General features: G+C 60.3%; 199 protein-coding genes, 1 tRNA gene, 6 pseudogenes and 2 riboswitches (2 of these 208 cut by a window edge). Of the genes and pseudogenes, 105 read left to right on the plus strand and 101 right to left on the minus strand.

Annotation, left to right across the window (positions count from 1 at the left end; all coding sequences use genetic code 11):
- The 3 genes from ACQKIK_RS14635 to ACQKIK_RS14645 all read left to right on the plus strand — a co-directional run.
- On the plus strand, positions 1-373 hold the 3' portion of the coding sequence (locus ACQKIK_RS14635; protein WP_045431732.1) for an arylesterase. Its footprint begins 233 nt before the window's first position; 373 of the gene's 606 nt are visible here — the last part of the coding sequence; its start codon lies beyond the left edge, outside the window; the stop codon is at positions 371-373.
- A gap of 45 nt (positions 374-418) precedes the next feature.
- On the plus strand, positions 419-700 hold the full coding sequence (locus ACQKIK_RS14640) for a hypothetical protein (protein ID WP_045426416.1): 282 nt from the start codon (positions 419-421) through the stop codon (positions 698-700).
- A 68-nt stretch (positions 701-768) separates the two neighbouring features.
- Complete coding sequence (locus ACQKIK_RS14645) at positions 769-1731, plus strand: L,D-transpeptidase family protein (protein WP_045426419.1); 963 nt, start codon at positions 769-771, stop codon at positions 1729-1731.
- Positions 1732-1819: 88 nt separating this feature from the next.
- Here the strand turns inward: ACQKIK_RS14645 and ACQKIK_RS14650 are convergent, their stop codons facing one another.
- A complete protein-coding gene (locus ACQKIK_RS14650; RefSeq protein WP_029404583.1) occupies positions 1820-2074 on the minus strand; it encodes an Lpp/OprI family alanine-zipper lipoprotein in 255 nt (84 codons plus the stop codon).
- A 423-nt stretch (positions 2075-2497) separates the two neighbouring features.
- Between ACQKIK_RS14650 and ACQKIK_RS14655 the strand changes: the two genes are divergently transcribed.
- On the plus strand, positions 2498-2788 hold the full coding sequence (locus tag ACQKIK_RS14655; protein ID WP_045426423.1) for a GNAT family N-acetyltransferase: 291 nt from the start codon (positions 2498-2500) through the stop codon (positions 2786-2788).
- A 40-nt stretch (positions 2789-2828) separates the two neighbouring features.
- Here ACQKIK_RS14655 and ACQKIK_RS14660 read toward each other — a convergent pair whose 3' ends face one another.
- Positions 2829-3905: a 3-deoxy-7-phosphoheptulonate synthase gene (locus ACQKIK_RS14660; protein WP_045426426.1), complete on the minus strand. Its 1077-nt coding sequence runs from the start codon at positions 3903-3905 to the stop codon at positions 2829-2831.
- A gap of 264 nt (positions 3906-4169) precedes the next feature.
- Between ACQKIK_RS14660 and ACQKIK_RS14665 the strand changes: the two genes are divergently transcribed.
- Positions 4170-5117, plus strand: a complete 948-nt coding sequence (locus tag ACQKIK_RS14665; RefSeq protein ID WP_045426429.1) for a putative 2-dehydropantoate 2-reductase — start codon at positions 4170-4172, stop codon at positions 5115-5117.
- 320 nt (positions 5118-5437) lie between these two features.
- Positions 5438-6412 (plus strand): HTH-type transcriptional regulator CysB, encoded by a 975-nt coding sequence (gene cysB / locus ACQKIK_RS14670; RefSeq protein ID WP_064482502.1) that lies wholly within the window; start codon positions 5438-5440, stop codon positions 6410-6412.
- Between the two features lie 109 nt (positions 6413-6521).
- On the opposite strand, the gene ACQKIK_RS14675 is transcribed toward cysB, so the two are convergent.
- The gene (locus ACQKIK_RS14675) at positions 6522-7256 is read right to left on the minus strand and encodes a phosphoadenylyl-sulfate reductase (RefSeq protein WP_499136472.1); all 735 of its coding nucleotides are present in this window, start codon (positions 7254-7256) and stop codon (positions 6522-6524) included.
- A 185-nt stretch (positions 7257-7441) separates the two neighbouring features.
- Here ACQKIK_RS14675 and thrH point away from each other — a divergent pair, with 185 nt between their 5' ends.
- Positions 7442-8059, plus strand: a complete 618-nt coding sequence (gene thrH / locus ACQKIK_RS14680) for a bifunctional phosphoserine phosphatase/homoserine phosphotransferase ThrH (RefSeq protein ID WP_499136474.1) — start codon at positions 7442-7444, stop codon at positions 8057-8059.
- Positions 8060-8101: 42 nt separating this feature from the next.
- Here the strand turns inward: thrH and pabB are convergent, their stop codons facing one another.
- From pabB to rloA, 4 genes are read right to left on the minus strand one after another with little or no spacing between them, the layout of a single operon-like run.
- Entirely contained in the window at positions 8102-9451 is a 1350-nt protein-coding gene (gene pabB, locus ACQKIK_RS14685) for an aminodeoxychorismate synthase component I (protein ID WP_499136475.1), read from the minus strand.
- 47 nt (positions 9452-9498) lie between these two features.
- A complete protein-coding gene (locus tag ACQKIK_RS14690; RefSeq protein WP_046163606.1) occupies positions 9499-10482 on the minus strand; it encodes an alpha-L-glutamate ligase-like protein in 984 nt (327 codons plus the stop codon).
- Between the two features lie 3 nt (positions 10483-10485).
- On the minus strand, positions 10486-12012 hold the full coding sequence (rloB, locus tag ACQKIK_RS14695; protein ID WP_045426443.1) for an osmotic stress tolerance membrane protein RloB: 1527 nt from the start codon (positions 12010-12012) through the stop codon (positions 10486-10488).
- A gap of 4 nt (positions 12013-12016) precedes the next feature.
- Positions 12017-12553 (minus strand): retropepsin-like aspartic peptidase RloA, encoded by a 537-nt coding sequence (gene rloA / locus ACQKIK_RS14700; RefSeq protein ID WP_499136477.1) that lies wholly within the window; start codon positions 12551-12553, stop codon positions 12017-12019.
- Between the two features lie 266 nt (positions 12554-12819).
- Between rloA and ACQKIK_RS14705 the strand changes: the two genes are divergently transcribed.
- From ACQKIK_RS14705 to prpF, 5 genes are all read left to right on the plus strand, one after another.
- Positions 12820-13542 (plus strand): GntR family transcriptional regulator, encoded by a 723-nt coding sequence (locus ACQKIK_RS14705; protein WP_045426446.1) that lies wholly within the window; start codon positions 12820-12822, stop codon positions 13540-13542.
- Complete coding sequence (gene prpB / locus ACQKIK_RS14710) at positions 13539-14426, plus strand: methylisocitrate lyase (RefSeq protein ID WP_045426448.1); 888 nt, start codon at positions 13539-13541, stop codon at positions 14424-14426. Before ACQKIK_RS14705 ends, prpB begins: the two co-directional genes overlap by 4 nt.
- 76 nt (positions 14427-14502) lie before the next feature.
- Positions 14503-15630: a bifunctional 2-methylcitrate synthase/citrate synthase gene (gene prpC, locus ACQKIK_RS14715; RefSeq protein WP_499136479.1), complete on the plus strand. Its 1128-nt coding sequence runs from the start codon at positions 14503-14505 to the stop codon at positions 15628-15630.
- A gap of 71 nt (positions 15631-15701) precedes the next feature.
- Positions 15702-18311, plus strand: a complete 2610-nt coding sequence (acnD, locus tag ACQKIK_RS14720) for a Fe/S-dependent 2-methylisocitrate dehydratase AcnD (RefSeq protein WP_499136480.1) — start codon at positions 15702-15704, stop codon at positions 18309-18311.
- A 109-nt stretch (positions 18312-18420) separates the two neighbouring features.
- The gene (gene prpF / locus ACQKIK_RS14725) at positions 18421-19608 is read left to right on the plus strand and encodes a 2-methylaconitate cis-trans isomerase PrpF (RefSeq protein ID WP_499136481.1); all 1188 of its coding nucleotides are present in this window, start codon (positions 18421-18423) and stop codon (positions 19606-19608) included.
- 112 nt (positions 19609-19720) lie between these two features.
- Here the strand turns inward: prpF and ppsR are convergent, their stop codons facing one another.
- On the minus strand, positions 19721-20539 hold the full coding sequence (gene ppsR / locus ACQKIK_RS14730; protein WP_045426458.1) for a posphoenolpyruvate synthetase regulatory kinase/phosphorylase PpsR: 819 nt from the start codon (positions 20537-20539) through the stop codon (positions 19721-19723).
- A 156-nt stretch (positions 20540-20695) separates the two neighbouring features.
- On the opposite strand from ppsR, the gene ppsA reads away from it, so the two are divergent.
- The 7 genes from ppsA to ACQKIK_RS14765 all read left to right on the plus strand — a co-directional run bounded on the left by ppsA (position 20696) and on the right by ACQKIK_RS14765 (position 27725).
- Complete coding sequence (ppsA, locus tag ACQKIK_RS14735; protein WP_045426461.1) at positions 20696-23068, plus strand: phosphoenolpyruvate synthase; 2373 nt, start codon at positions 20696-20698, stop codon at positions 23066-23068.
- Between the two features lie 216 nt (positions 23069-23284).
- Complete coding sequence (gene rraA, locus ACQKIK_RS14740) at positions 23285-23773, plus strand: ribonuclease E activity regulator RraA (RefSeq protein ID WP_128121186.1); 489 nt, start codon at positions 23285-23287, stop codon at positions 23771-23773.
- 68 nt (positions 23774-23841) lie between these two features.
- Positions 23842-24834 (plus strand): divalent cation transporter CmaX, encoded by a 993-nt coding sequence (gene cmaX, locus ACQKIK_RS14745; RefSeq protein ID WP_045426465.1) that lies wholly within the window; start codon positions 23842-23844, stop codon positions 24832-24834.
- 53 nt (positions 24835-24887) lie between these two features.
- Positions 24888-25133 (plus strand): CrfX protein, encoded by a 246-nt coding sequence (locus ACQKIK_RS14750; protein ID WP_127839514.1) that lies wholly within the window; start codon positions 24888-24890, stop codon positions 25131-25133.
- Positions 25134-25135: 2 nt separating this feature from the next.
- Entirely contained in the window at positions 25136-25960 is an 825-nt protein-coding gene (locus tag ACQKIK_RS14755) for a mechanosensitive ion channel family protein (protein WP_046163613.1), read from the plus strand.
- Positions 25961-26066: 106 nt separating this feature from the next.
- Positions 26067-26633, plus strand: a complete 567-nt coding sequence (gene sigX, locus ACQKIK_RS14760) for an RNA polymerase sigma factor SigX (RefSeq protein ID WP_045426473.1) — start codon at positions 26067-26069, stop codon at positions 26631-26633.
- A 99-nt stretch (positions 26634-26732) separates the two neighbouring features.
- A complete protein-coding gene (locus ACQKIK_RS14765; RefSeq protein WP_046163614.1) occupies positions 26733-27725 on the plus strand; it encodes an OmpA family protein in 993 nt (330 codons plus the stop codon).
- 567 nt (positions 27726-28292) lie between these two features.
- On the opposite strand, the gene ACQKIK_RS14770 is transcribed toward ACQKIK_RS14765, so the two are convergent.
- The 10 genes from ACQKIK_RS14770 to ACQKIK_RS14815 form a co-directional block, all read right to left on the minus strand.
- Complete coding sequence (locus ACQKIK_RS14770) at positions 28293-29888, minus strand: isocitrate lyase (protein WP_046163615.1); 1596 nt, start codon at positions 29886-29888, stop codon at positions 28293-28295.
- A 509-nt stretch (positions 29889-30397) separates the two neighbouring features.
- The gene (locus tag ACQKIK_RS14775) at positions 30398-31204 is read right to left on the minus strand and encodes a secretin N-terminal domain-containing protein (RefSeq protein ID WP_499136482.1); all 807 of its coding nucleotides are present in this window, start codon (positions 31202-31204) and stop codon (positions 30398-30400) included.
- Positions 31201-31827: a DUF7931 domain-containing protein gene (locus ACQKIK_RS14780; RefSeq protein WP_499136729.1), complete on the minus strand. Its 627-nt coding sequence runs from the start codon at positions 31825-31827 to the stop codon at positions 31201-31203. Before ACQKIK_RS14780 ends, ACQKIK_RS14775 begins: the two co-directional genes overlap by 4 nt.
- A gap of 7 nt (positions 31828-31834) precedes the next feature.
- Entirely contained in the window at positions 31835-32260 is a 426-nt protein-coding gene (locus tag ACQKIK_RS14785) for a GNAT family N-acetyltransferase (RefSeq protein WP_045426487.1), read from the minus strand.
- Entirely contained in the window at positions 32253-33419 is a 1167-nt protein-coding gene (locus ACQKIK_RS14790; protein WP_045426490.1) for a ribosomal protein uL16 3-hydroxylase, read from the minus strand. Before ACQKIK_RS14790 ends, ACQKIK_RS14785 begins: the two co-directional genes overlap by 8 nt.
- A 76-nt stretch (positions 33420-33495) precedes the next feature.
- A complete protein-coding gene (gene purB / locus ACQKIK_RS14795) occupies positions 33496-34866 on the minus strand; it encodes an adenylosuccinate lyase (RefSeq protein WP_499136483.1) in 1371 nt (456 codons plus the stop codon).
- A gap of 109 nt (positions 34867-34975) precedes the next feature.
- A complete protein-coding gene (gene hflD, locus ACQKIK_RS14800; protein WP_045426495.1) occupies positions 34976-35599 on the minus strand; it encodes a high frequency lysogenization protein HflD in 624 nt (207 codons plus the stop codon).
- On the minus strand, positions 35596-36726 hold the full coding sequence (mnmA, locus tag ACQKIK_RS14805; protein ID WP_045426498.1) for a tRNA 2-thiouridine(34) synthase MnmA: 1131 nt from the start codon (positions 36724-36726) through the stop codon (positions 35596-35598). Before mnmA ends, hflD begins: the two co-directional genes overlap by 4 nt.
- A gap of 67 nt (positions 36727-36793) precedes the next feature.
- Positions 36794-37234, minus strand: coding sequence for an NUDIX hydrolase (locus ACQKIK_RS14810; protein ID WP_499136484.1), 441 nt, complete (start codon positions 37232-37234; stop codon positions 36794-36796).
- A gap of 117 nt (positions 37235-37351) precedes the next feature.
- Positions 37352-39577, minus strand: a complete 2226-nt coding sequence (locus ACQKIK_RS14815; RefSeq protein WP_499136485.1) for an NADP-dependent isocitrate dehydrogenase — start codon at positions 39575-39577, stop codon at positions 37352-37354.
- A 366-nt stretch (positions 39578-39943) separates the two neighbouring features.
- Here ACQKIK_RS14815 and icd point away from each other — a divergent pair, with 366 nt between their 5' ends.
- Positions 39944-41200 (plus strand): NADP-dependent isocitrate dehydrogenase, encoded by a 1257-nt coding sequence (gene icd, locus ACQKIK_RS14820; protein ID WP_128121199.1) that lies wholly within the window; start codon positions 39944-39946, stop codon positions 41198-41200.
- Positions 41201-41258: 58 nt separating this feature from the next.
- On the opposite strand, the gene cspD is transcribed toward icd, so the two are convergent.
- Entirely contained in the window at positions 41259-41516 is a 258-nt protein-coding gene (gene cspD / locus ACQKIK_RS14825; RefSeq protein WP_045426519.1) for a cold shock domain-containing protein CspD, read from the minus strand.
- 213 nt (positions 41517-41729) lie between these two features.
- On the opposite strand from cspD, the gene clpS reads away from it, so the two are divergent.
- On the plus strand, positions 41730-42092 hold the full coding sequence (clpS, locus tag ACQKIK_RS14830) for an ATP-dependent Clp protease adapter ClpS (protein WP_046163622.1): 363 nt from the start codon (positions 41730-41732) through the stop codon (positions 42090-42092).
- A gap of 28 nt (positions 42093-42120) precedes the next feature.
- The gene (gene clpA / locus ACQKIK_RS14835; protein ID WP_064482491.1) at positions 42121-44391 is read left to right on the plus strand and encodes an ATP-dependent Clp protease ATP-binding subunit ClpA; all 2271 of its coding nucleotides are present in this window, start codon (positions 42121-42123) and stop codon (positions 44389-44391) included.
- Between the two features lie 186 nt (positions 44392-44577).
- Here clpA and infA read toward each other — a convergent pair whose 3' ends face one another.
- The 4 genes from infA to trxB all read right to left on the minus strand — a co-directional run bounded on the left by infA (position 44578) and on the right by trxB (position 47328).
- On the minus strand, positions 44578-44796 hold the full coding sequence (gene infA / locus ACQKIK_RS14840) for a translation initiation factor IF-1 (RefSeq protein ID WP_002553999.1): 219 nt from the start codon (positions 44794-44796) through the stop codon (positions 44578-44580).
- A gap of 99 nt (positions 44797-44895) precedes the next feature.
- Positions 44896-45603: an arginyltransferase gene (locus ACQKIK_RS14845; RefSeq protein ID WP_046163623.1), complete on the minus strand. Its 708-nt coding sequence runs from the start codon at positions 45601-45603 to the stop codon at positions 44896-44898.
- Positions 45604-45655: 52 nt separating this feature from the next.
- Complete coding sequence (aat, locus tag ACQKIK_RS14850) at positions 45656-46336, minus strand: leucyl/phenylalanyl-tRNA--protein transferase (RefSeq protein WP_499136486.1); 681 nt, start codon at positions 46334-46336, stop codon at positions 45656-45658.
- A 44-nt stretch (positions 46337-46380) separates the two neighbouring features.
- A complete protein-coding gene (gene trxB, locus ACQKIK_RS14855; protein ID WP_499136487.1) occupies positions 46381-47328 on the minus strand; it encodes a thioredoxin-disulfide reductase in 948 nt (315 codons plus the stop codon).
- A 213-nt stretch (positions 47329-47541) separates the two neighbouring features.
- Between trxB and ftsK the strand changes: the two genes are divergently transcribed.
- The 6 genes from ftsK to cysG all read left to right on the plus strand — a co-directional run bounded on the left by ftsK (position 47542) and on the right by cysG (position 55265).
- Positions 47542-49944, plus strand: coding sequence for a DNA translocase FtsK (gene ftsK / locus ACQKIK_RS14860; RefSeq protein ID WP_196766705.1), 2403 nt, complete (start codon positions 47542-47544; stop codon positions 49942-49944).
- 15 nt (positions 49945-49959) lie between these two features.
- Positions 49960-50586 (plus strand): outer membrane lipoprotein periplasmic chaperone LolA, encoded by a 627-nt coding sequence (gene lolA / locus ACQKIK_RS14865; RefSeq protein WP_046163626.1) that lies wholly within the window; start codon positions 49960-49962, stop codon positions 50584-50586.
- A gap of 75 nt (positions 50587-50661) precedes the next feature.
- The gene (locus ACQKIK_RS14870; RefSeq protein WP_127839505.1) at positions 50662-51987 is read left to right on the plus strand and encodes a replication-associated recombination protein A; all 1326 of its coding nucleotides are present in this window, start codon (positions 50662-50664) and stop codon (positions 51985-51987) included.
- Positions 51984-52358 (plus strand): fluoride efflux transporter CrcB, encoded by a 375-nt coding sequence (crcB, locus tag ACQKIK_RS14875; RefSeq protein ID WP_046163628.1) that lies wholly within the window; start codon positions 51984-51986, stop codon positions 52356-52358. The genes ACQKIK_RS14870 and crcB overlap by 4 nt, the downstream gene beginning before the upstream one ends.
- Positions 52359-52427: 69 nt before the next feature.
- Positions 52428-53708, plus strand: coding sequence for a serine--tRNA ligase (serS, locus tag ACQKIK_RS14880; RefSeq protein WP_499136488.1), 1281 nt, complete (start codon positions 52428-52430; stop codon positions 53706-53708).
- A gap of 159 nt (positions 53709-53867) precedes the next feature.
- A complete protein-coding gene (gene cysG, locus ACQKIK_RS14885; protein WP_127839502.1) occupies positions 53868-55265 on the plus strand; it encodes a siroheme synthase CysG in 1398 nt (465 codons plus the stop codon).
- A 29-nt stretch (positions 55266-55294) separates the two neighbouring features.
- On the opposite strand, the gene ACQKIK_RS14890 is transcribed toward cysG, so the two are convergent.
- The 7 genes from ACQKIK_RS14890 to ACQKIK_RS14920 all read right to left on the minus strand — a co-directional run bounded on the left by ACQKIK_RS14890 (position 55295) and on the right by ACQKIK_RS14920 (position 59497).
- Positions 55295-56293 carry a glutathione S-transferase family protein gene (locus tag ACQKIK_RS14890; RefSeq protein WP_499136490.1) on the minus strand — a complete coding sequence of 333 codons (999 nt, stop codon included), beginning with the start codon at positions 56291-56293 and terminating at the stop codon, positions 55295-55297.
- 84 nt (positions 56294-56377) lie between these two features.
- A complete protein-coding gene (locus tag ACQKIK_RS14895; protein ID WP_499136491.1) occupies positions 56378-57358 on the minus strand; it encodes a glycosyl transferase family protein in 981 nt (326 codons plus the stop codon).
- Positions 57355-57690, minus strand: a complete 336-nt coding sequence (locus ACQKIK_RS14900; protein WP_499136730.1) for a TusE/DsrC/DsvC family sulfur relay protein — start codon at positions 57688-57690, stop codon at positions 57355-57357. Before ACQKIK_RS14900 ends, ACQKIK_RS14895 begins: the two co-directional genes overlap by 4 nt.
- Positions 57687-57989 (minus strand): sulfurtransferase complex subunit TusB, encoded by a 303-nt coding sequence (gene tusB, locus ACQKIK_RS14905; RefSeq protein ID WP_046163634.1) that lies wholly within the window; start codon positions 57987-57989, stop codon positions 57687-57689. The genes ACQKIK_RS14900 and tusB overlap by 4 nt, the downstream gene beginning before the upstream one ends.
- Positions 57989-58348, minus strand: coding sequence for a sulfurtransferase complex subunit TusC (gene tusC, locus ACQKIK_RS14910; protein WP_046163635.1), 360 nt, complete (start codon positions 58346-58348; stop codon positions 57989-57991). Before tusC ends, tusB begins: the two co-directional genes overlap by 1 nt.
- Positions 58348-58740: a sulfurtransferase complex subunit TusD gene (gene tusD / locus ACQKIK_RS14915; RefSeq protein ID WP_084797709.1), complete on the minus strand. Its 393-nt coding sequence runs from the start codon at positions 58738-58740 to the stop codon at positions 58348-58350. The genes tusC and tusD overlap by 1 nt, the downstream gene beginning before the upstream one ends.
- A gap of 88 nt (positions 58741-58828) precedes the next feature.
- Positions 58829-59497, minus strand: a complete 669-nt coding sequence (locus tag ACQKIK_RS14920; protein ID WP_045426571.1) for a Bax inhibitor-1/YccA family protein — start codon at positions 59495-59497, stop codon at positions 58829-58831.
- Positions 59498-59625: 128 nt separating this feature from the next.
- On the opposite strand from ACQKIK_RS14920, the gene ACQKIK_RS14925 reads away from it, so the two are divergent.
- Positions 59626-59715, plus strand: a tRNA-Ser gene (locus tag ACQKIK_RS14925).
- 344 nt (positions 59716-60059) lie between these two features.
- Complete coding sequence (locus ACQKIK_RS14930; protein ID WP_499136493.1) at positions 60060-60332, plus strand: DUF1652 domain-containing protein; 273 nt, start codon at positions 60060-60062, stop codon at positions 60330-60332.
- A 138-nt stretch (positions 60333-60470) separates the two neighbouring features.
- Here ACQKIK_RS14930 and ACQKIK_RS14935 read toward each other — a convergent pair whose 3' ends face one another.
- From ACQKIK_RS14935 to ACQKIK_RS14960, 6 genes and pseudogenes are all read right to left on the minus strand, one after another.
- Positions 60471-61484, minus strand: a complete 1014-nt coding sequence (locus ACQKIK_RS14935; RefSeq protein ID WP_499136494.1) for a peptide ABC transporter ATP-binding protein — start codon at positions 61482-61484, stop codon at positions 60471-60473.
- A pseudogene (locus tag ACQKIK_RS14940) lies at positions 61474-62502 on the minus strand (ABC transporter ATP-binding protein). Before ACQKIK_RS14940 ends, ACQKIK_RS14935 begins: the two are co-directional and overlap by 11 nt.
- Positions 62503-62551: 49 nt before the next feature.
- A complete protein-coding gene (locus ACQKIK_RS14945) occupies positions 62552-63463 on the minus strand; it encodes an ABC transporter permease subunit (RefSeq protein WP_046163640.1) in 912 nt (303 codons plus the stop codon).
- A 12-nt stretch (positions 63464-63475) separates the two neighbouring features.
- Positions 63476-64486, minus strand: a complete 1011-nt coding sequence (locus ACQKIK_RS14950) for an ABC transporter permease subunit (RefSeq protein WP_499136495.1) — start codon at positions 64484-64486, stop codon at positions 63476-63478.
- Positions 64487-64657: 171 nt separating this feature from the next.
- The gene (locus ACQKIK_RS14955; protein ID WP_064482476.1) at positions 64658-66259 is read right to left on the minus strand and encodes an ABC transporter substrate-binding protein; all 1602 of its coding nucleotides are present in this window, start codon (positions 66257-66259) and stop codon (positions 64658-64660) included.
- 250 nt (positions 66260-66509) lie between these two features.
- Positions 66510-67073, minus strand: a complete 564-nt coding sequence (locus ACQKIK_RS14960; RefSeq protein WP_045426588.1) for a cupin domain-containing protein — start codon at positions 67071-67073, stop codon at positions 66510-66512.
- Between the two features lie 161 nt (positions 67074-67234).
- On the opposite strand from ACQKIK_RS14960, the gene ACQKIK_RS14965 reads away from it, so the two are divergent.
- The 3 genes from ACQKIK_RS14965 to ACQKIK_RS14975 all read left to right on the plus strand — a co-directional run bounded on the left by ACQKIK_RS14965 (position 67235) and on the right by ACQKIK_RS14975 (position 70853).
- Complete coding sequence (locus ACQKIK_RS14965) at positions 67235-68467, plus strand: M24 family metallopeptidase (RefSeq protein WP_499136497.1); 1233 nt, start codon at positions 67235-67237, stop codon at positions 68465-68467.
- Positions 68468-68581: 114 nt separating this feature from the next.
- The gene (gene yedA, locus ACQKIK_RS14970) at positions 68582-69487 is read left to right on the plus strand and encodes a drug/metabolite exporter YedA (protein WP_499136498.1); all 906 of its coding nucleotides are present in this window, start codon (positions 68582-68584) and stop codon (positions 69485-69487) included.
- Positions 69488-69668: 181 nt separating this feature from the next.
- Positions 69669-70853 carry an MFS transporter gene (locus tag ACQKIK_RS14975; protein WP_499136499.1) on the plus strand — a complete coding sequence of 395 codons (1185 nt, stop codon included), beginning with the start codon at positions 69669-69671 and terminating at the stop codon, positions 70851-70853.
- 238 nt (positions 70854-71091) lie between these two features.
- On the opposite strand, the gene ACQKIK_RS14980 is transcribed toward ACQKIK_RS14975, so the two are convergent.
- Positions 71092-71262 (minus strand): hypothetical protein, encoded by a 171-nt coding sequence (locus tag ACQKIK_RS14980; RefSeq protein WP_164863219.1) that lies wholly within the window; start codon positions 71260-71262, stop codon positions 71092-71094.
- Between the two features lie 434 nt (positions 71263-71696).
- Here ACQKIK_RS14980 and ACQKIK_RS14985 point away from each other — a divergent pair, with 434 nt between their 5' ends.
- The gene (locus tag ACQKIK_RS14985) at positions 71697-72008 is read left to right on the plus strand and encodes a con-10 family general stress protein (protein WP_025241475.1); all 312 of its coding nucleotides are present in this window, start codon (positions 71697-71699) and stop codon (positions 72006-72008) included.
- A gap of 284 nt (positions 72009-72292) precedes the next feature.
- Positions 72293-72898, plus strand: coding sequence for an exopolysaccharide biosynthesis protein (locus ACQKIK_RS14990; protein WP_499136500.1), 606 nt, complete (start codon positions 72293-72295; stop codon positions 72896-72898).
- A 52-nt stretch (positions 72899-72950) separates the two neighbouring features.
- Here the strand turns inward: ACQKIK_RS14990 and ACQKIK_RS14995 are convergent, their stop codons facing one another.
- Entirely contained in the window at positions 72951-74204 is a 1254-nt protein-coding gene (locus tag ACQKIK_RS14995; RefSeq protein ID WP_499136501.1) for a cation:proton antiporter domain-containing protein, read from the minus strand.
- Between the two features lie 59 nt (positions 74205-74263).
- On the minus strand, positions 74264-75319 hold the full coding sequence (locus ACQKIK_RS15000) for a DUF1615 domain-containing protein (RefSeq protein ID WP_499136731.1): 1056 nt from the start codon (positions 75317-75319) through the stop codon (positions 74264-74266).
- A 286-nt stretch (positions 75320-75605) separates the two neighbouring features.
- On the opposite strand from ACQKIK_RS15000, the gene ACQKIK_RS15005 reads away from it, so the two are divergent.
- Entirely contained in the window at positions 75606-76568 is a 963-nt protein-coding gene (locus tag ACQKIK_RS15005) for a hypothetical protein (protein ID WP_499136502.1), read from the plus strand.
- A gap of 118 nt (positions 76569-76686) precedes the next feature.
- Positions 76687-77565 (plus strand): helix-turn-helix domain-containing protein, encoded by an 879-nt coding sequence (locus ACQKIK_RS15010; protein WP_499136503.1) that lies wholly within the window; start codon positions 76687-76689, stop codon positions 77563-77565.
- On the opposite strand, the gene ACQKIK_RS15015 is transcribed toward ACQKIK_RS15010, so the two are convergent.
- The 3 genes from ACQKIK_RS15015 to ACQKIK_RS15025 form a co-directional block, all read right to left on the minus strand.
- The gene (locus ACQKIK_RS15015) at positions 77547-78134 is read right to left on the minus strand and encodes a LysE family translocator (RefSeq protein WP_045426623.1); all 588 of its coding nucleotides are present in this window, start codon (positions 78132-78134) and stop codon (positions 77547-77549) included. The genes ACQKIK_RS15010 and ACQKIK_RS15015 overlap by 19 nt on opposite strands.
- A gap of 88 nt (positions 78135-78222) precedes the next feature.
- The gene (locus ACQKIK_RS15020) at positions 78223-78864 is read right to left on the minus strand and encodes a DUF1109 domain-containing protein (protein WP_499136504.1); all 642 of its coding nucleotides are present in this window, start codon (positions 78862-78864) and stop codon (positions 78223-78225) included.
- On the minus strand, positions 78861-79427 hold the full coding sequence (locus ACQKIK_RS15025) for a sigma-70 family RNA polymerase sigma factor (RefSeq protein WP_499136505.1): 567 nt from the start codon (positions 79425-79427) through the stop codon (positions 78861-78863). The genes ACQKIK_RS15020 and ACQKIK_RS15025 overlap by 4 nt, the downstream gene beginning before the upstream one ends.
- Positions 79428-79630: 203 nt before the next feature.
- Here ACQKIK_RS15025 and ACQKIK_RS15030 point away from each other — a divergent pair, with 203 nt between their 5' ends.
- The 10 genes from ACQKIK_RS15030 to ACQKIK_RS15075 all read left to right on the plus strand — a co-directional run bounded on the left by ACQKIK_RS15030 (position 79631) and on the right by ACQKIK_RS15075 (position 91562).
- Positions 79631-79918 (plus strand): BufA1 family periplasmic bufferin-type metallophore, encoded by a 288-nt coding sequence (locus ACQKIK_RS15030; protein ID WP_499136507.1) that lies wholly within the window; start codon positions 79631-79633, stop codon positions 79916-79918.
- A 13-nt stretch (positions 79919-79931) separates the two neighbouring features.
- Entirely contained in the window at positions 79932-80768 is an 837-nt protein-coding gene (bufB, locus tag ACQKIK_RS15035) for an MNIO family bufferin maturase (RefSeq protein ID WP_499136508.1), read from the plus strand.
- On the plus strand, positions 80765-81544 hold the full coding sequence (locus tag ACQKIK_RS15040; protein WP_499136509.1) for an HvfC/BufC family peptide modification chaperone: 780 nt from the start codon (positions 80765-80767) through the stop codon (positions 81542-81544). The genes bufB and ACQKIK_RS15040 overlap by 4 nt, the downstream gene beginning before the upstream one ends.
- Positions 81545-81565: 21 nt before the next feature.
- Positions 81566-82039 carry a DoxX family protein gene (locus ACQKIK_RS15045; protein WP_499136510.1) on the plus strand — a complete coding sequence of 158 codons (474 nt, stop codon included), beginning with the start codon at positions 81566-81568 and terminating at the stop codon, positions 82037-82039.
- Positions 82040-82163: 124 nt separating this feature from the next.
- Positions 82164-82832: an HAD family hydrolase gene (locus ACQKIK_RS15050; RefSeq protein ID WP_499136511.1), complete on the plus strand. Its 669-nt coding sequence runs from the start codon at positions 82164-82166 to the stop codon at positions 82830-82832.
- A 95-nt stretch (positions 82833-82927) separates the two neighbouring features.
- A complete protein-coding gene (locus ACQKIK_RS15055) occupies positions 82928-84202 on the plus strand; it encodes a DUF2254 domain-containing protein (protein WP_045426643.1) in 1275 nt (424 codons plus the stop codon).
- Positions 84203-84475: 273 nt separating this feature from the next.
- Positions 84476-85885 (plus strand): DegQ family serine endoprotease, encoded by a 1410-nt coding sequence (locus ACQKIK_RS15060; protein WP_045426645.1) that lies wholly within the window; start codon positions 84476-84478, stop codon positions 85883-85885.
- A 157-nt stretch (positions 85886-86042) separates the two neighbouring features.
- Positions 86043-86393, plus strand: coding sequence for a hypothetical protein (locus tag ACQKIK_RS15065; protein ID WP_045426647.1), 351 nt, complete (start codon positions 86043-86045; stop codon positions 86391-86393).
- 316 nt (positions 86394-86709) lie between these two features.
- Complete coding sequence (locus ACQKIK_RS15070) at positions 86710-89829, plus strand: hybrid sensor histidine kinase/response regulator (protein ID WP_499136512.1); 3120 nt, start codon at positions 86710-86712, stop codon at positions 89827-89829.
- A 213-nt stretch (positions 89830-90042) separates the two neighbouring features.
- Positions 90043-90140: riboswitch (glycine riboswitch) on the plus strand.
- A 4-nt stretch (positions 90141-90144) separates the two neighbouring features.
- Positions 90145-90232: riboswitch (glycine riboswitch) on the plus strand.
- A 61-nt stretch (positions 90233-90293) separates the two neighbouring features.
- Positions 90294-91562: a D-amino acid dehydrogenase gene (locus ACQKIK_RS15075; RefSeq protein WP_499136514.1), complete on the plus strand. Its 1269-nt coding sequence runs from the start codon at positions 90294-90296 to the stop codon at positions 91560-91562.
- 138 nt (positions 91563-91700) lie between these two features.
- Here the strand turns inward: ACQKIK_RS15075 and ACQKIK_RS15080 are convergent, their stop codons facing one another.
- The 4 genes from ACQKIK_RS15080 to ACQKIK_RS15095 form a co-directional block, all read right to left on the minus strand.
- Positions 91701-92042, minus strand: a complete 342-nt coding sequence (locus ACQKIK_RS15080; RefSeq protein ID WP_499136515.1) for an FKBP-type peptidyl-prolyl cis-trans isomerase — start codon at positions 92040-92042, stop codon at positions 91701-91703.
- 34 nt (positions 92043-92076) lie between these two features.
- Positions 92077-92430 (minus strand): YkgJ family cysteine cluster protein, encoded by a 354-nt coding sequence (locus ACQKIK_RS15085; protein WP_046163661.1) that lies wholly within the window; start codon positions 92428-92430, stop codon positions 92077-92079.
- A 71-nt stretch (positions 92431-92501) separates the two neighbouring features.
- A complete protein-coding gene (locus ACQKIK_RS15090) occupies positions 92502-92795 on the minus strand; it encodes a GNAT family N-acetyltransferase (protein ID WP_499136516.1) in 294 nt (97 codons plus the stop codon).
- Positions 92796-92884: 89 nt separating this feature from the next.
- Positions 92885-93196 carry a hypothetical protein gene (locus tag ACQKIK_RS15095; protein ID WP_499136517.1) on the minus strand — a complete coding sequence of 104 codons (312 nt, stop codon included), beginning with the start codon at positions 93194-93196 and terminating at the stop codon, positions 92885-92887.
- Between the two features lie 190 nt (positions 93197-93386).
- Between ACQKIK_RS15095 and ACQKIK_RS15100 the strand changes: the two genes are divergently transcribed.
- The 3 genes from ACQKIK_RS15100 to ACQKIK_RS15110 all read left to right on the plus strand — a co-directional run bounded on the left by ACQKIK_RS15100 (position 93387) and on the right by ACQKIK_RS15110 (position 97942).
- Positions 93387-95525, plus strand: a complete 2139-nt coding sequence (locus ACQKIK_RS15100; protein WP_499136518.1) for a 4Fe-4S binding protein — start codon at positions 93387-93389, stop codon at positions 95523-95525.
- Positions 95526-95720: 195 nt separating this feature from the next.
- A complete protein-coding gene (locus ACQKIK_RS15105) occupies positions 95721-96908 on the plus strand; it encodes an acetyl-CoA C-acyltransferase family protein (protein WP_499136519.1) in 1188 nt (395 codons plus the stop codon).
- A 125-nt stretch (positions 96909-97033) separates the two neighbouring features.
- Positions 97034-97942 (plus strand): chemotaxis protein CheV, encoded by a 909-nt coding sequence (locus ACQKIK_RS15110; protein ID WP_499136520.1) that lies wholly within the window; start codon positions 97034-97036, stop codon positions 97940-97942.
- Between the two features lie 137 nt (positions 97943-98079).
- Here ACQKIK_RS15110 and ACQKIK_RS15115 read toward each other — a convergent pair whose 3' ends face one another.
- Entirely contained in the window at positions 98080-99189 is a 1110-nt protein-coding gene (locus tag ACQKIK_RS15115; RefSeq protein WP_499136521.1) for an SMP-30/gluconolactonase/LRE family protein, read from the minus strand.
- Between the two features lie 373 nt (positions 99190-99562).
- Between ACQKIK_RS15115 and ACQKIK_RS15120 the strand changes: the two genes are divergently transcribed.
- Complete coding sequence (locus ACQKIK_RS15120) at positions 99563-101926, plus strand: DNA polymerase II (protein WP_499136522.1); 2364 nt, start codon at positions 99563-99565, stop codon at positions 101924-101926.
- Positions 101927-101932: 6 nt separating this feature from the next.
- Here ACQKIK_RS15120 and ACQKIK_RS15125 read toward each other — a convergent pair whose 3' ends face one another.
- Positions 101933-102946, minus strand: coding sequence for a sodium:calcium antiporter (locus tag ACQKIK_RS15125; protein ID WP_499136523.1), 1014 nt, complete (start codon positions 102944-102946; stop codon positions 101933-101935).
- Between the two features lie 271 nt (positions 102947-103217).
- Here ACQKIK_RS15125 and ACQKIK_RS15130 point away from each other — a divergent pair, with 271 nt between their 5' ends.
- Positions 103218-103424 carry a DUF3079 domain-containing protein gene (locus tag ACQKIK_RS15130; protein WP_045426672.1) on the plus strand — a complete coding sequence of 69 codons (207 nt, stop codon included), beginning with the start codon at positions 103218-103220 and terminating at the stop codon, positions 103422-103424.
- 22 nt (positions 103425-103446) lie between these two features.
- Here ACQKIK_RS15130 and ACQKIK_RS15135 read toward each other — a convergent pair whose 3' ends face one another.
- Genes ACQKIK_RS15135 through ACQKIK_RS15160 form a run of 6 tightly spaced genes read right to left on the minus strand, consistent with a single transcriptional unit; the run spans position 103447 to position 108869 of the window.
- Positions 103447-105405, minus strand: coding sequence for a PAS domain-containing hybrid sensor histidine kinase/response regulator (locus ACQKIK_RS15135; RefSeq protein ID WP_499136524.1), 1959 nt, complete (start codon positions 105403-105405; stop codon positions 103447-103449).
- Positions 105395-106252: a sensor histidine kinase gene (locus tag ACQKIK_RS15140; protein ID WP_499136525.1), complete on the minus strand. Its 858-nt coding sequence runs from the start codon at positions 106250-106252 to the stop codon at positions 105395-105397. The genes ACQKIK_RS15135 and ACQKIK_RS15140 overlap by 11 nt, the downstream gene beginning before the upstream one ends.
- Positions 106245-107258, minus strand: coding sequence for an ATP-binding protein (locus ACQKIK_RS15145; RefSeq protein ID WP_499136526.1), 1014 nt, complete (start codon positions 107256-107258; stop codon positions 106245-106247). Before ACQKIK_RS15145 ends, ACQKIK_RS15140 begins: the two co-directional genes overlap by 8 nt.
- Positions 107255-107659, minus strand: a complete 405-nt coding sequence (locus tag ACQKIK_RS15150; RefSeq protein WP_499136527.1) for an anti-sigma regulatory factor — start codon at positions 107657-107659, stop codon at positions 107255-107257. The genes ACQKIK_RS15145 and ACQKIK_RS15150 overlap by 4 nt, the downstream gene beginning before the upstream one ends.
- Complete coding sequence (locus ACQKIK_RS15155) at positions 107656-108018, minus strand: STAS domain-containing protein (RefSeq protein WP_046163671.1); 363 nt, start codon at positions 108016-108018, stop codon at positions 107656-107658. Before ACQKIK_RS15155 ends, ACQKIK_RS15150 begins: the two co-directional genes overlap by 4 nt.
- Positions 108018-108869 carry an STAS domain-containing protein gene (locus ACQKIK_RS15160; RefSeq protein ID WP_499136528.1) on the minus strand — a complete coding sequence of 284 codons (852 nt, stop codon included), beginning with the start codon at positions 108867-108869 and terminating at the stop codon, positions 108018-108020. The genes ACQKIK_RS15155 and ACQKIK_RS15160 overlap by 1 nt, the downstream gene beginning before the upstream one ends.
- A gap of 542 nt (positions 108870-109411) precedes the next feature.
- On the opposite strand from ACQKIK_RS15160, the gene ACQKIK_RS15165 reads away from it, so the two are divergent.
- Positions 109412-111529, plus strand: coding sequence for a putative bifunctional diguanylate cyclase/phosphodiesterase (locus tag ACQKIK_RS15165; RefSeq protein WP_499136529.1), 2118 nt, complete (start codon positions 109412-109414; stop codon positions 111527-111529).
- Positions 111530-111557: 28 nt separating this feature from the next.
- Here ACQKIK_RS15165 and ACQKIK_RS15170 read toward each other — a convergent pair whose 3' ends face one another.
- On the minus strand, positions 111558-112235 hold the full coding sequence (locus ACQKIK_RS15170) for a TIGR04211 family SH3 domain-containing protein (protein ID WP_499136530.1): 678 nt from the start codon (positions 112233-112235) through the stop codon (positions 111558-111560).
- A gap of 352 nt (positions 112236-112587) precedes the next feature.
- Positions 112588-112895 (minus strand): annotated as a pseudogene (locus ACQKIK_RS15175) (hypothetical protein).
- Positions 112896-113201: 306 nt separating this feature from the next.
- On the opposite strand from ACQKIK_RS15175, the gene ACQKIK_RS15180 reads away from it, so the two are divergent.
- Complete coding sequence (locus ACQKIK_RS15180; RefSeq protein ID WP_499136732.1) at positions 113202-113678, plus strand: acetoacetate decarboxylase family protein; 477 nt, start codon at positions 113202-113204, stop codon at positions 113676-113678.
- Here ACQKIK_RS15180 and ACQKIK_RS15185 read toward each other — a convergent pair.
- On the minus strand, positions 113675-115117 hold the full coding sequence (locus tag ACQKIK_RS15185) for a hydroxysqualene dehydroxylase (protein WP_499136531.1): 1443 nt from the start codon (positions 115115-115117) through the stop codon (positions 113675-113677). The two genes, ACQKIK_RS15180 and ACQKIK_RS15185, sit on opposite strands and share 4 nt — an antisense overlap.
- A gap of 243 nt (positions 115118-115360) precedes the next feature.
- Between ACQKIK_RS15185 and ACQKIK_RS15190 the strand changes: the two genes are divergently transcribed.
- Complete coding sequence (locus ACQKIK_RS15190; RefSeq protein WP_499136533.1) at positions 115361-115687, plus strand: hypothetical protein; 327 nt, start codon at positions 115361-115363, stop codon at positions 115685-115687.
- A 9-nt stretch (positions 115688-115696) separates the two neighbouring features.
- Here ACQKIK_RS15190 and ACQKIK_RS15195 read toward each other — a convergent pair whose 3' ends face one another.
- From ACQKIK_RS15195 to nirB, 4 genes are all read right to left on the minus strand, one after another.
- Complete coding sequence (locus ACQKIK_RS15195) at positions 115697-117418, minus strand: bifunctional protein-serine/threonine kinase/phosphatase (protein WP_499136534.1); 1722 nt, start codon at positions 117416-117418, stop codon at positions 115697-115699.
- Between the two features lie 40 nt (positions 117419-117458).
- Positions 117459-118274, minus strand: coding sequence for a formate/nitrite transporter family protein (locus ACQKIK_RS15200; protein WP_045426707.1), 816 nt, complete (start codon positions 118272-118274; stop codon positions 117459-117461).
- An 80-nt stretch (positions 118275-118354) separates the two neighbouring features.
- Entirely contained in the window at positions 118355-118732 is a 378-nt protein-coding gene (gene nirD / locus ACQKIK_RS15205; RefSeq protein WP_045426709.1) for a nitrite reductase small subunit NirD, read from the minus strand.
- Positions 118732-121290, minus strand: a complete 2559-nt coding sequence (gene nirB, locus ACQKIK_RS15210) for a nitrite reductase large subunit NirB (RefSeq protein WP_499136536.1) — start codon at positions 121288-121290, stop codon at positions 118732-118734. The genes nirD and nirB overlap by 1 nt, the downstream gene beginning before the upstream one ends.
- Before the next feature lie 557 nt (positions 121291-121847).
- Between nirB and ACQKIK_RS15215 the strand changes: the two genes are divergently transcribed.
- Together ACQKIK_RS15215 and ACQKIK_RS15220 are read left to right on the plus strand one after the other, a co-directional pair.
- Positions 121848-122672: an aldo/keto reductase gene (locus ACQKIK_RS15215; protein WP_046163729.1), complete on the plus strand. Its 825-nt coding sequence runs from the start codon at positions 121848-121850 to the stop codon at positions 122670-122672.
- A gap of 172 nt (positions 122673-122844) precedes the next feature.
- Entirely contained in the window at positions 122845-124191 is a 1347-nt protein-coding gene (locus ACQKIK_RS15220; protein ID WP_241528484.1) for an esterase-like activity of phytase family protein, read from the plus strand.
- Between the two features lie 254 nt (positions 124192-124445).
- Here ACQKIK_RS15220 and curA read toward each other — a convergent pair whose 3' ends face one another.
- The 5 genes from curA to ACQKIK_RS15245 form a co-directional block, all read right to left on the minus strand.
- Complete coding sequence (curA, locus tag ACQKIK_RS15225; protein WP_499136537.1) at positions 124446-125480, minus strand: NADPH-dependent curcumin/dihydrocurcumin reductase; 1035 nt, start codon at positions 125478-125480, stop codon at positions 124446-124448.
- 175 nt (positions 125481-125655) lie between these two features.
- Positions 125656-125988 carry a hypothetical protein gene (locus tag ACQKIK_RS15230; protein ID WP_499136538.1) on the minus strand — a complete coding sequence of 111 codons (333 nt, stop codon included), beginning with the start codon at positions 125986-125988 and terminating at the stop codon, positions 125656-125658.
- Positions 125989-126121: 133 nt separating this feature from the next.
- The gene (locus ACQKIK_RS15235) at positions 126122-127306 is read right to left on the minus strand and encodes a hypothetical protein (RefSeq protein WP_499136539.1); all 1185 of its coding nucleotides are present in this window, start codon (positions 127304-127306) and stop codon (positions 126122-126124) included.
- Between the two features lie 211 nt (positions 127307-127517).
- Positions 127518-127838 carry a hypothetical protein gene (locus ACQKIK_RS15240; protein WP_499136541.1) on the minus strand — a complete coding sequence of 107 codons (321 nt, stop codon included), beginning with the start codon at positions 127836-127838 and terminating at the stop codon, positions 127518-127520.
- A gap of 80 nt (positions 127839-127918) precedes the next feature.
- Positions 127919-128272 carry a hypothetical protein gene (locus ACQKIK_RS15245; protein ID WP_499136542.1) on the minus strand — a complete coding sequence of 118 codons (354 nt, stop codon included), beginning with the start codon at positions 128270-128272 and terminating at the stop codon, positions 127919-127921.
- Positions 128273-128664: 392 nt separating this feature from the next.
- On the opposite strand from ACQKIK_RS15245, the gene rfbD reads away from it, so the two are divergent.
- The 3 genes from rfbD (at position 128665) to ACQKIK_RS15260 (ending at position 132202) form a co-directional block, all read left to right on the plus strand.
- On the plus strand, positions 128665-130728 hold the full coding sequence (gene rfbD, locus ACQKIK_RS15250; protein ID WP_499136543.1) for a dTDP-4-dehydrorhamnose reductase: 2064 nt from the start codon (positions 128665-128667) through the stop codon (positions 130726-130728).
- 119 nt (positions 130729-130847) lie between these two features.
- Positions 130848-132011, plus strand: a complete 1164-nt coding sequence (locus tag ACQKIK_RS15255; RefSeq protein ID WP_499136733.1) for an NAD(P)-dependent oxidoreductase — start codon at positions 130848-130850, stop codon at positions 132009-132011.
- Positions 132008-132202 (plus strand): hypothetical protein, encoded by a 195-nt coding sequence (locus ACQKIK_RS15260; protein ID WP_463308072.1) that lies wholly within the window; start codon positions 132008-132010, stop codon positions 132200-132202. Before ACQKIK_RS15255 ends, ACQKIK_RS15260 begins: the two co-directional genes overlap by 4 nt.
- 13 nt (positions 132203-132215) lie before the next feature.
- Here the strand turns inward: ACQKIK_RS15260 and ACQKIK_RS15265 are convergent, their stop codons facing one another.
- Positions 132216-132431 (minus strand): hypothetical protein, encoded by a 216-nt coding sequence (locus tag ACQKIK_RS15265; RefSeq protein WP_463308071.1) that lies wholly within the window; start codon positions 132429-132431, stop codon positions 132216-132218.
- A 211-nt stretch (positions 132432-132642) separates the two neighbouring features.
- Complete coding sequence (locus ACQKIK_RS15270) at positions 132643-133008, minus strand: hypothetical protein (protein WP_463308070.1); 366 nt, start codon at positions 133006-133008, stop codon at positions 132643-132645.
- Between the two features lie 639 nt (positions 133009-133647).
- Between ACQKIK_RS15270 and hppD the strand changes: the two genes are divergently transcribed.
- The 6 genes from hppD to ACQKIK_RS15300 all read left to right on the plus strand — a co-directional run bounded on the left by hppD (position 133648) and on the right by ACQKIK_RS15300 (position 141659).
- The gene (gene hppD / locus ACQKIK_RS15275; protein WP_127839455.1) at positions 133648-134727 is read left to right on the plus strand and encodes a 4-hydroxyphenylpyruvate dioxygenase; all 1080 of its coding nucleotides are present in this window, start codon (positions 133648-133650) and stop codon (positions 134725-134727) included.
- A 279-nt stretch (positions 134728-135006) separates the two neighbouring features.
- Positions 135007-135354 (plus strand): hypothetical protein, encoded by a 348-nt coding sequence (locus tag ACQKIK_RS15280; protein ID WP_463309320.1) that lies wholly within the window; start codon positions 135007-135009, stop codon positions 135352-135354.
- 95 nt (positions 135355-135449) lie between these two features.
- Positions 135450-136703: a TolC family protein gene (locus ACQKIK_RS15285; protein WP_463309321.1), complete on the plus strand. Its 1254-nt coding sequence runs from the start codon at positions 135450-135452 to the stop codon at positions 136701-136703.
- A complete protein-coding gene (locus ACQKIK_RS15290) occupies positions 136700-138145 on the plus strand; it encodes an efflux RND transporter periplasmic adaptor subunit (RefSeq protein ID WP_463309322.1) in 1446 nt (481 codons plus the stop codon). Before ACQKIK_RS15285 ends, ACQKIK_RS15290 begins: the two co-directional genes overlap by 4 nt.
- Complete coding sequence (locus ACQKIK_RS15295; protein ID WP_499136545.1) at positions 138142-141306, plus strand: efflux RND transporter permease subunit; 3165 nt, start codon at positions 138142-138144, stop codon at positions 141304-141306. The genes ACQKIK_RS15290 and ACQKIK_RS15295 overlap by 4 nt, the downstream gene beginning before the upstream one ends.
- Positions 141303-141659 (plus strand): copper-binding protein, encoded by a 357-nt coding sequence (locus ACQKIK_RS15300; protein WP_463287698.1) that lies wholly within the window; start codon positions 141303-141305, stop codon positions 141657-141659. The genes ACQKIK_RS15295 and ACQKIK_RS15300 overlap by 4 nt, the downstream gene beginning before the upstream one ends.
- Before the next feature lie 104 nt (positions 141660-141763).
- Here the strand turns inward: ACQKIK_RS15300 and ACQKIK_RS15305 are convergent, their stop codons facing one another.
- Entirely contained in the window at positions 141764-142168 is a 405-nt protein-coding gene (locus ACQKIK_RS15305; protein WP_499136547.1) for a GFA family protein, read from the minus strand.
- 312 nt (positions 142169-142480) lie between these two features.
- On the opposite strand from ACQKIK_RS15305, the gene ACQKIK_RS15310 reads away from it, so the two are divergent.
- Positions 142481-143335, plus strand: coding sequence for a DMT family transporter (locus ACQKIK_RS15310; protein WP_499136548.1), 855 nt, complete (start codon positions 142481-142483; stop codon positions 143333-143335).
- Here ACQKIK_RS15310 and ACQKIK_RS15315 read toward each other — a convergent pair.
- Both ACQKIK_RS15315 and ACQKIK_RS15320 read right to left on the minus strand, forming a co-directional pair.
- Positions 143321-144145, minus strand: a complete 825-nt coding sequence (locus ACQKIK_RS15315) for an alpha/beta fold hydrolase (RefSeq protein WP_499136549.1) — start codon at positions 144143-144145, stop codon at positions 143321-143323. The genes ACQKIK_RS15310 and ACQKIK_RS15315 overlap by 15 nt on opposite strands.
- 206 nt (positions 144146-144351) lie before the next feature.
- Entirely contained in the window at positions 144352-145986 is a 1635-nt protein-coding gene (locus ACQKIK_RS15320) for an acyl-CoA synthetase (protein WP_499136550.1), read from the minus strand.
- Between the two features lie 191 nt (positions 145987-146177).
- Here ACQKIK_RS15320 and ACQKIK_RS15325 point away from each other — a divergent pair, with 191 nt between their 5' ends.
- The 4 genes and pseudogenes from ACQKIK_RS15325 to ACQKIK_RS15340 all read left to right on the plus strand — a co-directional run bounded on the left by ACQKIK_RS15325 (position 146178) and on the right by ACQKIK_RS15340 (position 148780).
- A complete protein-coding gene (locus tag ACQKIK_RS15325; RefSeq protein ID WP_127839447.1) occupies positions 146178-146393 on the plus strand; it encodes a hypothetical protein in 216 nt (71 codons plus the stop codon).
- A 16-nt stretch (positions 146394-146409) separates the two neighbouring features.
- Positions 146410-146677 (plus strand): annotated as a pseudogene (locus ACQKIK_RS15330) (HDOD domain-containing protein); the annotation flags it as partial.
- A gap of 202 nt (positions 146678-146879) precedes the next feature.
- The gene (locus ACQKIK_RS15335; protein WP_499136551.1) at positions 146880-148370 is read left to right on the plus strand and encodes a sensor domain-containing diguanylate cyclase; all 1491 of its coding nucleotides are present in this window, start codon (positions 146880-146882) and stop codon (positions 148368-148370) included.
- A complete protein-coding gene (locus tag ACQKIK_RS15340) occupies positions 148349-148780 on the plus strand; it encodes a hypothetical protein (protein WP_499136552.1) in 432 nt (143 codons plus the stop codon). The genes ACQKIK_RS15335 and ACQKIK_RS15340 overlap by 22 nt, the downstream gene beginning before the upstream one ends.
- A 77-nt stretch (positions 148781-148857) precedes the next feature.
- On the opposite strand, the gene ACQKIK_RS15345 is transcribed toward ACQKIK_RS15340, so the two are convergent.
- Together ACQKIK_RS15345 and ACQKIK_RS15350 are read right to left on the minus strand one after the other, a co-directional pair.
- Positions 148858-149052, minus strand: coding sequence for a hypothetical protein (locus ACQKIK_RS15345; protein ID WP_045426770.1), 195 nt, complete (start codon positions 149050-149052; stop codon positions 148858-148860).
- Between the two features lie 111 nt (positions 149053-149163).
- The gene (locus tag ACQKIK_RS15350; RefSeq protein WP_241528465.1) at positions 149164-149937 is read right to left on the minus strand and encodes an IclR family transcriptional regulator; all 774 of its coding nucleotides are present in this window, start codon (positions 149935-149937) and stop codon (positions 149164-149166) included.
- Between the two features lie 134 nt (positions 149938-150071).
- On the opposite strand from ACQKIK_RS15350, the gene hmgA reads away from it, so the two are divergent.
- Positions 150072-151358: a homogentisate 1,2-dioxygenase gene (gene hmgA, locus ACQKIK_RS15355; protein ID WP_499136734.1), complete on the plus strand. Its 1287-nt coding sequence runs from the start codon at positions 150072-150074 to the stop codon at positions 151356-151358.
- A gap of 1 nt (position 151359) precedes the next feature.
- Positions 151360-152661 (plus strand): fumarylacetoacetase, encoded by a 1302-nt coding sequence (fahA, locus tag ACQKIK_RS15360; protein ID WP_499136554.1) that lies wholly within the window; start codon positions 151360-151362, stop codon positions 152659-152661.
- Positions 152662-152732: 71 nt separating this feature from the next.
- Here the strand turns inward: fahA and ACQKIK_RS15365 are convergent, their stop codons facing one another.
- The 4 genes from ACQKIK_RS15365 to ACQKIK_RS15380 are packed head-to-tail and all read right to left on the minus strand — an operon-like array spanning position 152733 to position 157537.
- Positions 152733-153800: a hypothetical protein gene (locus ACQKIK_RS15365; protein WP_499136555.1), complete on the minus strand. Its 1068-nt coding sequence runs from the start codon at positions 153798-153800 to the stop codon at positions 152733-152735.
- A 3-nt stretch (positions 153801-153803) separates the two neighbouring features.
- Entirely contained in the window at positions 153804-154052 is a 249-nt protein-coding gene (locus tag ACQKIK_RS15370; RefSeq protein ID WP_019339589.1) for an acyl carrier protein, read from the minus strand.
- Positions 154049-155968, minus strand: coding sequence for an HAD-IIIC family phosphatase (locus ACQKIK_RS15375; RefSeq protein WP_499136556.1), 1920 nt, complete (start codon positions 155966-155968; stop codon positions 154049-154051). Before ACQKIK_RS15375 ends, ACQKIK_RS15370 begins: the two co-directional genes overlap by 4 nt.
- Before the next feature lie 30 nt (positions 155969-155998).
- The gene (locus ACQKIK_RS15380; protein WP_127839442.1) at positions 155999-157537 is read right to left on the minus strand and encodes an MBOAT family O-acyltransferase; all 1539 of its coding nucleotides are present in this window, start codon (positions 157535-157537) and stop codon (positions 155999-156001) included.
- 550 nt (positions 157538-158087) lie between these two features.
- Between ACQKIK_RS15380 and ctpM the strand changes: the two genes are divergently transcribed.
- Entirely contained in the window at positions 158088-159770 is a 1683-nt protein-coding gene (ctpM, locus tag ACQKIK_RS15385) for a methyl-accepting chemotaxis protein CtpM (protein ID WP_127839441.1), read from the plus strand.
- Positions 159771-160176: 406 nt separating this feature from the next.
- Positions 160177-162138, plus strand: coding sequence for a HAMP domain-containing methyl-accepting chemotaxis protein (locus tag ACQKIK_RS15390; protein WP_499136557.1), 1962 nt, complete (start codon positions 160177-160179; stop codon positions 162136-162138).
- 84 nt (positions 162139-162222) lie between these two features.
- On the opposite strand, the gene ACQKIK_RS15395 is transcribed toward ACQKIK_RS15390, so the two are convergent.
- The 4 genes from ACQKIK_RS15395 to ACQKIK_RS15410 form a co-directional block, all read right to left on the minus strand.
- Positions 162223-163563, minus strand: coding sequence for a short-chain fatty acid transporter (locus ACQKIK_RS15395; RefSeq protein ID WP_499136558.1), 1341 nt, complete (start codon positions 163561-163563; stop codon positions 162223-162225).
- 132 nt (positions 163564-163695) lie between these two features.
- The gene (locus ACQKIK_RS15400) at positions 163696-164877 is read right to left on the minus strand and encodes an acetyl-CoA C-acetyltransferase (RefSeq protein ID WP_499136559.1); all 1182 of its coding nucleotides are present in this window, start codon (positions 164875-164877) and stop codon (positions 163696-163698) included.
- A gap of 101 nt (positions 164878-164978) precedes the next feature.
- Complete coding sequence (locus tag ACQKIK_RS15405) at positions 164979-165635, minus strand: CoA transferase subunit B (protein WP_499136560.1); 657 nt, start codon at positions 165633-165635, stop codon at positions 164979-164981.
- Positions 165636-165659: 24 nt separating this feature from the next.
- The gene (locus ACQKIK_RS15410) at positions 165660-166358 is read right to left on the minus strand and encodes a CoA transferase subunit A (protein WP_499136561.1); all 699 of its coding nucleotides are present in this window, start codon (positions 166356-166358) and stop codon (positions 165660-165662) included.
- Positions 166359-166505: 147 nt separating this feature from the next.
- Here ACQKIK_RS15410 and ACQKIK_RS15415 point away from each other — a divergent pair, with 147 nt between their 5' ends.
- Together ACQKIK_RS15415 and ACQKIK_RS15420 are read left to right on the plus strand one after the other, a co-directional pair.
- On the plus strand, positions 166506-167399 hold the full coding sequence (locus ACQKIK_RS15415; RefSeq protein ID WP_499136562.1) for a LysR family transcriptional regulator: 894 nt from the start codon (positions 166506-166508) through the stop codon (positions 167397-167399).
- 195 nt (positions 167400-167594) lie between these two features.
- A complete protein-coding gene (locus tag ACQKIK_RS15420) occupies positions 167595-167999 on the plus strand; it encodes an MCP four helix bundle domain-containing protein (RefSeq protein WP_499136563.1) in 405 nt (134 codons plus the stop codon).
- On the opposite strand, the gene ACQKIK_RS15425 is transcribed toward ACQKIK_RS15420, so the two are convergent.
- Positions 167971-169181, minus strand: a protein-coding gene (locus tag ACQKIK_RS15425) for an IS3 family transposase (RefSeq protein WP_417778401.1) whose coding sequence is annotated in 2 segments (ribosomal slippage) — positions 167971-168836 and positions 168836-169181 — 1212 coding nt in all. Because the reading frame shifts where the segments join, the coding sequence is not laid out codon by codon here. The genes ACQKIK_RS15420 and ACQKIK_RS15425 overlap by 29 nt on opposite strands.
- 78 nt (positions 169182-169259) lie before the next feature.
- Here ACQKIK_RS15425 and ACQKIK_RS15430 point away from each other — a divergent pair.
- The 18 genes and pseudogenes from ACQKIK_RS15430 to pcaD form a co-directional block, all read left to right on the plus strand.
- Positions 169260-170543, plus strand: a pseudogene (locus tag ACQKIK_RS15430) (methyl-accepting chemotaxis protein); the annotation flags it as partial.
- 316 nt (positions 170544-170859) lie between these two features.
- Complete coding sequence (locus ACQKIK_RS15435; protein WP_499136564.1) at positions 170860-171813, plus strand: AraC family transcriptional regulator; 954 nt, start codon at positions 170860-170862, stop codon at positions 171811-171813.
- Between the two features lie 206 nt (positions 171814-172019).
- On the plus strand, positions 172020-173948 hold the full coding sequence (locus ACQKIK_RS15440) for a hybrid sensor histidine kinase/response regulator (protein WP_499136565.1): 1929 nt from the start codon (positions 172020-172022) through the stop codon (positions 173946-173948).
- 226 nt (positions 173949-174174) lie between these two features.
- Positions 174175-175536: a benzoate 1,2-dioxygenase large subunit gene (benA, locus tag ACQKIK_RS15445; protein WP_499136566.1), complete on the plus strand. Its 1362-nt coding sequence runs from the start codon at positions 174175-174177 to the stop codon at positions 175534-175536.
- Positions 175536-176024, plus strand: a complete 489-nt coding sequence (benB, locus tag ACQKIK_RS15450; RefSeq protein WP_044315803.1) for a benzoate 1,2-dioxygenase small subunit — start codon at positions 175536-175538, stop codon at positions 176022-176024. The genes benA and benB overlap by 1 nt, the downstream gene beginning before the upstream one ends.
- Positions 176025-176034: 10 nt before the next feature.
- Positions 176035-177045: a benzoate 1,2-dioxygenase electron transfer component BenC gene (gene benC / locus ACQKIK_RS15455; RefSeq protein ID WP_499136567.1), complete on the plus strand. Its 1011-nt coding sequence runs from the start codon at positions 176035-176037 to the stop codon at positions 177043-177045.
- 171 nt (positions 177046-177216) lie between these two features.
- Positions 177217-177996, plus strand: a complete 780-nt coding sequence (locus ACQKIK_RS15460) for a 1,6-dihydroxycyclohexa-2,4-diene-1-carboxylate dehydrogenase (protein ID WP_499136568.1) — start codon at positions 177217-177219, stop codon at positions 177994-177996.
- Between the two features lie 103 nt (positions 177997-178099).
- Entirely contained in the window at positions 178100-179443 is a 1344-nt protein-coding gene (locus ACQKIK_RS15465; RefSeq protein ID WP_499136569.1) for an MFS transporter, read from the plus strand.
- A 29-nt stretch (positions 179444-179472) separates the two neighbouring features.
- Entirely contained in the window at positions 179473-180594 is a 1122-nt protein-coding gene (locus ACQKIK_RS15470) for a muconate cycloisomerase family protein (protein WP_499136570.1), read from the plus strand.
- Positions 180595-180609: 15 nt separating this feature from the next.
- Entirely contained in the window at positions 180610-180900 is a 291-nt protein-coding gene (gene catC / locus ACQKIK_RS15475; RefSeq protein ID WP_499136571.1) for a muconolactone Delta-isomerase, read from the plus strand.
- 71 nt (positions 180901-180971) lie between these two features.
- Positions 180972-181910: a catechol 1,2-dioxygenase gene (gene catA, locus ACQKIK_RS15480; protein ID WP_499136573.1), complete on the plus strand. Its 939-nt coding sequence runs from the start codon at positions 180972-180974 to the stop codon at positions 181908-181910.
- Positions 181911-182292: 382 nt separating this feature from the next.
- Positions 182293-183513, plus strand: coding sequence for a benzoate/H(+) symporter BenE family transporter (locus ACQKIK_RS15485; protein WP_499136735.1), 1221 nt, complete (start codon positions 182293-182295; stop codon positions 183511-183513).
- 98 nt (positions 183514-183611) lie between these two features.
- On the plus strand, positions 183612-184883 hold the full coding sequence (locus ACQKIK_RS15490) for an OprD family porin (protein ID WP_499136574.1): 1272 nt from the start codon (positions 183612-183614) through the stop codon (positions 184881-184883).
- A gap of 91 nt (positions 184884-184974) precedes the next feature.
- Positions 184975-185817, plus strand: a complete 843-nt coding sequence (locus tag ACQKIK_RS15495) for an IclR family transcriptional regulator domain-containing protein (protein WP_499136575.1) — start codon at positions 184975-184977, stop codon at positions 185815-185817.
- Positions 185818-186003: 186 nt separating this feature from the next.
- Positions 186004-186861 (plus strand): CoA transferase subunit A, encoded by an 858-nt coding sequence (locus ACQKIK_RS15500; protein WP_499136576.1) that lies wholly within the window; start codon positions 186004-186006, stop codon positions 186859-186861.
- Positions 186861-187655, plus strand: coding sequence for a CoA-transferase subunit beta (locus tag ACQKIK_RS15505; RefSeq protein ID WP_499136577.1), 795 nt, complete (start codon positions 186861-186863; stop codon positions 187653-187655). Before ACQKIK_RS15500 ends, ACQKIK_RS15505 begins: the two co-directional genes overlap by 1 nt.
- Positions 187652-188857, plus strand: coding sequence for a 3-oxoadipyl-CoA thiolase (pcaF, locus tag ACQKIK_RS15510; protein ID WP_499136578.1), 1206 nt, complete (start codon positions 187652-187654; stop codon positions 188855-188857). Before ACQKIK_RS15505 ends, pcaF begins: the two co-directional genes overlap by 4 nt.
- A gap of 311 nt (positions 188858-189168) precedes the next feature.
- Positions 189169-189957, plus strand: a complete 789-nt coding sequence (gene pcaD / locus ACQKIK_RS15515; protein WP_127839433.1) for a 3-oxoadipate enol-lactonase — start codon at positions 189169-189171, stop codon at positions 189955-189957.
- Between the two features lie 89 nt (positions 189958-190046).
- On the opposite strand, the gene ACQKIK_RS15520 is transcribed toward pcaD, so the two are convergent.
- Together ACQKIK_RS15520 and ACQKIK_RS15525 are read right to left on the minus strand one after the other, a co-directional pair.
- Positions 190047-191303 (minus strand): OprD family porin, encoded by a 1257-nt coding sequence (locus ACQKIK_RS15520; protein WP_499136580.1) that lies wholly within the window; start codon positions 191301-191303, stop codon positions 190047-190049.
- Between the two features lie 293 nt (positions 191304-191596).
- A complete protein-coding gene (locus ACQKIK_RS15525; protein ID WP_499136581.1) occupies positions 191597-193324 on the minus strand; it encodes a tannase/feruloyl esterase family alpha/beta hydrolase in 1728 nt (575 codons plus the stop codon).
- 514 nt (positions 193325-193838) lie between these two features.
- On the opposite strand from ACQKIK_RS15525, the gene ACQKIK_RS15530 reads away from it, so the two are divergent.
- Positions 193839-195479: a Na+/H+ antiporter gene (locus tag ACQKIK_RS15530; RefSeq protein ID WP_046164344.1), complete on the plus strand. Its 1641-nt coding sequence runs from the start codon at positions 193839-193841 to the stop codon at positions 195477-195479.
- Here ACQKIK_RS15530 and ACQKIK_RS15535 read toward each other — a convergent pair.
- Together ACQKIK_RS15535 and ACQKIK_RS15540 are read right to left on the minus strand one after the other, a co-directional pair.
- Positions 195476-195892 (minus strand): hypothetical protein, encoded by a 417-nt coding sequence (locus ACQKIK_RS15535; RefSeq protein WP_127839430.1) that lies wholly within the window; start codon positions 195890-195892, stop codon positions 195476-195478. The genes ACQKIK_RS15530 and ACQKIK_RS15535 overlap by 4 nt on opposite strands.
- Before the next feature lie 296 nt (positions 195893-196188).
- A complete protein-coding gene (locus ACQKIK_RS15540; RefSeq protein ID WP_127839429.1) occupies positions 196189-196989 on the minus strand; it encodes an alpha/beta fold hydrolase in 801 nt (266 codons plus the stop codon).
- Positions 196990-197200: 211 nt separating this feature from the next.
- Here ACQKIK_RS15540 and ACQKIK_RS15545 point away from each other — a divergent pair, with 211 nt between their 5' ends.
- Positions 197201-198025 carry an AraC family transcriptional regulator gene (locus ACQKIK_RS15545; protein WP_046164346.1) on the plus strand — a complete coding sequence of 275 codons (825 nt, stop codon included), beginning with the start codon at positions 197201-197203 and terminating at the stop codon, positions 198023-198025.
- Positions 198026-198102: 77 nt separating this feature from the next.
- Here ACQKIK_RS15545 and ACQKIK_RS15550 read toward each other — a convergent pair whose 3' ends face one another.
- Positions 198103-198528, minus strand: a complete 426-nt coding sequence (locus tag ACQKIK_RS15550) for a VOC family protein (RefSeq protein ID WP_046164347.1) — start codon at positions 198526-198528, stop codon at positions 198103-198105.
- Between the two features lie 114 nt (positions 198529-198642).
- On the opposite strand from ACQKIK_RS15550, the gene ACQKIK_RS15555 reads away from it, so the two are divergent.
- From ACQKIK_RS15555 to ACQKIK_RS15565, 3 genes are all read left to right on the plus strand, one after another.
- Complete coding sequence (locus ACQKIK_RS15555) at positions 198643-199533, plus strand: LysR family transcriptional regulator (protein ID WP_499136582.1); 891 nt, start codon at positions 198643-198645, stop codon at positions 199531-199533.
- A 200-nt stretch (positions 199534-199733) separates the two neighbouring features.
- The gene (locus ACQKIK_RS15560; RefSeq protein WP_499136583.1) at positions 199734-202319 is read left to right on the plus strand and encodes a bifunctional diguanylate cyclase/phosphodiesterase; all 2586 of its coding nucleotides are present in this window, start codon (positions 199734-199736) and stop codon (positions 202317-202319) included.
- 290 nt (positions 202320-202609) lie between these two features.
- A complete protein-coding gene (locus tag ACQKIK_RS15565) occupies positions 202610-204721 on the plus strand; it encodes a response regulator (RefSeq protein ID WP_499136584.1) in 2112 nt (703 codons plus the stop codon).
- A 54-nt stretch (positions 204722-204775) separates the two neighbouring features.
- On the opposite strand, the gene ACQKIK_RS15570 is transcribed toward ACQKIK_RS15565, so the two are convergent.
- A complete protein-coding gene (locus tag ACQKIK_RS15570; RefSeq protein WP_499136585.1) occupies positions 204776-204916 on the minus strand; it encodes a hypothetical protein in 141 nt (46 codons plus the stop codon).
- Between the two features lie 410 nt (positions 204917-205326).
- Between ACQKIK_RS15570 and pgm the strand changes: the two genes are divergently transcribed.
- The 3 genes from pgm (at position 205327) to ACQKIK_RS15585 (ending at position 211685) form a co-directional block, all read left to right on the plus strand.
- The gene (pgm, locus tag ACQKIK_RS15575) at positions 205327-206991 is read left to right on the plus strand and encodes a phosphoglucomutase (alpha-D-glucose-1,6-bisphosphate-dependent) (RefSeq protein ID WP_499136586.1); all 1665 of its coding nucleotides are present in this window, start codon (positions 205327-205329) and stop codon (positions 206989-206991) included.
- 302 nt (positions 206992-207293) lie between these two features.
- Complete coding sequence (locus ACQKIK_RS15580) at positions 207294-210302, plus strand: PAS domain-containing hybrid sensor histidine kinase/response regulator (RefSeq protein WP_499136587.1); 3009 nt, start codon at positions 207294-207296, stop codon at positions 210300-210302.
- Positions 210303-210914: 612 nt separating this feature from the next.
- Positions 210915-211685: a 3-hydroxybutyrate dehydrogenase gene (locus ACQKIK_RS15585; protein ID WP_127839423.1), complete on the plus strand. Its 771-nt coding sequence runs from the start codon at positions 210915-210917 to the stop codon at positions 211683-211685.
- Positions 211686-211750: 65 nt separating this feature from the next.
- Here ACQKIK_RS15585 and ACQKIK_RS15590 read toward each other — a convergent pair whose 3' ends face one another.
- From ACQKIK_RS15590 to ACQKIK_RS15630, 9 genes are all read right to left on the minus strand, one after another.
- Positions 211751-212242, minus strand: a complete 492-nt coding sequence (locus ACQKIK_RS15590; RefSeq protein ID WP_127839422.1) for a GNAT family N-acetyltransferase — start codon at positions 212240-212242, stop codon at positions 211751-211753.
- A gap of 100 nt (positions 212243-212342) precedes the next feature.
- Positions 212343-213833 (minus strand): sigma-54 interaction domain-containing protein, encoded by a 1491-nt coding sequence (locus ACQKIK_RS15595; protein ID WP_127840683.1) that lies wholly within the window; start codon positions 213831-213833, stop codon positions 212343-212345.
- A gap of 76 nt (positions 213834-213909) precedes the next feature.
- Positions 213910-215277 (minus strand): TRAP transporter large permease, encoded by a 1368-nt coding sequence (locus tag ACQKIK_RS15600; RefSeq protein ID WP_046164356.1) that lies wholly within the window; start codon positions 215275-215277, stop codon positions 213910-213912.
- A 16-nt stretch (positions 215278-215293) separates the two neighbouring features.
- The gene (locus ACQKIK_RS15605) at positions 215294-215908 is read right to left on the minus strand and encodes a TRAP transporter small permease subunit (protein WP_045431760.1); all 615 of its coding nucleotides are present in this window, start codon (positions 215906-215908) and stop codon (positions 215294-215296) included.
- Positions 215909-216118: 210 nt separating this feature from the next.
- Complete coding sequence (locus ACQKIK_RS15610; RefSeq protein ID WP_463308864.1) at positions 216119-217204, minus strand: TRAP transporter substrate-binding protein; 1086 nt, start codon at positions 217202-217204, stop codon at positions 216119-216121.
- 410 nt (positions 217205-217614) lie between these two features.
- The gene (locus tag ACQKIK_RS15615) at positions 217615-218010 is read right to left on the minus strand and encodes a MerR family transcriptional regulator (protein ID WP_045426869.1); all 396 of its coding nucleotides are present in this window, start codon (positions 218008-218010) and stop codon (positions 217615-217617) included.
- Between the two features lie 133 nt (positions 218011-218143).
- The gene (locus ACQKIK_RS15620) at positions 218144-218770 is read right to left on the minus strand and encodes a CoA transferase subunit B (RefSeq protein WP_045426872.1); all 627 of its coding nucleotides are present in this window, start codon (positions 218768-218770) and stop codon (positions 218144-218146) included.
- A gap of 2 nt (positions 218771-218772) precedes the next feature.
- A complete protein-coding gene (locus ACQKIK_RS15625; RefSeq protein ID WP_499136588.1) occupies positions 218773-219468 on the minus strand; it encodes a CoA transferase subunit A in 696 nt (231 codons plus the stop codon).
- Between the two features lie 40 nt (positions 219469-219508).
- Positions 219509-220405: a hydroxymethylglutaryl-CoA lyase gene (locus ACQKIK_RS15630; protein ID WP_499136736.1), complete on the minus strand. Its 897-nt coding sequence runs from the start codon at positions 220403-220405 to the stop codon at positions 219509-219511.
- Positions 220406-220577: 172 nt separating this feature from the next.
- On the opposite strand from ACQKIK_RS15630, the pseudogene ACQKIK_RS15635 reads away from it, so the two are divergent.
- Both ACQKIK_RS15635 and ACQKIK_RS15640 read left to right on the plus strand, forming a co-directional pair.
- Positions 220578-221345: pseudogene (locus ACQKIK_RS15635) on the plus strand (MCP four helix bundle domain-containing protein); the annotation flags it as partial.
- A gap of 21 nt (positions 221346-221366) precedes the next feature.
- Positions 221367-222200 (plus strand): annotated as a pseudogene (locus tag ACQKIK_RS15640) (methyl-accepting chemotaxis protein); the annotation flags it as partial.
- A 179-nt stretch (positions 222201-222379) separates the two neighbouring features.
- On the opposite strand, the gene ACQKIK_RS15645 reads toward ACQKIK_RS15640, so the two are convergent.
- The 4 genes from ACQKIK_RS15645 to ACQKIK_RS15660 form a co-directional block, all read right to left on the minus strand.
- The gene (locus ACQKIK_RS15645; RefSeq protein ID WP_499136589.1) at positions 222380-224293 is read right to left on the minus strand and encodes an acetyl/propionyl/methylcrotonyl-CoA carboxylase subunit alpha; all 1914 of its coding nucleotides are present in this window, start codon (positions 224291-224293) and stop codon (positions 222380-222382) included.
- Positions 224290-225093 (minus strand): gamma-carboxygeranoyl-CoA hydratase, encoded by an 804-nt coding sequence (locus tag ACQKIK_RS15650; protein WP_045426884.1) that lies wholly within the window; start codon positions 225091-225093, stop codon positions 224290-224292. Before ACQKIK_RS15650 ends, ACQKIK_RS15645 begins: the two co-directional genes overlap by 4 nt.
- An 86-nt stretch (positions 225094-225179) precedes the next feature.
- Entirely contained in the window at positions 225180-226787 is a 1608-nt protein-coding gene (locus ACQKIK_RS15655) for a carboxyl transferase domain-containing protein (protein WP_499136590.1), read from the minus strand.
- A 137-nt stretch (positions 226788-226924) separates the two neighbouring features.
- Positions 226925-227874: the 3' portion of an isovaleryl-CoA dehydrogenase gene (locus ACQKIK_RS15660; protein ID WP_499136591.1), read on the minus strand. It continues 214 nt past the right edge of the window; only the last 950 of its 1164 coding nucleotides appear in the window; the start codon falls outside the window, past its right edge — the gene reads right to left on this strand; the stop codon is at positions 226925-226927.

The following is a 227874-nucleotide window of genomic DNA, read 5'->3' on the forward strand; positions in this document are numbered from 1 at the left end:
TGCGCTGCTGGAGGAATATGATCCGGAAGTAGTCATTATCGAATTAGGTGGCAACGACGGGCTCCGTGGTCAGCCGCCGAAACAACTGAATCAAAACCTGTCAGCCATGGTCGACCTATCACGCGAGGCCGATGCCAAGATCGTGTTGCTCGGTATGCGCTTGCCTCCCAACCTGGGGCAACGTTACACAAGTGCATTTGCCGACGCGTTCGACTCGCTTGCAGACGAGCAGAACCTTCCATACGTCCCGTTTTTTCTCGAAGGTGTAGGGGGCGTTGAGGGCATGATGCAAGCCGATCGAATCCATCCCACTGCGAGTGCGCAGCAGCAGTTGCTGGACAACGTCTGGCCGGTGCTCGAACCCTTGCTTTGAAACGTGCGCGCGGCTACTGTCGCGCCCCTCGAATCGGAGCCTCAGATGCCGCGCCCAGCCTGGACCCTTTTTGCCTATCGCCTCATCGTTCCAGACGAGCAGTTCGATCTGTTTGCCTGCCGCGAAAATCGGCTGCACTTGGCATTACGGCAACTTGAGTTGAATGGTCAGGTTGATCGCACGCTTTGTGGCGGTTTTCTTCCAGCGCGCCCGCTCTGGCAAGACATAGAGCGCTCGATTCTGAAAGATCGCCGCCTCTGTCCCGCTTGCCGTGAAGCACTTAGCGCACAGCGTAAAGGCCTTCCGTCTGCCGTCAGCGCCTGGTAGCTCGGCGGCCGTCAGCGGTTCGAGTACAATCGCCGCCAACACGAACACTTTCCCAAGGAAACCCCTGAATGCTTTCGCGTGCGTTTGCAGTCGCCTCCAGTGTGTCACTCGCAGCCTTGCTTTCGGCCGGCCAGTCTGTCGCTCTCGAACTACCGCTACCTCCAGAGGGTGAGGACGTGGTTGGGCAGATTCAGGTGATCAAGGCCAATTACGAGGACACGTTTGCTGCACTCGGCGAGACGCATGACCTGGGCTATCTGGAACTGGTTGCGGCAAACCCAGGCGTGGATCCCTGGTTACCGGGTGAAGGAACCGACATTATCCTACCGACGCGGTACATTCTGCCGCCCGGACCGCGAGAAGGCGTCGTGATCAACCTTGCGGAGTACCGTCTGTATTACTACCCGGAAGGCGAAAACGTGGTGCACACTTTTCCGCTCGGCATCGGGCGTGAGGGGTGGGGCTCCCCGGTGGGCAATACACGGATTTCAGCCATGACAAGCAATCCGGCTTGGTACCCGCCGCAATCTATCCGCGATGAACACGCTGCCGATGGCGATCCTTTGCCAAAGGTCGTGCCGCCAGGACCTGATAATCCGCTTGGTCCTTACAAGATGAGCCTCGCGTTGCCCGGGTATCTCATCCACGGTTCAAACAAGAAATTCGGTATCGGCATGCGCGTCAGTCATGGCTGTTTCCGTATGCTCAACCACAACGTGCTAGAGCTGGCGGGCTTGGTCAAGGTCGGCACCCCGGTGCGGATCATCGATGAGCCATACAAATTTGGTGTGAGCCAGGGCAAGATCTATCTGGAAGCACACACGCCACTTCAAGACGAAGAGAAACCGATGACACTCATGGACAAGCATGCGGTGGTTATCAATACATTGCTCAAGCGTGATGAGGCTTCAGGTTCCCTCCAGCTGGATTGGGAAATGGTTCGTGAGATCATCGCTGGCGAGGATGGCCTGCCTATCCAGATTGCCGAGCGGGGCCAAGCGCTGGCCACTCATGAAGAGCACGTCTTCTAGAATCCGCGCCTGTATATCGCGTCAGGAGAATCTGGCGCGCATAAAAAAGCCGACCTGATGGCAGGTCGGCTTTTTCTTTGCCTGAAGCTTACTTGCGGCTGGCGCGTTCCAGCATACGCAGTGCACGCTCATTGGCTTCGTCAGCAGTCTGCTGGGCCTTCTGAGCAGCCTGCAGTGCCTCGTCGGCACGGCTGTACGCTTCGTCGGCACGCGCTTGAGCGCGGGCAGAGGCGTCTTCGGTCGCGGTCAGGCGGGCTTCGCTTTCTTTGGTCATGCTGTTGCTGCAACCAGTGGCCAGAACTGCGGCGAAAGCCAGAGCAGAAAATTTCAGAACGTTGTTCATCGTGTTCCCCTTAAGGATGAAATCCATGGCAACTCCCGTTATGGAAAGTTGGCGCGCACATACTACCGATTAGTTGCGCTAAGTAAACTGAGCCAAGCAGCCGCTACCACATTTTTTCTGCATGCTCATTCATTTAACGGCAACTGCTGGTCAAACTGGCTGAAAAACAGCCAGAGTCAGCCGCTGCACTCGATACATGGACCGGTGTGAGTACCGAAAAGTTGCAGTTTTCATCTGCGTCGGTCATTTGATTACGGCTCGTTCGGCTTATTGCGCGGCGGCTACTGATTTAAGCAATTGAAGCCAAGTCTTACCTGGCGGTAGCATGCGTCGTCCAGCTAACAATAAGAACGGAGAATACGTGTGGACGCTGCACGTAGTTTCCAAACAAACAGGGCAGGTCAAGCCTGCAGAGGAGGCGAGATGACCGAACAGCTAAACATCCATCATGATCGAACGAGCCATCAGTTCGAGACCACCGTGGATGGTCACCGCGCGTATCTGGCCTATGTTGATCTAGGCAAACAAACTCTGGATATCTACCGGACCTTCGTACCCGATGCGCTGCGTGGTCGAGGTATTGCGGCCGTATTGACCCAGCATGCGCTGGATTACGCCGCGAGGGAGGGCTATACGGTTATTCCATCCTGTTCGTATGTGGAGTGGTACATCGAACGGCAGGGTGCTTCCTCGGACGGTCTCGACCGGGAATAAAAAACGCCGGCAAGCCGGCGTTTTTTCGATTCTGACAGCGTCAGCTGCGGGCGCGGTTGGGCAGTACGTCCTTCAGTTTCGTGTGCATGCCAATAACGGCTTTTTCAGTTGCTTCCCAGTCAATACAGGCATCGGTGATCGAGACACCGTATTTCAGATCGCCGAGGTCCTTGGGAATGGGCTGGTTGCCCCAGCCCAGGTGACTTTCCACCATCAACCCAACGATCGAATTGTTACCCTCCAGGATCTGATTGGCCACGTTGTCCATCACCAGTGGCTGCAAGGCTGGGTCTTTGTTTGAATTGGCATGGCTGCAGTCCACCATGATGTTGGGCTTGATGCCGGCTTTGCTCAGTTCCTGTTCGCAGACTGCGACGCTGACCGAATCATAGTTCGGCTTGCCATTCCCGCCACGCAACACCACATGACCATAGGCGTTGCCCTTGGTCGTGACGATGGAGACCCCGCCGGACTGGTTGATACCCAGGAAACGGTGTGGGCTGGATACGGATTGCAGCGCATTGATCGCTACGGTCAAGCTGCCATCGGTGCCATTTTTGAAACCCACCGAAGACGACAGCCCTGATGCCATTTCCCGGTGAGTCTGGGATTCGGTTGTCCGCGCACCGATGGCCGACCAGCTGATCAGGTCCTGCAGGTATTGCGGCGAGATTGGGTCCAAGGCTTCGGTAGCGGTCGGCAAGCCCATTTCTGCGAGATCGAGCAGTAGCTGACGGCCAATATGCAGGCCATCCTGAATCTTGAACGAGTCATCCATGTACGGATCGTTGATCAGGCCCTTCCAGCCGACCGTGGTGCGTGGCTTCTCGAAGTAGACACGCATAACCAGGAACAGAGTATCCGAGACCTTGTCGGCAAGCACTTTTAGACGCTCGGCATATTCATGCGCGGCTTTCAGGTCATGAATCGAGCAGGGGCCTATCACGACGAACAGGCGATGATCCTTGCCGTCGAGAATGTCGCGTATTACCTGGCGCCCTTCGGAGACGGTCGCCAGCGCTGCAGTGGTCAGCGGAATATCACGCTTCAACTGCTCAGGCGTAATGAGTGTCTCGTTGGAAGAAACGTTAAGGTCATCGATCGGTAAATCAGCCATCGTGTTCTCGTCAATCACAGATGCCGTCCGCCAGCCAATCCCGGTGCGGCGGAGCAGAGCTTGAGGGCGCAGCGGGGAAGCGGAACCTTATCGCGTATTGCGCTGCCTCGACAATCATCTTGAAGTCGGACTGCCATATCGCCGGTGGCTGGCGTGCCAGGCAGCTATCCATAGCTGCTGGGCGCTGCCTGGGGACACTGATAAGGTGACCGTTTAACGTGCGCCAACCATGGCGTCCCACTGATCTGTAGTTGGAGTTCCCGCATGACTGCTCCCAAATCTCGAATCGGAATTATCGGTGCTGGCGCTATTGGCGGCTTTTACGGCGTGATGCTCGCCCGGGCTGGTTACGATGTGCATTTCCTTTTGCGAAGCGAATACGAGGCGGTTCTGCAGAATGGGCTGCAGATAAACAGTGCGGTGCATGGCTCGATGCACCTGGACTCGGTACAGGCCTACCGCGCTGCTGCGCAAATGCCCAAGTGCGACTGGCTGCTGATTGGCGCGAAAAGCACCAGCAATTCGGACTTGGCTCCCCTGATCGCCGAGGCTGCAGCGGAAAATGCCAAAGTTGTGGTGTTGCAGAACGGCCTGGGGGTTGAGGAGACCCTGCGCCAGGTGCTGTCAGACAACATCCATCTGCTGGGCGGTCTCTGTTTCATCTGCGCCTATCGATCAGCGTTAGGCGTTGTGGAGCACCAGGCGCTTGGTGGAGTGAATCTTGGCTACCACTCCGGCCCGGCCAGCGCCGCTGAGCAGCAGAGCTTGGTTGAAGAGGGTGTTTCAATGTTTCGTGCGGCGGGTGTCGACTCTAATGTGGCTACGAACCTCGCGCAGGCGCGTTGGCAGAAGCTGGTCTGGAATCTGCCGTATAACGGTCTTTCCGTATTGCTCGACGCCGGTACGGAACCCTTGATGAAAGATCCTAACAGCCGAGCGCTGGTTAGATCGATCATGCTGGAAGCCTGTGGAGCTGCTGCCGCCTGTGGCGAACCGCTGCCCGATGCGCTGGTGGACCGAATGTTGATGGCCACCGATCACATGCCCAACTATCTGCCGAGCATGTATCACGATCATGTACACGGTCGCCCGATGGAGCTTGATGCGATCTACGCCGCTCCGCTGGCTGCTGCGGCAGGCGCGGGATTCGCAATGCCGAAGACCGAGGCGCTTTACCAGGCTCTGCGCTTCCTGTCAGCACGCGCGCTCTGACGATTTTCGCCAACCCGCCCGGCGGGTCATGTCCGCTGGGCGGTTCTCGGTGCCGTAGTGGTTCGCTTCTCGGCTGCTAAGCTCAATAGGACCGCCAGATACGGGTTATGTGACTGGCCCGGAAATGCGATTGGGTTGGCGGACCTATAACGAGCGAGGGTTGGGCTTGTCGCTCTGCCTTGGCGAAGGGCGGAAGCAGTCTATGGCTCGATATCTGCAGGCGACTCATACGGAAATGGCCTAGAATTCCGCCGTTCTGGTGCTTAAAGTTATAAAAATATGGGTGGCGTCCGGGCGCCATTGGCCTTTGAGGGATCTCTATGAAGCTTCAGCAACTGCGTTACATCTGGGAGGTGGCGCATCATGACCTCAATGTCTCGGCAACAGCGCAAAGCCTGTTCACCTCGCAGCCTGGTATCAGCAAACAGATTCGTTTGCTCGAAGATGAGTTGGGCGTAGAGGTTTTCGCGCGCAGCGGAAAGCATCTGACCAGGGTTACGCCAGCTGGTGAGCGGATCATCACCACCGCTGGAGAGATCCTTCGCAAATGCGAAAGCATCAAACAGATCGCCCAGGAGTTCTCCAACGAGAAGCGCGGCACGCTGAGCATCGCGACCACCCATACGCAAGCGCGTTACGCACTGCCGCCCGTGATCAGTGCATTCATCAAGCAATACCCGGACGTTTCGCTGCATATGCACCAAGGCACCCCAATGCAGATTGCAGAAATGGCCGCAGATGGAACCGTCGATTTCGCTATTGCTACCGAGGGGCTAGAACTGTTCGGCGACCTGGTCATGATGCCGTGCTATCGCTGGAACCGTTGCGTCGTCGTGCCGCAGGGGCATCCGCTGGCAAAACTGGAGAAGCTTACGCTGGAAGCCTTGGCCGAGCATCCAATCGTGACCTACGTGTTCGGTTTCACCGGACGGTCCAAGTTGGACGAGGCCTTCAGCCACAGGGGGCTGTCACCGAAGGTGGTCTTTACCGCCGCTGATGCCGACGTCATCAAGACCTATGTGCGCCTCGGATTGGGTGTCGGGATCGTTGCGCGCATGGCCGTCGATGCAAAGCTCGACCCGGACCTGGTTGTGCTCGATGCGAGCGAGCTGTTCGAACCAAGCGTGACCAAAATCGGATTCCGTCGCGGCACATTTCTGCGCGGTTTCATGTGCGACTTCATTGAAACTTTTGCGCCGCATCTCGATCGCGAAATGCTCGAGAAAGCCGTGCATTGCAAAAATAAGGTCGAGCTGGATGAACTGTTCATGAACGTCGACCTGCCAACCTTTTAGGCCCATCTCGACAAGAGGCAGGGAGCGGGCGAAACGGGAACATTCGGTGCCAAGCCGCGACAAGGGGCCATTCGTAAGCCCCTTCATCGAGAAAGGCTAGCGTCGGTCGTTAGCTTTTAGCGATCAGGTTGCCAGCGTGTAAACCGCATTCCTTCTGGGTCGACTCTTCCCACCACCAGCGTCCCTCACGTTCGTGCTGATTGGGCAGCACCGGACGTGTGCACGGCTCGCAACCAATGCTGATAAACCCGCGCTCGTGCAGGCTGTTATATGGCAGCTCGAGCATGCGGATGTAGCCCCACACTTCTTCGCTGGACATCTGCGCAAGCGGGTTGAACTTGTACAGGCTGTGGCTGGGTGTGGAAAACGCGCTGTCAATCTCGAGCACCGAAACCTGGCTGCGCGTACCCGGGCTCTGATCGCGGCGCTGGCCTGTTGCCCAAGCGCGAACGCCTGATAACTTGCGACGCAGGGGTTCGATCTTGCGAATTCCGCAGCACTCGCCATGGCCGTCGCGGTAGAAACTGAACAGCCCCTTTTCGTTGACCATAGGCTGTAGCAGTGCCGGATCGGGCGTCATGATTTCGATGGGAATACCGTAGTGCTCGCGAACCTGCTCGATGAAGCGATAGGTCTCGCTGTGCAGTCGTCCGGTATCGAGGCTGAACACTTTCACGCTCTTGTTCAGCTTCCAGGCCATGTCGATCAGCACGACGTCCTCAGCCCCGCTGAACGAGATCCACAGATCATCACCGAAAAGGTCAAAGGCAAGTTTGAGAATGTCCTGCGGGGATTTGCCGGCATAGGAGGCTGCCAGCGCGGCTACATCAATGGGTTGGCTCATCAGGCGGCTTCCTTGGTTGGCGCTTGGCGCGCTCTGCTGGCGACGATGTTAACAAACAGTTGTTATGACGCTAAATAACGTTTCAGGTCTACATACCGCTATTTGTGGAATAAGCGACGCGTTGCTTCGCTGGGTCCATGCCGTTAGAGTGCCGCTTCAATTTTTCTGCTGTAAGGAGCGCGCCCGTGGAAATAGCCTGTCTCGACCTGGAAGGTGTTTTGGTTCCGGAAATCTGGATTGCCTTCGCCGAGGCCACCGGAATCGAATCGCTGCGGGCGACCACGCGCGACATTCCTGATTACGACGTGCTGATGAAACAGCGACTGAGGATTCTGGACGAGCACAATCTGAAGCTCTCAGACATTCAGAAAGTCATCGCCACGTTGAAGCCGCTCGATGGTGCCGTCGATTTCGTGGACTGGCTGCGAGAGCGTTTCCAGGTGGTAATTCTGTCCGATACCTTTTACGAGTTCTCGCAGCCACTGATGCGTCAGCTGGGTTTCCCTACGCTGCTCTGTCATCGTCTGATCACCGACGACTCGGATCGCGTCGTGGACTATCAGCTGCGCCAGAAAGATCCCAAGCGACAGTCTGTGGTCGCGCTGAAGAGCCTCTACTACCGCATCATCGCAGCAGGCGACTCGTACAACGACACCACCATGCTCTCCGAGGCGCATGCCGGCATCCTCTTCCATGCGCCGGACAACGTCATCCGAGAGTTCCCTCAGTTTCCCGCGGTGCATACCTTCGATGCGCTCAAGCAAGAATTCATCAAGGCATCTAGCCGCAAGCTGACGCTGTAAAAAAAATGGCTCCACGGCAGCATGCCCAGCCGCCGTGGAGCCTTATGCTTCTAGCGTTGTCTCCAGCGTTCCCAGCAACACGCTCACCTTATCCAGGGTTTCCTGATACTCAGCCTGCCAGGCTGAATCTGCCACGATGCCCCCGCCGCCCCAGCAGTAGACGTCTTCTTTTCGGAACAGCAGGGTGCGGATCGCAATAGAGCTATCCATTTCGCCACGCACATCCAGGTAAAGTAGCGAGCCACAGTAAATGGCGCGGCGAGTCGGCTCTAGCTCTCCAATGATCTCCATCGCGCGGATCTTCGGTGCGCCTGTAATCGATCCGCCGGGAAAGGCGCCGGTGAGCAGATCGAGCGCATCCTTGCCCGTTGCAAGTCGCCCGCTGACGCTGCTAACCAAGTGATGCACATTGGGGTAGGTTTCCAGGGAAAACAGCTCCGGCACGCGGATACTTCCGATTTCGCAGCTGCGGCCCAGGTCGTTGCGAAGCAGGTCGACAATCATCAGATTCTCTGCCCGGTCCTTTGTGCTGGCCATCAGCGCGTCGGCTTGTGCCTGATCGCTTCGAGGATCGAGCTTTCTAGGGCGAGTGCCCTTGATCGGGCGGGTCTCGACTGTCCTGTCGCTCACGCGCAGGAAGCGCTCAGGTGACACGCTCACAATGGCTCCTTCTTCGGTCGCCATAAAGCCAGCGAAGGGGGTCGGGCATGCGTCGCGTAGGAGGCGGAACGCCCGCCATGGGTCGCCACTATAGGTGGCTTGAAAGCGTTGGGCGAAGTTCACCTGATAGCAGTCACCTGCTTGGATGTAATGCTGGATACGCTCGATCGCGTCTTGATACTTGCTGGGTTTCAGGTCGGCTGTGAAGGCAGACGACAGGCTGAACGTTACTGGTGGAGATTGCCAATCCGTTTCGAACAGCGTGGTCAGGCGATCGCGTTCCGTCTGATCCATTGATGGGTGAAAGACCAGGTGCGTGGATTGACGTTGATGATCGTTCACCACTGCCCAGGCATAGATGCCGAACCGAGCATCGGGAAGAGCCAGGTCGTCGGCAGCATCATTTGAAAACTTTTCCAATCGTGAGCCGAAGTCATAGCTGAGATAGCCCAGCAGGCCGCCTATAAAGGGAACATCGGCGTTCGGCGGCGCTTCGGCATCACCTAATGAGCGGAGCGCCTCACGCAGCCTCGAAAAAAATGCGATGCCCGTTTCTGACGCGCTAGGTTCGAGAACCTGTATTGGCCATGCGCTGAGCAAGTCGAATCGGCCACGTTCGGCAACCGGCCGGCCGGAGTCAAGCAGCACTGCGCCGGGCGCATGGCGGATGCGCTCGAACCAGAAAGCTGGATCGGGGCGATAGGGAAGGGCATGGAGCGAGCAGAGGGGCATGATCTGTTTCGTTCGGAGGAAGCCCGGCCAGTGAGCCGGGCTCAGGCTCAGTCGTGAGCCGGGATGTGGCCAAACAGCTCCTGAGCGAATCGCACTCGCTCTTCGGGGGTTTCCTGCACCCCATCCTTCTTGAGCTCCTCGACCCGCTTTTCCACGGCGTGGGCGCGGTGGGTCAGGCCACAGTCGTTAGCGATCTGAATGTTGAGGCCGGGGCGAGCGTTGAGCTCGAGAATCAGCGGCCCCTTATCCTCGTCCAACACCATGTCGACACCGATATAGCCAAGGCCGCAAAGCTCGTAGCAGCCGGCTGCAAGTTTCATGAAGCCGTCCCAGTTCGGCAGTTGTACGCCGTCCACGGCGTTGGTGGTGTCCGGATGTTTAGTGATTTTATTGTTCAGCCAGGTGCCGCGTAGCGTAATCCCTGTTGCCAGGTCTACTCCAACGCCGATGGCGCCCTGGTGCAGGTTGGCCTTGCCGCCAGACTGTCGGGTCGGCAGGCGCAGCATGGCCATTACCGGGTAGCCCAACAGGACAATGATGCGGATGTCCGGAACCCCTTCGTAGCTGATGCTCTTGAAGATTGGGTCGGGCGTGACGCGGTATTCGATCAGGGCGCGGTCACGGTGCCCACCGAGCGAATACAGCCCGGTGAGGATATTGGAAATCTGATGCTCGATCTCGTCGTGAGTAAGGATCTTTCCTGACACCGTCCGGTAACGACCCTCGAAACGATCGGCTATGACGAGAATGCCGTCACCGCCCGCACCCTGCGCAGGCTTGACCACAAAGTCGGTATGGTCCTTGACGATATCCTTGAGCTTCTCGATATCGCGCTCGGTTTCGATGATCCCGTACATTTCCGGGACATCGATACCAGCCTCGATTGCGCGCTCCTTGGTGATGATCTTGTCATCGACGATCGGGTACAGGTTGCGCTTGTTGTACTTGAGCACGTAGTCCGCATTGCGGCGGTTGATGCCCATGATGCCTTTGGCTTCGAGGGCCTTCCACGTCTTGATTAGACCGAACATGGCTCAATCCTTCAAAAAGGCTTTGAAACGAAACAGTTCGGTCAGGCGGTAGCCGCGATAACGACCCATCGCAAGCATGAAGCCGACCATGATCAGCAGGACCGCCGGGAAAGTGAAGATGAAGTAGGTCAGTTCCGGAATGTTCATCAGAACGAACGCCAGCGCAGCTGCGATGAGTGTACCGACCGCAACCTTGAATGCATGGCCGCCGCCGCGTTCTTCCCAGGTGATGGAGAGGCGTTCGATGGTCATGGTCAGGATGACCATCGGGAACAGTGAAACGGACAACCCGCGCTCAAGTCCGAGCTTGTGGCTAAACAGGCTGATCACCGCGATCAGCACCACGACGAACGTGAGCACAACGGACAGGCGCGGCAGCATTTGAAGTTTCAAATGCTCCAAATACGAGCGCAGCGACAGGCCCATGGCTGTAATGATGGTGAACAGGATGATGCCGAAACCGATCTGGGTTTCACGGAAGGCCAGCGCAATCAGCACTGGCGTAAAGGTACCCAGTGTTTGCAAACCGCCGAGGTTGCGCAGAATCAGAATGACCAGAACACCGATCGGAATCATGATCATGATCTGGTAGGTCTGCTGAGTTTGCAGTGGCAGGCCGTAAAGCGAATATTCGAGGAAGTCGGCGTCGGTATTTTCGTCAGTCAGTTTTGCCAGGCGGATGGCATTCATTTCGCTGCTGTTGAGCGTAAAGGTAACTTGCGGGTTGCGCCCACCTTCGAGGTTCAGCAGTGGCTCGTTACCGGTCCACCAGACCAGACGGTCATCAGGCAAACCTTGCTCGCCGGTTTCCGGATTGAAATACAGCCATTTGTCGCCGTTGAAGCTCCGCAGCCAGAGTTCGGGGGACTGAGCCATGTCGGCCTGCAGTCGAACCGTATGAACGCGCTCCATTGGGACGTGCGCTATGGACAGCAGCAGCTCGATCACCCGTGCCTTGTTCGGCGTGGAAGCGTCACCGCCAAGCAGCAGCTTGACGTTGTCATCGTTGGCATTGTTGACACGCTTTATGGCTTCGCTGATGAAGGTCTCAACGTCGGCCGAATGCTGGCGTATCGGCGAAAGCAATGCTTCTGCGGCGATCTTTTCAGCGCCTTCAACCGGAATGCTGTCGCGGAAAATCGGGCCGGTAGCCTTGGTCTGTTCACCGCTGTAGCGCCTGGTCAGGACCAGTCGGTAGTAAAGCGTCTGCTTGCCATTGACGCGCCGCGCTGACCAGGTAACCCGGCGGTTGCCGTCGGCGCGGTTGATGCTCACACCATAGTTGTTGGAAATGAAACTCTCGTTGAGGCTGACGAATTCCTGGTTAAGCGGAGGCACGTACATCTGCAGCTTCACCGGCTCGCGCGGGTTGGCCTGAAATTCAACCTTGGCGTCTATGTTCCAAAGGTCATCGGTTTCATCTTCAGTAACCGGGATGCCCAAGATGAATATCTGGTAGGCAGTGATTGCGATGCCCAGCGTGACGAGCAAAAGAATCAATATTTTCAGGTGCAGTGTAAGGGCGCGCATGGGGTTACTCGTCAGCTTCGGATTCGATAATGCAGCCGGGCTTGCCAGCAGCGTACTTAAGGCTAGGGTCGACCAGGGCACCGAAGCGAGCAAGCGCTTCAGAACCGATTAGAAGTGGGTATTGGAATGCGCTTCGGTCCGTGAGGTTCACTTCAATGCTTCGCTTAGCCTTGCCCATACAGAGATTGAGTTCAACAACCGGGCGAGGTGTATAGGTTTTTTCTTCCTCTGGATCGAAGTCGCCAGCGCGACGTTTGATCTTGCTGATGCGCTGCAAGGGGAGTTCGATTGGCCGGTTATGGGCCTCATCAATAGCCAGGTAGAAGCGTACCCAGTTTTTTCCGTTGCGCTTGAAGCGCTCGATGTCGCGGGCGCTGAGCGAGGCAGTCTGTGCGCCTGTATCTAGTTTGGCTGGCACCTCAAGACCGAAATCGGGCAACGCCACGTGCTCATTCAGGCCGTAGATCGTTTTTTCATCGGCCTGTGCCCAAAACGGAGCGCTTACGAGACAGAGCAATAGAAGGCGGGTTTTGGTGCTCATAAATCCAGGTAGTCGAGTCGAGGAAGTGGCCGGGACAACAGCCATAGTGAAGCACGTCGAGGCGAGCGCCGGGCGTGGCATATACAGCGGCGCATTCTAGCATGGGCGGCTGATCGCGAGGCTAGGCTCAAGCCGTGCTGCGGCGTTAGGCGTGCCGTGGTTAGCTCTTGTAGGTGAATAGATTGTCGACAATCTACTTTTGTATTATTGACCTGCCGCGTTTTCAGGGGCTAACGTATGGCTATTAAGGTTGAGGTGTCGACAATATGCTGGATACGCTGGAAGTCCCTCGCTCCGATCAGGTGGACAGCGGTACGCTCTCCGAGCACGTTTTCCGACGGATTCAGGCAGCCATCGTAAAAGGCGATATCGCACCGGGCAGCAAAATATCGGAACCTGAGCTCGCTCGTACCTATGGCATCAGTCGCGGCCCGCTGCGTGAAGCAATACATCGTCTCGAGGGGCAGAAGCTGCTAGTCCGTGTGCCGCACGTTGGCGCCAGGGTGGTATCGCTCAACCATGCCGAGCTGATCGAGCTATACGAGATCCGCGAGTCCTTGGAAGGCATGGCTTGCCGACTCGCCGCCGAGCGCATGAGTGAGGCGGAAATCGATGAGCTGCGGCGCGTTCTGGATACCCATGAGCGAGACGAGGCATTCCAGGCGGGCGTCGGCTATTACCAGCAGGAAGGCGACTTCGACTTCCACTATCGGATCATTCAGGGCAGCGGCAATCGCACGCTGACTCAGATGTTGTGTGGGGAGCTGTATCAGTTGGTGCGTATGTACCGCATCCAGTTCTCCGCAACGCCCAACCGCCCGCGTCAGGCATTTGCCGAGCACCACCGGATTCTCGACGCCATCGCCGACCGCGACGGCGAGCTGGCCGAGCTGCTGATGCGGCGCCACATCTGCGCTTCCAAGCGCAATATCGAGCGGCATTATTTGGCTGCTCAGCAACAGACATCACAACCAAGAGGTGAGGCATGACACTTCCTACCCCAGGTCAGCGTTTCCGTGACGCGGTGGCCAGCGAGCATCCCCTGCAGGTGGTCGGCGCTATCAACGCCAACCACGCTCTGCTGGCCCAGCGTGCTGGCTTCAAGGCGATCTACTTATCGGGTGGCGGCGTGGCGGCCGGCTCGCTCGGCCTGCCTGACCTCGGCATAACCGGGCTTGATGACGTACTGACGGATGTGCGCCGTATCACCGATGTCTGCGACTTGCCGCTGTTGGTTGATGTCGATACTGGCTTCGGTTCCTCGGCCTTCAACGTGGCACGTACGGTCAAGTCGATGATCAAGTTCGGCGCTGCGGCTATCCATATCGAAGACCAGGTGGGCGCCAAGCGCTGTGGTCACCGCCCCAACAAGGAAATCGTTTCGCAGCAGGAGATGGTTGATCGGATCAAGGCGGCTGTGGACGCGCGGACCGACGACAGCTTCGTGATCATGGCGCGTACCGATGCGCTGGCCGTAGAAGGGCTGGAATCGGCGCTTGATCGTGCGCAAGCCTGTATCGAGGCGGGCGCTGACATGGTCTTTCCCGAAGCCATCACCGAACTGGCGATGTACAAAACGTTCGCAGATCGGGTGAAAGCTCCGATCCTGGCCAATATCACTGAGTTCGGTGCAACGCCTCTGTACACCACCGAGGAACTCGCGAGTGTCGATGTCTCGCTGGTGCTGTACCCGCTTTCCGCGTTCCGCGCGATGAACAAGGCGGCCGAGAACGTCTATACGGCATTGCGCCGTGACGGTACGCAGAAAAACGTAATCGACACCATGCAGACCCGCATGGAGCTTTACGATCGCATCAATTACCACGCGTTCGAGCAGCACCTCGATTCGTTGTTCGCCCAGAAGAAAAGCTAACGCGGGGGGCAGTCGCCCCGTCCGGCTTGATGAGCAGTTTGCAGTATCCAGAACAAATCCAATTAAGGAGAAGGCAATGGCTGAAGCAAAAGTATTGAGTGGCGCCGGCCTGCGTGGCCAGGTTGCCGGGCAGACCGCTCTTTGCACGGTTGGCAAGACCGGTGCAGGACTGACCTACCGTGGTTACGACGTGCGTGATCTGGCCGCACAGGCCGAGTTCGAGGAAGTCGCTTATCTGCTGTTCTACGGTGAGCTGCCGACCGCACAGCAGCTGAGTGAATACAAGGCGCGACTCAAGACGATGCGGGATCTGCCTGCCGCCCTGAAGGAAGTGCTGGAGCGAATCCCTGCCGACGCTCACCCGATGGACGTGATGCGGACCGGCGCTTCCATGCTCGGCACGCTAGAGCCCGAGCACTCCTTCGAGCAGCAGCGGGATGTGGCCGAACGTTTGATGGCGGCTTTCCCGGCGATCATGTGCTACTGGTACCGCTTCACTCACGAACAGGCGCGGATCGAATGCAGCAGCGATGAGGACACCCTGGGTGGGCATTTCCTGGCCTTGTTACATGGCAAGAAGCCGAGCGAGTTGCACGTCAAGGTGATGAACGTGTCGCTGATCCTGTACGCCGAGCACGAGTTCAACGCTTCGACCTTCACTGCGCGCGTCTGTGCTTCGACTCTGTCGGATATGTATTCCTGCGTCACCGGCGCGATCGGTTCGCTGCGCGGTCCGCTGCATGGCGGTGCTAACGAAGCGGCCATGGATATGATCCAGCAGTGGAAATCCCCGGAAGAAGCGGTTCAGGGCATCCTCGGCATGCTCGAGCGCAAAGACAAGATTATGGGTTTCGGTCACGCGATCTATAAGGAGTCCGATCCACGCAACGAAGTCATCAAGGTGTGGGCGAAGAAGCTCGCTGACGAAGTCGGCGACACCGTGCTCTATCCGGTGTCGGTCGCTGTCGACGAAACCATGTGGGCGCAGAAGAAACTGTTCCCCAACGCCGATTTCTACCACGCCTCTGCCTATCACTTCATGGGTATCCCAACCAAGTTGTTCACGCCGATCTTCGTTTGCTCGCGTGTCACTGGCTGGGCGTCCCATGTAATCGAACAGCGGGCCAACAACCGCATCATTCGGCCGAGTGCCGATTATGTCGGCCCAGAACAGCGCAAGGTCGTCCCGCTCGCTGAGCGTTGATCGTCAGGGGGGCTCCGACGGTCGGCGCTCCCTCGCCTTGCCCTACGAATTTATTGGATGGTCCTTCCGGCATGAATACAGAACACCGCAAACCTTTGCCAGGCACTGGGCTTGACTACTTCGACACCCGCGAGGCTATCGAGGCCATTCAGCCGGGTGCCTACGGCAAGCTGCCCTACACCTCCCGCGTCCTGGCCGAACAGCTGGTGCGTCGCTGTGAGCCCGAAGCGCTGACCGACTCGCTGAAGCAGATCATTGAACGCAAGCGCGACCTCGACTTTCCATGGTATCCGGCGCGCGTCGTCTGCCATGACATCCTCGGCCAGACCGCGCTGGTCGATCTCGCCGGCTTGCGTGACGCGATCGCGGAGCAGGGCGGCGACCCGGCGAAGGTCAACCCGGTTGTTCCGACTCAGCTAATCGTCGACCACTCCCTGGCGGTCGAATTTGCAGGCTTCGATCCGGATGCGTTCGAGAAGAACCGTGCCGTTGAGGAGCGCCGCAACGAGGACCGCTTCCACTTCATCGAGTGGACCAAGACCGCGTTCAAGAACGTCGACGTGATCCCGGCCGGCAACGGCATCATGCACCAGATCAACCTGGAGAAGATGTCGCCGGTGATTCAGGCGCGCGGTGGCGTGGCCTTCCCGGATACCTGCGTCGGCACCGACTCGCATACGCCGCACGTCGATGCGCTGGGTGTGATCGCCATTGGCGTCGGCGGTCTGGAAGCCGAAACCGTGATGCTCGGCCTGCCGTCGATGATGCGCCTGCCCGACATCGTCGGCGTTCAGCTCACTGGCAAGCGCCAGCCGGGTATCACCGCCACCGACATCGTACTGGCGATCACCGAGTTCCTGCGTAAGGAGCGCGTGGTCGGGGCCTGGGTAGAATTCTTCGGTGAAGGCGCTGACAGCTTGACGATTGGCGACCGCGCGACGATCTCCAATATGTGTCCGGAATATGGCGCAACGGCTTCGATGTTCTACATCGACCAACAGACTATCGATTACCTCAAACTGACTGGCCGCGAGCCGGAGCAGGTCGCGCTGGTCGAGCAGTACGCCAAGGAAACCGGCTTGTGGGCGACGGCGCTGGAAGGGGCCGAGTACGAGCGCGTATTGGAGTTTGACCTGTCCAGTGTAGTGCGCAACATGGCTGGCCCGTCCAACCCGCACAAGCGTCTGCCGACCTCGGCGCTGCACGAGCGCGGCATTGCTGACGAAGATATGCTGGCTGCGGCGCGGGCCGAAGAGGCTGAAGGGTTGCTGCCGGACGGGGCAGTGATCATCGCGGCCATCACCAGCTGCACCAACACTTCCAACCCGCGCAACGTGGTCGCGGCCGGCCTGCTGGCGAAGAAGGCCAACGAGTTGGGTCTGGTGCGCAAATCCTGGGTCAAGACTTCATTCGCTCCAGGTTCCAAGGTCGCCAAGCTGTACCTGGAAGACGCCGGCCTTCTGACTGAACTGGAAAAGCTCGGTTTCGGCATCGTCGCCTACGCCTGTACGACCTGTAATGGCATGTCCGGTGCGCTGGATCCAAAGATCCATAAGGAAATCATCGACCGTGATCTGTACGCCACGGCCGTACTTTCAGGCAACCGTAACTTCGATGGTCGCATCCACCCGTACGCCAAGCAGGCGTTCCTGGCGTCGCCACCCTTGGTAGTCGCCTATGCCATCGCAGGCACTGTGCGCTTCGACATTGAACAGGACGTGCTTGGCACCGATCAGCATGGCAATCCGGTCACGCTCAAGGACCTCTGGCCATCTGACGAGGAAATCGACGCCATTGTTGCTGCGTCGGTGAAGCCCGAGCAGTTCCGTCAAATCTACATCCCGATGTTCGACCTCGGCACCATCGAGGAAGCTGAAAGCCCGCTCTACGACTGGCGGCCGACATCTACTTACATCCGCCGTCCCCCGTATTGGGAAGGTGCGCTGGCTGGTGAACGCACGCTGAAAAGCATGCGTCCGCTGGCGATCCTGCCGGATAACATCACTACTGATCACCTGTCGCCATCGAATGCCATCCTGCTGGACTCAGCAGCCGGTGAGTATCTGGCGAAGATGGGCCTGCCGGAGGAGGACTTCAACTCCTACGCCACCCACCGCGGCGACCACCTGACTGCACAGCGGGCAACGTTCGCCAACCCGCAGCTGGTCAACGAGATGGCTGTGGTCGACGGCAAGGTGCAGAAGGGCTCGCTCGCCCGCGTCGAGCCCGAAGGTAAGGTGATGCGCATGTGGGAAGCCATCGAAACCTACATGAACCGCAAGCAAAACCTGATCATCGTCGCTGGTGCCGACTACGGTCAGGGCAGTTCGCGTGACTGGGCGGCCAAGGGCGTGCGACTAGCCGGTGTCGAGGTGATCGTGGCCGAAGGCTTCGAGCGTATTCATCGCACCAACCTGGTCGGCATGGGCGTATTGCCGGTCGAGTTCAAGCCGGGTACTACCCGCTTGACCCTTGGCCTCGATGGCACCGAAACATACGACATCGAAGGCGAACTGTCGCCGCGCTGCGACCTGACTCTGGTCATTCACCACAACAATGGTGAAGAAACTCGCGTGCCGGTCATCTGCCGCCTCGACACCGCGGCCGAGGTGGGCGTCTACCAGGCGGGTGGCGTGCTGCAGCGTTTCGCTCAGGACTTCCTCGCGTCAACCACTGCGTGAACCCGTCGGGTGGATGGCCTGCTTCCACCCACCCACCGTGCCGGTCCCGGTGGGCCGGCCGAGCCTGATCCACCCGACCGTCCATTCATTTTCCAGCCAGGACTCACCCATGGCGCAACAATCCCAGATCAAGATTCCCGCAACCTACATGCGTGGCGGCACCAGCAAAGGCGTGTTCTTCCGCCTGCAAGATTTGCCGGAAAGCTGCCAAGTACCTGGCGCTGCGCGCGACAGGCTGTTCATGCGTGTTATCGGCAGCCCCGATCCTTACTCGGCGCATATCGACGGCATGGGCGGTGCGACCTCCAGTACCAGCAAATGCGTCATCCTGTCGAAGAGCAGCCGGCCTGATCACGACGTCGAGTACCTCTATGGTCAGGTGTCGATCGATAAGCCCTTCGTCGACTGGAGCGGCAACTGCGGCAACCTTTCAACCGGCGCCGGTGCGTTCGCGCTGCATGCCGGCCTGGTGGACGTCGAGCGTATTCCGCAGAACGGCACCTGCGTGGTGCGGATCTGGCAGGCCAACATTGGCAAGACCATCATCGCCCACGTGCCGGTCATCAACGGCCAGGTGCAGGAGACCGGCGATTTCGAACTGGACGGCGTGACCTTCCCGGCTGCCGAGATCGTGCTGGAATTCCTCGATCCGTCCGACGACGGCGAGGAGGGCGGTTCGATGTTCCCAACCGGCAACCTGGTCGATGATCTTGAGGTTCCCGGCATCGGTACGCTCAAGGCGACCATGATCAGTGCGGGTATCCCAACGGTTTTCGTCGATGCCCAGGATATCGGTTACCAGGGCACCGAACTGCGGGAAGACATCAATGGCACTCTCGAGGCGTTGGCGCGGTTCGAAGCGATTCGAGTTGCTGGTGCGTTGCGTATGGGGTTGATCAGGACGGCGGAAGAGGCCTTGACCCGTCAGCACACGCCAAAGGTTGCGTTTGTCTCGGGGCCGAAAACCTATCGAGCGTCATCCGGCAAGATCATCGAAGCAGGCGATGTTGATCTGCTGGTGCGCGCATTGTCCATGGGCAAGTTGCACCACGCCATGATGGGGACCTGTGCGGTTGCTATCGGTGCGGCTGCGGCGGTGCCCGGTACTCTCGTTAACCTGGCTGCCGGTGGCGGCGAGCTGACGGCAGTGCGCTTTGGACATCCTTCCGGCACGCTTCGCGTCGGCGCCGAGGCGGAACAGGCTGAAGGAAAATGGTCAGTAACCAAGGCGATCATGAGTCGGAGCGCCAGGGTTCTTATGGAGGGCTGGGTGCGCGTTCCTGGCGACGCGTTCTAAGTCGTTGCCGACATAATGACGCAACTCGGCGTTGGCAAAACTCAAATTTGTTGAGCACGAAAAACAAAAAGTCCGCACTAAGCGGGCTTTTTGTTGTCTAGCAGAACGGCGCTTATTTGAGTCGACGCTCTACGCCTTTTTCCACGAGGATTTTGGCGGATATCTCTTCTACGGAGAAATGCGTGGAGTTGATGTAGTTGATGTTTTCGCGGCGGAAGAGGTTCTCTACCTCGCGAACTTCAAACTCGCATTGGGCGTAGCTGGCATATCGGCTGTTGGGTTTGCGCTCGTTGCGAATGGCGGTCAAGCGGTCCGGGTCGATGGTCAGGCCGAACAGTTTGTCGCGGTGAGTCTTGAGCGCGCTCGGAAGTTGCAGTCGCTCCATGTCGTCTTCGGTCAGCGGGTAGTTGGCGGCCCGGATGCCGTACTGCATCGCCATGTACAAGCAGGTGGGCGTTTTGCCGCACCTGGAGACGCCGACCAAAATCAGATCCGCCTTGTCGTAGTAGTGCGTGCGGGCACCGTCATCGTTGTCCAGGGCGAAGTTGACGGCGTCAATTCGCTCCATGTAGTTGGCGTTATGGCTGATCGAATGGGATTTGCCGACAGAATAGGAAGAACGTGACATCAGTTCATGTTCCAGCGGGGCAAGGAAGGAAGAAAAGATGTCGATCATGAAGCCATTGGACTCAGCCAGGATGTCGCGGATTTCCTGGTTTACCAGCGTATCGAATATGATCGGCCGCGCGCCGTCGCTTTCCGCCGCTTTATTGATTTGCTGTACCATTGCTCGCGCTTTTTCAGCCGTATCGATATATGGCCGTGTGAGCTTGGTAAACGTGATGGTTTCGAACTGTGCCAACAGGCTTTGGCCGAGCGTTTCGGCTGTAATCCCGGTACCGTCGGATATGAAAAATGCAGTTCGTTTCATTGCGCATGGGACCTTAAGTCAAGAACGGTTCTCAGCTATAGTAGGCCCCTTCGCCGAGCCTCGATTGGCTGGCATTGTTACTTATTTTGCAGGGCCAGGCCACCGTGCCGCGGATGGGCACGAACCGAGTTTCCAACACAACGTGGAGAGATCACCTTGGTAGAGTACGTAGTTTCCCTCGATAAGCTCGGCAATCATGATGTTGAGCGTGTAGGGGGCAAGAACGCCTCCCTCGGCGAGATGATCAGCAACCTTGCAGGTGCGGGAGTTTCGGTACCTGGTGGTTTCGCCACTACCGCCCAGGCCTACCGTGACTTCATGGAGCTCAGCGGTCTCAACGAGCAAATCCACGCGCTTCTCGATGCGCTGGACGTGGACGACGTCAATGCCCTTGCCAAAGCCGGCGCACAGATTCGCGGCTGGGTCATGGAAGCCGAATTCCCTCCCAAGCTCGATGCCGACATTCGTGCCGCATTCGCTGAGATGGCCGGTGGCAACGACCACATGGCGGTCGCGGTTCGTTCTTCGGCGACGGCTGAAGACCTGCCGGACGCCTCATTCGCGGGCCAGCAGGAAACCTTCCTGAATATACGCGGCGTGGATAACGTGATTCGTGCCGCCAAGGAAGTCTTCGCATCCCTCTTCAACGACCGTGCGATTGCCTACCGCGTCCACCAGGGCTTCGACCACAAGCTGGTTGCGCTGTCCGCAGGTGTTCAGCGCATGGTGCGGTCCGAGACCGGCACGGCTGGCGTGATGTTTACCCTGGACACCGAATCAGGCTTTCGTGACGTCGTGTTTATCACGGGTGCCTATGGCCTCGGCGAAACTGTCGTACAGGGTGCCGTCAACCCAGACGAGTTCTACGTACACAAACACACCCTCGAAGCGGGCCGTCCTGCCATTTTGCGTCGCAATCTGGGCAGCAAGGCGATCAAGATGGTGTATGGCGAAGAGGCCAGCGCCGGCAAGTCGGTCAAAACCGTCGAGGTTGATCAGGCTGAGCGTATGCGCTTCTGCCTGACCGATGAGGAAGTGACCAATCTCGCCCATCAGGCGATGACCATCGAGAAGCACTATGGCCGTCCGATGGACATTGAGTGGGCCAAAGACGGCGATGACAATCAGCTGTACATCGTCCAGGCTCGCCCGGAAACGGTCAAGAGCCGCAGCAGCGGGAACGTCATGGAGCGCTACCTGCTGAAGGAGAAAGGAAAAGTACTGGTCGAAGGCCGTGCTATTGGTCAGCGCATCGGCGCCGGTCCGGTCAAGATCATTCACGACGTCTCCGAGATGGACAAGGTTCAGCCGGGCGACGTGCTGGTTTCCGACATGACCGATCCAGATTGGGAACCTGTGATGAAGCGCGCCAGCGCCATCGTAACTAACCGTGGTGGTCGTACCTGTCACGCAGCCATCATTGCTCGCGAGCTGGGTATTCCCGCCGTTGTTGGTTGCGGTAATGCCACCGAGTTGCTGCAGGATGGCCAGCGCGTCACGGTCACCTGTGCCGAGGGCGATACCGGTCTGATTTTCGAGGGCGAACTGGGCTTCGATATCCGCCAGAACTCTATCGATGCGATGCCAGAACTGCCGTTCAAGATCATGATGAACGTCGGTAACCCGGACCGCGCTTTCGATTTTGCCCAGCTACCCAACGAAGGCGTCGGTCTGGCGCGTCTCGAATTCATCATCAACCGTATGATTGGTGTTCACCCCAAGGCGCTACTCAATTTCGATGGCCTGCCGGCCGACGTGAAGAGCAGTGTCGAAAAACGTATTGCCGGCTACGGCGACCCGGTCGACTTCTACGTCGAGAAGTTGGTTGAAGGTGTCAGTACACTGGCTGCGGCATTCTGGCCGAAAAAGGTCATCGTGCGGCTGTCTGACTTCAAGTCCAACGAATACGCCAACCTGATCGGAGGCAAGCTCTACGAGCCGGAAGAAGAGAACCCGATGCTCGGCTTCCGCGGCGCATCGCGTTACATCAGCGAATCCTTCCGCGACTGCTTCGAGCTCGAGTGCCGTGCCATGCGCAAGGTTCGCGACGTGATGGGGCTGACCAATGTCGAGCTGATGGTGCCGTTCGTGCGCACCCTGGGCGAAGCCTCGCAGGTTATCGATATTCTCGGTCAGTTCGGACTCAAGCGTGGCGAGAACGGCCTGCGCATCATCATGATGTGCGAGCTGCCTTCCAACGCCTTGTTGGCCGATGAGTTTCTCGAGTTCTTTGATGGCTTCTCCATTGGCTCGAACGACATGACCCAGCTAACGCTTGGTCTGGATCGTGACTCCGGCATCATTGCCCACCTGTTCGATGAGCGTAACCCTGCAGTCAAGAAGCTGCTGGCGAATGCGATCGAAGCCTGTAACAAAGCGGGCAAGTACATTGGCATTTGTGGTCAGGGGCCTTCCGATCACCCGGACCTGGCCAAGTGGCTGATGGAGCAGGGTATTGAGAGCGTATCGCTGAACCCCGACTCGGTGCTCGATACCTGGTTCTTCCTGGCTGACGCCGAGATCAAATAAGCACAGCACGGCAAAAAGGGCGGTTTCCGCCCTTTTTTGCGTTGAGCAAAAGCGGGGCTATCTGCCAATGCCATTATCTCTGTCGCGACGCATGCCGCTTCCGCTAATGCTGCTATAGCCATTGAGGCTGGAAACCAGTGCGGGTAGGCAAATTGCTTATCTTTGAAGCATGTTGGCGACCGAGCCTGACGCGTTTCATGTTTGAGGAGATTTACCATGCAATACATCACGCCTGATCTATGCGATGCCTACCCTGAGTTGGTCCAGGTGGTGGAGCCGATGTTCAGCAATTTTGGTGGTCGCGACTCCTTCGGTGGTCAGATCGTCACGATCAAATGCTTCGAAGACAATTCATTGGTCAAGGAGCAGGTAGATGTAAACGGCGCAGGCAAGGTGCTGGTGGTAGACGGTGGCGGCTCGCTGCGTCGTGCATTGCTCGGGGACATGCTTGCTGAGAAAGCAGCGCGCAATGGATGGGAGGGGCTGGTGATCTATGGTTGCATCCGTGATGTCGACGTGATTGCGCAAACGGAATTGGGCGTCCAGGCGCTGGCCACCCATCCCATGAAAACCGACAAGCGCGGAATAGGCGACCTCAATGTACCGGTGACCTTTTGTGGAGTGACTTTCCGCCCTGGTGAATACGTTTATGCCGACAACAACGGCATTATCGTTTCGCCCGAAGAGCTGAAGATGCCCGACTAGCCGGTAGCGGTTGGTTGATCAAGCCCGGTTATGCCGGGCTTTTTTACGATTCTTAGGAGGCGGGACCGTTGCCTGACGAAATAGGTCGTACAGGGCTTCTACATGCCCTTGTGTTAGACGGGCAAGGTGGTGCACGCAGAATTGCCTATTCAGACATTTCCTCTTTGGAGTTAGCCGCGCATGAAAGCTTGTGGCTTCATTGGGATCGCAGTCAGGCTCAGGCCCAGGCTTGGTTGCGCGACCGGAGCGGCCTGAGCGCGTTCGCATGCGACGTGTTACTGGAAGAAAATACTCGTCCACGTTTGCTTGCGCTGCCTGGCGACGAGTTGCTGCTATTTCTGCGAGGCGTCAACCTGAATCCCGACGCGGAGCCCGAGGACATGGTTTCGCTACGGGTATTCGCAGATGCGCGCAGGGTTATTTCGTTGCGCCTGCGGCCGTTGCGCTCGACCGAAGTGGTGCTCCAGCAGCTTGATGCTGGTGTCGGCCCGAAAACGGCATCCGAAGTATTGCTTGCCCTGGCAGACGCGCTGACCGAGCGGGTTGATGAGCTCGTTGCCGTTCTGACAGAAAAGCTGGATGGAGAAGAAGACCGAGTCGAGACGGATGAACGATATACACCACCTCAAGACAAGTTGCTGTCGTTGCGGCGCCAGGCGGCTGGTCTGCGCCGTTTTCTGTTACCGCAGCGCGAGATATACGCGCAGCTCACGCGCAATCGTCTGCCGTGGTTTGTTGATGACGATACAGATTACTGGAACGAGCTGAGCAACCGGTTGATTCGCTACCTGGAGGAGTTGGAGCTGGTCCGTGAGCGAGTCAATCTAGTGCTAGAAGCAGAAGAAAGGCGAATGCGCGAGCGGATGAACAGAACCATGTACCTGCTCGGCATCATTACCGGCTTTTTTCTGCCGATGAGCTTTCTCACGGGCTTGCTTGGGATAAACGTGGGCGGCATCCCAGGGTCCGAACATCCTTACGGATTTGCAGTGGCTTGTGTGCTCATTGGTGCGGTGGCCTGTTTCCAATGGTGGATCTTCCGCCGATTGAAATGGGTGTGATGTGACTACTGATATGGCTGTGCCGTCAGAGTCTCACTGTTGCAGAGGTAAACATGCACGATCCCTTTGAAGAATCCCTGCGGGACATGCTTAACACGCAGTCGGAGCGTCATGACGACACCCGCTTGGATCGTGTACTGAAAACGGCCAACCGACAGGTGGGCGCTGGCGACCTGTTTGGCCTGATGGGGCATTGGCTACAGGCTGTGCTGATCGCGTTTAGCGCCGGCGCACCGCACACATCGGCTGTGACTCGACGCCATTCCGGTTCCCGTACTACTTTCAATAAGGTCGACTGATCATGGAACTCGATCCCTGGAGCCAGAGCTTGCTGGGTGCTATGAGCGCCCTTTGGCAACCTATCGCTGCCTTCATTCCTCGTTTGTTCGGGGCGCTCTTGCTAGTGGCTGTTGGTTTTGTCGTCGCCAAGTTACTGGACACTCTGTTGTCGAAGGTCCTGGCAAAACTGGGTCTGGACCGGTTGGTTGCCGGTACCGGTGCAACCAAGTTGCTTGGGCGTGCCGGTATTCGCATGCCGATCTCGGCCTTGATTGGCAAGATCGTCTATTGGTTCGTATTGCTGATCTTTTTGGTGTCTGCTGCGGAATCTCTGGGGCTCGCTCGCGTTTCGGCGACGCTCGATATGCTCGCGCTATACGTCCCCAAGGTGTTCGGGGCGGGGCTGATCTTGTTGGTTGGGATACTCTTGGCGCAGCTGGTCAACGGTTTGGTGCGAGGCGCTGCTGAAAGCGTAGGCCTTGAATATTCCGCCGGGCTTGGACGAATCGCGCAGGGGTTAGTGATCATCATCATTATCTCCGTCGCAATCGGCCAGCTGGAGGTTAAGACCGAGCTGCTTAATTACGTCATCGCAATTGCACTGATCTCTGTCGGGCTGGCGGTTGCGTTGGCTTTCGGTCTCGGTAGCCGAGAGTTGGTGAGTCAGATTCTCGCCGGCATTTACGTTCGTGAACTTTACGAGGTTGGCCAAAGGGTGCGCATCGAGGGGCTGGAGGGTTCGATCGAAGAGATTGGAACCGCAAAGACCTTGCTGCTTACCGATGAAGGTGAGCTGATCTCGGTTGCAAATAGAGTGCTGCTAGAGCAGCGCGTAGGCAGCCGTTAGGCCCGGTATTCTGTTAAAGTGCGCAGCCTCTTCTGCGGGATACCGCGAACGGCGGCCACGATTATTGCCGGTTCGAAGCGCCTTGACTAAAACCCATCCGCCGACCATGAGCTACGACCCCCGCCAGCTCTCCGATGAGGAGCTGGTGCAGCGCGCCCATGCGGAGCTGTTTCATGTAACGAGGGCCTATGAAGAGCTTATGCGCCGTTATCAGCGTACACTCTTCAACGTATGCGCGCGTTATTTAGGAAACGACCGAGACGCTGATGACGTTTGTCAGGAAGTCATGCTCAAGGTTTTATATGGTTTAAAGAACTTTGAAGGTAAATCGAAGTTCAAGACATGGCTATATAGCATTACATACAACGAGTGTATTACTCAGTACCGGAAAGAGCGCCGCAAGCGCCGCTTACTTGATGCTTTGAGCCTTGATCCGGTGGAAGAGGCGTCTGAGGAAAAGGCGCCGAACGTTGAAGAAAGGCCGGAGCTAGACAAGTGGCTGGTCCATGTGAACCAGATCGATCGGGAGATTCTCGTTCTGCGCTTTGTGGCAGAACTGGAGTTCCAAGAAATTGCCGACATCATGCACATGGGACTAAGCGCAACAAAGATGCGTTACAAGCGGGCGCTAGATAAATTACGCGAAAAATTTTCGGGAATCGCTGAAACTTAACGGCATTAAGCTGTCCTATTGTTAGCGAACAGCTTGGGCTTGCAGTTAGCCGGTTTCCTTAGATTGTTCTGATACTCACCACCAGATGGGGATTTACGGATGAAGCTTAAAAACACCTTAGGCGTTGTAATTGGTTCTTTGGTTGCCGCCACTTCTATTAGCGCGCTGGCCCAGGGCCAAGGTGCCGTAGAGGTGGAAGCATTCGGTAAGCATTACTTCACCGATAGCTCGCGCGATGTTCAGCGTGACGGCGAACTGTACGGAGCTGGCGCTAGCTACTTCCTGACTGATGACGTTTCGCTTGGTCTGTCGTACGGCGAATACCACGACTTGACGTCCCGGGACCCGGTCGGCGCAGGCGGGCACAAAGATATCAAGGGTAGCCTGACTTCTCTGGACGCCACTTACCACTTCGGCCAGCCGGGCGTTGGTTTGCGTCCTTACGTATCCGCAGGTGCCGCTCACCAAAGCATTGGTCAAGCTGCCCGTGGCGGTCGTGATCACAGCACCTTCGCCAACGTCGGTACTGGCGTGAAGTATTACTTCACCGAAAACTTCTTCGCCAAGGCGAGTGTTGACGGCATGTACAACATCGATGCGGACGAAGCTGAGTGGATGGCTGGCGTAGGTGTCGGTCTGAACTTCGGTGGTGGTGCTCAGCAGCAGGTAGCACAGGTCGAGCCGACCCCTGCGCCAGCACCGGCGCCAATGGTCGACAACGAGCCAGAGCCAGAGCCGGAACTCGTTCGCGTCGAGCTGGACGTCAAGTTTGATTTTGACAAGGCCCGCGTTCGCGAAGAGAGCTACAACGACATCAAGAACCTGGCTGATTTCATGCAGCAGTACCCTCAGACCAACACCACCGTTGAAGGTCACACCGACTCGGTGGGCACCGATCAATATAACCAGCGTCTGTCCGAGCGTCGTGCTCAGGCTGTTCGCGAGGTGCTGGTCAACCAGTACGGCGTTGAAAGCCAGCGTGTCGATTCGGTCGGTTACGGTGAAGCCCGCCCGGTTGCTGACAACAGCACCGAGGAAGGCCGTCAGATCAACCGTCGTGTAGAAGCTGAAGTCGAAGCACAGGTTCGTTAATTCGTATCTTGTTTCGCTAGCTGGTAGGTGCCCTGCTTAGTCTTGGGCTCCTTCTAAGCTTTTCAAAAAATCCGATGCCAGATTCCGGCATCGGATTTTTTTTGCTTTAGTTTCGTCCGTTGTAGACCTGAAGGTCTACCTATCGGTGGGCTGTGCATGCGAGATCAGATATACCTTTCATCTGGCTGATACCGCGTTCACGTTAGCTCTCCAGCTTGTTGGCATACAGCGCTGTCGTGCGCAACATCACAGCTCCCCATAACACTAGTAAGCAGGGGCGGCGAGCATGCCTACTGAGATGGTCTAAAGATCTCCACGCTGTCGTGCAAGTTGTGAGCGCCGCGATGAATGCAGAACGCCTGTGATCGGCTTGTCAGCAGGGCAGTGCTCTGTCCGGGGGGTAGCGCAAGGAGGGTGCGAGGGGAAGGGGCGAGATCGGGGTTACTGGGGCTCGTTTCGTGTCGTACACAAACAAAAAAGCTGCTCCATATAGGGGCAGCTTTTATGCAGATGCCAAGACATCTGTTACACCACTGACCCAGGCGGCGCCTGGGCCATATTCAGTTCTTAGTGGAACTGGTTCATGGTGTTGTCTTTACCGCTTGCCTTCAGAGCCGCTTCGCCAGCGAAGTACTCCTTGTGGTTGTCGCCGATGTCGGAGCCAGCCATGTTCTGATGCTTGACGCAGGCGATACCCTGACGCAGCTCTTCACGCTGTACACCTTTGACATAGGCCAGCATGCCCTGATCAGCGAAGTACCCTTTTGCCAGGTTGTCGGTCGACAGTGCGGCAGTGTGGTAAGTCGGCAGGGTAATCAGGTGGTGGAAGATACCGGCATGAGCGGACCCATCCTTCTGGAAGGTACGGATCTTCTCGTCGGCAACTTGAGCCAGTTCGGTTTCGTCGTACTCGACGCTCATCAGCTTGGCGCGATCGTAGGCGGAAACATCTTTGCCTTCGGCAGCGAATGCATCGAACACCTGCTGGCGGAAGTTGAGGGTCCAGTTGAAGGACGGGCTGTTGTTGTAGACCAGCTTGGCGTTCGGGATCTCTTTGCGGATCTCGTCAACCATGGCAGCGATCTGACCAACATGAGGCTTCTCAGTCTCGATCCACAGCAGGTCCGCGCCGTTCTGCAGCGAAGTGATGCAGTCGAGTACGCAGCGTGCTTCGCCGGTGCCTTTGCGGAACTGGAACAGGTTGCTCGGCAGGCGCTTAGGACGCAGCAGTTTGCCTTCACGCTTGATCACAACGTCGCCGTTGCCGAGGTCGGCTTCGGTGATCTCTTCGCAGTCAAGGAAGGAGTTGTACAGGTCACCCAGGTCGCCCGGCTCTTTGGTCACTGCGATCTGCTTGGTCAGACCGGCGCCCAGGGAGTCGGTACGCGCAACGATGACGCCGTTGTCGATGCCCAGCTCGAGGAATGCATAGCGGACGGCAGCAATCTTGGCCAGGAAGTCGGCATGAGGAACGGTTACTTTGCCGTCCTGGTGTCCGCACTGCTTCTCATCGGAAACCTGGTTCTCGATCTGGATGCAGCATGCGCCGGCTTCGATCATGCGCTTGGCCAGCAGGTAGGTGGCTTCCGGGTTACCGAAACCAGCGTCAATGTCGGCAATGATCGGGACGATGTGGGTTTCGTAGTTGTCGATCTGCGACTGGATCTCGGCGGCCTTGGCAGTGTCGCCGGCTTCGCGAGCGGCGTCCAAAGCAGTGAACAGCAGGTCCAGCTCGCGGCTGTCGGCCTGGCGCAGGAAGGTGTACAGCTCTTCGATCAGGTCGGAGACTGCGGTCTTCTCGTGCATCGACTGGTCCGGCAGCGGGCCGAACTCGGAGCGCAGTGCGGCAACCATCCAGCCCGACAGGTAGAGGTAACGCTTATTGGTGGTTTTCAGGTGCTTCTTGATGGAGATCAGTTTCTGCTGACCGATGAAGCCATGCCAGCAGCCTAGCGACTGGGTGTAGGCGGACGTATCGGCGTCGTACTCAGCCATGTCCTTGCGCATGATGTCGGCAGTGTACTGCGCGATTTCCAGACCGGTCTTGAAACGGTTCTGTGTACGCATACGTGCTACGGATTCGGGGTTAATCGCGCTCCAGCTGCTTCCAGCTGCTTCTTTCAGAGCGGCAACGGCCTTGATGTCGTTTTGATAAGCGGACATGGTCAATCCTTCAAAGAAATTCGTGTTTGGTTGAGCACCGACTTTTCCCACTGAAACCTACGTGCTTGCGCTGATGAAGCGGGCAACACGTGGCAGAGCGTCGAAATATCGACCGAGACGAGGATTGAACCAAGAGGAGGAGGGTATGCAGTTACGACCGCAAGAGGATTCGGTTAGCTGTGGAATGATCGTGGCATTCCAACACACAGCGACGCGGGGCCGTTGAGTGGATCAGCGAACTTATGTCTCGAGCTGATGCGTTAATCGCTTCCCCGTCCCTCAGGACGACTCGTTCCAGTCGCAACCTCGTCAGTCCGCCTTGTGGGCAGTACAGTCACGGAACGCCTCTGCTGGTTGGCTGAGCGCGATCCGGAGACCCTTTCAGAGTCTCTGGTTAGCGGGAGCGGGGCCATGATGCTCCGGCTAAAATGGTTCGTCAAATGTTTTTGTAGTGAACTTTGGTAAGCACTACATTTCTTAACCGAGCGTTATTTGTCTGCTGAACTTTCTTAATTCAGCGTGTCTACTTTCAGTCGTAGGGAAAGGTCTTGACTGCCGGCTGTGGAATATCTGCGTAGCATTCCGTTCTCGCTGGAGTTTGCAGATTCGTCAACGCCGCCGAGCTCAATCCATTCGCCGAGCCGTCCGCTGACCCGAGTATCGGTTTGCTGGACGTTGATTGCGCCTGGCTGGGATGCGCTCATACGGTCGTTATGGCTGCTAATCGTAACCTGCACCCGGTCGCCCTGAACCGTAGCGGTGGCGTAGAAACCGCGAGTGACATCCCGATACTGAGTTTGTTGATAGATCTGCCCGTAGCCATCGGCCCCCGTGGTGGTGATTGGTACGCTTTGGCCTATCTGAATCAATGCAGGATAACCCTCGGTGGCTTGGACCTGTTGAACACCTCCGCCTTGGCTGTTGGTGCTGCGACGAATGATGCGCGCCTGGTCTCTGCCTCTCTTCTCGCCGTCTCCGCTCTGGACTTCAACGTCACCGATGCGGGTTGTGCCGTCGACCCGATAGCCACTTTCGCTGCCTGCGGCCGAGTTTTGGGTATCGACACTTATAAGAAGCCTGCGAGGTTCGGTATCTAGCTTGGACAGCACATCGCGCAGCTCAATGATCACAGCGGCCGGCGCGTTCACGATCAGCTGGTTGCCATATGCGTTGACTTTGCCCTGATCCCCTACAACTGATTGGGCGATCGGTAGCACGTCCTCCGCCATTCGGAAGTCCAGTGGAATTACCTCTGTCGCAGCATTTAGCGCCGAGCTAACGACTAACAGGCAAGCAGCGAAAAAGCGACGAGTCATAGCAAAAAGCTCCGCATATCGGGATCAGGAAGGCTGCGGTCCCAGGCGGCGTCGAATAGCCTTAGCTGTTGGCGAGCGCGACCAGGGGCTCGGTATAGCGCATGACCAGAGAATTGATCCGCATTCGGGCGAATCAGCATGCCGCACCCATCGACCACAAGGAACGCGGAGGTTTGTAGTTGATAATCTTGATGAGTGCGGCGAATGTGCAAGTTGCTAGTCAATCTACGGCTCAGAGTGACCAGGCGGTGACCTTCTTTGATTGCGCGAGACGAGTCGCCCACCAAGATACGCAAGCGGTTGCGTGGATGGGCCCGTAAAAACTGCGAGCATGCCTTTTGAATGCAGCTGTGGTTGTACAGCCAAGGTTCCAGGTCCGGCGTATAGATGCTCAGGCTGCGCCTGACCTGCTCAATCAGCGCAAGCGCATGCTTACGAGCTTCGCCCATGTCATCGAAAGCTTGAACTGTAGTGCTGACACCTAGCGTAAACGGCGCGGCTTGCCATTCTTGTTGAAGAGCAGGCTGTGCCGCTGGGTTACCAATCTGGAAGCGACCCGGTAATTGGAACTCGATCAACGACGGGGCGTCTGCGCTGATAGAGTGATCCGGGTCGTCATGCATCATATGGCTAGTGGCTCTTTCGTAGCATATCGACGTGGGGAAGGCCGGCCTCGAGGAACTCTTCGCTGACTACTTCGAAGCCAAGGCGCTCATAGAACGATGTGGCATGCACTTGGGCGGTGAGTCGCTGTTCGTTGAGGCCGCGCCGCTCGGCTTCTTCAATGACCGCTTTCATCAGTGCGCCGCCGACGTTCATTCCGCGCCAGTCGCGTAATACCGAAACGCGACCGATGTGCCCGTCATTAAGCAGTCGCGCGGTACCAATCGGATAGCCGCTTTCCAAGGCAAGGAAATGCACGGCCTCGACATCATCTGCGTCCCACTCCAGTTCCGGGGGCACGGACTGTTCAGCAATGAACACAGTTTCCCTAATCCGGCGTAGGTCGGCGTTATCCTGCTGCCAGTCGGCGATGCGAACTTCTATATCACTCATCAGCAAACTCCAGACTTCCCTGTTTGACCAGTTGCAGCACGAGATTACGCCCATCCTCGTCGCTCAGCCAGCCAGCGAGATTTTCGGCATGGAGCGCATCGGCTGAACAGACCATTTTCAATAGCTCCTTCAGATGACCTGGAAGCAACCGACTTTGACCGCTGGCAAACAGCAACAAGCCGATGTCCACTTCACTCCAGGCCAGGCGCGCACTCAGGTTTCGCACGAGTATGGCGCCATCATCCAATGCTGCGAGCATTGCCTGCTCGTCGATTTCCGGACCCTGCACTCGCTCCGGATAGCGCGGTTCGGTCATGAACTGGCCGAACCAGGTTAGCAGCAATCGCTCGTCGCCCATATGCTCGGTGAGCATCGCGCGCAGGCGATCCAGCGCATCGCTTTGGATCTGGTGCGGGTCTTCGATCGGAAGCATATCGGCATCGCTGTAGCGTTCCTCATCAGGCAGGAACTGCGCCAGGAAGTCAGTGAAATGGGTGAGGACTTCCGCTGCGCTGGGAGCCCTGAAGCCTAGCGAGTAGGTCATGCACGCATCTTCGGCGGTACCGAAATGAGCCAGTCTTGGCGGCAGGTAAAGCATGTCGCCTGGCTCAAGCACCCATTCGTCGGTGCCTTGAAAATCCGCGAGTATGCGCAGGTCGGCATGCTTGAGCATTTTGCTCTCGCTGTCGCACATCTGACCTACGCGCCAGCGACGCTGGCCATGCGCTTGGAGGAGGAATACATCGTAATTGTCGAAGTGCGGACCCACACCGCCCCCCGGCGCTGCAAAGCTGACCATTACGTCATCGATCCGCCAATTGGGCAGGAAGCGAAAGTGCTCGATAAGCTCGGCAACTTCCGGCACCAATTGATCGACGGCCTGGACCAGCAACGTCCAGTCACGCTCCGGCAGGTTCTGGTAGGTATCTTCGCTGAAGGGGCCGCGGCGCAGCTCCCACGGAGTTTCGCCATGTTCGATGACCAGGCGTGACTCGACTTCCTCCTCCAGAGACAAGCCGGCCAACTCGTCTGGGGAAACCGGGCTTTCGAACCCGGGAATTGCCTGGCGGACCAGTAGAGGTTTTTTCTGCCAATAATCACGAAGAAACTCGCGCGCGCTGATCCCGCCAAGGATTTGCAAAGGGGTGTCGGAAGTCATGCCAGGTACCTTGCTCTGTTTAAGAGCTGCAAATAAAAACGCCCGGCACAGCCGGGCGTGCAAATAATGAGTTCGCTCAGATCCGCTTGGCCTGATCGGCGGCGTTGCCGATGTAGGCGGCCGGGGTCAGTTTGCGCAGCGCTTGCTTGGCTTCGGCCGGCATATCCAGGCCTTCGATGAAAGTCTGCAGCGCCTCGGGGCTGATGCCTTTGCCTCGGGTCAACTCCTTGAGTTTCTCGTAGGGATTCTCAATGGCATACCGACGCATGACGGTCTGGATCGGCTCGGCCAGTACTTCCCAGCAAGCGTCGAGGTCCTCGGCAATTCGCGCTTCGTTGAGCTCCAGCTTACCGATGCCTTTGAGGCTTGCCTCGTACGCAATGATGCTATGAGCAAAGCCAACTCCCAGATTGCGCAGTACGGTGGAGTCGGTCAGGTCACGCTGCCAGCGTGAGATGGGCAGCTTGCTCGCCAAGTGACTCAGCAGTGCGTTGGCAATACCGAGATTGCCTTCCGAGTTCTCGAAATCGATCGGATTGACCTTGTGCGGCATGGTCGAGGAGCCAATTTCGCCAGCAACGGTGCGCTGCTTGAAATAGCCCAGCGAAATGTAGCCCCAGATGTCGCGATCAAAATCTATAAGAATCGTGTTGAATCGAGCCACGGCATCGAACAGCTCGGCAATGTAATCGTGAGGCTCGATCTGTGTGGTGTAAGGGTTCCAGGAGAGTCCAAGGTCACCTTCGATGAATTCTCGCGCGTTAGCTTCCCAGTCAACGTCGGGATAAGCCGACAAGTGAGCATTGTAGTTGCCGACGGCGCCATTGATCTTGCCGAGCAGCGGCACCGCCGCAACCTGCGCAATCTGACGCTCCAGGCGATATACCACGTTAGCCAGTTCCTTGCCCAAGGTGGTGGGCGAAGCGGGCTGACCATGGGTACGGGAGAGCATTGGTACGTCTGCATGCGCGACAGCCAAGGCGCGGATTGCGTCCGCTAACTGGCGCATTAGGGGCAGCAAAACCTCATCTCGACCCTGGCGTAGCATCAGAGCATGGGACAGGTTGTTGATGTCCTCGCTGGTACATGCGAAATGGATGAACTCATTGACCTTGGCCAGCTCCGGTAACTGCTTGGCCTGCTCCTTGAGGAGGTATTCCACCGCTTTTACGTCGTGGTTGGTGGTTCGCTCGAATTCCTTAACACGCTCGGCATGTTCCAGCTGGAAGTCTTCGGCAAGCTGATTGAGTAGTGCGTTAGCCTCTTCCGAGAAAGGCGCCACCTCTGGAATTCCGGCGTGTGCAGCCAGGCGCTGCAGCCAGCCGACCTCAACCTGAACGCGGCAGCGAATCAGGCCGAATTCGCTGAAAATGGGGCGCAGGGCGCTGGTTTTGCCGGCGTAGCGGCCATCGACAGGGGAAACCGCGGTGAGCGAGGAAAGCTGCATAGAGGGCATTCTCGGACAGTCGAGCGACGAAAAGAGGGCGCAGATTATACACGAAGCGGACGGCTAATTGCCGCTGTGGCCAGTAAGCACGTTGCGCTCCGTGTTGCGGTTATTCAGATTTCAGCATGGGATATAGCGCGTCGAGCATTTTGCGCCGGCTGAATACCATCTGCCAGCGGTGCCCGCCGAGCTGGCGCCAGAGCCGCGCTGAACGAATCCCTGCCAGCAGAAGTGCGCGTATTTTTGCTGCGTTGTCGTTCTGCTGAAGATGGCGCATGTCGCCTTGGACCTGAATGCGCTGGCGAAAGGTGCTCAGTGTGTCCTGGTACAAACCGCCAAAAGAGGCGATTACGTTTTCGTGGGTCAGCCCAAAGTGATCGGCCTGCTGCTGTATCTGGTCTAGGCGGCTTCCGATCACCTGCAACAGGTCACGGCGTTTATCCAGCTGTCGTTCCAGGCCGATCATCGCCAGCGCATAGCGCAGCGGCTCGCGTTGCAGGCTGCTGGTGTCTCGCTCCAGTGCGCCGACAAGGGCGCGATAGCCCTCGCGGAGATTCAAGTCATCTCCGCCATAGATCTCCAAAGCCGGTTTGTCCTCTCGCACCAACAGGCTGCCCAACAGGTTCGCCAGGGCTGCGTTCGGCACTTGACCGGTTCGGGCTATTCGATCGACCAGTGCTGCAGCTTCGAACACAGCTCCAAGAGCTACCAGTTGTTCCTGTCGTGGCGTCATGGGCGGGCTCCGGCGAACCAGGGCTCTGCGGTCTCGATCACGCCACCACCGAGGCAAACGTCGCCATCGTAGAACACCACGGATTGGCCAGGCGTTACAGCGCGTTGAGGTTCGTCGAACACCGCTCGATAGCCGTTGGCGGTTTGTTCCAATGTGCAGGTCTGGTCGCTCTGCCGATAGCGAACCTTCGCCGTGAGCCGCAGGGGGGCGGTCAGTTCGATCGGATTGACCCAGTAGATTTCTGAGGCGAGCAGGGCGCGCGAGAACAGCCAGGGATGGTCATTGCCTTGACCTACTACAAGCACGTTGCGCTCGAGATCCTTGCTTAACACGTACCAAGGCTCGTCGCTCGCGTCCTTAAGGCCGCCGATACCCAAACCCTGCCGCTGGCCGATGGTGTGATACATAAGGCCGTGATGGCGACCTATGGTTTCGCCGTCTATCGTTTCGATGTTGCCCGGTTGAGCAGGCAGATATTGCTTGAGAAAATCGCTGAATCGGCGCTCGCCGATGAAGCAAATTCCGGTCGAGTCTTTCTTTTTCGCCGTCGCCAACCCGTGCTTTTCGGCAACTGCCCGGACCGCTGGCTTTTCCAGCTCCCCCACCGGGAATAAGGTTTTGCTCAGCTGCTCGCCGCCAACAGCGTGAAGGAAATAGCTTTGGTCCTTGTTCGAGTCCAGCCCTTTGAGCAGCTCGCTGCGCCCATCGATGTCTCGTCGCCGCACGTAGTGTCCGGTCGCGATCAGGTCGGCGCCGAGCGCCAGTGCATAATCAAGGAACGCCTTGAATTTGATCTCGCGGTTGCAAAGGATGTCGGGATTCGGCGTCCTGCCTGCTTTGTACTCAGCGAGAAAGTGCTCGAACACGTTGTCCCAGTACTCAGCGGCAAAGTTTGCCGTGTGCAGTTTAATGCCGATCCTGTCGCAGACAGCCTGGGCGTCGGCTAGATCCTCCCGAGCAGTGCAATACTCGGTTCCGTCATCTTCTTCCCAGTTCTTCATGAACAGGCCTTCGACCTGGTACCCCTGTTCGAGGAGAAGCAGAGCGGAAACTGACGAGTCGACACCGCCGGACATGCCGACAATGACGCGCAGGTTTTCAGGGGCAACGAACGGTGAATCAGGCATAAAGACTCAGGGTTAACTGCAAAGCGTGCAATTCTAACAGGCCGGTCAAGCCAGCGGTTAAGGTCGCTCAGTCTCGTATCACGGCGAGATCGTGTGGCGGGCCAGCCAGATAGTCATCAATGCAGCGCAGGATCAGCTCGCTGCGCCAACGTTCCGGTTGGTCGGCCAGTTCGTCTCGAGTCATCCACAGCGCTGCGACAATGCCGCTGTCGAGTTCGCGGTGCGGCTCATGGCGAACCGGAGTGGCCGCAAAGCAGACGCGTTGGTAGGTCACGCCGTTGCTAGGTGCAGTGTATAGGTAGATACCTACTAGACCCACGAGCGCGACCTCCCAGCCGGTTTCCTCTAGGGTTTCGCGCACCGCGGCTTGGCGTAATGTTTCGTGGGGTTCAAGGTGCCCCGCCGGTTGATTCAGTACCAAACGGCCGCCTTTTGATTCTTCGACCATAAGGAAGCGGCCATCGACCTCGACAATCGTCGCCACGGTTATGTGTGGATGCCAGCTCATGTTCGGCCTCAGCTCGTCTATAGACTTCGATGGTAGCGTTTCGCGGGCACTGTAAAAAGAAACCCCGGCCTAGCGCCGGGGTTTCTTTGTTTCATGAAGCAGTACCGCCAGCGAAGATCAAGCCAGGGCGGCTAGCGCGGCGTTGAACGTTGCGCTAGGACGCATCGCTTTGCTGGTCAGCTCAGGATTGGAGCGGTAATAGCCGCCGATCTCCACGGGCTTGCCCTGAACCTCGGCCAGTTCAGCGAGAATGGCTTGCTCGTTGTCTTGTAGCTGCTTCGCCAGGGGCGCGAAACGGGCCTGCAGTTGAGTATCGTCGGTTTGTGCTGCTAGCTCCTGCGCCCAGTACAGCGCCAGGTAGAAGTGGCTGCCGCGGTTGTCCAGCTCACCGGTACGACGAGAGGGCGACTTGTTGTTGTCGAGCAGCTTGCCGGTTGCAGCATCCAGCGTTCTGCCCAGCAGTTTGGCTTTGACGTTGTCGGTCTTGATGCCCGTCTCTTCCAGCGACACGGCCAACGCCAGGAACTCACCGAGCGAGTCCCAGCGGAGGTGGTTTTCTTCGATCAACTGCTGGACATGCTTGGGTGCGGACCCACCGGCGCCGGTCTCGTACATGCCACCGCCTGCCATCAGGGGAACGATCGACAGCATCTTTGCCGAGGTGCCGAGTTCCATGATCGGGAACAGGTCGGTCAGGTAATCGCGCAGCACGTTGCCGGTCACGGAAATGGTGTCCTGGCCACGAATCAAGCGCTCCATGCTCACGCGGATGGCTTCGTTGTAGCCCATGATGCGAATGTCTAGCCCGCTCAGGTCATGCTCCTGCAGATAGGCTTCAACCTTCTTCTGCAGTTCACGATCGTGCGCGCGCTCTGGGTCAAGCCAGAAGATGGTCGGCGTGCCCGATTGGCGCGCGCGGGTAACGGCCAGCTTGACCCAGTCGCGAATCGGCGCGTCCTTGGTTTGGCACGCGCGCCAGATGTCACCTTTCTCCACTTCGTGCTGCATCAGCACGGCGCCATCGGCCAGCACGACGCGCATGGTGCCGTCAGCTTGCATTTCGAAGGTCTTGTCATGGGAGCCGTACTCTTCGGCCTTCTGCGCCATCAGGCCGACGTTCGGTACGCTGCCCATGGTTACCGGATCGAACGCACCGTTGGTCTTACAGAAGTTGATCATCTCCTGATAGATGCGGGCATAGGTGCTCTCTGGCATCACCGCCTTGGTGTCTTTCTGCTTTCCGTCTTTGCCCCACATCTGACCCGAGTTGCGGATCATGGCGGGCATGGACGCATCAACGATCACATCGCTCGGAATGTGCAGGTTTGTGATGCCCTTGACAGAATCCACCATCGCCATTTCAGGACGCTCGGCGTAGCAGGCGTGGATGTCGTGAAGGATCTCTTCCTGCTGGGAGTCGGGCAGCGACTTGATCTTGTCATAGACGCTGCTGATGCCATTGTTCGGATTGACGCCCAGTTCTTTGAACAGCTCGCCGTACTTGTCGAAGACGTCCTTGTAGTAAACGCTAACGGCGTGGCCGAAGACGATCGGGTGCGAGATTTTCATCATGGTCGCCTTGACATGCAGGGACCACATAACGCCGGTTTCTTTGCAGTCCTGCAGCGTTTGCTCGAAAAACTCACGCAGCTTGTTGCAGCTCATGAACATGCCGTCGAGCACTTCGCCTTCCTGCAAGGCGAGCTGCTTCTTGACTTCAACCTTGCCATCTTTGCCGACAAACTCGATGCGCACATCACCGGCTGCTGCCATGGTGATGGACTGTTCGCTGGAGAAGAAATCGCCGCCGCGCATGTAGTCCGCATGCGACTGCGACGCCTTGCTCCACTTGCCCATCGAGTGCGGATGCTTGCGAGCAAATGCTTTTACCGCTGCGGGGGCGCGTCGGTCCGAGTTGCCTTCGCGCAGAACCGGGTTAACGGCGCTACCGAGCACCTTGCCGTAACGCGCACGCACTTCTTTGTCAGCTTCCGTCTGCGGGTCTTCTGGAAAATTGGGAATGCCATAACCCAATGCTTGCAGTTCAGCGATGGCCGCCTTGAGTTGAGGCACGGAAGCGCTGATGTTGGGGAGCTTAATGATGTTGGCGTCCGGCTGATTAGTCAGCTCGGCAAGCTTGGCCAGGTCATCTTCAACCGCTTTGTCGGCACCCAGCTGATCGGAAAAGCTTGCAAGGATGCGCCCTGCGAGAGAGATGTCACGTGTTTCGACGGCTATATCAGCGGAGGCGGCAAAGGCTTCTACAATGGGCAGAAGCGAATAGGTGGCCAGCGCCGGGGCTTCGTCGGTGAAGGTATAGATAATCTTCGAGCGGGTGGACATGTAGAGTTGACTCTCTCTTGCTGAGCGTGCACAGAACTTCGATGTGCGCAGGTAGGCGCCCTGGCTGCGTTAGCCGTGCCAGTTTCGAGGTTCGCCGCGATGATGTTGGATGCAGCACCACTGGAGTGTTGAGTATTTGACCGACCGGCTGCGGTTGGCAGCCTGGCGGTTCAGGGGCGAGGATCTCGTCGGAGATTAGCTGCCTCTCATGACTCGTTAGTCACCTAAGCAGTATATCACTGCCGCCCGTTGTCAAAGAATGCCCTGGCCATACGACGAACGAACATATGGTTTAGGCCGATTCAACTGGGTTACTCTTCGAAGATGACCACTGTTTAATGTTTAACCACAAAAACGGAGTCCAGCATGGGATACCAAAAGATCCAGGTGCCTGCCAGCGGTGACAAAATCACCGTCAATACCGATAACACCCTGAACGTACCCAACAATCCGATCATTCCTTATATAGAAGGTGACGGTATTGGCGTGGACATTAGCCCAGTGATGATCAAGGTAGTCGATGCTGCCGTAGAGAAGGCTTACGGCGGTGAGCGCAAGATCGCTTGGATGGAAATCTATGCGGGCGAGAAGGCGACGCAGGTGTATGACCAGGATACCTGGCTGCCCAAGGAGACGCTGGAGGTCGTGCGCGATTTTGTGGTGTCGATCAAGGGCCCTCTGACCACCCCGGTCGGCGGTGGCATTCGCTCGCTGAACGTTGCGCTACGCCAAGAGCTTGATCTCTATGTCTGTCAGCGCCCCGTACGCTGGTTCACAGGCGTACCCAGCCCGGTGAAGAAGCCCGCAGACGTCGATATGGTTATCTTCCGTGAGAATTCTGAAGACATCTACGCAGGGGTAGAGTGGAAGGCCGGGTCGCCTGAGTGCGAAAAGGTTATCAAGTTTCTTACTGAAGAGATGGGTGTCAAGAAGATCCGCTTCACTGAAAATTGCGGCATAGGCATCAAGCCGGTTTCTCTGGAAGGGACGAAGCGTCTGGTGCGCAAGGCGCTGCAATACGCAGTCGACAATGATCGCAGGTCAGTGACCATTGTCCACAAGGGCAACATCATGAAGTTCACCGAAGGCGCATTCAAAGAATGGGGCTACGAGGTGGCGCGCGACGAGTTCGGTGCAGAGTTGCTGGACGGCGGTCCATGGATGCAGTTCAAAAACCCTAATACAGGCAAGAACATTGTCGTTAAGGACGCCATTGCTGACGCGATGCTTCAGCAGATTCTGCTGCGCCCTGCCGAGTACGATGTGATCGCCACACTTAATCTGAACGGTGACTACCTGTCAGATGCTCTAGCGGCTGAAGTGGGTGGCATCGGTATTGCTCCGGGGGCGAATCTCTCGGACACAGTTGCGATGTTCGAGGCCACGCACGGCACGGCGCCGAAGTATGCGGGGCAGGACAAGGTCAACCCAGGGTCGTTGATCCTTTCGGCGGAAATGATGTTACGTCACATGGGTTGGGTGGAAGCAGCTGACCTGATCATCAAATCGACCGAAAGCGCTATCGCTGCCAAGACGGTGACATACGATTTCGAGCGTCTGATGGACGGAGCCAAGCTGATGTCCTGCTCGGAGTTCGGTGATGCCATGATCTCCCACATGTAGTTTTGAGGGAGCAACACAAAAAAGGCCGATCAATGATCGGCCTTTTTGTTGCCTGGCATCAGGCGTCTACGGTCGAGCCCTGTGAGGCAGGTGCAACCGCCTCCGCAGTGGTCTGCAGCGACCGAATGTTGGTTGCGTGCAGGCCCTTGGGACCTTGCAGTATGTCGAACATGACCGCTTGCCCAGCTTTCAGAGTTCTGTACCCTTCCATTTGAATGGCAGAGTAGTGGGCGAACAGGTCCTCATCGCCGCCGTCTGCTACGATAAATCCATAGCCTTTAGCGTTGTTGAACCACTTGACCTTACCGCTTAGCATGCTGTTATCCCTCTGCAAAGGAGTCCATCACTGGAGTAACATCCATTTCATTCCGCGCTGATGCAGCACATGGCCCACATGCGCAGCCCGTTGCCGTTGTGGCACATACTGTTTGTATCATCGTTTTGCCGATAGTCAAGGCGACTCGTCAGGTGGCTGTGAAGCCCTTCTATTTACCCGGCCTCGGCGCCCCGATCTAGAACTGTTATACGCATGCGTGCATTTCCAGAGATTCGACTAGTATTCAATCAAGATCGTCCGAAGCCATCGGACGACGACTCCTCTGGCCTGGCGGTCGAAGAAGCCAAGCCGCAGCTGAAGGCACCACCGATGTTCAAAGTTGTCATGTTTAATGATGACTACACGCCGATGGATTTCGTCGTGGAGGTGCTGGAAGGAATTTTCAATCACAATCGGGAGCTAGCCACCAAGATCATGCTGGCGGTTCATACCGAAGGGCGGGCCGTTTGTGGCGTCTACACTCGCGACGTCGCTGAAACCAAAGCAATGCAGGTCAATCAATATGCAAGAGAATGCCAGCATCCTTTGCTTTGTGAGATCGAGAAGGACGGTTAACCCGACTGCTGGGTAAGAGGTGAAAGCTATGTTGAACCGTGAGCTCGAAGTCACTCTGAATCTGGCTTTCAAGGAGGCACGTACCAAGCGTCATGAGTTCATGACGGTTGAGCACCTTCTGCTAGCCCTGCTGGACAATGAAGCGGCCGCAACGGTGTTGCGCGCCTGCGGAGCCAGCCTCGATAAACTGCGTCATGACCTACAGGAGTTCATCGACTCCACTACGCCTCTGATTCCGCAGCACGATGACGAGCGCGAAACCCAGCCGACCCTAGGCTTCCAGCGAGTATTGCAGCGGGCGGTGTTCCACGTTCAAAGCTCGGGCAAGCGTGAGGTCACAGGCGCCAATGTGCTGGTTGCGATTTTCAGTGAGCAGGAAAGCCAGGCGGTGTTTTTGCTCAAGCAGCAGAATGTCGCCCGCATTGACGTCGTCAATTACATTGCTCACGGCATTTCCAAGGTGCCTGGTAACAACGGCAATCCTGAAAGCGACGGGGAAATGCAAGATGAGGAGGGCGGCGATTCGTCCGCAGCCGGAAATCCACTCGATGCCTATGCAAGCAATTTGAATGATCTGGCGCGTCAAGGCCGTATCGACCCATTGGTTGGGCGTGAACATGAGGTCGAGCGGGTCGCGCAGATTTTGGCTCGCCGTCGCAAGAACAACCCGTTGCTCGTTGGTGAGGCTGGTGTGGGCAAGACTGCGATTGCCGAGGGCCTGGCCAAGCGTATCGTAGATAACCAGGTGCCCGAGCTGCTCGCCAACAGCGTCGTTTATTCGCTTGATCTGGGGGCTTTGCTCGCTGGTACAAAATATCGCGGTGATTTCGAGAAGCGCTTCAAGGCGCTGTTGAACGAGCTTCGCAAGCGTCCGCAAGCTGTCCTGTTCATAGACGAAATTCACACCATTATCGGTGCAGGCGCGGCCTCTGGCGGGGTAATGGACGCGTCCAATCTTCTCAAGCCGTTGCTGTCTTCTGGCGAGATCAGATGCATTGGCTCGACTACCTTCCAGGAATTTCGCGGCATCTTCGAGAAGGACCGTGCACTGGCGCGGCGCTTCCAGAAGGTCGATGTGTCCGAGCCATCGGTTGAAGACACCATTGGCATCTTGCGTGGGTTGAAGGGTCGATTCGAGCAGCACCACAACATCGAATACAGCGATGAGTCTCTCCGCGCTGCGGCAGAGCTTGCGTCCCGCTACATCAATGATCGTCATATGCCTGACAAGGCCATCGATGTCATCGATGAAGCGGGCGCTTATCAGCGGCTTCAGCCCGAGGACAAGCGCGTCGCTCGAATCGAAGTCGAGCAGGTCGAGGATATCGTAGCGAAGATCGCTCGCATTCCCCCCAAGCATGTAAGTACATCAGACAAGGAGCTGCTGCGAAACCTGGAGCGCGACTTGAAGCTGACGGTGTTTGGTCAGGATGACGCAATCGACTCTCTGGCGACGGCAATCAAGCTGTCACGGGCAGGGCTCAAAGCTCCAGACAAGCCAGTAGGTTCGTTTCTCTTCGCTGGTCCCACCGGTGTGGGTAAAACAGAAGCTGCCCGCCAGTTGGCGCGGGCTCTTGGGATCGAGTTAGTACGCTTCGATATGTCCGAGTACATGGAGCGGCATACCGTATCTCGACTCATCGGCGCGCCGCCTGGCTATGTCGGTTTCGACCAGGGTGGGTTGCTGACAGAGGCCATCACAAAACAGCCGCATTGCGTATTGCTGCTTGATGAGATCGAGAAAGCGCATCCAGAGGTTTTCAACCTGCTGCTTCAGGTCATGGACCATGGCACGTTGACGGATAACAACGGCCGTAAAGCTGATTTCCGTAACGTGATCGTGATCATGACCACTAATGCGGGCGCGGAGACTGCTGCACGAGCGTCCATTGGCTTTACACATCAGGATCACGCTTCCGACGCCATGGAAGTGATCAAGAAGAGCTTCACGCCTGAGTTCCGCAACCGTCTGGATACGATCATCCAGTTCGGCCGTCTTAGCCATGAGGTCATCAAGAGCATCGTTGACAAATTCCTCATCGAGCTACAGACGCAGCTCGAGGACAAGCATGTCACGCTCGAAGTGTCCGATGCGGCACGCGGATGGTTGGCTGAGCGCGGCTACGACGTGCAAATGGGGGCGCGACCAATGGCTCGGCTGATTCAGGACAAGATCAAGCGGCCACTAGCTGAGGAGATCCTGTTCGGTGAACTGGCCGAACACGGCGGTGTCGTGCACATCGATATTCGTGATGGCGAGCCCTACTTTGACTTTGAGACGTCTGCTGAGTTGGCTTAACGCATTGAGGTGATGGAAACAAAAAAACGCCCGGCATAGTCGGGCGTTTTTTTCTGATCAAGATGGCGAAGCGCAAAGCTGGAGCTACCCAGCGTTTTGCATTCTGTCGATTGAGATGATCAAGGTCGTGGTATGAGCACAAACAAAAAAGCCCGGACTATGCCGGGCGTTCATGCTCGCGTCCTGTCAGCGGGCGCGGTAGGTGATGCGGCCTTTGCTCAGGTCGTAAGGCGTAAGTTCCACACGAACCTTGTCACCGGTAAGAATCCGGATGTAGTTCTTGCGCATCTTTCCGGAGATGTGCGCAGTAACGACGTGCCCATTTTCCAACTCCACACGAAACATGGTGTTAGGCAGGGTGTCGACGACAGTACCTTCCATTTCGAAGCTGTCTTCTTTCGACATTCAGTAAAACCCTCGGTGTCCAATGATAGACCCGGTACGAAGAATGCCCGGGTAAAAGCGGCAAGTATTGTGCCTGAAAGGGCCCCGAGAGCCAAGGGCTCAGGTTAGAGTTATCCAGCGCTGGTTAACCAACAGTTCAATCGGCCTATATTCGGTTTTGTAGTTCATTTTACGGCAGTTTTTGATCCAGTAGCCTAGGTAGATTGCTTTCAGCCCGAGGCGGGCAGCTTCACCAACCTGCCAGAGAATCGCGAAGCGACCAAGGCTACGGCGTTCCTCGCTGGGGTCGTAAAAGGTGTAAACGGCGGACAGCCCATTGGGCAGCAGGTCGGTCACTGCCAGAGCGAGCAGGCGGCCTTCCAGGCGGAACTCGTAAAAGCGAGAAAAGGGCAGATCACGCACCAGGAAGGTATGGAACTGGTCTCTGCTTGGCGGGTACATGTCGCCGTCTGCATGGCGCTGTTCGATATAGTTTGCGTAGAGCGCGTAGTACTCTTCGCTGAACGAAGGGCGGACGTCGCTCACAGTCAGGTCGGCGTTGCGCTTGAGGATGCGTTTCTGCTGCCGATTGAGCTGTAACCCGTCGGCCGGTATCCGCGCAGGGATGCATGCTGTGCAGCGTTGACAATGCGGGCGGTAGAGGTGGTCGCCGCTGCGGCGGAAGCCCATTTCGGACAGCTCTGCGTACACCTGTACGTCCATCGGCTGGCTGGGGTCGAGGAAGAGCGTGGTGGCCTGTTCGTCGGGCAGGTAGCTGCAGGCGTGAGGCTGGGTGGCGTAGAACTTGAGACGAGCCAGTGAAGTCATGGTCAGCTCTCGAAAATCTTGAAGTCAGTGTAGGTCAGCTTGGCTTCGTCGACTAGGACTCCCATCGGGCTGTACTGGGTTCATCCAGATAGCTGGCGAGCGTATTGGCGAAGGTTTGCCTGGGTACGGGTCTCGCGCCGAAACTGGCCAGGTGTTGCGTGTGCATCTGGCAGTCAATCAGTTTGAATCCCCAGTCTCTGAGACGTTCCACTAGTGCCACAAATCCCGCCTTGGATGCGTCGGTCGTACGGCTGAACATCGATTCGCCGAAGAATAGTTGACCCATTGCGAGGCCATAGAGGCCGCCGACCAACCGTTCGTCTTGCCAGACTTCGACTGAGTGAGCGATGCCGAGCCGATGCAGCTCCAAATAAGCGTCTTGCATCGGCATGGTGATCCATGTGCCGTCAGTGTAGTTGCGCGGGCCGGCACAACCTTCGATGACGTCTCGAAACGCTTGGTCGAAGGTGATGCTGAATGTTCCTTGCCGTAACTTCTTGCGCAGGCTGCGGGCGACATGCAGCTCTTCGGGATAGAGCACTGTGCGCGGGTCGGGTGACCACCAGAGCAGTGGCTGTCCTTCCTGATACCAAGGGAAGCAGCCATGACCGTAGGCCGCCAGCAAGCGTTCAGGCGATAGATCGCCTCCTGCAGCGAGAAGCCCGTTGGGCTCACGCATGGCTTTTTCGAGTGGGGGGAACGACAGGTTGTCGCGCTGCAGCCAGGTCAGCATATCGATAGCCACGGGGCGGATGGGGGCATCCGCCCGGAGAAGGGTTACAGGTCCAGAAACTTTTCGGCATCGAGCGCGGCCATGCAGCCGGCGCCGGCCGAAGTGATGGCTTGGCGATAAACGTGATCGGCCACATCGCCTGCAGCAAATACGCCTGGGATGGTGGTGCTGGTAGCATCTCCCTCGTTGCCGCCCTTGATGACGAGGTAGCCGTCTCTCATCTCAAGTTGGCCTTGGAAAAGATCGGTGTTGGGCTTGTGCCCGATAGCAATGAAGACACCTGCCAGTTCAAGGTTCCGCTCGTCGCCGGATTCGGTGCTCTTCAGTCTTACGCCTGTTACGCCACTCGCATCACCAAGCACTTCTTCCAGCGTATGGTTCCAATGCAGTCGAATATTGCCGTTGGTTGCCTTCTCCATGATCTTGTCCTGCAAAATCTTCTCGGAGCGAAGCTTGTCGCGGCGGTGGATCAAGTGAACTTCTTTGGCGATATTCGAGAGGTACAGCGCTTCTTCCACAGCGGTATTGCCGCCACCGATCACCGCCACAACCTGGTTGCGGTAAAAGAACCCGTCACAGGTGGCGCATGCCGACACGCCACGTCCGGCGAACGCTTCCTCTGAGGGCAAGCCGAGGTACTGGGCGGACGCTCCGGTGGCGATGATCAACGCATCACAGCTGTACGTTGCGCTATCGCCCTTGAGAATAAAGGGCCGCTGCTGCAGTTCAGCTGTGTGGATATGGTCGAACACGACTTCGGTGTCGAAGCGCTCTGCGTGTTTTTGCATCCGCTCCATCAACGCTGGGCCAGTCAAACCTTCGACGTCTCCTGGCCAGTTGTCGACTTCAGTGGTGGTGGTCAGCTGGCCGCCGGGCTGAATGCCGGTGATCATTACCGGTTTCAGGTTGGCCCGGGCCGCGTATACGGCCGCGGTATAACCGGCCGGGCCCGAGCCGAGGATGATCAGACGTGAATGCTTGACTTCATTCATAAAAAGCCCTCATAAGCCTTTGTTACCAATAGAGAAGCGTGCTCCAGTCGAGTCACGTTTTAAAAACTGGCGTTTATGCTACACCGAAGCACGGACAAAAGCCCAAGCCGGCACGGAACCGGCATGCCATCGAATCGACAAACCCGTACAATGTCCAGGTTCAGGCTGACTACGGTTCATAGAGCGCGCCGCGGGCGCAGGAAATAGAGCGTTTTGAAGAATACCTCCTCTACCGCGCCAGCTTCCGTCTGGCGACAGCAGTTGCATTACCGCCTCAAAGAAGGGGCACTGATCGCGCTCGGCGCGCTTTGTGCCTACCTCTGGATGGCGCTGCTTACCTATGATCCCTCCGATCCTGGTTGGACGCATACCAGCAACGTCCAGCAGGTTCAGAATGCCGCCGGCCGTGCCGGCGCCTGGTTTGCCGATGTGCTGTTCATGGCGCTCGGCTACTTTGCTTTCCTGTTTCCGTTGTTGCTAGGCGTCAAAACCTGGCAGGTCTTTCGCGCACGGCACCAACCCTGGAGCTGGAACGGGTGGCTGTTTTCCTGGAGGCTGATCGGGCTCGTCTTTCTGATTCTTTCCGGATCTGCGCTCGCCTATATTCACTTTCAGTTTGCGGATGGTTTGCCTGCTTCGGCGGGCGGCGCTTTGGGCGAAAGCCTGGGACAGCTCGCCGAGGCCGCGCTGAACGTTCAGGGCAGCACGCTGCTGCTGCTGGCATTCTTCCTGTTCGGTTTGACGGTGTTTACGGACCTTTCATGGTTCAAGGTGATGGACCTGACCGGCAAGATTACGCTCGACCTGGTAGAGCTGATACAGAGTTTCTTTAGCCGCTGGTGGTCCGCTCGTAACGAGCGTAAGCAGGTTGTTGCGCAGCTGCGCGAAGCCGACGATGTGGTAAACGACGTCGCTGGCTCGCTCCCAGATCACCGAGAGCGCGCCAAGGTCAAGGAACGGCTGCTCGAGCGCGAGGAGTCGTTGAGCAAGCACATGAGCGAGCGCGACAAGCGCCCGCCTCCAGTGATTCCTGCAGCTGCACCGCCCAAGCCGGTCGAGCAGAGCAAGCGAGTGCTGAAGGAAAAGCAGGCCAATTTGTTCGTTGATCCGCTAATCGAAGGCAGCGTCCCGCCGTTGTCGTTGCTGGACGTGGCGGAAAAGCAGCAGAAGCAGTACTCACCAGAATCGCTCGAAGCCATGTCGCGGTTGCTGGAAATCAAGCTGAAGGAGTTTGGCGTCGAGGTCATCGTCGAGTCGGTTCATCCGGGCCCGGTGATCACTCGTTTCGAAATCCAGCCGGCCGCCGGGGTCAAGGTCAGCCGCATCTCCAACTTGGCGAAGGATCTGGCCCGCTCGCTAGCGGTTATCAGCGTGCGCGTTGTTGAGGTGATCCCCGGCAAGACTACCGTCGGTATCGAGATCCCCAACGAGGACCGGCAAATTGTTCGGTTCTCGGAGGTACTGTCGTCCGCGCCGTACGACGATGCCAAGTCGCCAGTCACCATCGCGCTTGGCCACGACATCGGCGGTAAGCCGGTGATTGCTGACCTGGCAAAGATGCCGCACCTCCTGGTTGCCGGTACCACCGGTTCGGGTAAGTCGGTCGGCGTAAATGCGATGATCCTGTCGATTCTTTTCAAGTCCACGCCGGAAGACGCGCGGTTGATCATGATCGACCCAAAGATGCTTGAATTGTCGATCTATGAAGGCATTCCGCACCTGTTGTGTCCGGTCGTGACTGACATGAAGGAAGCGGCCAACGCACTGCGCTGGAGCGTGGCGGAGATGGAGCGCCGCTACAAGCTGATGGCGGCCATGGGCGTACGTAACCTCGCGGGCTTCAACCGCAAGGTCAAGGAAGCGGAAGAGGCGGGTACTCCGCTGACCGACCCGCTGTATCGCCGCGAAAGCATGGAAGACGAAGCGCCGCTGCTGAAGAAACTGCCAACCATTGTGGTCGTGGTAGACGAATTCGCCGACATGATGATGATCGTCGGCAAGAAGGTCGAAGAGCTGATCGCACGTATTGCCCAAAAGGCACGGGCGGCAGGCATCCATCTAATCCTGGCGACCCAGCGGCCGTCGGTTGATGTGATCACCGGCCTGATCAAGGCCAACATTCCAACCCGTATGGCGTTTCAGGTATCAAGCAAAATCGACTCGCGGACCATTCTCGACCAGGGCGGTGCCGAGCAACTGCTCGGACACGGTGACATGCTTTACTTGCCGCCGGGAACCGGTCTGCCAATTCGGGTCCATGGCGCGTTCGTTTCCGATGAAGAGGTACATCGTGTTGTCGAGGCCTGGAAGGCTCGCGGGGCCCCGGATTACATCGAAGAGATCCTGGTCGGCGTGGAAGACTCGGGAAGTGGCTTCGATGGTGGAGGCGAGGGTGGCAGCGGTGAGGACAGTGAAGACGATCCGCTTTACGATGAGGCGGTACGCTTCGTCACTGAAAGTCGCCGGGCTTCCATCTCTGCCGTTCAGCGCAAGCTTAAGATCGGCTACAACCGCGCCGCACGGATGATCGAATCCATGGAAATGGCGGGCGTCGTGACCTCTATGAACACCAACGGCTCGCGCGAAGTGCTCGCGCCGCCCCCTACCCGCGACTAGGTCGCCGAGGGCTTCATGCAATTGATTCGTGCGCTGTTTGCATCCGCTCTGCTGTTCACACTTGTTCCGGCTCATGCTGACCAGGCCGCCTCAGTGCAGCGCCTGACTGGCCTGCTGCAGAAGGCTGAAACCTTGACCGGCCGCTTTTCCCAGCTGTCTCTGGATGGCACCGGAACCCAGCTGCAGGAGACCTCCGGTGAAATGGCGCTCAAGCGCCCGGGCCAGTTTCGTTGGCATACCGATGAACCGATGGAGCAGTTGCTGGTTTCTAACGGTAAGAAAGTTTGGTTGTACGACCCGGATCTCGAGCAAGTCACCATCCAGACACTGGACCAGCGCTTGACCCATACCCCTGCATTGCTGTTGTCGGGCGATGTATCGGCAATCAATGAGAATTTCGAGGTGTCGCACCAGGAGGCGGGGGAAGTGGTCGATTTCACGCTCAAGCCGAAAGCCAAGGACACACTGTTCGACAGCCTTCGTCTGTCGTTTCGTGGTGGCGTGATCAACGACATGCAAATGGTTGACGGCGTTGGCCAACGCACCAATATCCTGTTTCAAGGCGTCAAGTTGAACCAGCCACTCAAGGCCGAGCTGTTCACCTTCGAAGTTCCCGATGGGGCCGACGTCATCTCCGAGTAACAGGCGTTTGCTTTTCCGTTTACCCAAACGGCCTGCTTTCCCGCAGGCCGTTTGCATCAGAGGCTTCCGTCGCCGATGGACCTGTTCAGCCGTGAACCTGTCGCTCAACCTCTAGCCGCACGCCTGCGCGCCGCCAGCCTTGACGAATATGTCGGGCAGGAGCACCTATTGGCGCGTGGCAAACCGTTGCGTGAGGCGCTGGAGCAGGGTGCGTTGCACTCAATGGTCTTCTGGGGGCCGCCGGGAGTCGGCAAGACCACCCTAGCGCGCCTGTTGGCCAAAGTATCTGATGCGCACTTCGAGACCGTCTCGGCAGTGTTGGCGGGCGTCAAGGAGATTCGCCAGGCCGTGGAGATTGCAAAGCAGCAAGCGGCCCAATACGGACGGCGTACGATCTTGTTCGTTGATGAGGTGCATCGCTTCAACAAGTCCCAGCAGGACGCCTTCCTACCCTACGTTGAAGATGGCACGCTGATTTTCATCGGTGCCACCACCGAAAACCCGTCGTTCGAGCTTAACAATGCCTTGTTGTCGCGTGCCCGGGTCTATGTGCTCAAGAGCCTCGACGAGGCTGCGCTACGCAGGCTGGTCACGCGCGCGTTGACCGAGTCTAAGGGATTGGGCGACCTCCATCTGAGCCTGCCGGATGAGAGTTTTCAGATCCTCATGGCAGCTGCTGATGGTGATGGACGACGGCTATTGAACCTGCTGGAAAACGCCTCGGACCTGGCCGAAGAGGGCGGCGAGATCAGCGTCGAGCTGCTGCAGGATCTGCTGGGCGACAGCCGGCGGCGCTTCGACAAGGGGGGGGAGGCCTTCTACGACCAGATATCGGCTTTGCATAAGTCGGTCCGCGGTTCGAATCCGGATGCCTCGTTGTACTGGTTTGCACGAATGATCGACGGTGGTTGCGATCCGCTGTACATCGCCAGGCGTGTGGTCCGTATGGCCAGTGAAGAAGTTGGCAATGCCGATCCTCGGGCGCTGAGCCTTTGTCTGTCGGCTTGGGATGTGCAGGAGCGGCTGGGAAGTCCGGAGGGCGAATTGGCCGTCGCCCAGGCGATCGTCTACCTTGCTTGCGCACCGAAGAGCAACGCGGTCTACAGCGCCTTCAATGCAGCGATGCGGGACGTTCGGGAGAACGGCTCGGCGGAGGTTCCGTTGCACCTGCGTAATGCGCCGACCCGGCTGATGAAAGAGCTGGGTTACGGCAACGAATATCGCTACGCCCATGATGAGCCTGACGCCTACGCTGCGGGTGAGGACTATTTTCCAGAAGCAATAGAGCCGCGCCACTATTACGACCCCGTACCGCGTGGTCTGGAGAGCAAAATCCGCGACAAACTTGAGCATCTGGCACGTCTCGATCAGCAAAGCCCGCGGCAGCGGAGAAAAACATGATTCGCATGGTTCTGGCCGTGGCCGCCGGCGGTGTTGTAGGTACGCTGATCAGATTCGGCGTCTCGACATGGGTCTCCACTCAGTGGCCTAGGCACTTTTTCTTCGCAACCCTCGCAGTGAATCTGCTTGGCTGTCTGCTTATTGGCTATCTCTACGCCTCTTTCCTGCACCGTCCCGAACTGTCCCCAGAGATGCGCAGCGGGTTGATCGTTGGCTTTCTCGGTGCGTTAACGACGTTTTCCAGCTTCTCGCTGGACGGTTTGCGCCTGCTGGAAAGCGGCCAACCCGCGACAGCTTTCGGTTACATAGGCGTGAGTGTGCTCGGTGGTCTGTTGGCCGCTTGGCTCGGACTTACGCTTGGCAGGTTATGAACCTGGCCTGGATCACAGTAAACTTCGCTTCTTGGCCTTTCCTCAAAGCTTCCATAGACGAGACCCACCATGCTTGATTCGAAACTGGTACGCACACAGCTGCAAGACGTGGCCGACCGCCTCGCGACCCGCGGCTACCAGCTGGATGTCGCGCGTATCGAGGCGCTTGAAGCCCAGCGCAAGACCGTGCAGACCCGTACCGAGCAACTTCAGGCCGAGCGCAACGCTCGCTCCAAATCCATCAGTCAGGCCAAACAGCGTGGTGAGGACATTGCGCCGTTGCTCGCTGATGTCGACCGTATGGGCTCAGAACTCGAAGCCGGAAAAGTCGAGCTGGAAGGCATCCAGAGCGAGCTGGATCAGTTGATGCTGAGCCTGCCGAACCTGCCGCACGAATCGGTTCCAGTGGGCAAAGATGAAGATGAGAACGTCGAAGTTCGTCGCTGGGGTGCGCCCAAGGCCTTCGACTTCGAAGTGAAAGACCACGTTGCATTGGGCGAGCAGCACGGCTGGCTGGACTTCGAGACCGCGGCCAAGCTATCCGGTGCGCGCTTTGCGCTGATGCGCGGGCCGATCGCCCGTCTGCATCGCGCCCTGGCGCAGTTCATGCTGGATCTGCACACCGGCGAGCACGGATACGAAGAGGCGTACACGCCGTATCTGGTCCAGGCCCCGGCGCTGCAAGGCACCGGCCAGCTTCCGAAGTTCGAAGAGGACCTGTTCAAGATCAGCCGTGAGAACGAAGCTGACCTTTATCTGATTCCCACCGCCGAGGTCTCGCTGACCAACATCGTTGCCGGCGAAATCCTGGATGCCAAGCAGCTGCCGTTGAAATTCGTCGCGCATACGCCGTGTTTCCGCAGCGAAGCGGGCGCTTCTGGCCGTGACACCCGCGGGATGATCCGTCAGCACCAGTTCGACAAGGTCGAAATGGTTCAGATCGTCGAGCCGGGTCAGTCGTTCGAAGCGCTGGAAGGCTTGACGGCCAACGCCGAGAAGGTACTGCAGCTGCTGGAACTGCCGTATCGCGTTTTGGCGCTGTGCACGGGTGACATGGGCTTCGGTGCGACTAAGACCTACGATCTCGAAGTCTGGGTGCCGAGTCAGGACAAGTATCGTGAAATCTCTTCCTGCTCCAACTGCGGCGACTTTCAGGCGCGCCGCATGCAGGCACGCTACCGCAATCCGGAAACGGGCAAGCCCGAACTGGTCCATACGCTGAATGGCTCCGGGCTGGCCGTAGGTCGTACGCTGGTCGCAGTGCTGGAAAACTACCAGCAGGCCGATGGCAGCGTCCGCGTGCCGGCGGCACTCAAGCCCTACATGGGCGGTATCGAAGTGATCGGTTGACCCTTCGATAGCGTGCCGACGCAGGTGCAGAGAGACGGGTGATGTGCTTCGCAGGGAAATGGCCGAACGACCATCCGGGCTCTCTTGATTCTCGACAAGGGCCGTCACAGCCGTAAGGTTTGAGATGGCTCTATCTCATATTTTCACCAGGACGGGTCCATGGATTTTTTGCCGCTTTTCCACAATCTGAAGGGCCGTCCGGTACTGGTCGTCGGCGGTGGGGAGATTGCGCTGCGCAAGGCTCGCTTGTTGTCAGAAGCGGGCGCCGTGCTGCGGGTTGTCGCCCCGGAAGTAGAGGCGCAGTTGAGCGAACTGGTAGCGCAAGGCGGCGGACAGACAATCATTCGAGGTTATCTCGCTGGCGACTTGTCAGGCTGCGTGTTGGCGATCGCTGCGACCGATGACGAGCCGCTGAATGAGCAGGTATCCAAAGATGCCCAGGCGCTTGGCATGCCGGTCAACGTGGTGGATTCGCCGCAGCTGTGTACGGTGATTTTTCCAGCTATTGTCGATCGCTCGCCGCTGATGATCGCTGTTTCCAGCGGTGGTGATGCTCCCGTGCTGGCGCGCCTCATGCGAGCGCGCATCGAGACCTGGGTGCCAGCGGTCTATGGCGAACTGGCAGGCCTGGCGAAGAAATTCCGCAGCCAGGTCAAGGCCAAATTTGCAGACGTACAGCAGCGGCGTGTGTTCTGGGAAGAAGTCTTCCAGGGCAGCGTCGCGGAGCGTGCGCTCGCTGGTCAGGCGCAAGAGGCCGAGCGGCTCTTGGCGGAAAAACTGTCCGGTGCGGAGCCGAAAACCCTGGGCGAGGTCTATCTGGTCGGTGCCGGACCGGGCGATCCTGATCTGCTGACCTTCCGTGCCCTGCGCCTGATGCAGCAGGCCGACGTGGTCCTCTACGACCGCTTGGTTGCGCCCGCTATCCTCGACCTGTGCCGGCGCGATGCCGATCGCATCTATGTCGGTAAACAGCGCGCAGCGCATGCGGTGCCGCAGGATCAGATCAACCAGTTGCTGGTTACCCTGGCCAAAGAAGGCAAGCGCGTGTTGCGGCTCAAAGGTGGCGATCCGTTCATATTCGGGCGAGGCGGCGAAGAGATCGAAGAGCTGGCGGCGCACGACGTGCCGTTCCAGGTCGTTCCCGGGATCACCGCGGCCAGTGGCTGCGCGGCCTATGCCGGTATTCCGCTGACCCATCGTGATCATGCTCAGTCGGTACGCTTCGTGACGGGGCATTTGAAGGATGGAAGTTGCGATTTGCCGTGGTCAGAACTGGTCGCGCCCAGCCAGACCCTGGTGTTCTACATGGGGCTGGTCGGTCTGCCGGTTATCTGCCAACAGCTGATCGCACACGGTCGCGCGGCCGATACCCCCGCTGCCTTGGTCCAGCAGGGAACCACGATCAATCAACGAGTGTTTACCGGAACGCTCGCCAACCTGGCCGAGCGAGTGGCCAACGAACAGGTGCAGGCGCCAACGCTCGTCATCATTGGCGAGGTGGTGCAGTTACGCGAAAAACTTGCTTGGTTCGAAGGCGCTCAGAACCGCGACAGGTAACTATCGCGGCCTCCGAGACGGTCGCGGCCTTAGCGCGACCAGATGCCCTTTCCGGCCAGGCGATCCCGATCATGCGCGCGGTCCAGCGACAGCTCTGGGCCTTTGGGTACGATGCCGTTGCCGTTGATATGCCGGTGACTGGCGTAGTAGTGGTGCTTGATGTGGGTGAAGTCGACGGTCTCGGCAATCCCCGGCCACTGGTACAGCTCTCGTAGCCAGTTCGAAAGGTTGGGATAGTCCTCGATCCGTCGCAAGTTGCATTTGAAGTGACCGTGGTAGACGGCATCGAAGCGAACGATGGTGGTGAACAGACGCCAATCCGCCTCCGTCAGGTATTCGCCGGTCAGGTAACGATGCTCGTTGAGACGCTGTTCGAGCCAATCGAGCTCGGCGAACAATTCATCGAATGCTGCTTCGTAGGCCTTCTGCGTTGACGCAAACCCGGCCCGGTAGACGCCATTGTTGACGCGTGGATAGATGCGCTCGTTGAGGACGTCGATCTCGGCACGTAGCGGCTCTGGGTAGAGATCCAGCCTCGAGCCAGTCAGATCATCGAAAGCGCCGTTGAAGATGCGAATGAGCTCGGCCGATTCGTTGTTGACGATGCGTTGCTCCTGCTTATCCCAAAGCACCGGAACCGTCACACGGCCGGTGTACTGAGCGTCATCAGCGGTATAGCGCTGATGCAGATAGCTCAGGCCATCCAGCGCATCGCCAGTCGAGCCCCGTTGCTGGTCGAATGTCCAGCCGTGCTCCGCCATCAGCCAGCTGACCACCGAAACGTCGATCAGCGGCTCGAGCTGTTTCAGTTTGCGATAAATCAGGGTGCGATGAGCCCAGGGGCAGGCCAGCGAGACATAGAGATGATAGCGACCAGCTTGTGCCTGAACGGCGGGGCGGCTATCTGGCCCTGGCGAACCGTCCGTGGTGATCCAGTCTCGCCGTTGGGCCTGCTCTCGCTGGAATTCCCCATCGTTACTGTTTTCGTACCAGCGGTCTTGCCACTGGCCGTCAACCAGAAGTCCCATGCTCACCTCCACGGTTTCGAATTAAAAACAGTGTAGGTGTCACGGCTCGATTGATGAGTCGTAAAGCCCGGTCAAACCAATCGTTCAGGTCGATAGATTCCGATGCGCCCAGAACTCACGAGCCTGATCGAACGCTGCTTCACGCGGGTGGCCGAGGCCTCGGAGTGCCAAGGCCATCGTCGCAACGACTGCAAGCTCGCCGTAGGCATCTTCGGCACCTTGCCAGACAGCAACCAGATGCTGCGGATCGAGCTGCGCAGGTTTGACGTGACGTTGCGGCGAAAGCGCCGGCCAGTCTTCGTCCCAAGACTCGCCCGCCTGGGTACCGTACAGGTGCGCAACGCCATCGGGGTTGACCTCGATCTCGCCCCCTTCGCCCTTAATCACTATTGAGGTATCGCCCAGCAGCCGACTGGCTTCCCTGTGATTTGCCTGATAGCCCGGGTGGAAGATGCTCTGCAGTCCGCAGCGGGCACTCAGTGGATTGAGGATGCGAGCCAGCGAATGGATAGGGGAACGCAGGCCGAGAATGTTGCGCTGATCGATCATGCGCTGAAGCTCCGGCATCCAAGCACCGAGTGGCATGAAAGCGAGGTTGTCTTTATCCAAAGCATTGGCAGTTTCAGCCCAGTCGTGGCAACTAGCGATACCTAATAGCTCGAGCTGCTGCTCGGTATACATCCGCCCTGCGGTGTGCGCGCCACCTCCATGCATCAGAATCCGAATGCCGTTTTGTGCCAGGCATTTCGCAGCAAGCAAATACCAGGGCAGATGACGCTTCTTGCCGGCATAGCTTGGCCAATCAATATCCACCGCGATTGCTGGCGCTTGCAGACGCTCGCGCACGGCTTCGGTGAATCCTGCCAGTTCTTCGGCACTTTCTTCCTTGTGCCGTAACAGCATGAGAAAGGCGCCGAGCTGCGTGTCTTCCGCCTTGCCGTCAAGCAGCATACCCATGGCTTCGCGCGCTTCTTCGCGGGTCAAGTCACGGGCGCCGCGCTTGCCTTTGCCGAGAATGCGGACGAAGACGGCGAAAGGATGTTCGGCAGGGGTGACCAGGCTCATATGCAATTGCTCGGTTTCGGCAGGCCTGCCAGCTTTGCAGCCAGCTTGGCAGGGGTGCCTTTGAATAGGCGGTTCAGATGCATGCTGTTGCCCTTTTCCGGGCCAAGTTTCAATGCGGTGTACTTGATCAGCGGACGCGTTGCGGGCGATAGCTGAAACTCCTGATAAAACTCGCGCAGCACCCAGAGAATTTCCCAGTGTTCGGCTTGGAGGGTGATCCCTTCAGCGTTCGCCAGTGCTGCTGCGACCGGCTCGCTCCAATCGTTAAGATCAACCAGGAAGCCTTCCTGATCCACAGCAACGCTTATGCCATTGATGATCAGCCCGTTCATAGCCAAGAATTGGTCCGGTCATAACGACAGCAGAGCTCGACGAAGCCGTCATAGTCGACCTGCTGCAGGCGCGACGGCAGGGAGTTGATGCCACGGGCGGTCACGTCTTCGTCCAGCGCAAACAGCGCGATGCTCTCGGGCATCAGATCCAACGCTTTCCGCTGGGCGGTGCCGTCCTTCAGTGCATATACCGCATCCCCACAAAGCAACAGCGCATCGTCGGCAGTGACCAGATGCAAGCAGCTGGCCAGGCGGCTATCTGCAAACGGGGAGTGTGAAAGCAGGTGGAGAGTTGCCATCAGAGCGTGATCACATGGTCGTAGCGGTTAATAAGGGCGCGTAGGCCGGCATCGTCCAATAACTCTACCGGCAGCGACAGCGTGGCCTCATCCAGCCCGCGCTCGCTGAGGCTGCGCTTGGCCGCGTACAGCGCGTCGATGCCAAACATGGGAAGTGCCTGCAGATTGGCCGTCAGGTCCTTTTGCTGCAGCTGAGTGGCCTTCTGAGCAGGCGCTAGCTGAAACACCCCATCATCGAGAAACAACAGCCCGAGTGGCAATTCGAACGCGCCGCCGGCCAGAACGATATCCAGTGCCTCGCGTGCGGAAGGACCGGACCAGGGCGACTGCCGCGTGATGATGAGCATCGAGCGCGCCATCAGTGGCCTCCAAAGCAGACCAGGCGGTCGGCATGCTGGCTGGCTTCGTGCAGTTGGCCGAGCCCAGACAGTTCCCAACCCGCTGCAAGGTTCGCTGCAGGGCGCTGGTGGCGTTTGGCTTCCTGTTCATCCAGTACGCCACGGCGCAGACCCGCGGCGACGCAGACCACACCGTCGAGCCGGTGGAGACTGATGAGTTGACGCCATTGCTCTGCGATATCCAGTTCGTCTTGCGCGGTCAATGTGTTGGCCGACGCGCTGTGTACACCATCCTGATACAAAAACAGCCGGACGACCTCATGCCCGCCCGCCAGCACCGCCTCGGTGAAACGCAAGGCGCGGCGTGAGGCGGGGGAGTGGGCGGGGGAAAACAGAGCAATTGCGAATTTCATGGGCCACCGTTGCATGACTGCCTGACATGATACGCCAGCTTTAGAAACGAAAAAGCCCGCCGAAGCGGGCTGATTCGATGGGTACTGATCAGTCGTCGCCACCCATGATACCCATCAGCTGCAGCAGGCTGATGAACAGGTTGTACAGCGAAACGTACAGGCCGATGGTGGCCATGATGTAGTTACGCTCGCCGCCATGGATGATCGCGCTGGTCTGGTAGAGGATGCACACCGAAGAGAACAGCACGAAGCCTGCGCTGATCGCCAGCTGTAGACCACTGATCTCGAAGAAGAAACCAGCGACCATCGCGCCAAGCAGGACGAAGAAACCGGCGGTGATGAAACCGCTAAGGAAGCTCATGTCCTTACGGGTGATCAGCACGAACGCCGACAGGCCAAAGAAGACCAGAGCGGTCATCGACAGCGCCGAGGCAATCAGCTCACCACCGTTGGCAGTGCCCAGGTACATGTTGAGGATCGGCCCCAGCGTGTAACCCATGAAACCGGTCAAGGCGAAAGTCGAAAGCAGACCCCACGCGGAATTGCGTAGCTTCACGGTCAGGAAGAACAGGCCGTAGAAGCCGATCAGCACCACGAAGATGTTCGGGTAGGCTGCGTTGGCTTGCATCGCCATGTAGGCGACGAAGGCGCTGAAGCCCAGGGTGATGGCCAGCAGGCCGTAGGTGTTGCGCAGAACGCGGCTGACTTCCTTCTGTTCAACCTGCGTATGCGTAGGTGCGTACTGTTGCTTGAGCATGGCGACACTCCTGTAGATGTATTCAGCCTGAGGTGAATTGCCCCGGATCATAGCAGAGCTTTTGTTTCCTCCTAACGACAGTGTTTGACAGACTGTTTCGTTCGGGTACTATTGCGCCCGCTCTCTGCGGAGGAGTGGCAGAGCGGTTGAATGCAACGGTCTTGAAAACCGTCGAAGGGGAAACTCTTCCGTGAGTTCGAATCTCACCTCCTCCGCCATATCGCGAACTGAAGGCCCCGTATTCCGGGGCCTTCAGCGTTTCTGGGTTACGGGAACGGCTGTGTAAGCGGTCCCAGATTGGTCCAAGGGAGCGAGTGCGGCAGGACGAAAGCCGACCTACGACGCCAGAGCCGCGATTTTCGCCCGCCCCAGCTAGTTTGTGAGGCGTTGAGCGATGGCGCACTGCGTGAGCCCTGCAGATGGGACAATTTGAGCGAGCTCGTGGCCTCTGCCCAACGATTGACGTGACCCCGTGCTTAATGTGAGGTGGTTGGCGTTTCTTTGGCGAGCGGTGAGTGCGCTTGGCAACTAAAATTTCCGCTCGGACAAAAGGAATTGTCAGATGATCCGGATTAGGCTGCCCGAGGCTTTGGCGCTCGTGCGGGAACACTTCAGGCCGCTGTTGTTCACGGCCACAATGGATTCTCCTCAGACCATCCAGGCGATGCTGCTGGATGAGTTGACAGGGGAGTCGTTGGTCTTGACCGGGCTCCCGTGTGGCGTATCGGTTACGCGAGCGCAATTGGCAGGGTTGATTAGCGTGATCGAACTCGACGTCATTGCACTACGGCCGGCTCTGCTCGAGCGCTTTAGAGAACGACAGATCGCCATTTAGCTGAACGTTTGTCTATGCGCCATCTATATAGGCGACGGCGTCGAATTTCACCGGCTCTGTCACTCTTAAGTAAAAGGCCCCATGTTCTGGGGCCTTTTTCGTTTGAGTTCATGAAGCAACTCGCGGGCCTGACTCGCCTCAGGCTACCGAAGCGGTTTGGGGTACCGAGCCCACCTCCTCGGCGTAGTGGCAGGCCACCAGCCTGTCGTCCAAAGGGCGGAATGCCGGGACTTCTGAACTGCAGCGTTCGGTAGCGTGAGGGCAGCGGGTGTGGAAAACGCAGCCGGTAGGTGGGTCGAGCGGGTTGGGCAGTTCGCCGCTGACCTTGATTTTCGGCTTCGTCGAGTCAGGCCGAATGCTTGGCGTCGCGGCCAGCAGCACCTGAGTGTAGGGGTGTAGCGGGCGGGTGTAGATCAGCTCGGCTGGCCCCATTTCCATCGGGCTGCCGAAATACATCACCAATACCTTGTCCGCGACGTGACGTACCACGGCCAGATCGTGAGAAATGAAGACATAGCCGGCGTTGAACTGCTCCTGCAGATCCATGAAGAGGTTCAGCACCTGCGCTTGAATCGACACATCCAGCGCCGAAGTCGGCTCGTCGGCAATCAGCACCTTCGGATTGAGCATCATGGCCCGCGCAAGGGCGATGCGCTGGCGCTGGCCGCCAGAGAACATATGCGGATAGCGCTGGTAGTGCTCGGGACGCAGCCCGACCTGTTGCATCATCGCCTGCACGCGCTCCCGGCGTTCGCTGCGTGACAGCCCGGTATTGATAATAAGCGGTTCAGCCAACTGGTCGCCGATCTTCTGCCTTGGGTTCAACGAGGCGTAGGGATTCTGGAACACCATCTGCACGTCGCGGCGTAGCTGTTTGCGTTGAGCCTTGTCCGCGCCTGCCACTTCCTGCCCGGCAATCTGCAGTGATCCGGACGTCGGCTCCTCGATGAGTGTCAAAGCCCGTGCAAGCGTGGACTTGCCGCAGCCGGATTCGCCCACCACCGCAAGCGTTTCGCCGGACGCCAGTTCGAAGGACACGCCGTTGAGTGCGCGTACGGTGGCGTGTGGTTTGAACAGCCCACGTGAGATTTGGTAGTGGCGGGTCAGCTCGCGTGCGGACAGCACGCTGCCTGTCGACGGCTCAGTAGACATGGTGTTCTCCGGGTGGCTGACTAGGACGTTGCGACTCGGGCAGCACTTCAGGTGCTTCGCCAGGTGTCATGTTGCGCGGGTAAAAGCAGCGCACCTCGCCGCGGTCGTAGGGTTCCAGTGCCGGTCGTTCTCCGCAGCGTGGTTGAGCGTAAGGGCAACGTGGCGAGAGCAGGCAGCCCGCCGGGCGGTCGTATCGACCTGGGACGATGCCCGGCAAGGTCGCAAGACGCCGACTGTTCGAATGTTCTGGGATGGAGGCGAGCAACGCTTCGGTGTACGGATGAGCGGGTGCGTCGAACAGCTCTGGTACGCGCCCGGTCTCGACCGCTTGGCCCGCATACATCACACAGACGCGTTGAGCGGTTTCGGCTACCACGGCCAGGTCGTGAGTGATCAGGATGAGCGCCATGTTCTAGTCGCGCTGCAAGCTCAGCAGCAGATCCATGATCTGTGCCTGGATGGTCACGTCGAGTGCTGTGGTCGGCTCGTCGGCGATCAGCAGCTGCGGCTCTCCGGCGATGGCCATGGCGATGGCAACGCGTTGGCTCATGCCGCCGGACAGCTGATGTGGGTAGGCGTCCAGACGACTGGCGGCGCCGGGGATCTCAACCCGCTCGAGCAGCTCGAGTGCTCTCTGCCGAGCGGCTTTGCCCTTGAGGCCCAGATGCTGTCGCAGCACCTCTTCAATCTGGAAACCCACGGTGTAGCTTGGATTGAGCGCGGTCATCGGGTCCTGAAAGACCATGGCCAAGTCCTTGCCGATCACTCGACGGCGCTGGCGCCCCTTGAGAGTCAACAAGTCCTGGCCAGCGAATTGGAGACGATCAGCCGCCACTTTGCCCGGCGCATCGACCAGTCCCATCAAGGCCATCATCGTGACTGACTTTCCAGAGCCGGATTCACCGACGATGGCCAGCACTTCACCTTTGTCGACGCTGAGGTCTAGCCCGTCCACCACAGGTGGCGCGCCGTCGTCTCCAAAGCTCACCGACAGATTTTGAATCTCGAGGAGGCTCATGAGTGATAGTTCCTCGTGTGGAGTCTTGAAACAGGCATCGATAGACTCCTCATGCGGCGTTCTTCAGTTTGGGATCAAGCGCATCACGCAGCCCGTCACCGAAGAGGTTGATGGCCAGCACGCTGAGCAGGATCGCCAGGCCGGGTAGCGACACCACCCACCAGGCACGCTCGATGTAATCGCGCGCTGAGGCCAGCATGGTTCCCCATTCGGGCGTCGGCGGCTGCACGCCAAGGCCGAGAAAGCCCAGCGCAGCGGCATCGAGAATCGCTGAGGAAAAACTCAGCGTGGCCTGTACGATCAGTGGTGCCATGCAGTTCGGCAATACGCTGATAAACATCAAGCGCAAGGTGCCGGCGCCAGCGAGTTTCGAGGCTGTCACGTAGTCGCGGTTGAGTTCTGTCATCACCGCCGCCCGGGTCAGCCGCACGTAGGAGGGCAGGGAGACGATGGCGATGGCGAAGATGGTATTGATCAAACCTGGGCCGAGGATCGCCACGATCGCTACCGCCAACAGCAGCGAGGGCAGGGCCAGCATGATGTCCATCAAGCGCATGATGAACGGCCCCAGCCGCGTAGGGGAAAAGCCGGCCAGCAGGCCGAGCAGGATGCCGGGCAGCAGTGAAAAGACGACCGAAGCGAGGCCGATCAGCAGCGACAGCCGCGCCCCGTGGATCAGCCGCGAAAGCATGTCCCGCCCGAGCTCGTCGGTGCCAAGTATGAATTGCGCCGTCCCGCCTTCCTGCCATGCTGGCGGGGTGAGCAAAAAGTCGCGAAATTGTTCGCTGGGGTTGTAGGGCGCCAAAGCCGGTGCGAACAGGGCGCAGGCAACCAGCAACACCATAAAGATCAGGCCGCCCAGTGCGCCCTTGTTGCGGCGAAAGGCACTCCAGAACTCCCGAAGGGGTGACGGGTAATAAGCAGTCGGTTCGGCGGCCGGCAGGGTCTCGATGCTGTTCATGCTTCGGCCTCCTTAGCGCTGGTAGCGAATACGGGGGTTGGCCAGGCCGTAGAGGATGTCCACGGTGAAATTGACCAGGATGACGAGGCAGGCGACCAGCAAGATGCCGTTCTGCACTACTGGGTAGTCGCGTGCGCCAATGGATTCGATCAGCCACTTGCCAATGCCCGGCCAGGAGAAGATGGTCTCGGTCAGTACGGCTCCGGCCAGCAGGGTGCCGATCTGCAAGCCGAACACGGTCAGGACGGGGATCAGCGCGTTGCGCAGCCCATGAACGAACACCACTCGGTTCGGCGATAAACCTTTCGCCCGAGCCGTGCGGACATAATCTTCGCGTAGTACTTCGAGCATCGCCGAGCGCGTCATCCGTGCGATGACCGCCAGGGGAATCGTTGCCAGCACCACAGCCGGAAGAATCATGTGGTGCAGGGCATCCAGAAAAGCGCCGTCTTCGCCGCTTAGCAGGGTATCTATGAGCATGAAGCCAGTGACGGGCGGTACGTCGTAAAGCAGATCGATACGCCCCGAAACAGGCGTCCAGCCAAGGCCTACGGAAAAAAACATGATGAGGATCAGCCCCCACCAGAAGATCGGCATCGAGTAACCCACGAGCGAAACGCCCATGACGCCATGGTCGAGCAGCGAGCCACGTTTAAGTGCGGCGACCACGCCGGCCAGCAGGCCCAGGGTGCCGGCGATGATCAGTGCCGCAAAGGCAAGCTCGAGGGTGGCGGGAAACAGGGTAGTGAACTCTTTCCAGACGCTGGTGCGTGTACGCAGCGACTCGCCAAGATCACCCTGCGCCAGATTGCCGATGTAATCGAAATACTGCAGGTAAAGCGGCTTGTTCAGACCCAGCCGCTCCATCGCCTGGGCATGCATCTCCGGATCGACTTTTCGCTCTCCCATCATCACTTCCACCGGGTCCCCGGGGATCATGCGGATCAGGGCAAAGGTGAGTAGCGTGATGCCGAAAAAGGTGGGTATCAGCAGACCCACGCGGCGGGCTATGAAGCTGAACATTGCAGAACTCCTGGTAAAACTATGGCTACGCAACAGCACAGCCTCGATCGCCGTACTCAAGTTCGCGACTATCGTTGGGCTGATGACGCTTGGCTGTGCGGACCGGCAGTCAAAAAACGTGCAAAGGAGGTCAGCCAGGCAAGCCCGAGAGCAGGCCTGGCTTCGCTACTATCAACGCTTGTTTTCTACGCCATAGAAGGAGTTGCGCCCGAAGGGGCTGATTTCGAAGCCCTCCACGCTGTTGCGCATCGGTTGGTAGACGGTGGAGTGGGCGATAGGCGTGATGGGCACCTGCTCCTGAATGATCTGCTGTGCCTGTTCATACAGCTTTGTGCGTTCAGCCTGATCCGTAATGCGCTTGGCATCCTTGACCACTTTGTCGTATGTCGCGTCGCACCATCTGGACCAGTTGTTGCCATTCACCGCATCACAGCCGTACAGAGTGTTCATCCAGTTGTCTGGGTCACCATTGTCCCCAGTCCAGCCGATCAGCATGGCGTCATGTTCCCCCGCATGGCCGCGCTTGATGTATTCGCCCCACTCGTAGCTCACGATGCGTGCCTTGATCCCGATCTTTGCCCAGTCAGCCTGGATCATTTGCGCCATCAGCTTGGCGTTGGGGTTGTAGGGGCGCTGCACGGGCATTGCCCACAGGGTGATTTCGGTGCCTTCCTTGACGCCTGCCTGTTTAAGCAATTCGCGCGCTTTTTCCGGGTTGTATTCGGTGCCCTTGATGCTCTCGTCGTAAGACCACTGAGTGGGCGGAAGGGCGTTCACAGCCAATTGGCCGGCCCCCTGATAGACGGCCTCGATGATGGATTTCTTGTCGACGGCCATGTCCAACGCCTTGCGCACCTCAAGCTTGCCGAGTGGCTCGTGCTCAACGTTGTAGGCGATGTAACCGAGGTTAAAGCCCGGTTGGCTCGGTACCTCGATGTTGGGATCTTTCTGCAACGCTTCGATGTCCGCCGGGCGAGGGTTGAGCGTGACCTGGCATTCCCCGGCACGAAGCTTCTGCGCGCGGACCGAGGCGTCGGTAGTGATCGCGAAAATCAAGTTATCGATCTTCACGTCTTCGGGTTTCCAGTATTCCTTGTTGCCCTTGAAGCGGATCTGAGCGTCTTTCTGGTAGCGGCTGAACACGAACGGCCCAGTGCCAATGGGCTTCTGGTTGATCTGTTCACTATTGCCGGCTTGGAGCAACTGATCGGCATATTCAGCTGAATGGATCGCGGCGAAGTTCATCGCGAGGTTCTGTATGAAGGCGGCATCTACTTTGTCGAGGGTAAAGCGGACCGTCATGTCGTCGAGCTTTTCGACCTTGGTGATGTTCTTGTCCATGCCCATGTCGACGAAATAGGGGAACTCGCTGGCGTACGCCTTGCGGAACGGATGCTCCTTGTCGAGCATGCGCTGGAAAGTGAAGAGGACGTCGTCGGCATTGAACTCGCGGCTGGGCTTGAAGTAGTCAGTGGTATGAAACTTGACCCCGGGACGCAGATGGAAGGTATAGGTAAGACCGTCATCGCTGACCTCCCATTTGGTTGCCAGCGCGGGGAGGGCGCGAGTGCCGCCTCGTTCGAATTGGGCGAGACGGTTGAATACAGTTTCCGAGGCGGCGTCGAAGTCAGTACCGGTGGTGTACTGACCGGGATCGAAACCGGCGGGGCTGCCCTCGGAGCAGTACACCAGGCTGCTGGCGGCGAAGCTGAGGGGCGAGCCGAGGATCAGTCCCGCGGCGAGCAATGCTCGGATGGAGAGAGTGTTTCGCATGCAAACCTCATTCTTTTTTATGTTCATCGAGGGTTGGTCTCGTGGACCGAACAGTGGCTCACTGCACGCCGGTGTCGCCGTGGGGGTTCGCCCGCTCGGCGCAGAACACTGTTGGCGGCTGCGTCTTGAAGATCACAGCCTAGCCTGCCTCGAAATTAAGTCATGCTGAAAACCCGGTCAACAGAAATTAAGCGCTGCTAAATTTCGTTGGCGAGCTTCAGGTATCGAGATCAAGCAATAGCGGTGCCAGCTAGCGGGTGGTTAAATCGTCGAACAGGCCCATGGTCGTTACGGTGAGCACTTCGGCCGGTTGATCGCCTACGTTGGCGAGGTGGTGAGGCTTGCCCGCATCGAAATGTATGGAGTCGCCGCTGGCCAACGGATAGTCGCGGCCATCGACCGTGTAGATGATCCGTCCGGAGAGGACATAGGCGAATTCGGCGCCTTCGTGGGCAATGAGTTCGGACTGGTAACCCACTGGCATGCTGACTTTGACGGCGTTCAGCAGATTGCCTGGAAAGCTTGTAGACAGGCGCTCGTAAGCCAGCGGCTGGCCTTCGATGGTGTAACGAACGCGTTCGCCCTGGTGGGAATCGGGCTGCGGTTGGCTGGGCTGATCAAACAGCGAATTGAGCGGCACGCCGAGCGATTTTGCGATGTTCGCCAGCGACGAAATCGAGACACCCGTAAGGTTACGTTCGGCCTGGGACAGAAAGCTCGCCGTCAGCCCCGACTCCTTGGCTACCTGGTTCAGGGTCTTGTTCGCGGCGCGCCTGTGACGACGCAATCGCTCGCCGATACGGTCGACTGTCATGAAATTCGCCTTGTGAAAGTGGCCAGTATACGGCCAGCGGGACAGGCTCGCGCCAGCCTTGATCTTGGCTTTTTCACGGCACGGCAGAAAAAAGCTTTGCCAGAAAATTTAAGCTGTACTTAAATTCGGCGAACATTTTCGGCTGGTTTCGGAGAACAGGCATGACCATCGGTGTCGGCGGCAGCACGCAGGAAGAAGCGCTTGGGCGCTTGCGCAACATGCTGGATGGCGTCGAGCCGATAGCGCAAAACGAGTACCGAGACCGTATCGACAAGGCACAGCGGCGCATGAGGCAGCTTGGCCTCGACGCCGTTTTTCTTAGCGCGGGCGCGAATCTCGAGTACTTCACCGGCGTGCGCTGGAGCCCGAGCGAGCGCATGGTTGGTGCAATCCTGCCCGCCGATGGTGCGCTGGCGTACCTGGCGCCGGCCTTCGAAGAGGGCACGATTCGCGACTTCATGGTGGTTGGTGGTGTAGTCAACGGGTGGCAGGAGCACGAAAGCCCCTATCGTTTGTTGCTCGACTGTTTGCAGCGCATGGGCATCCAGCCGAACACCAGTCTTCGCCCATGCATTGGTCTGTGTCCGTCGTTGCCGTTTTTCATGTTCGACGGCCTGCGCTTGCTGGATCCAGGCTACGCCTTCACCGATGCGAGCGCCGTGACAAGCTATTGCCGGCAACGTAAATCGAGTGCCGAGATCGCCTTGATGCAACGGGCTAAGGACATGACGCTGGAAGTGCACAAAGCGGCGGCGAGCATCCTGTACGAGGGCATAAGCACCACCGAAGTGGTTCGGTTTATCGAGCTGGCGCACCGGGCAGTCGGTGCGCCAGGGTCAACCTTCTGCATCGTGCTGTTCGGCGAAGCGAGTGCGTTTCCCCATGGTGTGAAGTACCCGCAGACGCTCAAGCGCGGTGACATGGTCCTGATCGACACGGGCTGTCGTGTGCACAGTTACCTGTCGGACATCACGCGCAGTTACGTCTTCGGCGAGCCGAGCGAACACCAGCGAGCGTTGTGGACCTTCGAAAAGGACGCACAGTTGGCCGCCTTTGCGGCGGCCCGCCTGGGTGCGCGCTGTGAAGAAGTGGACGAGGCGGCGCGAGGCGCGCTCGAAGCCTGCGGCCTCGGTCCCGATTACCAATTGCCGGGGCTTCCTCATCGCACCGGTCACGGGATCGGGCTGGAAATCCATGAAAGCCCCTATCTGGTCCGCGGCGACCAGACACCCATCGACGTCGGCATGTGTTTCAGCAATGAACCGATGATTTGCGTCCCCGGCGAGTTCGGCATTCGCCTGGAGGACCACTTCTACATGAGCGAGAGTGGACCGCGCTGGTTCACCGAGCCGAGCCACAGCATTGATGATCCCTTCGGCCTCAATAAATGCTAAGCAGTGAGGCGGTGCGCCTAACTGCACCGCTAAACAAATAGCTGACTGTGCTTATTCTTGGCTAAGTGGGCTATCTAGAATGGTCGATCCCACCACCCGCTCGGGCCTCACGTCATGTCTTCGCGCCGCTTTCCGCTGCTGCTCGTGGGCGCTTTTGCCGCCCTGTATCTGATCTGGGGTTCGACCTATTTTGTAATTCGTATCGGCGTCCAATCGTGGCCGCCAATGCTGCTGGCCGGGCTGCGTTTCGTCGTGGCCGGTAGCCTGATGTTTGCCTGGTTGCGCTGGCGCGGTGTCCCGATGCCGACCGCCAAGGAGTGGCGGTCATGTGCACTCGTCGGCTTCCTTCTGCTCAGTTGCGGCAATGGCGGCGTCACCATTGCCGAGCACCTTGGGGTAGCGTCGGCGGTTGCGGCGCTGGCGATTGCGACCGTGCCGCTGTTTGCCTTGCTGTTCGGCTTGATCTGGGGCCAGCGAACCACGGGTCTGGAGTGGGGCGGGATCCTGCTGGGGCTGATCGGCATCGGCTTGCTCAATCTAGGACACAACCTTCAGGCCAGCCCTCTGGGCGCGGTGATCGTGTTGCTCGCAGCGGCGAGCTGGGCGTTCGGTTCGATGTGGAGTCGCCACCTCAGCCTGCCGAACGGTGCAATGGCGAGTGCAGCACAGATGCTCGTCGGTGGCGCTGTGTTGTTGTTCGGCAGCCTGGTGAGCGGCGAACGCCTACAGCAGATGCCAGACATGGGCGGCTGGCTTGCGTTGATTTACTTGACGTTTCTCGGGTCCATCGTCGCGTTCAGCGCCTACCTGTATCTGCTCAAGCATGTGCGACCGGCAGCGGCGACCAGTTACGCCTATGTAAATCCGGTGGTGGCGGTCCTGCTGGGTATCACGTTTGCCGGTGAGCGCATCGGGCCTGAGGAGTGGTTGGCGATGACGGTTATCGTCAGCGCGGTAATCCTGATCGGTTTGCCCCAATGGCGCCGGCCGAAGGTCGCAGCTGTGGCGAGCGAGACCTGAATCGAGCGCGCCATCGGCCTGACGGTGGTTGTATGATGACTTCCGCTTGGGCAAGATCGGACCAATCACTTAGTGGTCCTAACCTCGGACGACCCGCGCGCTACCTCGGCGCTCCATAGGCGCCGGGGTCGGTTTGGCCCGCCGTGTCATATTCCTTCCGCTCATCTCAACAGGCGATCCGATGCCCGCTGCGAAACCTCATGCCAACGACACCTTCTTCATCCTGTCTCTGGTGGTGTTCAACTTCATCTCGTTTATTTCCATCGGCATCCCGTTGGCGTCGCTGCCGGGCTACATCCATGAAAATCTCGGCTTCAACACTGCTATCGCCGGCATCGTGATCGGTGCGCAGTACCTGACCACCTTGCTCTGTCGCCCGCTTGCCGGACGGTTGGCAGACGAGCGAGGGGCGAAGAAAACCGTGTTGATCGGCATGGCGTCCGGGTTGCTGAGTGGCCTGTTGCTGCTCGCGTCGGCGTTGCTGGAATCCTGGCCGATGGCAAGCATCGCCGTGATGGTCGGCAGCCGGTTGATTCTCGGGTTTGCGCAAAGCCTGATTGGCATATCGGCGATCAGCTGGGGCATCAGCCGACTGGGCGCGGAAAGCACAGCGCGAATGATCTCCTGGAATGGCGTGGCGGCTTACGGCGGCGTCGGGATCGGCGCACCGCTTGGTGTTTTTCTCACTCAATCCTTGGGCTTGTGGAGCCTAGGGGCCGTGACGATGGCGCTTGCCTCGACGGGCCTCGCATTGGCTTGGCGGCGCGGTGATGCACCGCTGAATCCGGGCAAGCGCTTGCCATTCGGCAAAGTCCTGTGGAAGGTCGCACCGCCTGGTATCAGTCTGGCGTTGGCCACCATTGGCTACGGCACGCTGACCGCTTTCATCGCACTTTATTACAACGCCCGCGGTTGGGATGGCGCGGCCTGGTGCCTCACTGCCTTTGCGTTTGCCTTTATCGGGACGCGGTTGTTGTGTCCGAACCTCATCAACCGCGTCGGCGGTTATTCGGTGGCGATGGTGTGCCTGGTGGTGGAGATTTTCGGGCTCTTGTTGCTCTGGCTTGCGGAGGCGCCCAGCTTTGCCCTGGCAGGCTCCGCGCTGACGGGCTGCGGGCTGTCCTTGCTCTATCCCGCGCTGGGGGTTGGCGTAGTGTCGCGCGTGGGAACGGCCAATCGCAGCTCGGGCCTCAGCGTCTTCGCCATGTTCTTCGACCTGTCGCTGGGGCTGTCTGGCGCGATCATGGGCGTACTAGCGGCTTACATCGGCATGCAGAGCATCTTTCTTGGCGCTGCGGTGGTGGCAGTAGGCGCGCTCGGAATCGTCTGGCTTTTGCTCCGTCAGGAGCGCGCCACTCAGGCGTGAGCGATGACCAAACCGCTGCTGAAGCCTTCTGCTCACTTCGGCGGTACAGGCTCGATTGAGGGTTGTGGTCGCGTCGTATCTGAACGAGAGAGCGAATAGCTTTCGACCTCAGCCGCTCATCATGAGAGGGCAGGCGTACTGTTAAACCTGCGTGCCTGCGGGCTCAACGTTGAGCCCGTTTCTGTTTGTTCTGTTGCGACGTAAGGGCGACGTACGGGGTATGCCGGCTAGACGATGCTTATCGGCCGGCCGCGCAGCACTCGAGGTCCATCGACGCACGCCTCGCCAGTGCCGCCGCGCTTGGGCGATAGTCAGTCTTACAGCGCCGCAGCTGCCTCCAGAACTCAAGCGGCTGCTTGGGGTTGAGGTCGGATCGCTTGACCAGGGTTTCTAGAGTTTTGCTGCTCATGTGGCCTCCAATGTCTCGGTCGAGTGGTTGGTGGTCCTGAAAAAAGTCGCATCCTTGCGCCAGCCGTCGCGGCTTTCCATGGCTCCGAGACTGCCCGGATTCGGTTACAGGTTGTTGACAAACCCAGCCCGTTTCGGCGCGCCGATGAACGGCGTTTTTGGATCGCATACCTTGATCGTTGGGCTCGCCGAGTGTGGAAAAATTATATATAGCGGTGTAACTGGCGCGGGTGGGGCATCTAGCGTTTCGTTGCTATCTAAATGCAATTATTTATTGTCTATGTGTTGCGCTTGTAATGGCAGTTTGAACTGTACGCCGTTCATCTAGATATACTTTTTTTTTAGAACTCTTGGGCCGCTCTTGTCCTCCGAGATAGTGAGGCGGCTGCAGAGCAGTCGCCATTTTAAGTACCACCAAGTAACTGGAGTAATCTCATGTCGAACGATAAGAGCGGAAATCCGGGTAACTTTGCAAACGATCGCGAAAAGGCCTCCGAAGCTGGGCAAAAAGGCGGTCACAACAGCGGCGGCAACTTTGCCAACGATCCGCAGCGCGCCTCCGAAGCCGGCCAGAAGGGCGGCCAGAACAGCGGCGGTAACTTCGCTAACGACCGCGAGAAAGCTTCTGAAGCCGGCCAGAAAGGCGGCCAGAACAGCGGTGGCAACTTTGCCAACGACCGCGAGAAGGCCTCTGAAGCCGGTAAGAAAGGCGGCGAAAACAGCCACGGTGGCGGCCGCAAGTCGTAATACGTTAACGCATTATTGCTAACGTAAGCGAACATAAACGGAACTTGCTAAGCAAGTTCCGTTTTTTTATGCCGTTTAATTAAGCGGCACGGTAATGATGGCAAGTCGCATGGTTGTAAGTTGTACAAGTTTGGTGCAACAAGGCTGTGACTGTTCTTTGGCTGTTTCGTGACCACAAATAACTTGCCGTAGCTCATCAGAGAATTATGTCAGCGGAACAGTGCTTTTAAGTGTCGCAGCAGGCATCCTGCCGTATACAGCCCTACTGCGACGAGGAGGACCGCATGACTGAGACCAACAAGCGCGAACACGAACATGACTGTCTTGAACAAGTAATCGACGGTGTCGTCGAGTTAGGCGATAACCAATCTAAGGTATCGGTTGGCGACATTCAGGACAAAATCGGTCAGCGCAGTTTCGGGCCGTTCCTGTTCGTTCCTGCAATCATCGAGATCAGCCCGGTCGGCGGTATCCCCGGCGTGCCTAGCATGCTCGCACTGATCGTCGCGTTGTTCGCCATCCAGATGTTGTTTGGTCGGCATCATTTCTGGATGCCCGGATTCCTCGCGCATCGCTCGGTCAGCGGTCAGAAGCTTGAGAAGGGCCTGAACAAAATCCGTCCGGTTGTGCGCTGGCTGGACAAAGTGAGCAGCAAGCGTTTGGTCTGGGCCACCAGCAACAGCTTTCTAAGAGTGATTGCGGTGCTCTGCGTCGTGCTTGCGACCTCGGTGCCTCCGCTTGAGCTGTTGCCCTTCGCCAGCGCCGCGCCGTTCTCGGCCATCTGCCTGTTCGGTCTGGGTATCACCACCCGAGACGGAGCAGCCATCGTTCTCGGGATAATCGTGGCGGTTGGCGCCTTCGTGCTTGCGGGGATGGGGCTGATTGGCTGATCGGCTCGTCCCAACGCGGTCCGCCCGTTTCCAAACTTTTGGCTCAGCCAGACTACTCGTCCAGGTGAGCGCTGCCTCGCGGCGCTGTGCCGGGATGGCGTGCATACAGACGTGAGAGCGGAGCCGCGGACACGCCGTGAATCATGATCGATGCGAAGATCAACGCGCTCGCCGCATGCCAATAGAGCGGATCGTGCAGATGGCTATGGGCGAGCGCGGCGTAGTAGATCGCGGCGATACCCAGCGGGCCGAACCAGCCGAGGTAGAGCGAGTCGCGGGAATTGAGCGAATGGCGCCAGGTGCTGGACATCACCATCACCACCGGAGGCCTGCGCAACAGCAGAACCAGCAACGCAAGCGCCACCAGCGGCCATCCCAGCGCTACCCACTCGTGCAAGGGAAGAGCGATGCCGAAGATCACAAACATCGGCAGCGTGAATAGCTTTGCCACTGCTTCCTGGATGTTTTCTTCTTCCTGCTCTTCGTGCTTCTCGCTGAAGAGGTTGAACGCCAGCCCCGCTGCGAATACCGCCAGCACGCCATCTGTGTGCAGCAGCTTGGCGAGTCCCAGCGTCAATAGCGAGAACGCCACGGTGTAGCCCAGCAGAGAGGAACTGGCTACCAGCTTCTTGTGCTCTGCAAAGGCCAGCAGCTTGGCAGCTGCAAAACCCACGATCGCGCCCATCAGCGCGGCACCACCGATGCCGATCAGTACCGACTCGATGAGCCAGCGCGACCAGGCCTGATCAGGCGAATGGCTGAGCATGAGAATTGGCAGCATGACGAAGGCGTAAGCCAGGCCGTCGTTGGCTCCGGATTCCGCCGACAGGGTGTCGCGCAGCCGCAAGGGGAGGTGCTGTTTTGCGAACTTGCCGGTCACGATCGAGCTGGCGACTACCGGGTCGGTGGGTGTAACCACTGCACCCAGCAGCAGGGCTGCCCACAGCGATAACCCCAGCAGCCAACCGGCCAACAAGGATGACACCAGCCACATACCGAGCATGACGAAGGTCAGCAAGAGCATGACGGGCTTGAGCATGGCCTTGAGCGCCGCACGCTGCAGGCGCAGGGCAACACCCATCAGCCCGATTGCCAGCGTCAGCCGCGCCGCTTGCTCGAGAATGCTGAAGCTGTCGCCCCAGCGTGCAAGATCGAGCCAACTCAAGCCATATGGGCCGACGGCAAGGCCGACCAGCACGGCGAGCGCCGGCTCGGATACAGGGCTACGCTTGATCAGCGCCGACAGCAAGGCAATACAGACGGCAACGCCGCCCATGATGGCAAGTGCAATGTTCAGCTGGGACATGAAGGCTCCGAGTTCGCAATACCTTTACTGCGAGGGGGTGCCGTTAACAAATGTTCCCGCTAACGGCCTGCGCGTTTCATGCACGCCAGATGGCGATCATTGACTCGATTGGCAAACCAGGCGGTCGTCAGGTTGCGTGTGATCTTCGGGCTTTCCAGCCGAATGCCAGGCAGCACCGCGCGGGGCAGAGGCTTTCCTGCACGCTTATCAGCCAAGGCGAACACGCGCTCATACAGCGTGGTTTTCTCGAATCCGTGCGTATCGCCGCGCTCCAGGGCGTTGCGAATCGCTGTCTCGCTCATGTCGAGCTTGCCCGCCAGCGAACGAACCGCACGCTCGGTCTGGCCGGCTTTGCTGCTGCCATGAATGATCAGATCGCCATCGAGGGTCAGCTTGATCCCGCTCGCGCGGCTGACCGCGGCCTGAAACGCGGCGTTGCGGCTGGCATACCAGCCGGCATTGAAATCTGCGAAGCGGTACAGCGGCTGGGTGTAACTAGCGGGGTAGTCCAGCAGATGTGAAATGCCGAAGTACATACCGCCGCGGCGCGTGAACACCTCATCCCGGATAGAGCCTTCCCGGCGATAGGGATAGGCGCGTGCGCGGTCTTCGGCGAAGGCGATGCTGACTTGCATGGGGCCTCCGGTCTTGACCGGGTTGAGCGTGCCGAACAGCTGTTTGCCGAGCGGCATGATGTCGAGGAAGTCGTCGAAGATTGCGCTCAGCTGTTCTTCAGTGCGCACCGCCGCGAGGCGCTGGCTGTAGGTCTTGCCGTTGGGTGATTGAACGTCCAAGGCCGCATCTACGATAAAGCGTGGGACATGCAGTCGGGACGCGCGCCGGTAGATCTCATCGCGGGCGATTTTCGCCAGGCCTGGGACCGGTGGGGTCGCCTGGAAAGTGGATTCTTGCACCGTGACGGCCAGGACGGCGCAGAGGTTCTCGTTAGTCGGCGGGATCGCCAGCGCATCGAAGGCGGCGTAGATGTCGGTGGCCCAGCCCTGTCGATTCGGGATGTTGCTGGGGATCAGCCGGACGATCTTGGCGCGGACTTCGTCCGGCCGGGGCGCAGGCACCTCCGGTTTTTGCGTGCCGCAGCCGGCCAGGCCGAGCATCAAGGCGCTGGTGAGCGTAACGGCGAGACGGCGCGCAGCCCGGCTGGAGAGAGTCGGCGTTGGCGCGTGCGAGTCGACAGTCGAACGCTGTCGATTTGAGAACTGAAAAATCATGCGGTCCCATCTGGATACGTGGTTCAGGTTCCGACAGTAAAACAGACGCAGCCGTTCTGCAGCCGCTGAGGTGCTGATCACTGCCGGTGAACTTGCGAGGTTCCCGCTGTCCGAAACCTGACGAGCCACCGGGCGTGCCGGTGGCGCCAAACACCGACGAGCACCTGACCTCATGAGCGAATCGCACTTCGACGTTCGGCGACTCGAACGTTACGACAGCACCACCCGTGAATACCTGCTGGCCATCATCACAGATGAAGACCACGCGTCCCAGGTTGAACTGGACAGCGGCCAAATCGCCTGGCAATCAACCCTGCGCCATGATCGACTGCACCGTGACGTCGATCTGCAAACGGGCAAGCCAAACTACCGTTTCGAGGACATCCCTGAGCATGAGGGTGGCGAATTTCAGCTGGTCAGCCTGATCGCCGAGGGCGGGCGCGGCGCTGAATTTTCCGAGCTGGCCATGTTCGGCAAGCGCTTGGTGACCTTCGACGACCGCACCGGATTGGTCTGTGAAATCCGCGACCAGAACCAGCTGGTGCCTCGTAACATTCTCATGACCGGCAGCGGCGACGAAGCCTTCAAGGGTTTCAAAGCGGAGTGGGCAACGCTCTACAACGACCAATTGGTCGTCGGCAGCCACGGCAAGAGGGCCTCTGAGGAGTGGGTGAAGCTGCTCGACCGCCACTACGCCGTACAGAGCGTGGACTGGTCGGAGCGCTATCAACGCATCCGCGACGCGCTGGGCGTCGGGCCGGACGGCTATGTGATCCACGAGGCGGCCGAGTGGCACCCGTATCGCCGTGAATGGCTTTTCTTTCCGCGCAAGATCTCGACCGAGCCATTCGACGAGGCGATCGATGAGCGGGAGCGTGGCGCCAACACCTTGATTATTGCCAACGAAGACTTCAGCCAGATCCGAACCCTTGAGGTTGGTCAGCGGGTTCCTGAGCGGGGTATTTCATCGTTCAAGATCCTGCCGGGCCATCCCAACGAGTGCGTTGGCCTGAAAAGCGTCGAGATAGGTGATCGAACCGAGAGCTACTTGTTCTGCTTCAACCTCGACGGCGAGGTGCTGCAGGACGATATCTTCATTGGTGATTACAAGTGCGAGGGGCTTGAAATTCTCTGATGGCCGTTCCCGTTGTTCCGAAGGCCATTGCTGGCCTTGCCGAAACACAGCAGGTTGCCAATCAACCGCCCCGTTTTCGGCTACGCTGAGGTTCCCAACTGCCGTTACAGCTTCGACCATGCATCAGCACGTCCTCGCCCAGTCTCGTTCAGCGTCGGCGTCCAGTTTCTGGCGCGATGAGGCGCTGCCGTTCATCGAGTCGCGCACTGTGGAAGATGGCCGCCGCGTCTGTTATGCGCGGCACAGCCACGAAACCTTCTCCATCGGGTTGATCGACAGCGGCGCCAGTACCTACATCAACGGCGAACATCAATGCCGCGTCGAAGCCGGCACGCTGGTGCTAATGAACCCCGGCGATGTGCACGCCTGCAATCCGATCCAGAACCAGCCATGGGCGTATCGCATGCTTTATGTCGATGCTGGCTGGTTGAGCCAGTTGCAGGACGACCTGGGGATGGGGGGCGGCGGTTTCCGCTGCTTCGCCCCAATAATGACCCGCGATCCGCTGCTACAGTCGGGCTTTCGCCGCTTTCATACGGTGCTCATCGACGACAACGCCGACTTGCTGCAAAAGGAAACCGCCGCCGTATCTTTGTTCTCTCTGCTGCACGAGCGACTGGGGCTCGAAGTCGGCGTCCCGGAGAGTGACCTGAAACTGCAGCGCGCCGCCGAGTTCATTGCCGACAATTATCAGCGCTCCCTCAAGCTGGGCGAGATCAGCCTCATGGCAGGCGTCTCACCGTCGAGCCTCATTCGCGCTTTCAAAAAACAGTTCGGGATGACGCCACATGCCTATCTGACCAATCGGCGCGTGCAGTTTGCGCGCGCCGAGCTGCGGCGTGGCCGGCCTATTGCAGATGTGGCGCTGGATGCGGGGTTTGCTGACCAGGCGCACCTGCAGCGCGCCTTCAAGCAACTGCTGGCCGCCACGCCCGGGCACTATCGGACAGGAAGCCGAAACGTGCGCCACGACACCCGTCAGGTCAGCAGCAGGTAAGCCGCGCTGGCGACCAGCAGCGCTGCCATCACCCGATTGAACAGCCGTACCCGTGCGGGCTTGTCGAGATGTTGCCGCAGGAAGGTGCCCGCATACGCCCAACACGCCAGTGAGGCATAGCAGATCACGAAGTAGATCGCTGCGAAGCGCCAGACTGAGGGCGCGTCGCCCGCGGCAGCGAACAAGCCCATGCCCGCTACCGAGGCCAGCCAGGCTTTGGGATTGAGCCACTGCATCGCTGCGCCATACAGCAGCGTCGGCCGCATCGCAGGCTTGTCTGCATTCAGGCGACCGTTGTCTGCGGCCAGCCGAAACGCCATGTACAGCAGAAATGCCACGCCAGCCAGCTTGATCGACTCGGTCAGCCAGGGCCAATGATCGAGAAGTTCGTTCAGCCCCAGCCCGATCAGCAACAGTAGCAGCGTGAAGCCAATGGTTGCGCCGCTGACGTGACGCATGGCTGGCCGCAAACCGAACTGCGCGCCAGCGCTTAGCGCGACGATGTTGACCGGGCCGGGCGATATGGAGGAAGCCAGCGCGAAGGCGGCCATGGACAGCAAAAGACTCATCGAAAGCTCCTGAAAGTACGCATGAACATCAGCGCGACGATAGGAGCGGGAACTGCCGCGGTATTGAAGAAAATGCGCGTTGTGCGGCTTACCAGCGCAACAGTCGTGGGCCGAGGAGGGCGCCGACGGCGGTGGGTATGAGCATGCCGAGCACATACCAGACGGCCCAGAAGGCGACACTCATCTCAGGACAATGCAGGCTGTAGGCTAGGGTTGCCATCGAACCGGCCAACAACCCCCCGGCTGCGCCGGCAAGACGCAGCCGGGTCGGCGCAAAGCCGCGGATTGCCCAGAACACGCAGACGAACGCTGGAATCGACAGTAGCGCAATGTTCACCGGGCAGACTCGCCAGGTTTCTCCGAAAATCAGTGCCCAACGGTTATTGGCCGAAACGCTGAGCAACAGGCCCAACGCCGCCAGCCAAACCGCTACCACCGGCGCTGCGACAGTGACCCAGCCGTTGCCCACAGACGCTCCCGGTCTGGCCAGCCGCGTGGTTACCAGCAGAGCACCCGCAAGCAGGCTCGCCGGCAGCGCAAGCTTGGCCCAGAACAGCGGGGTCGCCGCGACTTGCCCAATGTCCGGGCGAATGCCGAAGACCGTCAGTAACACCAGCAATGCCAGCGCCAGCCCGATGACCAGGGCTGTACCAAAACGGCGCGTGACGATCTGCCGATCCACGGGCGGTGCGTGGTTGGCGAGCATGTTGATCAGCTCGTCGGTCTTCATCGATGACCTCCAATCAGGGCGGCCAGCGCTTTCAGTCCGCGGTGAACGCCCACCTTGACTGCTGAAGCCGAAAGTCCGGTACGTCGAGCGGTTTCTTCCACCGAAAGCCCCTGTAATTTGACGTGAAAAATGGGCAAGCGTTGCTTGTCCGGCAGTTGTTCGAGCAGCCGCGCCAGGTCCCGCTGCGCCTGTTGGGCCTGGTGATCTTCGTCGGCCAGCAGCTCTGCCTGGTCGCTGAGGGGATCATTCAAGGCGTCGTGCCTTGCATGGGCCCGGAAATGATCCATCAGTTTGTAGCGGGCAATCGCCTGTACCCAGGCTGTCACCGGTTGCTCGGGCCGATAGGTATGCCGCGCGTTGTGCACCGCCAGCAACGCTTCCTGTAGCAGGTCTTCGACCTCGGGCGATTGCAGCCTGCGCCTGAGAAAACTGCGCAGATGTGCGCTGAGCAGCGTCAGGAATTGCCGGTACGCCGCCTCGTCGCCGTCCAGCCCCAGCAGTAGCAGCTGTTGCAGATGGGTTTCGCGTGCCTTCAACGCCTCGTGACTGGTAGTTCGTTGCATCGGTCGCTCTGGTTACACGCAAGGAAAAAATCGATGCTGCCCGTCCTTTGCCTCCAGCCAACGGCAGGGCGGGACGCGCCGCTACGGTAGGTCGAGAAGGAAGAATTCTCAAAAATATATTTCTTGCTCCTGCTGTAACCAATCAACCGTACTGGGCGAACTACTGGTCGAGCTGCCAGTAAAACCACTGGCAGCAACACCGCATGGAGAAACAACCGATGAACAATCTCGCCCTTGCTGCTGCAGCCGTTGCCCTTGCATCCATCGCCGCCGGCGCCACGGCTGCGGAAAAGACTGAAGGCGCCATGGAGAAATGCTATGGCGTCGCGCTCGCCGGTCAGAACGATTGCAAGGCTGGTGCAGGCACCAGCTGCGCCGGCAGTTCGAAGGTGGATTACCAGGGCAATGCCTGGAAGAACGTACCCGCAGGGACCTGCACCTCGATCAAGACACCCGAAGGCATGGGTTCGCTGACGCCGATCGAATCCTGATAGGAGGTTCCGCATGAGCGTGTCGGCTCTGGGAGCAGGCCTGGGACTCAAGCCCGAGCACTATGAGGCGGCGCACGACTGTACAGCGCCGGGGCTCTGGTTCGAAGTGCACCCGGAGAACTACATGCTCGGCGGCGGTCCTCGTCTGGCCTGGCTAGACGCTATCGGCGAGCGCCATCCGCTTTCACTGCATGGCGTATCGCTGTCGCTGGCGGCCGATTGCCCGCCGGACGAGGCCCATCTGCAACGCCTCAGGACGCTGGTCGAGCGCGTTCAGCCCGCCCTGGTTTCCGAACACCTGGCCTGGTCCTCCTGGCGAGGTCAGTACAATCCCGATCTGCTGCCGTTTCCACGTACCGGTGCGGCCTTGAACCGTATCGTCGACAACGTTCAGCGCACCCAGGAACGCCTCGGGCGACAGATTGCGGTGGAAAATCCCAGCCACTACCTGCACCTCGACGGGCATGAGTGGGATGAAATCGAGTTTCTCACCGAGCTGTCGCGCCGCAGTGGCTGCGGCCTGTTGCTGGACGTCAACAACGTACACGTCAGCGCGCACAATCTCGGCTTCGATGCCGCTGCCTATATCGATGGTTTTCCCGCTGATGCCTTACTGGAAGTGCATCTGGCCGGACATAGGCAGGACAGCTCGGAGCACTCACTGCTATTGATCGACTCCCACGACGCGCCGATAGCTGACGCCGTCTGGTCGCTTTATGAACGGTTGAACGAGCGCATCGGTCCGCGGCCAACACTGATCGAACGTGACGACCAGGTGCCAACCTTCGCCGAACTGTTGGTCGAGCGCGACCACGCGCAGCGGCTGCTGGAAAGGAGGAGGGCGGCATGACGCGCTCACTCACTGAGTTTCAGGATGGCTTGATCGAAGCGCTATGGGCCAACGAACCCATGGCGACTAACTCGACCGCTGCCGCCCCCCCAGCTGATTGGCTGGCGAGGCTTATCGCGCAGCCGGGGTTCGCGGTGTACCGCAACACCGTGATGAAAGGATGTGTAGATGCCTTGCGCGCGAATTTTCCGACGGTTGAGCGGCTGGTAGGCGCCGATTGGATGAGCGCAGCGGCCTGCGTTTTCGCGCAGCAGTGCCCTCCAACCCAGCCGCAGTTGATCAGCTATGGCGATGGCTTTGCAGACTTTCTGCAGCGTTTCGAACCTGCCCGCGATTTACCGTACCTCGCCGAGATCGCGCGCCTTGATCGCCTGTGGCTTGAGGCGTTTGCCGCGGCGGAAGAACCTCGACTGGAACTGCATACGCTGAGCTCGATGACGCCGATCCAGCTGGCCGAATTGCATTTGCGACCCCATGCAGCGGCGCGCTGGCATTGGTCCGTTTTGCCGGCGTTCAGCCTATGGCGTTGCAACCGCGAAGTCATCGAACTGCCCGATCCGCTGCTCTGGCAGGGCGAGGGCACGTTGCTCTGCCGGCGAGAGAACCGTGTCGCCTGGCAGCCCTTGAGCGTTGGCGGCTGTACCTTTCTCGACGCCTGCGCCGATGGCCATACGCTTGCCAGCGCATCGGATCTCGCGCTCGAGGCCCAGCCCGCGCTGGATTTCAATGCGCTGTTGGCGAGCCTGTTTGCCGCCCGGGTCTTCGCCATCGATTGATCAGCAACTGGAGTGACCGACATGCATACCCTGCACAGGAACCCAGCCAGCCCGACATCGAGTCCGTTGCAGCACTGGAATCGACTCGCCGTATGGCTGCAACACCACATCAGCGACTCGATGTTGGGTCTGGTGGCGCGCTTGGCCATCGCCGCGGTGTTCTTTTATTCCGGGCGGACCAAGGTCAGCGGCTTTCTTACAATCAAACCCAGCACCTTCAGCCTGTTCGAAACCGAGTACGCGCTGCCGCTGTTGTCGCCTTATCTTGCCGCGCATCTGGCCACCTATGCCGAGCATCTGTTCCCACTGCTGCTGGTGCTCGGCCTGTTGGCGCGGCTATCGGCCTTGGCCTTGCTGGGCATGACGCTGGTGATCCAGCTCTTCGTTTACCCCGATGCCTGGCCTACGCACCTGACCTGGATCGGCCTGATGCTGGTCGTAATCGGCCGTGGCGCTGGGCGTTGGTCGGCTGACCGGATGTTGGGCATTCGCTGAGGCGGTATGACTGAGCGACCGCTGTACCGTCGCAGGCTAAACTCAGCGCACCGTTTGCAGTCCAAGGCGCTGTCTCCAAACCGGAGTCGTCGCGCCGTTCTGCGCATTCACAACGGGAGATTCGATGGCCTCTATCGACTTGCTGATCAGCGACTGCGACGGTGTGATCGTCGACAGTGAAATCATCAGCCACCGCGTCCTGTTCGAGGCCCTGAGCCTGCATGTACCCGCCGAGCAGCTGCATGCCGCGCTGGAAGGTACCTTCGGTCTGACCGTCCCGAGCATCATCGATCTGATTGAAAAACGCTTCGACCTGACCATGCCGGAGACTTTCGATGCCGATCTACGCCGGCAGAGCGAGAAGGTCGTGGCGGAAGAAGTCCAGGCGATCCCGGGCGTGCGCGAAGCGCTGTTGGCCATCAAGCTGCCGCTGGCGGTGGCATCCAATAGCCGTTTGCACAACGTTCAAGCATCGCTGCAGCGTGCCGGCCTGACCGAACGGGTGGCTGGCAATATCTTCTGCGCCGAAATGGTCCGCTCACCGAAACCGGCGCCCGACGTGTACTTGCTGGCTGCCGAGCGCATGGGCGTCGCGCCGGGTCATTGTCTGGTCGTCGAAGACAGCCCGACTGGCGTGCTGGCGGCGCGTACGGCAGGCATGCAGGTGATCGGCTTTACTGGCGCCAGCCACATCCCGGCCGGGCATGACCAGGCATTGCGGGAGCTGGGTGTGGTCGCCGTGATCAATCACATGCATGACCTGCCCGCAACGGTCGAGGCGCTGGCCCGCTAAGCGCTGGCGACCGGGGCGGCAAGAAACCGCCAAGCCTACGCAACGGTCCCTCAGCGCGCTTGTCTGTAGTGAAACGGACGTATTGCGAGCAACAGATGATTGAGCGTTGGAAGTGGTTTGTCATCCGCATCAGTAAGCGGCCCTGGTTCCGGGCCAGCTTGTATTCGGTATTGGGAATTGCTACCGCGCTGGTGGCGCTGGTGGCAGCGCCTTATATTCCCGACGACGTGCCGACCAAGATCGGTTCCGATGCGGTCGACAACATTCTCGGCGTGTTGGCATCCAGCATGCTCGCCGTCACCACCTTCTCCCTGAGCATCATGGTGGCGGCCTACGGCTCGGCAACGAACAACGTCACGCCGCGCGCGATTTCCCTGTTGGTCGAAGACCCGACCACACAAAACACGCTCTCAACCTTTGTCGGCTCGTTCATTTTCAGCCTGGTTGGCATCATCGCGTTAAGCACCGGCCTTTACGGCGACAACGGGCGCGTAGTGCTGTTCGCGGCGACGATCTTCGTGGTCATCCTGGTGGTGTACGCGCTGTTGCGCTGGATTGATCAATTGTCCGGGCTGGGCCGCGTTGCCGAAACCACGGCCAGGGTCGAGAAGGCCGCCACCCAGGCGCTGTGCCAACGAATGGAGCAACCCTTTCTGGGCGGACGACCGCTGGAAGTCGATCCCAAAGCCCTGCCGGGCGCGCGCCCGTTGTATCCGCAAAAGATCGGCTTCGTGCAGCATATCGATATGCCCGCGCTGGGCGAACTGACCCAGTCGGAGGATCGCGCGGTTTATATATGCGTTCTTCCCGGGATCTTTGTGGAGCCGTCGCAGCCGATCGCCTGGTCGGTGGGGATCGGTGAAGACTGCGACGACGCGCTGCGCGATGCTTTTGTCATCGGCGCGCAGCGGACCTTCGACCGAGACCCCCGGTACGGCATTATCGTCATGGCCGAGGTCGCCTCGCGTGCGCTGTCGCCCGCCATCAACGACCAAGGCACCGCAGTTGATGTGATTGGGCGGGGCGTTCGCGTGCTGTCGCACTTGTCCAGGCCGACGCCGCCAGAAGATCCAAAGTTCGACCGCGTATTCGCGCCGGGGCTGAGCGCAGCGGACATGCTCGACGATTTCTTTACACCCATCGCACGGGACGGCGCTGCGATCATCGAGGTGTGCATACGCTTGCAGCAAGCGCTGGCGTCGTTGGGTCGACTCGGCGATGCGGCGGTTGCTCTTGCAGCGAACCGACATGCCTCGATGGCACTCAGACGTGCAGAGGCGGCGCTGACAATGCCGGACGACTATCAGCGGGTGTGTCAGGCTGCAGACGCCGCCGGACTGTTGGACACCTCAAACCAGCAGAGGAAATAGAGCTTTTGTGACGCTGAATGCGAGGGCTGCTGTTGAAACCTTACTTTTCCTTTACGCCCGCTACACACGAAGCTGACTGTCTTCGGCGTAAAGTCTGGTTCAGGCTGACGGAACAGCCAGCTCCCTTGGGTGGGTTTGCCGCAAACCGGCTGTCAGCTTAGAGTCAGCCATTGTGCATGCGGCAACCCGCTGCTTTTTTTGACCAGGAATCGGCTGTGGCGCGAGACCGGTCGTTGTTAACCCCATTTTTTCATCGTGGAGAGACCAGTCCCTATGATTCTTCGTAGAAACTTCCTGGCTGCCGTGGCCGGTGTAGCGCTGTTTGGACAGACGCTCATTGCCCACGCTGACCTGCCGGACTTCACGCCTCTGGTGGAGGATGCTTCGCCCGCGGTGGTGAACATCAGCACCAAGCAGAAGCAGCCGATGCGCGGCCACGCGCAGGCACAAATGCCTGACCTAGAGGGCATTCCGCCCATGTTCCGCGAGTTTTTCGAGCGCGGGATGCCTCAGCAGCCCGAGCGTCGCCGCGAAGCTCAGTCGCTGGGTTCGGGTTTCATCATTTCTGAGGACGGTTATGTCCTGACCAATAACCACGTTGTGGCCGACGCTGACGAGATCATGGTGCGTTTGCCGGATCGTAGCGAGATGCAGGCCAAGCTCGTAGGAGCCGACCCGCGCAGCGACGTGGCCTTGCTGAAAATCGAAGGGGATGGCCTGCCGACCGTGAAGATTGGCAGCTCCGAAGAGTTGAAAGCAGGCGAGTGGGTGGTCGCGATCGGTTCTCCGTTCGGTTTCGATCACACGGTGACAGCCGGCGTGGTCAGCGCCAAAGGTCGCAGCTTGCCGAACGAAAGCTACGTTCCGTTCATTCAGACCGACGTAGCGATCAATCCGGGTAACTCGGGCGGCCCGCTGTTCAATCTCGACGGCGAGGTGGTAGGCATCAACTCGCAGATCTTCACCCGTTCCGGTGGGTTCATGGGCCTGTCGTTCGCGATCCCGATCGACGTCGCAATGGACGTGGCCAATCAGCTGCGTGAAGACGGTAAGGTCAGCCGCGGTTGGCTTGGTGTCGTCATTCAGGAAGTGAACAAGGACCTCGCCGAATCCTTCGGCCTGGAGCGTCCTGCTGGTGCGCTCGTCGCCCAGGTGATGGATGGCGGTCCGGCTGCCAAGGGCGGCCTGAAAGTTGGCGACGTGATCTTGAGCGTTGATGGCAAGTCGATCGATATGTCCGGTGATTTGCCGCATCTGGTTGGCGCAATGAAGCCAGGCAGCAAGGCTAAGCTGGAAGTGGTGCGAGATGGCCAGCGCAAGACGCTGAACATCGACATCGGTGCGCTGCCTGAGGATGGCGACGTGCTGGCCTCTGCAGATGGTTCGAGCACCAAGAGCCAGAGCAATAACCGCCTGGGTGTTTCGGTTACCGAACTCTCCGACGCGCAACGTCAGGCGCTGGAGATCTCCGGTGGCGTAGTGATCAACGACATCAGCCAGGGCCCGGCAGCGATGATCGGCCTGCGGCCGGGGGATGTCATCACGCACCTGAACAACGAAGCGATAGATTCCGTTAAGACGTTCAGCCAGGTGGTCAAGGATCTGCCGAAGAACCGTTCAGTATCGATGCGGGTACTGCGCGACGGCCGCGCCAGCTTCATCACCTTCAAACTGCCGAAGTAAGCAGTCGCAAGCAAGACCAGGAGGCCCGCCATGTGCGGGCCTTCTTGCATCTCGAGGAGGGTATTGGCCCCTAGGCGCCCGGCTTGGCAGCACTGCACGCGAACTCCTCGGCCCGGCAGTGGTTCCATATGGTTTGAGTAAAGCCTTGGAGATTTCTATGAATCCGTTTCTGACGCTGGGATTATTGCTGCTACCGGCGGTGGCCATGGCTGAGCCGCTGCACCTTGAACGTGAGCTGAATGAATTGCGTGTCGATGTCGAGGTCAGTGAGCTCGAAACCGACACCCAACCCGGTATCGAGTCCGGGCTGGTGCAGGTCCTGATTACCAATCACGAACGCTTCAAGGTGGCGTGCCAGCTCCATCCCGGCGAAACCGAAGCCTCGCCAGGCCTGGATACCACGCCCATCACCATCATCGCGCCGGAGGGTCGCCGTGCGCTCACCATGAGCGGTGAGTACGGTGACTCAACGCTGAATGCGCTGTTGACGTGCATTCGGGACGAGTGACGCCCGAACGGCCCGGTAAATGGCCTGGGGAAAGCGCCTTCCCCGATTCGGGAGGTAGATCAGCATTGCAACACTCAAAGCTTGGGCGAAGTTCAAGCATGGGGCTGGCTCCTGGCTGATTTTTGATGTTGATGCATTCCTGCTCGGGTGTGGCACGGCACCGTCCAAGGCAAATGGAACCTGTTTGGCACCCGAGTTTCCAAGTGCAATGCGCGCCGTTAAACGATCGCTTAAGCTAGCGCGCCGCGCACCACGCTGTACTCGTTTCGGCAGAATTTCGCGGCTGATCCGTCTGGGCGTCAAAGGGAGTCATATCTTGAATCACGCAACGGGAGCCAAATCAGGACGGTCGGTACCGTTGCGCAGCCGCCTGTTGACCATTGCATTGGCAGGGATTCTGCCGCTGGCCCTGGTGGCCGGGCTGGGCATGCTCTCGATCGTCTCTGAACAGACGGAGTTGGCCAAGCAGCGCAGCCTTGAAGCTACGCGCCTCGCCGCGACGGCTGTGGAGGTCGAGCTGAGCCGATCGCTCAACGTGCTCCAGGCACTGTCGCAGTCGCCCCTGCTGGATAACGGCGATATTGATGGCTTCGCCGATATGGTTCGCCGCGTGTTGCCCTCGGTCCCCAGCTGGTACGCCTTGCTGATCCTGAGTCCGGAAGGCGAGGTGCTGAGGCGGGTTTCGCTGCACAATCCTCCAGCTTCCAGAACCATCGCCGAGCCGCGCAGCTTCGCTGAGGTCATCCGAACAGGCAAACCGCAGGTTGGGAGCATGAGCAAGGGACCCGGCGGCGTCTGGGGCGTCCCTTTGCGTGTGCCAGTACACCAAGGCGACACAGTTCACTACGTACTGACTGCAGTGCTCAGGCCCCAGGGTGTCGCTGATGTGATCGCCAACCGAAGGCTGCCGGCCGGCTGGGTCAACACTGTGCTGGACTCCAATGGTTTGCGTATCGCGCGCTCGCTGAATCACGAGGAGACGCTGGGGATGCCGGCTTCGCCCACGCTGGCGGCCATCCTGCAGGAGAACTCCGGCGAGGAAGGGATCGGCCTGTCCATGACCATGGAAGGCAATTCGGTCTACACCTCTTTTGTGAGATTGCAGCCGTCCGGCTGGGTGGTGGCGACCGGCGTTCCCACCGAAGTTGTCGAAGCCGGGGCGACGCGTGTCTATACGCTTTACGGTGGCGGGTTGCTGCTGTCGCTGGTGTTTGCGGTAACGGCGGCGCTGTTCGCAACACGTCGGATCAACGTCCCGATGCGGCATCTGCGGCGGGCGGCTCAGGCGATTGGCCACGGGCAGGCGTTCAAGGCGCCTGAAAGCGAGATCGAAGAAATCCGTGAAGTTGGGCGAGCGCTCGAAAGCGCCGCGCAGGCGCGTCTGTCGAGTGAGGCCGAGCGTGACAACATGCTTTCGCGGCTGGAGCTGGCGCAGCAGGATCTGACCCAGCAGGTCAGCGATCTGGAGTTGGTCCAGGACCTGAGCAATCGCCTGCTACAGATGCCTGCATTGGGCGACCAGTTGCAAGCGATCATTGACGCCCTGTGCACGCTGCACGGCGCCGCGCATGGGCTGCTGGCGCTCAGCGACGGTTCGGCCGCCTTGCGCATTCATGCCTCGAGGGGCTTTTCAGTTGCTTCGTTGGCGATCATGGATGAAGCGCAGCCCGGCCTGGGTGCCTGTGGTATAGCGGTGCAAAAAGGGGAGCGCGTGGTGGTGACTGATACCGAAGCCGACCCCTGCTTCCGTGAGTTTGTCTCCGTTGCGCGCAGCGAGGGATTTCGTTCGGTTCACAGCACGCCCATTCGGCACAGCGACAACAGCGTACTCGGGACGCTTACGGTACAGCTCAAAGAGGCGCGATCCCCAACGGAACGAGAGATTCGGCTGGCCGATGTCGTAGCGGGCCTGGCCGCAGTATTCATCGACCGGGCGCGGGTGCAGACCAAGGCGGGCATGTTGGAGCAGCGCCTACAGGTAGCGCTGAACTCGTCCACCGTGCCCTTTGCAGTCCTATCGCCCCATCGGAACCCGGCGGGCGAGGTGGACGACTTCTGCTTCGATTTCATCAACCTCACTGGCGCATCCAGCCTGCGCGGAACAGTCGACGAGCTGACTGGGCGGCGACTGCGCGAGGTGCTTGGCGAGGCCGCCAATCCGCAAGCATTGAAGACCTTGCTGGAGGCGGCCCGGTTTCAGCAACCGCGTGATTTGGAACTGCGCAGCACCGGGTTTGACAGCGAGCGCTGGGTGCGTTTGATCGCGACGCCGTTCGATCAAAGCCTGGCCGTATGGTTCGCTGACGTATCCCAGGCCAAGCATCACGAACAGGAAATTCGTGAATCTGCACGGCGCAAGGATGAGTTTCTCGCGACCCTGGCCCATGAGCTGCGCAACCCGCTGGCACCCATTCGCCTGGCTGCCGGCATTTTTGGTTCTGCGGCGGCAAGCGATGCGCAGAAACTCCGTAGCCAACAAATCATCGAGCGGCAGGTGCGGCATATGGCGCTGCTTCTCGACGATCTGTTCGACATCTCCCGCATCACGCTTGGCAAGCTAGTTCTGCGCAAGGAGCAGGTGGATCTGCGAACCATCATCGAGGCGGCCATCGAGACTGCCCGAGAGAAAATCGAGGCAAAGCAACATGAGCTGGTCGTGGCGCTGCCGGCCAGTCCTATTGTGCTGGACGCCGATCCTCTTCGCCTCGAGCAGATTCTGACTAACCTGCTCAACAACGCCGCTAAATTCACCCCCAACGGCGGCTGCATTCGCATCACGGCGACACGGGATGGTGACACCGCCAAGGTTTCGGTGATCGATAACGGTCTGGGTATCGCGCGGGAACACCTCAGATTGATCTTCGAACGGTTTGCGCAGGTGCCCGTCGCCGGGACTCACATCAATTCCGGCCTGGGGATCGGCCTGGCACTGGCCAAAGGCCTGGCGAAGCTGCACGGAGCGGACCTTCGGGTACGCAGCGAAGGGCTCGGCCACGGCGCGGAGTTCAGCCTGACCCTGCCGGTTCTGTCTGCCAGCACTGCTGACGCAAGCCGTGATCTCAGCGAAAGCGTCACGCTGAATAAGCGGCTCGTTTTGGTTGCCGACGATAACCGGGACATTGCCGAAACCATGGCCGAGATCCTTCGACTGGAGGGCCACGAGGTGCACTTGGCGTTTGACGGCATCGAAGCGTTTGAACGTTATCTGCAGCTCAAGCCAGAGATTGTGGTGCTGGACATCGGCATGCCCGGCCAACGGGGTGACGAAGTGGCGCGGATGATCCGCGCCCATCCCACCGGCGCCAATGTGCGGTTGATTGCCATCACCGGCTGGGGCCAGCCGAGTGATCGAGAGCAGGCCTTGGCGGCAGGCTTCGATATTCATATGACCAAGCCGGTCGACCTGAGCCAGCTGATTAAGATAGTCGGCGGCTGAGGCCAAGCGACGATGGGGCGGGGCTATCTTCTGTCCCGGAACTGCGGTAGAAACGCGTATGTAGCTGCAACGCGCGCTGATTGTTGCACCGTAGCTGTGCAATTTTAGGGTCAGTAGAGCGGCTGCAGCCAGCCGCGGCGAGCGAGTGTCGCTTGGCGCGCATTGTGCAAAGCTGTAATGGTAGAACCGCGGTGAGCAGCCGCTCATGGCAAAGAAGTGATATCGGGAGAGACTGCAGCGGCTTGGTCGTGTGCAGCGCCGAAGGAGCAACCGCCCCGGAAACTCTCAGGCAAAAGGACCGTTATCACAGGTGAACTCTGAAGAGCCGCCGGGCCCGTCGTCGCCCGTCGCACCGAAGGAGCAAGCGAGCGCCGCTCGTGAAACTCTCAGGTCCAGAACAGAGGGGGCGCCTGATCCGCATGTCGCGGACGGGCTCTGACCCTTGACGTTCTGGAGCTGCACGCATGAAAAAGATAGCTGTCATTGGTGGCGGTATCACCGGTATCACCACTGCCTACGCGCTGGCCAAGCGTGGTTTCGCCGTCACTCTTTTGGAGAAGCATCGCTACGCAGCGATGGAAACCTCGTTTGCCAATGGCGGTCAGCTGTCCGCCTCCAACGCCGAAGTTTGGAATCACTGGTCGACCATTCTCAAGGGCATCAAGTGGATGCTCAAAAGCGATGCACCGCTGCTGGTCAATCCCAAGCCCAGCTGGCACAAGCTGTCCTGGTTCGCCGAGTTCATCGGCTCCATCCCGCAGTACCGCCAAAACACCATCGAAACGGCTCGCATGGCTATTGCTGCTCGGGAGCACCTGTTCGCCTGGGCCGAGGAAGAGGGCATTGATTTCGACCTGAAAAAGGCCGGCATCTTGCACATCTACCGCGACAAGGCCGGTTTCGAGCATGCCGGCAAAGTCTCGACATTGCTGGCTCAGGGCGGTTTACCCCGGCGCAGCGTGACACCAGACGAAATGCGTGCCATCGAGCCGACGCTGGCAGGGCAATACTATGGCGGCTACTACACGGAGTGCGATTCCACGGGCGACATCCACATGTTCACCAACGGCCTCGCGGCAGCCGCCATACGCTTAGGCGTCGACTGCCGTTACGACCAGAACGTGAAAGCCGTTGCCACCGATGGCAAGGGTGCCAGCGTGACCGTCGCGGCTTCGGGTGGCGAAGAGCGTCTGCAGTTCGATGGCATCGTTGTCTGTGCCGGCACCGCCAGCCGCGCGTTGGCCGCCCAACTTGGCGATCGGGTGAACATCTATCCGGTGAAGGGCTACTCGATCACGGTCAACCTCAACGACGAGACCAGCCGCGCAGCAGCGCCTACCGTCAGCTTGCTGGACGATGAAACCAAGCTGGTCACCAGCCGCCTGGGTGACAGCCGCCTTCGGGTAGCCGGCACCGCCGAGTTCAACGGCTATAACCGCGACATCCGCGCTGATCGGATCCGTCCGCTGGTGGACTGGGTGGCCGAATGTTTCCCCGGCGTCAGTACTCAGAGCGTGGTGCCTTGGGCTGGCCTGCGGCCGATGATGCCGAACATGATGCCCAAGGTCGGACGCGGCAGCTCACCCTGTGTGTTCTACAACACCGGCCACGGCCATCTCGGCTGGACGCTCTGCGCCATTACTGCCGACATGCTGGGTGACGTGGTGAGCGAGTCCATAGGCAGGGCCCGGTCGTCGACTCCGGCCGCTAGCGGTCAACCGGCCCACGCCTGACCTGCTTGACGGCTGCGCCTCGGGCTGCAGCCGTCATCGGTGCGAATACGTCTGTTTGTGTAGCGGCCGCTGAACGGGCCGCTCTCTCTGTTCAATCCCGCAAGCGGGCGGATGCCTGCTCAGATATCACTCTCATGTTCAGTCGTCACGGGTCAGCACTTCCAGCAGCTCGATCTCGAACAGCAGGTTCGAGTTCGGCGCGATGTGCTCACCTACCTGCCGATCGCCATAGGCGAGGTGGGCGGGGACGAATAGGTTGCGTTTGCCGCCAACCTTCATGCCCATGAGCCCCAGGTCCCACCCCTTGATAACGCGACCGGTGCCGATCACGCACTGAAACGGCTTGCCGCGATCATAGGACGAGTCGAAGGTACGGCCGTCTTCGAGTTGGCCACGGTATTGCGTGGTGATCAGGGCGCCTTTGACCACGGCCTTGCCGTCGCCGAGCTGGATGTCTTCAATCCGGAGTTCGTTGCTCATCGTGTCTCTCGTGATGTCTTTTCTGGCTACGCCTTTAAACCAGCAATTGACGGGTGCTGGCGATAAGTTGGTGCACCTGCTTTTCCACCTCAGGAGTCGTGGGGATTTCCGGACCGCGGCCCCGAGGGCAGGGCAGGCTGGCCGTGGTGCCGAACAGCCGACAGATCAACGGGCGTTGTTCGTAAGCCTCGCAGCCGTTCGGCCCGAGGTGAACGCAGTTCCAGTGCGCCATCGCCGCGTCATGCGCGGCAACGCTCCTGTGCGGCAAGCGGGCCATTTCTTCCGAGGAGGCGGTGACCGGGCCACAGCAATCGTGGCAGCCGGGTTCGCAGGCGAAACCCGGAATTTGCCGGCGAAGGTGATCGATCTTGCGGTTGGTACAGGTCATGCGAAGCGCTTCGGTTCAGGGGCCGGCATGGTACTCGCCTGAGCGGTAAATGCTTGCCCCTCCGCGTGCTTTTATTGCGCGGCGATGATGTCGTCCCAATCGTGATGCTTCTTCACATAGGCCGCAACGAACTCACACATCGGCACGATGCGCTTGCCGCGACGACGGGCGTCATCGAGTGCCTCGCGAACCAGTTTGCTGCCCATGCCCTGGCCCTCCAGGCTCGGATCGACCTCCGTGTGGGTGAAGACCTGACGGTCGCTCTTGTCCTGATAACTGGCGACGCCCAGTTCCTTGCCGTCGACTTCAAGGACATAGCGCTGCTGGGACTCGTCGTGTCGCACGATCGCGTTGTTGTCGTTCATGGAATGGATTCTCCCGTTGGTCTGGTTGGTCTGGTTGGTCTGGCTGCATGCTGCAGCCAGTTAATGTTCAGAGGTTTGGCGGTCGCCGGTCAGAGCCCGTCAACCAGCCGCTTGCCTAGCGCCGTGCCGTGCGCCAAGGCTTCGTCGTAGCTGCGGTAATGCTGCGTCTGGTCGACGCTCACCGGGACGACGATTTCCAATTCTTTGACCACCTCGGCACCCGCGGCCCAGAGAGTCTCGCCGAAGGTCTCGTACTCGTAGCCGGTGAGGTGGACGATCACCTCGTAGTCGCGGTACACGAGCCGGTGGCTGTGCGGAATCTGGTGATCGCTACCGCCAGGGATATGGGCAGGGGCGTCGAAGTAGGGTTGTTCGGCGTCCGGTTTGACTGCCTTGGTCATCGCTGGGCCTCCCGTTTGGGTTGTCTAGCTTGGGCCCGGTGACGGCGTGCATCGTTCCGTGCCGAAGATGTTGAACGACGGGCGCACATCGAATTTAAGACTGAAGTACTGGCGTTCCAGCCAGCAAGTCGCATGGCGGGGGCGCGAGCGGCGGATAGCATGGCTGTATAACAACAGCCAAGAGGCATCCATGACTCGCTGCGCCAGCCTTCTTTTCCGCATGCTAGTTTTGCTGAGCGTGCTGGCCAGCCCGACGCTGTTCGCACAGGGGCTGGACGGGCAGATACAGCAGCTTTTTCCTAAAGCCACGCGCATCGAGCCGAAGCAGGACAATCCGCCTGTGCACAGCGTCTATCAGCTGGACGAGTTGCTCGGCTATGCATTCGAGTCCACCGATTATTCAAACCTGCAGGGCTTTTCCGGCAAACCGATCCGTCTGCTGATCGGCATGGACACCCAGGGTGTGCTGGCCGGGGTGAAGGTTCTGGAACATCACGAGCCGGTTTTCCTACACGGACTTGGGGAACAGCCGCTGTTCGACTTCGTCGACCAGTACCAACAGAAATCGATTGGCATACCCATTGTGGTGGGCGGTGCACAGGGAGGGGCGAGCGGAAGTGAGTCGATTGCCCGCATCGATGGGGTGAGCAAGGCCACGGTGTCGGTAGTGATCCTCAACGAAACCGTATTGCTGTCAGCCCTGAGCGTGGCCCGCAAGTTGCTCGAAGGATTTGCCAGCGGACCCTTGGCCACGGCAAAGCCCGACCTCTATGAACCGCTCGACTGGTCACAGTTGCTGCAGCGCGGCTATCTCCAGCATTGGACGATCAGCCGCGAGGAGGTCGAACGCGGCTTGGGTCATTCCATTGAGGGTTACCTGGGTATCGAGCCGGAGAGCGATACGCAGCCCTTCACCGACCTCTACTTCGCCTACCTGAACGCGCCAAGCATTGGCCGCAATCTGTTGGGCGACGCCGGCTTCGCCAAGCTCAACGAGGAATTGAAAGCCGGCGAGCAAGCGGTGCTGGTGCTCTCCTCGGGTATGTATCGCCATGTGCCGGACGACTTCGTGCCAGCCACATCGCCCAGCCGGTTGGTACTGATGCAGAACGGCCACGCCATTGACCTGTATGACATGAATTTCAACAACGGCGCGGTGATGGACCTGCTCGATGCGCCGCTCGATGAGGTCGAGGCGCAGATCTTCCGCATCAAGACACATAGCGCGTTCAACCCTGCCGAGCCTGCGGGATTGCGCCTGAACGTCAAGCTGCAGCGCAACCATCTGGTGCAAAGCAGCACGCCGTTCACCCGCGACTTTCAGCTCGACCAGGCGCTGTTCAACATCGAAGAGGCACAGGCCGCAGTCGAGCCGACGCCCATCTGGTTGCGCATGTGGCAGGAGCGCATGTGGCAGATCGGCGTGCTTGGTGTGTCGCTGCTTCTGCTGAGCGGTGTGTTCATCTGGCAGCATCGCATCAGCCAGCACAGCCGTGGTTTCCATCTCTTCCGCGCTGTTTTTTTGCTGTTCACCCTGGTGTTCATCGGTCTCTATGCCCAGGGTCAGCTCTCGGTGGTAAACATTTTCACCCTGCTGTTGGCGCTGGGGGAGAACTTCGATATCCGCGTGTTCCTGATGGACCCGGTGATCTTCATCCTCTGGAGCTTCACCTTTGTCAGCCTGTTCATCTGGGGGCGAGGCGTGTTCTGTGGCTGGCTCTGTCCATTCGGCGCGTTGCAGGAAATGCTCGGCTGGCTGGCCAAGCGCCTGCACATCCGCCAATGGAAAATTTCCGACCGGAGCCATCAGCGCTTGCAGTGGTTGAAATACCTGATCCTCGTCGGTCTGGTGCCGACCGCCTTCTATTCACTGACGCTGGCCGAGCGGCTCGCCGAAGTGGAACCGTTCAAGACCAGCATCACGCTGTTCTTCGTCCGTTCCTGGCCGTTCGTACTCTATGCCGTGGTGCTGCTCGGGCTCGGCTTGTTCGTGCACAAGTTCTACTGCCGCTATATCTGTCCACTGGGCGCAGGGCTGGCGATGCTCGGCAAGTTCCACCTGTTTTCCTGGCTCAAGCGCATCGACGCCTGTGGCCAACCCTGTCAGCACTGCAAGCATCAATGCGAGATCGGCGCCATCAAGCGCGATGGGCGTATCGACTATGACGAGTGCATCCAGTGCCTGGAGTGCATCGTCATCCTCAACAACGATGACCAGTGCGTGGCGACCATCAGTGCGCGCAAGCGAGCAGACAAGGCCGCTCGGCAGACCCAGAGCGGGCTGATCGTCAGCGATGCCATGGCGCCGCAACCGCTGCCGGCGCCATAAGGCGGGTCACCCAGCCACGCTTTAGTCGCCTGAATCTTCAGATTAGCGACGCCGGCTGACCGCCCGGTTCTGCAATGCTGCACAGCAGTTCTGCGCCAATGGCTATTGTTCCGTAGCCGGACTTCGCTAGGATCTGGCGATTCCGTGCGCCGGCTCCTGGCGGCGCGCCTGATTCCCTGCTTCGAAGAGGCCCCCATGGCTGAACGTGAAATCGTCGTTGTCGGTGCCATGCGCACCCCGATCGGCTCCTTTGGCGGTGCGCTGAAGGATGTCGACCTGATCGCCCTTGCCACCACGGCCTGCCGCGGCGTGCTGGAACGCTCCGGTACGCCCGCTGACGCTGTGGGCCACGTGGTGATGGGCAACGTGATCCCCACCGAACCGCGCGATGGTTACCTGGCGCGCGTGGCCGCGGTGGATGCCGGTATTCCGCTGGAAACCCCCGCCTTCAACGTCAACCGCCTGTGCGGGTCGGGGTTGCAGGCGGTGATTTCGGCGGCCCAATCAATCCTGCTGGGTGACACCGATGTGGCCATCGGTGGCGGCGCGGAAAGCATGAGCCGCGGTCCGTTCATCCTGCCGAACCTGCGCTGGGGCGCGCGCCTCGGTGACAGCCAGGCGATCGACTACATGAACACCTTGCTGCATGATCCCTGGGGCAAGTTCCACATGGGCGTCACCGCGGAGAACGTCGCCGAGCGCTATGGCATCAGCCGCGAACAGCAGGATGCCCTGGCCCTGGAAAGCCAACAGCGTGCCGCCCGTGCAATCGAAAGCGGCCGCTTTCGTGAGCAGATCGTTCCGGTGGAAGTCACGACGCGCAAGGGCAACGTGCTGTTCGATACCGATGAGCACCCGCGTCCGGACCTGACCGCCGAACGCCTCGCGGCGCTGAAACCGGTGTTCAAGAAGGACAACGGCACCGTGACCGCGGGCAACGCCTCCGGGCTCAACGATGGTGCTGCAGCGCTGGTGCTGGCCGAGGCCGGGCGTGCGCAGGCGCTGGGGCTCAAGCCCATGGCGAGGCTGGTCGGGTATGCCCATGCGGGCGTGGACCCGGCGTTCATGGGCATCGGCCCGGTGCCGGCCGTGCGCAAGGTGCTGGAGCGCACCGGGATCAGCCTCGAGCAGATCGACGTGATCGAAGCCAACGAAGCCTTCGCCGCCCAGGCCTGCGCGGTGATGCAAGAGCTGGGCATGGACCCGGCGCGGGTCAATCCCAATGGTTCCGGTATCTCCCTCGGTCATCCGGTGGGCGCGACCGGCGCAATCATTGCGGTCAAGGCGATCCACGAACTGCAGCGCATTCAGGGGCGCTACGCGCTTGTGACCATGTGCATCGGTGGTGGACAGGGTATCGCGGCGGTTTTCGAGCGCTGTTGAGTCAAGGGGAGCGGTTGCAACTCGTCGGGTCTGCGTCGATTCCACTGAAGATTTGCGCACGGCTGCCGACAAGGCTGTAGCGAGGTTACATCTCGGCACGAGACCGGCTTTCCACAGGACCATTCATGAACAACGCATCCGCTACCGACGCCTTATCGCTTTTGCTGTTCACGCTGCGCAGCGGCAAGCAGATGGCGATCAACCTGTTGAAGGTCAGCGAAATCATTCCGACGCCGTCGCTCACTCGGCTGCCCGAATCGCATCCCCACGTCCGAGGCGTCGCTACGCTGCGGGGCCAGCCGTTGTCGGTGATCGACCTCAGCCTGGCAATCGGCATGGCGCCGTTGCAGGACCCCAAAGGCGGCTGCCTGATCGTCACCGAGATCAGCCGTTCCAAACAGGGCTTGCACGTCCAGGCGGTGGTCAAGATCGTGCATATCCAGACGTCGAAAATCCTGCCGCCGCCTTACGGCGCGCGCGCCAACTCGTTCATTACCGGGACGGCGGAAGTGGATGGCGAACTGATCCAGATCCTCGACGTGGAAAAGGTCATTCACAACATCGCCCCGGTTCCGGGAGAGGCCGACATTTCTCATCTGGACGACCAGGACGCGCAACTGCTCACCGAAACCCGCGCGCTGATCGTCGATGACAGCCAGGTGGCCATTCACATGTCGGTATCGGCGCTGACCAAGATGGGCATCACTTGCCATGCGGTGCGCAGCGCCCGCGAAGCCTTCGAGAAACTCGACAGCTTCAAGGATAGCTACGAGGCGATCAACTGCGTGGTCTCGGATATCGAGATGCCTGAAATGGACGGGTATTCCTTCACCCAGGCACTGCGGAAACATCCCGACTACGCCTCTATCTATGTGCTGCTGCACACCTCGCTGGACAGCACCATCAGCACCGACAAGGCCAAGGCCGCCGGTGCTAATGACATCCTGACCAAGTTTTCACCGCCCGAAATGACCAAGTGCATGCTGCGCGCGGCGCGGGTGATCCATTTGGGCGAGGATGCGTCGGTTGCCTGAGCGAGTAGAACGTTCGGGCCGCACGCCAACCTCCAGGCGCGAGCGTGTTCTCGAATGCGTTGAGCCTGGTGGGGCAGCTCTTCGCGTGCACGCTCGCTCCTACGCAAGCTAGCTCGGTTGAAAGGAACGGCGCCTGCTCAGCTGCCGTACTTGCCGAAGCTCGCGTCGCGCGTATTGACGTAGAGCGCATACAGCGAATGGCTGCTGGCCATGAATAGGCGGTTGCCCTTGGCGCCCCCGAAGCACAGATTGGCGCAGCGTTCCGGCAGCCGGATCTTGCCGATGGCCTTGCCCGCCGGGTTGAAAATCATCACGCCATCGAGGTCGGCGGTCACCGCTTCCGGGGCGCCTGAGCTACCCCAACCGCACCACAAATTGCCGTCTTCGTCGCACTTGATGCCATCCAGTGCGCCATACGCCGATGCCTCGATGTGCTTGCGGCGTTCGCCCAGCGTGCCATCCTCATTGACCGGGTAGGCCCAGATCAGCCGGTTGGGTTTGGCGCGCCCTTCGACTACATAGAGCGTGTTCTGGTCGGGTGAGAAGCACAGCCCGTTGGGGCCGGAAATCGAGTCGATCACTCGGGTCACGGCGCCGCTTGCACCGTCGATGCGATAGACCGCATCTGGCAGCTCGGTTTCGATCTTGTGCCCTTCGTAATAGTTGCCGGTCTGAAAGGGTGGGTCGGTGAACCACACTGAGCCGTCCTGACGCACCGCAAGGTCATTGGGCGAATTGAAGCGTTTGCCCTCGAACCGATCGGCCAGCACCGTGATGCTGCCGTCGGGCTCGGTGCGGGTCACACGGCGACCGATATCGGTGGTGGTTGAGCCTTCGCACGTCAGCAGCCGGCCCTGTAGGTCACGCGCCAAGCCGTTGGAGTGGTTCGAGGGCTGGCGATAGACATCGAACGAGCCAGTGATCTCATCCCAGCGCATGATGCGGTTTTCCGGGATATCGCTGACCAGCAGGTAGCGGCCGTCGCCCACCCAGACCGGACCTTCAGCCCAGCGCATACCGCTGGCGATCTTCTCGACGCTGGCGTTGAACAGCCTGTACTTGGCGAAGCTCTCGTCGAGAATCTCTACCAGTTCGTCTGGATAGCGCTGGGTCAAGGGTTCGGCGACGGCGAGCCGGGACAGGCCCAGGCCGCCCATGGAGGCGACACCGGCCGAAACCATCAAGGAAGACTTCAGAAAAGCGCGGCGTTCTCCATTGGTGGTGGAGTCGTTGTTACGTGCTGTCATGGCGGAGTCCTTCAGGCTTTATCAGGGGAGGCGTGATGTCGAGCGGATGCAGGCGCGACTTCCCGCGGAGAGGCGTTCGGGGGCGCTAATGGTGGGCTGTGAACAGAACAGGGCGACAGCGAGAGACAGGCCGGTGGCGGCGTACTGGAGTAAGGCATGGTGATTCCATTGTTATTATTAGGTCAGTCATCGTACAACCTCGTCGAGTATCGACAGTGATTTGCAGCCTGTCAAAGCGATAAGGCGATAAACACGCCATTAAGACGAGCACTTGCCAGAAAAGAAATCGTATAAGTTGCCCGTCGCGCTGGCGCCCTCGACACGCTGATGCCACGTAGAATGGGCGGCTTCGAATGGGTGAGGTACGCGAACGGTGGATCTGCAGCAGGGCTTCGTGCTGACCCGGCATTGGCGAGATACGGCGGCCGGCACCGAAGTGGAGTTCTGGCTGGCGACTGATACCGGCCCGCGTCGCTTGCGCGTGCCGTACCAGCCTTCGGTTGCCTTCATTCCGGCGACGCAGCAGCGCAAGGTCGAATTGCTGCTCAAAGGCGAGCGCGACGTCGAACTGCGGCCGCTGAACCTGATCGATTTCCGCCATCGCCCGGTGGTCGGCCTGTATTGCAAGCAGCACCGTCAGTTGATGAATCTTGAGAAGCGCCTGCGCGGTGCAGGACTGGATGTGTACGAGGGCGACATTCGCCCGCCGGAGCGCTACCTGATGGAGCGCTTCATTACCGCACCGGTGAGCTTTACCGGCCAGCCGGATGCCGACGGTGTGCTGCTGGAGGCGCAGATCAAACCGGCACCGGGCTATCGTCCACAGCTCCGGCTCGTCTCGCTGGATATCGAAACCACCATGCGCGGCGAGCTGTATTCCATCGCGTTGGAAGGCTGCGGCCAGCGGCAGGTCTACATGCTCGGCCCGGCCAACGGCGATGGCTCCGGCGTGGATTTCGAACTGGAATATTGCGACAGCCGCAAACAGCTGATCGAACGGTTGAACGGCTGGATGGCGCGGCATGACCCAGACGGCATCATCGGCTGGAACCTGGTGCAGTTCGATCTGCGGGTGCTGCGTGATCAGGCTCAGCGCTATCAGGTGCCGCTACGCTTGGGCCGCGGCGGGGAGGAAATGGCCTGGCGCGAGCACGGCAGCCGAGGCAACCACTTTTTCGCCGCAGCGGCGGGGCGGCTGATCATCGATGGCATCGAGGCCCTGCGTTCGGCCACCTGGAGCTTCCCCTCGTTCAGCCTGGAAAATGTCGCGCAGACCTTGCTCGGAGAGGGCAAGGCGATCGACACGCCTTATCAGCGCATGGACGAAATCAACCGCATGTTCGCCGAGGACAAGCCGGCCTTGGCGCGCTACAACCTCAAGGACTGCGAACTGGTCACACGCATCTTCGCCAAGACCGAACTGCTGACCTTTTTGCTCGAACGAGCCACCGTCACCGGGTTGCCAGCCGACCGTAGCGGCGGGTCGGTGGCAGCCTTCGAACACCTCTATATCCCGCTGATGCACCGCCAGGGCTTCGTCGCGCCGAACCTCGGTGAGCGGCCGCCCGAGGCCAGCCCTGGCGGCTTCGTCATGAATTCTCAGCCGGGCCTGTACGAGTCGGTGCTGGTGTTGGACTACAAGAGCCTCTACCCCTCGATCATCCGTACCTTTCTCATCGATCCGGTGGGGCTGGTCGAAGGCATGCGCCAACCGGAAGACAGCGACTCGGTGCCGGGCTTCCGTGGTGCGCGCTTCTCGCGTTCGCGGCATTGCCTGCCGGCCATCGTCGAGCGCGTCTGGGAAGGCCGAGAGTCGGCCAAGCGTGAAGGCAACAAGCCGCTGTCCCAGGCGCTGAAAATTATCATGAACGCCTTCTACGGCGTACTCGGCTCCAGCGGCTGCCGATTCTTCGATCCGCGGCTGGCGTCGTCGATTACCCTGCGCGGCCACGAGATCATGCGGCGCACCCGCGAGCTGATCGAAGCCGAGGGCTACAGTGTGATCTACGGCGACACCGATTCCACCTTCGTCTGGCTAAAGCGCGCCCACAGCGACGAGGACGCGGCGCGCATCGGCAAGGGGTTGGTGCAGCAGATCAACCAGTGGTGGCGCGAGCACTTGCAGCGCGAGTTCGGTCTGCATAGCGCCTTGGAGTTGCAGTTCGAGAGCCACTTCAAGCGCTTTCTGATGCCGACCATTCGCGGCGCGGAGGAGGGTAGCAAGAAGCGCTATGCCGGGCTGGTCACCCGCGCCGATGGCACTGATGGCCTGGTCTTCAAAGGGCTGGAAACGGTGCGCACCGACTGGTCGCCATTGGCCCAGCAGTTTCAGCAGGAACTGTATCGACTGATCTTCAATCGCGAGCCCTACCAAGACTACGTGCGCAGCTACGTCCAGCGGACGCTGGCCGGCGAGCTGGACGAGCTGCTGATCTTCCGCAAGCGCCTGCGTCGGCGCCTGGATGACTACGAGCGCAACGTGCCGCCGCATGTGCGTGCCGCCCGTATCGCCGATGAATACAACCTGCAGCATGGTCGTCAGCGGCAGTACCAGAATGGCGGCTGGATCAGCTACTTGATCACCGTGGCCGGCCCGGAACCACTGGAAGTGCGGCGCGCACCGATCGACTATGACCATTACGTCAGCCGCCAGCTGCAACCCATCGCCGATGCCATCCTGCCGTTCGTCAACGACAGCTTCAGCGCGTTGATCGACGAACAACTCGGGTTGTTTTGACCGCGCTCAGCCGAGCTGGCTTTTGCCGAGCACCATGGCCACACCGGCGAAATACAAGCCGATCAAGGTGACGCTTTCGAAGCCGATCTTGCCCAGCCCGTGCTTCTCTCGGCGTAGCAGGCCCATGAGCAACACGCCGGTCATCAATATCGACAGGGCCACCCAGAGCAGAACATTGCTGGAAATATGGTGGTAGATCGAACCGTCGCGATAGGCGACATCCGAGGCAGCGACGAACAGCGTGTCGAACGCGTTGCCACCGATGATGCCGCCGACGGCCAGCGTCAGGGCGCCACGCCTGACGGCCGCGACCGAAGTGACCAGTTCCGGCAGGGACGTCACCACGGCGGTCAATAGGACGCCCACTGCCGCTTCGCTGAGCCAGGTATGCAATGCAATCTCGCTGGCCGACGCTTCCAGCAGCCAGCCGCTGATACCGAGTATCGCAGCCATGATCACGAAGCGAACCCAGAGCGAAGTCAGCGAGCGGTTCGTTGACTGTTCGTCGGGGGTGTCCTCGCGGGTCTCGCGAGTTCGCGCTGGCAGCCACATGGCTTCGTTTTGGCCCTTTGCTATTACGCGCAAGCCATAGAGGTAGCCGAGCAGCATTAGTGGAGTAACCGGGTGGATCGCCCACACGGTGACGTCTGGCGAAAAACTGCCGACGAGGATCAGGGACAGCAGACACAACACCAGCGTGCCTTGCATGAGGTTGCCGATGGAAGCAGCGGCGTGCTCGAGGTTGACCCGCCGCAAGGCAAGGTCGGCCACCGTCAGAAATAACGTTTGCACCGCGATGCCACCCAGTGCGTTGCTCATCGCCAATTCTGGCTGCCCTTGCCAGGCAGCTGTAACGGACAGGACGATTCCGGACAGGGACGTCGCCATTCCCAGCAGGATCGCGCCAGCCATCGCTTCGCCCATGCCGGTGCGGTCGGCGAGTTCGTCGACTACCCGCGTCAGACGGGTACCTACGATGCCAATCACGACTGCGCAGACCAATAGCAGGCCCACGCTCATCGACAATCCCATTGCCTGAAGTTGTGGCAAAAACAGGCCCTCTGGTCCGGCCGCTTGATTGCGGCAATGACTAAGTAGAGCGGCTCGATTGGCCTGGGTTCAGCTCGCGAGGTCCGAAGAAGGGCAACTCGGATGGCCAAGGGATGCGATTGGGCGCGCTGCCAAGCCGTTACGAACTGGTCGGGAATGGCCGATCTTGAGCCTGGTCAAGTTCAGCCAGCGGAGGTCTGTTTAGCCTGAGGGCTTCTATCAAGCGAATCCAGAGGCCTGCATGGCCAAGAAATTCCCACTCAACCCGCCGCATCCTGAGCGCATCTGCTGGGGTTGCGATCGCTATTGCCCCGCCGACTCCCTGGCCTGCGGCAATGGCGCCGGCAGGACTCAGCATCCGGCTGAAATGATGGGCGACGACTGGTACGAGTTCGGCGACTGGGGAGACCTGATCGCGGCTGACAAGGCTGGCAAGAACCAGAAATAGCGTCGCTGGTGCTTCTGCCCGATCAGTCCGCAGCGAGAGTTGCTGACTGATCAAGCAGCTGCCGCACTTTGCCGAGCAACTCGTCGATCTGGAATGGCTTAACCACCATGTCCATTCCGGCAGCGAGAAAGCGATCTCGGCGCACCGCGTTCTCGGCGTAACCCGTCATGAACAGCACAGGTAGAGCCGGGCGATAAGTTCGCGCTGCGTCAGCCAGGTCCCGCCCGGAAAGCTGTGGAAGCCCCACGTCCGTCAAAAGCAGATCGACGCTGGTGTCGTCCTGCAACACCGACAACGCAGTAGCGACATCGGCGGCTTGGCTGCATCGATAGCCAGCCTCGCTCAGCATCTCGGCTACCAACATGCGGATTGCCGGCATGTCCTCGACGATCAGTACGTGCTCGCCGTTGCCCAGCGGCGTGTCGCTGACCGAGGCAGCGGCCGGCTGGGTGGCAGTGGCGGCGGGCAGTACCAGCGAGACTTCCGTGCCTTCGCCGACAACACTGCTAAGCCTGGCTTCGCCACCGGACTGTCGGGCGAACCCGTAGATCGATGACAATCCCAGGCCTGTGCCCTGGCCAAGCGGCTTGGTGGTGAAGAAGGGGTCGAACACCTTGCCAAGCACTTCCGGTGCGATACCGGTGCCGTCGTCCTCCACTGTCAGCACGACGTAGTTTCCATCTGCCAGGTCCGCATCGCCCTCTGACCGCAAGCTCGCGGTGCGGATGGTGATCTTGCCGCCACGGGGCAGGGCATCGCGTGCGTTGATAACCAGATTAAGGATGGCGCTTTCGAGCTGGTTGGCGTCAACCTGTGCCACCGCGCCTTGCTCGGACAGCTCCAGATTCAGCGATATATGCTCGCCAATGGTTCGCTGCAACAGCTCCTCAAGCGAGCGGATCTGGTCGTTGAGGTCGGCTGGCCGTGCATCCAAGGGTTGCTGGCGGGCAAAGGCCAGCAGGCGATTGGTCATCGATGCGGCGCTGCGGGCCGAATTCAGCGCGGTGTCGGCAAAGCGCAGGACAGCATCGGTGCGGCCTTCGTGCACGCGTTTCTTCAGCAGCTCTATGCCGGTGATGATCCCGGTCAGCAGATTATTGAAATCATGCGCGATGCCGCCGGTCAGCTTGCCCAGCGCGTCCATTTTCTGCGCCTGCATCAGCTGCCCTTCGGTGCGGACGCGCTCGGCCACTTCACGGGCGAGTTCGCTGTTGGCATTGTCGAGCTCCTGCCGTTGGGAACGCTCGCGTTGTTGCTGCTCAGTGATGTCCTCGATGACCACCAGCCCGAGTTCGAAAGCGCGGTACGGCGACACCTGCCACTGGGTTTCACGGCGTCCGCCGCCCGCGTGCATGATCAGCGTGTCATGCCAGCGAGACCCGCTGGCCAGGCTTTCGCGCAGTGTCTGCAGTTTGGCTTCCTGCCCTTCGGCAAGGCAGGCGGTCAGATCGGATGGCTCTGGCTGGTCGCCCAACAGCAACGACAGCGCTCGGTTGCTTTCGTGGATGCGCAGTTGTGGGTCGATGACGGCGATCGGTGCTGCGACCTGAGAGAAAATGTCGCGAAAGCGCGCTTCGCTTTCACGCAGCGCATGCTCGGTGTCGCGAACCCGAAGCAGCGTGCGAAGCGTGGCGAGCAACACATCCGGATCCACCGGGTGAATCAGGTAGGCGTCAGCTCCGGCGTCGAGTCCCGTGATGATGTCGCCGGTCTGGATCGACGCTGCGGAGACGTGGATGACCGGCAGCAGCCGGGTACGGTCGTCTTTGCGCAACTGCCGGACGATGTCGAAACCGCTCATGTCGGGCAGGTTCACGTCCAGAATCAGTGCGTCGATTTCCTCACTGGCGATCAGGTCAAGCCCGTCACTGCCCGTCCCGGCTTCGAGCACTGCATAGCCGTGCCGCTCCAGCACGCGGCGTATAGCGTAGCGCGTGGCGGCGTTGTCATCGACGACCAGCAGCTTGCTCTTAGGCTCCATCGACCGGCTCCGTGCAAATGGCGACGGGGATGATCACGAAGAAGGTCGAACCAACCCCCGGCGTGCTCTCGACGCCAACCCGGCCTCCGAGCAGTTCGGCAAAGCGTTTACACAACGACAAACCCAGGCCGGTCCCGCGCAAACGTTTCTGCAGGGGCGTGTCGATCTGGACGAAGTCCTCGAACAAATTGCCATGCAGGTCCTCGGGGATGCCAATGCCAGTGTCTGTCACCGCGAAGCGGACTTCTCCCTCACCTTCAGGGCGCACGGAAATGCGTACCTCACCGTGCAGGGTGAACTTGAGTGCGTTGGAGATGAAATTACGCAGAATCTGCGCCAGCTTCTTGTCATCGGTATAGAGCCGGGGCATGTCCTGAGGTTCTTCGAAGATCAGGTCTACCGCGTTGGCGTCGACGATCGGGCGAAACATGCCGCGCAACGCCGCGAACAGATCCAGCATGTCGAACCAGGCGGGCGAGATCGTGATGCGCCCGGCTTCGATCTTGGCGAGATCGAGAAGATCGTCAACCATATCGCTGAGTTCGGTGGCAGCCCCACTGATGAACAGGACCTGCTTGTGCTGTTCGGGACTGAGCGGGCCGTCCAGCTCGTCGCTGAGCAGGCGGGTGATGCTGCGAATCGAGCCCAGCGGCGTGCGGAACTCATGGCTCATATAGGACAGGAAGCGGCTTTTCAAATCCGAGGCCTGTCGGAGCTGCTCGGCCTGGGTGTCGAGTTCGGCATACAGGGCCAACACGCCCTGGTTGGTTTCCTCCAGTTCGGCACGCAGCAACTGGTTTTCGCTGCGCAGCTGCTCGGTGAGATCAGGTAGCGTCGAATCAGTCATGGTTTGCCTCCAGAGCAACCACCAACACGGTCACGTCGTCCCGGCCACGGCAGAAGTCGCGGTGCAGCAGCGTCGCAATGATCCCCGGATGACGATGGATCAGGCCGGGGTAGTCGCGCAGATCCCAGCGCGACTGCAAGCCATCGCTGTACATGATCAGCACCTGGTGTTGGGTCTCGACCGGGTAGTCGAAAGCGACGGCCTTGCGAAACTGCGAGCCGACGATGCCGGGATGCGAGGCCAGGCCGCGGCTTTTCTCGGCCGTGAGCAGGGCGCCGCCGATGTTGCCAACACCGGCAAAGCGAACCTTGCCGACACGGGGGTCATACAGGGCAACGGCTGCTGCGCCGCCGCGGGTGCCATTCATGGCCTGGTGCATTTCGAGCAGGCTGGCGGCCGGCTCGATGAAGGGTGCCGTTGCGAAGACCGCAGCGCCGGCAAGGCCAGCCCGCTCGGCGTCTTCGCCATGGCCGATGCCGTCGATCACCAGCGCGCTGATCCGTGAGCCGTCGAGCGCGAGATGCCAGACGTCGCCACAGGCGGGATCGTTGTTCAGCGAATGCTGGCTGACGCCGAAGCGAAGCGGCGGGGGCGAGACATGGCGAGGGAATACCTGCACCAGCACGACCGAACCTCGGCTGTCGGAATGAATGTCGAACACCTGTGCCTGGCGCATCAATGCGCCGAGCCCGGTTCCCTGGGTTCCGCCCGTGGAAAACCCATCGGCGATACACTCGCCGGGGTCGAATCCTGGTCCTCGGTCCACCGCGACCAGTTCGATGCCGCTCCCGGTCTCGGCAGGAATCGCGCGCAGGTGGAGCGCGCCGTGGTGAGCATGCTTGAGTAGATTGGTGGCCAGCTCGGTGGCAACGAGCGCCACCCGGCCAGCATCGACATCAGCGAATCCCAGCTGCTGGGCCAGCGCTTGCGCGACGCGGCGCGCATGGCCCACCTGGCTGTCATCCTCGATCGGCAGAACGGTCGTAGTGGAGCCGCTGATATTCATGACCATTTGGTGATACTGATGCGCGTGCCGAGGCCCGGGGTACTGTCGAGCTCGAAGTTGTCCACCAGGCGCTTGGCGCCGGTCAGCCCAAGCCCAAGGCCGCCGCCAGAGGTCCAGCCATCGGTCAAGGCCAGTTTGATGTCAGCAATGCCTGGACCCTCGTCACGGAAGGTCAGCCGGATGCCGGTTCGTGTGCCTTCGTCCAGGATCTCCCAGTCCATATCGCCGCCGCCGCCGTAAACGACAGTGTTACGGGCCAACTCGCTGACTGCGGTGACCAGCTTGGTTTGATCGATCAAGCGCATGCCGCAATCCTGAGCCAGCTTGCGGACCGCCTGCCGTGCCAGTACCACGTCCTGTTCGATCCGTACTGGGGTGCTGCCGCTGCGGCGCACGGTCATTTATCGGCCATCCGCTTATGCAGCAACTGCATGCCTCTCTCGACATTGAGCGCGGTGCTGACGCCCTGCAATGTCAGGCCCAGTTCGACCAGGGTAATCGCAACGGCGGGTTGCATGCCGACCACTACTGTCTCCGCGTCCATAATGCTCGACAGGCCGGAGATCGAACTGATCATGCGGCCAATGAACGAGTCGACCATGTCCAGCGCGGAGATGTCGATCAGCACCGCTTTGGCGGACGTTGCGCTGATGCGTTCGGCCAGGTCGTCCTGCAGCGTCATTGCCAGTTGATCGTGCATGTCGACCTGAATGGTGACGAGCAGAAACTCGCCCATTCGGAGTATTGGGATGCGCTCCATTACACCGCCTTCGTGACAGTCAGCCCGGAGCGACGCAGCGCCAGTGCCAGTGCGTCGGCGAGGGAGGCCTTGGTGACGATGCCTTGCAGATCGAGGCCCAGGTGCACGATGGTCTGTGCAATCTGGGGGCGAACGCCGCTGATGATTGCATCAGCGCCCATCAGGCGAATCGCGGTGACGGTCTTCAGCAGATGCTGAGCCACCAGGGTATCGACGGTCGGCACGCCGGTAATGTCGATGATGGCGATTTCAGAACCGGTGTCGACGATGCGCTGCAGCAGCGACTCCATCACCACCTGGGTGCGTTGCGAGTCGAGGGTGCCGATCATTGGCAGCGCGAGGACGCCATCCCACAGCTTGACCACCGGAGTGGACAGCTCGAGCAGTTCTTCTTGCTGGCGCTTAATGACCGCTTCTCGGGATTTCTGGAAGGCGCGCACCGTGTGCAGGCCGAGTTGGTCGATTAGCTCGGACAGTGCCCAAAGTTGCTCGCCCAGCATCCCCGGCTCATCGGCGTATTCGGTCTGCAACAGCGGCAGCAATGGACGCTTGAACGAGAAGATGAAGCCAGCGGTTTGCTGCGAATCGAACCCCAGCAGGACGCGGCTGTGGGACAGCTGCTCGAGGAACTGGCGCATGTCTTCCCAGCTCGAGGCCCTGAGGTCGGTCGACTCGGTCTGGCCCGCGCCGGCGACCAGCAAACGGATGAACTCGCCGGTCTGCTGGCGTAACTCCTCGATTCTGACGTTGCGGTACATGCCGCTGGCTTCGAGTTCGCCGGTCCAGCTGTTGAGCAGTTGCTGCTCGTTGCTGGCAATGACGTTGAAGGTACGTTGTTGCAAAGAAGCCATTGGCGCGAGTCCTTTTTGGGAGAGATGCAGCGATAGTCGGGTTTGAGTCGAATTGCCTGCAGGCGTTCCGGTTGGGTCGAAAAACCCAACGGCCGGAGCGGTGTCATCGGTGCAGCTTGTTTAACCCAGCCAAAAGCGGCTGTCGGGAGCGGTCGTTTGAAGTGGCAACGCCAGCTTGGGAATCGTTGTGAGCTTCGGCGATTCCGCCGCGAAGAGACAATCGTGCGAGCAGTTCACGTTAACAGGTAGGAAGCTGGCATTTCGCCTCAAGTTGCTGGTTGGGTCAAGGTTTTCCGCCGCCTGAATCGAAGTGACTGAAGCCATGCCAGCCGAGGCGGAAGCGATCAGCCCCAAGCGGCCCCTGAGCGACCGTCTGGCGGATCGCCGCAGGCTCTGATTCAGGGAATTGGGCGAAAGCCGATAGCCGTGTACGGACCGTTGCATCTCCTGCACCCTTCGTGAGGCCAGACCTGACAGCTGGCACTTCGCCTTTACTGATTTTTCGGTCAAGATTCGCGCCCTTTTTCCAGGAAGACAGGCCAATGCTGGTCGGTAGCTATAACCACATCCTCGTGTTCTTCTCATTCGTCGTTGCGGTGTTGGCGTCCTATACCGCGCTGGATATGGCGGGACGGGTTGCCACCGCAGAGGGGCGTGCGGCGCGTTTGTGGTTGGTCGGCGGCGCGTTTTCGATGGGCCTGGGAATCTGGTCCATGCACTTCATCGGCATGCTGGCGTTCAGCCTGCCGATTCCGCTGGGCTATGACCCGCTGATCACCGCCGGCTCGCTGATTATCGCCATCGGGGCGTCCGCGCTGGCGCTGTGGCTGGTCTGCCAGCAGGAGATGCCCTGGAGTCGTCTGGTGCACGGCGCCCTGCTGATCGGCGTTGGTATTGCAGTGATGCACTACAGCGGCATGGCGGCCCTGCGCATGCAGCCGGGGATTGACTATCACATGGGATGGCTAGTCGCCTCGGTGCTGATCGCCGTGCTGGCTTCGGGTGCAGCGCTGTGGCTGGCGTTTCGGCTACGTGCCAACTTGCACCGCATGCGCCTCTGGCGCGGTCTGGCGGCGCTGGTCATGGGCCTGGCGATTGCCGGGATGCACTACACCGGCATGGCAGCAGCGAGCTTTCCCGAAGGCAGCTTTTGTGGGGCCTCCAACGGCGTCGATACCGATTGGCTGGCGTTGCTGGTCATCGTGCTGACCTTGGCCGTGCTGGCGATCACGCTGATCGTCTCGATCCTCGACGCGCGTTTGCAGTCGCGCACGTCGGTGCTGGCCAGCTCGCTGGAAAAGGCCAACTCCGAACTGATGCAGCTGGCGCTGCATGACAACCTGACTCGCCTGCCGAACCGTCTCTTGCTGGAGGATCGTCTGAGCCAGGCTTTGAAGGTGGCGCAGCGTGAGAGCACCGTCTTTGCCGTAATGTTCATGGACCTGGATGGCTTCAAGGCGGTGAACGATGCGTATGGTCACCACATCGGCGACCAGCTGCTGATCAGCGTGACGGAGCGTTTGCGCAGCTGCGTGCGAGCACAGGACACGCTGGCGCGCCTGGGTGGGGATGAGTTCGTCCTGCTTGCTTCCATCGCGGGCCCGGACGATGCGGCCACCCTGGCGGCGAAACTGGTGCAGTGCATCGACGAGCCGTTCGTACTGTCGCGTTACACACTCAGCGTGTCGCTGAGCATCGGCATCGCGGTCTACCCGGGCGATGGCGAGGTGGGGCGCGACCTGCTGCTGCATGCTGATGCGGCGATGTACCACACCAAAAGTGCGGGCCGTAACGGTTACAGCTTTTTCGAGGCCTCGATGAATGCCAATGCGGCTGAACAGTTGCAGCTGCTGCACGATCTGCGTCTGGCCGTGGCCAATGGCGAGTTGCGGTTGCACTATCAGCCCAAGTTCGAAGCGCCGGCCGGGCCAGTACGCGGCTTCGAGGCACTGTTGCGCTGGCAGCACCCGCGGCGAGGATTGCTCGCTCCGGATGCGTTTCTGCCCTTGGCGGAGAAGACCGGGTTGATCATCCCGATGGGCAAATGGGTGCTGAACGAGGCCTGCCGGCAGCTCCGCGAGTGGCATCAGCAGGGCTTCAGCCACTGGACCGTCGCGGTCAACCTGTCTGCCGTTCAGTTCGAACAGCCGGATCTGCTTGGCGTGGTCACCGAGGCGATCGAGCGACACAGCATTGCGCCGCAGATGCTGACCATCGAAGTCACCGAAACCGTGGCCATGCGCAACCCGGACACCACCATCGAAACGCTGGAGCGGCTTACCGACCTGGGCATCAAGGCGTCGATCGATGATTTTGGCACCGGTTATTCGAGCCTGCTCTACCTCAAGCGGCTGCCGGCCAGCGAGCTGAAAATCGACCGCGCCTTCGTCAAGGAGATGAGCGCGGGCAACGAGGACTCCGTGATCGTCTCGGCGATCATCGCGCTGGCCAAGGCGCTGGGGCTGGAGGTCGTCGCGGAAGGTGTGGAGACGGCGGAGCAGCAAGACTTTCTCACCGACCTCGGCTGTCAGACGCTGCAGGGTTTTCTGTTGGACCGGCCGATGACGCCCGAACAGGTAGCCCAGCGCACCGCGCAGGCGCAACCGGTGCTGTCGGCGTTCAACGTGGCTGTACCGAATCGGGTAGCGGAGCTGAGCTGAGGGCCTGCAGCTCAGCTCCAACAGATCCTCAGAACCAGCGGTCGTTGCGCTTGCGGCCGCGGGTCATGGCGGGAAGGATCAGGCCCACCAGCAGTCCGGCGCCGGCGATGCTGCCGCCGTAGACCATGTAGCGCATCAACACCTGATTGTTTTCGTCGCCTAACCGCGCCTGGGCGTCACGCAATTCAGATTCGGTGGCGGTGAGGGCTTCATCCAGGGCCAGGCGGCGTGCTTCCAGTTCATCGATCAGCGTCTTGCGCGAATCTAGGGTCTCTTGCATGCCCTGGACCCGGGCCTTCCAGCTGTCGTCGATGGTCTTCAATTCTTCGCTGAGCTCGGCAACCTGCTGCTCCAGCTGTGGCAGGCGCTCTGCTTGTCCAGGGACTTCCTGCAGGTCGCTGCTGCGGATCCAGACACGGTCGCCGTTCTCACCGCGAACCTGGCTGTAGTCTCCGCTGGTATCCAGCAGCTCGACCTTCTGACCGGAGGTGAGGCTGCCAACGATGCGATAGCCGTCGGTGGGCCCGCTGCGGACATAGGTGCTCAAGGTGTCGCTGACCCAGCGGTCGTTGCCTGCTTCTTGAGCATGGGCTGGCGTGATGACCGCCAGCAGCGTACCCATCAGGCCGGCGCTAAAGGCGCGGCGTTGAGTAGCGGACCAGGAAATACGGGATAAAAGTGCAACGAGATGACGTGATAGGGACATGAATAGTGTTCGCGCTGGCAAAAATGGAGGCCCTGATGAACGGGCCGGACATAAGCGGAGTTCCGGGCTGGCGAGGTGCGCCAGCAGCGCGTTTCGACAAGTCGAACAGTAGGCGCCGGATGTGCCGATCGTAAGCGGGAGGATGCTTTCTCCCTGGGTTGGGCTGGTGACCCTGTAGTCCTGCAGACTGGACTGACAGCGCTCAGCCATCAGGGTTCATTAAATTTTCATGGTTTTGTGCAGGGCTCGGTGGCGTGAAATGAGGCTCGAATCCGATCTCCGGCTGCGAAGGTGGCTGCGGACGGGCCGCCGTGCTTCTTACTGAGCGGATCAGAAAAGAAGGAGCGCCGCTTTACAGCAGTTCGACCTGCTGGGCGCGGATCAAGATATGTTCCTGACGAAAGCGGGTCTCCAGTGACTCGCGATATTCCGTCCACCAGGCACGGTCCAGCTCTGGCGTCATCATTCATAAATAACCAGATCGTCGCGCACGGCATGGCTGCCGTCTTCTTGCCATAGCCCGTCGACAGGGGCGCGACTTTGGGCGGTCAGGCCACCAAACTTATGGATGAGGCCGTCTCGGACCTCAGAGAACAGCGACTTCGGTAATGGCTGCTGGTCGTTGTCGTACAGCGGCAGAAAGAGATGGATCAGGTGCATGCCTAGGGCCCGAGCAATAGCGTTCTTTCTGATATGACCTCTGGGCGTGCGCGATGCGATTGCTCGGATCGACGGCATCTCAGCGCTGTCGACTGAGGACCAACCAATGCATGCCGTGAGTGAGGCCAATAGTGGACGCGATGAATTCCGAGCATGAGCAAGCGGCCTTTCCGCGCGCGCCATGGCAGCTTCGAGGTGCGGCGTGCTTGTCTCTGTGGAAACTGCCGGAGACAGCGCTGGGCCAGCTCGCGCCAGATCCTGGTTTGCCTATCCTGAAGATCGCTGGCAACGCGTTTTATTGCAACGATCTGGGCCCAATACAGCGGCGGCACGCTGCGCTATGACGAGTTGGCAGTTGCGGTATTGATTCGAGGAAAAGGGCTGCTGGTGCCGGCAGGCTCGGTCACGGCGATCTGGGTAAACGACGCTATGTCGGCGGAGGGCGGCCGCCGCCTCTGGCATATCCCCAAAGAGTTGGCGCGTTTCGAAACGCTGGCCTCTGAGCGCGCGTTCACCGGGACGATGATACTTGATGATCAATCCGTAGCCGCTTTGAGCTTCGAAGCCGGTGCTGCCTTGCCAGTAAGGCCACGAATGAGCGGTTTCGTCATCCAGCCTGGCATCGGCGGGCCGCTGCGCACCCGGTGCACGGTCAAGGGCGCGCTTCGTATGGGGCGGGCACACTGGACAATCGATCCGGCCGGTCCGCTGGCCGCTCTCCATGGTCGTCAGCCACTGCTCAGCGTCGGGCTTAGGGCGATGGATGCTGCGTTTGGAGTCTAGAAGCCATCGGGGCCGTCACTGCGCCTGAGCCATTTGGTAAGGCCTCCAGGCACCGGTGTCGGTAACGCCAGCTTCGCTGTGATGCCGCGCTCTGCCAGCAGCTGTTCTGCCGCGAGCGCTCCCGCACGGGTAGCGCTTTCCATACAGAACGGCAGCCCAGTGTCGACCCAGTCGCCCGCGATGAACAGGCCTTTTTCCTGATGTATTGCCGGTCGGCGGGTTTCGATTCCGGGGGTCGCGCAGGGAACCGACATCGGGATGTGGTGCACCGCTGTGCCTATCAGATTGGCCTGTCGTGCTGCGGGGGCGAAGTCGGCGATTTCCGCGAGCGTTGCGTCGATGATTTCCCGATCCGACAGCTCGGCGGCGCGGTGGCTCCAGATGATGTTGGTGGCGAGCATGGAGCCAGGCACGGTGGTGCCATCACGGATGTTCGACAGGTCGTAGAAGTCCGTGTTGAAGCAACCCGGCGACCAGGGGCGCGCCCAGAAACGAGCGTCGCTGAGCATGCGGTCGAACCATAGGTAGCAACTGATGTAGGGGCTGGGCTCGAAGCCTGCCGCGGTCATCGTTAGCGAGTGTTGCCGAGGCAGCACCGATTCGATAGCGGTGGGCGGCACGGCCAGCACCACCGCTGACGCTTCGACGCTGGAACCATCGGCAAGCGTTACTCCGGTTACGTTCGAGCCCTGTCGAACCAGGCCATTTACAGCGCAGCCGAAGCGTACCTCGCTGCCGTTGCGCTGTAGCACTCGAATCGCCGGCCAGGCATAGAGGTCGCTGAGCCCGACCTTTGGAAAGCCGAAGGCCAGGTCGTTATGCCCCAGGCCCTGTGCCAGCAGGCGCATCAGTGATGCGGCCGAGCATTTCTCGACGGGCACATTCAGGATTGCCATCGCCGCCGACGCCCAGAACCAGTCGATAAAGCCGGGGCTGACGCCGGCGCTCAGCAAGTAGTCGCGCCCGTTTTGGTCATCCAGCGCCATCAGTTCGCGCGGTGAGCTGCGCATGGTGCGCCAGCCCAAACGGATATTGCTCAGCAAGTGACGCAGCGGGACGTTGCGCAGCACCTGCGGCAGGTTGCGCACATAGTGCAGCGGTGCGGGCAGACCGCCGACCTTGAATCGCAGGTGCTTGCCCCTGTCGAGTACCGTCAGCAATTCCTCCGTTTGCCAGCAAATCTGATGAGCCGTGCCCAGGCGTTCCAGCAATGCCTGCATGTTTGCGTATTTATTGAGCAGCACATGAGGGCCGATATCCACCTCGAAACCGGTGGCGGGGTCGGCCCAGCTGCGAGCGCGACCGCCCGGTACGTCACTGCTTTCCAGCACGACGACGCGCAGGCCAGCATCGGCCAGGTGCACTGCACAGGAGAGACCGGCGATGCCTGCGCCGACGATGACGACATCGGCCGGCTGGCCGGGAGGAGTGGGAGTCAAGGTCAGGCCTCGCCATAGGTGTGCTGAAGATCAAAGCAACAACCAAAACAAGGCTGTTTCAGATCTGGCAGCTCATCTTCTGCAGACGTTCCGATCAGGGGCCGAACGGCAACCTGGCCAATCGCTAGGTCTTCTTCGGTTAGCGGCGCCTGCAGTGATCGCGCGGCGGCTGATCGGCGGGGCGAATTTGCAAACGCGGCCGGACTCCAAGCAATACAAGCATTAGCTAGAGGAAACCCAAAAATGGAATCGTCCAACCCCTCGGTGACCGCGCTGCAGAAAGCTCAGGACATCACGTCACGCTGGGCCGATGGCGAGCTGGGCGTCGAAGAGGCACAACATGCGCTCAAATCGGTCTTCGATCAGTGGCAGCCCGCTGATGCCACGACCGAGGCCGAGCAGGTCGCCGAGTCGTCGCTGGCGGCGGCGCGTATCGCCTTTCAGGATTGGCAACAGCGTGGCGAGAATTGCGAGGAGCTGGTGACCCAGCTGCGCTGGATTCTCGATCCGTCGAAGGACGGCGTCACCGATCCCGCGCTTAACGTGTACGCGCCACATCGCTCCGAGTGAGGCGGTTGCTTAACGAACCAGCAGCACGATCACGGTAACTGCCAGCACCAAAGACACGCCTTTCCAGAACAGCACCGGGTTGCGCTCCAGAAGTGGCGGGCGCGCCTTGTTTAGAAAAGCCTGGTTCGGCTGGCGCAGCTCGAAGACGAACTCCGACAGGTCCTCATAGCGTTTGTAAGGGTCCGGATGCAGCGCCTTGCGCAGTACGTCATCAATCCACGCCGGCACGCCGCGATCGCGTTCGCGGATTGGTTGATAGCTGAGCTTGTTCTGCGCCGCACGGGTGCGGCAGCTGGCAACTTGAGTACCGTAGGGCAGGGCACCGGTCAGCATCTGGTAGGTGATCACCGCCAGCGAAAACAGGTCGGATCGGGTGCTGCCACCTTCACCCAAAAAGTATTCCGGCGCCGTGTACTGGGCCGTGCCCAACAGCTCGTTGCGCTCGATGGGCGAAGCCACTTCCATAAGGCCGGCCACGCGAGTGGAACCGAAATCGATGATTTTCACCGTTCCGGTGGCGTCGATCATGATGTTGGCCGGGCGCAGATCCTGATGCAGCATTTCCAGCCGGTGAAAGGCGCGAACGCCCTTGGCGATTTGCTCGACGATGCCGCGCACGATTTCCAGATCCGGGCGGGGATTGTCGATCATCCATTGCGCCAGCGTCTGGCCTTCAATGTATTCGCTGACGCTGTACAGGTAGTTGCGTTTGCGGGTCTGCAAGCATGGCTTGGCTACATGCGCGCTGTTGATGCGTCGCGCCACCCAGTCTTCCGTGAGAAACCGCTCCAGGTACTGCACGTCTCGTTGCAGGTCCATCGAGGGCGTCTTGATGATCACCGGCGCTTGGGTTTCATCATCAGTGGCGAGATACACATGGCTGCGGCTGCTGGCGTGCACCTCGCGCACGATGGTGTAGCCGTCGAATGCCGCGCGGGCTTCGAGAATGGGCGGGAAGGGCAGTTCGGTCAGTTGTTGCAGCAGCTCGTCCGGCTGCTGCAAGGGAAGCGTGTCGATACGCAGGATCTGCACGGTGAGGTTGTCGTCGCTGCCCTGTTCCAGTGCCTGCGCAACGATCGCCCGAGCGGCTGCATCGAGATCATCCATGTTGTGGACGATAGCGCCGAGCATCGACGACGCGCTTATGTACTCATAAACGCCGTCGGTGGCCAGGATAAAGATGTCGCCCGCTTCTACAGGTTCGGCGCGGTAATCCAGGTCTAGCTGCGGGTGGATGCCCAATGCGCGGCTCAGGTAACTCTTGTCTTCCGAGACCCACATGCGGTGGTCATTGGTCAGTTGCTCCAGCGCAGCGCCCTGGACGCGGTAGATACGCGAGTCGCCCGCATGAAAGAGGTGCGCCGTGGTCGATTTGATGACCATCGCGCTGAAGGTGCACACGTAGCCACGATCCGGGTCGAAGCGATAGGGGCTCTGTTGCCCCTGTGAGTGCAACCAGGAATTGGTTGCCATCAGCACCCGTTGCGCCGAGGTTTTCACTGACCAGGCGTCGGACGTGCAGTAGTAGTCAGCGAAAAAGCCGCTCACGGCTGACTCGCTGGCAATGTGACTGACGGCGCTGCTGCTGATGCCGTCCGCCAGGGCAATGGCGATGCCCTTGCTGCTCAGTTGTGGCTCTTTCGGAATGTAGATGCCGTGGAAATCCTGGTTGGTTTCCTTGGTGCCCTTGTCGGTGTATTGGCCCACCGTGACCTTGAGTTGACTGCTCATTGGATGCAGCGAACCCCGGTTGCCCGGGGTTCACCATCGATCAGCGTACCAACGCGCGCTTCGGTGCGGTCCGTACGTGAGTGGTGTAGAGCGTCAGGCCGGTGAAGGCTAGGCCGCCGACCAGGTTGCCCAGCGCCGTGGGAATTTCGTTCCAGACCATGTAATCCATGATCGAGAAGTTGCCGCCCATGATCATCGCCGAGGGGAACAGGAACATGTTCACCACCGAATGCTCGAAGCCCATGAAGAAGAACAGCATGATCGGCATCCACATGGCGATCACCTTGCCGCTGACCGAGGTGGAGATCATCGCGCCGACCACGCCCATCGAGACCATCCAGTTGCACAGCATGCCGCGCAGGAAGATGGTGAACCAGCCAGCGGCGCCGAACTCGGCATAGCCCAGCGTCCGCGCTTCGCCGACGTGCGAGATCTTTTCGCCCACAGGACCCGGATCGGTGGAGAAGCCCATGGTGAAGACGAAGGCCATCATGAAGGCGACGGTGAGCGCACCGCCGAAGTTACCCAGAAACACCAGCCCCCAGTTGCGCAGCACGCCGTTGACGGTTACGCCCGGTCGCTTGTCCAGCAAGGCCAGCGGCGTGAGGACGAACACGCCGGTGAGCAGGTCGAACCCCATCAGGTAAAGCATGACGAAACCGACCGGGAACAACATTGCGCCCACCAGTGGCGATCCGGTCTGCACGGTGATGGTCACGGCGAACACCGCAGCCAGTGCCAGGATGGCGCCCGCCATGAATGCACGGATCAGCGTGTCCCGCGTGGACATGAAAACCTTTGATTCACCGGCGTCGACCATTTTGGTGACGAATTCCGAAGGGACGATGTAGGACATTTTTCGGTTCTCTGGTTGTGTTGGCAAAGCAGGGGCATCCCTGCCGTAGGCGTATCGCTGCTCGTTGTGCCGCGCCGCGGTCAGGCCGCGGCGATTTCCACCGCATCGCCATTGAGGCGTACTGGCCAGACCTGCAATTGCTGTTCCGGGTACTCCAGACAGCTGCCGTCAGCCAAGCGGAAGTGCTGCTTGTACAGCGGTGAGGCGATCACCAAGTCGCCCTTGAGCTGCCCCAGAATGCCGCGGCCAATGACATTGGCGCCCGATTTCGGGTCCCTGTTGGCGATGGCGAAGACCTGCTCACCCGTCTCGGTTTCGGGCAGGTGAAACAGTGCGACCTGCTCGTCATCGAGCCAGGCGACCACGCCTGAATTAGCGACCAGATCGCGACGGCTGCAGAGCGCCCGCCAGCTGACGTTTTCACTCGGTTGCATGCGTACGGCGTTGGACTGGCTCATCAGAGCACCTCCTCAGTGACGGGAATCAGGTGAAGTTCGTGTGCATGTGCTGGGCGGCGCTGGCCGCGTTCCCTGACGAAGTGAACGTCCGGGTCGCCGCGCTGGTCGTTGACGAAGGTGCGGAAGCGCTTGAGTTTTTCCGGGTCCTTGATGGCATTGGCCCATTCGCATTCGTAGCGGTCGACCACCAACTGCATCTGCGCTTCCAGCTCAGCGGCGAGATTCAGGCTGTCGTCGATGACGACTTCCTTGAGATAGTTGAGTCCGCCTTCGAGGGATTCGCGCCACACGGAGGTGCGTTGCAGCTTGTCCGCGGTGCGGATGTAGAACATCAGGAAGCGGTCGATGTAGCGAATCAGGGTTTCGTCATCAAGGTCAGTGGCGAACAGCTCCGCGTGACGCGGGCGCATTCCGCCGTTGCCAGCCACGTACAGGTTCCAGCCGTTTTCGGTAGCGATGACGCCGATGTCCTTGCTCTGTGCCTCGGCGCATTCGCGGGTGCAGCCGGAGACACCAAACTTGATCTTGTGCGGCGAGCGCAGGCCCTTGTAGCGATCCTCCAGGCGCAGCGCCATGCCGACGCTGTCTTGCACGCCGTAGCGGCACCAGGTGCTGCCGACACAGGATTTCACCGTGCGCAGGGATTTGCCGTAAGCATGTCCGGTCTCGAAACCGGCCTCGATCAGCTCGCCCCAGATATCCGGCAATTCATGCAATTGAGCGCCGAACAGGTCGATGCGCTGGCCGCCGGTGATCTTGGTGTAGAGGTCATATTTCTTCGCGACGGCACCGAGGGCGATCAGCTTGTCCGGGGTGATCTCACCGCCGGCGATGCGCGGCACTACCGAATAGGTGCCGTTCTTCTGCATGTTCGCCATGAAGGTGTCGTTGGTGTCCTGCAGCGGGATCAGGCCTGGATCGGTGATCGGCTGGTTCCAGCAGGACGCGAGGATCGAGCCCACCGCCGGCTTGCAGATGTCGCAGCCTGTATGACCTCGACCATGCTTGGCCAACAGCTCAGCGAAACTGATGATGCCTTCGACGCGCACGATGCCGTACAGCTCCTGGCGAGTGTGAGCAAAGTGCTCGCACAGGCTCTTGTCGACTTCGACGCCACGGGCAGTCAGTTCATGCTCGAAGACCTGCTTGAGCAGCGCGCTGCACCCACCGCAGCCGGTGCCGGCCTTGGTTGCGGCTTTGAGTTCGCCGAGATCGGTGATGCCGGCATCGACCTGGCAGCACACCGCACCTTTGGTGACGTTGTGGCAGGAGCAGAGGGTCGCAGTGTCCGGCAGCGCATCGGCGCCCAGCGTCGGTGCGCCATCGGACAGAGGCAGGATCAGGCTGGACGGATCAGCCGGCAGCTTGATGCCGTTCTGTGCGTACTGCAGCAGGGTGTCGTAGTAACTGTTGTCGCCGATCAGCACCGCACCGATCACCCGCTTGCCGTCTTCGGACAGCACCAGGCGGCGGTAGCTCGCATTCGCTTCGTCTATGAATCGATAACTCTTGGCGCCGGGTGTGGCGGCGTGGGCATCGCCGATGGAGCCGACGTCGACGCCGAGCAGCTTGAGCTTGGTCGACATGTCCGCACCGCTGAAGGGCTGGTGCGGCTCGCCGCAGAGCAGGGCGGCCAGGTTGCGCGCCATGGTGTACCCCGGCGCGACCAGCCCATAGACCATGGCGTTCCAGGAGGCGCATTCGCCGATGGCGAAGATTGACGGGTCGTTGGTGCGGTAGTCAGCGTCGATCACGATGCCACCGCGCGGTGCGATGTCCAGTTCGGCGCTGCGGGCCAGCGCATCCTGCGGGCGAATACCGGCGGAGAAGACAATCAGATCGGTTTCCAGATGGTCGCCATCGTTGAAGTTCATCCGGTAGGCGTATTCCTCACCGATGACGATTTCCTGCGTGGCGCGGGACAGATGCACGCCGACGCCCAGCGCTTCGATGCGGGCCTTGAGCGCCTTGCCGCCTTCCTCGTCCAGCTGCACCGGCATCAGGCGTGGGGCGAACTCGACCACATGGGCTTCGAGGCCGAGCGATTTGAGCGCATTGGCCGCCTCCAGCCCGAGCAGTCCGCCACCGACGACCACGCCGCGCTTGGCGTTGCTGGCGGCGGCGCGGATGGCGTCCAGATCATCCAGGGTGCGGTAGACCAGTCGCGAATTGCCCTCGGCACCCGGGATCGGCGGCACGAACGGGTAGGAACCGGTCGCCAGAATCAGCTTGTCGTAGGGCTGGCGGCCTTCGCGGGTGACCACTTCCTTGCGTTCACGGTCGATTTCCAACACCTGCACGCCAAGGTGCATATGCACGCCGTGGGCGGCGTAATAGTCGGCATCGCACATGGCCAGTGAGTCGGCATCACGGCCGCCGAAGTATTCGGACAGGTGCACCCGGTCGTAGGCGCGCTGACGTTCTTCACCGTATACATGCAATTGGTACTGGCTCAGTGCGCCGCGCTCGATCAGCTGCTCGACGCAGTGATGCCCCACCATCCCGTTGCCAATGACGATCAGCGTTTCGCTCTTGATCGGGGTGACGATTGCGTTCATGACCGGTTCCTCCGTCGAAGCCGTTTGCGGCGTCGTCGTACAAAAACAAAAAAGGCGCCTGGAGCTGTCGTGCAGCTCCAGGCGCCTTTGCCTGGTATTAGGATTTGTGGGGTGCTGGCGAGCGACGTTGCCCGGTGCACCCGTCCCGTGCCACTCGTGGCTGATGGTCTTCGTTGACCGCGGGAGACGCTGCCGAATCTGTCGGCAGGCTTTGCATAGGCCATAGCAGGTTGCGTGCCAGCGACCTTAAAGCAGGGCGTGAGGGTGGAGCTGCACGGGGTTGGTGGGCTGAAGCCCACCCTACGGGACAAGGCTTTTGTAGGGTGGGCTTCAGCCCACAGTCAAAGCTGAACCACAAAGGTGCGGTCTTCGCGAAAAGCTCCCTTTTTTGGGGCGATTCGCTAAGCGTTGCGATCAGGGAGCAGAACCTTGCGTCCTGGGACCGGTCAGTACACGACCTTCCGGTCGCGGCATCGTTATTCTTGCGGCTGGCCTCATCCCCTGACGAAACTGGAGATCACTTGAACAAGGTCGTCGAACAACCTCTTTTGCTGGGCATGATGCGCCTGATGCAATATCCCGAACTGGCGCAGCCGCAGGCGCTGCTGGGCTTCATCGAGCGCTGTGTGGAGCGCGGCCTGAGCGGTTTCGATCACGCCGATATCTATGGTGCTGGTGAGTGCGAGGCGCATTTTGGCGCGGCATTGCAACTGCGCCCGGCGTTGCGCGAGCAGGTCCAGCTGATCGGCAAGGCCGACATCGTGCCCGCTGCGCAGGACAGCTCGCGCTGGCAGGTCAAGCACTACAACACCCGGGCGGACTACCTCACCCAGGCGGTGGAGGGCTCGTTGAAGCGGTTGGGCGTGGAGCGCCTCGACGGCTTTCTGCTGCACCGCCCCGATCCCTTGCTGCGGGTCGATGAAGTCGCGCGGGCGCTGGATGATCTGGTCGGCAGCGGCAAGATCGGCTGGCTCGGGGTCTCCAATGCGGAGTTGCTGCACTGCCAGACGCTGGCGCGGGAGCTGCCGCTGCGTTGCAACCAGATCGAGCTGTCACTGCAGGCGCAGGACGCCGCGTGGGATGGTCGGTTGCACGCCATGGAAAGCGAAGGCGTGCATGTGCTGGCGTGGTCGCCGATGGGTGGTGGACGTTTCGGTCCTGAATTGCTGCGTGCGCTCGACGAGGTTGGTGCGGCGTTGAATGCCACAGCCAATCAGGTCGCCCTGGCCTGGCTGCGCAAGCTGCCCGGCAAACCGGTCCCGATCCTCGGTAGCCTACGCTGGGAGCGAATCGAGGAAGCGCTGCTGGGCGCCGAGCTGCAGCTTGATACTCAGACCTGGTTCTATCTCGCTCAGGCGGCGCGAGGGCATGAGGTCGCCTGACGCGCTTTGTGGCCTAGCCGTACGGTGCTTTTCGCCGAACGGTGCCGGCGTAATGACGCTTATTCAGCTATAGCCATATTCCTGACACAGTGACTTTCTAAGGTGGTTCTCCGGTGCCAGAGCGCCGCGCATGTCGCACGGCGCAGGCTCCAAACGGATGGAGACACCCAACATGCGAATCCCGAAGCCGCTGGTCGTGGCGCTTGCCGCTGCGATCTCTGCCCCCGCCATGGCTGCCACCAATACCCTGGTGGGTTGGGCGATGATGCCTGCCGATACGTTCTCCGACGGCCCGACGTCGGGTCAAATGGCCAACGCGAACCCCTACGGCACCTTCGCGCCACCCTATGAAAACCGCCAGCCGGTACAGGGCTTTTCCGCCGTGCTGCCGGGCGCAGATGAAAACAGCTTCATATTCATGACCGACAACGGCTTCGGTGGGCAAACGAACTCTGCCGATACGCTGTTGCGGCTCTACAGCGTGCGGCCGGATTTCCGCACCGCCAGCGGCGGCAGCGGCAAGGTCAGCGCCAGCGACTATCTCAGCGGTGCGCCGCTGGCTCGCTTCACTCATCCGTCGCGCCTGACGCTCAACGACATCAATCAAAAGCTGGAACTGCCGATTCAGGCCGACTACCGCTTCTATTACAACGACGGCTCCAAACCGCGCGTAGACAGTGCCATCGATTTCGGTCGCCTGCTGACGGGCGCCGACCTGGACGTCGAGTCCGTGCGCCGCGACAAGAACTGCGCCATGTGGTTTGGTGATGAGTTCGGTCCGTACCTGGTGAAGACCGATGCCTCCGGCACCGTTACCCGTAGCGCCATCTCGCTACCGGGCGTTTACGCGCCGCAGCATGCGGACGTAGTGGCTGGGCGCGCAACCGCCAATCTGGGTGGGTCAGGTGGCTTCGAGGGCATGGCGATCAACCCGCGCGGCGATCGGCTGTACGCGCTGTTGGAAAAATCCGTCAGCGGCGATCCGGCCGGCACCCTGCGAATCAACGAGTTCGACATCGATCAGGAGCGCTATAGCGGCAAGGTGTTCTTCTATCGCCTGCAGGCGCCGGAGCACGCCATCGGTGACATGACCGCCATCGACGAGACACGCTTTCTGGTCATCGAGCGCAATGGCGCTACCGCTACCAACGGCACCCCGTTCAAGAAGATCTACCTGATCGACATCCGTGGTGTCGCCAGTGGTGGTGCCGTGCATAAAACCGAAGTGGTCGACCTGATGCAGCTGGCCGACCCCGACGACCTGAACGGCGACGGCCAGCGGTCGTTCACCTTTCCCTACGTGACTATCGAAAGCGTGCTGCCGCTGGATGCACGCACCTTGCTGGTCACCAACGACAACAACTTTCCTTATGGAGGAGGGCGGGGCCTCAATGCGGACGTTACCGAGTTCCTGAAGATTCGCTTGGCCAAGCCGATCCCCGGCGTGCGGCCGCCGCATCTGCAACAGGCTAGGGATGCGCGCCGCTGCGAAATGTCGGCTGGGCTGGGTCAAGGCTAAGCTTGCCCGACATCGCTTGATGTTTCAGTGCGGATCGCGAGCAAGCTGGCCTACGAAATCATGCGGTTTCGCTGGTGCAGCTGTAGGCGCGAGGGGAACGCCGAGTCCTTGCTCGCGAAAATAATGAGGCGGCGGCTGCCCACGGATAGTTGGGCGCCGCCGACCCCTGCTTCGGCCGTTGAGCGGGTCGAGCGACGTTACGCTTCAATCCACCAAACGAGCCGTGCGTACACGTGCCGAACGGCTAGAAGGCGTTAGGCCTCGCCGACCTGCACGACCAGTTTCCCGAAATTCTTGCCTTCGAGCAGACCGATAAACGCCTCGGGCGCATTTTCCAGTCCCTGGACGACTTGCTCGCGATACTTGATCTTGCCCTCGGCATACCACGCGCTCATGTCACGGGCGAATTCGTCGTAGCGGTGCCCGTAGTCGTTGAAGATGATGAAGCCCTGCATACGCATGCGCTTCTTGAGGATGGTATCGAGCAGCAATGGCAAACGGTCCGGACCGTCTGGCAGGTCGGTGCTGTTGTACTGCGCGACGACGCCACAGACCGGCACCCGTGCGCTGGTGTTGAGGAGTGGCAGCACGGCATCGAATACTTTGCCGCCGACGTTCTCGAAATACACATCGATCCCGTCTGGGCAGTTGTTCGCCAATTGCTGCGCAAAATCTTCGGCGCGATGATCGATACAGGCGTCGAAGCCAAGCGTCTCGACCGCATGCTTGCATTTTTCAGCACCACCGGCGATGCCGACAACCCGGCAGCCTTTGAGCTTACCGATCTGTCCGACAGTAGCGCCAACGGGGCCGGTGGCTGCGGCTACCACCAGCGTTTCGCCGGCCTTGGGTTGGCCGATATCGAGCAATCCCATGTAGGCGGTGAAACCGGGCATGCCCAGCACACCGAGGGCATGGGAAGGGTGCTGCATGTCCTGGCTAAGTTTGAGCAGGCCGGTCCCATCGGAAACAGCATAGTCCTGCCAGCCGTTGCCACTGAGCACCCAGTCGCCTTCTTTGTAGTCGGCGTGGCGGGACTCTACGACCCTGCAAACCGTACCGCCGACCATCACATCGCCCACTTCCAAGGGTGGCGCGTAGGACGGCCCGGCGCTCATGCGGCCGCGCATGTAGGGGTCCAGCGAGAGATAAACGGTACGCAGCAACAGTTGCCCGTCGTTGGGGCTCGGCACCGGACCGGTTTCCAACCGAAAGTTATCGGCGGCGGGTGCACCGTGCGGGCGCGAGGCGAGATGGATGCTGCGGTTGTGTTGCGATTGTTGTGTCATCGAGGTTCTCCCATAGATCGATCAGCAGACCAAAAATGGGAGCCTGTCTTGCGCGGGACGTTCCATCCATTGGCGCGATGACTGGCATCGCGCTGGAGAAAGTCGAAGCCCGAAAACACGACCGCCCCCATGAGGGGGCGGCTGCTACATCGCGATTGAAGCTAACGCGGCAACGTCAGACGTCGAGCCAGCCTTCATCGCCGGCGTCATCACGGAAGCGGTTGTACTCTTCCTCGTTCCAGTCGCCGCTCTTGTCGCGGTCATAGCTGTTGTAGACGCCTTGGCCATATTCCTCATCGGAGAGTGTGCCGTTTCGATCAGCGTCCCAACGGGAAAACATGCCTTGATTGTCGAACCCGGTATCCCACTCGTTGTAGTCCACGGAGTCGGACTTATCGGCATCCCAGGCGTCGTAGTCCATATCTGCTGCATAAGTCATGGCCGAGCCGCCTGCAAGGGCCGCTGCCAGGGCGATACCACCAACTGCTTTTTGCCATTTCGTGTTCATGCTGCTTCTCCTCTGCAATTTACTGGGGTAGTCATCACCAGAGGATGGCGCTGACATAGTTTTCGTAACCCGTCAGCTCTGAGAGTTCTAAAAAAAATTCAGTTATCGACATGAGGTCATACAGCCGCAACGGTTACTGGCCAATCAGATTGATGGTGTTGTTGATGGGCATGTCCTCAACCGATTGGGCCTGTGCCAGCAATTGCGAAACCATCGAAAGGACGGCCCCGGACTGTCCGCCGTCTGCCCCCTTGGGGATCCAGTATTCGTCGCCAGCAAATTCGGCGCGGACCATCGCGTTCATCGTCATTCCTTGCTCCACGCGGATGATCGGCTGCTGCCCGGCGTGGGTTCTGACGGTTAGCAAGGTGCCGTTGGCTTCCTGCTCCCGCACGCACTCGCCCAGATAGTCGAACACTTCGGCGAGTGAGCGGGTGTGCAACTCGACCTTGCCGATGCCCTCGGCTTCGAAATACACACGGCCGCCACCGACGCTGCCGAAGAAGTCCGGGTCGCCCAGCTGGAACTCCTTTCGGCTTTCCAGCTTGCACCGGGCAAGCTTGAACAGGTTCTCCTGAGGACGGACGAAGCAGAACCGGGCGCTTTCAACCGATTCGGTGAGCTGGTAGCGATTATTGCCTCGCGTGCTGACGGCCAGGTTCTCCTTACGTGCGGAAATCAACTGGTCGATGGAGGGCGCTTGCTTGAGTTCAAGTTCTGGCCCGTAGCGGCTGACGAGAAAGGCACTTTCCATGGTGATGCCTTGGTCGACAAGGCGGCTCACCACTTGCTGGAATCGTTTGAAATCGCTGATCTTCGACGGATTGTTGTAGAAGCGCTCCGTTCCCTTCGGACCTTGGAAGTGCACGCTTTCAAGGAACAGGGACAGAATCAGCTCCGGTGCGTAGTCCTGGCGCAGCATGAAAGCAAGAGAAGTGGTGCTGATCGGCGCCACGTAGCCGCGGTAAAACTCCTGGTTGTCCTGGGTCGACACGTCGAACCCTGGCCCTTGTTCGATCGCCATGTGGGGGTTGAAACTGAAATCTGATGGCGCGTCGCCCCCGAACGGCAGCGTCAGGTTGGCGCCAGCCGAAAGGCGGCTGCGGCCACGGATGGTCGTCACGGTCGTGAAGTGGGCGGGTAGCGAAACGCTGCGGCGCACGATGTTGAGCAGCAAGGCTTCGTCCTGTAGACGGCTGTAGTCCCGGTTGATCGTTGCCATTGCTGTGTCGAGACGTTCGGTCCCGGCGCAGCCAGCCAAGAGAAGGCTGATCGACAAAGCGGTGATCAGTCGTCCAACCAGCATCGAGCGGCTCATTGAATGCTTTCCTGAATCGGCCATTGAGCCAAGTTTATTGAGCGGAATTGGCCAATTGGCCGAGCCATCGCCGAACGACACGAGGTCGGGCAGTGCTGGGGCTTCGTCTGGCTCTAGTGGTGGGCTGTGAGAGGCCCCAAGCGCCGTTTCAGTATCGTCGACACCTGGGGCTCACTGGCTAAGCAAACGCTTCCCATCATTTGCCGTGGGGCTACTCCAGCTCGCCAGGCGTGGCGGAGTAGTGCGATTCGTCTTCTGTCACTGTTTCCTGCTCGGTCTTGTGCAGGTTGCGGTTTGGGACGCTGTCGCGCTCCGGCATGCCTTGAACTATCCGGCCGTCCTCGGTGACGATCTGACCTTGCTCATTGCGGTGGGTTTCAAGCTTTTCCATGGGCGTAGGAACACCCATTGGGCTCGGACGCGAACCGGTATCTTCTCGCGGCGTGCCGGCCGGCCACTGGGCCAATGCCGGTTGGGCGGCGGCGGCAAGCAACGTGGTCACCGCCAGTGACTTAAAAAAGGATCTGTTCATGACCGTCTCCTGATGTAGTGTGCCGACCAAGCGGCGTGTCGGGGTTGCCGTACCTGATTTCGATCCTTGGCCAACCGAAGCTATACGCCCTCCGGCTGGCACACCAACAGGGCAATCGGACCACCACTCGAATACTTGCCGGGCACCCTGGCCACCGCTTGCTCGTTTGGACTGATCGACATTGCGGGCGCAGCGGTCATCACGGTTTCCTCGGGTAAGGCGTGGAACTGGCACGACGCAATTTCCTGGCTGTGGTTGCTAATCTTGACGGCGGGCACGCCGCGCAAGTCGACTTTGTCTGAGGACGCTTGCGGTACTCCCAGTTCTTCCACTTCCAGGTTCATACCGTTCAAACGTTTGACGACCAGAGGCTCCTGAGCGAGGGCAGGCAGAGCGAACGCCAAGCTGATGAGCGCTAATAAAGGTCTCTTCATTCTGCTTCTCCGTTTTAGTGGCTTACTCATCTGAACAGGGCTGGCGCGTTGAGTTCGAGGAATGCTCGATGCTGCCATCAGATCCTCGGGCAGGCCGCCGCTGGTTTCGTCCCCACGCGCTGCGAATAACCTGGGCCGGAGTTCAGCTTGATGCTCCAGGCGATAGGAAACCGGTGCGCCAGCGGCCATTCGGCTTTTTCACAGGATCGGCGTCGGTGCGATCTAGTCCGCCACATTTGGTTGCAATTCACTGAACCCCGTTGATCTTCCTCGGTCAGAGCTGAGCGTAGTGGCTCAAGCCCATCACGCACCGCAGCGCCCGCGACCGCCAAACAGTCGGGTCGTCTGTCGTGTTTAGACCCAACTTACTAATTCGGATGCCGAGCGCTCTAATGGATCAGATATACGCTGTCGTGCTGTCGTACAAACGCAAGGATTTGCTTAAGCGCTGTCTGGAAGCGATCGGAGCCCAGAGCCGTCCGTGTGACGCCATCATCGTAGTCGATAACGCCAGCAACGATGGTACTGAAGAGGTGTTGCTCGACTCGGAAGTCGCCAATCTCAAAGTGTATGTGCTGTCCCGCAATACCGGCGCCTCGGGTGGTTTCAGTGCCGGGTTTCGTATGGCCTATCAGCAGGGCGCTGATTTTGTCTGGATGATGGACGATGACGTGATCCCTGAACCGGATGCGTTGGAAAAACTGCTCGAAGCGGATCAGCGGCTTGCCGAGCACAAACAGCCACACTCCTTCTTGCTGTCGAGGGCGTTTACCGAGGCGGGTTTGCTCACCAATGTGCCGCGAATTGATGAGCGTACCAATGCCATTGATTACGAAAACTGGCCCGCGTTGCTGCACCTCGGTGTAGTGCCGGTGCGACCAGCCACCTATGTATCGATCCTGGTACCGCGAGAAACATTGGCCCGGCACGGCGTGCCGTTGGCCCCGATGTTCATGTGGGGAGACGACACCGAGTTCACGTTGCGTATCAGCCAGGACACGCCGGGTTACCTCGTGGTTGCTAGCAAGGTCCTGCACCTGCGGCGTGTCAGCGGTGCCATCGACATTCTGCGCGAGCCCGACCCCAGTCGGATTGCGCTGCATCGGCACCTGGTACGCAACGAGCTGTTTGTGGCACGCCGGTACTTCCGCAAGCGACGGGTGTTAGGCCTATTCTCATCACGACTAAGTCTGGTTGCTGCGATGCTGATGCGAGGTCAGATTGCCAAGGCACGCATCATCCTCACCGGGCTGATGGAGAGCTTCAGCTTCGCACCGGTTCCGGAGCCCGCCGATGCGCCGGTAGAGGCGCTGGGTGTGAGCGTGCGGGAATTGATCCCAAAGCGGTCAGGCGAGACAGCTGAGCAGACCATCCAACAGCGGCCAGATACCGCTCCAGTCACGGTTACCCGCACCGATGCGTTGGCCGATACGCCTATCCGTACGGGGCACACCAACATGCGGGTTCTCGTCTGTGGCGCGGAAGGGCAGGTCGGCTATTGCCTGACCAATCAGGCTGCCAGCTTCGGGTTGGATGCCATCGGCTTGTCTCGCCAGGCACTGGACATTACCCGCGCGGAGCACATTCGCGAGGCCATCGAGCTTCATAAGCCTGCCCTTATCATCAACGCCGCGGCGTACACCAACCTGGATCACGCCGAAGCGGAAGTGGCACAGGCTCAGGCGGTCAACCGCGACGGCGCTGCCAACCTGGCTGCAGCCGCCCGACAGTTCGGTATTCCCTTGCTCCATCTGTCGAGTGAATACGTATTTTCCGGTGACGCCGACAAGCCCTACCGTGAAACCGACCAGGCGATGCCGAACAGTGTGTACGGCTCCACGCGTCTCGCGGGCGAGCAGGTCATCAGCCAGACGCTTGACCGCTACCTTATTCTGCGGACCAGCTGGATCTACGGTGAGCGCGGAAATAACTTCGTCAAAACGATGCTCAATCTGGGCAACAAGACGGAGGAAATCTCCGTCGTCAGCGATCAGATCGGTTGCCCGACCCGCGCACGCAGCGTTGCACGCGTACTGATCGAACTGGCTCTGCGCTATTGCCGTGACGGCGATCTGCAGTGGGGTCTGTATCACTACAGCGGCGCGTCTCCGTGCAGCTGGGCCGAGTTTGCCGGTCAGGTGTTCCAGGAAGCCGAATCGGCGGGTTTGATCGATACGGCCCCCCGTGTGCGGCCGGTGCCTAGCTCGAGCCTGCCTCGGGCTGCGTTGCGGCCAGCCTGGTCCGTGCTCGATTGTTCGCTCATCGAGGAGACATTCGGTATTCGCCCCAAGCACTGGCGAGATGAATTGCGGCATGTAATACGGCGAATCAGCGATATGCCGATCGTGCCCTTCGGGCCTTCGCCCAGCCGCGTTCCGTTCAAGGCCTATCCGTTTTGTATCCATGAGCAGCCGGCGCAGCTGTCGACGTCCAGACGGTCCGCAACAGGCGAATAAGCGTGCGGCTGAACCAAAAACTTTTTCCAAATATTACGGTCCGAGAATCAGGACTTTTTCGAAGGGATTTCACCATGGCAGATGCAACGATCAAGAGAGTAGGTGTTTCGGGTACAGGGATGATCTCGCACTGTTTCGTTCGTCTGATCATGCAGCACTATCAGGATCTGAAAATCAGCCGGGTCTTGACCCGTAGAAGCGTCGCAACGTTGAGTAGCTTTCCGCTGGCCGACGCGCTGACCAACTCCATTGACGATCTCATTGCCAACTCGGATGTGATCGTCGAGTGCACAGGTGACGTCTTTTTCGGTACCGAAGTGATCGAGCGCGCCTTCGAAGCCGGGGTGCCGGTGGTCACCATCAACGCCGAGCTACAGGTCACGACCGGGTCTTACCTGTCCGGCAAGGGATTCCTGACCGAAGCCGAAGGGGACCAGCCAGGATCGCTCGCCGCTTTGCGCGAAGAAGCCTTGCAGATGGGCTTTCAGCCGCTGGTCTACGGCAACATGAAGGGCTACCTGAACCACAACCCCAGTCCTGAAGACATGGCTTACTGGTCCAAGCGCCAGGGCATCAGCATTGAGCAGACCACATCCTTCACCGATGGCACCAAGGTGCAGATCGAGCAGGTCGTGGTAGGCAACGGGTTTGGCGCGACCATTACCCGGCGGGGTCTGGAAGGACTGGCGTCGACCGATCTCAACGTCAGCGGCAATGTTCTCGGGCTGATCGCAGACGGCGTCGGACAGCCAATTGTCGACTACGTACTGCCCAATGGCTATTCGGCGGGCGGCGTGTTTCTGGTGTGCCGGCACGATGAAATGCAGGCGCCAGCAATCGAATACTTCAAGCTCGGGCCTGGGCCGTATTACGTGCTGACACGACCCTTTCACCTCTGCTCGCTCGAAGTCGGCAAGACCGTACGGCGGGTGCTTGCCGGTGGCGGCGTGCTGCTGAACAATTCTGTTTCGCCCACCTTGGGTGTCGCAGCAATCGCCAAGCGTGAGATGAAGGCTGGAGAGATGATCGGCCGCGGGATAGGTGGGTTCGACGTTCGCGGCGAAGCGGTCAAACTTGCCGACGAGCTCGATCACGTACCCATCGGGCTGCTGCGCAACACGGTTCTCAAGAGAGCTGTCGAGCCGGGGCAGCTGATCACGTTCGACGACATCGAAGTTCAGCCCAGCCGCGTGCTGGACATCATCTTCCAGCAACAACAAAAAGTGCTGCAGCGGATCGAAACAGACGTTCAGCCAACGCTGTTGCGCCAGGCTCTGCAATGAGAGCCCAGGACGAGGCGGAGGTCTGGGCCGACGGATACGGTTACGTGGAGTTTCAGCGGACCGGGTTCGGCCTCGTCCCGTATCACCACGAATCTCGCACTGTGCAAGAGACGCTGCCAATCGCAGCGCCGATGCAGTTGACCGAAGAAGGTTCAGCGGGTGAGGGCATAGCCTTCACCCTGCTGGCATGAGCGACGTGCCGGTTCACGCGAGCTGAGACTGGTCCCCGGTCATGCTGCCTTCAGCGGCCATATCAAGAGGGTTCCAGAGGCTGCAAGCAAGGCGCACCACGGCGCCTCCGAAGCCGCTGGCTTCTGTTTGAGCATCCAGCTCGTTGTCAAAAACCGCTAACACGCTACCGTAGGAATAAACGACTCCCCACCGATCCGGGTTTCCGCTATCTGCCTTGATGATATCCACGACCGTCTCCCAAAATGTCACGAGATGTGACAAGAATACGGCGCATAGATACCACGGCGTCAGAAAGCCGACAACTGCCGTTCGGCGGGACTCTAATCAGCCCTGGCTAAAGGGCCATCAGTGCCGTTTTTTATGCCGGCACGGCCCCACCGCCTAGTTGCACTGGAGCAGCACAGTTGATTGAAGGGCGTTCGGCCGTCGCAGCATCTCACTACGTGCCACGGCGCTCCCCCGGATGCGTTTCATGTCCCATTGGCGTGGCATCAGGTAGGTTCACATCCGGCTCGGCGAAGTCTGGGCTGTGTACTTCAGAGTCCAATGGCATGTGACTGTAGCGCTGCTTGTCGGCGGTTACCTGGCGTGGCTGCGGCTCGCTAGCGGTCAGGATACGTTTGGCCTCGCAACGCCCACTGATGCCGCGCGCTAAAGCCATGCCACCCATCGCCAGCTGCAACAGGCCGCTCAGTCCGCCGCGACGCAATCCTCTGCCCAGCATAACCAGCCCGCCCGCAACGGAGGCGCTGCGTTCCCAGCCGTGCACGTTTTGCGGGGCGCTCTTGTCGAAAAGTCGATTCATGGTCGTTCCTTTTTGTTCAGCCGTTGAATATGACGCCCGCTTGAGGGCGTAGCGGGCGGGACAGGTGATGCTCGTCGGATAAACGCGATGTTCTGGCCACAGCAGAGCCTGTTTGCCTCGTTTCGTTAGCCATAGATTCGGCAGCGTCGCAGCGGTATTCGTTCGAGGCGGGAGATAAGCGGCACGCGACATGGGCTTGACAGTTGGACATGCGTCCCGCAGATTTCGCTAAACGTAATTCGATTACGCAAAAAAATAATAGAGCGCCGCGTAGAAACGGCGCGCCTTCTGTGCAGCCATGGCAGCGAATATGGGTTCATCCGCTTTTTTCCAGTTCACCGCGTCCGCTCGACTTCGGACCGTCCAGGTGGCCGCCAGGTCGTTGAGCTTGGCCGGTCCGGTGAAGCCGTTGCGCGCTGGCGGAGCTAGGCTGTCCAGCAGGCTAAAGCGCAGCCAGGAAGGCAGGCCGATGGCCGCGTCTGACGTTCGGATGAGCTGCTGAAATGAAGATCTTGGGCTTTCGATTGACCCTGGGCGACCATCTGGGTCGCAGCGTCCGTGGGATTTCCTGTGCGCCGCCGAGTTGACCTTCGCATAACGTCAATTTCGCTAACGTACCGTTATTCCAAGGAGCCAATCATGGCCGACCTGTTTGAAAATCCCATGGGCCTTATGGGCTTCGAATTCATCGAATTTGCCTCGCCCACCCCGAACGTCATCGAGCCGGTACTGGAAAGCATGGGCTTTACCCATGTCGCCAACCACCGATCCAAAGATGTGGCGCTATACCGTCAGGGTGAGATCAACGCCATCGTCAATCGCGAGGCGAAAGGCCTGCCAGCCTATTTCGCGGCTGAGCATGGGCCTTCAGTATGTGGCATGGCGTTCCGTGTAAAGGATGCGCAGAAGGCCTATACCCGCGCGCTGGAGCTGGGTGCTCAGGCTATCGAGCTGCCCACCGGTCCGATGGAGCTGCGCCTGCCGGCAATCAAGGGTATCGGCGGAGCGCCGTTGTATCTGATCGACCGTTTCGGTGAGGGCAGCTCGATTTATGACATCGATTTCGTGTTCCTGGAGGGCGTCGAGCGTCATCCGGTCGGCGCTGGCCTGAAGCTCATCGACCATCTGACCCACAACGTTTACCGCGGCCGCATGGCTTACTGGGCGGACTTCTACGAGAAGCTGTTCAATTTCCGTGAGATCCGTTACTTCGACATCAAGGGTGAGTACACCGGCTTGACCTCCAAGGCCATGACCGCGCCGGACGGCATGATCCGCATCCCCCTCAACGAGGAGTCGTCGAAGGGCGCTGGGCAGATCGAGGAATTCCTCATGCAGTTCAACGGTGAGGGTATCCAGCACGTCGCCTTCCTCACCGACAACCTGATCGAGACCTGGGACAAGCTGAAGGCCAGCGGCACCGTCTTCATGACTGCGCCGCCGGAAACCTACTACGAGATGCTCGAGGGGCGGCTGCCCAACCACGGCGAGCCGGTAGAAGAGCTGAAATCCCGCGGCATTCTGCTGGACGGTGCAGTTGAAGATGGCGAGCAGCGGCTGCTGCTGCAGATCTTCTCCGGCACGGTACTGGGGCCGGTGTTCTTTGAGTTTATCCAGCGCAAGGGCGACAGCGGCTTCGGCGAGGGCAACTTCAAGGCGCTGTTCGAATCCATCGAGCGTGATCAGATTAAGCGCGGCGTGCTCAGCACCACTGAGTAACCACCGAGACGGCAACCGACTCTTGTTGCCGTTCCAATCGATCCAGTTGTTTCACCGCGCTTTCAAGCCCACCAGCAGCGGCATAAGGCTGCTGCCGGTGCGGCTTCGCCATATGTGTGATCAGCGAAACGATCAGGCCAGACGCAGAACGGGGCAGTGATGAATAGCTGTCGCGATCAATGCATGCGTTTACAAGAACAGAGCGCAAGTGACTACGCAGCTTGCAGAGCGACCAAATGTCTTATTGATTGCTTCTGCGTTGCCGCATAGGCTGAGCCCATGACCGTCAACATGCGTTCCTTCCTTATCCTGCTGTTGGTACTTACGCTTCCGATCAATGGGATGGCGCAACTACTCATGCCGGCCACATCTTCGGTACATCACCAGATGGCTGATATGGAAGGCATGAACGGCATGGACGGCGCTGATCAAGATTGTCGTGAAGGAAAGGATCAAGGCCCAACGACCGTCTGCAAGAATGGGCAAGAATGCAAAACCTCCAGCCTCGTTCAGATTGCGGCGGTCAAGGCGGACGTGATTCCTGCAGCCAAGCCCGTGACTACACCCTATAACGACCAGATCCCTTCCCGTCTTCTGGACGCCGTCTGGCACCCACCCCGCGTCTGATTCCGATCGAATTCTAGAAACCCGCCCGAATGTGAGCATTCGGGTCGGTTACCGCGCGCCCTTTGGCCCGCATGGAAGATCAGGAATCCTTTTAAATGAAACTCCTTATTCGCTGGGCGCCCCATCAAGTGGCCGCCTTGATCATGGGCGCGCTCTCGTTTCCCGGGCTCGTGTCAGCTCTAACGTTGGAACAGGCGTTGAGCCTGGCCGAGCAGCAGGCACCTTCGTTAGCCGCGCAAACTGCCAACCTCCACGCTGCTCGTAGCGCTGCGATTCCGGCAGGCGAGCTCCCCGATCCGAAGCTCAGGCTTGGGCTGCAAAACGTACCCATCGAAGGCGACACACGCTGGCGGCTCGATGAAGAGGCCATGACCATGCAAATGGTCGGCGTCATGCAAGATGTACCGAATCGGGCGAAACGGCGCGCTCGGATCGAGGCTGCGCAGGCAGGTGTCGCGCTTGCAGGCGTGCAGCAGTCCATCGAGCGTCTCAGTGTTCGTCAAGCGACTGCCGAGGCCTGGGTCGCTAGCTTCGCGGTCGAGCAGAAGTTGAGTCTTTTCCAACAGTTCTACGGCGAGAACAAGCTGTTTTCCCAGGCTGTTCAGGCGCGTATTGCTGGCGGGCGCGGCCAGACCGCTGACAGCGTGCTTCCCAAGCAGGAAGCCGCCTTGCTGGCAGAACAGGAAGATGAGTTGGTACGCAACCAGGTGGTTGCACGGGCCGAATTACGCCGGTGGATAGGCGAGCCGGCTGACCAGCCGCTGACAGGCGTCTGGCCGCAATGGCCCGCCGACGCTGTTCACTACCAGCACAACCTCGACCGCCATCCGGCACTGCTGGCATTCGGTCCGATGACGCGCGAGGCCGAGGCAAACGTCAGCCAGGCCATCGCCGAAAAAACTCCGGACTGGAGTTGGGGCGTCGACTACCTGCGTCGGGGGCGGGAGTACGGCGACATGGTGAACCTCAGCGTCAGCTTCGACCTGCCGATGTTCACCGGCTCGCGACAGGACCCGAAGATCGCTGCCGAGCGGGCACGGCTCGCGCAGATCGAGGCTCAGCGCCAGGCGACGTTACGTATGCATGACCAGGAGCTGACCGCCAACCTGGCTGAGTATCAGCGCTTGTCTCGGGTACTGACGCGCCTCGAACAAACCCTGCTGCCGCTCGCAGAACAGAAGGTCGACCTGGCCATGGCCGATTACCGCGCTGGGAAAGGCGAATTGATCGCTGTGATTGATGCGCGCCGCCAGCTCGTCGAAACCCGTCTGCGTCGCATCGACACGTCTCGTGACCTTTCGCTGAGCAACGCCCGCTTGCATTTCGCCTTTGGAGATACCCAACCATGAGCTTCCACATACAACAGCTGGCGCTCGTACTCAGTGTGATGATCGGTGCGACTGCGGCAGCCGTGATGCCCACCGCAGCCTTGGCACAAGCAGCTGATGATGAGGGCAGGGCAGTGCTCTATTGGTACGACCCTATGGTCCCGCAGCAGAAATTCGACAAACCGGGCAAGTCACCCTTCATGGATATGGAGCTCGTCCCGCGTTATGCCGATGAAGGCAGCGACGGGGCATCGATGAAGATCGACCCGAGCGTCACGCAGAACCTCGGCATTCGTTTGGCGACGGCTGTGCGTGAGTCGATCAGTCAGTCGCTTGAAGCCACCGGAGCATTGATGTTTGACGAGCGCGACGTGGCGGTGGTGCAGGCGCGCGCTGGAGGCTTCGTCGAGCGCGTTTACGATCGTGCACCTGAGGATGTGATCGACAAGGGGGCGCCGCTGGCCGATCTGCTCATACCGGAATGGGCCGCGGCACAGGAAGAATATCTGGCGCTCCGAGACGTCGGTGAACCCCAGCTGTTGGCCGCGGCGCGGCAGCGGTTACGCCTCGCCGGTATGCCAGCAGAGGTCATTGCGCAACTGCAACGGAGCGGCAAGACACGCGCGGTCTGGACCGTAACCAGCCCGATTGCTGGCGTGTTGAGCAGTCTCGATGTTCGCGAGGGCATGACAGTACCTGCCGGCGCATCACTTGCACGCATCAATGGACTGAGCACCGTTTGGTTGGAGGTGGCGGTGCCTGAGGCCCAGGTCGGTCATCTGGCACAAGGGCAAAAGGTAACCGCGCGCTTGCCGGCCTTTGCCGGTGAATCCTTGGAAGGGACGATTCAGGCCGTGTTGCCGCAAGCCAACCTGGATAGCCGTACGGTGCGTGTCCGGGTCGAGCTACCTAACTCACAACAGCGACTACGCCCCGGCATGACGGCGCAGGTAACCTTGAATCGCGACGTCGAGCAGGCTTTAGTCATTCCTTCCGAGGCGGTCATTCGGACCGGTCGCCGGGCATTGGTCATGCTGGCGGAGGATGAAGGCCGTTACCGTCCCGTCGAGGTGCGTATCGGTCGGGAATTCGATGACAGAACCGAAATACTTGAAGGGCTCGAAGCCGGCCAGAAGGTCGTTGCGTCCGGCCAGTTCCTGCTTGATTCCGAGGCGAGTCTGCGCGGACTGACCGCGCAAAGCCTGGAACAGCCGAAGTCCTCCTTCGAATCCGCTTTGCATGAGGCTGAAGGCACGATTGTGGGGCTGGAAGACGGCATGGTTGGCCTGTCGCATGGGCCGTTCAAGACCTTGAACATGCCTGGGATGACCATGGCCTTTCCGGTTGCCGATCCATCGCTTACCTCAGGCTTGCAGTCGGGTGACCGTGTCCGCGTTGGCGTGCGTGAAACTGACGAGGGCCTGATCATCGAGCGCATCGTGAAGCTCGGGGGCCAGCCATGATCGCAGCCATGATTCGCTGGTCAGTCGCCAACCGATTTCTGGTTCTGCTGGCCACTGTTTTCGCGGTGGCCTGGGGCGTCTGGTCGGTCAAGAACACAGCGGTCGATGCCTTGCCTGACCTTTCCGATGTCCAGGTCATCATCCGCACCCCATACCCGGGCCAGGCGCCTCAGATCGTCGAAAACCAGGTCACCTATCCACTGACCACAACGATGTTGTCGGTGCCAGGCGCGAAGACGGTGCGCGGCTACTCGTTTTTCGGAGACAGCTACGTGTACGTCCTGTTCGAGGACGGCACTGACCTCTACTGGGCCCGCTCGCGGGTACTGGAATACCTGAGTCAGGTACAAAGCCGGCTGCCCGCCGCGGCCAAGCCCGCCTTAGGCCCAGATGCCACGGGTGTCGGCTGGATCTACCAATATGTGCTGGTGGATCGCACGGGCAGGCATGACCTCTCACAGCTGCGCTCTCTGCAGGACTGGTTCCTGCGCTATGAGCTCAAGACGCTGCCCAACGTGGCGGAAGTCGCACCCATAGGCGGGATGGTCAAGCAGTACCAGGTGGTACTCGACCCGGTACGCATGGCCAGCCGGGGCGTGACGCAGCAGCAGATTGCAACGGCCATCGACGAGGCGAACCGTGAGACCGGCGGGAGTGTTCTGGAACTGGCAGAAACCGAGTACATGGTTCGTGCGACCGGCTATTTGCAGACATTGAGCGATTTTCGAGCCATTCCGCTGCGTCTCGATGGTGGCGTGCCGGTAACCCTCGGAGACGTTGCACACGTTCAGCTCGGCCCAGAGATGCGCCGCGGCATTGCCGAGCTTGATGGCGAGGGGGAGGTGGTCGGTGGAGTGGTCATTCTGCGCAGCGGCAAAAATGCGCGGGAAACCATCGCAGCGGTCCAGACCAAGCTCGACGAACTCAAAGCGAGCTTGCCTCCGGGTGTTGAAATCGTCACGACCTACGACCGCAGCAAATTGATCGACAGCGCTGTTGAAAACCTCACCCACAAGCTCATTGAGGAGTTCATCGTTGTCGCACTGGTTTGCGCGCTATTCCTTTGGCATTTGCGCTCGTCTTTGGTGGCAATCGTTTCGTTGCCAATCGGCATCCTGATCGCGTTCGTGATCATGCAGCGGCAGGGTATCAACGCCAACATCATGTCCCTGGGCGGCATCGCCATTGCCATCGGAGCGATGGTCGACGCAGCCATCGTCATGATCGAAAACGCTCACAAGCACATCGAGGCGTGGCACAAGCGCTACCCAGATTCCACCCTTAAAGGCCAGGAGCATTGGAAGGTAATCACCGAGGCGGCCGTCGAGGTCGGACCGGCCCTGTTCTTCAGCCTGCTGATCATCACCCTGTCGTTCATCCCAGTGTTCACCCTTGAGGCGCAGGAAGGTCGGCTGTTCGGTCCGCTGGCCTTCACCAAAACCTATGCAATGGCGGCCGCTGCCGGGTTGTCCGTCACGCTGGTTCCGGTGCTCATGGGGTACTGGATACGGGGCAAAATCCCGGATGAACAACGCAACCCGCTCAATCGAGGCCTCATCTGGATCTACAAACCTGCCTTGGACGCGGTGCTGCGTTGGCCAAAGACAACGTTGCTGGTGGCGGTTCTGGTCTTTCTGACGGGCTTGTGGCCTGCCAGTCGACTCGGTGGTGAGTTCTTGCCACCGTTGGACGAAGGTGACCTGCTCTATATGCCCACTGCACTCCCGGGCCTCTCGGCGCAAAAGGCGTCCGAGCTGTTACAGCAGACCGGCCGGCTAATCAAAACGGTTCCAGAGGTTGCCCGCGTGTTTGGCAAGGCGGGGCGAGCCGACACCGCAACCGATCCTGCGCCGCTGGAAATGTTCGAAACGACCATCCAGTTCAAGCCGAAGGATCAGTGGCGCGAAGGAATGACGTCCGAAAAACTGGTGGAGGAGCTGGACCGCACGGTGCAAGTGCCTGGGTTGGCCAACCTCTGGATCCCGCCCATTCGAAACCGCATCGACATGCTGGCGACCGGTATCAAGAGCCCGATCGGGGTGAAGGTGTATGGCACCGAGTTGGCGCAGATCGACAACGCCACTTTGGCCATCGAGAAAATCGCCAAAACCGTGCCCGGTGTCAGCTCGGCGTTGGCCGAGCGACTGACCGGCGGGCGCTATATCGATGTGGACATCGATCGTGTCGCGGCGGCACGTTACGGCTTGAACATAGCGGATGTGCAATCGATCGTGGCCGGTGCCATCGGGGGCCAGACCATCGGTGAGACTGTCGAAGGGCTTGCGCGATATCCGATCAACCTTCGCTACGGTCGAGAGTGGCGCGACTCGCTGGCAGATCTGCGCGACCTGCCTATCTACACGCCGCAGGGCAGCCAGATCACCCTGGGCACGGTCGCCGAGGTCAAGGTGACCGACGGCCCACCGATGCTTAAAAGCGAGAACGCCAGGCTGTCGGGTTGGGTTTACGTCGATGTTCGTGGTCGTGACATGGCTGCTGTGGTGAGCGATCTGAGGCAAAGGGTCAGCGAAAGTGTTCAGCTCGAGTCCGGCATGAGCATTAGCTATTCCGGTCAATTTGAGTTCATGGAGCGCGCCAACGCCAAGTTGAAACTGGTCGTGCCGGCCACCTTGCTGATCATCTTTGTTCTGCTATATCTCACGTTTTCCCGCTTCGGCGAGGCGCTGTTGATCATGGCCACGCTGCCATTCGCCCTGACCGGAGGGGTCTGGTTTCTGTATCTACTGGGCTACAACCTGTCCGTCGCGACCGGTATTGGCTTCATCGCGCTCGCCGGGGTTTCCGCTGAGTTCGGCGTCATCATGTTGCTGTACCTGACGAACGCCTGGCGAGACCGCCTCAACGCCGGTGCGCGAGATGAAGCCGACCTGCTCGACGCGATCCGCGAGGGCGCCGTACAGCGTGTGCGCCCCAAGGCCATGACAGTGGCAGTCATCATCGCCGGTCTGTTGCCCATCCTTTTAGGGGGCGGAACCGGCAGCGAAATCATGAGCCGCATCGCCGCGCCCATGGTCGGCGGGATGATTACCGCGCCCTTGCTTTCCCTGTTCGTGCTGCCGGCGGCGTACTTGCTGATGCGCCGCCGTCAATTGCCGACCATCCCACACCACTCCATCAACTCCGCAGGAGCACACTCATGAACATCAAGCACATCTGTCTTGCGACATTCTTCCTGATACCTGCTGCCTATGCCGCCGACAAGCAACCCACGGACGGCATGCCGATGGACCACAAAGGCATGAACATGCAAACGGACCAGCAGGCGGCCGGACAGGCCGCTACAGCCACCGGCACGGTCAAGAAAGTGAATCTGGAAAAGGGCTCGGTCATCATCGCTCACGGCTCGGTCGAAGCACTCGGCTGGCCATCCATGACAATGGGCTTCAAGGCAACGCCGGATCAACTCCGGACCTTGCAGCAGGGTGACCAGGTTGAGTTCGACTTTGTTTCGAAAGGGATGAACGCCGTCGTCACTCGAATCGACAAACAGTAACAGGCTGGGTCACACCCCTCGGCACCGTGGTTGCACCGCGCGGTGCCCTGGCTTCGAAGATCTGCCGTGCTGTGGCGAGCGATGCGGATGGCCGAAAGGGCTCTTTAGGTCTGCAACTCAGGGGGCGGCTCGTCAGCGTTGGTATCACGGTCCCGTTCGTGCCGCGTGAGCGGAAACAACGGCAACCAGGCCTCGCGACGAACCGTCCAGCTTTCGTAACTGGGCATCAGTTGATCAGGAGCGTCGAGGGAACCCAGATGCACTTCGATTTCGTCTGCTGTGCGTGCGAAAACGGACGAGCCGCAGCGGGGGCAGAAATGTCGCCCGGCATAGTCCTGCGCTTCGCCGGTGATCGTCACGGCATCCTGCGCAAACACCGCGGCGGCGTAGAAGAGGGCACCGTGATGCTTTCGGCAATCGAGGCAATGGCATAGGCCAACCCGCTTCGGGCGGCCCATCGCCACAATCCGCAGGTTGCCGCACAGGCAACCACCGGTGAATCGCTCCATCTGGCTTCCTCTGGTCAATGGTCGGATCGAACCTGTCCCGACAGTCATAGCTGAAAAACAGATGACCAGCGTACTAAAGGTCGCTTCATTGGCTGCGACCGTGTTGTCCCGTACGGACGCAGGTCTCCGTCGGCTGCCGCAGGCAGACGACCTGCTTCTGCTGGTTACCAAAAGCCGTACTGATCAGGCGACTTCGATGCATAACCGGACGGTCTGGCTGCGTTGGGCATACGAACGGCCTTGGCTTGCGAGTATCGAACAGAGGACAGGGTTAGTCGAAGTGACAGGGCAGTCGCCACTCCGGACGAGGCTATGGCAATGGCGCGTAAGGGCACGGTGCTTGTGGCGATGGCGGCGCTTTGCTGGGGAATATCGGGCGGGATCGCCGGTGTTCTCTTGAGCGATGGCTGGGATGCGTTCGTCGTTTCGTTCTTTCGAGGCGTCATCGGGTTGTTGTTTGTTCTCCTCTGGCTAGCGTTGCGACCAGGTGCCAGCGGACTGGCAAACCGCAAACTCTGGTTCTGGTCGGTGATCGCAGGACTCGGTGTAGCCGGCAACTTCGCTTTCTATTTCCTAAGCATCATGCAAAGCAGCGTAGCCGTTGCAGCGACGCTGATGTATTGCGCGCCAGTGTTCGTTTACCTGGTGTCATTCGTTCTCAAACTGGAACGATCGACTCCACTGAAGTGGGTCGCGATCGGGATGGTGATGCTTGGCATCGTGCTGCTGACAGGCGTCTACAAGAATGACGCGGGTGGCGTCACGTTGATCGGCGCGGGCGCCGGACTGCTTGCAGGGCTGTCCTATGCGGTGTTCATTTTCGGCTTCAAATATGCGGCGCCGCACGGCACCCCACAGGCGATTCTTGTCATATTTATCTGGCTTGTCGAGGCCAACCAGGTCATGGCTGTTTTCCGTTCGCCGAGCTGGCCGCTGTTCATGCTACTGGGCGTACTTGGCGCGGGGTTGTCCTTCACGCTGTATATCATCGGCCTGCACCATACCGCGCCATCTGTCGCTTCAGTGGTGGCAATGGTTGAGCCGGTGAGTGCGACGCTGTTCGGCGTTGCAGTTCTCAACGAAAGCCTGGGCGGCCTTCAAATCGTGGGTATGGCGCTGATCCTGATCACGGCTACCGCGCTGGCCTTCTATTCAAGCGCGCGATAAACGGTTGATTGATTGCACCCGTCCTTCACCTTGCTCTTGGAGAAAGCGGGCAACCGTGTCGAGCACTGTCTCAGGCCGCTCACGATGGGGAACGTGCTGGCAGCCGTCGAGCGGAAGCTTTTGCACGCCGCCGCTCCCCAGCGCAGCGACGCGGTGAAGATGATCCAGCGAACCGTATTCGTCTTCCCGGCCATGAATGGCTAGTAACGGGCAGGCGAAGCCCGGGGCGCTTTCTTCGATTGTCCAGTTGGCATAACTGTCCGACAGCCAGGTGTCGATCCAGGCCCAGAGAATCCACTCGGCCTTTGCGCCGTGGTATTTGCGCAGGCGGTCGACCTGGCCCGGTTCGGCAAATGCCGCTTGGGTGGCGCGGATGCCTTGCAAGGTTCGATCTTCGACAAAGGCAAGGGCGGCGATGGTGATTAGCGCGTGACAATTGTCAGGGTGATGGGCGGCTAGGCTGGCGGCCATGATGCCGCCTACGCTGTGGCCGAGCGCGATGAAATGCTCGATATCCAGCGCGTGCCGCACTGGCGGAAAGTACCGCTCGGCTTCGTCGCGAATGAAGCTGTTCGACCAGCCACCCGGATGCGCTGCGGAGCGACCAAAGCCGAGCCGGTCGTAGGCAATGACGTCGCGCTCGGTGGCCACAGCAAGGCGCTCGGGAAAGTCGCGCCACAGCTCGACGCAGCCGAGGGAATCGTGCATCAGGACGATGGGCGTTCTACGCGAATGACGGGTGCGCCAGCGCCGCGTGAATACGTCGCCGTGCTCGGTGGGCAGAATGCGGTCTTCGGTCGAAACGGTCATGAGAATCCTTGTATCGCCGGCTCAGGTTGGTGTCCTTCGGCACGACAGCCGTATGGCCCGGTATCGGTGCGAGGTCTTGGCAGCCCGTGATGCAGACTGCCAAAAAGAAGCGGCCACCCTGGGCCGCCGAAGGCTTACGCGACGCCGATAGCATTGACTGGCGGCAGCCTGACGCCGCCAGGTTGTAAGGTGCCGACCGTCTGGGTTCAGCTCGCCGCTGCTGTCGTGGGTTGCTGCGCTGACTTTTCTCGGTCGCGCAGCAGGAATCGCTGAATTTTTCCGCTCGGGGTCTTCGGAAGTTCGCTGACGAACTCGATTTCGCGCGGGTAGGCGTGGGCGGAAAGGCGCTGACGCACGTGTTGTTGCAGCTCGTCGGCCAATGCTGGATCGGCATTGTGGCTCGCATGCAGCACAACGAAGGCCTTCACCAGTTCGGTGCGCTCCGGATCGGGCTTGCCGATCACCGCCGCTTCGATCACGGCCGGGTGTTCCACCAGGGCGCTTTCCACGTCGAAAGGGCCGACCCGGTAGCCGGATGTGGTGATCACGTCATCGGCGCGACCAACGAAGCTGATGCTGCCGTCGTCATTGAGCTCGACGGTGTCGCCGCTCAGGTAGTAATGCCCAACGAAGGCTTTGGTGCGGGTGCCCGCATAACCGTTGAACCACAGCAGGGGAGACTGGTTGCGGTCCAGCGCGAGCATTCCCGGTTTGCCGGGCTCCAGCTCGCGTTGTTGATCATCGATCACCACGACGCGGTGCCCGGGCATCGCGTAGCCCGCCGTGCCGATTCGCACGGTATGGCTCAGCGCATGGTGGTTGCACAGGACCATGCCGAGTTCGGTCTGTCCGTAATGGTCGTGGATCGTGCAGCCAAGGCCGCTGCTGAACCAGCGGATCACTTCGGGGGTGAGCGGCTCACCTGCGCTGCTCACGGCGCGCAGGCGACCCTTGATCTTGCCCTCGACCTCGTCCTTGGCCGCCAACAGCAGGCGGAACGCGGTGGGTGAGCCGGCCATGTTGGTGATCTTGTATTCATTGACGACGCGGCAGGTGCTGTCGACGGTGAAGCCGCCTTCGTAAAACAAGGTCGAATGGCCCATGGCGAGCGGCCCGGTGACGGCGTAATACAGGCCGTACGCCCAGCCAGGATCAGCAATGTTCCATAAATTGTCCTCGGGTCGCAGATCGACTGCATCGCGCATGTAGGTGACGAACGCGACGATGGCCTTGAGCGGCACATGCAGCTGCTTTGCCGGCCCGGTGGTGCCGGAGGTGAACATGGCGAGAAAGGGTGCGTCACCCGCCAGCAGCACCGGCTCGAATTCGCTCGATTGCTGGTTGACCTGCGTCCAGAAGTCGTCGGCACCATCGCCTACAACCAGGCGGCGCGGGGCGCTTTCAACGGCGTCCAGCTTCTCGCTGTTGGCGGCATCGGTGACGACCAGCTTGGCGCCGGATTCCTTGACTCGATGCTCAACCGCCTTGGGGCCAAAGGCGGTAAACAGCGGCTGATAAATAGCGCCAGCGCGCCATGTGCCGAGAATGGTGACCAGCAACTCGGGGGTGCGCGGCAACAGACCTGCTACGGTATCGCCCGGCTTGATGCCGTAACTGTCCAACAGATTGGCGAAGCGCGCCGCGGCTTCCTTGAGCTGTGCGAAGGTCCAGGTGGCTCGCTGGCCGTCGCGGCCTTCCCAGATAAGCGCGACCTTGTCCGAATCGGCGTGACGGTCACAACACTCGGCACAGGCATTCATGGCGGAGAGATCACCGCTGAGGATGGCCGAGACCGTCTGCTGAAAGTCGAATTCGCTGGCCGCAGTGGCATGGTCGCGCATGGCTGGCTCCTGGATCTTGTTGTTATTGGGTTGTCCGGATATTGGCGCTGCGTGGTGCCCGCAACAATGGCAAATGCCACCAAGGTGGATGAGCGGTTTGGACAAACTCTGCGGCACGACCTGCGGCTGGCACCAATCACCCGCAACTGCATCGAATCTTGGAACCACATATGGTTAACGGGAGGTGTTCCATGAGTATCGATCCGCTTGACAGACCCCACAATCAACAACCGGTGCCGGGGCAGGACCAGAACCCCAGCCATTCTCCTGAGCCTGATTTCATTACCGATAATCCAGATGTCCAACCCGGTTCTGGACATGACAAGGGCACCCAGCCCTCAGACCCGCCGAAAAGCACGCCAGATATCGACCCGAACGAGCCGGGGTTAGGGAACCCGTTGCCCTGACGCTAGGTGTTGGAGCAGACTCAAACTCGACACAGAGATCTCCTACACGGCCGGGCTGGCTGCACAACATCGGCGAGCTTGCGCTGCTTAGAAGCCTGCAGGGATGGCTGGATAGCAGTGGTGAACTGACGGAGGACGAAATTTACTGTGCTTTGCGCGAACGCTCCGCCAGCTTTGGATCAGCCCTGCGAGCGCAGTGGAGAATACCGTTGCGGTTACGCCAGCTTATCGCCGCGCTCTATTCCCTGGGCGCGGAGGTTTTCACCCGTGAAGCGCTGGGCCTAGGCCCGCGCATCCGTCTGACCTCCTTCCGCTAGCCATGCGGCACCATATTTTTGGAAATTATTTTTGACGGTTTGATTAAGGGTGATAGCATTTTGACTCTACGGCTCTATAGCGGCGTCATTCGATAGCCCTACAGGTATTTCGCTGTCTTGGTGGACGCGTAGTTGCCCAACTGTATAGACGCCGCTCTGGAGATTGAAATTGTTCCGACGTCGCTCTACCGAGGCTCAGGCCGGGCTCGTGGTTGTCGCTGCGCTGTTGGCGACGCTGGTTCCTATGTGGGCCATCCTTAACGCTTGGCTAAAACATGAAAGTGAGCTGGTAGAACAAGCCGCTCGCAATGACGCGATGAATTTGGCGATAGCGTTCGAAGAGCATGTACACAGTGTCGTGCGTTACGCCGACGCCTTGATACAGGACGTGCGTGAGGAGCTGGTAAAGGACCCTGACGCGTTTCAAGCGATAGCCAAAACAAAACTTCCACGGTACGAGACTCTGGTCGGCCAGCTCGCACTGATAGATGCAGAGGGATGGTTGGTTGGCTCGTCTCTGGACCCGCTGGCCAAAAAAGTCGACCTGAGCGATCGCGAACATTTTCGCGTGCACCGAGACAACCTTGGGCAAGACCAGCTGTTCGTGAGTAAACCGATACTCGGCCGCGTCTCGGGAATCTGGTCCATACAGTTAACCAGACCGGTCAGTAAGGACGGAAAATTTTCCGGGGTGGTCGTTCTTTCGATTCCGGTTACGTTCTTCACCGATTTCTACAAACAGATCAACATTGGGAGCCATGGGCTGATCGCTCTGGTCGGCCTGGACAGGGTGCCACGCGCAGCGGCATCTTCGATTAACCTTGATGCGCGCCTGGACGGGATGGTGGTGCCTGGGGATCGTCCCTATTTCGATAGCACGAAACCCGATAAAGGCTTCTATCGAGGACCGAGCGCCATCGACCATCTTGATCGCCTGACCGCGTATCGACGTCTGAAGGAAGCCGGCCTGGTTGTCATCGTCCAGCTTTCACCCGCTGAATACTTGGCAGCGTCTCGTGAACGACGTCAATTCTTGATTTTCTGTGCCGCTGCAATTTCGATCTTGCTGCTCGCTTTCGCTTCGTTTCTCTACTTCGCTACGCAGCGGCATCTAAAAAACACGGCGGCGCTAAAGCGTGCACATGACTCGCTGCAGAAGATCATCAGCATCGATCTGCTGACAGGGGCTCGAAGCCGGCGTGATTTTCTTGAAACCTTGGAAAGCGAACTAGGCCGCGCGCAGCGCCACGGTACGCCGCTCAGCCTGGTGTTGCTTGACATCGATTTCTTCAAACAGGTGAACGATACGTACGGGCACCCGATTGGTGACGTCGTATTGAAAGAGTTGTCGTCGCTATGCAGCGCCGTGCTCCGCACGCATGACGTATTTGGCAGGCTTGGAGGTGAGGAGTTTGGCTTGATTCTCCCTCATACAGACGGAGAAGGCGCCGTGCTCGTTGCTGAAAAGCTGCGGGTGGCGGTTGAGAATGCCGTTATTCCAACTGACCGCGGCCCGGTACGAATCACGGTAAGCGTAGGGGTTGCGTCCGCCATACCAGCAGTGGATGACTCCAGTAGCTTGATCGTCCGGGCTGACGATGCGCTATACACCGCCAAGCAAACTGGTCGAAATAGAGTTTGCTTCGCGTCTTTGGGCTGAGCTACCACCACAACGATGTCGAGCTGGACGGTGAGGAGCTCAATGTCTACGAGCGCAACGGGTTGGGCACGACCCTGGGCGACACCGGGATCGGTTTTGCCGAATATCGTGCGACTGACAGGCTGAGCTGCGGCTGGCAGGGCCGCTTCGTCACGGCTGTCGATTCGCTGCGGATCGGTGTGGGCACCCTCGATAAACCCGGTTACCGCGTACACGAACTTTATGCCCAGTGGTCAGCGTTAAGCGACGACCGACTCGTAATCAACCTGACGCTGAAGAACCTATTCGACAAGCAGTACCTGGATCACGCCAGCAACGAAGATTTCGAAAACATTCCCGGCTATGAAGGCGTACGCGGCAGTTACGAGCCTGGCCGCGAATTGCGACTGGGCGTCGCGCTGCGTATCTGAGGTTGGTGTCGGCGGACGTTAGCCAACAAGGGAGGCAGGGGTGCTGGCACTGCTACATGCAACCCTGCCTGATGCGATCAGCCAGCTCGGCTGTGGAGTTGAAGATCGGTGGCGACGTCGGGTAGTTGATGGGGCGCTGATAGGCGCGACTCGAGGAGCTGAACGAAAGCTCGGGCCTCGGACTCGCTGCGAAACGTGACCTTGTTTCGGTCCAAGCGAACCTCCCAGCTGCTGCCTTCGAATGACGTAAGCGGTCGGATTTGAATATCCATGATGCCTCCGGGTCTGGAAAAGACAGACGAACGCTAGACCTTTGCCGGCCACCGGTCAATTTGCGCCATTGACGCAGGAGCATTCGCTGCTGCCGTTCCTCCTGTTTGCCGTTAGGCACCCATCCGCGCGCTGATCTTGCGCGCGACTGCCAGCAGTCGCTTCGCTGCCTCGCCATCCGCTTCGGCCATGAAGCCGGGCTCGCCACCGACGATGGTGATCACGCCTGCCAACCGCTGGTCGCCACTGAACAGCGGCGCGGAGAGTGCGTTGACGCCAGCCATCAACAGGCCGTGTACGGGCTGGATGTGGGTGCGTTGCAGTTCGCTCATGGCGGCGAGGAGGGCTGCAGGGGTGGGCGCCGAGGGAAGCTTCAGTTCCTCTTCGCGCAGTTGCGCAGTCTCGGCGTTGGGCATGAAGGCGTTGAACACCAGCCCGGTCGATGAGCCCAGCAAAGGCAGCACCGAGCCCACCTGCGTCACCAGCGTCACGGCGCGCACGGCTTGCTCCACGTGCACGACGGCGGGACCGCGGTTGCCCCAAACCGCAAGAAAGCAGGTTTCGTTGAGTTCATCACGCAACTGCGCCAGATGCGGCGTTGCCAGTTTGACGACGTCCAGTCGGCCCAACGCGGCCAGCCCCACAAACAGCGCAGCGCGGCCCAGCCCGTAATGGTTCGTCAGCGGATCCTGTTCGGCGAAGCCGCTGGCCATCAGGGCCTGCAAGTAGCGATGGACCTTGCTGGCAGGCATTCCGACATGTTCGGCCAGGCGCGATAGAGAGGTCGCCGGGGCCAGTTCGGCCAGAGCAGTGAGAATGTCAGTACCTACCTCTGCGGCCTGTACCTTCTGCCGCCGTGGCGCCGTGTCCGCGTTGCTGTCTGCCATGAATTCAAATGCCTGTTTGTGCGGGCTCGCTTATCGAGGCGCTGTTTATAACTTGACGCCCTGGTGAGTTCAAATTACTTTTTGCGTAAACGCATTACGCGAAATGAGAGATGGCTATGCAACCACAACAACAAATGGGCGAAACCTCTCGATACCTGTCCGGCTTCGGCAACGAGTTCAGCAGCGAGGCCCTGCCGGGTGCATTGCCGGTCGGGCAGAATTCGCCGCAAAAGGTGCCCTACGGCCTGTATACCGAATTGCTCTCCGGCACCGCTTTTACGGTGGCGCGCAGTGAAGCACGGCGAACCTGGCTATACCGTATTCGACCATCGGCCAACCACGGCCAATACCAGCGCCTGGAGCGGCAACTCGGCGCAGAGCTGGGTCCCGTCACGCCCAATCGACTGCGTTGGAATCCGCAACCCTTTCCCGAAGCCGCGACTGATTTCCTCGACGGCCTGACGTGCGTCGTGGCCAATGCTGAACCCAACCAGCCTGCGGGGGCGAGCATCTACCGGTACGCGGCGAATCAGTCGATGGAGCGGGTGTTCTTCAATGCCGATGGCGAGCTGTTGATCGTGCCGCAGCAGGGCGTGCTGAAGCTGGTCACGGAATTGGGCGTGCTTGAGGTCGCGCCGCTGGAGATTGCAGTGATTCCGCGTGGTATGCGGTTTCGGGTCGAGCTGCTGGATTCGACGGCGCGCGGCTATGTCTGTGAGAACCATGGCTGTGCGCTGCGCCTGCCTGACCTGGGGCCGATCGGCAGCAATGGTCTGGCTAACCCGCGCGATTTCCTGACGCCGGTTGCGCATTACGAGGAGCGCGACGAGTCGGTACAGCTGGTGCAGAAGTTTCTCGGTGAACTCTGGGTAACCGAACTGGATCACTCCCCACTGGACGTGGTCGCCTGGCACGGCAATAACGTGCCGTACAAATACGACCTGCGCCGTTTCAACACCATCGGCACCGTGAGTTTTGATCATCCCGATCCGTCGATTTTCACCGTGCTCACGTCACCCAGTGCCATTCATGGCATGGCCAATATCGACTTCGTGATCTTTCCGCCGCGCTGGATGGTGGCGGAGAACACCTTCCGCCCGCCATGGTTCCACCGCAACCTGATGAACGAGTTCATGGGGCTGATCGATGGCGCCTACGACGCCAAAGCCGATGGCTTCTCACCGGGCGGTGCCTCGTTGCACAACTGCATGAGTGCCCACGGCCCGGATCATGTGTCGACTGAACAGGCGATCAAGGCCGAACTCAAACCGCACAAGATCGAGAACACCATGGCCTTTATGTTCGAGACCGGCCAGGTGCTCCGTGCCACACGTCAGGCGTTGGAAAGCCCGCAGCTGCAGAGCGATTACGACAGCTGCTGGGCCGGCCTGACCAAGACATTCGATAAAAACGGGAAATGACATGACCGCACAACTAGAGCAACGCAGCTGGGTCGAGTCGGCCAATGGCCATTCGGATTTCCCCCTCGCCAATCTGCCCTTGGGCGTATTCAGCCGTGACGGCGACCAGCCACGCGGTGGCGTCGCCATTGGCAATTACATTCTCGACTTACGCGCCGCCTGCGAAGCCAGCTTGTTCGACGGCCAGGCGCTAGAAGCGGCGAAAGCGGCCAGCGACAGCAGCCTCAACACCTTCTTTGCGCTCGGAGCGCCTGCACGCAAGGCGCTGCGAGGTGCACTGCTGGATCTGCTCGGCGAGGGTAGCGCGCAGCGTGAAAGTCTTCAGGGCATGGGCGAGACGTTATTGCACCCCATGGAGCGCTGCCAGATGCATCTACCGGCCAAAGTGGGCGACTACACCGACTTCTATGTCGGCATCCATCACGCCAACAACGTCGGCAAGCTGTTCCGGCCGGACAATCCCTTGCTGCCCAACTACAAGTACGTGCCCATCGGCTATCACGGGCGTGCCTCGACGGTTGACGTGTCCGGCGTAACCGTCAAGCGTCCCAACGGTCAGACCCTGCCACCGGGCGCCAGCGAGCCGAGCTTTGGGCCGAGCAAGCGGCTCGACCACGAGCTGGAACTGGGCATCTGGATCGGCGCAGGCAATGCCCGTGGCGAATCGATCCCAATCGGTGAAGCCAGCAGTCACGTCGCCGGGTTCTGCCTGCTCAATGATTGGTCGGCGCGGGATCTACAGGCTTGGGAATATCAGCCGCTTGGCCCGTTCCTCTCGAAGAGCTTCGCCACCAGCGTGTCGCCATGGGTGGTAACGCCGGAAGCACTCGAGCCGTTCCGTTGTGCGCAACCGGTGCGGCCCGAAGGCGATCCGCAGCCGCTGCCGTACCTGTTTGATGAGCAGGACCAGCAGCAGGGCGCGCTGGATATCGAACTCGAAGTGCTGCTGCTGACCGAGGCCATGCGCGACAAGGGCCAGCCTGCACAGCGCATCGCGTTGAGCAGTACGAAGAACATGTACTGGACCGTGGCGCAGATGGTCGCGCACCACAGCGTCAACGGCTGCAGCCTGCAACCCGGCGATCTGTTCGGTTCCGGAACCTTGTCCGGTAGCAGCCCTGAAAGCCTCGGCAGCCTGTTGGAGATCACCCAGGGCGGCAAACAGCCATTGGAACTGCCCAGCGGCGAAACTCGCACCTTTCTGGAAGATGGTGACGAGATCATCCTCAAGGCACGTTGCCGTCGGGATGGACAGGCATCCATCGGCTTTGGCGAATGTCGCGGTCGCGTGATGCCTGCTTAACGTAAGCATGTTTAGCAAAAAGCCCGGGCATGTGCAGACAGCCCGGGCTTTTTGATTTCGAGGGCAGCCAATCAGGGCAGCTTCGCGGTTTCCAGCGTCGAGGATGGGACAGGCGCGATTGCGGCGTCGCGCATCTGCTCGGCCAGGGCTGCGGTGAATCCCTGGACGACTGACCAGCGCAGGTGTACCGCGTCGACAAAGGAGGACACCGGCGTGTTCCAGTCTTTGTCGGCGTTCCAGTAGGTGCCACCAGTGGCGTTGAGGGTTTCCATGATTTGCTTGTCGAAGTCGGCCAGGAACGTACCGTCTGGATCGTACTTTTCCTTCCACTGCGGGTGCAGCGGTGTGGAGACGACCATCAGCTCTCGGCCTTCCTGCGCCAGGCGCGCGCTCATCTTGCCCAGAGCCGCGAAGCAGCTGGCATCCAGTGGCTCCGGGCGACCATACAGCAGCTCACGGGTATTGCTGGTCACCAGCGGGCCATCGCCGAATCGGTTGAACACGAGCGGGTCCCACTCGATTTCTCCGGCGCGTTGAGCCTTGACCGTCAACGCGTTGCGCGCCAACGACTTCGGCGAGAAGTAACGCATGTAGTGGCCCCAAGGTGAGGCGTTTTCATAAACGTAAGGGTCGACGTGCTCACGGTTGAGCACCGCTGTAGGTACACGCCAGCAACCGGCGAAATCCTGTGGGTCGGCAATCATCACCACACTGCGAATGCTGGGCTGGCGGTCTAGCAACCAATGCCCTACGTAGGTCGACTGGTTGGCGAACAATCCACAAAAGGCGCCGTTCATGGGGCGCACCCCGGGCAATGCCTCGGTCAGCACATGGCCGTCCACGTGGCGCCAGGCCACGGAAGACCCGATGATCAGCAAATTCGGCGATTGGATCGGGTTGTCGCGCAGGAAGCTGAGCTTTTCATCGACACAGGAAATATTGGAGAACGCTGGGGGGGGCAGGTTGCCGGTCCGGTTCAGCGCGAACAGCGTCAGGCAAAATATCGCCAGTGCGCCGAACAGCCCGGCAAACAACGACAGCAGATACCGCGAACGTACCCGGCCCGGCACGCTGGCCGCGCTGGTTGCTCCCTGTTCGGCATTGCTCCCGTCCCTGGGCACATCTGCTGTCTGGATCATGAATTATTTCCCCTCCAGCTTAGCGCTGATTACTTGGGCGAAATGGCCGACGTTGCGCAGCGACTCGAGCTCCGCCGTCCGAAACTTGATGCCGAAGCGTTGTTCGGCGGCGACCGTGAGCATCACGTGGGTCTGGCTGTCCCAGCCCTCGATGTCGTTGGCGGTCATTTCTGGCGACAGCACAATGCTGTCGTCATCGAACACATCATGGAAAACCGGGGTGAGTTGCTTGAGTACTTCTGCTTCGGTCATGCCGATACCTCGATGTAATGGTTGGGCGCGCGAGGGGAGGTGAATTCGTACCGCCAGAAGGTGGCGTCACGGGTGCTGTCAGCGGGGGCGGGATGCAGGACGAAGCCCAGCCGGGGGAAATGCTCCGCGACCATGCCGTTACGTTCGGTTGGCCGGTACTCACCGATCAGTGCGCGATAGCCGGCAGCGGTGGCGGCGTTGGTCAGCACATCGAGCACCGCGTCTTCGACTTGGCGACCCAGTACACGGCAGCTCATCAGCCAGCTGTCGATCAGCAGCTCGTCGCTAGCGACAGCTGCATCCGGGCGCGCCAGGACGACGCTGATCAGGCCGTTATCACCGAACTTGTCGGCCAGGCGGATTGCCAGTGCCACCGCCGCTGGGTCGCTGGCGATGCGCTCGACTTCCGCCTCGCTATAGCGGCGCGTGGTGAGGTTGAACTGGTTGGTCTTGTTGATCAGCTGCGTGCTGCGGGCCAGCTCGGCGGCGCCGATCGGGGTGGCGGTCAGTACCATCTCCAGGCCGCGCAAATAACCTTCCATGTCGGTGGCCTGGCTCATCGCGGCTTTGCGCTCAGCATTCAAGACATAGTTGCGCCCGCGTGTGGCGTCGTCCGAGGTGAAGGAGACGGCCTCGAAGTACCCGGCGGCGGCCACGCGTGCCGGGTAGTCGGCCACGTCATCCGGCAGTTCCGGCACCGCGACTTCCGGCAGCTCGCGACGCACGATGTCGCGCTCGGCGGGGTTGTCGTCGACGAACACCAGGCTGTCGAGCCCAATGTCGAGCATCGAGGCGATGCGCCGCAGGTTGCCAGCCTTGTCTTCCCAGTTGGCGACGAAGGCCGCGATGTCGCCGCGCTTGAGCGCCATCTCGGGATGATTGAACGCCGCTTCGGCCACGCTCAGATCATTCTTGCTGCACACCGCGAGGATGATGCCGCGGCGCGCCAGCTGTGCTGCGTAGCGCTGGAAGGCGAGGAAGGCTTCGCCGCTGGGCGAACCCTGGCCGAGATGGATGCCGTCTACACCATCGTCACCGACCACGCCGCCCCACAGGGTGTTGTCCAGGTCCAGCACCAGGCATTTGCGCGACAGACCGATGCTGGCGGCCGCGATGCGAGCCAGTTGGTCGCCATACAGCGGCGCCAGGTTCGGACTGACCAATTGCTTGGCCTGATGCCAGCGCACCGGTTCGGCCAGGCCGTCGCCATAACTGCCACGGGCGGCTTCCCAGGCAAGGTCCATCAGTAATACGCCGTCTTCTCGGGCTGCAGCACGGATGGCCGCATTGAGGCGATCGATGAGTGCGTAGGGTGAGGCCGGAACCAGCGCTTCGAATGAACCAAAAATCGGAGGGTCGGCGGGCACGATGGTTTGCTGGACGACCTGGGCGGCATAGCGCTCGCGTGCCCGGCGCCACAGCAGGCGCAACTCGTCGACCCGTTCGGCGACCGCGGCGTCGACGTCTGCCTGCGAGGCTTCGAGCGGCAACTGCAGGGGCGCGTCTCGCGCATCCAGCGCCAGGACGATCAGTTGCGGGGCAAAGTTGGCGAGCTCGGCGTCGTCCATCAGCAGCGCCTGACGGTACATGCCATAGGGCGCGACGTGCACCGAGAGCGCCAGGCGACGCTGCAGCCCCGCGACACGAATCGCTGGCACCAGATGATCCACGGTATGCGATGACAGCAGGGCGATGCGCAACGGTCGCAGCCCGCTGCTGGTCGTTTCGCCGTTCGCGAGCGCGCGCAAGCCTTCGCTTGCGAGCCGGTCCAGCCGGGTGGTGAGCGTGAAATCGCGGCGGTAGCCGGCCAGCTTCGCGGCCAGATCCAGACGCGTGAAGGGGTCGGCTTCGCGTTTGGCCTCGCCGATAGCGCTGCCAAGATCAGGGTGTTGCGCTAACCAGAGAAGCTGATCCATTAGCGTGTCACTCCTTACTTGTAGACGGTTTCAGAACTGGAAATAGAGGAATTCGGTAGGGGCCACGGAAAACGCCACGGCCAGGGCGAAGAAGCCCAGCACGCCCACGGCCAAGCCGATGACCGGCGTCGGGCTCCATACCGCGATCGGGAACCAGCGCAGCAGCCAGTTCTCGCGCGGTTGGGCGTCCAGGGCAGTGCGGAAGCCGGCCATCCATTGCTGCACGTTGGGCATGAACCAGACAAAGGCGAGCAGCACGGCGACGGTGAGGTAGTCGGACTTATCGAACTTGGTGCTCAGTTCGCTCAAGCCAGCCATGCCTGACAGCATCGCCATCGCCGCGGTCACGCTGTTGGCCCGGAAAAACACCATGGCCACGACGACGCAGAAGAAAGTCAACAGGACTGCGCCGGTGTGATGCCAGAGCTTGTCGCTGTCCAGCGGCAAACCACGGCGCGCCTTGTAGGCGCGGAAGCCGTGGACGACGACCAGATAGAAGCCGTGCAACAGACCGAACACCACGAACTGCCAGCCCGCACCGTGCCAGACGCCCGAGATGAACATGGTCAGCACGGTGGGGTAGGCGATCAGTACGACAAAGGTCCCAAGGCTCATCTTGCCTCGCCGTGGCAACGGCTTACCGGCGGCCATCCGTGCGCGGGTGATGCGCATCACGATGGGGTTATAGATGTAGGCCGTGAGGAAGCGCGTCAGCGTCATGTGCCAGCGCGACCAATAGTCGATGACGTTATGCGCCTTGAACGGGCTGTTGAAATTGACCGGCAGGCGAAGGCCGAACATCAATCCCAGGCCGATCGCCATGTCGCTGTAGCCCGAAAAGTCGAAGTAGATCTGCAACGTATAGCTGAGCGCGCCGTACCAGGCGTCGTATAGCGAAGGCACCGTTCCATCGGCGGCAATCGCGAAGATTGGCGAGGCGTTTTCCCCCAGCGGGTCGGCGAGGATCACCTTCTTGAACAGGCCGAGCACGAAGACAGTCAGGCCCAGCGAGATATTGTCGAGCCGCGGGCGGAAGGTGCTGCTGTCGTTGAACTGCTTGAGCATTTCGCCGTGATGGGTGATGGGACCAGCGATCAGCTGCGGGAAGAAACTGATGAAGAGGCAGTAATTGACGAAATCATGCTCGGCGACCTCACCGTCGTGCGCGTCGACCAGATAGGCGATCTGCTGGAACGTGAAGAACGAGATCGCCAGCGGCAGGATGATGTCGCCCACGGACCATCCGAGGTCGAAGGCGCTGTCGAGCGTGCCGAAGAGAAAGCCGGTGTACTTGTAGTAGCCCAGCAACGCGACATTGGCCGCCACACCGAGAACCAGCAGGCTCCGCGAGGGCCGCCGCATCAGGTAACCACCTATCAGGTAGTTGACCACCATGCTGCCCACCAGCAGCGGCACGTAAGCGGGGTTCCACCAGCCATAGAACACCAGTGATGCTAGCGTCAGCCAGATCGCGGCGTAACGTTGTCTGCCGGAGCCTGCGAGGAGAATGAAGCCCAGAAGCACCACCGGAAGGAACCCGGCGATGAACACCATCGAATTGAAGAGCATCGTTCTTTTTCCCTATCCCTGAACAATTAACAACCGTCCCTTAGAACGGTGAACGTCGACCCACTCCATATCGAACAAGAGCCGTTGGCGTACTACTGGAAGTCACTCGCGCCAGCTTCAACGCAGCTCTGTTGCGAACAGTTGCAACTACACAAAACCAGTGCATGGTCTGTTAACTGCGACACAGAGTTGTTAGAAGAAGTTGCGCCGTTTATCTGTTCGGATAACCAATCCGGACGGGCGGAAAAGCCTGTGAAATCAAGCGAAACGGCTGTTCTAGAGCACTTGCGGGATATTGGGGAAGCGGGTGGTAATTAGAGGCGTCAGGTTGCCGCACGCACAACAATCGCGCACCGATGGAGGGCGCTCGGTTTCGGCTGTCCGCGGCTCATGAAAAAAATCACGGCTATGAAGGAAAGCGTTGGCGAAGGCTATTTTCCGAAAAGTGCGCTGTTCGTCGCTTGATCGACCAGAGACGATTTTTCGGCGTCAAGTTCCCGCCTGGTCAGCCGATGACTCATCAGTACTCACACATCTTGGATGCCACTCCATGCGTCTCACCTTGAAAATTAAAGTCCTGCTTCTCGCACTGGTGCCCGTCACGCTGTTCGCGTTGGTTCTCAGCGGTGCGGCTGCCCAGATCCTTCATTCCCTGGCTGAAGAAGAGATCGAGACCGTCCGCGAGCGGATGATCGACGACGCTCGGACACGACTCGAGGATTACATGCGGATTGGTGTGAGCAGCGTGTCTCACCTCTACGAGCCGGCCGCGCAAGGGGATCTGGCCAGTCGTGCCGAGGCCATCGCCATCCTCCGGAAGATCAAGTTCGGCAAGGACGGTTACTTCTTCGGCCATGATTCCAATGTGGTTCGGCTGTTCCGCGGCGAGAGTCCGGTGGATGTAGGCTCCAACCTGAGCGACCGTCGCGACTCCAACGGCGTCTACATCAACCGTGAGTTGGTGGCCGTAGCGAAAAACAACACCTACTTCGTGAATTACTCATCGCCGTTGCCCGGTAACGACAAGGTATCGGTGCCGAAACTTGCCTACAGCTACTACCTGCCCAAGTGGGACCTGGCGCTGGGTACGGCGATCAACCTGGACAACATTGAATCGGCCTTGAGCGAGGTGAGGACGGAAATCGATGGCCGGGTCAACTCGATCCTTACCAGCATCCTGGTCATCGCTGGCGTGATGCTGGCAGCGCTGTGTATCGCTGGCGTGGTGATCAGCAACTCCATCGTCAAGCCGATCCAGGTCATTCGCGCCCAGCTTGATGACATCGCGGCTGGTGATGGTGACCTGACTCACCGCCTGCCGGAAGATCGCAGTGACGAACTTGGCCAGCTGGCCGGCTCGTTCAACCGCTTTGTCGGCAAGATCCACACCATGGTCAGCCAGGTCGCGGATTTGACCGGCCAACTGACCGGCATGGTCGCCGAGGTCGCTTCCCAGGCACAGCGCTCCGAGAAGGCCATGGAGACCCAGCGCCAGGAAACCGATCAGGTCGCCACGGCAATCAACGAGATGTCGGCCGCGGCGCAGGAAGTCGCCCATAGCGCCCAAGGCGCCGCTGAAGCTGCACAAAAAACCGATCAGGAAGGCCAACAGGCGAAAGCCGTGGTGGATTCCAGCATTCGCCAGATCCACTCGCTGGTTGAAGAGATCCGCAGCAGCGGCACTTCACTGGATGCGCTGCAGCAGGACGTGCATGCCATCGTGGGTGTGCTCGACGTGATCCGTTCGATCGCCGAGCAAACCAACCTGTTGGCGCTCAACGCTGCCATCGAGGCGGCGCGTGCCGGTGAGGCGGGGCGCGGCTTTGCGGTCGTAGCCGACGAGGTTCGTGCGCTGGCTAGCCGCACCCAACAGAGCACCCAGGAAATCCAGGGCATGATCGATCGCCTGCAGACCGGCGCCAAACAGGCCGTCGCCGCCATGGGTCGCTCCAGCGAAGCGGGTGATGCCAGCAGTGCCCAGGCCAACCAGGCAGGCGCTTCGTTGGATGCCATCGCTCACCTCATCGCCACCATCAACGGCATGAACGCGCAAATCGCCAGCGCGGCGGAAGAGCAGACCGCAGTGGCTGAAGAGATCAACCGCAGCGTCCATCAAATCGCCACAGCCGTTGAGAACGTTGCTGAAGAAACTCAGCAGGGCGCGCAGACCGCACGCAACCTGGCCAATGTGGGTGAACGTCTGGGTGGGTTGGTGCGCCAGTTCCGCATCTGACGCGGCCTGATCTCGCCAGATCAAATTGGACTCAAGGAAAACCCCGCATTTGCGGGGTTTTCCGTTAGCGCAGGCCAGCCCTCAAAGTGCCGGCCTTAGCCTATCAGCCGAAGACAATTCGGCAGCCCTTCAATAGCGCTACAGCCCCTGGCCCACCCATCCCCATGCTCACGTAGGGTGGATCACGCTTCACCGATCCACCGGATGGCGAAACACCAGGTGACGACCACCGGGTAACGTTCCACCGAGCGACATCCACCCTACCGGACTAACAATCCGTTTCATCGCAATGCCAGTCGTCGCCTGTGCGCCGTAATAATGGCGCTGATATATTGACCTTGCTATGCAAAACTTATACAAAGCGGTCCGTCCCGTTCCTGTTTTGTAAAACTCAAAGAAGGTTCCCATGAAAGGGTTACGTAGTCTCTTACTTGATCTGAGCGTAAGGCGAAAGCTGCTGGCAGGCTTTGGCCTGGTGCTGTTCATCACCTTGATGATCGCCTGGATAAGCTACCAGGCACTGGATTCGGTGTTCGAGCGGTTTGCCAAGCTCAACCATGTTGCAGAAATCAAAGCGTTGGTTGCCGATGCCCGTCAGGGTGAAAAGAACTTCCTGTTAAGAAAAGAAACGGTGTTTCTGGAGCAGGCGAGAGAAGCTGTCGAGAAAACCATCTCTGTCGCTCAGGACGCCCGTAACGCTTTCGAAAGTGCGCATAGCATCGAGCTCATGGATCGTATCGAGCAGGACGGTAAGGAGTACCAGACCCGCCTTGCTGAATTCGCTGAAGCCATGCGCAAACGACAGATTGCTGAAGACAACATGGAGGAGGCGGCTCGTGAGGCCCTTGCAGGTTTCAATGCAGCCGAGGCGGAACTGCGTAGACGGGTTCAAGAGCAGATCGTCGCCACTAGTGATGACGAAAGCATACAGACCCTGACCCTGTCCAATCAGGCATCGAATCTCGCTAAGCAGCTGTTCGATACCCGGCGGTTGGAGAAGAACTTTGTAATCGGCGGCAATGACCGCGATGCGGAGGCCCTGCTTGCCCAGCTCGACACCTCAGCCACGGCAGGCCGGGAGCTGAAGGACAGCCTGCCGGACGGTCGCAGTAGCGAAGCACTGAGTCAGGCGCTTGCCCGCCTGGACCAGTATCGGTCGGAGTTTCTCGATTATCGCAAGGCGCAGTCGGAGCGTGTTGCCAGCGAGGAAGCCTTGACCGAGCGCGCTCGGCTTATCGTGGAAGTTGCCCAGACGGCCTATGCCAGCCAGCTCGAGGAGCTACGCACCGAGCAACGTCAGGTTCGAATGGTGCTGATCGGCGCCACCCTGTTTGCATTGGTCCTTAGCGTGCTGTGTGCGGGGTTGATTACTCAGATGATTGTCGGTCCGTTGCAACAGGTTGTCGCCGTCGCACGTCGCGTCGCTGATGGCGATCTGTCTGCCAATCTCGCTGTCGACCGCCGAGATGAACTCGGCCAGTTGATGCAGGCGATGCAGCAAATGAGTGAAAGTCTGCGGTCACTCATAACGCGGCTGTCAGACGGCATCGCGCAACTCGCCACTGCCGCTGAGCAAATGTCAGCCGTGACTGAGCAAACCAGTGTCGGTGTAGGCCAGCAAAAGCTTGAAACTGACCAGGTGGCCACCGCGATGAACGAGATGACTGCGACCGTTCAGGATGTGGCCCGTAACGCCGAGGCCGCTGCACATTCGGCGTCGTCTGCGGACATACAGGCCCAGCAAGGCCATTCGGTTGTCAAACAGACCATCGGGCGTATCGAGGAGCTGGCCCGCTCTGTCAGTGAGTCCGCCGAATCCATTGAGCGGTTGAAACACCACAGTGCCGGTATCGGCAATGTGCTTGATGTGATCAAGAACGTCGCCGACCAAACGAACCTGTTGGCACTCAACGCTGCGATCGAAGCGGCTCGTGCGGGTGAGGCCGGGCGCGGATTCGCCGTGGTGGCAGATGAGGTGCGTTCGCTGGCGCGCCGAACCCAGCAGTCTACGTCGGAGATTGAGCAGCTTGTCGTCGCGCTGCAGAGCGGGACTGAAGGCGCCGTGGAGGTCATGGGGAAAAGCTGCGATCTTGCGGATCAGACTGTCGAGGCAGCACAACTGGCCGGTGAGGCGCTGAAGGCCATAAACGATGCGGTTTCAAGCATTCAGCAAATGAACCAGCAGATCGCAACAGCCTCCGAGCAGCAGAGTGCGGTGGCCGAGGAGATCAATCGCAGCGTGTCGAAAATCCGCGATGTGGCGGATCAGTCCGCAGCGGCTACGGAGCAAACCTCAGCTGCCAGCTCCGATCTTGCTCGGCTGGGCGGCGAGTTGCAGGCTCAGGTCAGCCGATTCCGCCTGGTCTGAGATAAAGCAGCGAGCTTGTTAGCCGGTTTGTAACCAAGCGTATAAACAAGAAGGGCTGGGCCATTGCGGCGCCAGCCCTTTTTTTCAGCCGAAGAAATACAGACAGCCTGAAATGACGATGCCCGAATAAACCAGCATCAGCAGGCAATAGCCCATGATGTCGCGCGCACCGAGCCCGACGATGCCGAGAATAGGCAGCGCCCAGAACGGCTGGATCATGTTGGTCCAGGCATCGCCCCAGGCAATCGCCATGGCCGTGACGGCGGGCGTCACACCCAGCGCCTGGCCGGCTGGCAGCATGATTGGCCCTTGCACGGCCCACTGACCGCCACCCGACGGCACGAAGACGTTGACCAGACCGGCGCTGAGGAAAGCCAGCACCGGGAAGGTATCGGCCGATGACCAGGCGATGAAGGTGTCGGTGATCTGCCGACCCAGCGACAGCCCTTCGACATTGGCGCCAATCATCATCCCCATGATCCCGGCGTAGAACGGGAACTGGATAACGATGCCGCTGATGCCGCCGATGCCGTCTTGCACCGCGCGCATGTAGCGCTCCGGCGAGCCGTGCAGTGCCAGACCGATGAACAGAAATAGGCCGATGACAATATTCAGGGTCAGGGCAAAGCCGTTCTCGGCGAAGTAGTAGCCGAAATAGACCACCGCCAGCGCAATGATGATCAGGTTGAGGATGCGGCTGTCGTCCATGCGCTGCGCAAGGGTATTGCGCGGCAGGGCCTCATGGGCGGGATCGAGCAGTTTCGCCGGGTCCGCGACCTTCGGGTCTTTCGGATGCATGGCCCAGTTAAGGATCGGCAAACCGATCACCAGCAGCGCGATGATCGTCAGGTTCATGGCGGTGAACAGGGTGTCACCGACGCCGATGGCGGTCGTCACGACACCGCCAGACATGCGCTCCAGATCCGCGCCGCCGGTGGCCAGCGAAAGCGGGATTGAACCGGACAGGCCGCCGTGCCAGATCAGAAAGCCCGAATAGGCCGCGGCGACCAGCAGCGGGTAATCGACGCCTTTAACTTCACGGGCCAGCGCGCGGGCGAACACCGCGCCGATCACCAGACCGAAACCCCAGTTGATCCAGGAGCCGGCCAAGGCCACCAGCGTGACCAGCACCACGGCGCGGCCCGGTGTGCGTGCGGTCCGTGCCAGGCCTGCAAGCAGGCGATGGATGGCGGGTGCGCTGGCCAGGGCGTGGCCCGTCACCAGAATCAGCGCCATCTGCATGGCGAAGGTGAGCAGGTTCCAGAAGCCGGTGCCCCAGTGTTTCGCCATTGAAGGCAGGCCCTGGCCGGTGACGAGCATGCTCGCGGCAAGCACGATGAGGCTGAGGAGAATCGCAAAAACGAAGGGTGAGGGTAGGTATCGCTGAATGAGCTTGACGCTCAAGGCGGTAACGGTACTGAGCATGGTCGTTGATCCTGTGTTGTTCTTCTTTTTTATAGGCGGCGCACGTGCGTGGCGTGCGCCGATTTATTGCTAGGGTTTGGTGAGCCTGCACGGCGTGGTGTCGGTCCTCCTCTATGAGCCGGCGTTGTCCGTTTAGTGACGTTCGAGAGCCAGCGCGACGCCCTGACCGCCACCGATGCAGAGCGTGGCAAGGCCTTTCTTCGCGTCGCGGCGGATCATTTCGTGCAGGAGCGTGACCAGTACGCGGCAGCCCGACGCGCCGATGGGATGTCCCAGCGCAATCGCGCCGCCGTTGACGTTGACCTTCTCGGCATCCCAGCCAAGTTCCTGGCCGACCGACAACGCCTGGGCGGCGAACGCCTCGTTGGCTTCGATCAGGTCCAGCTGGTCCAGCGACCAGCCCGCCTTGTCCAAACAGCGGCGGGTGGCCGAAACCGGCGCGATGCCCATGATCGCCGGGTCGACGCCAGCATTGGCGTAGGCCTTGATCGTGGCCAGCACCGGCAAACCGAGGGCCTTGGCCTTGTCTGCGCTCATCAGCAGTACCGCAGCCGCGCCATCGTTGAGGCTGGAGGCATTGCCGGCGGTAACCGAGCCATCCTTCTTGAACGCCGGCTTGAGTTTCGCCAGGGACTCGGCAGTGGTGCCGGCGCGTGGCTGCTCATCGGTGTCGAAACGCAGCGGCTCGCCTTTGCGCTGCGGGATCTCGATGGGCGTGATCTCGTCCTTGAAGCGCCCGGCCTCGATGGCGGCGACAGCCTTCTGCTGAGATGACGCGGCGAAGGCATCCTGGGCTTCGCGGCTGATCTGGTACTTGTCGACCAGGTTTTCGGCGGTGATGCCCATGTGGAAATCGTTGAAGGCATCCCAGAGGCCGTCGCTGATCATCGAGTCGACCAATTCTGCATGGCCCATGCGCAAGCCGGTGCGGGCTTTGGGCAGGACGTAGGGGGCCAGGCTCATGTTTTCCTGGCCCCCGGCAATGATCACTTCGGCATCGCCGCAGCGAATGGCTTGGGTTGCCAGATGCAGCGCCTTCAGGCCCGAGCCGCAGACCTTGTTCAAAGTGAAAGAGGGCACCGCATGGGGCAGGCCGGCCTTGATCGACGCCTGACGGGCGGGGTTCTGTCCGGAACCGGCCGTGAGTACCTGGCCGAGGATGACTTCATCCACTTCGGCAGGATCCAGCCCGGTCTGTTCGAGGAGGCGCTTGATCACTGCGGCGCCGAGATCCGGTGCGGAGATGTTGGCCAGGCTGCCTTGAAAGGCGCCAATGGCGGTGCGGGTGGCGGCTACGATGACGGCGTCTTGCATGTTCTTGCTCCGGTTAAGTCGGGTGTTGTAGAGAGCGGGCGCTCGCCGGGCTCTGTAGAGCCTTCGCGAGCAAGCTCGCTCCTACAAGGAAACGTGTGCGCTCAGAACGTCATTTCCGGTACGTGATCCGGCACCACCAGCTCACCGGCAGTCTTGGCGACGATTTCCTCGACGCTCACGCCTGGGGCGCGCTCCTTGAGGACGAAGGCGCCGTTCTCGATTTCCAGGTACGCGAGGTCAGTCAGCACGCGCTTGATGCAGCCGGCGCCGGTCAGCGGCAGGGTGCACTTGGCCAGCAACTTGGACTCGCCATCCTTGGAGGCGTGCGTCATCAGCACGATGATGTTTTCGGCGCCGGCGACCAGGTCCATCGCGCCGCCCATGCCTTTGACCAGCTTGCCGGGAATCATCCAGGACGCGATGTTGCCCTGTACGTCGACCTCGAAAGCGCCGAGCACGGTGAGGTCGATATGCCCGCCGCGAATCATCGCGAAGGATACGGCGGAGTTGAAAATCGAGGCGCCGACGCGTGCGGTGACGGTCTGTTTGCCAGCATTGATCATGTCGGCATCGAGTTCTTCTTCTGTGGGAAAGGCGCCCATGCCGAGCAGGCCGTTCTCCGATTGCAGCATCACTTCCATGCCCTCGGGCACGTAGTTGGCGACCAGCGTCGGGATGCCGATGCCGAGGTTCACGTAGAAGCCGTCCTGCAGTTCGCGGGCGACGCGCTGGGCCATTTGTTCACGGGAAAGTGCCATGGTCTGTTCCTCTTATTCTTTTAATCAGGCGCGGACGGTGCGCTTCTCGATGCGCTTCTCGAAGGTGCCGCAGATGAGGCGGTCGACGTAGATGCCGGGCGTGTGAATCTGGGTGGGATCGATCTCGCCGGGCTCGACGATTTCCTCGACCTCGACCACCGTGATCTTCCCGGCGGCTGCCGCCAGCGGGTTGAAGTTCTGCGCGGTGTGGCGGTAGATGACGTTGCCGTAGCGGTCGGCCTTCCAGCCTTTGACGATGGCGAAGTCGCCGGTGATGGCGTATTCGAGGATGTGCGGGCGACCGTTGAATTCGCGTACGTCCTTGCCTTCGGCGATGGGCGTACCGTAACCGGTCGCCGTATAGAAGGCGGGAATGCCCGCGCCACCTGCGCGCATCTTTTCGGCCAGGGTGCCCTGGGGGGTCAGCTCGACCTCCAGTTCACCATCGAGCAGTTGCCGTTCGAACAGCGCGTTCTCGCCGACGTAGGAGGCGATCATCTTGCGGATCTGCCGATCCTCCAGCAGAACGCCGAGGCCAAAGCCGTCGATACCGCAGTTGTTGGAAACCACGGTGAGGTCGCGGGTGCCCTTGCGCTTGATCTCGGCGATCAGATTCTCCGGGATGCCGCACAGCCCGAAGCCGCCGGCCAGGACGGTCATGCCGTCCTCCAGCCCGTCGAGCGCCTCGGCATAGGAATTCACGCGCTTGTCGAAACCAGCCATAAACGATTCCTTTTTGTTGTTGGGTTGTTTTGGTGAGCTGCAATCGAGTGTTCCCTTGTATGACGGATTTGTTAAGTTGATTTTTAAGCTCGATTGATTGATAAAACGAAACAAAGCGCCGTCATGCGCTCTCCCGGATCCGATTCGATGACCGTCAAACAACTCCGTGCGTTTCTCGCCGTGGCCCACACCCTGAGCTTCGCTCAGGCCTGCGAGCGGCTGCACCTGTCGCAATCGGCGCTGAGCCTGACCATCAAGGCGCTGGAGGACGGGCTCGGGGGGCGCCTGTTCAGCCGTACCACGCGGGCCGTCAGCCTGACGCCAGAAGGCGAGGCGCTGCTGCCCCTGGCGCGTCGGTTGCTCGCCGACTGGGACAACGCCGAGGACGAGCTGCGCCAGCGTTTCACCTTGAAACAGGGCAGGGTGACGCTGGCCTCGATGCCGTCCTTCGCCGGTAATCTGCTGCCAGCCGTACTGCGCACCTTTCGCGACCGCTACCCCTCGATCAGCGTCACCGTGCATGACGTGATCAACGAGCAGGTGATGGAAATGGTCCGTGACCGCCAGGTGGAAATCGGGATCGCCTTCGAGCCTGAACCCAGCACGCCGCTGACGTTCACCCCGCTGTACATCGACCGTTTCGTGGCGGTGGTGCCGGCCGATTCGGTGCTGGCAAGCCAGGCCGAAGTGAGCTGGGACGCTTTGCTGGAGCATCCCTTCATTACCTTGCAGCGGCCGTCGACGGTGCGCGTCATGCTCGAAGACCATCTGCGTCCGCGCGGTCGTCAGTTGCCGGTGCAGTTCGAGAGTCATCAATTGGCAACGGTGGGGCGCATGGTTGGCAGCGGCCTGGGTGTCAGTGCCGTTCCGGCGCTGTGTCGTCAGCAGATGCTGGAACTCGGTGCGTGCTGTGTTGCCCTGAGCGATCCGGTGATCGAGAAGCCGGTGGGCATCCTGACTAAACCGGGTCATGAGCTGTCGGTCGCGGCGCAGGCTATCGCCGACGCTTTACGTGGGAGCAAGGATTATCCCTGCGCATGACGGTTTGCCGCAGGCGATTACCCCGCTCCCCGCTCTATCTTGACAAGTATTACCTCACGGATGATTGGCGCTAAAGGTCTACAGCACACAACCGATAAGCCAGCATGGACGGGCCGAACCTCAACGGCTGTCCGCCAGCACCCAGCCATTTAGCACGCGGTGCGCAGTTGGCTCATTTACGGACAGGTGACATGCATGTTTCTACGCAATATTGGTATCGCCCCGCGCGCAACACTTAGCTTCGGCCTCGTTGCATTCTTGCTGTTGTGTGTGGGGGTGTTCTCTCTTACACAAATGTCGAAGATGGACATGGCGAGCAAGGATGTAGGCGGTAATTGGGTGCCGTCGGTCACCAACCTCAACGAGATAAACCAGGCTGTTCTACGCCAGCGCATCCACACATTGCGGTTGGCAAGTCTCACCGACGAAGCGGCCGTTGCCGAAAGCAAGGCCGGTCTGACGGAGCTTGCCGGACAGATAAGCCAGCGAAGCGCGGATTATGCGAAGTACCTTACGGGTGCGGAGGAAACAAAGTGGACTTGCCCCTATCAAACCGGACACCGCAACCCTGTTAAGTTGATGTTACAGCCAACCGCCTGAACTCCCGAGGCGAGCGGTACTTCAGTGCGCTGTGGGGATGCTCTTCGTTGTAATGCTCAAAAGCAATCGCCAGGTTGCGTAGCGCTGTCTGGCGATCCGGCCGTGGCATATGGGCGATGTAATCGCGCTTCATCGTTTTCACGAAGCTCTCCGCCATGCCGTTGCTCTGCGGGCTGCACACTGGCGTGGTCAGCGGTATCAAGCCGATTTCCCGAGCAAAGGCCCGCGTCTGTTCGGCGGTGTACGCCGAGCCGTTATCGCTCAACCATTGAATCTGAGTGGCAGGCAGTGCCTGTCCAAAACGTTTCTCGACGGCTTCAAGCATGACGTCACGGACGTCGTCACCGCTGTAGCCTCTCGAGCTGGCTACCCAGCTGATGGCCTCGCGATCGCAGCAGTCCAAGGCAAAGGTCACACGCAGCTTGGCGCCATCGTCACAACGAAATTCAAAACCGTCCGAGCACCAACGGGTATTGCTCTCGCCCACTGCCACTCGGCCTTCATGACGACGAGCCACACCGGGCTGCTTGCGGCGTTTCTCCAGCAGCAGGTCGTGGTCGCGCATGACCCGATAAACCCGTTTCACATTGACCGCCGGTTCGGCCTGCCTACGTAGAAGCGCCCAGACCCGGCGGTAGCCATAGCTGGGCAAGTCGGAGATTGAGGCCTTGATCCGCTCCACCAGAGCCGTATCGTCAGGGATACGCCTACGACGGGCTCCTTTGCCTTCATTGGCCTGCTTGATTCGAGCCGTCAGTTGCGAGCGCGACACACCGAGACTTTCGCTGACCAGCTTCACTGGTCGTCCCCCGGCAACAAGGGTGAGTGCGCAATCCATTTTCGCGAGCGGGCGATCTCCACCGCTTCCTTGAGCACTTCAGCTTCCATGGTCTTTTTGCCCAGCATCCGTTGCAGCTCGCGGATCTGCTTCATTGCGTCAGCCAACTCCGAGGCCGGCACCACAGCCTCTCCTGCGCTGACCGCCGACAGGCTGCCGTCCTGATAGAGCTTGCGCCAATGGAACAGCTGGTTGGGGTTGATGCCATGGCGTCGGGCGACCACTGAGACGCTGTGCCCGGGCTCAAGGCTCTCGCGCACCATGGTGAGCTTCTCCTCGACGCTCCAGCGGCGACGCCGCTCCTGGCCGAGCACTTCGATATGTCTGTCTTTGCTGGTAGTCATAAACACGACCGTTTGCCTATCCCTTATGGTAAGGGGGAAACAATGTCCGGTGTTTCAGGGGGCTCGTTCACAAAGCTCTTCGAAGACTTCAAGCGCGTCTATGAGACATACCAGACGAGCCAAAAACAGGTTGCTGACTATGTGGCTCAAGGCCGCAAGGAAGACGCGCTCAATTACTTCGGTCAGACCTTCATCAACGACGCCGAAGCGCTGATGACATCGCTTAGAGTGCTCAATGACTTCAATTCCCAGGGAATTGCCAGCGCCACGCGAAGCTCCAGCGATACCTATGAAGGGGCTCGTCTAGCGGTCATCACCGCCATCGTTATAGCCGCCCTAGTCACAGCGCTCCTGGCCTGGCTGCTGATCCGCAGCATCGTTCAGCCGCTGGCTGAAGCAGTGCAGGTAGCCGAAGTCATTGCGGCCGGTGACCTGACCCGAGCCATTACCGTTGTCGGCAAAGACGAACCCGCACGCTTGTTGGAGTCGATGCAAGGCATGCAGGCCAGCCTGCGTGAAACGATCATGAGTATTTCGGACTCCTCCACCCAGCTGGCGTCGGCCGCCGAAGAGCTCAACGTGGTCACCGAGGATGCAAGCCGTGGCTTGCTTCAGCAGAACAGCGAGATCGAACAGGCCGCTACCGCCGTCAACGAGATGACGGCGGCCGTGGATGAGGTCGCACGTAACGCTGTGGCAACAGCCGAAGCGTCCAAGCAATCGGAGCAGTCGGGGCGTGAGGGCCAGCAGCAGGTCAGCCGCACCGTTCAGTCCATCAACGAGCTGGCACAAGGCGTCACCACAACGGCTGGGCAAGTGGGTGAGCTGGCCGACAAGGTGCGTGATATCACCAAGGTCCTGGATGTGATCCGTGCGATCGCCGAGCAGACCAACCTATTGGCGCTAAACGCCGCGATCGAGGCTGCCCGTGCTGGTGATGCCGGACGTGGCTTCGCCGTGGTAGCCGATGAAGTCCGGGCGCTGGCGCATCGTACTCAGCAATCGACTCAGGAAATCGAGGAGATGATCGGTGGCATTCAGCATGGAACCGAAAGTGCCGTGCATGCCATGCAGCAAAGCAACCAACAAGCCCATTCGACTCTGGTTGTGGCGCAGGCTGCCGGGAAGGCGTTGGATCAGATCGCGGCGGCCATCGCTACCATCAGTGAGCGCAATCTAGTAGTAGCCAGCGCGTCTGAGGAGCAAGCGCAGGTTTCTCGAGAAGTGGACCGTAACCTGATGAATATTCGAGATTTGTCCATGCAGACCTCTGCCGGCGCCAACCAGACCAGCGCGGCTAGCCAGGAGCTTGCACAACTAGCGGTCGGCCTTCGCGCCCTGGTGGGCCGTTTCTCGGTCTAAACACTGCTGGAACTGTCTACGATCAACGCCTCGCGGCGGTCTGCGCGAGGCGTTTTTCGTTTTGCAGCACATGCTGTTCAAGCATGCGCGGATTAGCCGTGATGCGTTGTATGCAGGCACACCGGTCGGAAGCGAGCGAAAGCGTGCGGTTACCGGCCGCCCTTGATGTTGGCCTGTGGTCCTATCTCCTATGCTTGGGCTCACCTTTTATGCTTCGCACCTTGTCGAGCCGTCTGGCTACGATAGTGGTGACGACTGGCGTAGCTGCTCCACAGCAGCTGAGCCTCACTATAAAAACTACAAAGAGTGCCTCGCGATGGACAATCTGCTGAATAGCAAAAGCCGGATCTTCGACCGGGTCGACCCTCACCTGGTCTCGGAGTACGTCAATCAGCACGTCGGCACGCACTGCATTCAGCTGCCGCGCACGGGCCACCCGCAAGCCAGCCTCAGCCATTGCACCTTCGGCAAGCTCGATCTCTGCAAGCTAAGCTACGGCGGCAGTGTCCATGTCACCTCGCCAGCTCTGGAAACCATCTACCACCTGCAACTGCTGCAGCGCGGGCATTGCCTGTGGCGAGGTCGTGGACAGGAGCACTATTTCACCCCAGGCGAGCTGCTGCTGATCAACCCGGACGACCCGGTAGACCTGACCTACTCCGACGATTGCGAGAAGCTGATCGTCAAGTTACCCGCTTCGTTTCTTGAAAAGGCCTGCGCCGATAACCAGTGGCGATCACCCGGTGAGGGCATCCGATTTACCGCTAGCCGTTACGAGCTCAAGCAGCTCGAAGGTATCGAAAGCCTGCTGGGCCTGATTTGCCAGGAAGCTGAAGCTGAACATTGCGTCCCCCAGCTGCAGGATCAGTACTGCCGCATCATCGCTTCCAAGCTGCTCTGCACCCTGGCCAATAACATCTACCGTGAGCCGCTGAGCGAGAGCTGCCCGTCGTTCGGGCGCATCACCGATTACATCGACGAACACCTCAAACACGACATCTCGATCGAGCAGCTGGCGCAGTTGGCCAACATGAGCGCGCGTTCGCTGTACACGCTGTTCGAGCGCAAGGTTGGCACCACGCCGAAGTCCTACATCCGCCAACGCAAGCTGGAGCACATCCATGGGCGCCTGAGCGATCCCTCGGGCAAGGTCCGCAACATCACCGAAATTGCCATGGACTACGGCTTCCTCCATCTCGGACGATTCTCCGAAAGCTACAAGAGCACCTTCGGCGAGCTGCCGTCGGACACGTTACGCAAACATCACTAGGGCGCACGCCTGGGTGCAGCGCAATCGAGGGTGCGCTGTCACCGATAGCACAGCGCTGGTCAGCCGGTCCAATCCCGCGGCCGCTGGCAGAACTCTGGCGTTACGCAAATGCCTATGGTGATGAGGGAGCTGACTATCGGCGCATTTCCGTTTGCGACCAACGCTGGTCATAATCGCGACTAAATCACTCGGCAAGAGATATTTGCATGCAAGGTGTTGCCTCTTCGAACACGCTGATGGGAGTCGATGATCGATACCGCCTGCTGATCGAAGCGGTAACCGACTATGCGATCTACATGCTCGATATCGATGGTCGGGTCGTCAGTTGGAACGCCGGCGCGAAGCGTTTCAAGGGCTACGAAGAGGCCGAAATAATCGGCGAGCACTTCTCCCGCTTCTACACGGCTGAAGACCGCGCGGCCGGCATGCCGCAGCGCACCCTGGACCAGGCGGCGAGTGGGCGTTTTGAGGGTGAGGGCTGGCGGGTGCGCAAGGATGGCTCGCGCTTCTGGTGTCATGTGGTGGTCGACCCGATCCGCTCGCCGGATGGCAGCCTGATTGGTTTTGCGAAGATCACCCGCGACCTCACCGAGCGCAAGCTGGCCGAAGAGTCGCTGAAACAGAGCGAACAGCAGTTTCGGCTGCTGGTGCAGAGCGTCACCGATTACGCCATTTACATGCTGGACCCGACCGGGCTCGTCACCAACTGGAATGCCGGCGCACAGCGCATCAAGGGTTATCGGCCCGATGAAGTGATCGGTCAGCACTACTCGCTGTTTTTCACCGAGGAGGATCGGCAGAACGGCACGCCACAACGAGGCCTCGCCACTGCGTTGCGCGATGGTCGGTTCGAGAGTCAGGGTTGGCGGGTGCGCAAGGACGGTTCACGGTTCTGGGCAAGCGTGGTGGTCGACCCGATTCGCAGCGAGACCGGCGTTCTGATCGGTTTTGCCAAGGTGACCCGCGATATCACCGAAACGGTCGAGGCGCAGCGCGCGCTGGAGAAGACGCGCGAGGCGCTATTCCAGGCGCAGAAGATGGAATCGCTCGGCAGGCTGACCGGCGGCATCGCTCATGACTTCAATAACCTGCTGATGGCCGTGCGCGGCGGCCTCGAAATCGTCCGTCGGCGTGTGGACGGCGATCCGAGAGTCGTTCCCTTGCTGGACAACGCCATCCAGGGTGCGCAGCGGGGCATATCGCTGTCCCAGCGCATGCTGGCCTATGCACGACGCCAGGAACTGCACCTCGAGTTGGTCGAGCTGTCTGCTCTGGTGCGCGGCATGGCGGATCTGCTCAGACAATCGCTCGGACCTTGTATCGACATCGAAACGCGCTTTCCGCTTTCGCTCCAGCCCGTCCTGGCGGATGCCAATCAGGTCGAACTGGCGCTGCTGAATCTGGCTGTGAACGCACGGGACGCAATGCCCGACGGCGGCACTGTCACAATTTCCGCATGCGAACACCGCTTCGATAACAATGAGGGGCCTTTGGAGCCGGGCAACTACGTGTGCCTGGCACTGACCGATGAAGGCTCGGGGATGGACGAGGCGACGCTTGCACAGGCGATGGAACCGTTCTTTACCACCAAGGGCGTTGGCAAGGGCACGGGCCTGGGACTCTCGATGGTTCATGGCTTGGCCGCTCAGTCGGGCGGGCGCCTGTTGCTCAAAAGCGAGAAGGGCCGCGGCACCACCGCCGAGCTGTGGTTGCCCCTGGCGGTCAGTGCGGTTGCACCGGCTAAGCCTGACAGCGTCCAGCAGCCGGAGCCACAGTGCCTGATGGCGCTGCAAGTGCTGGTGGTCGATGATGATCCGCTGGTGCTGATGACGACCGCGGCAATGCTCGAGGAGCTTGGTTGCGAGGTGATCGAGGCAAGCTCTGCCGAGCAGGCGATCGAGGTGCTGACGCAACATCAGGTCGATCTGGTGCTGACCGATCAGGCCATGCCGCAGATGACAGGCATACAGCTGGCCGACTTCATCCGGAACCGCTATCCGCAACTGCAAGTAATTCTCGCGACCGGTTACGCCGACAAACTCGGAGGGGGCGCCGGCAACCTGCCTAGACTGGGCAAGCCGTTCGATATGGACGCGCTGGCCGAGAAGATTACAGCGGTCATGAGCCAGCCCTGAAGGCAGGCACGTCTGATCAATTCCTCTCGTAATCCGCACTGACGCGATCACCCGGCGCCGCTTATGGCGTCACGGCTTGTTGCGCAAGGTCGTCCGGCCTGTTCGGGCCACGCTCTCCATTGTTTTGCAGAAAGCGGATAAAGGTGCTGCAGGAATCGGATATTGATGCCGTCTCCCGCGCCGTAGCCTTCATCACGTAGACACAATAACAATGGAGGCCCCGGCCATGTCCCTGGGATTCGACTACCTTGATTCGCTGCTCGAAGAAGATAAAGAGAAGGGCGTCTTTCGCTGCAAGCGCGAGATGTTCACCGACCCTCGGTTGTTCGATCTGGAGATGAAACACATCTTCGAGGGCAACTGGCTGTACCTCGCTCACGAGAGCCAGATTCCCGAGAAGAACGACTACTACACCACCCAGATGGGTCGCCAGCCGGTCTTCATTGCTCGCAACAAGGAGGGCGAACTCAACGCCTTCATTAATGCCTGCAGCCATCGCGGCGCCATGCTTTGCCGCTTCAAGAGCGGCAACAAGGCGACCTACACCTGCCCGTTTCATGGCTGGACCTTCAACAACTCCGGCAAGCTACTGAAGGTCAAGGACCCGAAAGAAGCCGGCTACCCCGACAGCTTCAACTGCGACGGCTCCCACGACCTGAAGAAGGTCGCGCGCTTCGAGTCCTACCGCGGCTTCCTGTTCGGCAGCTTGCGTGAAGACGTCGCGCGGCTGGAGGACTTTCTCGGCGAATCGAAAAAGATCATCGACATGGTGGTCGACCAGTCCGCTGAGGGCATCGAAGTGCTGCGCGGCTCGTCTACCTACGTCTACGAAGGCAACTGGAAGCTGCAGGCCGAAAACGGCGCCGACGGCTACCATGTCACCGCGGTGCACTGGAACTACGCCGCCACCCAGCAGCAGCGAAAGCTGAAAGAGGCCGGTGACGACATCCGCGCCATGAGCGCCGGCGGCTGGGGCAAGAAGGGCGGTGGTTTCTACTCCTTCGAGAACGGCCACCTGTTGCTCTGGACCCGCTGGGACAACCCGGAAGACCGACCGCTGTACGCCCGCCGCGACGAGATGATCGCCGAGGTCGGCCAGGCGCGGACCGACTGGATGATCGAGAACTCCCGCAACCTCTGCCTCTACCCGAATCTGTACCTGATGGACCAGTTCGGCTCGCAGCTGCGCATCGCCAAGCCGATCTCCGTCGACAAGACCGAAGTCACCATCTACTGCATCGCGCCCAAGGGCGAGAGCGCCGAAGCCCGCGCCCGCCGCATCCGCCAGTACGAAGATTTCTTCAACGTCAGCGGCATGGCCACCCCCGACGACCTGGAAGAATTTCGCGCCTGCCAGCAGGGCTTCGCCGGAAGGGCGATGGAATGGAACGACATGTCCCGCGGTGCCAAGCACTGGATCGACGGCGCCGACGAGGGCGCGCAGGAAATCGACTTGCATCCGCTGATGAGCGGCGCACGTACCGAGGATGAAGGCCTGTTCGTGCTGCAGCACCACTACTGGCAGCAGCAAATGATCAAGGGGCTCAAGGAAGAGCAGGACCAGCTGATCCACGTGGAGGGTGCGTGATGACTCTTTCCTACGACGCCGCGCGCGACTTCCTCTACCGCGAAGCGCGCTATCTGGACGACAAGGACTGGGACGCGTGGCTCGAACTCTATGCGCCGGACGCCACCTTCTGGATGCCGGCCTGGGATGATCGCGACCAGCTGACCCAGGACCCGATGAGCGAAATCTCGCTGATCTGGTATGGCAACCGCAGTGGCTTGGAAGATCGGGTGTTCCGCATCCGCACCGAGCGCTCCAGCGCGACCATTCCGGATACGCGCACGAGCCACAACATCAGCAACCTCGAACTGCTCGAGCAGGCCGATGGCGTCTGCAAGCTGCGCTTCAACTGGCACACGATGAGCTTTCGCTACAAGACGGTCGACCACTTCTACGGCACCAGCTTCTACACCCTCGATACCCGCGGCGAGAACCCGCTGATCAAGGCCAAGAAGGTCGTGCTGAAGAACGACTACATCCGCCAGATGATCGACGTGTACCACCTCTGAGGGCGCCGCCATGACTCACAAGATCGCATTGAACTTCGAAGACGGCGTCACCCGTTTCATCGACGCCAACTTAGGCGAAACCGTCGCCGATGCCGCGTACCGCCAAGGCATCAACGTCCCGCTGGATTGCCGGGACGGTGCCTGCGGAGCCTGCAAGTGCTTCGCCGAAAGCGGTCGCTACGACCTCGGCGAGGAATACATCGAGGACGCGCTGAGCGAAGCCGAAGCCGAGCAGGGTTACGTGCTGACCTGCCAGATGCGCGCCGAAAGCGACTGCGTGATTCGCGTGCCGGCCGCTTCTGACATCTGCAAGACCCAGCAGGCCAACTACCAGGCTGCCATCAGCAATGTGCGGCAGCTGTCCGAGAGCACCATCGCACTGTCGATCAAAGGCGAGTCGCTGAGTCAGTTGGCCTTTTTGCCTGGGCAGTACGTCAATCTGCAGGTGCCTGGCAGCGACCAGACCCGCGCCTATTCCTTCAGTTCGCTGCAGAAGGACGGCGAGGTCAGCTTCCTGATTCGCAACGTGCCGGGCGGGCTGATGAGCAGCTTTCTGACCAACCTTGCCAAGGCGGGCGACAGCGTCAACCTGGCCGGCCCGCTTGGCGCGTTCTATCTGCGCGAAATCAAGCGGCCACTGCTGTTGCTGGCGGGCGGCACCGGCCTCGCGCCGTTCACCGCGATGCTGGAGAAGATCGCCGAGCACGGCAGCGAGCATCCCCTGCACCTCATCTACGGCGTCACCCACGACCACGACCTGGTGGAAATGGACAAGCTCGAGGCCTTCGCCGCGCGCATCCCTAACTTCACCTACAGCGCCTGCGTCGCCAGCCCGGACAGCGCCTATCCGCAGAAGGGCTACGTGACCCAGCACATCGAGCCCAGGCACCTCAACGACGGTGAAGTGGACATCTACCTCTGCGGCCCGCCGCCGATGGTCGAGGCGGTCAGCCAGTTCATTCGTGAGCAGGGGCTGGAGCCGGCGAACTTCTACTACGAGAAGTTTGCCGCCAGCGCTTGAGGGCAAGGTGGGCAAGGTTTTTCTGTAGGAGCGAGAGGGGCGCTGAGCCCTCGCTCGCGAATGGGCCGGCACGCCGCCAACCGTCTGGATCACCGCACCGAAGAGCTTCGCGAGCAAGCTCGCTCCTACAAGGCTGGGTGCGCTGGCTTCGAGCAAGTTGAGGAAAGGTAGATGAACACACGTTTTCAGAACAAGGTCGCCGTCATCACCGGGGCGGCCCAGGGTATCGGTCGGCGTGTTGCCGAGCGCATGGGCGAAGAGGGTGGCCGGCTGGTGCTGGTCGACCGCTCTGAGTTGGTCCATGAACTGGCCGATGAGCTAGGGGCGAAGGGTGTCGAGGTGCTGACCTTGACTGCCGACCTCGAACAGTTCGCGGACTGCCATCGGGTGATGGATGCTGCCCAAGAACGGTTCGGCCGCCTCGACATCCTCGTCAATAACGTCGGCGGCACCATCTGGGCCAAGCCCTTCGAGCATTACCAGGAGCACGAAATCGAGGCCGAGGTGCGGCGCTCGCTGTTTCCCACGCTGTGGTGCTGCCACGCCGCATTGCCGCACATGCTGGAGCAGGGCGCGGGCGCCATCGTCAATGTTTCCTCTATTGCCACCCGCAGCCTCAACCGCGTGCCCTACGGCGCGGCCAAGGGCGGCGTCAATGCGCTGACCGTGTGCCTGGCCTTCGAGAACGCCGAGCGCGGCATTCGCGTCAACGCCACCGCGCCGGGCGGGACCGAGGCGCCGCCGCGCCGCATTCCGCGCAACGCCGCCGAGCAGAGCGAGCAGGAAAAGATCTGGTACCAGCAGATCGTCGATCAAACCGTCGACTCATCGCTGATGAAACGCTACGGGACAGTCGACGAGCAGGCCGGCGCCATCCTGTTTCTCGCTTCGGACGACGCTTCCTACATCACCGGCGTGACGCTGCCGGTGGGTGGTGGCGACCTCGGCTGAATCACAGAGAACGGTCTGACCGGCCGACGTCAGGGCACCTCGGGCTTGCAGCGCTACCGTTGCGGCCGAACCGCGACTAACAAAAACAATAGAGAGTCTTGCCATGCGAAAAGTAGATGTTCACGAAATCATCGATAACGCGCGCTTCAGCCGCTTCCACTGGCTGGTCGTGTGCCTCTGCGCACTGCTACTGATCTTCGACGGCTACGACCTGTTCATCTACGGCGTGGTGCTGCCGGTGATCATGAAAGAGTGGGGGCTGAGCCCACTGGAAGCCGGCGCCCTCGGCAGTTATGCGCTGTTCGGCATGATGTTCGGCGCGCTGGTGTTCGGCACTCTGGCCGACCGCATCGGCCGCAAGAAAGGCATCGCAGTGTGCTTCGTGCTGTTCAGCGGGGCCACCGTGCTCAACGGCTTCGCCAGTACACCGACCGAGTTCGGCATCTTCCGCTTTCTCGCCGGCCTCGGCTGCGGCGGGCTGATGCCCAACGTGGTGGCGCTGATGAATGAGTACGCGCCGAAGAAACTGCGCAGCACGCTGGTAGCCGTCATGTTCAGCGGTTACTCACTGGGTGGCATGCTCTCGGCCGGCCTCGGAATCTACATGCTGCCGCGCTTCGGCTGGGAAGCGATGTTCTTCGCTGCTGCCGTGCCGCTGCTGTTGTTGCCGGTGATCCTCTGGTATCTGCCGGAGTCGGTGGGTTTCCTCGTCCGCCAGGGCCGCAGTGAGCAGGCCCGTGCGTTGCTGAACAAGGTCGACCCCAGCCGCCAGCTGTCCGCAGGCGATGAACTGGTAATGACCGACGTGAAGGGCAAGAGCGCTTCGGTGCTGGAGCTGTTTCGTGATGGTCGTGGTGTGCGCACGGTGTCGCTGTGGCTGGCGTTCTTCTGCTGTCTGTTGATGGTCTACGCGCTTGGCTCCTGGCTGCCGAAACTGACGGACAACGCGGGTTACAGCCTGGGTTCCAGCCTGTCGTTTCTGCTGGCGCTGAACTTCGGCGGGATGGCCGGTGCCATTCTCGGCGGCTGGCTGGGCGACCGTTTCAACCTGTCGAAAGTCGTGGTGGTGTTCTTCGCCGTGTCGGTGGCCTCGATCAGCCTGCTGGGCTTCAAGACGCCGATGCCGGTGCTGTACACCCTGATCTTCATCGCCGGCGCCACGGTGATCGGCACGCAGATCCTGCTGTACGCGACCGCTGCACAGTTCTATGGCCTGTCGATCCGCTCCACCGGACTTGGCTGGGCCTCGGGAATCGGCCGCAACGGCGCCATCGTCGGCCCGCTGCTGGGTGGTGCGCTGCTGGGTATCAACCTGCCGCTGCAGCTCAACTTCATGGCCTTCGCCGTGCCGGGCGTCGTCGCCGCACTGGCCATGACCGCCTTCGCCATCTCCAGCAAGCACAGCCCGGAAGCCGCACCAGTCGTGCTGTCGGCGGCTAAGGCGTGAACCCTGACATTGGTAAATCGGAAATCGATATGAGCCCCATCCTGATCGAAAGCATTCAGGCAATCGTCGTCGACCTGCCGACCATCCGCCCGCACAAGCTGGCGATGCACACCATGCAGCAACAGACGCTGGTGATCATCCGCGCGAAGTGCAGTGACGGTATCGAAGGCATCGGCGAGTCCACCACCATTGGTGGCCTGGCCTACGGCAACGAGAGCCCGGAAAGCATCAAGCAGAACATCGACAGCCACCTCGGCCCGCTGCTGGTGGGTCAGGATGCGGCGAATATCAACGCCGCCATGCTGCGGCTGGACAAGGCCGCCAAGGGCAACACCTTCGCCAAGTCCGGCCTCGAAAGCGCGCTGCTGGACGCTCAGGGCAAGCGGCTCGGGCTGCCGGTCAGCGAGCTGCTCGGCGGCCGCGTACGTGACAGCCTGGAAGTCGCCTGGACCCTGGCCAGCGGCAACACGGCCAAGGACATCGAAGAGGCCGAGCGCATGCTCGATATCCGCCGCCACCGCATCTTCAAGCTGAAGATCGGCGCCGGTGAAGTGAATGCCGACCTCAAGCACGTCATCGCCATCAAGCAGGCCCTCGGCGAGCGCGCCAGTTTGCGTGTCGACGTCAACCAGGCGTGGGACGAGTCGGTGGCGCTGCGGGCCTGCTGCATCCTCGGCGACAACGGCATTGATCTGATCGAGCAGCCCATCTCGCGGATCAACCGCGGCGGGCAGATCAGGCTGAACCAGCGCAGCCCCGCGCCGATCATGGCCGACGAATCCATCGAGAGCGTCGAAGATGCCTTCAGCCTGGCCGCCGACGGCGCCGCAAGCATCTTTGCCCTGAAGATCGCCAAGAACGGCGGCCCACGCGCCGTGCTGCGCACCGCGCAGATCGCCGAAGCCGCAGGCGTCGCGCTGTACGGCGGCACCATGCTCGAAGGCGCCATCGGCACCCTGGCTTCGGCGCATGCCTTCCTCACGCTGAACAAACTGCAGTGGGGCACCGAGCTGTTCGGGCCGCTGCTGCTCACCGAAGAAATCGTCACCGACGCACCGGTCTATCGCGACTTCCAGCTGGAAGTGCCTCGCACGCCGGGCCTTGGCCTGACCCTCGATGAAGAGCGCCTGGCGTTCTTCAGTCGCAAATAACCGGAGGCTGAACCGATGCTGTTCCACGTAAAGATGACCGTAAAACTGCCCGTCGACATGGACCCGGGCAAGGCCTTCAAGCTCAAGGCCGACGAGAAGGAACTGGCCCAGCGTCTGATGCGCGAGGGCAAGTGGCGCCACCTGTGGCGCATCGCTGGTCAGTACGCCAACTACAGCGTGTTCGATGTGGCCAGCGTGCAGGAGCTGCACGACACCCTGATGCAGCTGCCGCTGTTCCCCTATATGGAAATCGAGGTCAACCCGCTGTGCCGGCATCCGTCCTCGATTCGTGAAGACGACAGCTGATCGAATTTCAAAGGCCGGCGTGCGCCGGCCAGCTAATCGCGTCACCACAACTACAAGATGAGGCCTGAGCCATGACTGTGAAAATCTCCCATTCCCCGGAAATTCAGCAATTCTTCAAGGAAGCCAGCGGCTTTCAGAACGACCAGGGCAACACCCGCATGAAGACCGTGACCCACCGCATTCTGTCCGATGCGGCACGGATCATTGAAGACCTGGAGATCACTCAGGATGAGTTCTGGAAAGCGGTGGATTACATCAACCGCCTCGGCGGCCGCAATGAAGCTGGTCTGCTGGTGGCCGGGCTCGGCCTCGAGCATTTTCTCGATCTGCTCGAAGACGCTAAGGACGCTGAAGTCGGCCTGACTGGCGGCACCCCGCGCACCATCGAGGGCCCGCTGTATGTCGCCGGCGCACCGATCGTGGAAGGCGAAGCGCGTATGGATGACGGCAGCGAAGATGGCGTCGCGACCGTGATGTTCCTTCACGGCCAGGTCACCGGGCCGGATGGCAAACCACTGGCCGGTGCTACGGTGGACCTGTGGCACGCCAACACCCAGGGCAACTACTCGTACTTCGACAAGAGCCAAACGGATTACAACCTGCGCCGCCGCATCATCACCGATGCCGAAGGCCGCTACCGCGCTCGCAGCATCGTGCCGTCCGGTTACGGTTGCTCGCCGGATGGTCCAACCCAGGAAGTACTGAACCAGCTGGGCCGGCACGGGCAGCGCCCAGCGCACATTCACTTCTTTATATCCGCACCGGGTCATCGTCATCTGACCACCCAGATCAACCTGGCCGGCGACAAGTACCTGTGGGACGACTTCGCCTACGCCACCCGTGACGGCCTGATCGGTGACATCCATTTCAACGACGATCCAGAGGCGGCGCAGGCTCGCGGGGTGCAGGGGCGGTTTGCCGAAGTCGAATTCGACTTCCAGTTGCAGCAGGCGCCCGCACCGACCGCCGAGCAACGCAGCAACCGCCCGCGCGCCTTGCAGGAGGCGTGATCGGAAAGGCCGATAAGATTGGCTGCGGCGGTCATCGCCGTAAATCGATGCGACACCAAGCGATGTGGCCGTAGGGTGGATGACGCCGTTTTCATCCACCGGCTCCATGCGGTGCCGGACGTGGATGGCTGAAGGGACATCCCCACAAAGATGCGTCAGGTGAGCGTGGCGAATGCGCGGGTCGGCGCTGTGGATCGACGTATCGCTACGGCAACGCCAACGTAGGGTGGGTGACGCTCTTTTCATCAACCGGCTGCATGCGGTGTCGGAGGTGGATGGTGAAGCGCATACACCCTACGTTCAACGGGCTCACTGCATGACCACAACAACAAGAGCGCTCCGGACACTGTCACGGAGTGCCATGCCTGACGTGCGAGGCGATATGAAAGCGCTGTACCAAGATTTTTCCCTGTCGGCGGTGGTCGCCGGGTTTATCGCGACGATAATTTCCTACGCCGGGCCGCTGGTGATCATTTTCCAGGCGGCGGAGGCGGGCGGCTTGCCGCGCGACATTCTGTCTTCCTGGGTGTGGACGGTGTCCATCGGGAGCGGTGTGCTGGGCATCGTTCTCAGCCTGCGCTACCGCGTGCCGATCATCATTGCCTGGTCAGCGCCGGGGTCGGCATTGCTGGTCAGTATGCTTCCCGACATCAGCCTGAACGAGGCGGTGGGCGCCTACCTGGTCTCCAGCCTGATCGTGCTGCTGGTCGGGCTGTCGGGCGCATTTGACCGAATCATTCGCAAGCTGCCCGCAGCAATCTCTGCGGCCATGCTGGCGGGCATTCTGTTTCGCTTCGGCACTGGGCTGTTCGTGGCAGTCAAGGATCAGCCCGGCCTGGTTCTGGCGATGTTCACAACCTATCTGCTGTTCAAGCGGGCAATGCCGCGCTATGCCGTGATGGCCGTGCTGGTGGTAGGCGTTGCCATGGCCGTTGCCAGCGGCGAGCTGCACAGCGAGGCGTTGGTGATCGGCCTGGCGACACCGGTCTGGATCACCCCCGAATTCAGCTGGCAGGTCGTGGGCGTGGCCTTGCCCCTGGTGATGGTGGCGCTGACCGGGCAGTTTGTGCCGGGCATGGCGGTACTGCGTAACGACGGTTACCAGACGCCGGCGAGCCCCTTGATCAGCAGCTCTGCGTTGGGCTCGCTGATCTTGGCGCCGTTCGGTTGCCACGGCCTGAACCTGGCTGCAATCACCGCCGCCATCTGCACCGGCAAGGAAGCCCACGAGGATCCGGCCAAACGCTATGTCGCCGGCGTCTCCGGCGGGGTGTTTTACCTGTTGCTGGGTATTTCTGGCGCGACCTTGGTGTCGGTGTTCACGGCGTTTCCCGCGGCACTGATCGCTGCCTTGGCTGGGCTGGCGCTACTGGCCGCCATCGGCGGTGCATTGAGCGCTGCGATGTCAGTGCCAGCGGATCGCGAAGCCGCACTGATCACCTTTCTGGTGACAGCCTCCGGGATGTCGTTGCTCGGTTTGTCCGCAGCATTCTGGGGGCTGATCTTCGGCCTGGCCGCTCATCTGCTGCTGGCGGCGCGACGGCCTCGGCCAACCGCATCGGTTGGCACTCCGGTACTTGACGAGAAACAGCCAACGCGCTGAGCCACACCGCTTCCACCTGAACCTCGTCTGTCTGCCCGCTCACATGCTGGCGGTACGGCGGCGTGTACCTGAAAAACAACAACAACGAGTCCATAACGATGACAAACAAGTTAAAACCGTCCCGCATCGCCCTGGCTATCGGCACCACCCTCAGCCTTTGTGCAGCCCATGCCGCCGAGGTGGGCTTCATCGACGGCACGACGGCAACACTGCAGTCGCGAAACTATTACTTCAGTCGCGATTTCTCCGACATTGTCGGGCCTAACCAGCAATCCAAAGCGGAGGAGTGGGCGCAAGGTTTCATTCTGGACGTCAGGTCGGGCTACACCGAAGGCACGGTCGGTTTTGGCGTCGATGTGCTTGGCCAGCTCGGCTTCAAGTTCGACAGCAGCGGAAGTCGGGTCAACACCGGCTTGCTTCCGACCGGCAGTGATGGCAACGCGGCAGATGACTTCGGTCGCATTGGCGCGGCGCTCAAGGCCCGGCTGTCGAAGACCGAACTCAAGCTCGGCGAGCTGACCCCGAACCTGCCAGTGCTGACCTTCAGTGACATCCGCCTGCTGCCACCGACCTATCAAGGCGCCAGTCTCGTATCCCAGGAAATCGACGGCCTGACCGTGCTGGCCGGTCAGTTCCGCTCGGCCAGCGTGCTCAACGAAGCGGGTGACGGCAAGATGCGCGCGAAGCTCGGCCATGTCCCGCAGTTGGGTGGCTATGCCGAGACTGATCGCTTCAACTATGCCGGCGCGGACTATGCCTTCAACGACAAGCGCACCAGCGCCGGGATCTGGTATGCGCAGCTCAAGGACATCTACAACCAGCGTTTCTATAACCTCAAGCACAGTGAGCCAGTGGGAGATTGGGCGTTCGGCGCCAATCTCGGCTTTTATGATTCTCAGGAGGACGGCGAGCGCATGCTGGGTGAAATCGACAACCAGGCGCTGTTTTCGCTGCTGTCGGCCAAGCGTGGAGGCCACACCTTTTCGGTCGGCTACCAGGCGATGTTTGGCGACGATGCCTTTCCCCGGGTCTTCAACAATGTCAGCCCGCTGGGTAACGAAGTGCCCACCTACGAGTTCGCTGGCGCTGATGAGCGCTCCTGGCAGTTGCGGCATGACTTCGACTTTTCCGCTGCCGGCATTCCTGGGCTGGTGACCACGCTGCGCTACTTGCGCGGCAACAATGTGGACACCGGCAGTGGCTTCGAGGGCAAAGAGTGGGAGCGCAATCTGGACCTTGGCTACACCTTCCAGAGCGGCGTGCTGAAGAATCTGGCAGTACGGGTGCGCAACGTCACCGCGCGCTCCAACTATCGCAGCGATATCGACGAAAATCGGCTGACCTTCAACTACACCTGGCAACTTTTGTAACAGCTACAGCCCTTGGCTTTAAGTGATCAGCTCTGCGATTATCGAACGACAGTACGATAATCGCCCATCGCTTTCGCCAAGGACGCCTGCCATGAATAACGAATCCCGCCCCAGTCTTGCTCCGATGGCGCCGGCCATCATCGCGTCGCCGGCCAAACGCATCGAAGCGCTGACCGGCGATCCCAATTTCATGACCTCGCTGGCGCGGGGGCTGGCGGTGATACATGCGTTTCAGGAGCGCAAGCGCCACCTGACCATTGCCCAGATCAGCCACCGCACGGAAATCCCCCGGGCCGCGGTGCGGCGTTGCCTGCACACGTTGATCAAGCTGGGCTACGCCACCACTGACGGGCGCACCTATTCGCTGCTGCCCAAGGTGCTGACCCTCGGCCATGCCTACCTGTCCTCGACGCCGCTGGCGGTCACCGCACAGCCGATCCTCGACCGTCTGAGCGATCAACTCCACGAAGCCTGTTCGATGGCAACACTGGAAGGCGATGAAGTGCTCTACGTGGCGCGTTCTGCCACGCCACAGCGACTGATTTCGGTCGATCTCAGCGTCGGCAGCCGGCTGCCTGCGTACTGCACCTCCATGGGCCGCATTCTGCTGGCGGCACTGGATGATGCGGCGCTGGACGACTATCTGGAACATGCCAATCTGCAGATCAAGACCAGCCGTACGCTGCATACGCCCGAGGCCATCCGTGGCTCGATAGCCGAGATACGCCAGAAGGGCTGGGTGATCATTGACCAGGAGCTGGAAGTCGGCCTGCGGTCGCTGGCCGTGCCGCTCAAGGATTCTGCGGGCCAAGTGCTGGCCGCGCTGAACGTCGGCACCCACGCCAGCCGCATGACCAAGCAGGAGCTTGAGACACGCTTCCTGCCGGTGTTGCTGGAGGCGAGCCAGGAGCTGAGTACCCGTCTGTTTCACTGATGCTGCAGCCGCTATCCGAGTACTGCGGATGGCGAGGGTACCCTGACTTGGTCGGACCGAGGTGCCGAGGTTAGTGTTCGGTAATCGCACGGCTAATCGATTATCGGATTGTCCCGGCGGGGCTCGATGGGTAGTGTGGATCGCAAGCGCATCACGCGCATTTCGCTATTCACACGAGACTGACCCATGGCTGACCTCCTTTCCCTTCGCGAAGCAGTGGATCGCTTCGTAAGCAACGGTGACACCGTTGCGCTTGAAGGCTTCACGCATCTGATTCCTACCGCCGCCGCTCATGAACTCATCCGTCAGGACAAGAAGGACCTGACCCTGGTGCGGATGACCCCCGACCTGGTCTATGACCTACTGATCGGCGCCGGTTGCGCGAAGAAGCTGGTGTTCTCCTGGGGCGGCAATCCGGGCGTGGGCTCCTTGCACCGTTTGCGTGATGCGGTGGAAAAGCAGTGGCCGCAGCCGCTGGAAATCGAAGAGCACAGCCATGCCGATCTGGCCAACGCCTACGTTGCCGGTGCGTCGGGACTGCCGTTTGCCGTCCTGCGCGCCTATCTCGGTTCCGATTTGCCGAAGGTCAACCCGATGATCAAATTCATCGACTGCCCGTTCACCGGCGAAACCCTGGCTGCAGTTCCCAGCGTGCGCCCGGACGTCACCGTGATTCACGCGCAGAAGGCCGATCGCAAGGGCAACGTGTTGATCGCCGGCATTCTGGGTGTGCAGAAGGAAGCGGCGCTGGCGGCCAAGCGCTGCATCGTCACCGTCGAGGAGATCGTCGACGACCTGCAGGCGCCGATGAATGCCTGCGTCTTGCCCAGCTGGGCCCTGAGTGCTGTGTGCCTGGTGCCCGGTGGCGCGCATCCGTCCTACGCGCATGGTTATTACGAGCGCGACAATCGCTTCTACCAGCAGTGGGACCCGATCGCTCGCGACCGCGATACCTTCACCGCCTGGATTGATGAATTCATCCGTGGCACCGAAGATTTCCCAGCGTTCCAGTCCAAGCTGGCCGCGCAGCAGGAGGCCAAGTGATGACTGCTCAGGTCGAGGACTACAGCACCAACGAAATGATGACCGTGGCCGCGTCCCGCAGCCTGGGAAATGGCAGCGTCTGCTTCGTCGGCATCGGTCTGCCATCCAAGGCCGCCAACCTGGCGCGCCTGACCCACGCGCCGGACGTGGTGCTGATCTACGAGTCCGGCCCGATCGGCGCGAAGCCATCGGTGCTGCCGCTTTCCATCGGCGACGGTGAACTGGCCGAGACCGCCGACACCGTGGTCCCCACCGCGGAGATCTTCCGCTACTGGCTGCAAGGCGGACGTATTGATGTGGGCTTTCTCGGTGCTGCCCAGGTGGACAGGTACGGCAACATCAACACCACGGTGATCGGCGACTATCACCAACCGAAAGTTCGCTTGCCAGGGGCGGGCGGGGCGCCGGAAATTGCCGGGTCGGCGAAAAAGGTGCTGATCATCCTCAAGCAGTCGCACCGCACCTTTGTCGACAAGCTGGCGTTCATCACCTCGGTCGGTTTCGGCGAAGGCGGTGAGCATCGCAAGCAGCTCGGGCTGCCCGGCAATGGCCCGGTTGGGATCATCACTGACCTCTGCATCATGGAGCCCGAAGCGGGGTCCAACGAATTCGTGGTGACCTCGCTGCATCCGGGCGTGACCCGCGAACAGGTGATCGAGAACACCGGCTGGGCCATTCGTTTCGCCGATCAACTGGGCGAAACCGCGGTACCGACCGAAACTGAACTGCAAGCGCTGCGCGCCCTGGAAGCACGCACCGCTGCGGCCCATGGACAAGTTGGAGGTGACGAGTGACACGCGACGTCTTTATGTGTGATGCAGTCCGTACGCCGATTGGCCGCTTCGGCGGCGCGTTGGCCGCTGTGCGAACCGACGATCTGGCTGCCACGCCAATCAAGGCGCTGCTCGAACGCAACCCCGGGCTCGACCCGGCGGCGGTTGAAGAGGTCTTCATGGGCAGCGCCAACCAGGCCGGCGAGGACAACCGCAACGTCGCGCGTATGGCCGCGCTGCTAGCCGGGCTGCCGGAAACCGTGCCAGGTGTGACGCTCAATCGTCTTTGCGCCTCGGGCATGGACGCGGTGGGCAGCGCTTTCCGCGCGATAGCCTGCGGTGAGATGGAACTGGCCATTGCCGGTGGCGTTGAATCCATGACCCGCGCGCCCTACGTAATGGGCAAGGCCGATACCGCCTTCGGCCGGACCCAGAAAATCGAGGACACCACAATTGGCTGGCGCTTCATCAATCCCAAGATGAAGGAGATGTACGGCGTCGATGCCATGCCGCAGACCGCGGACAATGTCGCCGAGGAGCACAGTATCAGCCGCGAGGACCAGGATGCCTTCGCGCTGCGCAGCCAGCAGCGCACCGGCAAGGCACAGACGGCTGGTTTCTTCGCCGAAGAGATCGTGCCGGTGGTGATCAAAGGCCGCAAGGGCGACACCGTGGTCGACACCGACGAGCATCCACGTCCGGATACATCTGCCGAGGCGCTAGCCAAACTCAAGCCGGTCAATGGCCCGGACAAAACCGTCACCGCAGGCAATGCCTCGGGCGTCAATGATGGTGCGGCGGCGATGATCCTGGCCAGTGCCGACGCGGTGCAGAAATATGGCCTCACGCCTCGCGCTAAGGTGCTCGGTATGGCCAGTGCCGGTGTAGCGCCGCGGGTCATGGGTTACGGGCCGGTGCCGGCGGTACGCAAGCTGTGCGAGCGCCTGAACCTGGCGGTCGGCGATTTTGACGTGATTGAACTCAACGAGGCTTTCGCCGCCCAGGCGCTCGCCGTCACCCGCGATCTGGGCCTCGAAGACGACAGCCCGAAGGTCAACCCGCAGGGCGGTGCCATTGCCCTCGGTCATCCGCTGGGCATGAGCGGTGCGCGGCTGGTGCTGACCACCGTGCATGCGCTGGAGAAGAGCGGCGGCAAGCTCGGGCTTGCGACCATGTGCGTCGGTGTGGGGCAGGGCCTGGCCTTGGCGGTTGAAAGGGTTTGATCGGCGCGGCCATGGTGGGCTGAAGCCCACCCTACAGGAACTGTGCTGCGCGCTGGTAGGGTGGACTTCAGCCCACCATTGCTCTCACAGCTGTGGTGGGCTTGGCCTCGGCATGATTTGTACAACGGCCGTCTTACTCATTCGCGGATACCTATAAATCCGACTTCCAGGAGGGTCAGTAGGGTGGGCTTCAGCCCACCAGCGCTACCCACGACTGCGTTTGCCGCGCCACGGCACTGGTGTGATTGCAGGCACAGCATCTTCCTTGCACGTGCGCTGCCACCTCTAACTCGACGTTCAGGAGGGCTCCCATGCCCAGCATCAAACTCGCAGACGGCGAACTGTTCTACCGCTTCGATGGCCCGGTGGATGCGCCTGTGCTGGTGCTTTCCAACTCTCTGGGCACGACATTCGAGATGTGGGATGCACAGGTCCCCGCGTTCAGCGAACACTTTCGCGTACTGCGCTATGACACCCGCGGTCACGGCAGCTCGTCCGTCACGCCTGGCCCTTACACCATCGCGCAGCTCGGACAGGACGTGCTCGACCTGGCAGATGCCTTGTCCATCGATCGCTTCGCTTTCTGCGGTCTGTCCATGAGCGGCCTGATCGGCCAATGGCTGGGTATCCATGCCGGTGAACGCCTGACCCACCTTGTGCTCTGCAATACGGGCGCGAAGATCGGCACGGATGAAGCCTGGAACGAGCGTGTCGACGTCGTATTGCACGGTGGCGAGCAGGCCATGTGCGACATGCGTGACGCCTCTGTCGCACGCTGGTTCACGCCCGACTTTGCGGCGCAGCATCCCGTCGAGGTGGGTCGCATCACCCAGATGGTCGCCAACACCTCACCAGTCGGCTATGCCGCCAACTGCGCGGCCGTGCGTGATGCCGATTACCGCGAGCAGCTGGGTGCGATCAAGGTGCCGACGCTGGTTGTCTGCGGTAGCAAGGATCCGGTCACGACGCCTGAGCACGGGCGCTTTATCCAAGCGCATGTCGCCGGGGCGAGGCTGGTCGAGCTGGATGCTGCGCACCTGTCCAATGTCGAGGCGGGCGACGCCTTCACCCAGCCGGTAATGGCGTTTCTCTGTGATTGAGCCGCAAGGTTGATTTGGATGAAAAAAGCCGGGCCGCAAGGGCCCGGTAAAGGATCAACGAGGAGGTATTGCGGTGCTGCTCAGGACGCTTACCAGAGCGCCAGGGTGTAGCTAAGGATCACCCGAGTTTCGTTGATGTCGCTGCCAAAGTTGCTGCGTACCGTAGCGTTACGCACTTTCATGGCGAGGTTCTTCAACGGTCCGTTCTGGACCACATAAGCGATGTCGGTGTCGCGTTCCCACTCTTCACCTTCGCCGCCGCCGGCCAGGTTGACGTTGTCACCGGACACGTAGCGGGTCATCAGGCTCAGCCCGGGTATACCAGCTGCAGCAAAGTCATAGTCATAGCGGACCTGCCATGACTTCTCATCTTCGTTACCGAAGTCATTGATCTGCAAAAGGTTGATCAGCATGTTGTCGCCACCGCTGACGTACGCAAACCCGGTGTCGCCGCTCAGGGTCTGATAACCGCCAGTGAAGCCATGGCCGCCGATCTTGTAGGTGAACAGCGCGCCAAAGGCGTTGTTGTCGACGTTGCTGCCGCCGTCATCGGTGGAGCGCACGTAGCGCAGGTCGGTCTTGAAGCTCTGGTTCTCACCGAGCGGCATGATGTGGACCAACTGCGTGTTGTGCTGCTTGTAGATGCCATCCAGGCCGCCGTAGTAATAGTTAGCGGTAAGCTCCGGCATGATCTGGTACCGGCCGCCGGCGAACAGGAACTCGTCGCTGGTCTTGGCATTGCCCAACACGATGTTGCGTGCTCCCGCGGTGAATACGGTCATCTCTTCGTAATCCGAGGAGTCGCGATAGCTGGTGCGGTCGAGCATGCCGAGGTCGAGCGTAAGCCCGTCGACTTCCTTGCTCTGTAACCAGGCACCGCGATAGACGTTTGGCAGCAGACGACTGTCGTTACGCATCACCACCGGGATGATCGGTTGCAGGGTGCCAACGTGCAGCGTGGTGTTGGACATCTTCGCTTTGGCGGTCAGGCCGGCGGTGCCGTAGTCATCAGACGGCTGACCGGACGAATCGCGCTGCAGGATGCCGGTGCCGGAGCGATCCGGGCTGGAGTCGAGCTTGACGCCCAGCAGGCCGATCGCATCCACGCCGAAACCGACTGGTCCGTCGGTGTAACCCGACTCGATTTTCATGATGAAGCCTTGGGCCCACTCGTCCGCCTCAGACTGCGGTGCGCCACTCTGGCGGAAATCACGGTTCATGTAGAAGTTGCGCAGCTCGACGCTGGCTTTGCTGTCATCGAGGAACGCAGCGCTGGCCGGGCCGGTGATGCTCAGTGCAACGCTGGCGCAGAGCAGGTTGCGGGCGAAATTGCGGAGGTCTGTCATGGTGCTTCCTTTTGTTGTTATTGGTTCGGTGTCGCCAGGTTTCCCTTCAGCGAATAGCGAATGCCGTGCCAGGCGCACCGGCAGAGCCGGCATTCCACCGCTATAGGGCGCGGAGCTGTAGCCAGAGCCCTGCAGCCACTACCTCAAGGACCGCACGGCCACAAAACGGGTAGGGCAGCACTGTCTGTCCGGCTGGACATGTTCGCCTGGGCAGGCCAAACGCTGTCCATTCGGCTGGAAGCCGGTCGCCACGCACCACCAGGTGCTGCGTGGGGCGCGGCGTTAATGCGGCTCTAGTTGAGGCCTATGTGGCTCTTCACGCAGACAAAGCTGGAGGCATCGTTAACATCGCCGCGCCGCTTGTACTTCGGCCAGCCCGGGTATTCGCAAAGTGGGCGGGTGCGACCGGGTACGGCGACGGTGTCGGTGACGACCTGGCGCTTGGGTGTCACGCCGCGTTCGACCCAGTTCTCTAGCGCGGTCAGCGAATCCCAGGCGGCATTGAAGACGGTGCTGGCCGCGTGTGCGTAGCCGGGAATCTCGTAGTAGCGCATGAACCGGCGGGTCTGCCCGACGCCCATGTCCTGCTGCAGGCGCCGGTAATATTCAGCCGTGGCGCGGGTGCTGACCAGCTGATCCGAGGTGCCATGGGCCATCAGAATCTTGCCGCCGTTGGCAACGAACGCCGACAGATCGGTCTGGTTGACGTCCTGACGCAGCGACAGTGCATCGACTCGCGCCTGCCACGGACCGAGGTCGGTCGGGTCCAGCGTCAGGGAGTTGAATGCCGGGTTGCGGGTCACGAAGTAGCGCACCCACTCGTCCCAGAACCCTGAATGGTAGGGCGCGCCTTCGGCGAAGCCGGTGCCATGCACGGGCATCGGATAATCGGGTTGCAGGGTATTCAACCCCAGCCGATTGACCACCAGTTGCAGGCCTTCGCCGGGACGGCCCAGGTCGGTGCCCCAGGTATTGAAGCCGGGATAGCCGCGTTCACCACTGGCCAATGGTTGGCTGAAACGAATCGGCGTATCGAACACTTTGAGCGCGTTGATCTGTGCATCGGACAAGCAGCTGTTACCTGTGTCAGCCCCGTCACGGCAGCGCAAGGGACGGCCGTTGAGCTTGGCTGTTGCCGGATCGAATTGGGCATTGCACGCCGCCTGATGACTGATCACCAGATCACGCACGCCATCGAGCCCGTCACAGGCTTGCATCGCGGCTTCCAGTAGCGCGGCGCGCTTTTCCAGGCTGGGATAGGCGCCTGGCGCAGCCAACGCGCGGCTAATGCGGCCAAACTGCAAATCCAGTGCGGCAGCGTTGTAGGCCGGGTAGAGCACGATTGCGCCGTGAAAATCCTTTGGCCATTGCTGCACCACCGCCAGCGCCTCTCGGCCCCCCGTGGAGCCACCTGCAAAATAGCTGCGAACCGGCGGCTGACCGTAACGTTGCTCGATCAGATACATCGCCGTATCTCGGGTTTTCTTCAGGGCGTCGTGGCCGTAGTTGGCCAAGGCTTCCTCGTTCCAGGCGAAGTCACCTGGATGAACCGGGTTGGCAACGTGGCCCGAGTCGCTGGCAAATACAGCGTATCCGCGGCCCAGTGGCGTCGGCTGGTCGATCGGCCCGGCCGGGACGTTGCCGGCAACATTGGGAACGGTGCCGTTGTAGCCGCCACCGCCATACATCATCGCTTTGCTGTTCCATTGTTCAGGCAGGACGATGCGCATCTTGATGCTGGGTGCGCTTGGGTCGACCGGAGCGATTTCCACGCTCAGATCGCAATGTGGGCCAAACGTCTGTGGCGCGCTGCCACCGCCTGGCTTCAGGGTCGCGGCTGTGACCCTCGCGCCCGATGTGGGTAGAGCGATCGCCGAGGCAGGGATTTGCGCACCGGATAATTCGCTGCAGCTAGCGGCTAGGGTTGGCTCGGCAATTACCAACGCCAGCAGGGCGGGCGATGCCAACAGCAGCCGCGGAGAGGCTGCGCTGCGAAAACGCTTTGCACGGGATGCTTTCATGTGGGTTTCCTTGTTCTTGTTGTCATGCCTTCATGACTGACGCCACGAGGTGATGCCCGAGAACCACTGGCCGGGCGTAGTGGCTGAGCCAAAGCTGTGCCAGCTCAACAGAGCAAGGTTCAACCGCCGATGACCGGTCACGAGATTGCAGCCGGACCGCTCTAGCATGAAGACGATCAGGCTGAACGCAGCGCTGCGACGAAGATGTTTTCTGTCCAGTTCACGGGACATAGGTAGCCGCGTTGTCGTCGCGGCTGGACACTCTGTATGGCGGCTTGGACTTATTCGACGGGCGGTGCGGCTGTTGACTGAGAAATGCCTCCCCGAGGCGTGACGGGGTGCCGCCACGGTGACGTCTGTGCTTTAGCACCCGGGGAGTGGCGGTCGCAGCGTTTAGTTCGGACGGACCTGAACACCGAAGCGGATATTCCAAAACCTCCTGACTATACTTTCGTCGTATGTGCGCAACGGTCGCACGCCCCGCCTATTTTTCCTGTCGAGACCAGCCCGCCCCATGGAAACGCTTTACCTCATCTTCCTGCTGCTGCTTGCAGTGGGTGCAAGCCGCATTCTGGCCAATGTCGTTCCGCTGCCACTGCCAATTTTGCAGATCATCATGGGTAGCCTGCTGGCGCTCCCACCATTCGGTATGGGCGTCGAGCTACGGCCCGAGATATTCATGCTGCTGTTCATCCCACCGTTGCTGTTTTACGACGGTTGGAAGATACCCAAGCGCGAGTTCACCGAGCACGGCGCGGAAATGACCGCCATGGCGCTGGTGCTCGTGCTGATCATTCTGGTGGTGGTGGGCTATTTCATTCACTGGCTGCTGCCAGCCATTCCGCTCGGGGCGAGCTTCGCTCTGGCCGCTATCCTGTCGCCGACCGATGCGCTGGCGGTGATCGCCATTGCCCAGGGACGGCTGCCGCGGCATATGTCTCACCAGCTGGAAGGTGAGGCGATGATGAACGATGCCACCGGCCTGGTTTCCTTCAAGTTCGCGTTGGCTGCGGCTATCACCGGCTCTTTCTCGTTGGTCACCGTTACCGGCGAGTTCTTCGTCATCGCGCTGGGCGGTCTCGCGATTGGTGCGGGACTGAGCTGGTCGGTCGGGAAGGCCAAACAGTGGATGACCGCACGAGATCTGTTTGATCCGTCGACTTACGTTGTGATGATTCTCCTGCTGCCATTCGCCGCGTTCTTCCTGGCCGAACATGCCGGGATGTCCGGCATTCTCTCGGCGGTAGCGGCGGGGATGGTGCAGAGCCGTATCGACATGCTGCCGGTCAAGACCAGTACCCGGATCCTCAATCGCAGCATCTGGGAGATGCTCGACTTCAGCTTTAACGGCCTGGTATTCCTGCTGCTGGGTCTGCAGTTTCCGCGGATCGTCGAGCGCGTCTGGGAAGCGGCTGGGCACGAGTCCTATAGCATGCCGATGCTGGTTTTCAGCGCGCTGGCGATCATGGCGTTGCTGTTGGTGGTGCGCTTTGTCTTCGTCTTCGCCTATCACTGGAGCGAGGCACGTGTACGTCGCATGCTCGGCAAGACCGTCCAGCCCAAATCCCTTCGCTTGTTCTCTGCGCTGAGCGCCGTCGCCGGCGTGCGTGGTGCGATTACCCTGGCAGGTGTGCTGTCGATCCCGTTGATGATCGGCGATACACCGTTTCCAGGCCGTGATCTGATGATCTTCCTCGCCGCCGCAGTGATCATTTTGTCCTTGCTGATCGGTGCGCTGGGCATTCCCTATTTCCTCAAGCAGCTACCCAACAACGATTTTGAAGAACATAGGGAAGAGCTGAAAAAGGCACGACGGCTGGCCGCTCAGGCAGCGGTCAGCTGGCTGGAGGGCTGGAAGCAGGCCAACCCTGTAGAGGATGCGGATAGCGCGCTGCTGCGCAGCGAGGTAACCGCGCGGGTCACCGAGTCATACCGTCACGACATCGAAGCGTTGATGGACCATCACGGTCGAGCAAACCAGGCCCGTGAAACCATGACGTTGGAGCGGGTCATTCGCGTTCAAGCCATCGCGGTGCAGCGCAAGGAAATGTACCGCATGAGGAAACGGCACGAGATCGACGAGCAGATGCTGCAAACCCTGCTGCGCGAACTCGATTATGAAGAGGCCGCGCTGGGGGCGGGTGAAACGGCTTAACGGCCGGCCAGGTCTTGCTGCGGTTCGGGTTCAAGCACGGCGATCGTATGGTCGCTGTGCTTGAACGTCACCAGCTGGGTCAGCCAGGCCTGCAGCACAGGCGATGGTGCTTTCTGGTTGCGCATCGCGATCGCAAGGATTTCCCGGGCGATGGTCACCACCGCGCTTTTGCTGCCGAGAAAGTGCCAGTTGAACCAGCCATCGCCGTAGGTCAGCGGCGTTTTCTGCCCTGACGGCAAGGGGATGTACACCTTGACCGAAAGATCGAAAAGCACTTCGGGCTTGGAGATGATCAGCAGCTTCACGTCCGCTACCTTGCTCAACCAGTAGCGATGATCGAAGCGTCCTCCCGTCAGTTCCGCAGACTGGCTCAAGGCATCGTTGATCAACGCTCGGTTATCGATGAGTTGCACGGTAAGGGCTTCCGTCTGCAGGGTGGGTGTTCCGCATTCGAGCTGACGCGATCGATACGAAACAGTACGAAATCGGTGAAATAGACGCCGCGCGTGGCCGACAGCTTGGAGCCGTGCACGCCTCGCTTGGCATGTCGGGTTATCGGTTGATCGAGGTTTTTGTTTAGCCTCGCGTGAGTGAAAAGTTCGTTCGTCCAACAGCCCTTACCGATGGCGAACCCTGTCTAACAAGCGGCCTAGGCGCAAAAAGGCCGGTCGATGAACCAAGCTCATCGACCGGCTTTTTGCCGTAGCGGTTACTGGGCGCTGGCTTGCGCGGCTTCTGTGATCAGCGCAGCCACTTCATCTGGATGCGAGGTCATCACGACGTGGGAGGCGCCGGGGATGCTCAGGGTTTTCTTCGATCCCGCGCGGTCGGCCATGAACTTCAGCGCCGCCTCGGGGATGTTCTTGTCGCCGGTACCGTAGACGAACCAGGAAGGCACGTACTCCCAGGCGGTGTTCTGGCTTTCTTCGTTCAACGCGGCGGCGGTTATCGGGCGCTGCGTAGCGGCCATCAAGGCCGCCTCGGCCGCCGGCACATCGGAAGCAAACTGTTCGGCAAACTTGTCCTGCTGGATGTAGAGATCCTGGTTGCCGTCGCTCAGCTGAACGGGTTCGGCCAGGGTCGGACCAAGCGTTCCGCCTGGAAACTTGCCGGCCAGCGTGGCAGCACTTTCGCCGGCTGCCGGTGCGAATGCAGCGACGTACACCAGCGCTTTGACCTTGTCGCTTCCATTCACTGCGTTGGTGATGACGCTACCGCCGTAGGAATGACCAACCAGCACGATAGGGCCTGAGGTGTGCTCGATGATGTCGGAGACGTATTTGGCATCGTTGGCCACGCCACGCAGCGGGTTGGCGGCGGCGATGACCGGATAACCTTGTCCAATCAGCCGGGTGGCCACGCCGTTCCAGCTTGCTGCTTCGGCAAATGCACCGTGCACCAGAATCACGGTCGGTTTGTCGGCGGCGAAGCTGGCGACGCTGCCCAGGGTAGTGGCGGCGGCGAGAAGGGTGGCGGCTGCGGCGTTGCGGGTTTTCGATGCAGTGGTCATGACGTTGTTCTACCTTTTCGATTAGATACGGTTCGGGTTGTTGTGTCGGTGGCGGGCTCTGCTCAGCAGGCCGGAGCACCCACACAGGAAACGGCTTGGGACTTCGGAGCGACTTGCGTCAGGTGCAGGGTCATAATGCGCAGTCGGGTTGTCGTAAAGGACTCAAATCGTCTTCAATATGCAACTAATCGTCTAATCGAGGCAGGTAACCATGGATCGTCTATCGAGTCTGCTGTGCCACTTCGGCATGCACGCGGGCCTGTATCACAGCGGAGATCTCTGTGGCGTCGCGGCCTTCGAGACTGCGGACCAGGTGGGCTACATCCATGTGCTGCGCGAAGGCGCCATGACGTTGCGTCTGGCGGACAACAGCGAGGTGCGGTTGGCGGAGCCGACGGTGATGGTATTTCCCCGTCCGTATCGCCACCGGATGCTCGCCAACGAAGCGGATGGCGCGCGGCTGGTGTGCGCGACGCTGCAATTCGACGGCGGGGCCAACAATCCGCTGGCGGCGGCGTTGCCTGATGTCTTACTGCTGCCGGTGGCCGAAGCGCCGATCCTCGACGGTGCCCTGGCCTGGCTGTTTGAGGAGGCGGTCGCCGGCTACTGTGGCCGCGAGGCGGTCATGGGGCGCCTTTTCGAGTTGCTCATCGTGCAGATGCTGCGCCACTTGATGGCCAGCCAGACGATGAGTTCGGGAATGATGGCCGGGCTTGCCGACTTGCGCCTGGCGAGGGCGATCACGCTGATGCACGCTGAACCCGAGCGTGCATGGTCGGTGGCCGAACTGGCTGCCGAATCGAACATGTCACGGGCTAGCTTTGCCGCCAGTTTCCGCTCGGTGGTCGGGCAGACACCCGCGGATTACCTCACCAGTTGGCGCATCAGCCTGGCACAGAAGCGTTTGCGCGAAGGACGGCCGATCGCCCTGATTGCCGATGAGGTGGGTTACGAAAGCCCATCGGCGTTGGCTCGCGCCTTCCGCCGCAAGACCGGCGCCAGTCCGCGCGAATGGCAGGCCGCAGCGAGCGCGTGACGGCGTGGCGGGATACACCCCGGCATTATCGGTCCGCCGCGCTGCGTTACTTGACCCATGATTGGCAGCGGCACAGCTCATTTGGCGAACAGCTGACTCATGTCCTTGAATGCCTTGAATTCCAACGCATTGCCGCAAGGGTCGAAGAGGAACATGGTCGCCTGCTCGCCGACCTGGCCCTGGAAGCGTACATAGGGCTCGATAACGAACTTGGTATCCCGTGCGCGCAGACGCTCGGCCAGCGCTTCCCATTCCGGCCAGCTGAGCACGATGCCGAAGTGCGGCACTGGAACGTCGTGACCGTCTACGGCATTGGTGTGTGCAGCTTGCTGCGATGGCGTCTGCGGGTGCTCATGGATGACCAGTTGATGGCCGTAGAAATCGAAGTCGACCCAATGCTCGGACGAGCGGCCTTCGGCGAGACCGAAGACTTCGCCATAGAAGCGGCGCGCGGCGGGTAGGTCATGGACAGGGATCGCAAGGTGAAAAGGAGAGAGGCTCATCAAGGCTTCCTTCTGTTGTGGGGCCGTAACGATCATGTTGCCGATTTGTCGCCCTCATCAACAGCGGATATCGTTGGTGTCGAGCCTCGAATATTTCGATCAATCCAGGTCCCTATGATCCGCGAATTGAAAACCTTCCTTGCGATCGCCCGGTGCGGCAGCTTCGCCGCTGCAGGCTACAGAATCGGGCTGACCCAGTCTGCGGTCAGCGCCCAGATCAAGAATCTTGAGGAGGCGCTGGGCCTGCGCCTATTCGATCGAACGGGCCGATCGGCGTATCTCAATGCGGCGGGCCTGCGGGCGCTGCCGCTGGCCGAGCAGATCCTCGAGACGTTCAGCTTGATGGGACAACCGGAGTCGCTCGAAGACTACCGGGGCGAACTGCGAATCGGTGCCATCGGTACGGTACAGACCGGCCTTCTGCCGCGGGTGCTGCTCCGTCTGCTGAAACAGGCGCCGGGCGTCGCGCCAAAGCTGGTTCCCGGTGTCTCGTTGAATCTGTTATCGCAAGTCGATGCCGGCGAGATCGATCTGGCGATCATGATCCGACCGCCGTTTTCGCTGCCCAAGGAGCTCCATGCCGAGTTGGTTCAGCGCGAGCCGTTCGTGCTGATCACGCCGCTCGACGTGGCCGGTGATGACCCGTTGCAGCTCCTTGTCGAGCAGCCGTTTGTACGTTACGACCGCAGCTCCTTTGGCGGTCGGCAGGTGAGCCAGTTCTTGCGCAAATATCACCTGGATGTTCGCCCTGGCCTGGAACTCGACGAGTTGGATGCCATCGTCAAGATGGTCGCCTGCGGGCTGGGTGTAGCCCTGGTGCCAGAAGCCGGGTTATGGCTCGAAAGTACGCCGACCGTCCGCGTTCTCCGACTGGGCGGCGCAACCTTCTACCGGGAGCTGGTACTGATCGGCCGCCATAGCGCCCGGCAGCTGCCGGTGCAGCAGCTGTTTCACCGCTGTGTGCGTGAAGTGTTGGCGGAGCAGGGCAATCCGACTCTGGATTAGCGCGTCCGCTGAGAAAAAGCGCCCGCCAGCCACACCGAACGTCGGTTATAGACGCCTTGGCAGGGGGATATCGGGGCCGTGCACTACCCTTGATAGAGCGAGGATTCAACAATGGCTACGTATATCGGTCTAGCTCAGAACGGCGGCCAGCTCTATGGGTCCAAGTAGAAGCTCGCTTTACACACTTTTTGGATAACAGCATGGCCCAACCAGATCTGCAATCCCGGCTTGCTTTCACGCTGCAATCGGCTGGCTTGCTGGAGTGGTACGTCGAGCTGGACGATTCGCTGAACGATACCCAGGCGACGGTCGAGGCCGTCACCCATGCGCTCGATGCCTGTGCATTGGGCAGCACCTCGCTCACCGAATTTCTGGAGCACATCCATCCCGATGATCGCGATCCGGTCGCCGAGCACGTGGCTGTCGCCCTCTCGACCGGTGACGAGGTGCGCTTCGAATGCCGTGTTCTGGTCGGCGACAGCAGTGTGCAAATGGTCAGCGTGACCGGTCGCTCCACCGCTCATCCCGAGCTGCGGGCGCTGCACTTCGTCAGTCAGGACGTGACCGACTGCCGCCGCTCCGAGGCCATAGCCGAAGGGCAGATGCGCTCACTGGAGCTGGCGGTGGCCGGTGCGCCCTTGACCGAAGTGTTGGTTGAACTTACCCGCTCGGCCCAAAGGCAGTCGGCTGGGACCATTCGCGCAGCCATCATGCGCCTGGATGAGGATGGCAGGCTGCGATTCGTTGAAGCATCCAGCCTTCCTTCAGATTTCGTCGCTGCGCTCGATGCAATGGACGCAGGTTCGGATGAAACCACCTGCAGCGTGTCGGTACGCACCGGCAAGCCAAGTGTTGCCGTGGATATTGCCAGCGATCCTTACTGGGCCCGGCACCGGGACAAGGCGCTTGAGCACGGCCTACGCGCTTGCTGGTCCACACCCGTTCTTTCCGACCGCGGCGAGGTGATGGGCACCATTGCCTGTTACAGCAGCGTATACGCAGCGCCGTCGTCTTTGGAGCAAGAAGGAATCACCCTGCTCGCCAATACGGCGGCGCTGGTGGTGCAGCGCGATCGAGCCAACCGGGCACGGATCAAGGCCGAGCGAGAGATGGCAGCCAACGAGCGCCGCTTCAAGGGGCTGGTGAAGGCCACCAACAGTTTGGTCTGGTCGACCAGCCCCGAAGTGGACATCGTTGAGCTACAGCCCGACTGGAATGAGTTCACTGGCCAGACGTTCGAGCAATCGCGCGGGAAGGGCTGGCTCGAAGCCGTGCATCCAGAAGACCGCGCCGAGCTTGAATGCGTTCTGGAAGAAATGCGTTCGGTTTATAGCAACAAGCGCGCGGAATACCGCATCCGCCGGGCTGACGGCCAATATCGGCATATGACCGGTCACGCCGTGCCCATCTTCGATGACCACGGGAATATGAAGGAGTGGTCCGGCGGCTTGACTGACATCACGGACCGCAAGCAGGTCGAGCACCGACTGCACCACATGGCCACTCATGACTCGTTGACGGGGCTACCCAACCGAACCTATCTCAATGATCACCTGCGGGAACTGGTCAATTTCATCCCAGAAGGCCAGCAACTGATGATCATGCTGATCGACCTTGACCGCTTCAAGGAAGTGAACGACTCGATGGGGCATGGCTATGGCGACGTACTGTTGGTGCAGATCGCCCATCGGTTGCGCGAAGCGCTGCCGTCCGGCGATCTGGTGGCGCGCCTGGGCGGCGACGAGTTTGTGGTGGTGGCTCATCTACCTGACGGCGTGCGCTCGGCCGAGCGGCTGGCAGCTGATCTGCTGCGGGCGATCCAAGTGCCCTGCGATGTGCTCGGCACACGTTACTACCCCTCGGCATCGATGGGCATGTGTCTGTATCCGAACCCCGACACCAGCATTGACGAACTGCTGCAGCACGCCGATATCGCCATGTATCGCGCCAAGGATGCTGGCGGCACCGGAATGCAGTTCTTCTCGGCTGAGATGAGCATTGAGACCAAGAACCGCATGGCGCTCGAGCTCGATCTGCGCGAAGCGCTGGAGCGCAATGAATTCGTGCTGCATTACCAGCCGCGTATTTGCCTGGACGATGACATTCCATGCGGTGTAGAGGCGCTGATCCGCTGGAACCATCCAAGTAAGGGGCTGGTATCGCCAGCGGTGTTCATACCCATCGCCGAAACCACGGGGCTGATCTGCAAAATCGGCAACTGGGTGCTGCAGCAGGCGTGCAAAGACATCCAGCAATTGACCGAACGCATCGGTACCGAGCTGATGCTGTCGGTGAACGTGTCACCGGTGCAGCTCAAATCGCCGACGCTGTGCAGCGAAGTCAGCGGGGCATTGCAGACGGCCGGGATGGATACGCACCGTCTCGAACTGGAGCTGACCGAGTCCGGGTTGATCGAAGACACCGACGCTTCGCACCAGCTCCTGAGAAACCTGCGAACCATCGGCGTCAGGCTTGCAATCGATGATTTCGGCACCGGGTACGCCGGCATCGCCTATTTGCGCCAATATCCCATCGATGTTGTGAAGCTTGATCGGACCTTCCTTTGCCCAGCCGCGAAGGCTGATAACTGTCTCGATTTCATCAAGGCGGTGACCGAAATGTGCCATTCGCTTGGCATGCGCGTCGTGGCCGAAGGCGTAGAGGACGCCGATATGCTGCGGCAGCTGATGCGGTCGGCATGCGACGAGGCACAGGGTTACCTGTTCGCAAAGCCTATGCCGCTGGCCCAGCTGGGTGACTACATCATCGATCGTCGGGCAAGTTGAGCTCTTCGACGTTTGGACTGCGCTGAAGTCGCAACTCAATATTTGTCCGATTCAGATGCACGGTGTCTTCTGCCCGCACGGCCGGCTCTGTACCATTTGTCGACGCTATTACTCACCATGCTGGCCAAGCTGTCGTGGAGGCTGGCTGTGGGGCTCTTGCGCAATCAAGCACAGCATCGCCTTCAGCCTTGTGGCCGGCTTATCTATCGATTCTTCAAAGCAGAAGTTTGAGTGCTAAACGGACGCGAAGGGAAACCTCACCTGCTCCTAACTACCGGAAGAGCACCGACGTGACTGCTGACATTTCATCCGAGGCCAGGCGGCTATTGATTGGCACCGGCTGTGGCGTCGATTTCTCTCGCCTGGTCCAACTGCTGGACGAAGAGGGGTATGAACTCGCTTTCTGCTCCGATAGCGAGAGCCTGTTTCAACAATTGGATCACCGAGTGGGTGCGGTGATCGCCACCGATCGATTCCTCGCTTCGGCGATGGCGAGCGGGCCCGCCGTCACCGAGCAAGGTGACGGGGCGGACATCCCCTTTATTGTGGTCACAGATACGCAGAGCGAATCCCGCGCTGATTTTCTGGCAGTCAAGAAGCGGTTACCCGGGTGGGTAGCGGACCTGGTCATTCTCGAACAGCCAATCAGACCGGCAGCCCTGCTGAGCACCGTGGCGATGGCCTGGCGCTCTCGCCTCCGTCAGTTCGAGATTGCAGACCGTCTCGTGGAGCTCGCTGAGCAGCAAGCAACGCTTGAGAGCCTGGTCGAACACCTTCCGGTTGGCATCTGCCTGATCGATACAAACGGGACCACCGTGCTCAGCAATCCTACCTACGAGCGGTACGTCCCCAACCGAAGAATCCCATCCACTGATGGTCGGCATGCTCAGCGATGGGTGGGCCTCGATAGCCAGGGTCAACGGATCCCGCCGGATCGATTTGCAGGCGCCCGGGCTCTGCGCGGCGAAATGGTGGAAGGTGCTGACTTCCGCTACTACCCCGACGACGGGCCTGAGCTGTGGACACGCGTCAATGCGGTGCCGCTGTACGACAGCCAAGGGGAGATCCGAGGCGCCGCCTTGGTCGTCATTGATATAAATGCTGAAAAGCAGAACGAAGAAATGTTGCGCCGGTTCAACCATGATCTTGAGTTTCAGGTCAAGGTTCGTACCCGTGCGCTGGAAGACGCGTTAGAGAAACTGACGCTGGAAAGCCAAGAACGAGCCCGAACCGAAGACCAGCTGCGCCAATCCATGAAGATGGACGCGGTGGGCCAGCTCACCGGTGGCATCGCTCACGATTTCAACAACATGCTTACGGGTGTCATCGGCGCATTGGACCTGATGCGACTCCGTATAGGCCGGCAGCAATACGGTGATCTGGATCGTTACATGACGGCCGCCCATACGTCCGCCAGCCGAGCGGCAGCCTTGACCCAGCGCTTGTTGGCGTTCTCCCGTCGGCAGTCGCTCGAAGCCCGCACCGTTTCAGTGAATCCGCTGATCTTGTCGCTAAGCGACCTACTTAAACGGACGCTGACGGAGCGGATCAAGCTTGAGCTGCAGCTTGATGACGGTGCCGGCTTGGCATTAGTCGATCCCAACCAGCTTGAAAACGCCTTGTTGAACCTAAGCATCAATGCGCGTGATGCCATGCCAGATGGCGGCATTCTGGCGATTGCTACCAGCCGAGCCGATATCGACGAGGCAGAGGCTGCTCGTCTGGGTGGTCACAGGGGGCACTACGTCAGCATCAGGGTATCGGATACGGGGGTCGGTATTCCCGATCCTGTGTTGGGCAAGATATTCGAACCCTTCTTCACCACCAAACCCTTGGGGCAAGGCACCGGGTTGGGCCTGTCCATGGTCTACGGATTCGTTCAACAGAGCAGCGGTTTCGTCTCGGTGACCAGCGAGGAGGGGGCCGGTACCTCGATCACCTTGTACATACCCCTGGCGCAGTCGTCTGCAGTCGAGAATGGGGCGATCGCCGTGTCCGTGGATCTGACCTCCGGACGAGGGCAGACGATCCTTGTGGTGGAGGATGATGATTCGGTACGCCTGTTGCTCGCCGCCGCGCTGGAGGACTTCGGCTACCAGGTGCACCTCGCTGAAGATGGTCAGCAGGCGCTGAGTTTGCTCGATGGCTTGCGTACGCTGGACCTGTTGATAACCGACGTCGGGCTGCCCGGGCTGAACGGCCGCCAACTGGCCGAAATCATCCAGCAGAAACGGCCGGATCTGCCCGTTCTGTTCATCAGCGGTTACGCCGAAAACGCCGCGATTCGCTCGGAGTTTCTCGGGGCGGGCATGAGCATGATGACCAAGCCGTTCACGCTTGAGCATCTGGCTGAAACAGTATCAGCCGCCTTGGACGCACTGGCTGAAACGGGCGCTATTTGAGGGCGCAAGGCCAGGCCCTCCGGGCCGGCCTGTACGTGCGGGCTCGTCGAGCGCTTAGCGCACGCCCGCCGCATCGACACTTGCTGCCTGGGCATCGGCCAGAACCTGCTGGAACAGCAGCGGTGACATGGGGCGGCCGAGGTAGAAGCCCTGAGTCGCAGTGTGTTCGCCGGTGCTGATGCCAGTTGGTCGCATTACGGGACCTACGCTCTGCTGTTCTTTCTCATCGCTGTTCCTCGTCTATGCGCATGGGCGGCGTTGGGACAGGGAGCAGTGCGGCTGCTGAAATCAGCGCAGTCGATCAAACGTTTCAATCGGTGCATGGCGTTGTTGCTGCTGGTCTCTGCCTGGAGCAGCTTGCTTATCTGATCTCGGTCGGCAGCGGAACTTCAACCCGCCATCTTCGCGGCAAGGCCGGCGCGCTCTATCATGCGCCGCCGCTGCGCATGCGCTTTCGATGCAACTGTGGGGAACCAAAGCCCGAGGGTGCATGGTCGAAGCGCGTAGATAAGTGCCGGTTGCCACCGTCATTTTGCGTTCGACACCCTCGGCAGAACTCAGGGTTCTGCCTGAATCGACCTACTGATCTTCCAAAGGAACGACTGATGAGCCTCGACCTCAACGCAGGACGCCTCCCCGCCGAGCACACCTTGACCAATATTCCGCGGCTGATTTCTCGGTATTACAGCGAGCGCCCTGATCCATCCGATCCGGCGCAGCAAGTCGCTTTCGGCACCTCCGGCCACCGCGGCTCGTCACTGAAGAACAGCTTCAACGAGTGGCATATCCTGGCGACCACACAGGCGATCTGCGATTACCGTCGTGAGCAGGGCATCGACGGTCCGATCTTCGTCGGCATGGACACCCATGCGCTGTCCGAGCCGGCGTTCGTATCCGCCCTGGAAGTGTTGGCAGCCAACGGCGTCGAGACATGCATCGACGCCGGTTGCAGCGAAACCAATGGCGAGCCCGGATACACGCCGACGCCAGCCATCTCCAACGCCATCCTCGAATACAACGCCGGCCGCAGCGGCGGCCTGGCTGACGGCATCGTCATCACGCCGTCGCATAATCCGCCTGCCGACGGCGGCTTCAAGTACAACCCCACCAATGGCGGCCCGGCCGATACCGGTGTAACCAAGTGGATTCAGGAGCGCGCCAATGCGCTGCTGGTCGCCGGGCTCAAGGGCGTGCAGCGAATGGATTATTCGCAGGCCCTCAAAGCATCGACCACCCAACGCTTCGATTTCATCGAACATTACGTAGGCGGTCTGGAACAGGTGATCGACCTGGAGGCCATCCGCAACTCCGGCCTGAAGTTTGGCGTTGACCCACTCGGTGGGGCCGGCGTGCATTACTGGACGCGCATTGCCGAACGCTACGGCCTGCCGCTCGAAGTGCTCTCGACCCGAGTCGATCCAACCTTCCGCTTCATGCGCCTGGACTGGGACGGCAAGATCCGCATGGATTGCAGCTCGCCCCACGCCATGGCCGGTCTGATCGAGAACAAGGACCGCTTTGACGTCTCCTTCGCCTGCGACACCGACCATGACCGCCACGGCATCGTTGCGCGTTCGGTGGGGCTGCTGAACCCCAACCATTATCTGGCCGTTGCCATCGAATACCTCTTCACTCACCGCCCCGAGTGGAGCGCTGGGGCGGGCATCGGCAAGACCTTGGTGTCATCCTCGATGATCGACCGTGTCGCCAAGGGCATCGACCGCAAGGTGGTCGAGGTGCCGGTGGGCTTCAAGTGGTTCGTTGATGGCTTGATGGACGGCAGCCTGGGCTTCGGCGGTGAAGAATCCGCTGGTGCTTCTTTCCTGCGCAAGCAAGGCGGTGCGTGGTCCACCGACAAGGATGGTCTGATTCTCGGCCTGCTGGCTGCTGAGATCACCGCGGTGACCGGCAAGGATCCTGGCGAGCGCTACCAGGCGCTGACGGAGCGCTTCGGTTCCCCGGTCTATCAGCGCATCGATGCTGCCGCAGACCGCGAGCAGAAGGCCAAGCTCGGCAAGCTGTCCGCTTCGCAGGTCACCGCCAGCGAGCTGGCCGGCCAGCCAATCACCCAGATTCTCACCGAAGCGCCGGGCAACGGCGCCGCAATTGGCGGCCTCAAGGTCGTGACCGACAACGGCTGGTTTGCGGCGCGGCCGTCCGGTACCGAGGACGTCTACAAGATCTACGCGGAAAGCTTCGAGGGCGAGGCGCACCTCAAGCGCATCCAGGAAGAGGCCAAGGCGCTGGTGGATAGTGTGTTGGCAGGATGAAGGTCAGTTCGCGCAACTACTGCGATGGCGGTGATGCGTGCTGAAGTCGTGGACGGATCTGGCTGCGTGGAGGTTGGGTGAGATTGCAACCGGCGCCGACTGGCGGTGTGACCCTCCTCGTATTGGCGCGGCCAGGCAAACCTCTGGGTCGTTGTTGGCGCATAAACGTCCCAGGCCGTCGACAGGTCAGCCGGTGGTTGTGCTCGTGTGGCGCTAACCTCGACAATTGCAGACAGGTTGTCTAACCCGCCAGATCGTGGGGAACGGTCCGTCATCGTTATCAGATTGAGATAGGTATCGCGTTGAAAGACCTTACCCGTGAGGCGCTTGAGGCAGAAGTCGTGCGTCTGCGCACCGTCCTTGAGAACGCAGGGATCTGCGCGGAGCAACAGACGCGGCGCGACGTCCATCAGCCGGATTCCTGCTCGAGCTGCCAACCGGCAAGCGCGGCCGACCCGATGACGCTACAAGCACTGGCAGCAGAGCTCGCAGCCAGCCAGGCTGCGCTGACCAGTAGCGAAGCACGCCAACGCGCAGTGTTCGACAGCATCACCGAGCTCGCCATTGTCCTGACTGATCCAGCTGGAATCATTACCGACTGGAACCTGGGTGCCGAGCAGGTGATGGGGTGGAGCGCCACGGAAATGCTTGGCCAGAGCAGCGAGCGGATCTTCACGGTGACCGATCGAGCCACAGGCCGGGCCAAGCATGAGATGGAAGATGTGCTGCGTCGTGGGCGCGTGACAAACGAGCGCTGGCACTTGCGCAAAGACGGTCAACAATTCTGGGCATCGGAGGCGATGTCGCCACTGTATGGCCCAAATCACAGCCATCTTGGCTATATGAAGATCCTGCATGACCACACCAGCGAGCACATGGCAGGCCGCGCCATTGAGGAATCTCAGCAACGCTATCGTCTGGCTGCGAAAGCTACTAATGATGCCGTTTGGGACTGGGATCTGAACACCAATCATGTGCTCTGGAACGATGCACTGGAGCAGGCATACGGCTACCCACTTGCGGACGTCGACAGTTCTGGAGACTGGTGGATCGAGCGCATCCATGCAGAGGACCGCGCGCGCATCCACTCATCGATTCGCGCCGTTATCGATGGGAGCGGTACCACCTGGACGGGTGAATACCGCTTCCGGCGTCAGGACGGGACCTACGCCGAGGTGATCGACCGCGGCCAGGTTATCCGCAACGCCGAAGGTGAGGCCGTGCGTATGATCGGCGCGATGCTTGATCTGACCCGCATGCGCGCTGTGGAAATAGCGCTGCGCCAGAGTGAGGAGCGGTTCAAAACCATACTGGAGTCTATCGAAGCGGCGTTCGCGATCGTTCAGGTCAAGTTCGACGCGAACGACCAGCCCGTGGACTATCTGTTTGTTGAGGCCAACCCGGCGTTCGAGCGCCAGGCAGGCGTCGACCTGCGGGGCAAGTGGGTTACCGAATTCGCACCGGATCTGGAGCAATTCTGGTTCGAAACCTACGGCCACGTTGCAAAAACCGGGGAGCCGGCCAGTTTCGAAAACTACGCTGAAGCGTTCGAGCGTTGGTTCGACGTTCGGGCCGTTCGAGTCGGCGACCCCGCCGAGCGCCAGATTGCGATTCTCTTCAGCGATGTGACCCAGAGGCGACGTGCCGAAGAGCGCCTGCGTGTCAGTGAATCGCTTGCGCGAGAAAACGTCCAGCGCGTTCAGCTTGCCCTCGCGGCCGGCGCGATCATCGGAACCTGGAATTGGCATCTGCCTACCGACCGGTTCACGGTCGATGAAGGCTTCGCTGTCGCCTTTGGTCTTGACCCCGCCCTCGGCCGAGAAGGGCTCAGCCTTGAGCAGATAATCGCTACCGTGCACACCGAAGACCGGGAGGGGCTGAAGGCTGCGATAGCCGAAGCGATCTCCCGCGGTGGCGCCTACGCCCATCAGTACCGGGTACGGCGTGCTGATGGCAGGTATTACTGGATCGAAGCGAACGGACGTGTCGATCTCGCAGAAGACCGCACGCCTCACAATTTCCCAGGCGTACTGATTGACGTCGAACACCGGCGGTCCATCGAGGCGGAGCGTGACAGGGCCACCGCGGCGTTGAGAGCGCTCAATGAGACCTTGGAGCAACGCGTGGCCGAGCGGACGGCAGCGCTGATCCAGACCGAGGACAAGCTGCGACAGTCACAGAAAATGGAGGCTGTCGGTCAACTCACTGGGGGCCTTGCGCATGACTTCAACAACCTGCTCGCAGGAATTTCGGGCGCATTAGAGCTGATGAGTCTGCGGTTGTCCCAGGGGCGGTTTGACGATATCGATAGGTACATGGCGTCAGCTCAGGGGGCGGCGAAACGTGCCGCAGCCGTGACGCACCGTCTCCTGGCGTTTTCGCGGCGCCAGACGCTCGACCCACGGCCGATCGACGTAAATGTGCTGATGGAGGGTATGACGGAGCTGATCCAGCGCACGGTCGGCCCCGGTATTCGGGTTGAAACCGTCAGTGGCATGCACCTCTGGTCGGCGTCGGTCGATGCGAGCCAGCTCGAGAATGCCATCCTCAACCTGTGCATCAATTCACGTGATGCCATGCCGGACGGCGGGCGTATCACCATCGAGACGTCCAACCGATGGCTGGCGGGTGATATCGCTCGGGCATACGACCTTCCCGAGGGTCAGTATCTCTCGCTGAGCGTAGCGGACTCCGGAACGGGCATGACACCAGCCGTTATCGCCAAGGCGTTTGACCCCTTCTTCACCACCAAGCCGATCGGCCAGGGCACAGGCCTGGGGCTATCGATGATCTACGGATTTGCCAAGCAGTCCGGTGGCCAGGTTCGCATTGATTCAGAGAAGGGGCAGGGCACCCAGGTATCCATCTTCCTGCCGCGTTACATCGGTGAAGCGGCCGAAGCCGCAACCGTGCCGACGATGACGAATACCGTTCCCGGCGAGGCCCGCGGGACGATTCTGATCGTGGACGACGAACCGACCGTGCGTCTGCTCCTGATGGATGTTCTAGGTGACCTTGGCTACACGTTGATTGAGGCGGCTGACAGTGTCAGCGGGCTGAAAGTGTTGCAATCCGAAGTAAACATCGACTTGCTGATCACAGACGTCGGCCTGCCGGGGGGTATGAACGGACGACAGATGGCCGACGCGGGTCGGGAGATACGCACGGGCCTGAAGACCCTCTTCATTACAGGCTATGCAGAAAGCGCAGCGCTTGGAAACAACTCCCTGGGTGCGGGCATGCAGGTCCTGACGAAACCCTTCGCGATCGACACCCTTGCCATCCGCGTCCAGGAAATGCTGGCTTTGTAGGCATCAAGGAACGTCGCTAAGTCCCGCCTGGGGCTGCCTTGACCAAACATGGCCAGGCCGCCGGGGCCACCCTGAGTGGTGTGCCCGGCAGAAAACGGCATTACTTCTTGGTTGATCTGCAGAAACGCGGCCCGGTGAATCTCGAATCGGTCTGGCGGCGTTACGCGGCGCGGGCGGACGGGCATGGGTCCAGTCATCCGGACATATCGTCGTGAAGACAGTATGTCGAAATGGGCATGTACACGAATCTGTACATTAGCGTGATGCGCCGTTGTCCCGTCGGTCGTCCAGTCACCTCGGTTTGGCAGCTGTAAGTCAGCGAAACCAAGGCCTAGGAGCCATTTCTGCAGGCCGTGCCTGGATTGGCATGGCTTTCGCTCTGACAAAGTCTCTCTTTGCTCGTTGAAGCTGATGCATCCGAGCGAGGCGACAAGAACAACAAGGAAAACCGCAGATGACTCCTTCTTTCAGTTCTGGCCGTTGTGCCAGCCACTCGTCCAGCACCTTGCCTGTCAGATTCCCCGTAATGGTCTGTGAAGGTCGATTTGCTGGCAATCAACGCGTCGGTTTTGGCCGCGCTGTTCCAGTTGCGCAACCCGATCGGAGCACGCCATGACACTCAACGCTAAGACTGCTCTCGTGACGGGTTCGACCAGTGGTATCGGTCTGGGCATTGCCTGCAAGCTGGCCGAGGCCGGGGCCGACGTGATGCTCAACGGCTTCGGCGATGTTGATGCCGCCCTCGAACGCGTCTCGGCATACGGCACGCGCGTGCTGCATCATCCTGCCGACGTGTCCGATGTGGATCAGATCGCCGATTTGGTCAGCCGGACGGAGCGCGACCTCGGCTCGGTCGATGTGCTGGTCAACAATGCTGGCATCCAGCATGTCGCTCCCATCGAAACATTCCCCGTGGAGCGCTGGGACACCATCATTGCCATCAACCTGTCCTCGGCGTTTCACACCATGCGCCTCGCCTTGCCGGGCATGCGTGAGCGCAACTGGGGGCGGATCATCAACATCGCCTCGGTTCATGGCCTGGTGGCCTCGGCGCAGAAGGCCGCTTACGTGGCCGCCAAGCACGGCCTGGTCGGCCTGACCAAAACCGTGGCGTTGGAAACAGCTACCACAGGCATTACCTGTAACGCGCTCTGTCCTGGCTGGGTACTGACGCCGCTGGTGCAGCAGCAGATCGATAGCAAGGCCCAGGCCCACGGCGACCCGAGCCAGGCGACCCGTGAGCTGCTGATGGAAAAACAACCGTCGCTGGATTTCGTGACGCCGGAACAGCTGGGCGAGCTGGCCGTCTTCCTGTGCAGCGATGCTGCTCGCCAGGTCCGCGGCGTTGCGTGGAATGTCGACGGCGGCTGGCTGGCCCAATAGTCATTCGGGCCATCCATAGCCGCAGCGGGTGTGTCGTCTGCGGCTACCGGTGGCAAAACAGTTTGTTATTGCCCTGCCGATGGCGGGTTGCGACGGAGATGAACTAACGCGATGCGTTCACCGGCCCGACTCTGTCTTTCCTCGATCGCGAATGGCACGAACCCGAGCTTCGGATAGAGCAGCAGGCCCGCTGTGTTCAGGCTGAAACAGGAGATCTGCACCTGGGCGGCCGCAAATTTCGAGAAGGCAACCGCGCAAAGGTGGTCGACGAGGAAACCTGCAGCCCCGGACCTGCGCGCGTTCGGCGCAACGATAACGTTCCCGATTGAACAAACCCCACCCTGATCCCATCGGTAGAAGTTCGCGAATGCTACGGGCCTGCCTGATTGGACGACGACGGACGACTCGGCGCGTTGAGCGATCGCCTCGAGCAGTTGGCCCTCAGTGAGTGGGTAATGAGCTTTTGGAAAGCAATAGAAGAGTTCGGCTTCGTCCTGCGGCCATTCACAGATAGCCGGCAGATCTTCGTGGCAAACCGGGCGAATCGTAAATGTCATTCTTTGCGCATCCTGCGACAGTCAACGGTTCGTTACGTTAACGACGGACATCAGCCGCAGCAAGGCACCCATCATTGCTTACGAACTTCTAGCTATCGCGCTACCGTTCGCTCAGTCCATGTAACTGCAACTTCGAATACAGACTGGCTCGGGATATGCCCAGCTCCGTCGCGGCTCGGCGGCGGTTGCCTTTGCAGGCGAGCAGGGCGGTCTGCAAGGCGCGGCGCTCGGCCTGGGCGACGCTTTCGGCGAGACGTTGCAATGGTGCGTTGGGTTCCGGTGCCGGTTCAGCAAGCATCGGCTCACTGGGCATGGCGGCAGCCTGCGGCGCGGCGGTGGTCGTCGAGCCCAGCAGCGGCGAGAAATGGCGTGCTTCCAGCGGGCTGCCATCCGTGCTCAGCTGGGCGCGTTCCAGCAGATTGCCCAGCTCGCGTACGTTGCCCCGCCACGGCTGGTTGCACAGCAATGCGATGGCGCTCGGTGCAAGTTCCATGGGTGCCTGACCGGAGCGGTTGGCAATGTCGTCGAGCAGGTGTTCGATTACGGCTGGGATGTCAGCAGCGCGTTCGCGCAGCGGTGGCACCTGTAGCGCCAGCACGTTGAGCCGGTAGTAAAGGTCATCGCGGAACTCGCCCGCGGCGACCTTGGCTTCCAGGTCGATGTGCGTGGCAGCGATCACCCGCACATTCAGTGGCTTGACCTGGTTGGAGCCCAGCGGCTCGATTTCCTGTTCCTGCAGCACGCGCAACAGCTTGGCCTGCAGTGCCAACGGCAGGTCGCCGATTTCATCGAGGAAGAGGGTGCCGCCGTTCGCCACTTCGAACTTGCCGATGCGCGCTTTGCGATCAGCGCCTGTGAAGGCGCCGGGCGCAGTGCCGAACAACTCGGCTTCAACCAGCGTTTCCGGAATTGCCGCGACGTTGACTGCAACAAAAGGTCCATTGGCACGCGGCGACAGGTTGTGGATGCCCTGGGCCAACAGCTCCTTGCCTGTACCGGTCTCGCCACGGATCAGCACTGTGGCGTCCAGCTGGGCGGCACGCCGTGCTTGGCGTTTCACTTCGCTGGCGGCCGGGCTGGTGCCGATGAAGCCGGCGATGGTGTAGCGCGCTCGGCGAGCCTTGGCCAGTTCGTTCTGGGTGGCGACCAGCTGCGTCTGCAGCGTGGTGAACTTGGACATCAACGGCTTGAGATGTCGGGCGCGGTCGAACAGGACGAAACCCAGCGCGCCGACCAGGGTGCCGTCTTCGTCACGAAGCGGAATGCGAGTGACGACGAAATGCTCGCTGCCGAAGGCCATCAGGTCGAGCATGCTTGGCTGGCCGCTTTCCACTACCTCGCGCAAGCGGCTGGCGGGCAGCACCTCTTCGATTTCCTTGCCGAGTACGCTACGCGGGTCGCTGATGCCGATCTTCTCAGCGTACTTATCGTTGATCCAGACAATGCGTGCCTGGCGGTTGACCGCGATGGTGCCTTCGCATTGGGCATTGAGGTGGTCGAATAGCAGCGGCATGGCCACCGCACGGAAACGTTCTGGAGATACGCCGATGGTCAGGCCGTTGAGATCAAGGTCGTTGCGGGCGATTGCCATGGGTTCGAGCTGTCCGGTGAGGTTCGGCCGATTATGGAAGGCGCCGGCTGCCAGGGGCAAGGCAGCCGGTCCGGGCTCAGAGTCCGTACACCTCGTTGGGCAGCCATGTCGCCAATGGCGCGAAGAAGAAAACCAGTGCCAGGCCCAGCAGCTGGATCAGGATGTAGGGCATGACGCCGAGATAGACGTCCCGCGTGGTGACTTCCGGCGGGCAGACACCCTTGATATAGAACAACGCGAAGCCCACCGGCGGGGTAAGAAACGAGGTCTGCAGACACAGGGCGAAAAGCACGGCAAACCACAGCGGATCCACGCCCATGGAAAACAGCACCGGCGCAACCAGCGGCAGGATGATCAGGGTGATCTCCACCCAATCCAGGAAAAAGCCCAGCAAGAACGTGATGAACAGAACGGTCAGCAACACCCCAGTCTGGCCGAATGGCAGGCCGGTGAGTGCCGCGCGGATCACGTCATCGCCGCCCAGACCACGCAACACGGCGGCGAACACCGTGGCGCCGATGAAGATGCCGAAGATGAATGCTGAGGTGCGGCTCGTCTGGTAGAGCGCTTCCTTCAGCACCGCCATGTTCAACTTACGGCTGAGGGCGGCCATCAACACCGCGCCGAATGCGCCTACTGCAGAGGCCTCGGTGGTGGTGGCGATGCCGAAGAAGATCGAGCCCAGCACCGCCAAAATCAGCACGAAGGGTGGCACCACCGCCCAGAACACATCGATCAGCGCCTTTGCATCAAGCTTTTGGCGGTTGGCAGGAGCAGGCGCAAAGTCCTTCTTCAGCCACGACACCACAACGATGTAGAGGATGTACATCAGTGCCAGCATCATCCCGGGTATCAGCGCACCCATGAACAGTTTGCCCACTGAGGCTTCCGACGTACCGAGTCGGTCGGCCATCAAGACCAGCATGATGCTTGGTGGAATCAGAATGCCCAGGGTGCCAACCGAACAGGCGGTGCCGACGGCGAGACTCTTGTTGTACTTGGCCTGCAGCATCGGCCCAATCGAGAGCATGCCGAGCAGGGCCACCGAGGCGCCGACGATACCGGTGGATGCGGCCAGCAGGATGCCCACCAGCACGACCGTTACGGCGTAACCGCCACGCAACGGACCGAGTATGCGAACGAGGCTGTGCATCAGTCGCTCGGCGATGCCGGAGCGGTCAAGCATGATGCCCATAAAGATAAACAGCGGCAGAGCGACCATCAGCTCATTGGCGACGATGCCGTAGATGCGGGCGTCCAGAACGCCGATGGTACCGTCCCAGGTGAACCAGAGATCGGCGTCGAAGTGTTCGACCATCACGTGGCCGAGTACGGCGAACAGCAGCCCGATGCCGGCCAGCGACCAGGCAACGGGGAAGCCAAGCAGCAGCAGCCCCATAAAGGTGGCGAACATGCTGATGACGAGAATTTCTTCCAGACCCATGATTACGGCTACTCCATCAGGGCTGCGAATGGCCGCGGTCGCGGACATGCGTCGGGGCTACAAAGGCCCGCGGAAAATTGAACAGCAGCGTGCTGCAACGCGTGGCCCGTGAAAGCAGCGCCAGTGCTACTAGCGTCAGGCCTATGGGCAATACGCTTTTGAAAATGTAACGATGTGGCAGGCCGCTCGGCGCCTGCGAGCGCTCGTCATAGATGAAAGCCTGGTAGGCGAACGGCACCAGTGCGTCGACCATCAGCACCACGATCGGCAATGCCAGTATCAGGATCGCCAGCAGTTCGATGATGGCCTGGCTGCGCAGCGTGAATTTCTCACGCAGTACATCGACGCGGACATGGTCATCTCGCACTACGGCGTACGCCAGGGCGAGCATCAGGGCTGCACCGAACAGGTGCCAGGACAGTTCTTCCAGCGCGATCGAGCCGCGCGAGAGGACAAAGCGGCTGAACACGTTGGTCAACACGACCGCCAAAACCAATAGCCAAATCCATGCACTGGCTTCGCCGATGGCGACCAGTGCTTTGTCCAGCCACCAGGACAGCTTGTTGTGAGGCAATGCATCCGCTTGAGCGGCGGGCACGGCTTCGTTAGGGGAAACGGGATGAGCGGACACGGCCACCTCGGAGATCCGAAACCAGGGGAAGACACGGCACGCAGGCCGTGCCGCTAGAGCTTGTCAGGTCGGCCAGATTCTTCACCTGTTGTGCTAAGACTGCGTGACTGCGCTTCGGCAGTTGCCAACCGACCGCAGAGAACCTCAGCACACCAGGCCATACGTAACTAACAAGGCAACCCTAGCGGGCGCTAGGCTTTGATGAGTGGATCACTCGTACTTGTAATAATCGCGCGGCAAGTAGCCTTTGCCGTGCCAGATCGAGTGGTGCTTCATGAAGTCACGCTGGCTGGTCAGGACGCGATTGAACATTTCGTCCTTGGCCGCGATTTCATCGAGCACTTCGTTGGTCACGCGCTCCAGCTCACGCAGCACTTCTTCTGGCAACACCTGCGCTTTCACGCCCTGCTTTTCGTACTCGCGCAAGGCGGTCGGCTGGGCCCATTCGCTTTCGGCAAAACCTTTGAGGGTGGCCGATTCGCAACCCATCTCGATCAGCGCGCGGCTCTGTGGCTCAAGCTTGTCCCAGACGTCCTTGTTCACCAACAGGTGCGAAGTGGTCAGCGTCTGGTGCCAGCCGGGCATGATGTAGTTCTTGATGATCTGATCAAGGCCCAACATCTTGTCGATCGCCGGCTGCGAGAACTCGGTGGCGTCGATGGTCTTGCGCTCCAGGGCCTGATAGATCTCGCCACCAGGGATCATCGTGACCGAGGCGCCGAGTTTTTCCAGCACCTTGCCGCCGATGCCGGCAAAGCGGATACGCAGGCCGTCGAAGTCTTCCAGCTTCTCGACTGGCTTGGCGAACCAGCCGGCGCCTTCCGGGCCGATGATGCTGCAGAGCATCGGGTGGATGTTGCGCTCGGCATAGATTTCTTCCAGCAGTTTCTTGCCGTCACCCTCGTAGTACCAGGCCAGATAGGCTGGCGGCTCCATGTTGAACGGCGCGCCGGAGTACAGAGGCAGTGACGCGATGGTGCCCTGATCGTAGCCGATCCAGGTATAGCCAGCCGGGTACTTGCCGTTGCTGACCGCATCCATGATTTCGAATGGCGGCACCAGTTCGCCGGGCTCGTAATAGCGCAGCTGGATATCGCCGCCGGAAATGGCCTTGAGCGACTCGGACAGGTGTTTGATTGGAGTGGTTAGACCGACCAGGTGCGACGGGAAGGCCAACGGCACTTGCCAGCGGATCTTCTCGACAGCCATGGCGTCAGCGCTGATCAGGCTGGCGCTGAGAACGGTGGTGGCACCGATGGCGCAGGCGAGACGGGACAGCTTTTTGGATATCGACATTGCAGGTTTCCTTCTTTTTTTTGTTTTGGTAACCAGAGGCGCAGACCGGCATTCAGTCGGCCGGAAAGCAGGACGGGAGCAGCAGCGCTTTTTCGTCCCGCCAGGTGTTCTGGCGTCGTGCATGTATTACTTAGCAGGTTTTGTGCCCGACTGTTAGAAAACCTGGTAACCCGCGGGCCAGGGGCTTCTCGGGGTGCTGCCGAATTGACGGGTGTCCAATTGGCCGGACACTCACCAGGGTCGATAGGAGGGCTGTCCAGATCGTTGGACTGGTGTCTATTTATCTGGACGGTGACAACCGGTAAGCCAGCAGCAATCGCGACGCCATTTGGCGCGCAAGCTGACCGCGAACAATGACGATTCGGTGGGAGGCATCAGCTGCCAACGACGATGGATGCGGTTAGCCGAGCTCAGCCCGCATCCTTGTCCACGGTCGCTTTAAGGGCGGTGAGGCAGCGTTCCTCGGCGGTATCGAGTTCCAGCTGCATCTGCTGGATATCAAGCAGCTGTTGTTCGAGCTGTTGGCGGCGTTCGGCAATCATGCCGAGCATGATGTTCAGCTGTTTCTGATTGCCGGCCTTGGGGTCGTAGAGTTCGATCAGCGTCTTGCATTCGGCGAGGGAGAAGCCGATGCGCTTGCCGCGCAAGATGAGCTTCAGGGCAACACGATCCTTGGGGGTGTAGATGCGCTCCTGACCGCGCCGCTTCGGCGAGAGCATGCCTTGTTCTTCGTAGAAGCGTATGGCGCGGGTGGTGATATCGAGCTCGTTGGCCAAATCGGAAATGCTGTACGTCTGCTTTGCCATGAAGGTATCCAGTCCTGCCTATCCACCCACGGCTCGCGATGAGCCGGGCGCGCGTTTACTACGGTTTAAAGCGAGTCAAGGCTACACGCTGCGCTGGCCCGGTGCACAGTGGCACCTGGCCATATTGCGGCGCTCAGTGCTGGATTGTGCAGCCGGTGGCGTCTTGCATCTCCTCGAAGCTAACGCCGTCGGCCAGCTCCACCAGTTTCAAACCCTGCTCGGTAACATCCAGCACGCCCAGGTCGGTGATGATCCGGTCGACTACCCCGACGCCGGTGAGCGGCAGGTCGCACTGCTTGATGATCTTGTGCGCGCCCTTGGCGGTGTGCTCCATCAGCACGACAACACGCTTGACCCCGGCCACCAGATCCATCGCGCCGCCCATGCCCTTGACCATCTTGCCCGGGATCATCCAGTTCGCCAGGTCGCCTTTTTCGGAAACCTGCATGGCGCCGAGAATTGCCAGGTTGATATGGCCGCCGCGGATCATGCCGAAGCTCATGGCGTTGTCGAAAAAGGCACTGCCGGGCAGGGCGGTGACGGTCTGCTTGCCGGCGTTGATCAGATCCGGGTCGATCTCGTCCTCGGTGGGGAAGGGGCCGATGCCGAGCAGCCCATTCTCGCTCTGCAGCCAGACGTCCATGCCGTCCGGAATGTAGTTGGCGACGAGGGTTGGCAAGCCGATGCCGAGGTTGACGTAGAAGCCGTCCTGTAATTCCTGTGCGGCGCGTTGCGCCATCTGTTCGCGTGTCCAGGCCATGATCAGCTCCTCACCGTACGTTTTTCGATGCGCTTCTCAGCGTTCGGGTTGTGGATGATGCGCTGCACGTAGATGCCCGGCAGGTGAATCTGGTCGGCGTCCAGCTCGCCGGTTTCGACCAGATGATCGACCTCCACCACACAAACCTTACCGGCCATTGCGGCGAGCGGGTTGAAGTTGCGCGCGGTCTTGTTGAATACCAGATTGCCAGCCTTGTCGGCCTTGAAGGCTTTGACCAGCGATACATCGGCGGGCAGCGACTCTTCCATCACGTACCACTCACCGTTGAATTGGCGAGTTTCCTTGCCCTCGGCGATCAGCGTGCCGTATCCGGTGCGGGTGTAGAACGCCGGTATGCCCGAGCCTGCGGCGCGTAGCTTCTCGGCCAGAGTGCCTTGCGGCGTGAATTCGAGGTCGAGCTCGCCAGCCAGGTACTGACGCTCGAACTCCTTGTTCTCACCGACGTAGGAGGAAACCATTTTGCGCACCTGGCGCGTCTCGAGCAGCAGGCCGAGGCCGAAGCCGTCCACGCCGGCATTGTTGCTGATCACCGTAAGGTCTTTCTTGCCGGTGTCGCGCAGTGCTTCGATCAGCGCTTCGGGAATGCCGCACAGGCCGAAACCGCCAACGGCAAGTGTCATGCCGTCTTCGACCAAGCCGTCGAGTGCCTGCTGGGCGTTGGGGTAGATCTTGTTCATGGAGGCCTCTTGTTATTTGAGTGAGGGCGATGGCGTTGGGTTATTGCGCGGCCAGGCGCGCCCGAGCGACCCGCGATCCGTTGGGACGACCCAGTACGTCACTGATGCGTTGCCCTGCGGCGATCAGCATGTCCAGGTCAATCCCGGTCTCGATACCCAGGCCGTTAAGCATGTAGAGCACGTCTTCGCTGGCGACGTTGCCACTCGCGCCTTTGGCGTAGGGGCAGCCGCCGAGCCCGGCGACCGAACTGTCGAAGGTGCAAATGCCCTCTTGCAGGCTGGCATAGATGTTCGCCAGCGCCTGCCCATAGGTATCGTGGAAATGCCCGGCGAGTTTGTCACGTGGGACCTCGCGGCCAACGGCTTCGAACAGCTGACGGGTCTTGCCTGGGGTGCCGGTGCCGATGGTGTCGCCCAGCGATACCTCATAGCAGCCCATGGCGAACAGCTCATGCGCGACATGCGCGACACGCTTAGGGTCGACCTCGCCTTCGTAAGGGCAACCCAACACGCAAGAGACGTAGCCGCGTACCTGAATGCCGTTCTCACGCGCGGCGATCATCAGCGGGGCAAAGCGCGCCAGGCTCTCATCAATGGAGCAGTTGATGTTCTTCTGCGAAAACGCTTCCGAGGCGGCGCCAAACACGGCCACTTCGCTGACGCCGGCTTCGATGGCAGCTTCCAGCCCCTTCAGGTTCGGCGTCAACGCCGCGTAGGTCACGCCAGGCTTCTGCCTGATCTGAGCAAAGACGTCAGACGAGCCCGCCATTTGCGGCACCCACTTAGGCGACACGAAGCTGCCCACCTCGATATAGCGCACCCCGGCAGCACTCAGGTCGTCCACCAGGCGCACCTTGTCCGCGACGCTGATCGGCTGTTTTTCGTTCTGCAAGCCGTCTCGCGGGCCGACTTCAACCAGGCGAACCCGGCGTGGCATTTCAATGGTAGTGGTCATCGGTGTTCCTCATGACAAGTACGGGTGCCTTCCCGGTAAAAGGGGGGGTTGACCATCGGGTCATACGGAGACCCTCAACGCTCAAGTTCCGAACAGCGTGGCAGATAAGGTTAGAAGACCCGGCCCTTCCGGGGCACCACGTCCGAGAATCGCCATGCTACGCAAGTTGAAAATCTCCCATCGCACGCTGTTGTTCTTTGCGCTTGTCGCTGTGCTGCTGACTGCGCTTGGGTTGTTCAGTCTGATGCAGATGGCGGCTATACGTGCGGCGGGCAGCGAAATCGACTCCGACTGGATGCCAAGCCAGGCAGCCGCGGACGACATGGCGTTGCACTTCGCTCACGTACGGATCGAGTCCATGCGTCAGCTTGCCTTTCACGATGCCGAAACGCTTCGTAAGAGTGGTGAGCAAATCGCTGCGGCAATGAATGAGATCGGTCAGCTGATGGTTGGTTACGAAAGCCACATCTCCAACCCTGACGAGGCTCGCACATTTAGCGTGGTCAAAGAGGTATACGCGACCTATCCCAAGGCGCTTCAGGAACGGCAGCGCGTGATGGATGGCAACGCGAGCGCTGAACAAGTCGCCACGGCTAACGCGCGGGTTACCGAGCTGAGTCACCAGTTCGAGCAGGCCTTGTCGAAGCTTCGATCCTTCAACCAAGAGGGCGCTCACCATGCTGTAGAGGCGGCCACTGCCGTTTACCAGAAAGCTCAGATCGTGATCGCGTTGGTGATCCTCGTTGCGCTGATCTCCACCGTAGCGTTGGCCGTGTTGTTGACCGCCAGTATCGTGCGGCCCATGCGCCGGGCGGTCGCTGTTTCTAATCAGATTGCCAAAGGAGACCTGACGCATGACGTGCACGTCGATGGCCATGATGAAGCCACCGAGCTGCTGACCTCGCTGAGCGAAATGCAGACCAACCTGCGCGATATCATTGGCCAAATCAACGACTCGGCCCTTGTGCTGACGGCCTCGGCGGAAGAGATGAGCGCTGTCATGCTGGACAGTACCGAGGGCCTGCAGAGGCAGAACGACCAGATTGAACAGGCCGCCACGGCGGTGAATGAAATGACTTGTGCGGTCGAAGAGGTAGCCAGCAACGCGGTGTCTACCTCTGAAGCGTCGCGGGCGTCGAGCGAGTCGGCCCAGCAGGGACGCAAACAGCTTGAAGATGCCATCGCGTCGATCCAGGCGTTGGCGGACGACGTCGTCAGCGCTTCGGCACGTGCCGGCGATCTGGCCAATCAGACCCACAACATCACCCGAGTGCTGGATGTGATCCGCGCCGTGGCCGAACAAACCAACCTGCTCGCGCTCAACGCGGCTATTGAAGCTGCGCGCGCCGGCGATGCCGGTCGTGGATTCGCCGTTGTGGCGGACGAAGTGCGAGCGCTGGCGAAGCGCACCGGGGAGTCGACCCGCGAGATCGAGTCGATGATTGGCAGCATCCAGAACGGCACGACGCTGACGGTTGAAGCATTGCAACAAGGTGCCTCTCGCGCTCAGGGCACGCTCGATAAAGCCGAGGCTGCGGGGGTTGCGCTGGCGCGGATCGCCGAGACGGTGGCCGGAATCAACGAGCGCAACCTGGTTATCGCCAGCGCCTCTGAGGAGCAGGCGCAAGTCGCCCGTGAAATTGACCGGAACCTGGTCAGCATTCGCGACCTCTCGGTGCAAACGTCCGCTGGCGCCCAGCAGACCAGTGTGGCGACGCAGGAACTGTCGCGCCTGGCGGTGGGATTGAACGGACTGGTGCGCCGTTTCCGGATGTAGCCACGCGGCAACGTTGGTGCGTTGGTAGCGGCGAGGGGGATGCTTATCCAAGCCGCATTTGCGAGCAACCGCCTCTCTATCGCAGGCTTTTTTAACGTGGGTCGAGCGTGCACGTCGACCGCCACCGCGCGGCAAAACCGGCGGTCGCTGCCCGGTTTGCCGGCCGCCAGTAGCGGTCATTACTCAAGCTCCACCAGCGTCGTGCCTTCGCTGATCATTTCGCCTTCGGCGCAGTAGACGGCTTTTACCACGCCTGCTTCGGCGGCTCGGATGCTGTGCTCCATCTTCATCGCTTCAAGCACGACCAATGTGGCGCCGGCCTCGACGCTTTGCCCGGCCTCGACCAGCACACGAACGATGCTGCCGTTCATGGGCGCGGTGAGGCCGCCGTGGTGTTGGTGGCTGGCTTCGACGTCGGCGATGGGGTCGAATGCGGTGACGGCTTGCAGCTCGCCATTCCATTCCAGGTACAGGGTTTGGTCCTTGCGAATCACTTTGGGCGGGCGGCTGACATTTGAAGGGGAACGCTCGCTCGTGTTGGCGGCCGCATCGATGCGCACAAGGCGGCTTTCACCGTTGCATTGCAGATGCACGCCAGTTCGCGCCGGCATACCGAAACGCAGGCCGTCGCGCTTTGCCCAGGGCGAATGGATGTCGTCCTCGCGAATCTTCGCCGGTTCGGTCTGCACGAACAGCCCGCCCGCCTGCTGCCAGAAGTCATCCGGAAGTTCGCCGGGTGTGCGCATCAGCTCGGGTTCGTGGCGTGGGATGAAGCCCGTATCGAGCTCGGCGGCGGCAAAAGCCGGGTGACCGACCACACGGCGCAGGAAGGCAAGGTTGGTACGCACACCGCCAACGCAGGTTTCATCGAGCATCGCCAGCAAACGCAGGCGTGCTTCCTCACGATTCTCGCCCCAGGCGATTAGCTTGCCGAGCATCGGATCGTAGAAGGGTGATACCTGGTCGCCTTCGGCTACGCCGCTGTCGACGCGTCGACCCGGTCCAGCAGCGGATTCTCGGTACAGGTCCAGGGTGCCGGTGGCGGGGAGGAAATCATTGTCCGGGTCTTCGGCATACAGCCGCACTTCGATGGCGTGACCGTTGAGCGGCACCTGCTCCTGAGTAATCGGCAGCGGCTCGCCACGCGCGACACGGATCTGCCAGGCCACCAGATCCAGGCCGGTGATGGCTTCGGTCACGGGGTGTTCGACCTGCAGGCGGGTGTTCATCTCCATGAAGAAGAATTCACCCCGCGCGTCGAGCAAAAATTCCACCGTGCCGGCGCCCACATAGCCGATAGCTTGAGCCGCCTTGACCGCAGCTTCGCCCATGGCGCGACGCAGCTCGGGCGAAAGTCCTGGCGCGGGGGCTTCCTCGACGACCTTCTGGTGGCGGCGCTGGATCGAACAATCACGCTCGTTCAGGTACAGGCAGTTACCGTGTTGATCGGCAAAGACCTGAATCTCCACGTGGCGCGGTTTGAGGACGTATTTCTCAACCAGCATCCGCGAGTCGCCAAAGGACGACTGCGCCTCACGCTGAGCCGATTGCAGCGCTTCGGCCAGATCCGCTTCACGCTCGACCACCTTCATGCCTTTGCCGCCGCCGCCGGCGGTGGCCTTGAGCAGCACCGGGTAGCCAATCTTTTCTGCAGCGACGCGGAAGGTTTCCACGTCCTGCGCTTCGCCGTGATAGCCAGGCACGAGCGGCACGCCGGCTTTTTCCATCAGCGCCTTGGCGGCCGATTTGCTGCCCATGGCATCAATGGCCGAGGCGGGCGGGCCGAGGAAGATCAGGCCGGCATCCTCGATGGCGCGAGCGAAGCCCGCGTTCTCCGAGAGGAAGCCGTAGCCGGGATGGATCGCTTGTGCGCCGCTGGCTTTGGCGGCATCGATCAGCTTGTCGATCAAAAGGTAACTGTCGGCCGGCTTGGCGCCGCCGAGGTTTACACGAATGTCGGCCTCGCGGGCATGCCTCGCATCGTGGTCAATGGCGCTGTGCACGGCAACGGTGGTCAGGCCCATGGCCTTGGCGGTGCGCATCACGCGGCAGGCGATTTCGCCCCGGTTCGCGACCAGCAGGGTGGTTATCATTGTTCTGGCTCCTGCGTCCAATTCGGTTTGCGCTTTTCGAGAAAGGCATTGAGGCCTTCCTGTCCTTCGGGGCTGACCCTTATGCGCGCAATGGCGTTTTCGGTGTAGCGGCGTAGCGCGGGGCTCAGCGAAATACTGGCGGCTTCGCGCAACAGGTCCTTGCTGGCACGCATGGCTTGCGGGCTGTTAAGCAGCAGGTTGTCGAGCCAGCCGAGCAAGGCATCGTCCAGTTCGGCGGCGGCGTAGGTTTCTGACAACAGGCCGAGGTCGCGGGCGCGTTCGCCACTGAAGCGCTCGCCGGTCATGGCGTAGCGACGCGTGGCGCGTTCACCCATGGCCTTGACGACGAAGGGGCTGATGACTGCCGGCGCGAGGCCGATGCGCACTTCGGATAGGGAAAACAACGCATCGTGCGCACCGATGGCCATGTCGCAGCAGGCAACCAGCCCGACCGCACCACCGAAGGCTGCGCCTTGCACCACTGCCAGCGTGGGCAGCTTGAGGTGGTAGAGGCTGTACATCAGTTCGGCCAGCTCACGGGCGTCGGTGAGGTTGGCATCGAAATCCAGCTTCGCCGACTGTTGCATCCAGGCCAGATCCGCCCCGGCCGAAAAATGCTTGCCACGGCCGCGCAGCAGCAAGAAGCGCAGGCTCTTGTCCGCTTGCACCGCGTCGATTGCCAGAACCAGCTCGCGAATCATCTCGGCGTTGAAGGCGTTGTTCTTTTCCGGTCGGTTGAGCCATAGGGTGGCGAAGCCGCGCGGGTCTTTGTTCAATTCGATGGTCTGGAAATCGGTCATCTGCTTCTCCTGTACGAGCCAGCCAGCGGTCAATACGCGCCGCGACCGGCCGCTTTGGCCAGCGCACTGCGCGCGGGATCGCAGGCTTACATCCGGAATACGCCGAATCGGGTCGGTTCGATCGGTGCGTTGAGACTCGCTGAGAGTGCCAGGCCCAGTAGATCGCGCGTCTGCGCCGGATCAATAACACCGTCATCCCACAGTCGTGCGCTGGAATAGTAGGGATGTCCCTGGCGCTCGTACTGTTCAAGGATCGGCTGCTTGAGCTGGGCCTCGTCCTCATCGGAAAAGGTCTGCCCGCTGCGCTCGGCCTGCTCACGCTTGACCTGCACCAGCACACCCGCGGCCTGTTCCCCACCCATCACGCCGATGCGCGCATTCGGCCACATCCACAGAAAGCGCGGATCATAGGCACGACCGCACATGCCGTAGTTGCCAGCGCCAAAGCTGCCGCCAATCACCACGGTGAACTTAGGCACCTGAGCGCAGGCCACCGCTGTGACCAGCTTGGCACCGTGCTTGGCAATGCCGCCGGTCTCGTACTTCTGGCCAACCATGAAGCCGGTGATGTTCTGCAGGAACAGCAGCGGTATACCGCGCTGGCAGGCCAGCTCGATGAAGTGAGCGCCTTTCTGCGCGGCTTCGGCGAAGAGGATCCCGTTGTTCGCCAGGATCGCGATTGGGTAGCCGTGCAATGTGGCGAACCCGCAGACCAGGGTGGTGCCGAACAGCGCCTTGAATTCATCGAACTCGCTGCCGTCGACGAGCCGCGCGATGACCTCGCGCACGTCGTAGGGATGCTTGGATTGTGCCGGAATCACACCGTAAAGCTCGTCCGCGGCATAGAGGGGTACACGCGGTTGGCGGGTCTGTACCTGGCCAAGCTTTTTCCAGTTGAGGTTGGCGACGCAGCGCCGGGCGATCGCCAGCGCGTGCTCGTCGTTCTCTGCGTAATGGTCGGCTACACCGGACGTTTTACAGTGCACATCGGCACCGCCGAGATCTTCGGCGGTGACCACTTCGCCCGTCGCGGCTTTGACCAACGGCGGGCCGGCGAGAAAGATCGTCGCCTGGTTACGCACCATGATGGTTTCGTCAGCCATGGCTGGCACATAGGCGCCACCGGCGGTGCAGGAGCCCATCACCACCGCAAGCTGCGGGATGCCCATGGCACTCATATTGGCCTGGTTGAAGAAGATGCGACCGAAGTGTTCACGGTCGGGGAAGACCTCATCCTGGCGCGGCAGGTTGGCGCCGCCGGAATCCACCAGATAGATGCACGGCAAACGATTCTGCTGGGCGATGGATTGCGCGCGTAGGTGTTTTTTGACCGTGAGTGGGTAGTAGCTGCCACCTTTTACCGTGGCGTCATTGGCGATGATCACGCATTCGACGCCCTCGACTCGGCCGATGCCAGCCACCACGCCCGCAGCAGCAACGTCTTCACCGTAGACCTCGTAAGCCGCCAGGGGAGCAACCTCGAGAAAGGCCGAACCGGGGTCGAGGAGGGCGTTGATGCGGTCACGCACCAGCAGCTTGCCGCGCGAGACATGGCGCTGCTGCGCTTTCTCGCCGCCACCTTCGCTGACGCGCCCGAGCAGCGTGCGCAGGTTGGTCACCTGTTCGAGCATCGCGGCGCTGTTTGCCGCGAACTCCGGTGAACGGGTATTGATCTGGGTATTCAGGATGGCCATGTTCGGCTCCGGTTCAATCCGCGGGGTGGATGCGCTCGGTCGCGTAGGTGGGCCGGGCGGCGTTCCGCTTTAGCCCACCGCCGTGCCGGGGAAAGGTGGGCTAAAGCCCACCCTACTGAGTTCGCCTCCAGCGCCTTTTATTTGGTTTCGTTGAACAGCTCGCGACCGATCAGCATCCGGCGAATCTCGCTGGTGCCGGCGCCGATTTCGTAAAGCTTGGCGTCGCGCAGCAGGCGGCCGGTAGGAAATTCGTTGATGTAGCCGTTGCCGCCGAGAATCTGGATCGCCTGCAAGGCCATCTGCGTCGCCGCTTCGGCGGTGTAGAGGATCACCCCGGCGGCATCCTTGCGAGTGGTCTCGCCACGGTCGCAGGCTTGCGCCACGGTGTAGAGGTAGGCGCGGCTGGCGTTGAGCTGGGTGTACATGTCGGCCACCTTGCCCTGGATGAACTGGAATTCGCCGATGCTTTGGCCGAATTGCTTGCGGTCGTGGATGTAGGGCACCACCACATCGAGGCACGCCTGCATGATCCCGACCGGGCCGCCTGCCAGCACCACGCGCTCGTAGTCCAGGCCGCTCATCAGCACCTTCACGCCACCATTTTCGACGCCAAGCACGTTCTCTTCCGGAACCTCGACGTCATCGAAGAACAGCTCGCAGGTGTTGGAGCCGCGCATGCCGAGCTTGTCGAACTTGCTGCCGCGCGAGAAACCCTTCCAGTCGCGCTCGACGATGAAAGCGGTGATGCCGTGCGCGCCTTTATCCAAGTCAGTTTTCGCGTAAATGACGTAGGTGTTTGCATCCGGCCCGTTGGTGATCCAGGTCTTGCTGCCGTTCAGCACGAAGCGGTCACCCTGGCGATCGGCACGCAGCTTCATCGAAACCACGTCGGAACCGGCATTCGGCTCGCTCATAGCCAGCGCACCGACGTGCTCACCGGATACCAGTTTGGGCAGGTATTTCGCTTTCTGTTCGGCCGTACCGTTGCGGTTGATCTGGTTGACGCAAAGGTTGGAGTGCGCGCCGTACGACAGACCCACCGAGGCCGAGCCACGGCTGATTTCTTCGATAGCGATGACATGTGCCA

Origin of the sequence: Pseudomonas sp. NPDC047961, from assembly GCF_050272435.1 — a bacterium.
Lineage (GTDB): Bacteria > Pseudomonadota > Gammaproteobacteria > Pseudomonadales > Pseudomonadaceae > Stutzerimonas.

Excerpts from the sequence above, each read along its gene's own strand:
- ACQKIK_RS14640 (WP_045426416.1), top strand. The coding sequence starts at position 419 with ATGCCGCGCCCAGCCTGGACCCTTTTTGCCTATCGCCTCATCGTTCCA.
- ACQKIK_RS14645 (WP_045426419.1), top strand. The coding sequence starts at position 769 with ATGCTTTCGCGTGCGTTTGCAGTCGCCTCCAGTGTGTCACTCGCAGCC.
- ACQKIK_RS14650 (WP_029404583.1), bottom strand. The coding sequence starts at position 2,074 with ATGAACAACGTTCTGAAATTTTCTGCTCTGGCTTTCGCCGCAGTTCTG.
- ACQKIK_RS14655 (WP_045426423.1), top strand. The coding sequence starts at position 2,498 with ATGACCGAACAGCTAAACATCCATCATGATCGAACGAGCCATCAGTTC.
- ACQKIK_RS14660 (WP_045426426.1), bottom strand. The coding sequence starts at position 3,905 with ATGGCTGATTTACCGATCGATGACCTTAACGTTTCTTCCAACGAGACA.
- ACQKIK_RS14665 (WP_045426429.1), top strand. The coding sequence starts at position 4,170 with ATGACTGCTCCCAAATCTCGAATCGGAATTATCGGTGCTGGCGCTATT.
- cysB (WP_064482502.1), top strand. The coding sequence starts at position 5,438 with ATGAAGCTTCAGCAACTGCGTTACATCTGGGAGGTGGCGCATCATGAC.
- ACQKIK_RS14675 (WP_499136472.1), bottom strand. The coding sequence starts at position 7,256 with ATGAGCCAACCCATTGATGTAGCCGCGCTGGCAGCCTCCTATGCCGGC.
- pabB (WP_499136475.1), bottom strand. The coding sequence starts at position 9,451 with ATGCCCCTCTGCTCGCTCCATGCCCTTCCCTATCGCCCCGATCCAGCT.
- ACQKIK_RS14690 (WP_046163606.1), bottom strand. The coding sequence starts at position 10,482 with ATGTTCGGTCTAATCAAGACGTGGAAGGCCCTCGAAGCCAAAGGCATC.
- rloB (WP_045426443.1), bottom strand. The coding sequence starts at position 12,012 with ATGCGCGCCCTTACACTGCACCTGAAAATATTGATTCTTTTGCTCGTC.
- rloA (WP_499136477.1), bottom strand. The coding sequence starts at position 12,553 with ATGAGCACCAAAACCCGCCTTCTATTGCTCTGTCTCGTAAGCGCTCCG.
- ACQKIK_RS14705 (WP_045426446.1), top strand. The coding sequence starts at position 12,820 with ATGCTGGATACGCTGGAAGTCCCTCGCTCCGATCAGGTGGACAGCGGT.
- prpB (WP_045426448.1), top strand. The coding sequence starts at position 13,539 with ATGACACTTCCTACCCCAGGTCAGCGTTTCCGTGACGCGGTGGCCAGC.
- prpC (WP_499136479.1), top strand. The coding sequence starts at position 14,503 with ATGGCTGAAGCAAAAGTATTGAGTGGCGCCGGCCTGCGTGGCCAGGTT.
- acnD (WP_499136480.1), top strand. The coding sequence starts at position 15,702 with ATGAATACAGAACACCGCAAACCTTTGCCAGGCACTGGGCTTGACTAC.
- prpF (WP_499136481.1), top strand. The coding sequence starts at position 18,421 with ATGGCGCAACAATCCCAGATCAAGATTCCCGCAACCTACATGCGTGGC.
- ppsR (WP_045426458.1), bottom strand. The coding sequence starts at position 20,539 with ATGAAACGAACTGCATTTTTCATATCCGACGGTACCGGGATTACAGCC.
- rraA (WP_128121186.1), top strand. The coding sequence starts at position 23,285 with ATGCAATACATCACGCCTGATCTATGCGATGCCTACCCTGAGTTGGTC.
- ACQKIK_RS14750 (WP_127839514.1), top strand. The coding sequence starts at position 24,888 with ATGCACGATCCCTTTGAAGAATCCCTGCGGGACATGCTTAACACGCAG.
- ACQKIK_RS14755 (WP_046163613.1), top strand. The coding sequence starts at position 25,136 with ATGGAACTCGATCCCTGGAGCCAGAGCTTGCTGGGTGCTATGAGCGCC.
- sigX (WP_045426473.1), top strand. The coding sequence starts at position 26,067 with ATGAGCTACGACCCCCGCCAGCTCTCCGATGAGGAGCTGGTGCAGCGC.
- ACQKIK_RS14765 (WP_046163614.1), top strand. The coding sequence starts at position 26,733 with ATGAAGCTTAAAAACACCTTAGGCGTTGTAATTGGTTCTTTGGTTGCC.
- ACQKIK_RS14770 (WP_046163615.1), bottom strand. The coding sequence starts at position 29,888 with ATGTCCGCTTATCAAAACGACATCAAGGCCGTTGCCGCTCTGAAAGAA.
- ACQKIK_RS14775 (WP_499136482.1), bottom strand. The coding sequence starts at position 31,204 with ATGACTCGTCGCTTTTTCGCTGCTTGCCTGTTAGTCGTTAGCTCGGCG.
- ACQKIK_RS14780 (WP_499136729.1), bottom strand. The coding sequence starts at position 31,827 with ATGCATGACGACCCGGATCACTCTATCAGCGCAGACGCCCCGTCGTTG.
- ACQKIK_RS14785 (WP_045426487.1), bottom strand. The coding sequence starts at position 32,260 with ATGAGTGATATAGAAGTTCGCATCGCCGACTGGCAGCAGGATAACGCC.
- ACQKIK_RS14790 (WP_045426490.1), bottom strand. The coding sequence starts at position 33,419 with ATGACTTCCGACACCCCTTTGCAAATCCTTGGCGGGATCAGCGCGCGC.
- purB (WP_499136483.1), bottom strand. The coding sequence starts at position 34,866 with ATGCAGCTTTCCTCGCTCACCGCGGTTTCCCCTGTCGATGGCCGCTAC.
- hflD (WP_045426495.1), bottom strand. The coding sequence starts at position 35,599 with ATGACGCCACGACAGGAACAACTGGTAGCTCTTGGAGCTGTGTTCGAA.
- mnmA (WP_045426498.1), bottom strand. The coding sequence starts at position 36,726 with ATGCCTGATTCACCGTTCGTTGCCCCTGAAAACCTGCGCGTCATTGTC.
- ACQKIK_RS14810 (WP_499136484.1), bottom strand. The coding sequence starts at position 37,234 with ATGAGCTGGCATCCACACATAACCGTGGCGACGATTGTCGAGGTCGAT.
- ACQKIK_RS14815 (WP_499136485.1), bottom strand. The coding sequence starts at position 39,577 with ATGTCCACCCGCTCGAAGATTATCTATACCTTCACCGACGAAGCCCCG.
- icd (WP_128121199.1), top strand. The coding sequence starts at position 39,944 with ATGGGATACCAAAAGATCCAGGTGCCTGCCAGCGGTGACAAAATCACC.
- cspD (WP_045426519.1), bottom strand. The coding sequence starts at position 41,516 with ATGCTAAGCGGTAAGGTCAAGTGGTTCAACAACGCTAAAGGCTATGGA.
- clpS (WP_046163622.1), top strand. The coding sequence starts at position 41,730 with ATGCGTGCATTTCCAGAGATTCGACTAGTATTCAATCAAGATCGTCCG.
- clpA (WP_064482491.1), top strand. The coding sequence starts at position 42,121 with ATGTTGAACCGTGAGCTCGAAGTCACTCTGAATCTGGCTTTCAAGGAG.
- infA (WP_002553999.1), bottom strand. The coding sequence starts at position 44,796 with ATGTCGAAAGAAGACAGCTTCGAAATGGAAGGTACTGTCGTCGACACC.
- ACQKIK_RS14845 (WP_046163623.1), bottom strand. The coding sequence starts at position 45,603 with ATGACTTCACTGGCTCGTCTCAAGTTCTACGCCACCCAGCCTCACGCC.
- aat (WP_499136486.1), bottom strand. The coding sequence starts at position 46,336 with ATGCTGACCTGGCTGCAGCGCGACAACCTGTCGTTCCCCCCACTCGAA.
- trxB (WP_499136487.1), bottom strand. The coding sequence starts at position 47,328 with ATGAATGAAGTCAAGCATTCACGTCTGATCATCCTCGGCTCGGGCCCG.
- lolA (WP_046163626.1), top strand. The coding sequence starts at position 49,960 with ATGCAATTGATTCGTGCGCTGTTTGCATCCGCTCTGCTGTTCACACTT.
- ACQKIK_RS14870 (WP_127839505.1), top strand. The coding sequence starts at position 50,662 with ATGGACCTGTTCAGCCGTGAACCTGTCGCTCAACCTCTAGCCGCACGC.
- crcB (WP_046163628.1), top strand. The coding sequence starts at position 51,984 with ATGATTCGCATGGTTCTGGCCGTGGCCGCCGGCGGTGTTGTAGGTACG.
- serS (WP_499136488.1), top strand. The coding sequence starts at position 52,428 with ATGCTTGATTCGAAACTGGTACGCACACAGCTGCAAGACGTGGCCGAC.
- cysG (WP_127839502.1), top strand. The coding sequence starts at position 53,868 with ATGGATTTTTTGCCGCTTTTCCACAATCTGAAGGGCCGTCCGGTACTG.
- ACQKIK_RS14890 (WP_499136490.1), bottom strand. The coding sequence starts at position 56,293 with ATGGGACTTCTGGTTGACGGCCAGTGGCAAGACCGCTGGTACGAAAAC.
- ACQKIK_RS14895 (WP_499136491.1), bottom strand. The coding sequence starts at position 57,358 with ATGAGCCTGGTCACCCCTGCCGAACATCCTTTCGCCGTCTTCGTCCGC.
- ACQKIK_RS14900 (WP_499136730.1), bottom strand. The coding sequence starts at position 57,690 with ATGAACGGGCTGATCATCAATGGCATAAGCGTTGCTGTGGATCAGGAA.
- tusB (WP_046163634.1), bottom strand. The coding sequence starts at position 57,989 with ATGGCAACTCTCCACCTGCTTTCACACTCCCCGTTTGCAGATAGCCGC.
- tusC (WP_046163635.1), bottom strand. The coding sequence starts at position 58,348 with ATGGCGCGCTCGATGCTCATCATCACGCGGCAGTCGCCCTGGTCCGGT.
- tusD (WP_084797709.1), bottom strand. The coding sequence starts at position 58,740 with ATGAAATTCGCAATTGCTCTGTTTTCCCCCGCCCACTCCCCCGCCTCA.
- ACQKIK_RS14920 (WP_045426571.1), bottom strand. The coding sequence starts at position 59,497 with ATGCTCAAGCAACAGTACGCACCTACGCATACGCAGGTTGAACAGAAG.
- ACQKIK_RS14930 (WP_499136493.1), top strand. The coding sequence starts at position 60,060 with ATGATCCGGATTAGGCTGCCCGAGGCTTTGGCGCTCGTGCGGGAACAC.
- ACQKIK_RS14935 (WP_499136494.1), bottom strand. The coding sequence starts at position 61,484 with ATGTCTACTGAGCCGTCGACAGGCAGCGTGCTGTCCGCACGCGAGCTG.
- ACQKIK_RS14945 (WP_046163640.1), bottom strand. The coding sequence starts at position 63,463 with ATGAACAGCATCGAGACCCTGCCGGCCGCCGAACCGACTGCTTATTAC.
- ACQKIK_RS14950 (WP_499136495.1), bottom strand. The coding sequence starts at position 64,486 with ATGTTCAGCTTCATAGCCCGCCGCGTGGGTCTGCTGATACCCACCTTT.
- ACQKIK_RS14955 (WP_064482476.1), bottom strand. The coding sequence starts at position 66,259 with ATGCGAAACACTCTCTCCATCCGAGCATTGCTCGCCGCGGGACTGATC.
- ACQKIK_RS14960 (WP_045426588.1), bottom strand. The coding sequence starts at position 67,073 with ATGACAGTCGACCGTATCGGCGAGCGATTGCGTCGTCACAGGCGCGCC.
- ACQKIK_RS14965 (WP_499136497.1), top strand. The coding sequence starts at position 67,235 with ATGACCATCGGTGTCGGCGGCAGCACGCAGGAAGAAGCGCTTGGGCGC.
- yedA (WP_499136498.1), top strand. The coding sequence starts at position 68,582 with ATGTCTTCGCGCCGCTTTCCGCTGCTGCTCGTGGGCGCTTTTGCCGCC.
- ACQKIK_RS14975 (WP_499136499.1), top strand. The coding sequence starts at position 69,669 with ATGCCCGCTGCGAAACCTCATGCCAACGACACCTTCTTCATCCTGTCT.
- ACQKIK_RS14980 (WP_164863219.1), bottom strand. The coding sequence starts at position 71,262 with ATGAGCAGCAAAACTCTAGAAACCCTGGTCAAGCGATCCGACCTCAAC.
- ACQKIK_RS14985 (WP_025241475.1), top strand. The coding sequence starts at position 71,697 with ATGTCGAACGATAAGAGCGGAAATCCGGGTAACTTTGCAAACGATCGC.
- ACQKIK_RS14990 (WP_499136500.1), top strand. The coding sequence starts at position 72,293 with ATGACTGAGACCAACAAGCGCGAACACGAACATGACTGTCTTGAACAA.
- ACQKIK_RS14995 (WP_499136501.1), bottom strand. The coding sequence starts at position 74,204 with ATGTCCCAGCTGAACATTGCACTTGCCATCATGGGCGGCGTTGCCGTC.
- ACQKIK_RS15000 (WP_499136731.1), bottom strand. The coding sequence starts at position 75,319 with ATGCTCGGCCTGGCCGGCTGCGGCACGCAAAAACCGGAGGTGCCTGCG.
- ACQKIK_RS15005 (WP_499136502.1), top strand. The coding sequence starts at position 75,606 with ATGAGCGAATCGCACTTCGACGTTCGGCGACTCGAACGTTACGACAGC.
- ACQKIK_RS15010 (WP_499136503.1), top strand. The coding sequence starts at position 76,687 with ATGCATCAGCACGTCCTCGCCCAGTCTCGTTCAGCGTCGGCGTCCAGT.
- ACQKIK_RS15015 (WP_045426623.1), bottom strand. The coding sequence starts at position 78,134 with ATGAGTCTTTTGCTGTCCATGGCCGCCTTCGCGCTGGCTTCCTCCATA.
- ACQKIK_RS15020 (WP_499136504.1), bottom strand. The coding sequence starts at position 78,864 with ATGAAGACCGACGAGCTGATCAACATGCTCGCCAACCACGCACCGCCC.
- ACQKIK_RS15025 (WP_499136505.1), bottom strand. The coding sequence starts at position 79,427 with ATGCAACGAACTACCAGTCACGAGGCGTTGAAGGCACGCGAAACCCAT.
- ACQKIK_RS15030 (WP_499136507.1), top strand. The coding sequence starts at position 79,631 with ATGGAGAAACAACCGATGAACAATCTCGCCCTTGCTGCTGCAGCCGTT.
- bufB (WP_499136508.1), top strand. The coding sequence starts at position 79,932 with ATGAGCGTGTCGGCTCTGGGAGCAGGCCTGGGACTCAAGCCCGAGCAC.
- ACQKIK_RS15040 (WP_499136509.1), top strand. The coding sequence starts at position 80,765 with ATGACGCGCTCACTCACTGAGTTTCAGGATGGCTTGATCGAAGCGCTA.
- ACQKIK_RS15045 (WP_499136510.1), top strand. The coding sequence starts at position 81,566 with ATGCATACCCTGCACAGGAACCCAGCCAGCCCGACATCGAGTCCGTTG.
- ACQKIK_RS15050 (WP_499136511.1), top strand. The coding sequence starts at position 82,164 with ATGGCCTCTATCGACTTGCTGATCAGCGACTGCGACGGTGTGATCGTC.
- ACQKIK_RS15055 (WP_045426643.1), top strand. The coding sequence starts at position 82,928 with ATGATTGAGCGTTGGAAGTGGTTTGTCATCCGCATCAGTAAGCGGCCC.
- ACQKIK_RS15060 (WP_045426645.1), top strand. The coding sequence starts at position 84,476 with ATGATTCTTCGTAGAAACTTCCTGGCTGCCGTGGCCGGTGTAGCGCTG.
- ACQKIK_RS15065 (WP_045426647.1), top strand. The coding sequence starts at position 86,043 with ATGAATCCGTTTCTGACGCTGGGATTATTGCTGCTACCGGCGGTGGCC.
- ACQKIK_RS15075 (WP_499136514.1), top strand. The coding sequence starts at position 90,294 with ATGAAAAAGATAGCTGTCATTGGTGGCGGTATCACCGGTATCACCACT.
- ACQKIK_RS15080 (WP_499136515.1), bottom strand. The coding sequence starts at position 92,042 with ATGAGCAACGAACTCCGGATTGAAGACATCCAGCTCGGCGACGGCAAG.
- ACQKIK_RS15085 (WP_046163661.1), bottom strand. The coding sequence starts at position 92,430 with ATGACCTGTACCAACCGCAAGATCGATCACCTTCGCCGGCAAATTCCG.
- ACQKIK_RS15090 (WP_499136516.1), bottom strand. The coding sequence starts at position 92,795 with ATGAACGACAACAACGCGATCGTGCGACACGACGAGTCCCAGCAGCGC.
- ACQKIK_RS15095 (WP_499136517.1), bottom strand. The coding sequence starts at position 93,196 with ATGACCAAGGCAGTCAAACCGGACGCCGAACAACCCTACTTCGACGCC.
- ACQKIK_RS15100 (WP_499136518.1), top strand. The coding sequence starts at position 93,387 with ATGACTCGCTGCGCCAGCCTTCTTTTCCGCATGCTAGTTTTGCTGAGC.
- ACQKIK_RS15105 (WP_499136519.1), top strand. The coding sequence starts at position 95,721 with ATGGCTGAACGTGAAATCGTCGTTGTCGGTGCCATGCGCACCCCGATC.
- ACQKIK_RS15110 (WP_499136520.1), top strand. The coding sequence starts at position 97,034 with ATGAACAACGCATCCGCTACCGACGCCTTATCGCTTTTGCTGTTCACG.
- ACQKIK_RS15115 (WP_499136521.1), bottom strand. The coding sequence starts at position 99,189 with ATGACAGCACGTAACAACGACTCCACCACCAATGGAGAACGCCGCGCT.
- ACQKIK_RS15125 (WP_499136523.1), bottom strand. The coding sequence starts at position 102,946 with ATGAGCGTGGGCCTGCTATTGGTCTGCGCAGTCGTGATTGGCATCGTA.
- ACQKIK_RS15130 (WP_045426672.1), top strand. The coding sequence starts at position 103,218 with ATGGCCAAGAAATTCCCACTCAACCCGCCGCATCCTGAGCGCATCTGC.
- ACQKIK_RS15135 (WP_499136524.1), bottom strand. The coding sequence starts at position 105,405 with ATGGAGCCTAAGAGCAAGCTGCTGGTCGTCGATGACAACGCCGCCACG.
- ACQKIK_RS15140 (WP_499136525.1), bottom strand. The coding sequence starts at position 106,252 with ATGACTGATTCGACGCTACCTGATCTCACCGAGCAGCTGCGCAGCGAA.
- ACQKIK_RS15145 (WP_499136526.1), bottom strand. The coding sequence starts at position 107,258 with ATGAATATCAGCGGCTCCACTACGACCGTTCTGCCGATCGAGGATGAC.
- ACQKIK_RS15150 (WP_499136527.1), bottom strand. The coding sequence starts at position 107,659 with ATGACCGTGCGCCGCAGCGGCAGCACCCCAGTACGGATCGAACAGGAC.
- ACQKIK_RS15155 (WP_046163671.1), bottom strand. The coding sequence starts at position 108,018 with ATGGAGCGCATCCCAATACTCCGAATGGGCGAGTTTCTGCTCGTCACC.
- ACQKIK_RS15160 (WP_499136528.1), bottom strand. The coding sequence starts at position 108,869 with ATGGCTTCTTTGCAACAACGTACCTTCAACGTCATTGCCAGCAACGAG.
- ACQKIK_RS15165 (WP_499136529.1), top strand. The coding sequence starts at position 109,412 with ATGCTGGTCGGTAGCTATAACCACATCCTCGTGTTCTTCTCATTCGTC.
- ACQKIK_RS15170 (WP_499136530.1), bottom strand. The coding sequence starts at position 112,235 with ATGTCCCTATCACGTCATCTCGTTGCACTTTTATCCCGTATTTCCTGG.
- ACQKIK_RS15190 (WP_499136533.1), top strand. The coding sequence starts at position 115,361 with ATGGAATCGTCCAACCCCTCGGTGACCGCGCTGCAGAAAGCTCAGGAC.
- ACQKIK_RS15195 (WP_499136534.1), bottom strand. The coding sequence starts at position 117,418 with ATGAGCAGTCAACTCAAGGTCACGGTGGGCCAATACACCGACAAGGGC.
- ACQKIK_RS15200 (WP_045426707.1), bottom strand. The coding sequence starts at position 118,274 with ATGTCCTACATCGTCCCTTCGGAATTCGTCACCAAAATGGTCGACGCC.
- nirD (WP_045426709.1), bottom strand. The coding sequence starts at position 118,732 with ATGAGCCAGTCCAACGCCGTACGCATGCAACCGAGTGAAAACGTCAGC.
- nirB (WP_499136536.1), bottom strand. The coding sequence starts at position 121,290 with ATGAACGCAATCGTCACCCCGATCAAGAGCGAAACGCTGATCGTCATT.
- ACQKIK_RS15215 (WP_046163729.1), top strand. The coding sequence starts at position 121,848 with ATGATGCGCCTGATGCAATATCCCGAACTGGCGCAGCCGCAGGCGCTG.
- ACQKIK_RS15220 (WP_241528484.1), top strand. The coding sequence starts at position 122,845 with ATGCGAATCCCGAAGCCGCTGGTCGTGGCGCTTGCCGCTGCGATCTCT.
- curA (WP_499136537.1), bottom strand. The coding sequence starts at position 125,480 with ATGACACAACAATCGCAACACAACCGCAGCATCCATCTCGCCTCGCGC.
- ACQKIK_RS15230 (WP_499136538.1), bottom strand. The coding sequence starts at position 125,988 with ATGAACACGAAATGGCAAAAAGCAGTTGGTGGTATCGCCCTGGCAGCG.
- ACQKIK_RS15235 (WP_499136539.1), bottom strand. The coding sequence starts at position 127,306 with ATGAGCCGCTCGATGCTGGTTGGACGACTGATCACCGCTTTGTCGATC.
- ACQKIK_RS15240 (WP_499136541.1), bottom strand. The coding sequence starts at position 127,838 with ATGAACAGATCCTTTTTTAAGTCACTGGCGGTGACCACGTTGCTTGCC.
- ACQKIK_RS15245 (WP_499136542.1), bottom strand. The coding sequence starts at position 128,272 with ATGAAGAGACCTTTATTAGCGCTCATCAGCTTGGCGTTCGCTCTGCCT.
- rfbD (WP_499136543.1), top strand. The coding sequence starts at position 128,665 with ATGGATCAGATATACGCTGTCGTGCTGTCGTACAAACGCAAGGATTTG.
- ACQKIK_RS15255 (WP_499136733.1), top strand. The coding sequence starts at position 130,848 with ATGATCTCGCACTGTTTCGTTCGTCTGATCATGCAGCACTATCAGGAT.
- ACQKIK_RS15260 (WP_463308072.1), top strand. The coding sequence starts at position 132,008 with ATGAGAGCCCAGGACGAGGCGGAGGTCTGGGCCGACGGATACGGTTAC.
- ACQKIK_RS15270 (WP_463308070.1), bottom strand. The coding sequence starts at position 133,008 with ATGAATCGACTTTTCGACAAGAGCGCCCCGCAAAACGTGCACGGCTGG.
- hppD (WP_127839455.1), top strand. The coding sequence starts at position 133,648 with ATGGCCGACCTGTTTGAAAATCCCATGGGCCTTATGGGCTTCGAATTC.
- ACQKIK_RS15280 (WP_463309320.1), top strand. The coding sequence starts at position 135,007 with ATGACCGTCAACATGCGTTCCTTCCTTATCCTGCTGTTGGTACTTACG.
- ACQKIK_RS15285 (WP_463309321.1), top strand. The coding sequence starts at position 135,450 with ATGAAACTCCTTATTCGCTGGGCGCCCCATCAAGTGGCCGCCTTGATC.
- ACQKIK_RS15290 (WP_463309322.1), top strand. The coding sequence starts at position 136,700 with ATGAGCTTCCACATACAACAGCTGGCGCTCGTACTCAGTGTGATGATC.
- ACQKIK_RS15295 (WP_499136545.1), top strand. The coding sequence starts at position 138,142 with ATGATCGCAGCCATGATTCGCTGGTCAGTCGCCAACCGATTTCTGGTT.
- ACQKIK_RS15300 (WP_463287698.1), top strand. The coding sequence starts at position 141,303 with ATGAACATCAAGCACATCTGTCTTGCGACATTCTTCCTGATACCTGCT.
- ACQKIK_RS15305 (WP_499136547.1), bottom strand. The coding sequence starts at position 142,168 with ATGGAGCGATTCACCGGTGGTTGCCTGTGCGGCAACCTGCGGATTGTG.
- ACQKIK_RS15310 (WP_499136548.1), top strand. The coding sequence starts at position 142,481 with ATGGCAATGGCGCGTAAGGGCACGGTGCTTGTGGCGATGGCGGCGCTT.
- ACQKIK_RS15315 (WP_499136549.1), bottom strand. The coding sequence starts at position 144,145 with ATGACCGTTTCGACCGAAGACCGCATTCTGCCCACCGAGCACGGCGAC.
- ACQKIK_RS15320 (WP_499136550.1), bottom strand. The coding sequence starts at position 145,986 with ATGCGCGACCATGCCACTGCGGCCAGCGAATTCGACTTTCAGCAGACG.
- ACQKIK_RS15325 (WP_127839447.1), top strand. The coding sequence starts at position 146,178 with ATGAGTATCGATCCGCTTGACAGACCCCACAATCAACAACCGGTGCCG.
- ACQKIK_RS15345 (WP_045426770.1), bottom strand. The coding sequence starts at position 149,052 with ATGGATATTCAAATCCGACCGCTTACGTCATTCGAAGGCAGCAGCTGG.
- ACQKIK_RS15350 (WP_241528465.1), bottom strand. The coding sequence starts at position 149,937 with ATGGCAGACAGCAACGCGGACACGGCGCCACGGCGGCAGAAGGTACAG.
- hmgA (WP_499136734.1), top strand. The coding sequence starts at position 150,072 with ATGGGCGAAACCTCTCGATACCTGTCCGGCTTCGGCAACGAGTTCAGC.
- fahA (WP_499136554.1), top strand. The coding sequence starts at position 151,360 with ATGACCGCACAACTAGAGCAACGCAGCTGGGTCGAGTCGGCCAATGGC.
- ACQKIK_RS15365 (WP_499136555.1), bottom strand. The coding sequence starts at position 153,800 with ATGATCCAGACAGCAGATGTGCCCAGGGACGGGAGCAATGCCGAACAG.
- ACQKIK_RS15370 (WP_019339589.1), bottom strand. The coding sequence starts at position 154,052 with ATGACCGAAGCAGAAGTACTCAAGCAACTCACCCCGGTTTTCCATGAT.
- ACQKIK_RS15375 (WP_499136556.1), bottom strand. The coding sequence starts at position 155,968 with ATGGATCAGCTTCTCTGGTTAGCGCAACACCCTGATCTTGGCAGCGCT.
- ACQKIK_RS15380 (WP_127839442.1), bottom strand. The coding sequence starts at position 157,537 with ATGCTCTTCAATTCGATGGTGTTCATCGCCGGGTTCCTTCCGGTGGTG.
- ctpM (WP_127839441.1), top strand. The coding sequence starts at position 158,088 with ATGCGTCTCACCTTGAAAATTAAAGTCCTGCTTCTCGCACTGGTGCCC.
- ACQKIK_RS15390 (WP_499136557.1), top strand. The coding sequence starts at position 160,177 with ATGAAAGGGTTACGTAGTCTCTTACTTGATCTGAGCGTAAGGCGAAAG.
- ACQKIK_RS15395 (WP_499136558.1), bottom strand. The coding sequence starts at position 163,563 with ATGCTCAGTACCGTTACCGCCTTGAGCGTCAAGCTCATTCAGCGATAC.
- ACQKIK_RS15400 (WP_499136559.1), bottom strand. The coding sequence starts at position 164,877 with ATGCAAGACGCCGTCATCGTAGCCGCCACCCGCACCGCCATTGGCGCC.
- ACQKIK_RS15405 (WP_499136560.1), bottom strand. The coding sequence starts at position 165,635 with ATGGCACTTTCCCGTGAACAAATGGCCCAGCGCGTCGCCCGCGAACTG.
- ACQKIK_RS15410 (WP_499136561.1), bottom strand. The coding sequence starts at position 166,358 with ATGGCTGGTTTCGACAAGCGCGTGAATTCCTATGCCGAGGCGCTCGAC.
- ACQKIK_RS15415 (WP_499136562.1), top strand. The coding sequence starts at position 166,506 with ATGACCGTCAAACAACTCCGTGCGTTTCTCGCCGTGGCCCACACCCTG.
- ACQKIK_RS15420 (WP_499136563.1), top strand. The coding sequence starts at position 167,595 with ATGTTTCTACGCAATATTGGTATCGCCCCGCGCGCAACACTTAGCTTC.
- ACQKIK_RS15435 (WP_499136564.1), top strand. The coding sequence starts at position 170,860 with ATGGACAATCTGCTGAATAGCAAAAGCCGGATCTTCGACCGGGTCGAC.
- ACQKIK_RS15440 (WP_499136565.1), top strand. The coding sequence starts at position 172,020 with ATGCAAGGTGTTGCCTCTTCGAACACGCTGATGGGAGTCGATGATCGA.
- benA (WP_499136566.1), top strand. The coding sequence starts at position 174,175 with ATGTCCCTGGGATTCGACTACCTTGATTCGCTGCTCGAAGAAGATAAA.
- benB (WP_044315803.1), top strand. The coding sequence starts at position 175,536 with ATGACTCTTTCCTACGACGCCGCGCGCGACTTCCTCTACCGCGAAGCG.
- benC (WP_499136567.1), top strand. The coding sequence starts at position 176,035 with ATGACTCACAAGATCGCATTGAACTTCGAAGACGGCGTCACCCGTTTC.
- ACQKIK_RS15460 (WP_499136568.1), top strand. The coding sequence starts at position 177,217 with ATGAACACACGTTTTCAGAACAAGGTCGCCGTCATCACCGGGGCGGCC.
- ACQKIK_RS15465 (WP_499136569.1), top strand. The coding sequence starts at position 178,100 with ATGCGAAAAGTAGATGTTCACGAAATCATCGATAACGCGCGCTTCAGC.
- ACQKIK_RS15470 (WP_499136570.1), top strand. The coding sequence starts at position 179,473 with ATGAGCCCCATCCTGATCGAAAGCATTCAGGCAATCGTCGTCGACCTG.
- catC (WP_499136571.1), top strand. The coding sequence starts at position 180,610 with ATGCTGTTCCACGTAAAGATGACCGTAAAACTGCCCGTCGACATGGAC.
- catA (WP_499136573.1), top strand. The coding sequence starts at position 180,972 with ATGACTGTGAAAATCTCCCATTCCCCGGAAATTCAGCAATTCTTCAAG.
- ACQKIK_RS15485 (WP_499136735.1), top strand. The coding sequence starts at position 182,293 with ATGAAAGCGCTGTACCAAGATTTTTCCCTGTCGGCGGTGGTCGCCGGG.
- ACQKIK_RS15490 (WP_499136574.1), top strand. The coding sequence starts at position 183,612 with ATGACAAACAAGTTAAAACCGTCCCGCATCGCCCTGGCTATCGGCACC.
- ACQKIK_RS15495 (WP_499136575.1), top strand. The coding sequence starts at position 184,975 with ATGAATAACGAATCCCGCCCCAGTCTTGCTCCGATGGCGCCGGCCATC.
- ACQKIK_RS15500 (WP_499136576.1), top strand. The coding sequence starts at position 186,004 with ATGGCTGACCTCCTTTCCCTTCGCGAAGCAGTGGATCGCTTCGTAAGC.
- ACQKIK_RS15505 (WP_499136577.1), top strand. The coding sequence starts at position 186,861 with ATGACTGCTCAGGTCGAGGACTACAGCACCAACGAAATGATGACCGTG.
- pcaD (WP_127839433.1), top strand. The coding sequence starts at position 189,169 with ATGCCCAGCATCAAACTCGCAGACGGCGAACTGTTCTACCGCTTCGAT.
- ACQKIK_RS15520 (WP_499136580.1), bottom strand. The coding sequence starts at position 191,303 with ATGACAGACCTCCGCAATTTCGCCCGCAACCTGCTCTGCGCCAGCGTT.
- ACQKIK_RS15525 (WP_499136581.1), bottom strand. The coding sequence starts at position 193,324 with ATGAAAGCATCCCGTGCAAAGCGTTTTCGCAGCGCAGCCTCTCCGCGG.
- ACQKIK_RS15530 (WP_046164344.1), top strand. The coding sequence starts at position 193,839 with ATGGAAACGCTTTACCTCATCTTCCTGCTGCTGCTTGCAGTGGGTGCA.
- ACQKIK_RS15540 (WP_127839429.1), bottom strand. The coding sequence starts at position 196,989 with ATGACCACTGCATCGAAAACCCGCAACGCCGCAGCCGCCACCCTTCTC.
- ACQKIK_RS15545 (WP_046164346.1), top strand. The coding sequence starts at position 197,201 with ATGGATCGTCTATCGAGTCTGCTGTGCCACTTCGGCATGCACGCGGGC.
- ACQKIK_RS15550 (WP_046164347.1), bottom strand. The coding sequence starts at position 198,528 with ATGAGCCTCTCTCCTTTTCACCTTGCGATCCCTGTCCATGACCTACCC.
- ACQKIK_RS15555 (WP_499136582.1), top strand. The coding sequence starts at position 198,643 with ATGATCCGCGAATTGAAAACCTTCCTTGCGATCGCCCGGTGCGGCAGC.
- ACQKIK_RS15560 (WP_499136583.1), top strand. The coding sequence starts at position 199,734 with ATGGCCCAACCAGATCTGCAATCCCGGCTTGCTTTCACGCTGCAATCG.
- ACQKIK_RS15570 (WP_499136585.1), bottom strand. The coding sequence starts at position 204,916 with ATGCGACCAACTGGCATCAGCACCGGCGAACACACTGCGACTCAGGGC.
- pgm (WP_499136586.1), top strand. The coding sequence starts at position 205,327 with ATGAGCCTCGACCTCAACGCAGGACGCCTCCCCGCCGAGCACACCTTG.
- ACQKIK_RS15585 (WP_127839423.1), top strand. The coding sequence starts at position 210,915 with ATGACACTCAACGCTAAGACTGCTCTCGTGACGGGTTCGACCAGTGGT.
- ACQKIK_RS15590 (WP_127839422.1), bottom strand. The coding sequence starts at position 212,242 with ATGACATTTACGATTCGCCCGGTTTGCCACGAAGATCTGCCGGCTATC.
- ACQKIK_RS15595 (WP_127840683.1), bottom strand. The coding sequence starts at position 213,833 with ATGGCAATCGCCCGCAACGACCTTGATCTCAACGGCCTGACCATCGGC.
- ACQKIK_RS15600 (WP_046164356.1), bottom strand. The coding sequence starts at position 215,277 with ATGGGTCTGGAAGAAATTCTCGTCATCAGCATGTTCGCCACCTTTATG.
- ACQKIK_RS15610 (WP_463308864.1), bottom strand. The coding sequence starts at position 217,204 with ATGTCGATATCCAAAAAGCTGTCCCGTCTCGCCTGCGCCATCGGTGCC.
- ACQKIK_RS15615 (WP_045426869.1), bottom strand. The coding sequence starts at position 218,010 with ATGGCAAAGCAGACGTACAGCATTTCCGATTTGGCCAACGAGCTCGAT.
- ACQKIK_RS15620 (WP_045426872.1), bottom strand. The coding sequence starts at position 218,770 with ATGGCCTGGACACGCGAACAGATGGCGCAACGCGCCGCACAGGAATTA.
- ACQKIK_RS15625 (WP_499136588.1), bottom strand. The coding sequence starts at position 219,468 with ATGAACAAGATCTACCCCAACGCCCAGCAGGCACTCGACGGCTTGGTC.
- ACQKIK_RS15630 (WP_499136736.1), bottom strand. The coding sequence starts at position 220,405 with ATGCCACGCCGGGTTCGCCTGGTTGAAGTCGGCCCGCGAGACGGCTTG.
- ACQKIK_RS15645 (WP_499136589.1), bottom strand. The coding sequence starts at position 224,293 with ATGATAACCACCCTGCTGGTCGCGAACCGGGGCGAAATCGCCTGCCGC.
- ACQKIK_RS15650 (WP_045426884.1), bottom strand. The coding sequence starts at position 225,093 with ATGACCGATTTCCAGACCATCGAATTGAACAAAGACCCGCGCGGCTTC.
- ACQKIK_RS15655 (WP_499136590.1), bottom strand. The coding sequence starts at position 226,787 with ATGGCCATCCTGAATACCCAGATCAATACCCGTTCACCGGAGTTCGCG.